The 173094-nt window shown below is 71.8% G+C and carries 160 protein-coding genes, 2 tRNA genes and 2 pseudogenes; 59 read left to right on the top strand and 105 right to left on the bottom strand.

The genetic code is table 11. The features are described from left to right. Nucleotides 1-255: 255 nt before the first annotated feature. A complete protein-coding gene (locus AC069X_RS27015; RefSeq protein ID WP_478732289.1) occupies nt 256-1065 on the bottom strand; it encodes a hypothetical protein in 810 nt (269 codons plus the stop codon). A 160-nt stretch (nt 1066-1225) separates the two neighbouring features. Here AC069X_RS27015 and AC069X_RS27010 point away from each other — a divergent pair, with 160 nt between their 5' ends. The 7 genes from AC069X_RS27010 (at nt 1226) to AC069X_RS26980 (ending at nt 7538) form a co-directional block, all read left to right on the top strand. After that, nucleotides 1226-1846, top strand: a complete 621-nt coding sequence (locus AC069X_RS27010; protein ID WP_478732287.1) for a phosphatase PAP2 family protein — start codon at nt 1226-1228, stop codon at nt 1844-1846. A gap of 23 nt (nt 1847-1869) precedes the next feature. Further along, nucleotides 1870-2775 carry an HhH-GPD family protein gene (locus AC069X_RS27005; protein ID WP_478732285.1) on the top strand — a complete coding sequence of 302 codons (906 nt, stop codon included), beginning with the start codon at nt 1870-1872 and terminating at the stop codon, nt 2773-2775. 220 nt (nt 2776-2995) lie between these two features. After that, nucleotides 2996-3556, top strand: a complete 561-nt coding sequence (locus AC069X_RS27000; protein ID WP_007264805.1) for a SigE family RNA polymerase sigma factor — start codon at nt 2996-2998, stop codon at nt 3554-3556. A 38-nt stretch (nt 3557-3594) separates the two neighbouring features. Continuing rightward, on the top strand, nt 3595-4245 hold the full coding sequence (locus tag AC069X_RS26995) for a hypothetical protein (protein WP_478732310.1): 651 nt from the start codon (nt 3595-3597) through the stop codon (nt 4243-4245). Nucleotides 4246-4297: 52 nt separating this feature from the next. Beyond that, on the top strand, nt 4298-5011 hold the full coding sequence (gene cseB / locus AC069X_RS26990; protein ID WP_478732283.1) for a two-component system response regulator CseB: 714 nt from the start codon (nt 4298-4300) through the stop codon (nt 5009-5011). A gap of 10 nt (nt 5012-5021) precedes the next feature. Further along, nucleotides 5022-6335, top strand: coding sequence for a two-component system sensor histidine kinase CseC (cseC, locus tag AC069X_RS26985; protein WP_478732281.1), 1314 nt, complete (start codon nt 5022-5024; stop codon nt 6333-6335). Nucleotides 6336-6413: 78 nt separating this feature from the next. Next, a complete protein-coding gene (locus AC069X_RS26980; RefSeq protein ID WP_478732279.1) occupies nt 6414-7538 on the top strand; it encodes a LamG-like jellyroll fold domain-containing protein in 1125 nt (374 codons plus the stop codon). A gap of 10 nt (nt 7539-7548) precedes the next feature. Here the strand turns inward: AC069X_RS26980 and AC069X_RS26975 are convergent, their stop codons facing one another. Then, complete coding sequence (locus AC069X_RS26975; RefSeq protein ID WP_478732277.1) at nt 7549-8196, bottom strand: M23 family metallopeptidase; 648 nt, start codon at nt 8194-8196, stop codon at nt 7549-7551. Nucleotides 8197-9669: 1473 nt separating this feature from the next. After that, nucleotides 9670-12195 carry an ATP-dependent Clp protease ATP-binding subunit gene (locus tag AC069X_RS26970; protein WP_478732275.1) on the bottom strand — a complete coding sequence of 842 codons (2526 nt, stop codon included), beginning with the start codon at nt 12193-12195 and terminating at the stop codon, nt 9670-9672. 451 nt (nt 12196-12646) lie between these two features. Here AC069X_RS26970 and AC069X_RS26965 point away from each other — a divergent pair, with 451 nt between their 5' ends. Then, a complete protein-coding gene (locus tag AC069X_RS26965) occupies nt 12647-13270 on the top strand; it encodes an SCO3374 family protein (protein ID WP_478732273.1) in 624 nt (207 codons plus the stop codon). On the opposite strand, the gene AC069X_RS26960 is transcribed toward AC069X_RS26965, so the two are convergent. The 12 genes from AC069X_RS26960 to AC069X_RS26905 all read right to left on the bottom strand — a co-directional run bounded on the left by AC069X_RS26960 (nt 13249) and on the right by AC069X_RS26905 (nt 22385). Next, nucleotides 13249-13587 (bottom strand): histone-like nucleoid-structuring protein Lsr2, encoded by a 339-nt coding sequence (locus tag AC069X_RS26960; protein ID WP_007264817.1) that lies wholly within the window; start codon nt 13585-13587, stop codon nt 13249-13251. The genes AC069X_RS26965 and AC069X_RS26960 overlap by 22 nt on opposite strands. A 165-nt stretch (nt 13588-13752) precedes the next feature. Continuing rightward, nucleotides 13753-14286: an amino-acid N-acetyltransferase gene (locus tag AC069X_RS26955; protein WP_478732271.1), complete on the bottom strand. Its 534-nt coding sequence runs from the start codon at nt 14284-14286 to the stop codon at nt 13753-13755. A gap of 9 nt (nt 14287-14295) precedes the next feature. Continuing rightward, nucleotides 14296-14751 carry a BlaI/MecI/CopY family transcriptional regulator gene (locus AC069X_RS26950; protein WP_478732269.1) on the bottom strand — a complete coding sequence of 152 codons (456 nt, stop codon included), beginning with the start codon at nt 14749-14751 and terminating at the stop codon, nt 14296-14298. A gap of 81 nt (nt 14752-14832) precedes the next feature. Then, on the bottom strand, nt 14833-15000 hold the full coding sequence (locus AC069X_RS26945) for a hypothetical protein (RefSeq protein WP_471338955.1): 168 nt from the start codon (nt 14998-15000) through the stop codon (nt 14833-14835). Between the two features lie 13 nt (nt 15001-15013). Continuing rightward, on the bottom strand, nt 15014-15625 hold the full coding sequence (locus tag AC069X_RS26940) for a hypothetical protein (protein WP_478732267.1): 612 nt from the start codon (nt 15623-15625) through the stop codon (nt 15014-15016). 89 nt (nt 15626-15714) lie between these two features. Next, complete coding sequence (locus tag AC069X_RS26935) at nt 15715-15906, bottom strand: DUF397 domain-containing protein (RefSeq protein ID WP_471338951.1); 192 nt, start codon at nt 15904-15906, stop codon at nt 15715-15717. Nucleotides 15907-16041: 135 nt separating this feature from the next. Continuing rightward, nucleotides 16042-16794 (bottom strand): GntR family transcriptional regulator, encoded by a 753-nt coding sequence (locus AC069X_RS26930; RefSeq protein ID WP_478732265.1) that lies wholly within the window; start codon nt 16792-16794, stop codon nt 16042-16044. A gap of 160 nt (nt 16795-16954) precedes the next feature. Next, entirely contained in the window at nt 16955-17764 is an 810-nt protein-coding gene (locus AC069X_RS26925; RefSeq protein WP_478732263.1) for a type III pantothenate kinase, read from the bottom strand. 4 nt (nt 17765-17768) lie between these two features. Beyond that, a complete protein-coding gene (gene nadC / locus AC069X_RS26920; protein ID WP_478732308.1) occupies nt 17769-18737 on the bottom strand; it encodes a carboxylating nicotinate-nucleotide diphosphorylase in 969 nt (322 codons plus the stop codon). A 2-nt stretch (nt 18738-18739) separates the two neighbouring features. Next, nucleotides 18740-20479 (bottom strand): L-aspartate oxidase, encoded by a 1740-nt coding sequence (locus AC069X_RS26915; protein ID WP_478732261.1) that lies wholly within the window; start codon nt 20477-20479, stop codon nt 18740-18742. Next, nucleotides 20476-21474 carry a pantoate--beta-alanine ligase gene (gene panC, locus AC069X_RS26910; protein WP_478732259.1) on the bottom strand — a complete coding sequence of 333 codons (999 nt, stop codon included), beginning with the start codon at nt 21472-21474 and terminating at the stop codon, nt 20476-20478. The genes AC069X_RS26915 and panC overlap by 4 nt, the downstream gene beginning before the upstream one ends. Further along, nucleotides 21471-22385: a Rossmann-like and DUF2520 domain-containing protein gene (locus tag AC069X_RS26905; protein WP_478732257.1), complete on the bottom strand. Its 915-nt coding sequence runs from the start codon at nt 22383-22385 to the stop codon at nt 21471-21473. The genes panC and AC069X_RS26905 overlap by 4 nt, the downstream gene beginning before the upstream one ends. Nucleotides 22386-22551: 166 nt before the next feature. On the opposite strand from AC069X_RS26905, the gene AC069X_RS26900 reads away from it, so the two are divergent. Further along, nucleotides 22552-23673 carry a threonine aldolase family protein gene (locus AC069X_RS26900; protein WP_478732255.1) on the top strand — a complete coding sequence of 374 codons (1122 nt, stop codon included), beginning with the start codon at nt 22552-22554 and terminating at the stop codon, nt 23671-23673. A gap of 12 nt (nt 23674-23685) precedes the next feature. Here the strand turns inward: AC069X_RS26900 and AC069X_RS26895 are convergent, their stop codons facing one another. The 3 genes and pseudogenes from AC069X_RS26895 to AC069X_RS26885 form a co-directional block, all read right to left on the bottom strand. After that, the gene (locus AC069X_RS26895) at nt 23686-24273 is read right to left on the bottom strand and encodes a pyridoxamine 5'-phosphate oxidase family protein (protein WP_478732253.1); all 588 of its coding nucleotides are present in this window, start codon (nt 24271-24273) and stop codon (nt 23686-23688) included. A gap of 580 nt (nt 24274-24853) precedes the next feature. Beyond that, nucleotides 24854-25078, bottom strand: a pseudogene (locus tag AC069X_RS26890) (UTRA domain-containing protein); the annotation flags it as partial. A 10-nt stretch (nt 25079-25088) separates the two neighbouring features. Then, a complete protein-coding gene (locus AC069X_RS26885) occupies nt 25089-25613 on the bottom strand; it encodes a flavoprotein (protein WP_478732251.1) in 525 nt (174 codons plus the stop codon). A gap of 29 nt (nt 25614-25642) precedes the next feature. Here AC069X_RS26885 and AC069X_RS26880 point away from each other — a divergent pair, with 29 nt between their 5' ends. Beyond that, nucleotides 25643-25882 carry a hypothetical protein gene (locus AC069X_RS26880; protein WP_478732306.1) on the top strand — a complete coding sequence of 80 codons (240 nt, stop codon included), beginning with the start codon at nt 25643-25645 and terminating at the stop codon, nt 25880-25882. 581 nt (nt 25883-26463) lie between these two features. Here the strand turns inward: AC069X_RS26880 and AC069X_RS26875 are convergent. After that, complete coding sequence (locus tag AC069X_RS26875; protein WP_478732249.1) at nt 26464-26673, bottom strand: hypothetical protein; 210 nt, start codon at nt 26671-26673, stop codon at nt 26464-26466. A gap of 238 nt (nt 26674-26911) precedes the next feature. On the opposite strand from AC069X_RS26875, the gene AC069X_RS26870 reads away from it, so the two are divergent. Next, entirely contained in the window at nt 26912-28036 is a 1125-nt protein-coding gene (locus AC069X_RS26870) for a DUF5937 family protein (protein ID WP_478732247.1), read from the top strand. Between the two features lie 190 nt (nt 28037-28226). Beyond that, nucleotides 28227-29777 (top strand): M28 family metallopeptidase, encoded by a 1551-nt coding sequence (locus AC069X_RS26865; protein ID WP_478732245.1) that lies wholly within the window; start codon nt 28227-28229, stop codon nt 29775-29777. Nucleotides 29778-29896: 119 nt separating this feature from the next. Here AC069X_RS26865 and AC069X_RS26860 read toward each other — a convergent pair whose 3' ends face one another. Next, on the bottom strand, nt 29897-30883 hold the full coding sequence (locus tag AC069X_RS26860) for an SAM-dependent methyltransferase (protein WP_478732243.1): 987 nt from the start codon (nt 30881-30883) through the stop codon (nt 29897-29899). 107 nt (nt 30884-30990) lie between these two features. Between AC069X_RS26860 and AC069X_RS26855 the strand changes: the two genes are divergently transcribed. Next, complete coding sequence (locus AC069X_RS26855; protein WP_478732241.1) at nt 30991-32193, top strand: sensor histidine kinase; 1203 nt, start codon at nt 30991-30993, stop codon at nt 32191-32193. A gap of 32 nt (nt 32194-32225) precedes the next feature. Continuing rightward, nucleotides 32226-32903: a response regulator transcription factor gene (locus AC069X_RS26850; protein WP_478732239.1), complete on the top strand. Its 678-nt coding sequence runs from the start codon at nt 32226-32228 to the stop codon at nt 32901-32903. 18 nt (nt 32904-32921) lie between these two features. Here AC069X_RS26850 and AC069X_RS26845 read toward each other — a convergent pair whose 3' ends face one another. The 14 genes from AC069X_RS26845 to AC069X_RS26780 form a co-directional block, all read right to left on the bottom strand. Then, nucleotides 32922-34334, bottom strand: coding sequence for a DUF6177 family protein (locus tag AC069X_RS26845; RefSeq protein ID WP_478732237.1), 1413 nt, complete (start codon nt 34332-34334; stop codon nt 32922-32924). Between the two features lie 4 nt (nt 34335-34338). Next, nucleotides 34339-38349, bottom strand: coding sequence for a type VII secretion protein EccCa (gene eccCa / locus AC069X_RS26840; RefSeq protein WP_478732235.1), 4011 nt, complete (start codon nt 38347-38349; stop codon nt 34339-34341). Next, the gene (locus AC069X_RS26835; protein WP_478732233.1) at nt 38346-39488 is read right to left on the bottom strand and encodes a hypothetical protein; all 1143 of its coding nucleotides are present in this window, start codon (nt 39486-39488) and stop codon (nt 38346-38348) included. Before AC069X_RS26835 ends, eccCa begins: the two co-directional genes overlap by 4 nt. 25 nt (nt 39489-39513) lie before the next feature. Beyond that, complete coding sequence (gene eccD / locus AC069X_RS26830; RefSeq protein WP_478732304.1) at nt 39514-40854, bottom strand: type VII secretion integral membrane protein EccD; 1341 nt, start codon at nt 40852-40854, stop codon at nt 39514-39516. 22 nt (nt 40855-40876) lie between these two features. Further along, entirely contained in the window at nt 40877-41059 is a 183-nt protein-coding gene (locus AC069X_RS26825; protein ID WP_267036736.1) for a hypothetical protein, read from the bottom strand. A gap of 204 nt (nt 41060-41263) precedes the next feature. Continuing rightward, nucleotides 41264-41977, bottom strand: a complete 714-nt coding sequence (locus tag AC069X_RS26820) for a hypothetical protein (protein ID WP_478732231.1) — start codon at nt 41975-41977, stop codon at nt 41264-41266. Between the two features lie 107 nt (nt 41978-42084). Continuing rightward, nucleotides 42085-42579 (bottom strand): hypothetical protein, encoded by a 495-nt coding sequence (locus tag AC069X_RS26815; protein WP_478732229.1) that lies wholly within the window; start codon nt 42577-42579, stop codon nt 42085-42087. Nucleotides 42580-42587: 8 nt separating this feature from the next. Beyond that, complete coding sequence (locus AC069X_RS26810) at nt 42588-44762, bottom strand: hypothetical protein (RefSeq protein ID WP_478732227.1); 2175 nt, start codon at nt 44760-44762, stop codon at nt 42588-42590. After that, complete coding sequence (locus AC069X_RS26805) at nt 44759-45139, bottom strand: DUF6507 family protein (RefSeq protein WP_478732225.1); 381 nt, start codon at nt 45137-45139, stop codon at nt 44759-44761. The genes AC069X_RS26810 and AC069X_RS26805 overlap by 4 nt, the downstream gene beginning before the upstream one ends. Before the next feature lie 59 nt (nt 45140-45198). Then, entirely contained in the window at nt 45199-45507 is a 309-nt protein-coding gene (locus tag AC069X_RS26800; RefSeq protein WP_478732223.1) for a pore-forming ESAT-6 family protein, read from the bottom strand. Between the two features lie 20 nt (nt 45508-45527). Continuing rightward, a complete protein-coding gene (locus tag AC069X_RS26795) occupies nt 45528-45860 on the bottom strand; it encodes a hypothetical protein (protein WP_478732221.1) in 333 nt (110 codons plus the stop codon). An 80-nt stretch (nt 45861-45940) separates the two neighbouring features. Then, nucleotides 45941-46750 (bottom strand): hypothetical protein, encoded by an 810-nt coding sequence (locus tag AC069X_RS26790; protein WP_478732219.1) that lies wholly within the window; start codon nt 46748-46750, stop codon nt 45941-45943. A 1-nt stretch (nt 46751) separates the two neighbouring features. After that, nucleotides 46752-48140, bottom strand: coding sequence for a PH domain-containing protein (locus tag AC069X_RS26785; RefSeq protein ID WP_478732217.1), 1389 nt, complete (start codon nt 48138-48140; stop codon nt 46752-46754). Next, the gene (locus tag AC069X_RS26780; RefSeq protein WP_478732215.1) at nt 48137-48628 is read right to left on the bottom strand and encodes a PH domain-containing protein; all 492 of its coding nucleotides are present in this window, start codon (nt 48626-48628) and stop codon (nt 48137-48139) included. Before AC069X_RS26780 ends, AC069X_RS26785 begins: the two co-directional genes overlap by 4 nt. A gap of 31 nt (nt 48629-48659) precedes the next feature. Here AC069X_RS26780 and AC069X_RS26775 point away from each other — a divergent pair, with 31 nt between their 5' ends. From AC069X_RS26775 to AC069X_RS26760, 4 genes are all read left to right on the top strand, one after another. Beyond that, nucleotides 48660-49802 carry an NADH-quinone oxidoreductase subunit D gene (locus AC069X_RS26775; protein ID WP_478732213.1) on the top strand — a complete coding sequence of 381 codons (1143 nt, stop codon included), beginning with the start codon at nt 48660-48662 and terminating at the stop codon, nt 49800-49802. Nucleotides 49803-49888: 86 nt separating this feature from the next. Continuing rightward, nucleotides 49889-50737 carry an arylamine N-acetyltransferase family protein gene (locus tag AC069X_RS26770; RefSeq protein WP_478732211.1) on the top strand — a complete coding sequence of 283 codons (849 nt, stop codon included), beginning with the start codon at nt 49889-49891 and terminating at the stop codon, nt 50735-50737. 37 nt (nt 50738-50774) lie between these two features. Beyond that, nucleotides 50775-50990, top strand: coding sequence for a hypothetical protein (locus tag AC069X_RS26765; protein ID WP_478732209.1), 216 nt, complete (start codon nt 50775-50777; stop codon nt 50988-50990). A gap of 94 nt (nt 50991-51084) precedes the next feature. Further along, nucleotides 51085-51417, top strand: a complete 333-nt coding sequence (locus tag AC069X_RS26760) for a hypothetical protein (RefSeq protein ID WP_478732207.1) — start codon at nt 51085-51087, stop codon at nt 51415-51417. 86 nt (nt 51418-51503) lie between these two features. On the opposite strand, the gene AC069X_RS26755 is transcribed toward AC069X_RS26760, so the two are convergent. The 4 genes from AC069X_RS26755 to AC069X_RS26740 all read right to left on the bottom strand — a co-directional run bounded on the left by AC069X_RS26755 (nt 51504) and on the right by AC069X_RS26740 (nt 55003). Then, nucleotides 51504-52514, bottom strand: a complete 1011-nt coding sequence (locus tag AC069X_RS26755; protein ID WP_478732205.1) for a hypothetical protein — start codon at nt 52512-52514, stop codon at nt 51504-51506. Between the two features lie 95 nt (nt 52515-52609). Continuing rightward, a complete protein-coding gene (locus AC069X_RS26750) occupies nt 52610-53596 on the bottom strand; it encodes an ABC transporter substrate-binding protein (protein WP_478732203.1) in 987 nt (328 codons plus the stop codon). 44 nt (nt 53597-53640) lie between these two features. After that, nucleotides 53641-54306, bottom strand: a complete 666-nt coding sequence (locus AC069X_RS26745; RefSeq protein WP_478732201.1) for an ABC transporter permease — start codon at nt 54304-54306, stop codon at nt 53641-53643. Nucleotides 54307-54310: 4 nt separating this feature from the next. Then, on the bottom strand, nt 54311-55003 hold the full coding sequence (locus AC069X_RS26740; protein WP_478732301.1) for an ABC transporter permease: 693 nt from the start codon (nt 55001-55003) through the stop codon (nt 54311-54313). A 160-nt stretch (nt 55004-55163) separates the two neighbouring features. On the opposite strand from AC069X_RS26740, the gene AC069X_RS26735 reads away from it, so the two are divergent. Continuing rightward, on the top strand, nt 55164-56135 hold the full coding sequence (locus tag AC069X_RS26735) for an ABC transporter ATP-binding protein (RefSeq protein WP_478732199.1): 972 nt from the start codon (nt 55164-55166) through the stop codon (nt 56133-56135). A 78-nt stretch (nt 56136-56213) separates the two neighbouring features. On the opposite strand, the gene AC069X_RS26730 is transcribed toward AC069X_RS26735, so the two are convergent. Further along, the gene (locus AC069X_RS26730; protein WP_478732197.1) at nt 56214-57323 is read right to left on the bottom strand and encodes an alpha/beta hydrolase; all 1110 of its coding nucleotides are present in this window, start codon (nt 57321-57323) and stop codon (nt 56214-56216) included. Nucleotides 57324-57475: 152 nt separating this feature from the next. Here AC069X_RS26730 and AC069X_RS26725 point away from each other — a divergent pair, with 152 nt between their 5' ends. The 6 genes from AC069X_RS26725 to AC069X_RS26700 all read left to right on the top strand — a co-directional run bounded on the left by AC069X_RS26725 (nt 57476) and on the right by AC069X_RS26700 (nt 62640). Further along, the gene (locus tag AC069X_RS26725; protein WP_478732195.1) at nt 57476-59329 is read left to right on the top strand and encodes a phosphatidylglycerol lysyltransferase domain-containing protein; all 1854 of its coding nucleotides are present in this window, start codon (nt 57476-57478) and stop codon (nt 59327-59329) included. A 326-nt stretch (nt 59330-59655) separates the two neighbouring features. Next, nucleotides 59656-60528 carry a dihydropteroate synthase gene (folP, locus tag AC069X_RS26720; RefSeq protein ID WP_478732193.1) on the top strand — a complete coding sequence of 291 codons (873 nt, stop codon included), beginning with the start codon at nt 59656-59658 and terminating at the stop codon, nt 60526-60528. 43 nt (nt 60529-60571) lie between these two features. Next, nucleotides 60572-61015, top strand: coding sequence for a nuclear transport factor 2 family protein (locus AC069X_RS26715; protein WP_125595581.1), 444 nt, complete (start codon nt 60572-60574; stop codon nt 61013-61015). A 131-nt stretch (nt 61016-61146) separates the two neighbouring features. After that, nucleotides 61147-61506 (top strand): dihydroneopterin aldolase, encoded by a 360-nt coding sequence (gene folB, locus AC069X_RS26710; protein WP_030010912.1) that lies wholly within the window; start codon nt 61147-61149, stop codon nt 61504-61506. Further along, a complete protein-coding gene (gene folK, locus AC069X_RS26705; protein WP_478732191.1) occupies nt 61503-62111 on the top strand; it encodes a 2-amino-4-hydroxy-6-hydroxymethyldihydropteridine diphosphokinase in 609 nt (202 codons plus the stop codon). The genes folB and folK overlap by 4 nt, the downstream gene beginning before the upstream one ends. Before the next feature lie 43 nt (nt 62112-62154). Continuing rightward, nucleotides 62155-62640, top strand: coding sequence for a DUF3180 domain-containing protein (locus AC069X_RS26700; protein ID WP_478732189.1), 486 nt, complete (start codon nt 62155-62157; stop codon nt 62638-62640). A 15-nt stretch (nt 62641-62655) separates the two neighbouring features. Here AC069X_RS26700 and AC069X_RS26695 read toward each other — a convergent pair whose 3' ends face one another. From AC069X_RS26695 to dacB, 7 genes are all read right to left on the bottom strand, one after another. Next, complete coding sequence (locus AC069X_RS26695) at nt 62656-63042, bottom strand: hypothetical protein (RefSeq protein ID WP_478732187.1); 387 nt, start codon at nt 63040-63042, stop codon at nt 62656-62658. Between the two features lie 4 nt (nt 63043-63046). Further along, a complete protein-coding gene (folE, locus tag AC069X_RS26690; RefSeq protein WP_478732185.1) occupies nt 63047-63655 on the bottom strand; it encodes a GTP cyclohydrolase I FolE in 609 nt (202 codons plus the stop codon). A gap of 94 nt (nt 63656-63749) precedes the next feature. Further along, a complete protein-coding gene (gene ftsH / locus AC069X_RS26685; RefSeq protein WP_478732183.1) occupies nt 63750-65789 on the bottom strand; it encodes an ATP-dependent zinc metalloprotease FtsH in 2040 nt (679 codons plus the stop codon). A gap of 193 nt (nt 65790-65982) precedes the next feature. Then, a complete protein-coding gene (gene hpt / locus AC069X_RS26680) occupies nt 65983-66543 on the bottom strand; it encodes a hypoxanthine phosphoribosyltransferase (RefSeq protein WP_007264874.1) in 561 nt (186 codons plus the stop codon). A 65-nt stretch (nt 66544-66608) separates the two neighbouring features. Then, nucleotides 66609-67643, bottom strand: coding sequence for a tRNA lysidine(34) synthetase TilS (gene tilS / locus AC069X_RS26675; protein WP_478732181.1), 1035 nt, complete (start codon nt 67641-67643; stop codon nt 66609-66611). Between the two features lie 198 nt (nt 67644-67841). After that, a complete protein-coding gene (locus AC069X_RS26670) occupies nt 67842-68987 on the bottom strand; it encodes a zinc-dependent metalloprotease (protein WP_478732179.1) in 1146 nt (381 codons plus the stop codon). 45 nt (nt 68988-69032) lie between these two features. Further along, nucleotides 69033-70442 (bottom strand): D-alanyl-D-alanine carboxypeptidase/D-alanyl-D-alanine endopeptidase, encoded by a 1410-nt coding sequence (dacB, locus tag AC069X_RS26665; RefSeq protein WP_478732177.1) that lies wholly within the window; start codon nt 70440-70442, stop codon nt 69033-69035. A 182-nt stretch (nt 70443-70624) separates the two neighbouring features. Between dacB and AC069X_RS26660 the strand changes: the two genes are divergently transcribed. After that, on the top strand, nt 70625-71119 hold the full coding sequence (locus AC069X_RS26660) for an inorganic diphosphatase (protein WP_079431792.1): 495 nt from the start codon (nt 70625-70627) through the stop codon (nt 71117-71119). A gap of 204 nt (nt 71120-71323) precedes the next feature. Further along, entirely contained in the window at nt 71324-72961 is a 1638-nt protein-coding gene (locus tag AC069X_RS26655) for a threonine/serine exporter family protein (RefSeq protein WP_478732175.1), read from the top strand. A gap of 107 nt (nt 72962-73068) precedes the next feature. Here AC069X_RS26655 and AC069X_RS26650 read toward each other — a convergent pair whose 3' ends face one another. The 5 genes from AC069X_RS26650 to AC069X_RS26630 all read right to left on the bottom strand — a co-directional run bounded on the left by AC069X_RS26650 (nt 73069) and on the right by AC069X_RS26630 (nt 77957). Further along, nucleotides 73069-73785 (bottom strand): DedA family protein, encoded by a 717-nt coding sequence (locus AC069X_RS26650; protein ID WP_478732173.1) that lies wholly within the window; start codon nt 73783-73785, stop codon nt 73069-73071. A 153-nt stretch (nt 73786-73938) separates the two neighbouring features. Then, nucleotides 73939-74697, bottom strand: coding sequence for a MerR family transcriptional regulator (locus tag AC069X_RS26645; protein WP_478732171.1), 759 nt, complete (start codon nt 74695-74697; stop codon nt 73939-73941). A gap of 94 nt (nt 74698-74791) precedes the next feature. Beyond that, nucleotides 74792-75304, bottom strand: coding sequence for a DinB family protein (locus AC069X_RS26640; RefSeq protein WP_478732169.1), 513 nt, complete (start codon nt 75302-75304; stop codon nt 74792-74794). A 224-nt stretch (nt 75305-75528) separates the two neighbouring features. After that, nucleotides 75529-76986 carry an aldehyde dehydrogenase family protein gene (locus AC069X_RS26635; protein ID WP_478732167.1) on the bottom strand — a complete coding sequence of 486 codons (1458 nt, stop codon included), beginning with the start codon at nt 76984-76986 and terminating at the stop codon, nt 75529-75531. 92 nt (nt 76987-77078) lie between these two features. Continuing rightward, a complete protein-coding gene (locus AC069X_RS26630) occupies nt 77079-77957 on the bottom strand; it encodes a helix-turn-helix domain-containing protein (protein WP_478732165.1) in 879 nt (292 codons plus the stop codon). 340 nt (nt 77958-78297) lie between these two features. Here AC069X_RS26630 and AC069X_RS26625 point away from each other — a divergent pair, with 340 nt between their 5' ends. Further along, nucleotides 78298-78807 (top strand): ATP-binding protein, encoded by a 510-nt coding sequence (locus AC069X_RS26625; RefSeq protein ID WP_478732163.1) that lies wholly within the window; start codon nt 78298-78300, stop codon nt 78805-78807. A 96-nt stretch (nt 78808-78903) separates the two neighbouring features. Here AC069X_RS26625 and AC069X_RS26620 read toward each other — a convergent pair whose 3' ends face one another. Together AC069X_RS26620 and AC069X_RS26615 are read right to left on the bottom strand one after the other, a co-directional pair. Next, the gene (locus AC069X_RS26620) at nt 78904-79149 is read right to left on the bottom strand and encodes a DUF397 domain-containing protein (protein WP_478732161.1); all 246 of its coding nucleotides are present in this window, start codon (nt 79147-79149) and stop codon (nt 78904-78906) included. A gap of 193 nt (nt 79150-79342) precedes the next feature. Next, nucleotides 79343-81388 (bottom strand): FUSC family protein, encoded by a 2046-nt coding sequence (locus AC069X_RS26615; protein ID WP_478732159.1) that lies wholly within the window; start codon nt 81386-81388, stop codon nt 79343-79345. A gap of 155 nt (nt 81389-81543) precedes the next feature. On the opposite strand from AC069X_RS26615, the gene tatA reads away from it, so the two are divergent. Further along, entirely contained in the window at nt 81544-81708 is a 165-nt protein-coding gene (gene tatA, locus AC069X_RS26610) for a Sec-independent protein translocase subunit TatA (protein ID WP_478732157.1), read from the top strand. 13 nt (nt 81709-81721) lie between these two features. Here tatA and AC069X_RS26605 read toward each other — a convergent pair whose 3' ends face one another. Then, the gene (locus tag AC069X_RS26605) at nt 81722-82897 is read right to left on the bottom strand and encodes a DUF2786 domain-containing protein (RefSeq protein ID WP_478732155.1); all 1176 of its coding nucleotides are present in this window, start codon (nt 82895-82897) and stop codon (nt 81722-81724) included. 726 nt (nt 82898-83623) lie between these two features. Between AC069X_RS26605 and AC069X_RS26600 the strand changes: the two genes are divergently transcribed. Further along, nucleotides 83624-85351 carry a bifunctional 3'-5' exonuclease/DNA polymerase gene (locus AC069X_RS26600; protein WP_478732153.1) on the top strand — a complete coding sequence of 576 codons (1728 nt, stop codon included), beginning with the start codon at nt 83624-83626 and terminating at the stop codon, nt 85349-85351. Between the two features lie 93 nt (nt 85352-85444). Here the strand turns inward: AC069X_RS26600 and AC069X_RS26595 are convergent, their stop codons facing one another. The 9 genes from AC069X_RS26595 to AC069X_RS26555 form a co-directional block, all read right to left on the bottom strand. Beyond that, complete coding sequence (locus AC069X_RS26595) at nt 85445-86695, bottom strand: hypothetical protein (RefSeq protein ID WP_478732151.1); 1251 nt, start codon at nt 86693-86695, stop codon at nt 85445-85447. Between the two features lie 96 nt (nt 86696-86791). Next, nucleotides 86792-87307 carry a SigE family RNA polymerase sigma factor gene (locus tag AC069X_RS26590; RefSeq protein WP_478732149.1) on the bottom strand — a complete coding sequence of 172 codons (516 nt, stop codon included), beginning with the start codon at nt 87305-87307 and terminating at the stop codon, nt 86792-86794. 86 nt (nt 87308-87393) lie between these two features. Next, a complete protein-coding gene (locus tag AC069X_RS26585; RefSeq protein WP_478732147.1) occupies nt 87394-87930 on the bottom strand; it encodes an N-acetyltransferase family protein in 537 nt (178 codons plus the stop codon). A 157-nt stretch (nt 87931-88087) separates the two neighbouring features. Beyond that, nucleotides 88088-89290, bottom strand: a complete 1203-nt coding sequence (locus tag AC069X_RS26580) for a serine hydrolase domain-containing protein (RefSeq protein ID WP_478732145.1) — start codon at nt 89288-89290, stop codon at nt 88088-88090. Between the two features lie 530 nt (nt 89291-89820). Next, nucleotides 89821-93282 (bottom strand): DEAD/DEAH box helicase family protein, encoded by a 3462-nt coding sequence (locus tag AC069X_RS26575; RefSeq protein ID WP_478732143.1) that lies wholly within the window; start codon nt 93280-93282, stop codon nt 89821-89823. An 86-nt stretch (nt 93283-93368) separates the two neighbouring features. After that, the gene (locus tag AC069X_RS26570; RefSeq protein ID WP_478732141.1) at nt 93369-94553 is read right to left on the bottom strand and encodes a restriction endonuclease subunit S; all 1185 of its coding nucleotides are present in this window, start codon (nt 94551-94553) and stop codon (nt 93369-93371) included. Further along, entirely contained in the window at nt 94550-96070 is a 1521-nt protein-coding gene (locus AC069X_RS26565; protein WP_478732139.1) for a type I restriction-modification system subunit M, read from the bottom strand. The genes AC069X_RS26570 and AC069X_RS26565 overlap by 4 nt, the downstream gene beginning before the upstream one ends. A 205-nt stretch (nt 96071-96275) precedes the next feature. Then, entirely contained in the window at nt 96276-96758 is a 483-nt protein-coding gene (locus tag AC069X_RS26560) for an NUDIX domain-containing protein (RefSeq protein ID WP_478732137.1), read from the bottom strand. 10 nt (nt 96759-96768) lie between these two features. Continuing rightward, nucleotides 96769-97992 (bottom strand): helix-turn-helix domain-containing protein, encoded by a 1224-nt coding sequence (locus AC069X_RS26555; RefSeq protein ID WP_478732135.1) that lies wholly within the window; start codon nt 97990-97992, stop codon nt 96769-96771. A gap of 268 nt (nt 97993-98260) precedes the next feature. Here AC069X_RS26555 and AC069X_RS26550 point away from each other — a divergent pair, with 268 nt between their 5' ends. The 7 genes from AC069X_RS26550 (at nt 98261) to AC069X_RS26520 (ending at nt 103383) form a co-directional block, all read left to right on the top strand. Further along, nucleotides 98261-98485, top strand: coding sequence for a hypothetical protein (locus AC069X_RS26550; protein WP_478732133.1), 225 nt, complete (start codon nt 98261-98263; stop codon nt 98483-98485). A gap of 320 nt (nt 98486-98805) precedes the next feature. Then, nucleotides 98806-99315, top strand: a complete 510-nt coding sequence (locus AC069X_RS26545; RefSeq protein WP_478732131.1) for a nucleoside-diphosphate kinase — start codon at nt 98806-98808, stop codon at nt 99313-99315. Between the two features lie 73 nt (nt 99316-99388). Continuing rightward, on the top strand, nt 99389-99688 hold the full coding sequence (locus AC069X_RS26540; RefSeq protein ID WP_404016786.1) for a hypothetical protein: 300 nt from the start codon (nt 99389-99391) through the stop codon (nt 99686-99688). 147 nt (nt 99689-99835) lie between these two features. After that, nucleotides 99836-100420, top strand: coding sequence for a hypothetical protein (locus AC069X_RS26535; RefSeq protein WP_478732129.1), 585 nt, complete (start codon nt 99836-99838; stop codon nt 100418-100420). A 37-nt stretch (nt 100421-100457) separates the two neighbouring features. Continuing rightward, entirely contained in the window at nt 100458-101225 is a 768-nt protein-coding gene (locus AC069X_RS26530; RefSeq protein ID WP_478732127.1) for a hypothetical protein, read from the top strand. After that, complete coding sequence (locus tag AC069X_RS26525) at nt 101225-102619, top strand: hypothetical protein (RefSeq protein ID WP_478732125.1); 1395 nt, start codon at nt 101225-101227, stop codon at nt 102617-102619. The genes AC069X_RS26530 and AC069X_RS26525 overlap by 1 nt, the downstream gene beginning before the upstream one ends. 20 nt (nt 102620-102639) lie before the next feature. After that, entirely contained in the window at nt 102640-103383 is a 744-nt protein-coding gene (locus tag AC069X_RS26520) for a class I SAM-dependent methyltransferase (RefSeq protein WP_478732123.1), read from the top strand. 85 nt (nt 103384-103468) lie between these two features. On the opposite strand, the gene AC069X_RS26515 is transcribed toward AC069X_RS26520, so the two are convergent. The 7 genes from AC069X_RS26515 to AC069X_RS26485 form a co-directional block, all read right to left on the bottom strand. Further along, nucleotides 103469-104338: an SMODS domain-containing nucleotidyltransferase gene (locus AC069X_RS26515; RefSeq protein WP_478732121.1), complete on the bottom strand. Its 870-nt coding sequence runs from the start codon at nt 104336-104338 to the stop codon at nt 103469-103471. A 2-nt stretch (nt 104339-104340) separates the two neighbouring features. Then, nucleotides 104341-104883: an SLATT domain-containing protein gene (locus AC069X_RS26510; protein ID WP_478732120.1), complete on the bottom strand. Its 543-nt coding sequence runs from the start codon at nt 104881-104883 to the stop codon at nt 104341-104343. Between the two features lie 172 nt (nt 104884-105055). Continuing rightward, entirely contained in the window at nt 105056-106765 is a 1710-nt protein-coding gene (locus tag AC069X_RS26505) for a relaxase/mobilization nuclease domain-containing protein (protein WP_478732118.1), read from the bottom strand. A 5-nt stretch (nt 106766-106770) separates the two neighbouring features. Next, nucleotides 106771-107322, bottom strand: coding sequence for a plasmid mobilization relaxosome protein MobC (gene mobC / locus AC069X_RS26500; RefSeq protein ID WP_478732116.1), 552 nt, complete (start codon nt 107320-107322; stop codon nt 106771-106773). Between the two features lie 472 nt (nt 107323-107794). Continuing rightward, nucleotides 107795-108652, bottom strand: a complete 858-nt coding sequence (locus AC069X_RS26495; protein WP_478732114.1) for a DUF2637 domain-containing protein — start codon at nt 108650-108652, stop codon at nt 107795-107797. A 356-nt stretch (nt 108653-109008) separates the two neighbouring features. Further along, nucleotides 109009-110286, bottom strand: coding sequence for a DUF3631 domain-containing protein (locus AC069X_RS26490; RefSeq protein WP_478732299.1), 1278 nt, complete (start codon nt 110284-110286; stop codon nt 109009-109011). Between the two features lie 239 nt (nt 110287-110525). Next, nucleotides 110526-110756: a hypothetical protein gene (locus AC069X_RS26485; RefSeq protein ID WP_030025806.1), complete on the bottom strand. Its 231-nt coding sequence runs from the start codon at nt 110754-110756 to the stop codon at nt 110526-110528. A 95-nt stretch (nt 110757-110851) separates the two neighbouring features. On the opposite strand from AC069X_RS26485, the gene AC069X_RS26480 reads away from it, so the two are divergent. Beyond that, nucleotides 110852-111526, top strand: a complete 675-nt coding sequence (locus AC069X_RS26480) for a helix-turn-helix domain-containing protein (RefSeq protein WP_478732112.1) — start codon at nt 110852-110854, stop codon at nt 111524-111526. Continuing rightward, nucleotides 111523-113133 carry a tyrosine-type recombinase/integrase gene (locus AC069X_RS26475; RefSeq protein WP_478732110.1) on the top strand — a complete coding sequence of 537 codons (1611 nt, stop codon included), beginning with the start codon at nt 111523-111525 and terminating at the stop codon, nt 113131-113133. The genes AC069X_RS26480 and AC069X_RS26475 overlap by 4 nt, the downstream gene beginning before the upstream one ends. Before the next feature lie 122 nt (nt 113134-113255). Here the strand turns inward: AC069X_RS26475 and AC069X_RS26470 are convergent. The 11 genes from AC069X_RS26470 to bldG form a co-directional block, all read right to left on the bottom strand. Further along, nucleotides 113256-113329 (bottom strand) — tRNA-Thr (locus AC069X_RS26470). 105 nt (nt 113330-113434) lie between these two features. Continuing rightward, nucleotides 113435-114967 carry an alpha/beta hydrolase gene (locus AC069X_RS26465; protein ID WP_478732108.1) on the bottom strand — a complete coding sequence of 511 codons (1533 nt, stop codon included), beginning with the start codon at nt 114965-114967 and terminating at the stop codon, nt 113435-113437. Nucleotides 114968-115153: 186 nt separating this feature from the next. Then, on the bottom strand, nt 115154-116359 hold the full coding sequence (locus AC069X_RS26460) for a DNA polymerase III subunit delta' (protein ID WP_478732106.1): 1206 nt from the start codon (nt 116357-116359) through the stop codon (nt 115154-115156). Nucleotides 116360-116464: 105 nt separating this feature from the next. Next, nucleotides 116465-119623, bottom strand: a complete 3159-nt coding sequence (tmk, locus tag AC069X_RS26455; protein WP_478732104.1) for a dTMP kinase — start codon at nt 119621-119623, stop codon at nt 116465-116467. A 256-nt stretch (nt 119624-119879) separates the two neighbouring features. Then, nucleotides 119880-122714, bottom strand: a complete 2835-nt coding sequence (gene topA, locus AC069X_RS26450; RefSeq protein ID WP_478732102.1) for a type I DNA topoisomerase — start codon at nt 122712-122714, stop codon at nt 119880-119882. Between the two features lie 275 nt (nt 122715-122989). Further along, nucleotides 122990-123187, bottom strand: coding sequence for a hypothetical protein (locus AC069X_RS26445; protein ID WP_478732100.1), 198 nt, complete (start codon nt 123185-123187; stop codon nt 122990-122992). A 274-nt stretch (nt 123188-123461) separates the two neighbouring features. After that, nucleotides 123462-124976 (bottom strand): DUF7059 domain-containing protein, encoded by a 1515-nt coding sequence (locus tag AC069X_RS26440; RefSeq protein ID WP_478732098.1) that lies wholly within the window; start codon nt 124974-124976, stop codon nt 123462-123464. Nucleotides 124977-125083: 107 nt separating this feature from the next. Then, nucleotides 125084-125644 carry a small secreted protein gene (locus tag AC069X_RS26435; protein WP_478732096.1) on the bottom strand — a complete coding sequence of 187 codons (561 nt, stop codon included), beginning with the start codon at nt 125642-125644 and terminating at the stop codon, nt 125084-125086. Nucleotides 125645-125818: 174 nt separating this feature from the next. Beyond that, entirely contained in the window at nt 125819-128221 is a 2403-nt protein-coding gene (locus tag AC069X_RS26430; protein ID WP_478732094.1) for a sodium-translocating pyrophosphatase, read from the bottom strand. A gap of 287 nt (nt 128222-128508) precedes the next feature. After that, entirely contained in the window at nt 128509-128949 is a 441-nt protein-coding gene (locus AC069X_RS26425; protein ID WP_478732092.1) for an ATP-binding protein, read from the bottom strand. A 101-nt stretch (nt 128950-129050) separates the two neighbouring features. Then, a complete protein-coding gene (gene bldG / locus AC069X_RS26420; RefSeq protein ID WP_478732091.1) occupies nt 129051-129392 on the bottom strand; it encodes an anti-sigma factor antagonist BldG in 342 nt (113 codons plus the stop codon). Between the two features lie 82 nt (nt 129393-129474). Here bldG and AC069X_RS26415 point away from each other — a divergent pair, with 82 nt between their 5' ends. Next, nucleotides 129475-131928: a DEAD/DEAH box helicase gene (locus AC069X_RS26415; protein WP_478732089.1), complete on the top strand. Its 2454-nt coding sequence runs from the start codon at nt 129475-129477 to the stop codon at nt 131926-131928. Here AC069X_RS26415 and AC069X_RS26410 read toward each other — a convergent pair. The 7 genes from AC069X_RS26410 to ssd form a co-directional block, all read right to left on the bottom strand. Then, nucleotides 131894-132262, bottom strand: a complete 369-nt coding sequence (locus tag AC069X_RS26410) for an Rv3654c family TadE-like protein (protein WP_478732087.1) — start codon at nt 132260-132262, stop codon at nt 131894-131896. The two genes, AC069X_RS26415 and AC069X_RS26410, sit on opposite strands and share 35 nt — an antisense overlap. 113 nt (nt 132263-132375) lie before the next feature. Then, on the bottom strand, nt 132376-132753 hold the full coding sequence (locus AC069X_RS26405; protein ID WP_478732085.1) for a TadE family type IV pilus minor pilin: 378 nt from the start codon (nt 132751-132753) through the stop codon (nt 132376-132378). After that, nucleotides 132740-132937, bottom strand: coding sequence for a DUF4244 domain-containing protein (locus AC069X_RS26400; protein ID WP_478732083.1), 198 nt, complete (start codon nt 132935-132937; stop codon nt 132740-132742). The genes AC069X_RS26405 and AC069X_RS26400 overlap by 14 nt, the downstream gene beginning before the upstream one ends. A 69-nt stretch (nt 132938-133006) precedes the next feature. Next, nucleotides 133007-133798 (bottom strand): type II secretion system F family protein, encoded by a 792-nt coding sequence (locus AC069X_RS26395; RefSeq protein ID WP_478732081.1) that lies wholly within the window; start codon nt 133796-133798, stop codon nt 133007-133009. After that, nucleotides 133798-134682 (bottom strand): type II secretion system F family protein, encoded by an 885-nt coding sequence (locus tag AC069X_RS26390; RefSeq protein ID WP_478732079.1) that lies wholly within the window; start codon nt 134680-134682, stop codon nt 133798-133800. The genes AC069X_RS26395 and AC069X_RS26390 overlap by 1 nt, the downstream gene beginning before the upstream one ends. Continuing rightward, nucleotides 134679-135827 (bottom strand): TadA family conjugal transfer-associated ATPase, encoded by a 1149-nt coding sequence (locus tag AC069X_RS26385; RefSeq protein WP_478732077.1) that lies wholly within the window; start codon nt 135825-135827, stop codon nt 134679-134681. Before AC069X_RS26385 ends, AC069X_RS26390 begins: the two co-directional genes overlap by 4 nt. Continuing rightward, nucleotides 135824-136981 carry a septum site-determining protein Ssd gene (gene ssd, locus AC069X_RS26380; protein ID WP_478732297.1) on the bottom strand — a complete coding sequence of 386 codons (1158 nt, stop codon included), beginning with the start codon at nt 136979-136981 and terminating at the stop codon, nt 135824-135826. Before ssd ends, AC069X_RS26385 begins: the two co-directional genes overlap by 4 nt. 489 nt (nt 136982-137470) lie before the next feature. Here ssd and AC069X_RS26375 point away from each other — a divergent pair, with 489 nt between their 5' ends. Further along, nucleotides 137471-138337, top strand: coding sequence for an HAD family hydrolase (locus tag AC069X_RS26375; protein ID WP_478732075.1), 867 nt, complete (start codon nt 137471-137473; stop codon nt 138335-138337). A gap of 626 nt (nt 138338-138963) precedes the next feature. On the opposite strand, the gene AC069X_RS26370 is transcribed toward AC069X_RS26375, so the two are convergent. Continuing rightward, nucleotides 138964-139860 (bottom strand): Fic family protein, encoded by an 897-nt coding sequence (locus AC069X_RS26370; RefSeq protein ID WP_478732073.1) that lies wholly within the window; start codon nt 139858-139860, stop codon nt 138964-138966. Between the two features lie 109 nt (nt 139861-139969). Here AC069X_RS26370 and AC069X_RS26365 point away from each other — a divergent pair, with 109 nt between their 5' ends. After that, nucleotides 139970-140983, top strand: a complete 1014-nt coding sequence (locus AC069X_RS26365; RefSeq protein ID WP_478732071.1) for an ATP-binding protein — start codon at nt 139970-139972, stop codon at nt 140981-140983. On the opposite strand, the gene AC069X_RS26360 is transcribed toward AC069X_RS26365, so the two are convergent. After that, nucleotides 140940-142250: a polysaccharide deacetylase family protein gene (locus tag AC069X_RS26360; RefSeq protein WP_478732069.1), complete on the bottom strand. Its 1311-nt coding sequence runs from the start codon at nt 142248-142250 to the stop codon at nt 140940-140942. The two genes, AC069X_RS26365 and AC069X_RS26360, sit on opposite strands and share 44 nt — an antisense overlap. A gap of 234 nt (nt 142251-142484) precedes the next feature. Between AC069X_RS26360 and AC069X_RS26355 the strand changes: the two genes are divergently transcribed. The 6 genes from AC069X_RS26355 (at nt 142485) to AC069X_RS26330 (ending at nt 150864) form a co-directional block, all read left to right on the top strand. Continuing rightward, the gene (locus AC069X_RS26355; protein WP_478732067.1) at nt 142485-145073 is read left to right on the top strand and encodes a SulP family inorganic anion transporter; all 2589 of its coding nucleotides are present in this window, start codon (nt 142485-142487) and stop codon (nt 145071-145073) included. Between the two features lie 197 nt (nt 145074-145270). Beyond that, the gene (locus AC069X_RS26350; RefSeq protein ID WP_478732065.1) at nt 145271-145561 is read left to right on the top strand and encodes a hypothetical protein; all 291 of its coding nucleotides are present in this window, start codon (nt 145271-145273) and stop codon (nt 145559-145561) included. Nucleotides 145562-145779: 218 nt separating this feature from the next. Continuing rightward, a complete protein-coding gene (gene acs / locus AC069X_RS26345; RefSeq protein WP_478732063.1) occupies nt 145780-147738 on the top strand; it encodes an acetate--CoA ligase in 1959 nt (652 codons plus the stop codon). Between the two features lie 184 nt (nt 147739-147922). Beyond that, complete coding sequence (gene nhaA, locus AC069X_RS26340) at nt 147923-149395, top strand: Na+/H+ antiporter NhaA (protein ID WP_478732061.1); 1473 nt, start codon at nt 147923-147925, stop codon at nt 149393-149395. A 54-nt stretch (nt 149396-149449) separates the two neighbouring features. Continuing rightward, nucleotides 149450-149908: a phage holin family protein gene (locus AC069X_RS26335; protein WP_478732059.1), complete on the top strand. Its 459-nt coding sequence runs from the start codon at nt 149450-149452 to the stop codon at nt 149906-149908. Then, nucleotides 149905-150864 (top strand): alpha/beta fold hydrolase, encoded by a 960-nt coding sequence (locus tag AC069X_RS26330; RefSeq protein ID WP_478732057.1) that lies wholly within the window; start codon nt 149905-149907, stop codon nt 150862-150864. The genes AC069X_RS26335 and AC069X_RS26330 overlap by 4 nt, the downstream gene beginning before the upstream one ends. Nucleotides 150865-151270: 406 nt before the next feature. Here AC069X_RS26330 and AC069X_RS26325 read toward each other — a convergent pair whose 3' ends face one another. The 3 genes from AC069X_RS26325 to nth all read right to left on the bottom strand — a co-directional run bounded on the left by AC069X_RS26325 (nt 151271) and on the right by nth (nt 154277). Next, the gene (locus tag AC069X_RS26325) at nt 151271-152473 is read right to left on the bottom strand and encodes a MarP family serine protease (RefSeq protein WP_478732295.1); all 1203 of its coding nucleotides are present in this window, start codon (nt 152471-152473) and stop codon (nt 151271-151273) included. Between the two features lie 13 nt (nt 152474-152486). Continuing rightward, the gene (locus AC069X_RS26320) at nt 152487-153203 is read right to left on the bottom strand and encodes an NUDIX hydrolase (RefSeq protein WP_478732055.1); all 717 of its coding nucleotides are present in this window, start codon (nt 153201-153203) and stop codon (nt 152487-152489) included. Nucleotides 153204-153344: 141 nt separating this feature from the next. Continuing rightward, on the bottom strand, nt 153345-154277 hold the full coding sequence (gene nth, locus AC069X_RS26315; protein WP_478732053.1) for an endonuclease III: 933 nt from the start codon (nt 154275-154277) through the stop codon (nt 153345-153347). A gap of 181 nt (nt 154278-154458) precedes the next feature. Between nth and AC069X_RS26310 the strand changes: the two genes are divergently transcribed. Then, nucleotides 154459-155133, top strand: a complete 675-nt coding sequence (locus AC069X_RS26310; protein ID WP_007264960.1) for a Crp/Fnr family transcriptional regulator — start codon at nt 154459-154461, stop codon at nt 155131-155133. Nucleotides 155134-155345: 212 nt separating this feature from the next. Next, nucleotides 155346-156149, top strand: coding sequence for a nucleotidyltransferase domain-containing protein (locus AC069X_RS26305; RefSeq protein WP_478732051.1), 804 nt, complete (start codon nt 155346-155348; stop codon nt 156147-156149). Nucleotides 156150-156161: 12 nt separating this feature from the next. Here AC069X_RS26305 and AC069X_RS26300 read toward each other — a convergent pair whose 3' ends face one another. From AC069X_RS26300 to AC069X_RS26280, 5 genes are all read right to left on the bottom strand, one after another. After that, nucleotides 156162-156467: a hypothetical protein gene (locus tag AC069X_RS26300; protein ID WP_478732049.1), complete on the bottom strand. Its 306-nt coding sequence runs from the start codon at nt 156465-156467 to the stop codon at nt 156162-156164. After that, nucleotides 156464-157309, bottom strand: a complete 846-nt coding sequence (locus AC069X_RS26295) for an MBL fold metallo-hydrolase (RefSeq protein WP_478732047.1) — start codon at nt 157307-157309, stop codon at nt 156464-156466. The genes AC069X_RS26300 and AC069X_RS26295 overlap by 4 nt, the downstream gene beginning before the upstream one ends. Continuing rightward, complete coding sequence (locus tag AC069X_RS26290) at nt 157306-158214, bottom strand: NUDIX hydrolase (protein ID WP_478732045.1); 909 nt, start codon at nt 158212-158214, stop codon at nt 157306-157308. Before AC069X_RS26290 ends, AC069X_RS26295 begins: the two co-directional genes overlap by 4 nt. A gap of 532 nt (nt 158215-158746) precedes the next feature. After that, nucleotides 158747-159217 (bottom strand): RidA family protein, encoded by a 471-nt coding sequence (locus AC069X_RS26285; RefSeq protein WP_478732043.1) that lies wholly within the window; start codon nt 159215-159217, stop codon nt 158747-158749. Beyond that, nucleotides 159214-159375 carry a Sp36 family protein gene (locus AC069X_RS26280; RefSeq protein WP_007264966.1) on the bottom strand — a complete coding sequence of 54 codons (162 nt, stop codon included), beginning with the start codon at nt 159373-159375 and terminating at the stop codon, nt 159214-159216. Before AC069X_RS26280 ends, AC069X_RS26285 begins: the two co-directional genes overlap by 4 nt. A 46-nt stretch (nt 159376-159421) precedes the next feature. Between AC069X_RS26280 and bagA the strand changes: the two genes are divergently transcribed. After that, complete coding sequence (gene bagA / locus AC069X_RS26275) at nt 159422-160408, top strand: ATPase BagA (protein ID WP_478732041.1); 987 nt, start codon at nt 159422-159424, stop codon at nt 160406-160408. A gap of 17 nt (nt 160409-160425) precedes the next feature. Further along, nucleotides 160426-161790 (top strand): ATPase BagB, encoded by a 1365-nt coding sequence (gene bagB / locus AC069X_RS26270; protein ID WP_478732293.1) that lies wholly within the window; start codon nt 160426-160428, stop codon nt 161788-161790. Between the two features lie 39 nt (nt 161791-161829). Here bagB and AC069X_RS26265 read toward each other — a convergent pair whose 3' ends face one another. Then, a complete protein-coding gene (locus tag AC069X_RS26265) occupies nt 161830-162180 on the bottom strand; it encodes a WhiB family transcriptional regulator (protein ID WP_478732291.1) in 351 nt (116 codons plus the stop codon). A 397-nt stretch (nt 162181-162577) separates the two neighbouring features. On the opposite strand from AC069X_RS26265, the gene AC069X_RS26260 reads away from it, so the two are divergent. Then, on the top strand, nt 162578-164935 hold the full coding sequence (locus AC069X_RS26260) for a transglycosylase domain-containing protein (protein WP_478732039.1): 2358 nt from the start codon (nt 162578-162580) through the stop codon (nt 164933-164935). A gap of 77 nt (nt 164936-165012) precedes the next feature. Here AC069X_RS26260 and AC069X_RS26255 read toward each other — a convergent pair whose 3' ends face one another. Further along, a complete protein-coding gene (locus AC069X_RS26255; RefSeq protein ID WP_478732037.1) occupies nt 165013-165474 on the bottom strand; it encodes a GatB/YqeY domain-containing protein in 462 nt (153 codons plus the stop codon). Between the two features lie 68 nt (nt 165475-165542). Here AC069X_RS26255 and AC069X_RS26250 point away from each other — a divergent pair, with 68 nt between their 5' ends. Together AC069X_RS26250 and AC069X_RS26245 are read left to right on the top strand one after the other, a co-directional pair. Then, on the top strand, nt 165543-166481 hold the full coding sequence (locus AC069X_RS26250; RefSeq protein ID WP_478732036.1) for a metallophosphoesterase: 939 nt from the start codon (nt 165543-165545) through the stop codon (nt 166479-166481). A 101-nt stretch (nt 166482-166582) separates the two neighbouring features. Next, nucleotides 166583-166656: transfer RNA gene (locus AC069X_RS26245), tRNA-Pro, on the top strand. Between the two features lie 160 nt (nt 166657-166816). On the opposite strand, the pseudogene AC069X_RS26240 reads toward AC069X_RS26245, so the two are convergent. After that, a pseudogene (locus tag AC069X_RS26240) lies at nt 166817-167086 on the bottom strand (tyrosine-type recombinase/integrase); the annotation flags it as partial. 56 nt (nt 167087-167142) lie between these two features. On the opposite strand from AC069X_RS26240, the gene AC069X_RS26235 reads away from it, so the two are divergent. Next, complete coding sequence (locus tag AC069X_RS26235; protein ID WP_478732034.1) at nt 167143-167538, top strand: HAD hydrolase-like protein; 396 nt, start codon at nt 167143-167145, stop codon at nt 167536-167538. A 286-nt stretch (nt 167539-167824) separates the two neighbouring features. Here AC069X_RS26235 and AC069X_RS26230 read toward each other — a convergent pair whose 3' ends face one another. From AC069X_RS26230 to AC069X_RS26220, 3 genes are all read right to left on the bottom strand, one after another. After that, the gene (locus AC069X_RS26230; RefSeq protein ID WP_478732032.1) at nt 167825-168166 is read right to left on the bottom strand and encodes a hypothetical protein; all 342 of its coding nucleotides are present in this window, start codon (nt 168164-168166) and stop codon (nt 167825-167827) included. 718 nt (nt 168167-168884) lie between these two features. Further along, the gene (locus AC069X_RS26225; protein ID WP_478732030.1) at nt 168885-169100 is read right to left on the bottom strand and encodes a hypothetical protein; all 216 of its coding nucleotides are present in this window, start codon (nt 169098-169100) and stop codon (nt 168885-168887) included. Between the two features lie 7 nt (nt 169101-169107). Then, nucleotides 169108-169326: a hypothetical protein gene (locus AC069X_RS26220; protein WP_478732028.1), complete on the bottom strand. Its 219-nt coding sequence runs from the start codon at nt 169324-169326 to the stop codon at nt 169108-169110. 233 nt (nt 169327-169559) lie between these two features. Between AC069X_RS26220 and AC069X_RS26215 the strand changes: the two genes are divergently transcribed. Both AC069X_RS26215 and AC069X_RS26210 read left to right on the top strand, forming a co-directional pair. Continuing rightward, nucleotides 169560-170084, top strand: a complete 525-nt coding sequence (locus AC069X_RS26215; protein WP_478732026.1) for a potassium channel family protein — start codon at nt 169560-169562, stop codon at nt 170082-170084. Further along, nucleotides 170081-171430 carry a chloride channel protein gene (locus AC069X_RS26210; RefSeq protein WP_478732024.1) on the top strand — a complete coding sequence of 450 codons (1350 nt, stop codon included), beginning with the start codon at nt 170081-170083 and terminating at the stop codon, nt 171428-171430. Before AC069X_RS26215 ends, AC069X_RS26210 begins: the two co-directional genes overlap by 4 nt. On the opposite strand, the gene AC069X_RS26205 is transcribed toward AC069X_RS26210, so the two are convergent. Next, on the bottom strand, nt 171422-172249 hold the full coding sequence (locus tag AC069X_RS26205; RefSeq protein ID WP_478732021.1) for an alpha/beta fold hydrolase: 828 nt from the start codon (nt 172247-172249) through the stop codon (nt 171422-171424). The genes AC069X_RS26210 and AC069X_RS26205 overlap by 9 nt on opposite strands. A gap of 101 nt (nt 172250-172350) precedes the next feature. Here AC069X_RS26205 and AC069X_RS26200 point away from each other — a divergent pair, with 101 nt between their 5' ends. Continuing rightward, nucleotides 172351-173004, top strand: a complete 654-nt coding sequence (locus AC069X_RS26200; protein WP_478732019.1) for a TetR/AcrR family transcriptional regulator — start codon at nt 172351-172353, stop codon at nt 173002-173004. The last annotated feature ends 90 nt before the right edge of the window (nt 173005-173094 follow it).

The following is a 173094-nucleotide window of genomic DNA, read 5'->3' as shown; positions in this document are numbered from 1 at the left end:
AGTGCTGTCGCGAGGGTTTCGAGATCTGTCGTCACAAACGGATCAACGAGACCCTCGCTTCATGCACCCGAAGACTTCGGACTTACTCGTCTAGGCCGTGTCTTCTGGATCAGCTCGGGCGCGCGGCGCCGCCGCTTGGCCGCTGTGCGGGACGAGGGTCCCCGGCCCTCCCTTCGCCCGTTCCCCGGGGCTGCGCCCCGGACCCCGGCGCCCCGGACCCCGGCGGCGTTTGCGGCGACGGGCGCGCCCGGAAGGTCAGTCCTGCTTCAGGACGAATGACGTGCGGGCCACCGGGAGGCCCGGGGACTTGACCTCGACGACGTACGTGTCCGGGGCCGGGTTGCCCTGCGGAGGGTTCTGGCACTGGTCCGCCGCGCTCGGCTTGCGGTCCCATTCCACCGACTGCTTCGTCTCCCCCTGCGCCGGCATCCGGTAGAACGCGTTGGCCGCGCCCGTCGGGCAGTCGGCGGAGGACCAGACGGCCTTGGCGCCCGTCGTCTGGTAGATGGTCACGACCGCCTGCCTCGGGCCGAGTCCGAACTTGCAGGTGCTGCCCGAGGTGTTGCGGACGAGCAGTTCGAGACGGGGCTTCTCGTTCGTCTCGTACTCGTTCTTCACGCTCTTGACCTCCCACTGCAACGCGCTCGCCGGGCACGTCGGCAGCGGCGAGTCCGCCGGGACCTGCGCCGGGGCTCCGCCCGAGCCGCCGCCCGAGGAGGACGAGGCGCCGGAAGAGCTGCCCGCCGTACCGGAGTTGCCGGTGCCGCCCGGGTCGCCGTTCTTGTCCGGGCCCGCGGTGGAACCGGTACCGGTGCCCGACTCCGCGCGACCGCCCGGGGCCTGACTGATCGCCGGGCCGGAGCCGGAGGGGCCGGGGGTGATCGTGCGCACGGGTCCGGAGCCGTCGCCGCCGCCCTTGCCGTTCGTACTCGTCTTGCCGCCACCGGAACTGACGAACCATACGGCGAGCAGCGCGACGAGTGCGGCGACGGACGCCAGCACGGCCCTCCGCCGCCAGTAAATGGAGGAGGGGAGCGGCCCGACCGGATTGCGCAGAGATCCCACGCACCGAACCTTACGAGAACTCGTGCCGCGTTCAGCGCCCCACATGCCGCTCATCCGGCAGGTTTTGCCGATGATCATCCTGCGGGAGCATCCGGGAGCGGTCATTACCGGCCAGGGGTCCGACGTGGACGCGACGGGGCGCCGAGTACGGTCAGTGACCATGGACAGCTCCGACCTCTATCGCGACATCACCGACTTCGCCCACGCCACGCCCCATTGGGTGCAGACGGCCGTCGAGGTCTGGACCGAGTACGGCCTGCTGGTCTTCGGTCTGCTCTTCATATCCACCTGGTGGCGTGCGCGCGGGAGGAGCGCCGACGGCCCCCGGGCGCTGGCGCTGGCCGTGCTCGCGCCGCTGGTCACCGCCCTCGTGTACGTGGCCTCCGAGATGGTGAAGTCCACCGTCGACGAGGAGCGGCCCTGCCGGGCGGTGGCCGGGGCGGCCGCCTCCCTGGTGCCGTGCCCGCCGTACGGGGACTGGTCGTTCCCCAGCAACCACTCCGCCATCGCCGGGGCCGCCGCCGTCGCGCTGGCGCTGGCCGTTCCGCGCCTGGCCTGGCTGACCCTGCCGATGGGGCTGCTGATGGCCTTCTCCCGGGTCTTCGTCGGGGTGCACTACCCGCACGACGTCGGCATGGGCCTGCTGCTGGGGGCTTCGCTGACGGTCCTCGCCGTGGCGGCGCTGACCGGTCCGATGATCAGGCTCGTCACCGCCGTCCAGGGGAGCGGCAACCGCTTCGCCGTCTGGTTCACCGGTCCGGGCCCCGCGCGCCGGGCCTGAAACGTGCCAGGATGCCGTCTGCCATGACTGCATCCCCTTCACCATCGCCATCCCGCCCCTCCGCGCTCCACACCCCCGTCATCGCGTGGTTCGACGAGCACGCGCGCGATCTGCCCTGGCGCCGCCCCGAGGCCGGCCCCTGGGGGGTGATGGTCAGCGAGTTCATGCTCCAGCAGACCCCCGTCAGCCGGGTGCTGCCGGTGTACGAGCAGTGGCTCGCCCGGTGGCCCCGGCCCGCGGACCTGGCCGCCGAGGCGCCGGGTGAGGCCGTACGGGCCTGGGGGCGCCTCGGCTACCCCCGCCGGGCCCTGCGCCTGCACGGCGCGGCCGCGGCGATAACGGAACGGCACGGCGGCGACGTCCCCCGGGACCACGCGCAGCTGCTGGCGCTGCCCGGGATCGGGGAGTACACGGCCGCCGCGGTGGCCTCCTTCGCGTACGGGCAGCGTCACGCGGTGCTGGACACCAACGTGCGCCGGGTCTTCGCCCGCGCCGCGACCGGCGTCGAGTACCCGCCGAACGCCACCACCGCCGCCGAGCGGCGGCTGGCGCGGGAGCTGCTGCCCGGGGACGAGGCGACGGCGGCCCGCTGGGCGGCGGCCTCCATGGAGCTCGGCGCGCTGGTGTGCACCGCCAAGAACCCGGACTGCGTCCGCTGCCCGGTGGCGGCGCTGTGCGCGTGGCGGCTCGCGGGGAAGCCCGCGCACGACGGGCCGCCGCGGCGCGGTCAGACGTACGCCGGGACGGACCGGCAGGTGCGCGGCAAGCTGCTGGCGGTGCTCCGGGAGGCGGTGGGCCCGGTTCCGCAGGCGGTGCTGGACACGGTCTGGGACGAGCCGGTGCAGCGGGCGCGGGCGCTGGACGGCCTGGTCTCGGACGGGCTGGTGGAGCCCCTGGCGCAGGGGATGTACCGGCTGCCGCAGAGCTGACGCGGGACGGACCGCCGCAGGCCCGGCACGGATCGGGATCCACTCGAAGCTGACTCGAAGATTCCGTTTCGGGCCGGGAAACCGCAGCTCACGGGCGCTGTTACACAACCTACGGGTGTCCGTGCGCCCACCGCAGGCTGACCCGCACAGTGCCGTGACAACCCCTACGTAACTTCGGACCCGTAAGACGGAGACGGGGACGGCAGCGGAGGCGGTCTGTATGGCGCACGGAGAGGTACTCGAGTTCGAGGAGTACGTACGCACTCGGCAGGACGCCCTCCTGCGCAGTGCCCGGCGCCTGGTCCCGGACCCCACCGACGCCCAGGACCTGCTCCAGACCGCCCTCGTGCGCACCTACGGCCGCTGGGACGGCATCGCCGACAAGTCCCTGGCCGACGCCTACCTGCGCCGCGTCATGATCAACACCCGGACGGAGTGGTGGCGGGCCCGCAAGCTCGACGAGGTCCCCACCGAGCAGCTCCCGGACGCCTCCGTCGAGGACGGATCCGACCAGCGCGCCGACCGTGCCCTGCTCATGGACATCCTCAAGGTGCTCGCGCCCAAGCAGCGCAGTGTCGTGGTGCTGCGACACTGGGAGCAGATGAGCACCGAGGAGACGGCCGCGGCGCTCGGGATGTCGGCGGGAACCGTGAAGAGCACACTGCACCGCGCCCTGGCCCGGCTCCGTCAGGAGCTGGAGAGCCGGGACCTGGACATGCGTGCCCTGGAACGCGGTGACCACACCACGCGCTACGAGGGGCGGGAGCGGTGCGCGGCCTGAACGGCCAAAGCCTGAGCGGAAGAAGCTCGCTGGTGCTCATGTCGGCGGGGACCACGGTCCTCGTCGGCACAGTGCTGTTCGCGGCCGGTTGCTCCGCGGGCGGCACCGGCCTGCGCGACGGCGGCCCCGCGCGCACCGATCCGGTCGCGCGCAGCAACCAGCCCACGGGCGGCCCCACCAAGCCGCCGGCCCCCGGGCACTCCGCCGCCGCGTCCACCGGCAGCCCCGTCAAGCGGGTCGACCCGGTCGCCCTGCTGAAGGCCGACCCCAAGGTCAGCGCCGAGATCAAACGGGACCTGAAGCCCTGCACCGGCAAGGATTTCCCGATCGACGTCAGCTACGGGAAGATCACCGGCAGCACCGCGGTCGACGTCGTCGTCAACGTCCTGTCCTGCGCCGACGCCATGGGCCGCGGCTCGTACGTGTACCGCTCCGACGGCGGGAAGTACGAGAATGTGTTCACGGACGAGCAGAAGCCGGTCTACGCCGAGATCGACCGGGGCGACCTGGTGGTCAGCAAGCCCGTCTACGGGCAGGACGCCGCACCCTCCGAACCGTCCGGCGAAGACGTGATCACGTACCGCTGGAACGGCGAACGGTTCGCCGAACAGGACCGCGTGCACTCGGAATACAGCAACGTGTTCAACCCCGGGATGCAGCCGGCCCCGGCCGTCTCGCCGAAGAACTGACCCGCGGAAGAGCTGATCCGCACCGACCGATGGAACCGGAGTGAGGCTGGGCATGGCCGAGACCCACGTGCTGTTCGTGGAGGACGACGACGTCATCCGCGAAGCCACGACCCTGGCGCTGGAACGCGACGGCTTCGTGGTCACCGCCATGCCCGACGGCCTGTCCGGCCTGGAGTCCTTCCGGGCGGACCGCCCCGACATCGCCCTGCTCGACGTCATGGTGCCCGGCATGGACGGCGTGAGCCTGTGCCGCCGCATCCGCGACGAGTCCACCGTCCCCGTGATCATGCTGTCGGCGCGCGCCGACTCCATCGACGTGGTCCTGGGCCTGGAGGCGGGCGCCGACGACTACGTCACCAAGCCCTTCGACGGCTCGGTCCTCGTCGCCCGCATCCGCGCCGTGCTGCGCCGCTTCGGCCACGCCGGCGGCGCCCAGAACGGCGCGAACGGCTCAGGCGACGCGGACGGGTCCGGCGAGCGCGGGGTCCTCTCCTTCGGCGACCTCGAAGTCGACACCGAGGGCATGGAGGTCCGCAAGGCCGGAGCCCCCGTCGCCCTCACCCCCACCGAGATGCGGCTGCTGCTGGAGTTCTCCTCCGCGCCCGGCACCGTCCTCTCCCGCGACCGGCTCCTGGAGCGGGTGTGGGACTACGACTGGGGCGGCGACACCCGCGTCGTGGACGTCCACGTCCAGCGGCTGCGCACCAAGATCGGACAGGACCGGATCGAAACGGTCCGAGGCTTCGGATACAAGCTCAAGGCATGAGTAGAACCGCATGAGGCGAGTCACCCTCCGTACGGGGATCCGCTGGAAGATCACGCTCGCCATCGCCGCCGTCGGCGCCCTCACCGCGCTCGCCCTGAGCCTGGTGGTGCACAGCGCTGCCCGCGTGTCGATGCTGGAGAGCGCCCGCGACCAGGAACTGGAGCGCGTCCAGTACATCGCCCGCACCCCCGACGCGGGCCGCAAGCCCATCTGGGGCGCCAAGATCAACGACCCCGAGCTCCCCGCCGAGCTGCGCGAGAAGGCCCGCTCGGGGCGGCGCGGCACCTACATCCACGAGTCCCCCAAGCGGGTCCCCGAGGTGTGGGCGGCCGTACCCCTCGGCAACGGGCAGGTGCTCTCCATGCACCACCCGTTCCGCGAGAGCGCCAACATGGTGCGCGACCTCGACCGGGCCCTCGTCGTCGGCTCCCTCGCCGTGGTGATCGGCGGCTCCGCACTGGGCGTGCTCATCGGCGGCCAGATCTCCCGCCGGCTGCGCCAGGCCGCGGCAGCGGCGCAGCGGGTGGCGCACGGGGACCCCGAGGTACGCGTACGCGACGCCGTGGGCGGCGTCGTACGGGACGAGACGGACGACCTCGCACGGGCCGTGGACGCCATGGCGGACGCCCTCCAGCAGCGGCTCGAAGCCGAACGCCGGGTGACGGCCGACATCGCGCACGAGCTGCGGACCCCGGTGACGGGCCTGCTCACGGCGGCGGAACTGCTGCCCCCGGGCCGGCCGACGGAGCTGGTGCGCGACCGCGCGCAGGCGATGCGGGTGCTGGTCGAGGACGTGCTGGAGGTGGCCCGGCTGGACAGCGCGTCCGAACGCGCCGAGCTCCAGGAGGTGGCGCTCGGCGAGTTCGTCAGCCGACGCGTGTCGGCGCTGATGCCGGAGGCCTCGGTACGGGTCGTCGCCGACGAGATCGTCAGCACCGACCCGCGCCGCCTGGAGCGGATCCTCGGGAACCTGCTGGCCAACGCCTCGCGGTACGGGCGGGCACCGATCCAGGTCGACGTCGAGGGCCGCGTCGTCCGCGTCCGGGACCACGGGCCCGGCTTCCCCGAGGCCCTGCTGCGCGAGGGCCCCAGCCGCTTCCGCACCGGATCCACGGACCGGGCGGGCGTCGGCCACGGGCTCGGACTGACCATCGCGGAGGGGCAGGCCCGCGTCCTGGGCGCCCGCCTCACCTTCCGCAACGTGGCCGCGCCGGGCGGCGCGGAGAGCGAGGGCGCCGCGGCCGGTGCGGTGGCGGTGCTGTGGCTGCCGGAACACGCCCCGACGGCGACGGGCAGCTTCCCGATCATCCAGCTCCCGGGCTGACCCCTCGGCCGCCCCCGCCCGGCCCGCGTCCGACCCGGGGCACTCCCCGGGCCGGGACGATGTTCTAGCATCCGTGCCATGACTGACGGTACGGATCGCCCGAACAGCCCCCAGCCCGGCCCCGCCTCGGGGAGCGGCGGCTACGGATTCCCGCCGCAGACGCCGAACCCCTACCAGCCGGGCCCCGCGCAGGGGCAGCCGGCCGCAGGGGGCTTCGGCCCGCCCCTTGCCCAGCCGCAGCCCCCGCTCGGCGGCGGCGAACCGTTTCCCCCGGTGTCCCCCGCCCCCGCCTCCTCCTCCACCCCGGACTGGCAGGCCATGGCCGACGCCACCGAGGCCCAGCAGCGCAAGCGCAAGCGGCTGACCATCGGGATCGGGGCGCTCGCCGTCGTCCTGGTGGCGGGCGGCGCGGGGTTCTTCGTACTGAACGGCTCCGACGACCCGAAGGACCCGCCGGCCGTCGCCGCCTCGGGCTCCCCCAGCGCCTCGGGCGGCACCTCCTCCCCGTCCCCGGACGGCAAGACCCCCGAGGACGACTCCCCCACCGTGCCGGGCGAACCGAACCTGCTGCGCGACCGCAGCGGGAAGATGGGCATAGCCCTGGGCCCGGGCGCCTCGCTGGGAGAACTGGCCAAGCGGACCGAGGTCCGCTTCAAGGGCACGGCGGACTCCTACGCCCAGGGCGCTGAGGCGGCCGTGGACGTCACGAAGAGCTTCACCGTCTCCACCCGCGCCTACAACGTGGCCGAGAACGGCTCGCGCATGGCGGTCAGCCAGGGTGACGGGGACTCGTACTCGTTCGAGCTCGGCTTCGAGGTCGTGAACGGCAAGAAGGCCTGGGTGTTCCGGGTGCAGACCGGCGACAAGGGCCAGGCGGCGACGGCCCAGCAGGTCATCGCGGACAACGTGGACACGACCCGCCAGTGGACCCTGCTGACCGGCACCTACGACGCGGAGAAGAAGACGATCGCCCTCTGGGTGGACGACAAGCAGGCCGGCCAGGCGCAGGTCTCCGGCATCTGGGCCGGTCCCGGACCCCTCCAGCTGGGCCGGGCCCGCCACCACGGGATCTGGAGCGCCGCGTGGGACGGGCCGCTGGACCACATCCGGATCTTCGACCAGGCCCTGGGCCAGGAGCAGATCACGGGCCTGAAGAACAACAAGATCGGGAAGGCGAAGCCGACCCACTCCTGGCTGATCTGAGCCCGCGGGGTCAGATGGTGACGCCGGCGTTCCGCAGGAAGGCCACCGGGTTCACGGCCGAGCCGTAGTTCGGGGTGGTGCGGATCTCGAAGTGCAGGTGCGGGCCGCTGGAGTTGCCGGTGTTGCCGGACAGCGCGATCTGCTGGGCCGCGGAGACCTTCTGGCCGATCTTGACCTGGATCCTCGACAGGTGCGCGTACTGGGAGTACGTGTTGTTCGCGTGCTTGATCACGATGGCGTTGCCGTACGCGGGGCCGTCGCCGCCGCCGTTCGGGCCGGCCTTCACGACGGTGCCGGAGCCCGCGGCCTTGACCGGGGTGCCGGTCGGGACGGCGAAGTCCTGGCCGGAGTGCTTGTTCGTCCACATGTTGCCGCCCTTGCCGAAGGTCGCGGAGAGCGTGTAACGCTCGACCGGCTTGGCCCACAGGGCGGTCTTCGCGGCGGCGGCCTTGGCGGCCGCGGCCTTCGCGGCGGCGGCCTTGGCCTGGGCGTCGGCCTGCGCCTGCACGGCGGCGACCTCGGCGGAGGCGGACAGGGTGCTGGGGGCCTCGTCGGCGAAGGCGGCGGTCGTCCCGGCCCCGAGAGCCAGCACCGCACCGAGACCGGTGGCGGCGAGGGCGATACGGGTACGGCGGGTGCTGACGCGCTTCGCGGACATGTGGAGACCTCCGGGGCCGGGGACAAGGGCGTGTTCGGGCAAGAAAGATCCCGGCGCTGCGGACCGAACCGCCACTGCCGGGCTTGCCCCACCTTGGTAACCCGCGCCCCCGGGCTTCCCCAAACGTCCCTTTTACTACCCCGTCTCGTAGCCGAGAGGTCGATCTCCACCCCCTTGACGGCCCCCACCCTGCACCTACGCAGGGACAAACCAGGACAGCAAAACCTACGAGAGGTCCTAGTAGGTCCGATTTGCCCTGTGCGGCTTGTCACCGCCCCCGGGACGTTCGCCCCCCACATCAGGGCCCAACGCCCCGCAACCGGCACGGGTGAAGCGCCATACCCCCGGGCTGCATCAGGGAGGGCAGGGGGCTTCCCGTCAGTCCCATCGTCCTTCCGGTTCGGCCCGGTCCCTCAAGGGCGCTCCCTCCGGTCGCGTCGCTACGCGATGGCCTTCGCGGCCACCCTTGACAGACCGACCCGCCCCGGAAAGCCGAAAGACTGCCGGGAAACCCCCAAAAGAACGGCACGTCCAGAGGAGGAGGGACGGGCCTGTCATGGACGAGACGAGGGACCGGGCCATGGCCCGCCGGGCAACCGGGCCCCCAGAGGCCGAGATCCGGGGCCGCAGGGGCTCTACCTGCACGGAAGGACGACAGGACCGTCCTCCGGACCACCCAGGCGCGGCAGATCGCTACGCGCTCCTCCCGGCCGAGCGTCCACCACCCGTCTGGGGCTGATACCTGCACCAGAGGTTGATCAGAGCAGTCCAGGTTGCAGGTGGGCGCGGCAGATCGCTACGCGCTCCTCTTGTCTCGGCGCCTGGCCGCCATCCCGGGGCCTGAGAGCCTCCCCGGGGGCCATAAACCAGCGCAAGACGGCCGCCGGACGCCGGACCGAGAGAAAGTGTGTAGCGATCTGACGCGCCCACCGTCTCCCATGGCCTCCTGCTCGCCCAGTGGTGCAGGCACCAGCCCCGGACGGCCGCCGGACGCCAAGCAGAGAGGAGCGCGTAGCGAACTGGTGCGCCTGGGTGGTCCGCAGGTTGATCTGGTCGTCCTTCCGTGCAGGTAGCCGCGCCCCCGGCCCTGAACCAGGAATCAAGGCCGCCCGGATGCCCGGCAGGCCGGCCCCAGGCCCCTCGCCCATCACTGACGGGGCCGCTCCTCCCTCTCTTGCCCCGTGACCGTTCTTCTGGGGGTTTCCCGGCAGTCTTTCGGCTTTCCGGGGCGGGACGGCCTGTCAAGGGTCGCCGAAGGCGATCACGAAGTGACGCGAACGCAGTGAGCGCCCTTTACAGGCCGGCACGACACGGAACGACGATGGGACTGACGGGAAACCCCCAGCCCCTCCCCGGCTCCGCCCAAGGGGCCACCGCCCCCGGACCCCGCCCCCCACCACCCCGCCCAACCCAAAGGGGCGGCCCCGGGACCTTGTGGTCCCGGGGCCGCCCCTCAGTACTGCCCGTCGGTGCTTACGCGCCCTTCGAGAGGTCCGGGCCGGAGCCCGTCGCCTCGATCGGGGGGAGGTCCGGCAGGGCCGACTTCTCCTCACCGCGGAAGGTGAACTTGGCTTCCTCGCCCTCACCCTCCACGCCGACGACCACGATGTGGCCCGGACGCAGCTCGCCGAAGAGGATCTTCTCCGACAGCAGGTCCTCGATGTCGCGCTGGATGGTCCGGCGCAGCGGGCGCGCACCCATGATCGGGTCGTAGCCGCGCTTGGCCAGGAGCTGCTTCGCGTCACCGCTGAGCTCGATGCCCATGTCGCGGTCCTTGAGGCGCTCGTCCACCTTGGCGATCATCAGGTCGACGATCTGGATGATGTCTTCCTGGCTGAGCTGGTGGAAGACGACCGTGTCGTCGACACGGTTCAGGAACTCGGGCCGGAAGTGCTGCTTGAGCTCTTCGTTGACCTTCGCCTTCATCCGGTCGTAGCCGGTCTTGACGTCGCCCTGGGCGGCGAAGCCCAGGTTGAAGCCCTTGGAGATGTCCCGCGTACCCAGGTTGGTCGTCATGATGATGACCGTGTTCTTGAAGTCCACGACCCGGCCCTGGGAGTCGGTCAGGCGACCGTCCTCCAGGATCTGGAGAAGGGAGTTGAAGATATCCGGGTGCGCCTTCTCGACCTCGTCGAAGAGGACGACGGAGAACGGCTTCCGGCGGACCTTCTCGGTCAGCTGGCCGCCCTCTTCGTAGCCCACGTAGCCGGGGGGCGAGCCGAAGAGGCGGGAAACCGTGTGCTTCTCGCTGAATTCCGACATGTCGAGGGAGATCAGCGCGTCCTCGTCGCCGAAGAGGAATTCGGCGAGCGTCTTCGAGAGCTCGGTCTTACCGACACCGGACGGACCGGCGAAGATGAACGAGCCACCGGGGCGCTTCGGGTCCTTCAGGCCGGCCCGCGTACGGCGGATCGCCTGCGAAAGCGCCTTGATGGCGTCCTTCTGGCCGATGACGCGCTTGTGGAGCTCGTCCTCCATGCGCAGCAGACGCGAGGACTCCTCCTCGGTCAGCTTGAAGACGGGAATGCCGGTCGCGGTCGCGAGGACCTCGGCGATGAGCTCGCCGTCGACCTCGGCGACGACGTCCATGTCGCCGGCCTTCCATTCCTTCTCGCGCTTGGACTTCGCGGCGAGCAGCTGCTTCTCCGAGTCACGGAGCGAAGCGGCCTTCTCGAAGTCCTGGGAGTCGATGGCCGACTCCTTGTCGCGGCGGACGGCCGCGATCTTCTCGTCGAACTCGCGGAGGTCCGGCGGTGCGGTCATCCGGCGGATGCGCATCCGGGAGCCGGCCTCGTCGATCAGGTCGATCGCCTTGTCCGGCAGGAAGCGGTCCGAGATGTACCGGTCGGCCAGGGTCGCGGCCTGGACCAGCGCCTCGTCCGTGATCGACACCCGGTGGTGGGCCTCGTAGCGGTCGCGCAGGCCCTTGAGGATCTCGATGGTGTGCGGGAGCGAGGGCTCCGCCACCTGGATCGGCTGGAAGCGGCGCTCCAGGGCCGCGTCCTTCTCGAGGTGCTTGCGGTACTCGTCGAGCGTCGTGGCGCCGATGGTCTGGAGCTCGCCTCGGGCCAGCATGGGCTTGAGGATGCTGGCGGCGTCGATCGCGCCCTCGGCGGCGCCCGCACCCACGAGGGTGTGGAGCTCGTCGATGAACAGGATGATGTCGCCGCGGGTGCGGATCTCCTTGAGGACCTTCTTCAGGCGCTCCTCGAAGTCACCGCGGTAGCGGGAGCCGGCGACCAGGGCACCCAGGTCGAGCGTGTAGAGGTGCTTGTCCTTGAGGGTCTCGGGGACCTCGCCCTTGACGATGGCCTGGGCCAGGCCCTCGACGACGGCGGTCTTGCCGACGCCGGGCTCGCCGATGAGGACGGGGTTGTTCTTGGTCCGGCGGGACAGGACCTGCATGACCCGCTCGATCTCCTTCTCGCGCCCGATGACCGGGTCGAGCTTGGATTCGCGGGCAGCCTGGGTGAGGTTGCGGCCGAACTGGTCGAGGACCAGCGAGGTCGAGGGGGTGCCCTCGGCCGGGCCGCCTGCGGTGGCCGACTCCTTGCCGCCCCCGGTGTAGCCGGAGAGCAGCTGGATGACCTGCTGCCGGACCCTGTTCAGATCGGCGCCCAGCTTCACGAGGACCTGGGCGGCGACGCCCTCGCCCTCGCGGATCAGGCCGAGCAGGATGTGCTCGGTGCCGATGTAGTTGTGGCCGAGCTGGAGGGCCTCTCGGAGCGAAAGCTCCAGGACCTTCTTCGCCCGCGGGGTGAAGGGGATGTGCCCGGACGGGGCCTGCTGGCCCTGACCGATGATCTCCTCAACCTGCTGGCGAACAGCCTCGAGCGAAATCCCGAGGCTCTCCAGGGCCTTAGCGGCGACACCCTCACCCTCGTGGATCAAGCCCAGGAGGATGTGCTCGGTGCCGATGTAGTTGTGGTTGAGCATCCGGGCTTCTTCCTGAGCCAGGACGACAACCCGCCGCGCGCGGTCGGTGAACCTCTCGAACATCGTTTATCGCTCCTCAGAGCGGTCGGGCAGTTCGGGGTCGGTCCCCGCCCTGTCCTTCCGCATGCTAGTCCCGCGGGACGGGACAGCTCATTCCAACTGCCGACATCCGTCCACGGCTCACCCCCACGTCGGTGAGGAAAACCGGCTGTAAGAGCCGACTACTGCTCCAACTCGATGGTGCGAGACGATGTTCCCGCAGGCCAGGCAGATACCCGTCACAGGTGTACGCCGATGGCGAACGGAACACGCTCAAATCAGCGTGTCGCCCCGATCCACTAGGAATGTCTTACCCGTAAGGACTGACAGTCCATGCCGGTGGGCACGGTTCCCTCCGCTACGGGCGAACACGCTTGTGTCCCGAATGTGGGACGCCGCTCGACGGAGGTTTACGCTCCGCATTGGTGCGGGCGCGCCGCGTAACCCGTGGGCGCGTGCCGGAGTTGCTCCGGTCATGTCCCTCAGCACCGTGAGCGTCCCCTCGCCCCGCGTCCCGTCCGAGGACTCCGAGGACTCCGAGGACCCCGAGGACGGCACCCGCGCCTGGTACGAGCGGGTGCTCGGCTGGAGCTGCGCGGGCGGGCCGCCGCCCCAGCTGGTCACCGGGGTCCGGTTCGACGTGCTGGAGCTGCCTTCCGACGCCGGGGCCGCGCTGTTGCGCCGTCCCGGATTCGCCTCCACCGGTCCGGTGGCCGTGATGGGGCGCCGGATGCGCTTCCTGGTCGCCCCGGGCTCCGCCGAGGAGCTGGAGGGGCTGCTCGACTGGCTGGAGTGGGGCGGGGTGGCACTGGACCTGACCGCCTTGGGTGCGGGGGGCAGGATCACCGCCCCCGTGCCGCCGGGGCGGGCGCCGGGAGAGGGCCTTCGGGGGGCCGCCGTGTGGCTGCGGCCCCCGGAGCCGGGGTGTGAGGCGTCGTTGCCCGCCCTGCCCGGTGCGGGGCGGGGCGGCTGGGCCGGGCCCGGACTCTGTGCGGAGCCGGCCGGACCCGATCTCGTACGCCTGGTGGCCGCGGCGGCGACGGAATGCCACCGCGCCCGCCTGGGTCGGCGTACGCCTCAGCCCTTGGCGTTCTCGTAGGCCTCGCGGATCTCGGCGGGAACACGGCCGCGGTCGTTGACGCTGAGGCCCTGGGCCTTGGCCCACGCGCGGATCTCGGCGGTGTCCGGGCTGCCCGGAGCGGCGGCCGCGCGGCCCTTGGCGCGGCCGGTGGAGGCGCGCCCGCCGGTACGGCGGCCGGCCTTCACGAAGTCCTCCAGCGCACCGCGGAGCTTTTCAGCGTTGGCGGTGGTGAGGTCGATCTCGTAGGTCTTGCCATCCAGAGCGAACGTCACGGTCTCGTCCGCCGTGCCACCGTCGAGGTCGTCGACAAGAAGGACCTGAACCTTCTGTGCCACCGGATTTCCTTTCATCGAAAATGCAGTACGCGGAAAGGAAACCGCTTTTGCCTGGAAAACACAAACCCCCGTCGAGAGGTTCAGGGCCGCAACAAGGCGGGAAACGTGCGCGATTCGGACATAGGCCACAGGAGCGCCGGGCCCTGTAATAGCCGCCGCGATCGATCAGAGGTGCAGCAGCATCCGGCTGTTGCCCAAGGTGTTCGGCTTCACTCGTTCGAGACCGAGGAACTCGGCGACTCCCTCGTCATAGGAACGCAGGAGCTCCATGTAGACATCGGTCTCCACCGCGGTCTCGCCGATCTCGACGAAGCCGTGCTTCGCGAAGAAGTCCACTTCGAAGGTCAGGCAGAATACCCGGCTCACCCCGACCCGGCGGGCGGTCTCCAACAACTTGGCGAGCACCCGGTGCCCCACACCGGCGCCCTTCAAGTCGCGGTCGACCGCGAGCGTGCGCACTTCGGCGAGGTCTTCCCACATGACGTGGAGAGCGCCGCAGCCCACCACCTGCCCGTCGGAGTCGCGTTCCGCGACCCAGAACTCCTGGATGCCCTCGTAAAGGGCCACGGGGGCTTTGTCGAGGAGGATCCGCTGCTGCACGTACTGGTCGAGCAGGCGGCGCAGCGCCGGAACATCACCGGTGCGCGCTCGGCGGATCGTCACTGTTTTCGCGTCGTCTGTGGTGGAAAGCTCTCCCATACCCGGACGCTATCGCCCCGGGTCGGTCCCCTGCGCGCCGGAGTCCCCTTCCGGCGCGGCCGTGGCCTGCGTTCCGCCGGCCGTGCCGGTCTCGGGGTCGGGTTCGTCGTGCTGGACGATGCGGACGGCGTCGCGGAGGGCCTCGCGCTGTTCCGGGGACATCATGCCGAAGAAGGCGACGAGGGCGGCCGCCGGGTTGTCGCTGGTCGACCAGGCTTCGTTCATCAGTGCGGCCGAGTAGGCGGCGCGGGTGGAGACCGCCGTATATCGATAGGCGCGGCCTTCGGCTTCCCGCCGGACCCAGCCCTTCTGATGGAGATTGTCCATAACGGTCATGACCGTGGTGTAGGCGATGGACCGTTCCTGCTGGAGGTCCTCCAGGACTTCCCGAACGGTGACCGGGCGGTTCCACTGCCACACCCGCGTCATCACTGCGTCTTCGAGTTCTCCCAAGGGGCGAGGCACAGCAGCACGATAGTGCGGATTGCGGCGAATTGCCCGACTATTCGCCGCAACGCGCGGTGGAAAACCCGGGTGGGGGTTACTTCACTTCTGCGACTGCTGGCCGGCCTCGGCACGGGCGATCGCGGCGTCGACCACCGCGTCTTCCTTGGCCTTGTTGGCACCGCCCTGGGTCTTCACGATCGTCACGACGAGTGCGATGAAAAACGCGGCCATCACGAAGGGGGGCACGAGCGCGGAGACGTAGTCCATGCCCCCAGCGTAGCTACACCGCCGCGCGTCCCGCCGACGGGGGCGGGGTGGGCTTGCGGCGCGGCGGGAAGACGTCGCCCGGGGTGGGCACCGGGCGGGCGGGCGTCCCGGGCTCCTTCACCGGGGCCGGCTTCGGCGGGGGCGGGGGCGGCTGGTCCTTGCCGCCGGGCAGGGCCAGCAGGCGGGTGCGCGGGGCGGGGGCGGTCGCCGGGGCGGTCCCGGTCGCGAGCCGGCGGCGTACGGAGCGCTCGGCGACGGCCTGGGCCCGGCGGAGCACGGCGCCCGCGAGCGGGTTGGCCCGCAGGGCGCGCAGGGCGGCGAGGTCGTCGGGCCGGGGCTCGTAGCCGGCCGCCAGGGCGTCCTGGAGCAGCTCCAGGTAGCCGGACAGGCTCCCGGGCAGGGCCGCCCGGTAGCGGGCGAGATCGTCGAGCAGGAAGGCTCTGAGCCTGCCCGCCTCCAGGACCGCGTCGTCCACCGACGCCGCGAGGCGCAGGCAGTCCTGGACCTCGGAAGCCGTCAGGGGGGCCGTGGAGGACTGGAGGGCGTGGGCGAGGGAACGCCTGAGCACGTGCAGCTCGGCGGCGCTGAACGCCATGCCGCCGCGGGATCCGTAAGGCGTGGGCATGGGGCGAAGATACGCGCTAATCGGACAAAATCCCCTGAGGGTGCGGGATTGCGGCGCGGCGGAAACCCACGCCGCCCCCTCCGGGCGGTTCAGCCGGTCTCTTTGACGGCCTTCACGAATTCCGCCCAGGCGGCGTGGGTCGTGGCCATCACGAGGTGCGCCGGGTCGGCCCGGTCCGCCACGCGCACCAGGGTGCCGGGCGCGGCCGCCACGTAGACGCAGGCGTCACCGGCGCCGCAGTAGGACGATTTGCGCCAGTCGGGGCGAGCGTTCGCGGTCATGGTGTCTCCTCCGCAAGGACGAGGTCGCGGTGCTTCTCGAGCGTGACGCTATCTCCACGAGAGGCACACTCCGGCCAGTTCCGGTAAAAAACCCGGTCGTCGGAAAGTACGGCCGCCAAGAATACGCTCCGTCGTTCACTCCACCGGGAAGGCGTACGCGATCTCGTAGCGGGAGTCGGGGATGACCAGGTCGGCGGTCTCCACGGGGCGCCCGTCGGAGTCGATGTACGTGCGCTCGACCTCGGTGATCAGCGCGCCGAGGCTGATCCCCAGCAGGTTGGCCTGGTTCTGGTTGGCGCGCGAGGGGCGCGGCACCTCCACCACCGAGGTGACGGTGATGCCGATGGAGCGCATCCGCGCCACCACCCCGGCACCGCGCAGTTCGCCCACTTCCGGGAGGACGATCGGGGTTCCGGAGGTGATGGCGAGGGGTTCCCAGGACTCGGAGAGTTCGGCGGGGCTGCCGTCGGCCATGAACTCGTAGCGGGTCATCACGCAGGGGGAGCCGGGCTCGATGGCCAGGCGGGCGGCGATCCGCTCGGGCGCCGGGACCTGCGGCAGGGTCTTGGAGTCCCAGGAGGCGGCGATGCCGTGCGCGGCGGCCTCCGAACGGAAGGTGTTGCCGGAGCCGAGGACCCGGCGGCGGGTGCGGAGCATCCGCATCCGCCGGCGCGGGGTGCGCACGTACGTGCCGGAACCGGCGCGTCCCTCCAGGAAGCCCTCGATGATGAGCTGTTCCATGGCCCGCTGGGTGACGCCCTGCCCGACGGAGTACTCCTCCGCGAACCGGGCGCGGGAGGGGAGCCGGTCGCCGATCGCCCACTCGCCCGCCTCGATGCGGGTCCGGAGCGATGCGACCACCTGCAAGTACGGTGATTTACGGGGCATTTGGGCCGTCCTGTGCCGTCTCGGCTGTGCCGCTTCGGGAGGGTGTGCGTCCGACGCCGACAAGCTAACCGATCAGGTTCAAGCTGAGGACTCCGCATGACGTTCCGCTACCGCGCGGTGTGGCCCCCGCCCTTGGGCGGGGGCCCCATCCACGGCCGGATCAGTCGAAGTTGGGCGCGTTCCGCTCGTACACCAGACGCAGACCGATCAGGGTCAGCCACGGCTCGTGGTCGTCGATCACCGACGCCTCGCCCAGGACGATCGGCGCCAGCCCGCCGGTCGCGATGACGCGGACGTCGTCCGGGTCGCCGCCCGGACCCGCCAGCTCGCGCGCCATCCGGTTGACGATCCCGTCGACCTGGCCCGCGAACCCGTACACCACGCCCGACTGCATCGCCTCGACCGTGGACTTCCCGATCACGTTCCGCGGCCGGGCCAGCTCGATCTTGCGGAGCTGCGCCCCGCGCACACCGAGCGCCTCCATCGAGATCTCAATGCCCGGGGAGATCACCCCGCCCACGTACTCGCCCCGCGCGGACACCGCGTCGAAGGTGGTGGCCGTACCGAAGTCCACGACGATCGCCGGGCCCCCGTACAGCTCGACGGCGGCCACCGCGTTGATGATGCGGTCCGCGCCGACCTCCTTCGGGTTGTCCATCAGGATCGGCACGCCCGTCTTGATCCCGGGCTCCACCAGCACCGCGGGCACGTCGCCGTAGTAGCGGCGGGTGACCTCGCGCAGCTCGTGCAGGACCGACGGGACCGTCGCGCAGATCGCGATGCCGTGGATCCCGTCGCCGAGCTCGCTGCCGAGCATCGGGTGCATGCCCATCAGGCCCTGCATCAGCACGGCCAGCTCGTCGGCCGTGCGGCGCGGGTCGGTCGAGACCCGCCAGTGCTCGACGATCTCGTCACCGTCGAACAGGCCCAGGACCGTGTGGGTGTTGCCCACGTCGATGGTGAGCAGCATCGGGTTACACCGCCTCGCGCAGGTCGAGGCCGATGTCCAGGATCGGCGAGGAGTGCGTCAGCGCGCCCACCGCCAGGTAGTCCACGCCGGTCTCCGCGTAGGCGCGGGCCGTCTCCAGGGTCAGCCGGCCCGAGGACTCCAGGACGGCGCGGCCCGCGACGATCGTCACGGCCTCCTCCGTCTCCGGGACGGTGAAGTTGTCCAGCAGGATCAGGTCGGCGCCCGCGTCCACGACCTCGCGGACCTGGTGCATCGTGTCGACCTCGACCTCCACCGGGACGTCCGGGAACGCCTCGCGGACGGCCTTGAAGGCCTGGGCGACGCCGCCCGCCGCGACCACGTGGTTGTCCTTGACCAGCGCCGCGTCCGACAGGGACATGCGGTGGTTGACGCCGCCGCCGCAGCGGACCGCGTACTTCTCCAGCGAGCGCAGGCCCGGCGTGGTCTTGCGGGTGTCGCGGACCTTGGCCTTCGTGCCGTCCAGGACGTCCGCCCAGCGGCGGGTGGCCGTCGCGATGCCGGACAGCCGGCACAGGATGTTCAGCGCGCTGCGCTCGGCCGTCAGCAGGTCGCGGGTCCGGGCGCGTACGGACAGCAGCAGCTGTCCGGCCTCGACCTTGTCGCCGTCCTCGGCGTGCCGTTCGACCTCGAAGGCCTCCGTGCAGACCACGGAGAACACGGCCTCGGCGATCCGCAGCCCGGCCACCACGCCGGCCTCGCGGGCCACGAAGTCGGCGATGGCCTCGGCCTCTTCGGAGACGGTCGCGACGGTGGTCACGTCGACCCCGCCGTCCAGGTCCTCGGACAGCGCCATGTGCGCGATGTCCTCGACCTCGATCGGGTCGAGGCCCGCGTCCGCCAGCAGCTGGGCGAGCGCCGGGTCGAGACCGCTCTCCTCGCCGTCACCGCAGCCGCAGTCGTCGCCGCAGCCGCCTTCGTTCTGCTCGATCAGGGGGAGTTCGGGGGTGCTCACGGTCACTTCTCCAGGCTGAGGGGGTGGTGTACGGACGGGAAGTCCGCGGAGTCGGTGGGGGTGACGACCAGCGCGCGCCGCTCGGTCCGCGAGAGCCGCACCACGAGGTGGCGGCGCCAGTCGGCGTCGTCCCGGTCGGGGTGGTCCTCGCGCCAGTGGCAGCCGCGGGTCTCGGCGCGGCGCTGGGCGGCGGCCACCAGGACGCGGGCCACGCACAGCAGGTTCGTCGCCTCCCAGGTGTCCACGCCCGGCACGGCGGTCTTGCCCTGGCTCTCCAGCTCGCCCAGGGCCGTCGTGTACAGGGTCTCCAGTGCCTCCGCGGCCGCCGCGAGGGATCCCGCGGAGCGGAGCACGCCCGCGCCGTCCGTCATGATGCGCTGGACCTCGTACCGGGCCTCGGCCGGCTGGAGCGGGCCGGTGGCGGGCACGGGTATGCCCGGGCCGCTGCCGACGGGCGGGTTCGCGGCGATGTCCTCGGCGATCCGCTCGGCGAAGACCAGGCCCTCCAGCAGGGAGTTGGAGGCCAGCCGGTTCGCGCCGTGCACGCCGGTGCAGGCCACCTCCCCGCACGCGTACAGGCCGGGCACGGTGGTGCGGCCGTGCAGGTCGGTGCGTACGCCGCCGGAGGCGTAGTGCGCGGCCGGGGCGACCGGGATCGGCTCCGTCACCGGGTCGATGCCGTGGGCGCGGCAGGCCGCCAGGATCGTGGGGAAGCGGTTCTCCCACATCTCGGCGCCGAAGTGCCGGGCGTCCAGGTACATGTGGCGGGCGCCCTGCTCCTGCATGCGCCGCATGATGCCCTTGGCGACGATGTCCCGGGGCGCCAGCTCGGCCAGTTCGTGCTGGCCGACCATGAAGCGGACCCCGTCCGCGTCGACGAGGTACGCGCCCTCGCCGCGCACCGCCTCCGACACCAGCGGCTGCTGGCCCTCGGCGTCCGGACCGAGGAAGAGGACGGTCGGGTGGAACTGGACGAACTCCAGGTCGGAGACCTCGGCGCCGGCCCGCAGCGCGAGCGCCACCCCGTCGCCCGTGGAGACGGCCGGGTTGGTCGTGGCGGAGAAGACCTGGCCCATGCCGCCGGTCGCCAGGATCACGGCGGGCGCGTGGACGGCGCCGACGCCGTCGTGCTGGCCCTCGCCCATCACGTGCAGGGTGACGCCGGCCGTGCGGCCCTCCGCGTCCTGGAGGAGGTCCAGGACGAGCGCGTTCTCGACGGTACGGATGCCCGCGGCGTGCACGGCCTCGACCAGGGCCCGGGAGATCTCCGCGCCGGTGGCGTCGCCGCCCGCGTGCGCGATGCGGCGGCGGTGGTGGCCGCCCTCGCGGGTCAGCTCGATCTCGCCCGTCTCGGCGGAGGTGTCGAAGACCGCCCCGGCCGCGATCAGCCGGCGCACGGCGTCGGGGCCCTCGGTGACCAGCAGCCGCACGGCCGCCTCGTCGCACAACCCCGCACCCGCGACCAGCGTGTCGTCCAGGTGCTGCTCGGGGGTGTCGCCCTCGCCGAGGGCGGCCGCGATGCCGCCCTGGGCCCAGCGGGTGGAGCCGTCGTCGAGCCGCGCCTTGGTGACCACGACCGTACGGCGGCCCGCGGCGGCGCAGCGCAGCGCGGCCGTCAGGCCGGCGACGCCGGATCCCACGACCACGACGTCCGCGTCGAGGGCCCAGCCGGGGGCGGGGGCGTGCAGCCGTATGCCGGTGCCGGCGGCGGCTGCGTTGCCTGGGTTGCCTGTGGTGCTCACGCGTGTGCTCCGAACTCCAATGGGATGTTGTCGATCAGCCTGGTCGCGCCGACCTTCGCCGCGACGGCCAGCACGGCCTGTCCGGTGAAGTCGGGGCCGACGTCGGTGAAGTCCTGCGGGTCCACCAGGGCCAGGTAGTCCAGGACCAGCGGCGGCTCGTGCCGGCCCGCCTCGTCCAGGACGTGCCGGGCGGCGGCCCGTACGGCGTCCGGCAGGCCGGTGCCGGCCGCCGAGACGGCGTGGGCGTCGGCGGAGGCGCGGATCTCGCCGAGCCGGGCCAGGGCGGTGGCGCGCTCGTCGCTGGCGGGGGCCGCCTCGGCGCGGGCGCGCAGCGCGGCCTGCGCGGCGAGCCGGTCCCGGCCGGCGAACAGGGCGCGGGACAGGGCGAGGGCGGTGCGGCGTTCGGCCTGGCCGAGGTAGCGGTTGCGGGAGGACAGGGCGAGCCCGTCGTCCTCGCGGACCGTGGGGACGCCGGCCACCTCGACCGGGAAGTTCAGGTCGGTCACCATGCGCCGGATCAGGGCCAGTTGCTGGGCGTCCTTCTGACCGAAGAGGGCCAGGTCGGGGCGGGTGAGGTGGAGCAGCTTGGCGACGACGGTCAGCATGCCGTCGAAGTGGCCGGGCCGGGTGGCGCCTTCGAGGCGCCCGCCCATCGGGCCGGCGGTGATCCGCACCTGCGGGTCGCCGCCCGGGTAGACCTCGTCGACGGCGGGTGCGAACACGGCGTCGGCGCCTGCCTCCTCGGAGACCGACAGGTCCGAGTCGAGGGTGCGCGGGTAGCGGTCGAGGTCCTCGTTCGCCCCGAACTGGAGGGGGTTGACGAAGACGGTGACCACGACCTGGCCGTCCGGACCCACCTCCTCTCGCGCGGTGCGGATGAGGGTGGCGTGGCCCTCGTGGAGGGCGCCCATCGTCATCACGACGGCACGGCGGCCGCTGCGCGGCAGCTTCTCGAGTTCTTCGGCGGTGTTCAGCAGCTGGAGCGGGCCGGTCATCGCTCGGCATCCTTCGGGTCGGCGTCGTCCGCGAGCACGCCGAGGAGGTCCTCGGCCAGTTCGGGCTTGAGCAGGCCGTGCGCGAGGGCGCGGTCCGCGGTCGTACGGGCCATCGCCAGGTATCCGGCGACGGTGGCGGGGGCGTGCTTGCGCAGCTCGGAGACGTGCGCGGCGACGGTGCCGGCGTCACCGCGGGCGACGGGGCCGGTGAGGGCGGCGTCGCCGGAGCGCAGGGCGTTGTCGAGGGCGGCGCCGAGCAGCGGGCCGAGCATCCGGTCGGGGTGCCCGACGCCGGCGGTGCGCAGCAGCTCCATGGCCTGGGCGACCAGGGTGACCAGGTGGTTCGCGCCGAGTGCGAGGGCCGCGTGGTAGAGCGGACGGTTCTCCTCCGCGATCCACTCGGGCTCCCCGCCCATCTCGATGACCAGGGCCTCCGCGGCGAGCCGCAGCTCCTCGGGCGCGGTCACGCCGAAGGAGCACCCGGCCAGGCGCTGCACGTCCACCTCGGTACCGGTGAAGGTCATCGCGGGGTGCAGGGCCAGCGGGAGCGCGCCCGCGCGGAGCGCGGGGTCGAGCACGGCGGTCCCGTACCGCCCCGAGGTGTGCACGAGGAGCTGGCCGGGGCGCACGGCGCCGGTCCCGGCGAGGCCCTCCACCAGGCCCGGCAGGGCGTCGTCGGGGACGGTCAGCAGGACCAGCTCGGCCCGCTCCAGCACCTGCGCCGGGGTCACCAGCGGCACGTCGGGCAGCATCCGCTCGGCCCGGCGCCGGGAGGCGTCGGAGACCCCGGAGACGGCGACGGGGTGGTGCCCGGCCTGCTGGAGGGCACGGGCCAGCGCGGGGCCGACACGGCCCGCGCCGACGACTCCGACGGTGAGCCGGGCGGGACGCGGTTCCTGGGATGAGTTCACGCGGGGAAGGCCTTCCGTTCCAGTCCGCGAGGGGTACCGGACGATACGTCGCCATGCTAGGCCCTTTCTCCGCACCGGTGCCGGTCAGGCCCGCCGGGGGCGGGAGCGGGCGGGAACGGCCGGATTTCCGGGGCCGTGCGGCGGGGCCGTCCGCGATGATCGGCACATGAGCGATGACGCGGAGCAGACGAAGCGGCTCGTGGCGGCCTGGAAGGGCGCCCACCGGGCCCTGACGCACGGCGGGCGGGAGGAGACCGTCCGGGAGCTGCTGGCGGGGCTCTGCGACGCCCCGTACGACCTGGACGCCCCGGCGGACGTCTACGGCGACGGGGTCGTCGCCGACCTGGAGCGGCGGGTCGCGGAGCTGCTCGGCACCGAGGACGCGGCGTTCTTCCCCTCGGGGACGATGGCCCAGCAGGTCGCGCTGCGCTGCTGGGCGGGGCGTACCGGGAACCCGGTCGTGGCCCTGCATCCGATGAGCCACCCGGAGCGGTGGGAGGGCGGAGCCCTGACGGCGCTGGCCGGGCTGCGGACCACCCACCCGGTGAAGGAGCCGCGCCAGCCGACGCCGGAGGAGGTCCGGGAGCACCCCGAGCCCTTCGGGACACTGATGCTGGAGCTGCCGCTGCGCGACGCCGGGTTCCTGCTGCCCGCGTGGGAGGAGCTGGAGGGGCTGGTGGACGCCGCCCGGGAGCGGGACGCCGTCGTCCACTTCGACGGGGCCCGGCTGTGGGAGACCACCCTCCACTTCGGCCGGCCCCTGCCGGAGATCGCGGGACTCGCGGACTCGGTGTACGTCTCCTTCTACAAGTCGCTGCGCGGGCTGAGCGGAGCCTGCCTGGCCGGATCCCGGGAGTTCGTGGAGGAGACCCGGGTGTGGCGCCACCGGTACGGGGGCCAGGTCTTCCGCCAGTTCCCCCAGGCCCTGGCGGCCCTGGCCGGGCTGGAACGGGAGCTGCCGCGCCTCCCCGCGTACGTGGAGCAGGCCCGGGCCGTCGCCGCCGCGCTGCGGGAGGCCTTCGAGGAGGCGGGCGTGCCGTGGTCCCGGATCCACCCGGAGGTGCCGCACACGCACCAGTTCCAGGTGTGGCTCCCGTACGCGGCGGACCGCCTCACGGAGGCGAGCGCCCGCCTGGCGGAGGAGACCGGCACGGCCCTGTTCCGCCGCTGGTCGCCGGAGGGCCCGCCGGGCCTGTCGGTGACGGAGCTGGAGGTCACGGAGCCGGGCCTGGCGTGGACCCCGGAGGACGTCCGCAAGGCGGCGGCGGAGTTCCTGGCGCGGTTGTAGGGGGCGGGCCCCTCAGAAGTCGCCGGGCGGCAGCGGGAGGGGCAGCCCGGGCAGGCCGTCGATGCTCTGGGCGATGTGTTCCTTCTTGGCGAAGTAGGCGCTCAGCGAGGCGTCGTCCTCACGCGCGAAGCGCTTGCCGTGCAGGTCGCGGTCTTCGTCGTACGCCATGAACGGGACCCCGTACCCGCAGGAGTCACGGACGAGTTCGGCCGTGACCACGATGATCGCGCGCAGGCCGTGCGGGGCGGGGTCGATGTCCGGGAAGTGCGCGAGCAGCTCCTTGAAGCGCGGATCGTCCCGGAAGACGGGCTCGCCCCGGCCGTGCACCCGGACGATGTTGGGCGGCCCCTGGAAGGCGCACCACATCACCGTGATCCGGCCGTTCTCCCGCAGGTGAGCGATGGTCTCGGCGGTGCTGCCGGCGAAGTCGAGGTAGGCGATCCGCTGCTCGTCGAGCACCGCGAAGGAACCCTTGAGCCCCTTGGGGGACAGGTTGACCGTCCCGTCGCCCGTCAGCGGGGCGGTGGCGGTGAAGAAGACCGGCTGCTGCTCTATGAAGGCCCGGAGCCGGCCGTCGATGCGTTCGTAAGTCTTTCCCATGTCTAAGGATTATGCGACTAAACCATTCGCCCGTCTAACGACCCGTGCGAGGCGACTGCGGGCAACACCCCCAACCCATACGCACGTTGCCGAACAGGCGAACCGCCAGGCACGGAAGCCGCATCCCCCTGGGCGGGGCCGGGGAGGTGCTGGGGGTTTCCCGTCAGTCCCATCGTCGTTCCGTGTCGTGCCGGCCTGTCAAGGGCGCTCACTGCGTTCGCGTCACTTCGTGATCGCCTTCGGCGACCCTTGACAGGCCGCCCCGCCCCGGAAAGCCGAAAGACTGCCGGGAAGCCCCCAGAAGAACGGTCACGGGGCAGGAGGGGGAGGAGCGGGTCCCCCAGGGATCAGGCGAGGGACCGGGCCTCGGCCGGCCGGGCATCCGGGCCCTCATCGTCCTGATCGGGGGCCGCAGGGGCTCTACCTGCACGGAAGGACGACAGGACCACCCTGCGGAGCACCCAGGCGCAGCAGATCGCTACGCGCTCCTCCCGGCTTGGCGTCCGGCGACCGTCCGGGGCTGATACCTACACCGAATGGCGTGGGAAGTCGTCCACGCGCCTGGGCCATCCCGGGCCGGCTAGGCGTCGAAGTCGTAGTCCAGGACATAGGAGGCGGAGTCGAGGGTCATTTCGTTGCCTTCAACGGCCCGGCCATCCTCGGCGAACGCGGTGCGGACGATCTGGATGACGGGTGTCCCCATGGAGAGGGCGAGTCGTTCGGCCTCGTCGGCAGAAGGCATGCGGCACCGGACTTCCTCCCGGAAGTGGACGGGCTTGTGCCCCAGCTCGGCCAGCCGTGCGTAAGGTCACGGCCTACTGATCGAGGGCGTCCAGTGCCACGTCCCACGGGTAAGGGCGCTTCTCCCCCGGGGGATTCGGTTCGAAGCCCCCCTCCCCGAAGAGCACCCGCACGCCGGCTTCACGCAAGGTGGCCAGAGACAGCGGGAGTTGGGGATGCTGCGCGTATGCGGCGTTCACACACGGCATCAGGGTGAGGGGAATGTCCTTGCCCAGCGCCTCGGCGACGAAGCCCACGACGAAGGTGTCCGTGATTCCCAAGGCCCATCGGTTGATCGTGTTGGTGGTCGCCGGAGCCACGAGAACAGCGTCTGCGGACGGCCACACATCCGGCTGCCCCGGACGCTTGTACCTAGAGCGGACAGGATGCCCCGTCAGCGCCTCCAGCCCGGGAATACCGTCTTCCAGCCACTCGGCCGCAGTCGGGCTCAGACCAAGGCAGACGTCCCAGCCCCGCGCCTGGGCGTTCTCGATCACATGGGCCACGTCGAATACGGGCGGCGCGGCGGAGCAGAACAGGTAGAGCGTCCTCGTCGTCATGGCGCCGAACCTAGGCAACCGCCGCCCATCTGCGTGGAGTCGGACGTGACGGACCGGGTGGTGCGGGTACCTTCGCCTCGGGCGTCGAGGGCGTGCTGATGGCGGTGATCAACGAGAACGTCTCGGACACCGGCATCGAGCGCTGGATGGAGCTCGCCTACATCCGTGGCGCCTCGGGCCGCGAGTTCACCACCGCCGCCACCAACGTCGAACCCGCCTGCGACCAGCCCCAGACGGCCGCCGGACGCCGAGACGAGAGAAGCGCGTAGCGATCTGTCGCGCCTGCCGGCTCCCCAGGCCGCCCTGGTCGCCATTCGGTGCAGGTATCAGCCCCGGACGGTCGCCGGACGCCAAGCAATGAGGAGCGCGTAGCGATCTGTCGCGTCTGGGTGGTCCGCAGGACGCTCCTGTCGTCCTTCGGTGCAGGTGGAGCCCCACCGGTCCCGGATCACGGCCTCGGAGGGCCCGGAAGCCCGGCCGGCCATGGCCCAGTCCCTCGCCTGGTCTCTGAGAGACCCGTCCCTCCCTCTTCTGCCCCGTGACCGTTCTTTTGGGGGTTTCCCGGCAGTCTTTCGGCTTTCCGGGGCGGGCCGGTCGGTCAAGGGGCGCCAAAGGCGATCACGAAGTGACGCGACCGAAGGGAGCGCCCTTGAGGGACCGGCACGACACGGAACGACGATGGGACTGACGGGAAACCCCCAGCCCCTCCCCGACCCCGCCCAAGGGGGTCCGGCTCCCCGACCACCCACCCGCACCCGGGGGGCGGGTGGGCAGCCGCCGACCCGCCCCCACCCCCTCGCGGGGGTGATAGCCCGCCCGCGCCGCAAGCCCCGTACCCGCCCCGCCCCCCTCAGCACGCCCGCGTCCGGTGGAGGAGGCGGGTCAGGGTGTGGAGCCAGGGGTGGGTGGCCGGGCGGCCGGCCAGGACCGCGCCGAACTGGGCCGTGGTGCGGAGGGAGCGCAGGGTGGCGAGGTCGTCGCGGCCCGGGGGCGGGGGCATGGGGGTGCGGTGCTGGGCCGCGCGGTAGGTGTCCACGAGGTACTGCTCGATCGCTGTCATGCATCCACCCTCACCCCGTTGGGCGCAGAGTGCCCGTCGATTGACGCTCCCCGTCAATCGACGCCTCCCACCTGCGGCGATGCCCCGGTGAGCGCCTCGGGAACCCTCGTACGGACGCACAGGCGCCCCCCGCCCCGCGCCGGCCCGCGCAGCCCCTGCCCGGCCCCGACGCCCCGCTCCCGCCGGACGGGGTGCGGTGCGGCGGTGCGCTGCCCGCGCCAGGAAGGAGAATGGGGCGATGAGCGTCACCATCGACATCGCCGGGCTCCCCGTGGAGCGGATCGGCTTCGCGCCGTCGCCGCTCGCCGAGCTCTGCATGACCCTGCACGCGCTCTCGCAGCCGGCCCATCACCCGCGGCTGCACTCCTGGACGACGTCCACCACGGCTTCGCTCGACCCCTGCCTGGCGGACCGGCTCCTTGAGGCCGAGTTCATGTGGCGGAGTTCCTTCTCCGACATCTTCATGGCCTTCGCCGGCATTCCCGGCGGTACCGGCCGGCCGGGGGTGACGCTGGCCGAGGAGCTGGACGTGCTCGACCGGCTGGACGACGAGCGGTTCGTGATGGCGGCGCTGGAACACTGCTGGCTGGCGCAGTACAACGAGGGTGGCGGGCCGCATCCGTTGAAGGACGCGGGGGCGCGCGCGAAGGCGCTGGAGACGGCGGCCGCGCGGGGGCCGCGCCAGCTGGAGTTCTCGATCCGGCTGCTGGACGACCCGGCGGGCGTGCGCGTGTGGATGCGGCGGCTGCTGGAGGACTGCGACGAGGCCTTCTTCGCGGAGACGTGGCGGCGCATAGAGCCCCGCCAGACGGCGGACGCCCGGCACAAGACGGAGGTGCTCCGCCGCAAGGGGCTGCCGGCGGTGCTGAGGGAGGTGTCGGCGGCGCTGAGCGTCGACGAGGGGCTGACCACGATCACCGCGGACAAGATGGTCAACGGGCAGGCCACCGCGACCGATCCGCAGATCGGGTCGGGGCTGGTCTTCGTGCCGACGAACTTCGGCTGGCCGCACCTGCTGGTGCTGCACGCACCCGGCTGGCTGCCGGTGGTGCACTATCCGCTGGACTCGCCCGGACTGGCTTCCGAGCCGGGCCCGGTGGAGCTGTTGCAGCGCCGGATGGAGGCGCTCGCCCACCCCATGCGGATGATGCTGTGCCGGAGTCTGGCACGGGCTCCGTACACGACCAGCGAGCTGGCCCGGGTGTACGGGATCTCCGCGCCGGAGGTGTCCCGGCACCTCACGGTGCTGAAGAAGGCGGGGCTGATGCACACGCGCCGTCAGGGGCGTTACGTACAGCACCAGCTGGATCTGTCCGTGGTTGCACGAATAGGTTCCGATTTCATCGAGGGCATCCTGCGCTGACGCGCCGGGCAGCCGCGTGCTCCCAGCCGACCGCCCATCGGACGGTGGCTGGTTTTCGCCCCTCCCCAGAGGTACCGATATCCGGATTTCACGAACCGGAAGCAGTGAAAGGTCTGGCGAGGGCCGCCTCTTGGTGTCTAACGTGCGTCCACCATCCCCCACAGGCGCTTCCTGCTGTGAAAGGACCTTCATGCCCTCTCGCCGTATAGCCACTGCGACCGCCGCCCTCGCGGCAGTGGCCCTCGTCTCCCCGCTGCTCCTCGCCGGCCCGGCCGGTGCCACGAGCCCGCAGAGCGACGCCGCCCGGGGTGACGCGCTGGCCAGGAAGCTGGTCAAGGACTCGACGGGCAAGGGTGCCAACAACCACCTGAAGGTCTTCCAGTCGATCGCCGACTACAACGGCGGCAACCGCGTGGCCGGTTCCAAGGGCCACCTCCAGTCGGCTCAGTACGTCGAGGCCGTGCTGAAGGGCGCCGGGTACCAGGTCTCGCGCCACGAGTTCGACTTCGTGTACGTCGAGACGATCGCCGAGAAGCTCCAGGTCAACGGCGCGAACGGACGCGACGTCCCGCTCAAGCTGATGACGTACACGGCCAGCGGCCCCGAGGGCGGCATCACCGCGCCCGTCGCCGTCGCCCCCGTGGACGCGGACGGCACCAACGGCTGCGAGGCCACGGACTTCGCCGCCGGCGCCTTCACCGGGAAGATCGCGCTCATCAAGCGCGGCGGCTGCACCTTCGCGGCGAAGCAGGCCAACGCGGCGGCGGCCGGCGCGGTCGGCGCGGTCATCTACAACAACACCGCGGGCGCCCTGAACGGCACCCTCGGCGACGCCAACGCCGGCAAGGTCCCCACCGGCGGCATCACGCAGGAGGAGGGCGAGAAGCTCGCCGCCGAGGCGGCCGCGGGTCCGGTCTCGCTCACCCTGGACGTCCGCGAGCTGCGCGAGAACCGCAAGACCTACAACGTCATCGCGGAGACCAAGGGCGGCGACGCGGACAACACCGTCTTCCTCGGGGCGCACCTGGACTCGGTCGCGGCCGGTCCCGGCATCAACGACAACGGCTCCGGCTCGGCGGGCATCCTCCAGGTCGCGCAGCGCCTCGCGAGCAGCCAGTCGAAGATCAAGAACAAGGTGAAGTTCGCCTGGTGGTCGGCGGAGGAGTTCGGTCTGCTCGGCTCCGAGGCCTACGTGGCGTCGCTGACGCCCGAGCAGAAGAAGCAGATCAAGCTCTACCTCAACTTCGACATGATCGCCTCGCCGAACGCCGCGTACTTCGTCTACGACGGCGACGACTCGGACAAGGTCGGCTCGGGCCCCGGCCCGGAGGGTTCGGCGCAGCTGGAGCGGCAGATCACCGACTTCCTCGACGCGCAGAAGATCCCGCACGAGGGCAGTGACTTCACCGGCCGCTCGGACTACGGCCCGTTCATCGAGGCCGGCATCCCGTCGGGCGGTACGGACACGGGCGCCGAGGGCATCAAGACCCCGGAGCAGGCCGCGAAGTTCGGCGGTCAGGCGGGCATCGCCTACGACCCGAACTACCACGGCAAGGGCGACGACATCAACAACATCGACCAGAAGGCGCTCGACATCAACGTCGACGTCATCGCGAACGCGGTCGGTCACTACGCCTGGGACCTGGCCCCGCTGACGCAGCCGGTCACCCCGAAGCCGTCCACCGGCTCCGGCAACGGCGGCGGTCTGCGCCCCGGCCACGACCACGACGTCACGGAGTAGGAACAGCAGCGCACGAGGGGCCGGCGTCCCGCCAGGGACGCCGGCCCCTCGGCCGTGTACCCGCCCGCACGCCCCACGGCCCCACGGCCCCACGGCCCCACGGCCCCACGCCCCCGCGGCTACCCCGGCCAGGCGCCGATGCCGACCGGCTGGACCAGCCAGCCGAAGTCGCCGAGGCCGCCGCGCGCGGTGAGCTCCGCCGCCTCGCCCGCCGCCGACAGGGCGCGGACGTAGCCCGCCGGGTCGGTGGAGGCCAGGGCCAGCGGGGGCCGGCCGCCCGAGACGCCGAGGGCGGTCAGGGCCGCGCGCTGGGTGAGCAGGCCGGCGCCCGGTCCCGCGCAGGCGTCGAGCGCGACGTGCGCGGTGACGTCGCAGCCGCCGTCCGGGACGGGTGCGACCTCGCGGCCCGCGCGGAAGCCGGTGAGGGTGCCGTACGGGGGGCGGGCGTCGCGGGTGTGGGCGTAGTCCACGGCCACCGCCAGGCCCCGGTCCAGGGTGGCGACGGCCGCCGCCCAGGCTTCGTCGCGGCTCCGGCCGATCTCGGCGCGGCCGCCGCCGGGGCCCGCCGCGCCGGGCCACCAGCGCTCCAGCCAGGCCCGGTCGGCCTCGTCCAGCGGCCCGCCGGGGGTCTCCGTACCGTCGGGGCCGACCAGGACGTACCGGCCGGCCTCGGCGATCTCCAGCGGTACGTTGTCCAGCCACTCGTTCGCGAACAGCAGGCCCGTGATCCCCTCGGGCGGCTCGGCCACCCAGCGGATGCGGGGGTCCAGCCCGTCGGGCTCCGCCGCGCGCTCCACCGCGTACGGGCGCACGCGCGCCGCCGTCTCCGGCGGCAGGGCGGCGAGCACGCCGGTCAGCAGCTCCCCCCGCCCGGCCCCCACGTCGACCAGGTCGAGCCGCCCGGGCCGGCCGAGGGCCCCGTCGACCCACGTCAGCAGCCGGGCCACGGCACCCGCGTACAGGGGGGAGGCGTGCACGGAGGTCCGGAAGTGCCCGGCGGGTCCCGGCCCGCCCGGACGCACGTAGAAACCGTCCGGGCCGTACAGCGCGGCCTCCATCGCGGCCCGCCACCGCACCGGTCCCCTGACCTCACCTTCAGCGCTCATCACCCGCAGGTTAAGCCAACCCTCCACCTTGGGGAGTACTCGCCCGTCGCAGGGATCGCACCTGTGGTTGACTCCAGCACCTATCTCCTTTCCCTACTCTGGGTTACGTGCAGCGCCTCTACGACTTCATCCGCAGACACCCGACGGGCGTCGACAGCTTCTGGGCTGTCCTCTTCTTCGGGATCTCGATGATGAACGTGGCCGGGGCCGAGGGGCAGAGCACCGCCCTGCGGCTGGCCACCGTCCCGGTCGTGGCCGCGCTGACGGCCGCCGTGGCCCTGCGCCGCAAGTGGACCGTGCCGATGTTCTGGCTGACGGCCGGCGCGGGCGCCTACCAGCTGGCCATCGGCCAGGAGATGCAGTTCTGCGACGTCGCGATGCTGGTCATCCTGTTCACGGTGGCCGCCGCCGACGTCCCGCGCTGGGTCTCGCGCACCGCCCTGGCCTCCGGGCTGCTGGCCTCGCCGCTGTACTTCCTGCGCTTCGGCGTCGACAAGAACGCGAGCGGCCCGGAGGAGGTCCTCTTCGCCCTCTTCGTGATGGTGCCCTTCGCCCTCGCCTGGGTGATGGGCGACTCGCTGCGCACCCGCCGCGCCTATTACGCCCAGCTCGTGGAGCGCAACCAGCGGCTGGAGAAGGAGCGGGAGGCGCAGGCCAAGGTGGCGGTGGCCGCCGAGCGCGCCCGGATCGCCCGCGAGCTGCACGACGTGGTCGCGCACAACGTGTCGGTGATGGTGGTCCAGGCCGACGGGGCCGCGTACGTCATGGACGTGGCGCCCGAGCAGGCCAAGGAGGCCCTCCAGACCATCTCGGGGACGGGCCGCCAGGCGCTGGCCGAGATGCGCCGGCTGCTGGGCGTGCTGCGCACGGGTGAGCCGCAGGAGTCCGAGGACTACGTGCCGCAGCCCGACGTGGAGCAGATCGAGGTGCTGGTCGAGCAGGTGCGGGCGGCCGGGCTGACGGTGGACTTCGAGGTGGAGGGCGCGCCGCGCAGGCTGCCCAGCGGGGTGGAGCTGACGGCGTACCGGATCGTGCAGGAGGCGCTGACGAACACGCGCAAGCACGGGGGGCCCGACGCGAAGGCGAGCGTGCGGCTGGTCTACTTCGACGACGGGCTGGGCCTGCTGGTCGAGGACGACGGGCGGGGCGCGGCGCACGAACTGTACGAGGACGGCGGCGCGGACGGCGCCGGACACGGCCTGATCGGCATGCGGGAGCGCATCGGTATGGTCGGAGGCACCCTGGACGCGGGCCCGCGCCCCGGCGGGGGTTTCCGGATCAGTGCCCTGCTCCCCCTCAAGAAGAGTTAGCCCGGTCGAGAAGAGTGAGAAGGTAGTCACGGATGTCCATCCGAGTGATGCTGGTCGACGACCAGGTGCTGCTGCGCACCGGGTTCCGGATGGTGCTCGCCGCCCAGCCGGACATGGAGGTCGTCGCGGAGGCGGGCAACGGCCTGGAGGCGCTGGAGGTGCTGCGGTCCACAGCCGTGGACGTGGTGCTGATGGACGTGCGCATGCCCAAGCTCGACGGGGTGGAGGCGACGCGGCGCATCTGTGAGCCGGAGCAGCACCCGAAGGTGATCATCCTGACCACCTTCGACCTGGACGAGTACGCCTTCTCGGGCCTGAAGGCGGGCGCGAGCGGCTTCATGCTGAAGGACGTCCCGCCGGCGGAGCTGCTGGCCGCGATCCGGTCGGTGCACAGCGGGGACGCGGTGGTGGCCCCGTCGACGACCCGGCGGCTGCTGGACCGGTTCGCGCCGATGCTGCCGACGACGACGGCGGAGCCGGAGAACAAGGAGATCGAGCGGCTGACGGACCGCGAGCGCGAGGTCATGCTGCTGGTGGCGCAGGGTCTGTCGAACGGGGAGATCGCGGGCCGGCTGGTGCTGTCGGAGGCGACGGTGAAGACGCACGTGGGCCGCATCCTGACGAAGCTGGACCTGCGCGACCGGGTGCAGGTGGTGGTGCTGGCGTACGAGACGGGCCTGGTGCGTGCCGGGGGCGGCGGGGCGGGGTAGCCCGCGCCGCGGCCCGTTCTACGGGAGCGGCGGCACCGCCGTGCGCAGGTGGGTCAGCAGCGTCGACAGGGACTCCCACGCCGCCGGGTCGCTCCCGTCGCCCAGCGGGTAGTGCAGCCCGGGCCGGCGCCGCGGGCCCACCTGGACGGGCTTCACCTCCAGCGGGGGCCGCCGCGCCTGGGTCAGCGTCGCCTCGGCCACGCCGGCCCCGCCGAGGGTGAAGGACACCGGCACCGCCGGCGCGGACACCCGCGGGGTCAGGCTCAGGTCCCGCCTGCCGGGCCCGAGGGAGGCCAGCATGCTGACCAGGCCGTGCCCGGCGACCAGTACCTCCGCCAGCTCCGCCAGCGCGGCCGTCGGCACCTCCTCGGAGGGCCCGTACCCAAGGGACAGGGTGATGTCCTCCTCGACCCCGGCCGCCGTGCGGGTCACGCGTACGGTGGCCAGCGCGGGCCGCTCCGGCGATCCGACGGCGGTGACCAGCGTCGGCTCGGGCGCCCGCCCCCGGGCCAGGTCGGTGAGCTGGCGCGGCGACCAGGGCAGGTTCACCGGCTCGGCGGTGCCCCAGCCCGCGGGCGGGCCCCCGGTCAGGGTGCGCCAGGCGGCCTCCAGCGAGCGCCCGACCAGCAGCTCCTCCTCGGCGGGGTGCTCCGTGCGGAACTGCACCGTGAGCCGGCGCTCCCCCGACGCCTCGGCCCGGGCGAAGGCGGCGGCGGGGCGGGGCCGGCCCGCCTCGTCGCGGGCGGGGGCGAAGGTGCCGTCCTGCCAGGCCAGCACCGCGCCGGACAGGCCGTCGTAGTAGCCGCAGGCGGGGTCCTGGACGACCCACCGGTTCGGCGCCCCGGCGAGCGCGGTGCGCAGCGGGAGGCTGAGCCGGCAGTGGTCGGGGGTGACGATGTGCAGGGCCGCGCCGAAGCCGGCGGTGGTGCGCAGGACGTCCGACAGCCAGGCCGTCAGGCCGATGACGGGCCGGTCGGCGAGGACCACGGCGGTGGACTCGGTGACCACGTCCACGGTGGGGAGCGCTCCGACGGGCGCGGGCGCCGCCGAGGCCTCGGAGGTCACCGGGACCACCGCGAGGTGCCCGGCGCCTTCGGGCCAGACGGCGCCGCCGAGCACCTCGGCGAGGCGTCCGGCGACGGCGCCGGCGAGGGGGGCCGCCTCGGGCACGGCGGTGGAGGCGCGGGTCTCCGTCCACCAGACGGGGGTGGGGGCGGACGTCCCGAGGAGGCGTTCCACCTCGCCGGGGACCTGTACGAGCACGGGTGCCTCAACGGAGACCAGCGGCCGGCCGGCCGCGCCGAGCAGCTGGATCACGGCGCCGTCCGCGGCGGTCTGGGCGTCGAGGTCCGCGCCGCCCGCCGTCAGGGCCACCATCAGGGCGGTGGTGTCGGGCATCTTGGCGGTGAGGGCGATGACGTCCTTGGTCACGGTGTCAGGGCGCTTCCTGGGTCGGGGAGCCCGCGAGGGCGGTCTGCACGATCTGGTGCGGGCGGCCGCGCCGGACCAGCGTGCCGCGGCCGGGCGGCTGGGCGTTCGCGTACAGCTGCGGGAACAACTGCCCTTCGGAGCGTTCGCCGTTCATGACGAGGGCGGTGGTGCCGGACTCGCGCAGGGTGGTCAGCAGCGGCTCGTACAGGGCCCGGGAGGAACCGGCGACGCGGCGGGCGATCACGAAGTGCAGGCCGATGTCCTGGGCGGAGGGCAGGTAGGGGACGAACGCCTGGAGGGGCTGCTGTCCGGCGGTGGTGAGGATGTCGTAGTCGTCGACGAGGACGACGATGCGCGGTCCGGCGAAGCCCGGGCCCTCGCCCGGCTCGGCGTCCGGGTCGATGCCGTCCTCGGGGAGCCGCTTGTCGAGCTCCTTGGCGATGCCGGCCGACAGGGCGGCGGCGATCTTCGCGTTGTGCGCGTACCCGCCCCGGTAGGGCTCGGGGACCACGCCGCGCAGGCCGCGCCTCGGGTCGTAGACGGCGAAGACCAGTTCCTCCTCGCCGTGGCGGGCGATGAGCTGGCGGGCGACGAGGGCGAGCAGGTTGGTCTTGCCGCACTCGTTGTCGCCGAGGATCAGCAGGTGCTGGTCCTGGCCGAAGAGGTCGAGGAGCACCGGCGCGAGGACGTCCTGGTCGACGCCGACGGGGATCCGGTGGGGCTCCTCGTCGGCGGTGGGCAGCCGGTCGGACGGCAGCCGTGCGGGCAGGACCCGTACCGGCGAGGCGAGTTCGCCGTGCCAGGTGGCGCGGACGGTGCCCGCGGCCTCTTCCAGGGCGGCGGCCAGGTCGGTGTTCCCGGCCCGGGAGTCGATGCGCGGCAGGGCCGTCTGTGCGAAGAGCTTGCCGTCGGTGAGGACCCGGCCCGGGGTGTCCGGGGAGATCGTCTCGGACAGCTTCCGGTCGATCGCCGAGTCGGAGGGGTCGCCCAGGCGCAGTTCGACGCGGCCGCCGAAGAGGGACTGGTTGGCGATCCGCACGTCGTTCCAGCGGAGCATGCCGGCGACGACGTGGATGCCGTAGCCGCCGCCCCGCTTGAGGAGGTCGGTGACGGAGTCGTCGAGTTCGGAGAACTCCTCGCGCAGGGCGCCGTACCCGTCGACGAGCAGCACGATGTCCGTGGAGGCCAGCTCGGGCAGCCGGCCCTGGGAGCGCAGCCGGCGCAGCTGGTCCACGGAGTCGATGGCGTGCTCGCGGAACAGCTGCTCGCGGGTGGCGAGCATGGCCCGTACCTCGGCGACCGTACGGGCGGCCCGTTCCCGGTCGGCGCGGCCGGCGATCCCGCCGACGTGCGGGAGCCCGGCGAGCGCGGCGAGGCCGCCGCCGGCGAGGTCGAGGCCGTAGACGGCGACCTCCTGCGGGGTGTGGGTCAGCGCCAGCGACAGGGCCAGCGTGCGCAGCAGGGTGGTCTTGCCGGACTGGGGGCCGCCGGTGACGGCGGTGTGCCCGCCGGCGACGGTCAGGTCCAGCTCCCAGGGGCCGCGCCACTGGCGGGCCGGGTCGTCGAGGACGCCGAGCGGCACCTTGAGCGGGCTGCGCCGGGCGGTGCCGAGCTGGAGTCCGCGGTCGGTGACGGACAGCGGTCCGGCGGCGGCGTCGAGGGGGATCGCTTCGGGCAGCGGCGGCAGCCAGATGCGGCGGACGGGCGGGGCGGCGTCGGCGAGCTGGTCGACGATGACGGAGAGGACGCTGGGCCCGGTCTCGCGGGCGGTGGCGGTGGGCTTCTCCTCGACGGGTTCGGCCGGGCCGGTGCTGTCCTGGAGGGTGTTGAAGGTCGGGTAGGGCAGGGCGAGGGGGCCGCGCTCGGTGTCGTCGCGTTCGGCGGCCGGGCCCCGGTAGCGGCCGGAGACGTACCCGGCCTTGAAGCGGGTGTAGGTGGAGGTGTCCACCTTGAGGTAGCCGAAGCCGGGCAGCGGAGGCAGCTGGAAGGCGTCGGTGGTGTCGAGGACGGTCCGCGACTCGTCGGCGGAGAAGGTGCGCAGGCCCAGCCGGTAGGACAGGTAGGTGTCGAGGCCCTTGAGCTTGCCGCCTTCGATGCGCTGGCTGGAGAGCAGCAGGTGCACGCCGATGGAGCGGCCGATGCGGCCGATGGAGAGGAACAGGTCGATGAAGTCCGGCTTGGCGGTGAGGAGTTCACCGAACTCGTCGATGACGACGAACAGGTGCGGCAGGGGCTCCAGTTCGGGCTTCTCGGCGCGCAGCACCGCGTAGTGGCCGATGTCGGCGACGTTCCCGGCGTCCTTGAGGACCTGCTGGCGGCGCTTGACCTCGCCGGCGAGGCTGGTGTGGACGCGTTCGACGAGCCCCGCCTGGTTCTCCAGGTTGGTGATGACGCCGGCGACGTGCGGGAGCTTCTGGAAGGGGGCGAAGGTCGCGCCGCCCTTGTAGTCGACGAGGACCATCGCGAGGTCCTCGGGCGAGTGGGTGGCGACGAGGGCGAGGACGAGCGTGCGGAGCAGTTCGCTCTTGCCGGATCCGGTCGCGCCGACGCACAGGCCGTGGGGGCCCATGCCGAGCTGCGAGGACTCCTTGAGGTCGAGCAGGACGGGGCCGTGCCGGTCGTCGATGCCGATCGGGACGCGCAGGAAGTCCCGCTCGCCGCGAGGTGCCCACATCCGCTTCACGTCGAGGGCGGCGGGGTCGTTGATCCCGAGGAGGCCCATGAAGTCGACGGGCCCGGAGACGGGGGTGCCCTCGGCGACGGACTCCGCGGACAGCCGCAGCGGGGCCAGCATGCGGGCCAGGCCCTCGGCGGTGGCGGGGCCGAGGGCGTCGCTGATGCCCTCGGCGGCGGGGGCCTGCGGGGTGCGCAGGTCCCGGACGGTGACGTGGCTGCCGTCCACGGTGATCCGTATGGTCACCTCGTCGGGCTCGTGGACCTGCTCGGCGAGCAGGTGCAGCACGGTGGTGTTCATGTCGGACAGGCCCACGGCGGTGTCGGGGCGGGGCAGTTCGACGGCGTTCTCGCCGTACTCGTCGCTGACGACGAGGAGCCGGCCGGCCAGGCGCAGGGCCCGCTTGTCGGACAGGCCGCGGCGCACCTCCGCCGCGTACGAGGCCCTGCGGCGCAGGTCGGGGGCGAGGACCCCGGCGGCGAGCTGGGGCAGGCTGGGCGCGATCCGCCGGGCGGCGACGGGGCCGTCCTGTTCCTGCTGGTCGAGGACGTGCGGCAGCCACTTGGCCCACTCCCAGTCCCCGAGCCGGTCCCCGGGCACGCCGAGGGCGACGGCCACGTCGTCCGGGGCGTGGAGGACGGCGGTGTGGGTGAGCAGGGCGCGGGCGACGCGCAGGACGCCCTCGCGGTCGCCGACGATGCTGACGTTGCCGGCCCGGTCGAGGGGGACGGTCAGCGGGAAGTCGCTGGCCCGGCCGAAGCGGGCCATGAGCGCGCCGGCCTCGTTGAGCATGAACCGGTCGGGCGGGGTCAGGACGCCCCCGGCGCCGTCCACGAGGGAGAGGTCCTGCACGGCGACGGCGCCGGTGCCCAGGCGCGGGCGCAGGAAGTCGGGGTCGGTGCGGCGCCGCTCCCACAGCCGCGCGGGGTCGCGTACGAGGTCGTACAGGGCCTCCGGCGGCGGGTTGAGGCGGCGGGCCTCGTCGCGCAGTTCCCTCTCGCGGGCGCCGAGCTCCTCGCGCTGCTCCTCCAGGTACTCCAGGTAGCGCTCGCGCTGGGCGCGGCGGGTGCGCTGCGCCTTGCCGCGCTGGGACCAGAACAGGGCGATGGCGCCGACCAGCGCGAAGACCAGGACGATCGCGCCGACGGCGGCGAACTGGCTGTTGCGGATGACGGTCATCATCACGACGGAGCCCATCACGCCGGCCATCGGCAGCAGCGCGGTGGCCGGGCTGCCGATCTTGCCCTCGGGCAGGTTCGGCGGGGCCTCGACGGCGTGGGGGCGGGCGGGGGCGGCGGGCAGGGTTCCCCGGGCCGGCCGGTGGATCAGCTGCTGGGTCACCGGGCGGCACCGGACGCCGGCTGGGCCACGGCGCGCTGGAGGACCTCGGCGGCGAGCCGCACGGCCGCCTCCCGGGTCCGGGCGCCGAGGAGTTCGGACGTGACGGCGCCGCCGGAGGCGAGGTGGCGGTCGTAGGGCAGGACGACGACGCCCGCGCCCGTCGCGCGCAGCTTCTCGGCGGCCTTGGCGAGGTCGACGGCGGGGTGCGGGGACTGCACCGTGAGCACGACCACGGTACGCGGCAGCACGGGCACCGGCAGGGAGGCCAGCCAGTCGAGGACCGCGTGGGTGGAGACCAGGCCCTCGGCGGTGGCGGGCGCGGTGAGCACGCGGGCGTGCGCGGTGTCGAGGGCGGTCCGGGCGACGTCGCCGGGGAGGGTCTCGCAGTCGACGACGGTGACGCCGAAGTAGCGGCGCAGCGCGACCATCACGGTCCGGTAGGTGGCGACGTCGACCTGGGCGCCGATGCGGCCCTGGCTGCCGGGCAGCAGCCAGCCGCCGTCGGCGAGCGGGACGAGGTATCCGGTGATGTCGGTGAGCTGCATGGAGGGGCGGACGATCTGCGCGAGGTCGGCGCAGGTCCACCGCAGGGACTGGACGCCGAGCCGGACGGGCAGGGTGCCGAGGGCGGCGTCGGCCTCCAGGGTGAGGACCGGGTCGTGCCGGAAGTGGTTGTAGGTGCGGCTGAGGAGGGCGGTGACGGTGGTCTTGCCGGAGCCGCCGCGGATGCTGGTGACGACGATGTGGCGGCCGGTGGTGACGGGCTGCTGCACCTGCGTGGCGAGTTCCGTCTCGGCGGTGACGGCCTTGGCGACGGAGGAGCCGAGCGCCCCGCGCAGGGTGCGCAGGGTGCGGCGCATCAGCGGGTCGCCGTGGCGGGGGCGGCCGGAGGGGGCGTCGGAGCCGGGGACCGGGACGGTCTCGGGGGCCCGGGCCTGCGGCGCCTGCGGGGTGTGGGTCTGCGGGGTGTGGGTCTGCGGGGCGTACGCCTGCTGCGGCGCGGGGGCCGCCTGGTGCGGGACGGGTGCGTGCGGCTGCACCGGCAGGGCGCCCTGGGGTGGCTGCTGGGCCTGGGGAGCGCCGGTCAGATCGCCGAGGACCCCGGCCTGCCAGTCGTCACGCCGCTGGTTCATGCTCATGTCTGACATGTCTGAGTAGCAACCCTTACGCGAAGGTGTCGAGCAGCCGCCCGTACACGCCGAACACCCCGATGAGCAGCGGGAACAGCACGATGACGCCGATGGACTCGACGGTGTCCCCGACCCGCCGCAGCCGTACCCGCACGTGCTCGGGCGGCTGGACGGCGAGGACGCCGAGCGCCGCCAGGGCCAGCGCCAGCAGTACGGCCAGCGGCCCGGCCGCACCGGCCCGGCCGGCCCACACCAGCAGCGCCGCCACGGTGACGGCGGCCCCGGCCAGCAGCAGCGCGACCACTTCCGCGACGAGCGGGTACGCCCGCGCGCGCAGCCACAGCACGACGGCTGCCGCCGAGGCGAGGGACACCGTCCAGACGTCGGGCTCCCGCAGCGTGAGCACGCCGGCCGCGCCCGCCGAGACGGCGGTGGCGAGGGTGGCCAGCGCCATGCCCCGGTGGGTGGCGCCGAGGGCGGTGGCGACCTTGTACCGGCTGACCGAAGCCCCGCGGGCCCGCTGGTCGTCCAGGCCGGTCAGCCCGGCCGCCGCCAGCGCGAGGCGCGGCAGCAGCCCGAGCAGGATCACCGAGAACACGGCGAGGACGGCCCCGGTACGGGCGCCCGCCTGGCCCTGCGCCAGCGCGGTCGCCTCCCACGCCACCGTCAGGCCCACCACGGCGGCGGCGCCCACGAACCCGCCCCGCCCGAGCGGCGTGAACCACCCCAGCAGCGCGAGCCCGACGGCCAGCGCACCCGCCACGGCGGCGAGCCGGCCCATGCCGCCCCAGTGCTGCGCGTCGCCCAGGGTCCACGCCCCGAGCACCCCGACGGCGGCGGCGCAGGCCAGCAGCGCGGCCGCCAGCCCCGAGCGCTTCAGCCGCCCGGCCAGCGCCCCGACGACCCCGCACGCGGCGGCGGCCGTGAGCAGCACCCCGGCCACGGCACCCGGCGCGAACTCCCGCCGGGCGAACCAGCCGGCGACCAGCGCCCACAGCACGAGTCCCGCACCGGCGGTGACCCGTCGCGCGGAGGGGCGCCAGCGCCAGGCGCGTACGTCCAGGTCCTCGGCGGCCTCGTCGGTGACGTCGTGCACCACGGGCGCGGACGGCACGTCCTGCACCCGTACGAGCCGCAGCACGGCCCCGTCGGCGACGCCCGCGTCCTCCAGCGAGAGCCCGTGCTCGATCACGGACCCGTCGGCCGTGACGAGGTGACGCAGCATCGGCTGCGCGGCCACCCGGTCGTCCAGCATCCGTATGACGTCGGGCAGCAGGCGCCCGACCGGCTCCTGGGAGGGCAGTACGAGATCCATCCGCCGCCGCTCACCCACCAAGGTGACCCGGCTCAAAGCCGTACCGCTCACTGCCCCCATGCTCACCACGCGCTCGAACCTATCACCGAGTACTGACCTGTCCCGGCGTGCCGGTCTTGCCGATGAGGCGGTGGGAAATGAAGGACCAGCCGACGCAGCCGGCGCACAGCACCGCCGCGATCACCAGCCCGGCGACGGCCTTCCCGATCCGCTCGTCGGCCACCCGCCGCCCGCGCTGCGCACCGAACAGCACGGCGTCGCGCATCCTGCGCCGCCGCACCGCGACGGACTCCAGCAACTGGCTGTCGTAATCCTCAGCCGCCACCCCGGCCTCCCTTCTCCCTGTCGCCCCGCACGCTAGTACGCCCCCTCACGACGCCGGAACCTCGGACGGAGGTTGCGCCCTTTCACAGGGTCTCCACCCGAGCCGCGTACTCCCCCCACGTCGCGATCGGCTCGTCGGCACGGATCACAGGGACCTGCCGATCCGCCTGGCCGCTTCCAGGTGGTCGATCGCCGCCAGGCCCGCCGCCTCGGCCACCGCCTCCGTCGGCTCCCAGCGCAGATCCCGTCCGAGCACCTCGTCGGCCCGGCCGTACCTCAGCAGCCGGTTCCGGAGCAGCGGCGCTCCGCCGTCCTGCGCGCCGTAGTACGTGATGCTGCCCTCGCCCTCCAGTGCGTCGAGTACGGCGTCGTCGAGCACGCCGACCGGGCGGCTGCCGAGGTAGCCCTCCGCCTTGCCGGGCCTGAACATCACACCGACGAGGTCGAGGAACAGGCCCGAGCAGTCACGACTGAAGGACCCGCCCCGCTCGTAGAACAGCACGAGCGGCTCGTACGGGTCCGGCAGCCCGGCCACCACCGCCGGGTCCCGCTCCCGGAGCCCGGCCAGCCGCACCGCCCCGGCGCAGGTCTGCCGGAGCTCCTGCCAGTGCACCGTGCACAGCAGCCCGTCCAGCTCGGCCGCCTGCGCGGCCGGGAGCTCGAACTCCGGGTCCACGTAGGCGGTGACGTCGTAGAACGGCCACGCCTCGTCGGCCCCGCAGGCCTTCGCCCACACGGCGGCCCGCCGCAGGTACTCCCACATCAGCACCCGCCGGGACCCGCGGCGCTCGAAGGCCAGGTCCCACCGCATGTCCCACTCCACGGCCCGTAGCCGTCCCAGCATCCGCGACGCGGACATCCTCAGAACCTCCCCGACGCCTCCGCCGGCCGAACCGGATTCCGTACGCCCGGGGCAGGTGCCCAGAGCCTCCGGCGCCCCGGCTCGGCCGTGATCACCGAGGTGGCTCAGGCCGCCAGCAGCGTCTTGGCGCGGAGGAAGATGTCGTCGTCTTCCAAGTCCACGGACAGCGCCTCGATATCGGTCACGATCCGCCGCAGCACCTTCGCCCACTCGCTGACGAAGACGGGCACGGGAACCACCGAATCGCCGCGCTCGGCGAGCAGCGACTCGTAGTTCCCGAGCGTGCTGTGCCACCGCGCGCCGATCCTGAGGGAATCGCCCTCGCGGACGATTCGCCATTCGGCCGAGAACGTGTCAGACCCCCAGAAGACCTCGGTCTCCGAGAATTCCGGGCGCTGGACTTCCTCAAGGAGGGGTACCAGGTCGTCGAGGAGAGCGGCGAGGTCGTATCCGTAGGGCACCCTGACCGGCACCAGGTTCCAGACCAGGATGGCGTCCTCGGCCTCGGAGGAGTACATCTCGCCGACCGCGTCGGCCATGTCGGCTGCGGACTCACACCCCCGGACAACCGGGCAGCCTGCCTGGATCGAGAAGCTCATCGCCGTTCCTATCGCGTGGTCGGGTAAGCGTGCACCTTGCCGTTCGGGTACACCTTGACAAAGAGGGTGTTCGGCGTGCGCGTCGTGCCGTCGGGCATGTACTCGATGCAGCCGTGGCCCTCGGGAAGCTTGAAGAAGCCGGTCTTTCCGGTGCCCAGTTCAGCGGCGCGCAGCGTAGCGTAGTGGACGTCCGCGGGCGTGCCGAACTTTCCTTGCGGCTTCATTTCCTTGCTCGCGCGCGCCGGCCCCTCGGTCCAGTCGATTCCGTGCTTGGCGCCCTTGAGGAGGGGCGCTTCCGGCTTGTATTTCTGGCCGTTGAACTCGATGCCCCGGCTCACCAGGTCGATTTGCTTCTTCCTGCTGAGCGCGTCCAGTTCGGCCTGGCTCTTCATGAAGTCGGCCTGCTGGGCATCGGTGATCGGGTGCGGATTCTCGGGGCTGCCCAGAGGATTCTGGTTGACCGGGTTGTCCGGCCCGCCGCCGTTTCCGGGGCCGTCACCGGGGCCGTCACCCGGACCGCCCGTGCCCGGGCCGTCACCCGGGCCGCCCGTGCCCGGGCCGTCACCCGGACCGCCGGAACCACCCGGGCCGGGGCCGTCACCGTGGCCGCCCGTGGACGGGGTCTCCGTGTGGCCGCCACCCGTGGTGGGGGTGGTGTCGGTGTTGCCGCGGCCGCCGTTGCCGTTGCCGTTGCCGCCGGGTTCGGTGTGGCTGTTGTGCGGCATGTTGTCGGCGGTGCCACCCGGGGTGTGGGTGGTGGTGCCGCCCGGGGTGCGGGTGGTGGCGTCGACCTGGTGGGCCGGGCCGCCGACCGTGACTTCCTGCTTCTTCGGGACTTCGGCGAGGGGGTGGTCGGGGCCCTTGGGGACGGCGGTGAGGTCCTGCTTGGGGAGGCCCTTGTGGTCCAGGAGCTGGTTGGTGACCTTGTCGAAGTACTGGGGGCGGCCGAGGGCGTCGTCGGTGAGGCGGACCGTGTCGTCGGGGTGGGGGAACTTCACGCCCGGGGCGTCGGCCTTGGGGAGGTCCTTCCACACCACGTCGTCGATCTTCGGGAACGCCCCGTCGACCTTGCCGAGGTTCGCGAACAGGTCGCCGATCTTGAGCTTGGCGAGGGAGCCGGCCTGCCCGATGTAGGTGATCGGGTCGATCAGCCTGCCGGCCTTGCCCGCGACGCTGATGGCCTTGGCGACCGCGCCGCCCTTGGCGACCGCGCCCGCGCCGCCGGTGAAGACCGTGGTCACCACGTTGAAGGTGACAGCTCCGGCGGCGCGGGCGGGGTTCTTGCCCCACTGGTCCCAGGCCACCAGCGCCTTGCCGGTCTCCTTCATCGCGGTACGCGAGTCCTTGAGCCAGCCCGGGAGCTGCTTGTCGTCGGCCATCCAGAACGCCGTGCCGACACCGGGAATGGAGGTGATCGCCAGGCCCGTGGCGAGCTTCGCCAGGCCGGTCCAGGCCTGCCCGGCGGCGTCCCAGCCGTCGACACCGACGAGCGTGCCGAGACCGCGGATCGTGCCCCAGATGCCGTCGACGATGATGCCGTCCCAGACGAAGGACTTCGCCCAGTGGCCGATCTCGTACCAGCGGTGGGTCTCCTCCAGCTGCGAACCCCACGGCAGGTCCTGGGCCTTGTTGAGGTCCTCGCCCTTGTAGCCGTACATGTTCGCGCCGTGCGAGCCGTCATCCGCCGTGAGAGGGGGCGCGCAGTACAGGGCGCGGATCTTGTTGGCGCAGGTGCGTTCGGCCGCCCAGAACGCGGATACGGCGGCGTTGACGTCGTGGATCAGATCGTTGTTCTCGTCGATCTTGTCCCCGTCGTCCTTCCAGTGCTCGTCCCCCGCGATCTTGCTGGTGAAGGTGGTGGCCTTCGCCTGGAGCTCCTTCAGCCGCGCCACGATGGGGCGGGCCTCGGTGACGTACTCGCCCAGCGCCTTCGCCGCCGATTCCAGCTGGTCCGCGAAGAAGTCGCTGTCCGTCTTCACCGGCTTCGTCGTGGCGAAGAGCTGCGCCGCCTCCGGGGCCGAGTAGAACGCCGACAGGCCCTGGAACTCGGAGTCCACGTTCGCACCGGCCTGGCGGAAGGTGCCCGCGGCCGCCGTGATCGCCGCGTGGTCCTGTTCCAGCAGGTCGAGGTCACCCGTGAACTGCGGGATCGTGCACGGATTGATGGGTACGTGGTCGGTCACTTCTGACCTGCCCCGGGAAGGTCCACCTTGGGCTCCTTCAGGGCTTCGTTCTGTGCGTTCTGTGCCTGCTCGATGTTGCCCTGTACGTACGCCGTCGTCGCCTTGATGGCGCCGTTGAGGGAGGCCTCCGTGCGGGCGCCGATGAACGCGAGTCGGTATTCGTGGGCCTTCATGAGCTCACCCAGCGCGCCGGCGATCGGGCCCATGCCGCCGCCCTCACCGCCGGTGCCGCCACCCGGAGTGACGGTGCCCGCGTGCTTCGCCGCTTCCGGCAGCTCCGTCTGGAGCGACTTGCCCGCCTTCTGGAAGCCCTCGGCGGCGGTGATCGTCTTGTTGACGACCCCCTGCACGCCGGACGGCTTGATGTCCCAGTGCATGCCCTACCCCCGTGTCCTCGCGTCCCTCGTCGCGTCACTCGTGCGTCGGCCGGACGGTGTCAGCCGATGTTGTCGACCGCCGCCTTGGCCTTCTGCAGCGTGGCCTGCGCGGTGGAGTCGTTCTGCTCGAGCGTGTTGCGGACGAGGCGGATGATGTCGCGCACCTCGTTCGCCGCCTTGTTCCAGCGGACTTCCTTGCCGTGGTAGTCCTCGGAGACGCCGTCGGCCTGGAAGTCGGCCATCGCCGCCTTCACCGCGTTGTCACGGTCGCCGAGCACCCGCTCCAGCTGGCCGATGATCCCGCCGAGGCCGCCCTGGACCTCCACGGAAGCGGCGATGTCGTACGAAGTGCGGTCCTGGTTTGCCATGTGTCTCAGTCCCCCGGGTGTCAGCGCGCGCCGAAGCGGGCGGCGTCGAAGTTCGCGGAGCCCATGTTCTGGTTGGCGTTGTCGCCCTGCTCCTGGTCACCGGTGGTGAACGAGGTGTCCATGCCGGCCTGACCGCCGAGAATGGCGCGCAGCGAGCCGTTCAGCTCGGCGGTGATCGCGTCGGAGCGCCGCTTGAAGGAGTCGAACGCCTGGCGTCCGACACCGTTGAACTTGCCCTCCAGCGGGTCCGCCGCGGCGATCAGCAGCTTGATCAGCGTGCCGAGGTCGTCGCTGGAGCCGCTCGTGGCCTTGCCCAGGTCGGACAGCGTCGTGCTGCCCATGTCGAACTTCATTCACCCACCCCTGACGTGTTGTGCCGTCACTTGCGTGCGTACCTGTCTACCGAAGGGACGTTGCGAACACAAACACGGTTTCATCCGGCCTTGACGTCTGGCCGAAAATCGCCTTCGGCTGGTTCCCGTACCCCCAGCACCTCCCGGACGTAGTCGTCCCCGGCGTCCCACAGCCAGGATGCCAGGGCCTTGCCCGCCCGGCCCTGGCAGCGGGCGACGGGCCCCGCCGCGTGCCGGAGGGCGCGGCCGGAAGGCGCGTTGCCGAGCAGCCGCCGCAGCAGTTCCACGGCGGCTTCCTCGTCGACCAGGGTCACGGCGCCCGCCAGGCCGACGAGTTGGGTCTCCACGTCGAAGTGGAAGCGCTCGCCGGCCCGCATCCGGTCGAGGCCCCGCTCGACGGCCGCGCGGATCCCGGGCAGGCAGTCGCGTACGGACGCGGCGTCCAGGCAGTCGCCGAGCCGGTCGTCGAAGCCCTCCCGGTCGGCGAGGCCGACCAGGGCGCGCAGGGTCGCGGCGCACAGCTCCGAGGTGCCCTTCTCCTCGGCCAACTCCCGGCTGTGGACGGCCGCTTCACAGAAAAGTCCGTAGCTCCGGTCCGCGGAGAACCAGCGGTCGGTCGACCAGCCGTACCAGAAGGCGGCGCGGGGGTCGGTCATGGCGGCGCGGAGGACGGCCTCGTAGCCGGCGGGCTCGGCCCAGTGGACCAGGGCGACGAGGGACAGGAGGCGTTCGCCGGCCGGCGCGGCGGGGTCGTCGGCGAGGGCGGTGAGGCCGGGGACCCGGTCGCGGTGGCCGGGATGGTCCTCGCCCTCCCAGATCACGTCGTAGGGATCGTCGGCGGGAGTGCCGTCGAATCCGGTCCCCAGCAGCCGTTCGTAGGCCGTCGTCATGTCAGGTCATCCATCGGTCGGGGCGGGCCGCCGCGCGGGAGGTGCGGGAGCGGACCGCCTGGTCGTACAGCAGGTCGCGGGCCTCGCCGGCGGGGCGCAGCCGGGCGGTGACGGTGTTGTTCGCGCCGGTGTCCACGTGCAGGTCGGCCACCCCGCGGGCGCGTTCCCAGGGGCCCTGTGAGCGGCGTACGCTCTGCACCTTCGCATGCGGAACGATCTCCGTACGCCGGCACAGGCGCCCGCGCCGGGCCGCGAAGACCTCGTCCGAGAGGGCCAGGCCGTACCCCTTCCACCACACCGGCACCACCCACCGCGAGCCGCTCGACGGGGACGGGCTGAACTCCAGGTCGGCCGGGTCCGCGCCGGGCAGCACGCGGGCGATCAGGGCGTGGGCGGCGTCCCGGCCGGCGACCGGGACCAGCAGCCCGTTCTTGGAGCCGGCCACGGCGAGCTCGACCCGGACCCAGCCGAGCCGCCGCCACAGCAGCGGCTCCACGATCCGTACGGTCTGCACGCGTCCCGGCGGAACGGTCTCGTGGGCGCGGTCCAGCAGCCCGTGGTCCAGGCGCAGCCCGTCGGGGGACTCGGCGACGGTCCAGTCGTACCCGGCGAGGAACCGGCCCAGGCTGCCGGCCCAGACCGCGCCGAGGAGCGGCACCAGGGTGGCCACGGCCGCCCAGAGGCTGTCGCTGAGCCGCCACACCACCACCGGGGCGACGAGCCCGCCGGCGAGCGCCGCCCACACGTCGAGGCTGAGCAGCAGGGAGAGCACCAGGTCCCGTACGGGGACGCGGAGCAGCTCCCGGGCCGGGGCCTGGCCGACGGAGACGGCCTCGGCGGGCGCGAAGCCGGCCGCCCGGGCCAGCAGCTCGGCGCGCAGGGCGACGGCGTCGCGTTCGTCGAGGAAGGCCAGCTCGTCCTTCGCCTCGGTGCCGATGACGTCGAGCCGGAGCTTGGCGACCCCGGCGACGCGGGCCAGCATCGGGCGGGTGACGTCCACGGCCTGGATGCGGTCGAGGCGGATGTGGGCGGTGCGGCGGAAGACCAGGCCGGTGCGGATGCGCAGCTCGGTGTCGGTGACGGCGTAGTGGGTGAACCACCAGCTGAGGAAGCCGTACGTGCCGAAGACGAGGACCAGGGCGGCCAGTATCAGCACGCGCACGCCGGGCGTGAGGCCGGCGACCCACTCCTGGGCGCGCTCGCCCTGCTGGAGGACGACACCGCCGATGGCCGCGCCGGGCACCCAGGCCCGGCGCAGCGGGGTCAGTACGTGCAGCCGCCGCTCACCGCCGGTCGGATGCGGGGCCTCGCCGGTCGGGTGCGGGGCCTCGCCGGTCGGGTGCGGGGCCTCGCCGTCGGGGGCGTCCGGGGACGCGTGCGGCTGCGTCACAGGCCCGCCGACCTTGCCTCGCCGAGGGCCGTGAGGCGGTCGCGGAGGCGTTCCGCTTCCGCCGGGGCCAGGCCCGGGATCTTGGCGTCGGTCGCGGCGGCCGCCGTGTGGAGCTGGACCGAGGCCAGGCCGAAGCGGCGCTCCAGCGGGCCCGAGGTCACCTCCACGAGCTGCATCCGCCCGTACGGGACCACCGTCTCCTCCCTCCAGAGCACACCCCGGCTGATCAGCAGGTCGTCCGCGCGCTCCGCGTACCGCCAGGACCGCCAGTTCCGCCCGATCAGCACCCACCCCCAGGCCAGGACGGCCGGCCAGAACGCCGCCAGGGCCGCCCATCCCGCCCCGAACGCCAGCCCCAGCGACACGCCGGTGGCCACCGTCAGCGGCACCGTCCAGATCACCAGTACCAGCCGCCGGACCCGGCGGAGCCCGCCCGGCAGGCCCACCCACTCGGGCAGGCCCGTCTCACCCTTCGTCCCCGTATCCATGCACCCACCCTAGGACTGAGACAATGCGCCCATGACGGAGACCACGGTCGGCATCGGCGGTGCGGCGGAGAGCACCGACATGGTGCTCAACATCGGACCCCAGCACCCATCCACCCACGGCGTGCTGCGCCTGCGGCTCGTCCTGGACGGCGAGCGCATCGCCAGCGCCGAGCCGGTGGTCGGCTACATGCACCGGGGTGCCGAGAAGCTCTTCGAGGCGCGCGACTACCGCCAGATCGTGATGCTCGCGAACCGCCACGACTGGCTGTCCGCGTTCTCCAACGAGCTCGGCGTGGTCATGGCCGTCGAGCGGATGCTCGGCATGGAGGTCCCCGAGCGCGCGGTGTGGATGCGTACGCTCCTCGCCGAGCTGAACCGGGTCCTGAACCACCTGATGTTCCTCGGGTCGTACCCCCTCGAACTGGGCGGGATCACCCCGATCTTCCACGCGTTCCGCGAGCGCGAGGAGCTCCAGGCCGTCATGGAGGAGATCTCCGGCGGCCGCATGCACTACATGTTCAACCGCGTCGGCGGCCTCAAGGAGGACCTCCCCGCCGGCTGGCTCGGCCGGGCCCGCGCCGCCATCGCCGACGTCCGCACCCGCATGGACGTCTACGACAAGCTGGTCCACGGCAACGAGATCTTCCGCGCGCGCACGCGCGGCGTCGGCGTGCTGTCCGCCGAGGCGGTCCACGCGTACGGGGTCTCCGGCCCGATCGCCCGCGCCTCGGGCGTGGACTTCGACCTGCGCCGCGACGAGCCGTACCTGGCGTACGGCGAGCTGGCCGACGTCCTGAAGGTGGTCACCCGCAGCGAGGGCGACTGCCTGGCCCGCTTCGAGGTGCTGCTCGACCAGACGCACAACGCCCTCGACCTGGCCGTGGCCTGCCTGGACCGGATGGCCGAGCTGCCGCCGGGGCCGGTGAACCAGCGGCTGCCGAAGGTGCTGAAGGCGCCCGAGGGGGCCACGTACGCCTGGACGGAGAACCCGCTGGGCATCAACGGCTACTACCTGGTCTCGAAGGGCGAGAAGACCCCGTACCGGCTGAAGCTGCGCAGCGCCTCCTTCAACAACATCCAGGCGCTGGCCGTGCTGCTGCCGGGGCAGCTGGTCGCGGACATGGTGTCGATCCTGGGCTCGCTCTTCTTCGTCGTCGGCGACATCGACAAGTAGGACGCGGGGAACCGGCTCCGCCGCGACCTGACAGTCCGGCGGAAACCGCCCGGGACGGTGTCGGCGGGGCGTCCTAGGGTGCCCCCATGACCACTGGCACGTACACGGACTACCTGCGCCGGCTCGGCCTCGCCGATCCCGGCGCCCCCTCCGCCGAGGGGCTGTTCGCGCTCCAGCGCGCCCACCTGGAGAACATCGCCTACGACAACGTGGACATCCACCTGGGCCGCCCGCCCGGCATCGACCCCGCGCTGTCGGTGCGGCGGCTGGGCGCGGGGTTCGGCGGCTACTGCTTCCACCTCAACGGCGCCTTCGGCGCGCTCCTGGAGCACCTGGGGTACGACGTGACCCGCCACCTCGGCGGTGTCGAGGAGGACGCCGGCTCGCGCGTGGTCAACGGCCAGCACCTGACCCTGACCGTCCGCGTCGACGGGGCGGCCTACTGGGTGGACGCCGGGCTCGGGGACGGCCCGTACGAGCCGCTCCCGCTGCGCGAGGGCCCGTACGAGCAGGGCGGCTCAAGCTACTCGCTGGAACGGCTGGAGCCCCTGGAGGGCGAGGGCCCCGGCTGGAGCTACCTGTCCCCCGGCAGCAGCACGCCCCGGGTCAACTTCCGCGACGCGCCCGCGACGACGGCCGACTTCGAGGAGATGCACACCTGGCTGTCGACCTCCGCGGACTCCCCCTTCGTACGGACCCTCGCGCTGCTCCGGCGCGACGCCGACGGCATGGACGTCATGCGCGGCCGGGTCCTGACCCGGATCTCCCCCGGGAAGGAGACCGACAAGCGCGAAGTGGCCGGGCAGCGGGAGTTCTTCGAGGTCGTGGGGCGCGTCTTCCGGCGGAGCCTCGACGACCTGACGGCCGCCGACCGGGACGCCCTGTGGGCCCGGGTCGACGAGGCGCACCGGGCGTGGCTGGCGTCCAGGGCCTGACGGCTTCGGCGTCGGTGCGGCAGGGCAGACTGGGGGCATGTCCCCTTCCCCCCGACGGGCCTGCCCCTCCTGCGGCCGTGACTGCGCGGTGACGGCCGGACGGATCGCCCGCCACGACCCCCCGGCCGGGCGCGGGCGCGGCGACCTGGTGTCCTGCCCCGGCTCCCGGACCCGGGTGGTGCTCGGCGCGAGCGCTCCGACGCTGGACGGCTTCGCCCTCGGCCCGTCACCGGGCCAGCTGCCGCTGTTCTGAGCCCCGTCCGGGCGGTGCCGTCCGAGTACGGGGCCGCGCGGACTGAGTAGGCGTACGGATGCCCGCACGGACGCCCCGGGGACAGGATGGCCGCATGACCTGGACCCCTTCGCCCCTGACCGTCGCCGAGCCGCAGCCCGCCAGGGCTTCCCGGATCCCCGTGCGCGCGCTGATCGCGGCCGCGCTGTTCGTGCCCGCGCTGGTGGCGGCGAAGATCCTGGTCCTGACCACCGAGACGGGCGGCCGCTGCCTGATGTACGGCGGCTGCGAGCCCTTCCCCGGCTCCTTCTTCCTGGTGCTGTGCGGGGCGGCGGCGCTCGCGCTGGTGGCGGCGCTGGCCGGGCCGGAGGGGCTGCGGCGCAAGGCCCTGGCGGCCCAGGTCCTGCTGGAGCTGTTCGCGGTGGGGCTCGTCCTCGTCTTCCCCTGAGCCCGTCGCGCGTACGTCGTGCACAGGCTGTGGACGACCCCGCCGGGCGCTCCGGGTGCTCCCGGTGCTCCGGCGGGGCCCGCGCGCTACGAGATCGCCGTGCGGAGCCGGACCACGTCGATGGGCTCGGTCTCGTCGTGCGCCGTCAGGTCGATGACCTGGCCCACCGCCTGCTGTTCGGGGGTGGCCGCCTTGAACTCCGGGTCCGTCCCGGTACCCGCGGTCTCCGCCTTGTGGACGGCGAGGGCCTCGGCGCCGACCACGTCGGCCAGGTCCTCGTTCTGCACCGACTCGATCACGGCGCGGGCCTGCGCGGCGTTCTTGGTGCCGAAGAAGTCGAAGCCGCCCTCGACGCGGGAGGCGGTGCGGCGCTGGGAGGCGTACGGGGCCACGGGCGCCGCCGGCCGGCGGGCCGGGACCGCCGCCGCAGCCGGGGCGGGGACGGCCGGGGCGGCGACGGCCGGGCGGGTGTGCGCGGGCGCCGCCGCGGGGGCCTCGGAGGCGGACCGTTCCTGCGCCTTGCGGGCCAGGGCCGACATAGCCGCGTGGGCCCGGGCGTAGCCGACCGGGGTGGGCGCGCCGGCGCCGGTGCGCTCCTCGGAGACCGCCGGGAGCTCCCGGGGCCCGGCCGCCGGGGCGGAGGCGGCCTCGATGGCCAGCAGCCGGCGCTTCTCCAGGGCACTGGCGCGCTCGGTCTCGGCGGTCGCGTACCGGCGGAGCAGCGCGGCGTGTTCCCCGCGCAGGCCCGCCAGTTCGACGCGCTTGGCGCGCAGCTTGGCGTCGAGCCGGGCGCGCAGCAGGCGGGCTTCCTCGATGTCGGATTCGAGCTCGGCTATCCGCTCGTCCGTCTTCCACTCGTCCTTGACGCGCTCGCGGGCCAGCTCCGCGACCCGGCGGCCCGCCGCCCGGTCCCAGGAGCGCATGAGGACGGCACCGCCCACGCCCGCCGCGGCCGTGAGGGCCACCAGGAGGCGCAGCGCGAGGGGTTCCGCGAGCAGCCAGGCCGCACCGGCACTGGCCACGGAAACCCCGGCGACGGCCGTCGGCGTGAGAAGTCGGTGCAGGGGCTCGGGATTGCGGTGGCGTCCACGGGGCATGGCCTGAAATTTACAGGGCGTGGGCGGCGCGTGGGGTACCCGCCCGGCAATCCGTTCCCGGGCAGTTACCCCACAATTGACCATCAAACACGTAACTACTGCTTCTTCAGAAGGCCCTTGGCGTCGAGATAGGCCTTCGCGACGTCCGCGGGCTTGGCCCGCTCGGCGTCCACCTTCCGGTTCAGCTCGACGAGGTCGGCGGTCGTCAGTGCCTTGGTGAGCCCGTCCAGGGCGGCCGCGACCTCCGGGGAGCCGGCGTCCTTGGCGTTGACGACCGGGAGCACGTTGTCGGCGTTCTGGAGCTTCTTGTCGTCCTCCAGCAGGACCAGCCCGTAGCCGTCGAGGGTGGCGTCGGTGGTGGTGGTCAGCACCAGTTGGTCGACGCCGTCCTTGACGGCCTGCTTGGCCTGCGGAGTGCCGACTCCCTTCGGGTCGATTCCGGATACCGAGATTCCGTAGGTCTTCTCCAGTCCCGGCGCGCAGAAGGGACGGACGGCGCATTCGTCACCCGCCGCGATCTTCACCTTCAGCCCCGACTTCCCAAGATCGGAAAGGGTCTTGAGGTTGTTCTTCTGCGCGAATTCCCGGCTCACCGCGAAGGCGTTCTGGTCGACCGCCGAACCGGCCGGCAGGGCCTTCAGCCCGAGCGGCGCCGCGAGCTTCTCCAGCGCGGCGACGGTCGCCGCCGCGTCGCTGGACGCGACCGGCTTCTCCTTCGGCGCGTTCGGGCCGTTCACCTTGGCGTTCAGGAACTCCGCGAGGGTGGCCGCGTACTCCGGGACGACGTCGATCTCGCCCTTCTCCAAAGACGGCTCGTACAGCTCGCGGTTGTTGACCGTGGTGATCGAGGTGTCGTAGCCGGCGCCCCTGAGGACCTGCGCGTACAGCTCGGCCAGCACGTTGGACTCGGTGAAGCCCGCCGCGCCCACCACCAGCTTGCCCTTGCCGCCGCCCCCGGCCGGGGCGGAAGCGGACCCTCCGTCCTTGGACTTCTCCAGGCTCTCGCCCCCGCAGGCGGCGAGCGAAACGGTCAGGGCCACCGCGCCCAGGGTCGCGCCGAGGATGCGCGTGGACTTGCTCATCATGCTCCTTAGGGATCAGTAGAAAGCCGGACGGCCGCCGCGCCTCAGCGCGACGGGGCCCGGGGCAGCAGCCGGTCCGCGGCAACCAGCGCGCCCTCCACCACCAGGGCCAGCAGGGCCACCAGCACGGCGCCCGCCACCACCTGCGGGGTGTCGTACGTGTTGAAGCCGGCCGTGATGATCCGCCCCAGCCCGCCCTGGCCGACCATCGCCGCGATCGTGGCGGTGGCCACGACCTGCACGGCGGCCGAGCGCAGCCCGGTCATCACCAGCGGCCGGGCCAGCGGCAGTTCCACCCGCCAGAAGAGCTGGCGGCCGGACATGCCCATGCCCCGGGCGGCCTCGACCACCGAGCGGTCCACCTCGCGCATCCCGACGTACGCGTTGGTCAGCAGCGGCGGCACGGCGAACAGCACGAGCGCGGCGATGGTGGGCACGTAGCCCGCGCTGCGCAGCGGCGACACCATGAACAGGGCCAGCACCGCGAACACCGGCACGGCCCGGCCCGCGTTGGAGACGTTCACCGCGACGGTGCCGCCCTTGCCGAGGTGGCCGAGCCACAGCCCGGCCGGCAGGGCGAGCGCGCAGGCGACGGCCAGGGCGGTGCCGCTGACGTAGACGTGCTCCCCCAGCCGGTGCCACACCCCGGCCTCCCCGGACCAGTTGGCCCCGTCGGCCAGCCAGTCCCAGGCCCGCGCCATCACGCCCATGCCCTCACGCCCCCTCGGCCTTCGCGGACCGGCCGGGGCGGGTCCACGGGGTCAGCAGCCGCTGCACGCCGAGCAGCAGCAGGTCGGCGACCAGCGCGAGCAGCACGCACAGCACCGAGGCGGTGAGCACCTGGGCCTTGAAGGAACTGTTCACGGCGGGGGCGATCAGGTTGCCCAGCCCGCCCTTGCCGACGATGGAGCCGACGGTGGTCAGGGCCACCGTCGACACGGTGGCGATCCGCACCCCGGCGAGCAGCGCGGGCAGCGCCAGCGGCAGTTCCACCTGCCACAGCAGCCGGGCCGGGCCGTAGCCCATCCCGCGCGCGGCCTCCCGTACGTCCTCGGGGACGGCCTCCAGGCCGGCCAGCACGTTCCGGACCAGGACGGTCAGCGAGTACAGCACCAGACCGGTCACCACGAGCGCCGCCGACAGCCCGAAGAAGGGCAGCAGCAGGGAGAACATGGCGAGCGAGGGGACCGTGTAGAGCAGGGTGGTCAGGCCGAGCACGGGGGCCGCCCAGCGGCGGCCGCGGCGGGCCAGCAGCGCCAGCGGCACGGCGACGGCGACGCCGATGAGCACCGAGACGGCGGTGATCCAGACGTGCTCGACGGTGGCGTCGGTGAGTTCCGCGGAACGGGAGGTGACGTACTCCCAGCAGATCCAGTCGTTCGCCACCAGGCAGCCGCCCCCGGCCATGCCGTTCACCCCTTCCCCCTTCGCACGCACGTGCCGCAAACCGGCCTGCAGCGACCCTAACCCCCGATGCCCGTGGTGGCCGGAATGATTCGCACAGCCGCAACACTCCCCTGACAAACCCTTCGCCCAACCGGGCGGTGTGGTGGTGGAGGATGGCGGGGTGATCCGATTCGAGCGAGTGTCCAAGCGTTACCCCGACGGGACGACGGCCGTCGAGGACCTGTCCTTCGAGGTCGCGGAGGGCGAGCTGGTCACGCTGGTGGGCCCGTCCGGCTGCGGGAAGACGACCACGATGAAGATGGTCAACCGGCTGATCGAGCCAACCTCCGGGCGGATCCTGCTGAACGGCGAGGACATCGCCGCCGCCGACCCGGTCGAGCTGCGCCGCCGCATCGGCTACGTCATCCAGCAGGTCGGGCTGTTCCCGCACAGGACGGTGCTGGAGAACACGGCGACGGTCCCGCAGCTCGTCGGCACCCCGAAGGCCAAGGCCCGCGCCCGGGCCGCCGAACTGCTCGAACTGGTGGGACTGGATCCGGCCGTCTACGGGGGCCGCTACCCGCAGCAGCTGTCGGGCGGGCAGCGCCAGCGCGTCGGCGTGGCCCGCGCCCTCGCGGCGGACCCGCCGGTCCTGCTGATGGACGAGCCGTTCGGCGCGGTCGACCCGGTGGTGCGCGACCGCCTCCAGAACGAGTTCCTGACCCTTCAGAAGACCGTCCGCAAGACGATCCTGCTCGTCACCCACGACCTGGAGGAGGCCGTCCGGCTCGGCGACCGGATCGCCGTCTACGGGGAGGGCACCATCGAGCAGTTCGCCCGCCCGGCCGCCGTGCTCGCCGCGCCCGCCACCGCGTACGTCGCCTCGTTCGTCGGCGCCGACCGGGGCCTGCGGCGGCTCGCCGTCACCCCCGTCGGGCCGGCCGATCTGGCCGCCCCCGAGGGCCCCGCCCCCGCCGTGTCAGTGCCCCTGGGGGCCTCGCTGCGCGAGGCACTGGCCGCGCTGCTCCAGGAGGACTCGGGGCGGATCGGGGTCACGGACCCGGACTCCGGCGCGCTGGCCGGCGTCCTGACCCCCGGCGGCGTCCACCGGGCGCTGCGCCGGGCCGGCCAGGGAGACGGCGCCGCCGCCTGACGGCCCCCGGACACGCGTGAAGGGCCCGGCCGGAGCCGGGCCCTTCAGGATGTTCCGCGGGTTCCGCGAGCACGGGGCTCAGGCCTGGATGCGGCCGCTCAGCCACACCAGCATCGGCGGGATCTCACGGCGCCAGGTGTTGAAGTTGTGGCCGCCGCTGTCGAGCACGATCGAGGAGACCCGGTCCGGGCCCTTGACCAGCTTGATGAACTTCTTCGTGTCGTTCAGGTTGTCCTCGCCCTTCTCACTGGTCGTGACCAGGAAGGACGTACCGGTCGGCTTCTTCTCCTTCAGGCTCTGCAGCACGTCCGCGCGGGCCTTCAGCTTGTCGTCGCCGTGGAACAGGTCACCGGTCGTCGCGTCGTCCGCCGCCTTGTAGTACGCGGACAGGCCCACCGCCGCACCGAAGGTCTGCGGGTGGTGCGCGGCGATCTTCAGGGCGCAGTAGCCGCCCGTGGAGTTGCCGACGAAGGCCATGTTCTCCGGCTTCTTGCCCACCCGGAAGGTGGACTGGATGGCCTGCGGCAGGTCCTGCGCGAAGAAGGTCTCGGTCTGCGGGCCATCGGGTATGTCCACGCACTCGGTGTCACGCGGCGGCGCGATGGTCGGCCGCAGCATGACCAGGATCATCGGCTTCATCTTGCCCGCCTTGGCCTGCTTGAAGGCCGTCATCGGGTAGTTCAGCCCTTTGATCAGGTTCTCGGCGGTGCCCGGGTAGCCGGTCAGGACGATCGAGGCCGGAAAGTTCTTGTCCTTGTGCTGCGGCTGGAAGTACTCCGGCGGCAGCCAGACGTAGCCCGGGCTCGTTATCTTCGACTTCTGCCCCGTTATGGACACTTTGAGGATCTGCCCGCCCACCTGGGGCTTGGCCCCGCCGGGCACGTCCAGCGCCTGCTTGTCGATGACCTTGATGTCCTTGCTGCTCATCGAGTGGTCGACGACCTTGCCGATCGACGTCTCCTGGCCGAACAGGTCCGCCCACGATCCGTAGAAGAGGAACGACTTGTTCGCACCGAGACCGACTGCCGAGAACAGCGCCAGCTGGGTCGCGAGCAGCAGGCCGATCCTGCCGAGGACCGCGCGCACGCCGCGCCCCGAGAGCTTCGGCCAGGCCCAGACCGTGACCGCGAACAGGGCCACGCCCGCGATGATGGCCAGGACCAGAACCGTATTACTGGTGAGACCCATGAGCAGTCAGTCGACTTTCTGATGGCAGGACTGGATTTTTCCGACGGAAGAGTGAACCCGCCACCCGCCGATGTCGTCCTAGTGGACGCACCACACTCCGGAGGCTGTCGCGGCCTTCGGCCACATGATCTCTCGCGGAGCAACGGGAAGCGATGTCTAGCAGGATAGATGGCGATAAGTCGGGACAGGTTCCGAGTACGGTCCGGCGAATCTTCCGCGGACCACGACCGGAGTCGGTGCCCGGTCTCGTAGGTACGGCCGTCATGATCGTCGGCCTTCTGGACATCGCGGCGGGCGTCTTCCCGCGATTCCGCCACAGCCGGATCCACGCGGTCACCGAGGTGCTGCCCGGATCCCTGGGCCCCTTCGCCGCGGCCCTTTCCATCAGCGCGGGCGTGCTCATCCTGCTGCTCGCGCACGGTCTCAAGCGCCGCAAGCGCCGCGCCTGGCGGGCCGCCGTGATCCTGCTGCCCGCCGGCGCCGTCGCGCAGTTCGCGTACCGCCACTCCGTCATCGGCGTGGTCATCTCGGCCGTCCTCCTCGCGCTGCTGGTACGCCACCAGAGTGAATTCAAGGCCCTGCCGGACCCGCGCAGCCGCTGGAAGGCCCTCGCGAACTTCGTCCTGATGAGTGCCGGCTCCATCGGCCTCGGCCTCGTGATCGTCAACGTGCACCCGGGCAAGGTCGTCGGCCACCCCAGCCTGTACGAGCAGATCACCCACGTCGTCTACGGCCTCTTCGGCTTCGAGGGCCCCGTCGACTACGCCGGCCGGGTCTCCTGGACCGTCGGCTACTCCCTCGGCGCCCTCGGCATGCTGACCGCCGTCACCACGATCTACCTGGCCTTCCGCCCCGAGCACCCGGCCGCCCAGCTCACCTCCGACGACGAGGCCAAGCTGCGCGAGCTGCTCGCCAAGCACGGCGGCCGCGACTCGCTCGGCCACTTCGCGCTCCGCCGCGACAAGGCCGTCGTCTTCTCCCCCAGCGGCAAGGCCGCCGTCACCTACCGCGTGGTCTCCGGCGTGATGCTGGCCTCCGGCGACCCGGTCGGCGACGTCGAGGCCTGGCCCGGCGCCATCGAGCGGTTCATGGAGGAGGCCAAGGCCCACTCCTGGACCCCGGCCGTCGTCGGATGCAGCGAGACCGGCGGCGAGGTCTGGACCCGCGAGACCGGCCTGGACGCCCTGGAACTCGGTGACGAGGCCATCGTCGACGTCAAAGACTTCTCCCTGTCGGGCCGCCCGATGCGCAACGTCCGCCAGATGGTCAAGCGCATCGAGCGCAACGGCTACACCACCAAGGTCCGCCGGGTCAGCGAGCTCACCGAAGAGGAGCTGACGGCCGTACGCGGCGCCGCCGAGGCCTGGCGCGGCACCGACACCGAGCGCGGCTTCTCCATGGCCCTCGGCCGCGTCGGCGACCCCGGCGACGGCGACTGCATCATCGCCACCGCGCACCGCGTGGAGGAGGGCGACACCAGCCCCTTCGGCGACCTCAAGGCCATCCAGCACTTCGTGCCGTGGGGCAAGGACGGCATGTCGCTGGAGATGATGCGCCGCGACCGCGGCGCCGACCCCGGCATGAACGAACTGCTGATCGTCGCCTCCCTCCAGCAGGCCCCCGAGCTGAAGATCGAGAAGGTCTCCCTGAACTTCGCGATGTTCCGCGCGGCCCTGGCCCGCGGCGAGAAGATCGGCGCCGGCCCGGTCCTGCGTGCCTGGCGCGGCCTGCTGGTGTTCCTCTCGCGGTGGTTCCAGATCGAGTCCCTGTACAAGTTCAACGAGAAGTTCCGCCCCCGCTGGGAGCCGCGCTTCATGGTGTTCCGCCACAACCGCGACCTGCCCCGCATCGGCTTCGCCGTGATGCAGGCCGAGGGCTTCGTCACACTGGCGCTCCCGCGCCTGTTCGCGAGCCGCCGCCGCCCGAAGCCGGTCCGCACGTGCGCGCACACCATCCACACGGCCAAGGTCCCGACCCAGCAGGAACGCGAGGTCCAGGCCGCGTGACCCTCCCCGGCGGGGCCGGATCCTCCAGCCCCGCCGGCGTGTGAGGCGCCGGGCGCGAGCGCCCGTACGGAGCCAGGGGCGGAGCCCCCGAGAACGGGTGAAGGGCGGGGCGGGGCTCCATCCCCCGCAGCGGCCCACCGGCCCCCAGACGGCCCGCCGGGCCCGGCCACGCCCGCCCGGCACCGCCCCGGCCACGCCCGCCCCGGCACCGCCCCGGCCGCCGGCGCCCCGCCCCGGGCCCGGGCCGACGGCCGGAGGCCGGGGCGGAGGCCGGGGCGGAGGCCGCCGAACCGCCCGGCCAGGGCAGGGGCTCTACCCTGGAGCCCATGAACAGCAACCTCGGGCCGGCCCCCAGGGGCAATGTCACAGGGCTGCCCGACTGGGACCGCTGCGCGGTCATGGGCGTCGTCAACGTCACCCCGGACTCCTTCTCCGACGGCGGCCGGTGGTTCGACACCACCGCGGCCGTCAAGCGCGGCCTGGAGCTCGTCGCCCAGGGCGCCGACCTCGTCGACGTCGGCGGCGAGTCCACCCGCCCCGGCGCCTCCCGCGTCGACGCCGAGGAAGAGCTCCGCCGCGTCGTCCCCGTCGTCCGGGGCCTGGCCTCCGAAGGCGTCACCGTCTCCGTCGACACCATGCGCGCGGCCGTCGCCGCCCAGGCCGTCGCGGCCGGCGCCGCCCTCGTCAACGACGTCAGCGGCGGCCTCGCCGACCCCGGCATGATCCCGGCCGTCGCCGCCGCCGAGGTCCCGTTCGTCGTCATGCACTGGCGCGGCTTCAGCCAGGACATGAACCGCCTCGCCGTCTACGACGACGTCCTCGCCGAGGTCACCGCCGAGCTCCGCACCCGCATCGACGCCGTCGTCTCCGGCGGCATCGCCCCCGAGCGGCTCGTCGTCGACCCCGGCCTCGGCTTCGCCAAGAACGCCGAACACGACCTGGCCCTGGTCGCCCGCCTCCCCGAGCTGCGCGCCCTCGGCTTCCCCCTCCTGGTCGCCGCCTCGCGGAAGCGTTTCCTCGGCCGTGTCCTGGCCGGCACCGCCGACGCCGCCCCGCCCCCGGCCCGCGAACGCGACGCCGCCACGGCCGCCGTCTCGGCCATCGCCGCGCACCAGGGCGCCTGGGCCGTACGGGTGCACGAAGTACGGGCGACCGCGGACGCGGTTCGGGTGGCCCGCGCCGTGGAAGGGGCTCTGTGACCCGCCGGTCGTACACCCGCCGGACGCACAGGGAAGGGGCACGGTGAGCCGTACCGACATCGAAGCCGTCGAAGAGGCCAACACGGCCTTCTACGCGGCCATGGAGCAGGGGGACTTCGACACGCTGTCGGCGCTCTGGCTCGAGGACGAGATCTCCTGCGTCCATCCGGGGTGGCCGGTGCTCTCGGGGCGGGGCGAGGTGCTGCGCTCCTACGCGCTGATCATGTCCCACACCGAGTACATCCAGTTCTTCCTGACCGACACCAAGGTGGCCCTCATAGGCGACACCGCCCTGGTCACCTGCACCGAGAACATCCTCAGCGGAGGCCCCTCCCAGGAGGCCGGGGAGCTGGGTCCGCTGGTCGGCCAGCTGGTCGTCGCGACGAATGTGTTCCGACGCACACCGGAGGGCTGGCGCCTCTGGTCCCACCACGGTTCTCCGGTCCTCACGGACTCCGATGACGAGGAAGAAGAGGGCTCCGACTGACCCCACGGGCGGGGCCCGAGGTTTATCGCAGGTAAATTCGAAGGTGGACGACGCCGACCGCACTCGGCGTAGGCCCATGGCCCCGGGGAGTCCCGGGACCGGAAGCACCTACGAAAGCAGGAGTGATTCGCGTGGATCGTGTCGCGCTGCGCGGCCTCAAGGCTCGCGGGCACCACGGCGTCTTCCCCCGGGAACGCGAAGAGGGCCAGACCTTCATCGTCGACCTCGTGCTGCACCTGGACACCCGCCCGGCGGCGGCCGGGGACGACCTGGCCAAGACCGTGCACTACGGCGTCGTGGCCGAGGAGGTCGTGGACGTGGTCCAGGGCGAGCCCGTGGACCTGATCGAGACCCTCGCCGAACGGATCGCCCAGCAGTGCCTCAAGCACGAGGCGGTCGCCCAGGTGGAGGTCGTCGTCCACAAGCCGGACGCGCCCATCACCGTCCCCTTCGACGACGTGACCATCACGATCACCCGGAGCCGCGCATGAACAACGGACTGAACGCCCAGAGCGACCCCACCGTGCAGCCGGTACCCGCCTCCGTCGTCGAGGCGGTCGACGCGGCGGACGTCACCCTGTCCAACCCCAAATGGGCCGTCGTCGCGCTCGGCGCGAACCTCGGCAACCGCCTGGACACCCTCCAGGGCGCCATCGACGCCCTCGGCGACACCCCGGGCCTGCGGGTCAAGGCCGTCTCCCCGGTCTACGAGACGGAGCCGTGGGGCGTCGAGCCCGGCTCGCAGCCCTCGTACCTGAACGCCGTGGTCGCGCTGAAGACCACCCTGCCGCCGTCCTCCCTGCTGGAGCGGGCCCACGCCATCGAGGAGGCCTTCGACCGCGTCCGCGAGGAGCGCTGGGGGCCGCGCACGATCGACGTCGACATCGTCACGTACGCCGACGTGGTCTCCGACGACCCCGTCCTCACCCTCCCGCACCCCCGGGCGCATCTGCGGTCCTTCGTCCTGGCCCCCTGGCACGACATCGACGCCGAGGCGCAGCTGCCGGGCCGCGGACCGGTTTCGGAGCTGCTGGCCTCGATCGGCCTCACCGGTGTGACGGCACGCCCCGACCTGGAACTCCGCCTGCCGGAATAGCGTTGGCTTGTGCGGTAACCAGTCACCGAGTGGGGATGTGCAAGTGAAGCAACTGAGGCCGGCGGTCCTGGCGGGCATCTTCGCGATCGCCGCGGCGCTGTCCTGGGCCGGCGCCCGCCTGTGGAACGCGTACGGCACCCTGCCGGGGGTTCCGCTGGCCGCGCCGATCGTGCTGGCGGTGATCGCCGCCGTCCTGCTGGCGACGGCCCTGTCGATGCGGGCCCGCCTGAAGGCCCAGCGCGAGCGCCGCCCGGGGGCGAAGGGCGTGGAGCCGCTGATGGCGGCCCGGGCCGTGGTCTTCGGCCAGGCGAGCGCCCTGGTCGCGGCCCTGGTGTCGGGCATGTACGGCGGCGTGGGCGTCTTCCTGCTCACCGACGCGATGGACGTCCCCGCCCGCCGCGACCAGGCCTGGTACGCGGGCGGCTCGGTCCTCGCCGGGGCGGCCGTGGTCGCCGCCGCGCTGTTCCTGGAGCACGTCCTGAAGCTCCCGGAGGACGACGACCCGACGAAGGCCCGCGCGACGGCCTGAGCCCCGCCCGGGGGCTCACGGGTGGGGTTCCCCCAGCCACTCCCAGAGCGGGCGCGGCCCGGGCCCCCGGTCCTCCCAGTCGCAGAACTGGAGGTCCTGCAGGACGCCGTCGTACGCGAACAGGGTCGCCTCGCCGTCGTAGTCGCCGTCCGGTCCGAGCAGGGGCGCCCCTGCCACGGGCCCGAAGCGCCGACCCGTCGGGGCGGCCGCCACGGCGGCCGGGTCCACCCTCAGGTACACGCAGGGGCAGGTGCAGCCGCTGTCGCGCATCTCCGCGTACGGGATCTGCGCCCGCAGGGCCCGGTGGACGTCGGAGGGACCGCCGAGCAGCAGCTCCAGCGTCCGGCGGACCTCCTCGCCCAGGGGCTCCCAGACGGCCTCTCCGGCCGTCTGCTCCGTCACGGGCTCAGCGCGCCATGATCAGGCTCATGGCCTCGTTGCGGGTGGCGGGGTCGCGGAGCTGGCCGCGGACCGCCGAGGTGATGGTCTTGGCGCCGGGCTTGCGGACGCCGCGCATGGTCATGCACATGTGCTCGCATTCGATGACCACGATGCAGCCGCGGGGGTCGAGGATCTCCATCAGGGAGTCCGCGATCTGCGTGGTCAGGCGCTCCTGGACCTGGGGGCGGCGGGCGAAGACGTCGACCAGGCGGGCCAGCTTGGACAGGCCGGTGATCTTGCCGTCGGTGGACGGGATGTAGCCGACGTGGGCCACGCCGTGGAAGGGGACCAGATGGTGTTCACACGAACTCATCACTTCGATGTCCTTCACCAGGACCATCTCGTCGTGGCCCAGGTCGAACGTCGTGGTGAGGACCTCTTCGGGCTTCTGGTAGAGGCCGGCGAATATCTCCTTGTACGCCCGCGCGACGCGCGCCGGGGTCTCCAGGAGGCCTTCGCGGTCCGGGTCCTCGCCGACCGCGATCAGGAGCTCGCGGACGGCCGCCTCGGCACGCTTCTCGTCGAACTCGCCGATCATGCCCTCGTCACCGGTCAGGGTCACTGGGTCGGTCATCTCATCCTCGTTCCTGTGCGCACGCGCGGCTTCGTACAAATGTGCCGCGCCCCCCAGGCTAGAACCTGGGGGGCGCGGCTTCCATTCCGGGTGGTCAGACCTCGGGGCGGTCCTCCGGAGCCACCTCGATGCCCTTCTCCGTCGAGACCGGCGCGGCGGCGGGCGCGGCCGCCGAGGTGCCGTTCGCGGAGTTCGTCAGCTGGAGCTCCTTGGGAGAGAGCACCGGCGGACGGGTGGAGGGGGTACGCCGGGACGAACCGGTCCACGCCGGGCGAGCCGGACGCTTCACGATCGTGGAGAAGATCTCGGCGATCTCCTCCTTGCCCAGCGTCTCCTTCTCCAGGAGCGCGAGGACGAGGTTGTCCAGGACGTCCCGGTTCTCGACCAGGATCTCCCAGGCCTCGTTGTGCGCGGTCTCGATGAGCTTCTTGACCTCTTCGTCGACGAGCGCCGCGACCTCTTCCGAGTAGTCCCGCGGGTGCGACATCTCGCGGCCCAGGAACGGCTCGGTGTTGTCCCCGCCGAACTTGATCGCGCCGAGGCGCTCGGTCATGCCGTACTGGGTGACCATCGCGCGGGCCGTCGCCGTGGCCTTCTCGATGTCGTTGGCCGCGCCGGTGGTCGGGTCGTGGAAGACCAGTTCCTCCGCCGCGCGCCCGCCCAGCATGTAGGCGAGCTGGTCGAGCATCTCGTTGCGCGTGGTCGAGTACTTGTCCTCGTCGGGCAGGACCATCGTGTAGCCCAGGGCCCGGCCGCGGGACAGGATCGTGATCTTGTGGACCGGGTCGGAGTTCGGGGAGGCCGCCGCGACCAGGGCGTGTCCGCCCTCGTGGTACGCGGTGATCTTCTTTTCCTTGTCCGACATGATCCGGGTCCGCTTCTGCGGGCCCGCCACGACGCGGTCGATCGCCTCGTCCAGCATGTGGTTGTCGATCAGCTTCTTGTCCGAGCGGGCGGTCAGCAGGGCCGCCTCGTTCAGCACGTTGGAGAGATCGGCACCCGTGAAGCCGGGGGTGCGGCGGGCGACGGCCGAGAGGTCGACGTCCGGAGCGACCGGCTTGCCCTTCTGGTGGACCTTGAGGATCTCCAGACGGCCCTGCATGTCGGGGCGGTCGACCGCGATCTGGCGGTCGAAGCGGCCCGGGCGCAGGAGGGCCGGGTCGAGGATGTCGGGGCGGTTCGTGGCGGCGATCAGGATGACGCCGCCCTTCACGTCGAAGCCGTCCATCTCGACCAGCAGCTGGTTGAGGGTCTGCTCGCGCTCGTCGTGGCCGCCGCCGAGGCCCGCACCGCGGTGCCGGCCGACGGCGTCGATCTCGTCGACGAAGACGATCGCCGGCGCGTTGGCCTTGGCCTGCTCGAACAGGTCACGGACGCGCGAGGCGCCGACACCGACGAACATCTCGACGAAGTCGGAACCGGAGATCGAGTAGAAGGGAACGCCGGCCTCGCCCGCGACGGCACGCGCGAGCAGGGTCTTGCCGGTGCCGGGCGGGCCGTAGAGCAGCACGCCCTTGGGGATCTTGGCGCCGACGGCCTGGAACTTCGCCGGCTCCTGGAGGAACTCCTTGATCTCGTGGAGCTCCTCGACCGCCTCGTCCGAGCCCGCGACGTCGGCGAACGTCGTCTTCGGGGTGTCCTTGGTGATGAGCTTCGCCTTGGACTTGCCGAAGTTCATGACCCGGGAGCCGCCGCCCTGCATCTGGTTCATCAGGAACAGGAAGACGACGACGATGAGCACGAAGGGCAGGAGCGAGAGCAGCACGCTCAGGAACGGGCTGGTCTTGTCCGGCGTGACGGAGTAGCCGTCCGGGATCTGACCGGCTTCGTACTTGGTCTGGAGGTTCTGGGCGAGCTGGACGCCCTGGTCCCCGATGTAGTTGGCCTGGAACTTGGTGCCGCTGTTGTTGCCGAGCTTCTGGCCCTTCTTCAGCTCGATCTTGATCATCTGGCTGTCACCGGTGGTCAGCTTGGCGCTGTCCACCTGGCCACTGTTGATCGCCTTGACGACCTCGCTGGTCTCCACCGACTTGTAGCCGCCGCCGGAGCCGACGACGTTCATCAACACGACCACGGCGAGGACGGCCAGCACGATCCACATGACCGGCCCACGGAAGTATCGCTTCACGTCCATCCATACGGGGTGCCGGGCACCCCGTCCCTCCTGCCCGTAGGTAAATGCTGCTGTGAGTAAAGACTGTTCTTCGGAATGTACCCCTGTATTGTCACCCGCCGCCCCGTGGGACGGCTGACAGACCCGCCTTCTCCTCCAACGGCGGGAAGCGCCCCCAGGTTCCCCCGGGGGCGATCGCGGTGACGACCGGGGTTCAGCCGCCGTAGACGTGCGGGGCGAGCGTGCCGACGAACGGCAGGTTCCGGTACTTCTCGGCGTAGTCGAGGCCGTAGCCGACGACGAACTCGTTCGGGATGTCGAAGCCGACCCACTCGACGTCGATGGCGACCTTCGCGGCCTCGGGCTTGCGCAGCAGCGTCACGACCTTGAGGGAGGCCGGCTGGCGGGAGCCGAGGTTCGACAGCAGCCAGGACAGGGTCAGGCCCGAGTCGATGATGTCCTCGACGATCAGGACGTGCTTGTCCTTGATGTCGGTGTCGAGGTCCTTGAGGATCCGCACCACGCCCGAGGACTGGGTCCCGGCGCCGTACGAGGACACCGCCATCCAGTCCATGGTGAGCGGGGTGGACAAGGCGCGCGCCAGGTCCGCCATCACCATCACGGCGCCCTTGAGCACACCGACGATGAGCAGGTCCTTGCCCGCGTACTCCGCGTCGATCTTCGCGGCCAGCTCGGCCAGCTTCGCGTCGATCTCTTCCTTGGTGATGAGCACCGACTGGAGGTCGTTGCCCATGTCCTTCTCGTCCACCCGCATCACTTTCGTTGTCGGCCGGGGCTCCGGGGCGCCCCCGGAGGAACTCAGCCGTGCTTCAGCACCAATCAGCCCTGCCGGATGACAAGTCTGCCACCCTGCCGCTGGGCCTCGACGCGGCCGGGCAGGTTGATGGCGCCCTGGCCCCGCCATCCGGTGATGAGGCGGTCGACTTCCTCGATGTGCCGGGCGAAGAGGGAGCCGGCGGGGGAGCCCGCCGCGACCACGGCCCGGCGCAGTACGCGGCGCCGGACGGCCGGGGGCAGGGCGTACAGCTTGGCGCACTCCAGGCGGCCGTCCTCGTCGCGCACGCCCGCCTCGGCGTCGGCGGCCCAGGCGTCGAGGGCGTCGGCGTCGTCGCGGGAGAGCTGGGCGGTGCGGGCGAGGGCCTCCACCACTCCCTTGCCGAGCGCCTTCTCGAGGGCGGGCAGTCCCTCGTGGCGCAGCCGGGAGCGGGTGTAGGCGGGGTCGATGTTGTGCGGGTCGTCCCAGACGGGCAGGGACTGGACCATGCAGGCCTTGCGGGCGGTCTGCCGGTCGACCTGGAGGAAGGGGCGCCGGTAGCGGGTGGTGCGGCCGGGGCCGCCGGAGACCTCGGCCATGCCGGAGAGCGAGCGGATGCCGGAGCCGCGGGCGAGGCCCAGCAGGACGGTTTCCGCCTGGTCGTCACGGGTGTGGCCGAGCAGCACGGCGCAGGCCCCGAGCCGGTCGGCGGCCTCGTCCAGGGCGGCGTAGCGGGCGTCGCGGGCGGCGGCCTCGGGTCCGCCCTCGCGCCCGACGCGCACGGCGACGGACTCCACCGGGTCGAGGCGGAGCGCGGTCATGCGGGTGACGACCTCTGCGGCGCGCAGGTCGGAGCCGACCTGGAGGCCGTGGTCGACGGTGATGCCGCCGGCCCGGATGCCGAGCTTGGGGGCCTCGAAGGCGAGGGCGGAGGCGAGCGCCATGGAGTCCGCGCCGCCGGAGCAGGCGACGAGGACCAGGGGCCGGCCGCCGGCCGGTGCGCGGTGGCCCGCGGGCCGGTCGGTGAGGTCGGTGAGGACGTCGTGGAGTACGCGGCGGACCGCCAGGCGTATCGCCGCGACCGCAGGATGGGGACCCATGTCCGGTGCCCTTCGTGGAGTTCGGATGCTCGGAGGCTTCGGGATGTTGCGCGGGGGGAGATGCGGAATGTCACTCAGAGTGCGTCGATGGTGACAGAACCGAGCCGTTCCCCGAGCATCGCACGCCCTTCCACGGCTCACGGTCCCTCGGAAGGGTGATGCTGCTTCCCCCAGTGAGACATGTTTACGCCTCCTGCTTCACCTTTCTTCGCTCTGCGTGCCCCCCTTGCGGTGGACCCGGGCCACCCAGTCCGCGGGGCGGGCGATCTCGGCCTTGGTCGGCAGGGTGTTCGGGGAGGTCCACACGCGGTTGAAGCCGTCCATGCCGACCTGGCCGACGACGGCCCGCACGAAGCGCTCGCCGTCGCGGTACTGGCGCAGCTTGGCGTCGAGGCCCAGCAGCTTGCGCAGGGCGGCGTCGAGGCGGCCCGCGCCGGTGGCCCGGCGCTGCTGGAACTTCTCGCGGATCTCGGCGACGGAGGGCACCACCTCGGGGCCGACGCCGTCCATGACGAAGTCGGCGTGGCCCTCCAGCAGGGACATGACGGCGGTGAGCCGGGCGAGCACCTCGCGCTGCTCGGGGGTCTGGACGAGTTCGACCAGCGAGGGGCCCTCGTCGCCCCGCTCGCCCTCGGCGCGGGCGCCGGCGAAGGACTGGACGGCCTCGCGCAGCCGTTCGAGTACGGCGCCGGGCTCCATCTCGGTGGCGCCGAGGAAGGTCTGGATCTCGCCCTCCAGGTGGGCGCGGAGCCAGGGGACGGCGGTGAACTGGGTGCGGTGCGTCTCCTCGTGCAGGCAGACCCAGAGCCGGAAGTCGTGCGGGCTGACCTCCAGCTCGCGTTCCACGTGGACGATGTTGGGCGCGACGAGCAGCAGCCGGCCGCCGGTGGCGGCGCCGCCCGGCAGGTCGAGTCCGGCGGGCGCGAAGGTCTCGTACTGGCCGAGCACCCGGGAGGCCAGGAAGCTGAGCAGCATGCCGAGCTCGACGCCGGTGACCTTGCCGCCGACCGCGCCGATGACGGCGCCGCCGGGGGTGGCGGCGCGGCGGTCCTGCATCTTCCCGAGCAACGGGCCGAGCAGTTCGCGGAAGCCCGCGACGTTGGCCTTGATCCAGCCGGCCCGGTCGACGACGAGGACGGGGGTGTCGGGGAGGGCCGTGCCCTCGGGGATCATCCGGGTGAACGCGCGCACGTGCTCCTCGGAGGTCCTGGCGTGCCGGCGCAGTTCCGCCACCACGGCCCGGGCCTCGTCGCGGCTGACCTCCGGACCTGGCCTGACCAGCCGGGTCGCGGTCGCCACCGCGAGGTTCCAGTCGACCATCTCCGCACCACCGATGCTCGTCATGCGTCAACCGTACGTGGACCCGCGCCCCGGCGGACCCCCCGCGGGTCAGGGGGTTGTGGCGACGGCGGCGGCCAGTTTGTCGAGCCCCTTCTCGGCGGCGGCCCCGTCGGGGGCGTTCGCGGTGAGGAACGCGAAGGCCAGCAGGCGCCCGGACGGGTCGACGACGGTCCCGGCGAGGGAGTTGACGCCGGTCAGGGTGCCGGTCTTGGCCCGCAGCAGGCCGGCCGCGGGGGAGGTGCCGGCGTTGCGGGTGCGCAGGGTGCCGGTGAAGCCGGCGACGGGCAGGCCGGTGAGGACCGGCCGCAGCTCGGGGCGGCGGGGGTCTGCGGCCTTGGCGAGGAGGCCCGTCAGGAGGCGGGTGCTGACCCTGTCGGCGCGGTTGAGGCCGCTGCCGTCGGCGAAGCGGGAGCCGGTGAGGTCGACGCCGAGGGAGGCCAGCTTGTCGGAGACGGCCTTCTCGGCGCCCTCGAAGCTGGCGGGCTGGCCGGCGGCGAGGGCGGTCTGGCGGGCGAGGGCCTCGGCGATGTCGTTGTCGCTGTTGGTCAGCATCCGCTCGACGAGCCCGGCGAGGGGGGTGGACAGGGTGGTGGCCAGCGGCTGGGTCCCGGCGGGGGCCTTCGCCTTCGCCGGTTCGCCCGTGACCTTGATGCCGCGGTCGCGCAGCAGGGCGGCGAAGGCGCGGGCGGTGTCGCGGGAGGGGTCGTCCGTGCGTGCGACGGGTCCGGAGGTGGAGTCGTCGGGGCGGCCCTCGTCGGCGGTGAGGGCGGTGACGGGGGCGATGTTGTCGTTGCGGCCGATGGGGTGGCGGACGGCCCCGGTGTAGAGGGAGTCGTCGTAGCCGAGGGTCACGGTGTCGGTGCCGGCGGCCTTGAGTGCCTGCGCGGTGTCGGCGGCGAGGGCCACGAGGCTGCCGCCGGAGCCGGCGGGGCTCTTCTTCTTGGCGGTGAGGGAGGGGTCCCCGCCGCCGACCAGCACGATCTCCCCGGGTCCGGCTCCGGGGGACACCGTGGTCCGGATCCGGTGCTCGGGGCCGAGTGCGGCCAGGGCGGCGGCCGCGGTGGCGATCTTGACGGTGGAGGCCGGGGTCATGGCGTCGCCCGCACCGGACTCGTACAGCACCTGGCCCGTCGCGGTGTCGACCACCGAGGCCCCGCGCACGGTGCCGAGGGCGGGGTCCGCGAGCAGCGGCGCCAGGGCTCCGGCGAGCGCGGCGCCGCCGGGGTTCGGGCGCGGGGCGAGCGCGGGCAGCACCCCGGGGGCGCTGGGCGCGGCCTGCGAGAGCCCGCCGGCGGCGTGATCTGCGCCACCCGTCCGGCTCCAGGAGGCGGCCTTGTCCCGCTCGGCCTTACGCTGGCCGGAGTCCCACGGACCGGCGGCGGCCACCGCCACCGCCGAGAGGGCGAGGCCGGCGACGGCCGACCCCGCGATGAGCTGCCACGTCTTGGCCAAGGGCACCTCGGACCAGCCCCTTTCGCGATCACACTTATGCGTGAGGGACACTTAACCACTGCGTCTTGCCGCGAGCATGGCACCCCACCCGCAGGGCTGGGCCGGACGCGCGCGCATTTGAATCAAATGCCGTCTCGAAGCAGACAAGCTTCGGCACTGGGCCGGAGCTGATCATGGAGGAGCAGGACGTGGAGTTCGACGTCACCATCGAGATCCCCAAGGGTTCGCGGAACAAGTACGAGGTGGACCACGAGACCGGCCGGATCCGTCTGGACCGTCGCCTCTTCACCTCGACCAGCTACCCGACGGACTACGGCTTCGTCGAGAACACCCTCGGCGAGGACGGCGACCCGCTGGACGCGCTGGTCATCCTTGACGAGCCGACCTTCCCGGGCTGCCTGATCAAGTGCCGCGCGATCGGCATGTTCCGCATGACCGACGAGGCGGGCGGCGACGACAAGCTGCTGTGCGTGCCGGCCTCCGACCCGCGTGTCGAGCACCTGCGCGACATCCACCACATCTCCGAGTTCGACCGCCTGGAGATCCAGCACTTCTTCGAGGTCTACAAGGACCTGGAGCCGGGCAAGTCCGTCGAGGGCGCGAACTGGGTCGGCCGCGCCGAGGCCGAGGCCGAGATCGAGGCCTCGTACAAGCGCCTGGAGGCCCAGGGCGGCCACCACTGAGCTCCGCTCGGTGACGCGGGCCCAGGGCTCGCGCCGGCCGGGTGATCCGGCCCGGGGCCCGTCCCGGCCCTGACGTACGCCCGCAGCGGGCGGTATCCCCATACCGGGGGTGCCGCCCGCTGTGGCGTTCCCGGCGGCCGTTTCGCGACGGACGAAACGATTCCGCATACTGATACCGCCGGGTGATCAAGGGTGGGAGGATGCGTGGCGGAGCCCGAGGGGACCGGTCCCGAGGACCGGAAGCCGAAGTCCGACGAGGCGCGCAGCGCCTTCACCCCGCCGCCTGGGATGGAGCCGGGGGCTCCGGACGAGGACCAGCCCACCTCCGAGTTCACCCTCCCCGAGGGCACCGCCCCGCCCCCCGCCGAACCGGAGGGCTCCGCCTTCGCCGCCCCGGCCACCTACAGCGCCAGCCAGTCCCCGCCCGCTTACACCCCGCTCCCGGCCCCCGGCTTCCCCACGTCCTCCCCCTGGCAGGACCGCATGCGCACCATGCTGCGCATGCCCGTGGACGTCCGCCCGGTCCCCGAGCCGGTCCAGCGCCAGAGCGAGGCCGGCCCCGCCGTGGGCCGCGTCCTGGACCTCACCCTGCGCATCGGCGAGCTGCTGCTCGCGGGCGGCGAGGGCGCCGAGGACGTGGAGGCCGCGATGTTCGCGGTGGCGCACTCCTACGGGCTCGACCGCTGCGAGCCCACCGTCACCTTCACCCTGCTCTCGATCACCCACCAGCCCTCCCTGGTGGGCGACCCGGTCTCCGCGAACCGCACCGTGCGCCGCCGCGGCACCGACTACACCCGCCTCGCGGCCGTCTTCCGGCTGGTGGACGACATCAGCTCGCCCGACGTGGAGGTCTCCCTGGAGGAGGCCTACCGCCGCCTCGCCGTGATCCGGCGCAACCGCCACCCTTACCCGAGCTGGGTGCTCACGGCCGCCGCCGGGCTGCTCGCGGGGGCCGCCTCCACCCTGGTCGGCGGCGGCGTGACCGTCTTCTTCTGCGCCGCCCTCGGCGCCGTCCTCGGCGACCGCCTGGCCTGGTACTTCGCCGACCGGGGACTTCCGGAGTTCTACCAGTTCGTGGTCGCCGCGATGCCCCCGGCGGCCATCGGCGTGGCCCTGAAGATCGCCGAGTTCGACGTCCGCGCCTCCGCCGTGATCACCGGCGGCCTGTTCGCGCTGCTGCCCGGACGGGCCCTGGTGGCGGCCGTGCAGGACGGGCTGACCGGCTACTACATCACCGCCTCCGCCCGCCTGCTGGAGGTCATGTACCTCTTCATCGGGATCATCGTCGGCGTGCTGGTGGTGATCTACGTGGGCCTCCAGTTCGGCGCCTCGCCGAACCCGGACGAGGTGCTCCAGATCCCGCACCGCCCCGTGCTCCAGATCCTCGCCTCGATGGTCCTGGTGTTCACGTTCGCGATCCTGCTCCAGCAGGAGCGCTCCACCGTGTGGATCGTGACCCTCAACGGCGGGGTCGCCTGGGTCACCTTCGGCGCCCTGCGCGCCGCCGAACTGCCGCCGGTGCCGTCCACGGCCATCGCGGCCGGGCTGGTCGGCCTGTTCGGGCAGCTCTTCTCGCGCTACCGGTTCGCCTCCGCCCTGCCGTACGTCACGGCCGCCATCGGGCCGTTGCTGCCGGGTTCGGCGACGTACTACGGGCTGCTCTCGATCGCCGAGAACCGGCTGGACGCGGGGCTGGCCTCGCTCGTCAACGCCGCCGCCATCGCGCTCGCGATCGCGGTCGGGGTGAACCTGGGCTCCGAGACCTCCCGGCTCTTCATGCGGATCCCCGGGGCGCGCACCGCCGCCAAGCGGGCCGCGGCCAAGCGGACCCGCGGCTTCTGAGGCCCCGGGCGCCCGGATGCGCGTACGCCCCGGAGACGGGCCGTCTCCGGGGCGTACGGGGGCTCACGGGCGGGCACGGGGGCGTACGGCGCCCCGCGCGCCCGGGGTCAGCGCTTGGCGTGGCGGCCGCGCTGGCCGGGGGCCGGCGGCGGCTGCTCGACGGGGTAGCCGGGCTGCACCGGGGCGGCGGCCGCCTCGGCCTTCTTGGTCTTGCGGGCCTTCAGCACCTCGAAGATCACCGGGATCACGGAGATCAGCACGATGCCGATGAAGATCGGCTCGACGTTCTTCTTGATGATCTCGAACTGGCCCAGCTGGTAGCCGAGGACGGTGACGCCCGCGCCCCAGAGGATGCCGCCGACGACGTTGAAGGTCAGGAAGGTGCGGTACTTCATCGCACTGGCGCCGGCGACCATCGGCGCGAACGTGCGGATGATCGGCACGAAACGGGCCAGCACGATCGCCTTGGGGCCGTGCTTCTCCATGAAGTCGTGCGCGGCGTCCAGGTTCTCCTTCTTGAAGACCTTGCTGTTCGGCCGGTTGAACAGCTTCGGGCCGAAGTACTTGCCGAGCAGGTAGCCGACCTGGTCACCGATGATCGCGGAGGCCGCGATCAGGGTGCAGACCAGCCACAGCGGCTGGCTGATGTCGCCGCTGGCGACGAACAGGCCGGCCGTGAACAGCAGGGAGTCACCCGGCAGGAACGCGAAGAAGCCCGATTCCGCGAAGACGATGACCAGGATGCCGATCAGGCCGAAGTGCCCGATCAAGTACTCCGGGGACAGCCACTCGGGGCCGAGGGCAAGCGTGTAGAGGGGTTCCACGTTTCCGGGCTCTCCTGGATCAGGGGGACGTCTGCGGTGGGGGACGCGACGAGGCAGGCGGTCTCAATTATGAACGCACACCGCCCCCACCGGGTTCCAGAGACCGGAGGGGGCGGTATGGGTAAAGGTTCCGCTACGGCCGGCTACGCCCCGCTACACCTTGCGGACGGCGTTCGCCGTGATCGAGTCCCGCAGGTGCTCGGCGACGCCGGGCCCCATCGCGTCGTAGAACGCCTTGAAGCGCTCGTCCGCGACGTACATGTCGCCCAGGCAGGTGTGCATCTCGTACGGGCACTCGTAGTACCACCGGCCGATGTGCAGCCGGTGTTCCTCGGCCATGTCCATGGCGGCCTCGCCGTCGGCCGGTTCACCGGCGGCCACCAGGGCCGCGTACCGGGCGCCCCAGTCGGCGGACTCGTCCTGGATCCGCTTCCAGTCGTCCTTGGTGTAGCCGGAGACCCTGCGCTGCGACTCCGCGTACGCGTCCGTGCCGCCCCAGCGGCGTTCGGCCTCCTCCGCGTACTGCTCGGGGTCCTTGTCCCCGAAGACCTCGAACCTCTCCTCGGGCGTGAGGTTGATGCCCATCTTCCGTGCCTCCATGGCGTGCTCAACGGCCTTGGCCATCTGCTGGAGCCGGCCGATCCGCTCGGTCAGGAGGGCGTGCTGCCGGCGCAGGTGCTCCCTCGGGTCCGAGTGCGGATCGTCCAGCAGGACCGCGACCTCTTCGAGCGGGAAGCCGAGCTCCCGGTAGAACAGGATCCGCTGCAGCCGGTCCAGGTCGGCGTCGTCGTAACGCCGGTGACCCGCTCCGCTGCGGCCGCTCGGGGAGAGCAGCCCGATCTCGTCGTAGTGGTGCAGGGTGCGCACCGTGACTCCGGCGAATCCGGCGACCTGGCCCACGGAGTAGCCCATCTTCCCGCTCCTCTGGTTGGGTACGCCCTCCACTGTGGTTCCTCACGCCGCGTGAGGTGCAAGCCCGTTCTGCGGGCCGGGGCTCCGGCCGGGGTCAGCCCATCGCCTTGGTGCCGTCCAGGGACTCCCGGATGACGTCGGCGTGGCCCGCGTGCCGGGCGAACTCCTCGATCAGGTGCAGCAGCATCCAGCGCATGGAGACCTTGGCGTTCTCCGGGAACCAGGGAGCCGGCGGCAGCGGGAAGGTCTCGTCCAGGCTCGGCAGGTCCGCGACGAAGACGGCCAGCTCCCCGCTCACCCCGTCCCAGAAGGCCTGGACCGAGGCGATGGTCTCGCCCCCGGTCAGCCGGAAGCCCTCGGCGTAGTCCGCGCGGTCGCGGGCGATCTCCAGGTCCCGCCGCTGCGCCATCCGCAGCCAGCTCAGCTCCACCTCCGCCACGTGCTTGAGCAGCCCGGACAGGGACAGCTCGCTGGCGCTCGGGCGGCTCGCGGCCTGCTCCTCGGTCAGCCCCGCCGCCGCCTCGCGGATCGCGGCGCGCTGGGATTCGACGAACGCCAGGAGGGTGCCGCGCTCGTCGCCGAGGACCTCACCGGAAATCTGTGCCATGACCAACCACCTCTTCGTCCCCTGTGCGGAGGCTTTCCCCCGCTGAGGAGAACCACGCTACGGAGGCTTGCGGTCAGGGTCTGTCCGCAACTCCGCGCGGGTGGGGAAATCTGTGGACGGGACGGGCGCGGAGGCCGGCGCGGAGCCGGCGTCGAGCCGGCGCTGAGGCCGGCGCTGAGGCCGGCGTGGAGCCGGCGCTGAGGCCGGCATAGAGCCGGCGCGGGTCAGAACGGGAACTGGGTGCGGCCGTGCTGGACGGAGATCCACTTCTGGGTGGTGAAGGCCTCCACGGTGGCCTCGCCGCCCAGCCGCCCCAGCCCCGAGGCCTTCTCGCCGCCGAAGGCCGCCAGCGGCTCGTCCCCGATGGTGGAGTCGTTGACGTGGATCATGCCGGTCTCGATGCGCCGGGCGAAGCGCACGCCGCGCTCCACGTCGCGGGTGTGCACCGCGCCGCTGAGCCCGTACGGGGTGGCGTTGGCCAGGCGTACGGCCTCCTCCTCCCCGTCGAAGACCACCAGCAGCGCGACCGGGCCGAAGATCTCCTGCCCCAGCAGCGGGGAGTCGTCGGGGAGTCCGGCGAGGACGGTCGGCTCGACGAGGTTGCCGCGCGTAGACCCCCGTACCAGGGCCCGGGCGCCGGACTCCACGGCGCGGTCGACGAGCGCGGTCAGCGCGTCGGCCTGGAAGGAGTTGATGAGGGGGCCGATGTGGGTGTCGGCCTCGCGGGGGTCGCCGGTCTTCAGGGCGCGGACGCGGGCGGTGAACTTCTCGGTGAACTCCTCGGCCACGCTCGCGTCGACGAGGATCCGGTTGGCGGCCATGCAGACCTGGCCCTGGAAGACGAAGCGGCTGAAGACGGCCGCGTCCACCGCGTAGTCGACGTCGGCGTCGTCGAGGACGACCAGGGCGCTGTTGCCGCTCAGTTCGAGGACGGTCCGCTTGAAGTGGCGGGCTGCGACCGAGCCGACGTGCCGGCCGGTGCGGTCGGAGCCGGCGAAGGAGATGACCTTCGGGACGGGGTGGGTCAGGATCGCGTCGCCTATCTCGGCGATGTCCGTGACCAGGACGTTCAGCAGTCCGGCCGGCAGCCCCGCGTCCTCGAAGATCTTGGCGATGATCCCGCCGCCCGCCACGGGGGCGTTCTGGTTCGGCTTGATCACGACCGCGTTGCCCAGCGCCAGCGCCGGGGCGACCGATTTCAGGGTCACCAGGAAGGGGAAGTTGAAGGGGCTGATCACCGCCACCACGCCGACCGGCAGCCGCTGGACCCGGTTCTCCTTGCCCGCGACCGGCGAGGGCAGGATGCGGCCCTCGGGCCGGACGGCCAGCTGGACGGCCTCGCGCAGGAACTCCATCGCGAGGTGGACCTCGTACTCGGCCTTGGGACGGGTCCCGCCGAGCTCGTCGATCATCGCCTCGACGATCTCCTTCTGGCGCTCCTCGGTGATCCGCAGGGCGCGCTCCAGGACGGTGCGTCTCGCGTAGGGGCCGGTGGCCGCCCAGTCGCGCTGGGCCCGCTCGGCCGCGCGGTAGGCCCGGTCGACCTGCTCGACGGTGGCCACGGTGATGGCCGCGAGCTTCTCCCCGTTGTACGGGTTGACGTCGATGATGTCCCACGAACCGGTGCCGGCCAGCCATTCGCCGTCGATGTACTGGTGAGCCAGGTCGGTGAATATGGACATGCCATCCCTTACTGCGAGCGCGCACCCTTGCGCTGCACCGGAGACCGATCGGTCATCTTCATGCACTGATCAGACGTCATAGTACGTGCGGTTCAAGACAGTTGGAGGAGTCCGCGCAGCAGATCCCGGGTCTGGCCGGGATCCGGGCAGTCCTCCTGGAGCCGCTCCATCGCCCGTGCGTACTGGGCCACTTCCTCTTCCTTGTCCAGGTAGAGCGCGCTGGTCAGCTGTTCCAGGTAGACGATGTCCTGGAGGTCCGACTCGGGGAAGCGCAGCAGGGTGAAGGCGCCGCTCTCGCCCGCGTGGCCGCCGAAGGAGAAGGGCATCACCTGGAGCCGGACGTTGGGCCGCTGGCTGATCTCGATGAGGTGTTCGAGCTGGCCGCGCATCACGTCCCGGTCGCCGTACGGGCGGCGCAGCGCGGCCTCGTCGAGGACGGCGTGGAAGACCGGGGCGTTCTCGGAGACGAGGACCTTCTGGCGCTCCAGGCGCAGCGCCACGCGGCGGTCGATCTCGGCGGCTCCGGCGTCGGGCATGCCGCGGCGCACGACGGCGTGGGCGTAGGCCTCGGTCTGCAGCAGGCCGTGCACGAACTGCACTTCGTAGATGCGGATGAGGGAGGCCGCGCCCTCCAGGCCGACGTACGTCTGGAACCACCCGGGCAGCACGTCGCCGTAGCTGTGCCACCAGCCCGCCGCGTTGGCCTCGCGGACCAGGCCGAGCAGGGACTCCCGCTCGGCGCCGTCGGTGACCCCGTAGAGCGTCAGGAGGTCCTCCACGTCCCTCGCCTTGAAGCTCACCCTTCCCAACTCCAAGCGGCTGATCTTCGATTCGGATGCGCGGATCGAGTAGCCGGCCGCCTCACGGGTGATGCCGCGGGATTCTCGGAGTCGCCTGAGCTGTGAGCCCAGGAGGATGCGGCGCACCACAGAACCGCTGGCTTCTGCGGTCACTAGTCCTGCCCTCCCCATCGCAATGGTGTGCGCGTGGTGTGCGCGTGCCTCGGCGGGGCCCCCGTACCCCGGTGCCGCAGTCTGCCACCAAAACGCATCGGCCCGTACTCGTTCTGTAACGGAATCCGGCGTCCCGGAAAAGAAGTCCGTAAGTATGCGTAGGAAGAAATGAGCAAGAACCGTCACGGGAGTGGACGGGTCGGGCGCGTGCACGTGCATCTGCCCTTGCATCCGGCTTCGCCATTCGGAACGATGGTGCCGCGCACCTGCGTGCTCTTCGCGCCGGCGCGGGACCCACCCCGCAGTTCTCTTTGGGCGATGCCACCCGCTTCGTCCGCGAATCCCGGGAGTGCCTCGCATGGGGACGAATGGATCGACCATGCTCGAGCCGTTACGGCAGGGGCTGCCCCCGGTCGACCCCACGGCTGTCTCCGGGTCCGCCTCCTGCGCCCTCCCCGCACGCTTCGACGCGGTGCGCGGCGCCCGCTCCTTCACCAGGTCGACCCTGAACCAGTGGGGTCTGGACGAACGCTTCGACGACGTCTCGCTGGTCGTCTCCGAACTCGTCACCAACGCCCTGCGCCACGCCCTCCCGGACGAGGCGCGGCCGTCCGGCGCCGAGGCGGAGGCCACGGTGCGGCTGCACCTGATGCGGTGGAGCACGCGCCTGGTGTGCGCGGTGCGGGACCCCAGCGAGGACCGGCCGGGCGGGTCCTTCGCACCGGAGCGCACGGAGGAGAACTGCGACCTGGAGTCGGGACGCGGACTGTTCCTGGTGGACGCCTACAGCGACAGCTGGGGCTGGCACCCGCTCGCGGGACGGCTGACCGGCAAGGTGGTCTGGGCGCTCTTCATGCTCCAGGACTGACCGGGGCTCCTTTCGGACGAACGACTGGCCGGGACCGATCACTGCGATCGGTCCCGGCCAGTGCACGTGCATGGCGCGATCTTGTGCGCTGTTCCCTCAGCCGGTCAGGTGGTCGAACTCGCCGTCCTTGACACCCGCGAGCAGCGCCTCTATCTCGGCCGGCGTGTACACGAGTGCCGGTCCGTCGGGGAACCGCGAGTTGCGCATGGCGACGTCGCCCCCGGGCAGTTTGGCGAACTCCACGCAGGATCCCTGCGAGTTGCTGTGTCTGCTCTTCTGCCAGGTCAGCTCATACAGGGAAGTGAGTTCTGCAGCTGCCATCCCGTTGTACGCGTGGTCCACAGGAAGCCCCCGATAGTGCAGATGTCAACTGCACCGGATCATAGCTGTGTTCACCCGTGCATGCATGGGCAGATGCACGTGCACGCGCGGTGCTCCGTCCGTCACTGTTGATCACCATTGGGGGCGGTTCAGGACCCCCGTGCTCCGGTTCGGCCCGGCGGCGCCTCCGGTCCGGCGCCGCAGCGCCTCCGGTTCAGGGCCGCAGCGCCTCCGACACCTCGTCCAGGGAGGCCAGCAGCTGCTCCGCCGCCGCCCGCAGCACCCCCGGCTCGGGCGCGTCCTCGTCCGCCAGCAGCTCCCGGACCCCGTCCCAACGCGGGACCTTCCGCTCCCGGACCGCCTTCGCCCCCGCCCCGGTCGCCTCGCGCAGCGCCCGCGCCAGCTCCGCGGCCCCCGGCACCGGGGCCCGGTCGCGGCCGGGGAGGTGGGCCTCCAGCAGCATCGCGCCCCGGCCCAGCGCCGCCAGCGCGTCCCCCGCGCCCTCGGCGGCCGCCCGGGACAGCCCCCGGTGGCGCACCGGCTCCCCCTCCGCCCGCACCAGCGCCTCCTGCCAGGCGATGCGGGCGTCGCGGGCCGCCAGCAGCGCCTCCCGCACGTCCGCGCGCCGGGCCCCGGCCGGGTCGGCGTACTGGTCGAGCACGGCGGCCGCGTACCGCCCGTCGGCGGCGAGCCAGTCGGCGAGGCGGGTGCGCAGCCGCGGGGTCTCCCAGGCCGGGTAGACCGCGTACGCGAGCATCGCGAGGACCCCGCCGACGAGCGTGAGGGCGATCCGGTCGGGCACCGTCTGGTCCCAGCGGACACCGCCCATGCCGAGCAGGAAGACCACGTACGCGGAGACGAAGAGCTGCGTGACGGCGTACCCGGTGCGCATCAGCACGTACATCAGGCCCGCGCTGACGACGGCCAGCAGCCCCGACAGGTACATCCCCGGCTGCGCCAGCCGCACGATCGCGGTGGCCACGCCCACGCCGACGAGGGTGCCCCCGAAGCGGGCGACGGCGCGGGACCAGGTCTGGGTGAAGTCCGGCCGCATCACCATCACCGAGGCCATCGGCGCCCAGTACGCGTGCCCGAACGGCAGCTGCCGCCCGACGAGGTAGCCCGCGCAGGCCGCCGCCGTGACCCGCACGGCGTGCCGCAGCACGGGCGAGCCGCGCCGCAGCTCGGCCCGTACGGCCTTCAGCCCGAGAGGCACCAGGGCGGGCACGGTGGGCCGCAGCAGGGCCTCGGCGGGGTCGGCGGTGCGACCGGGCCCCGGTTCGGCCGTCTCCAGTACGTCGTCCAGCAGGGCGGCGAGCCTGCGCGCGGCCCGCAGCGCCGCGCCGGTGAGGACCTCGGGCAGGTCGGGCGCCTTCAGCACGGCCAGCGCCGGCGCGGGCAGGCGTACGGGGTCCCCGTGGCGGATGGCGTGCGCGGCGGCGTCCAGCACCTCCCCGGCCGCCTCCAGCAGCCCCCGGACCCGCTCGCGGGCCGGTCCCTCGGCGGGCGCCCCGACGGCCGGGTCGGCGAGCGAGGCCAGCACGGGCCGGACCCGCTCCGCGAGCCCCCGCGCCCCGTGCAGCTCGGCGGGCCGCCGCCGGGCCTGCCGGACGGTGACGGCGGCGGCGTCCCGCGCCTTCATCAGCGGTTCGGGGTCGAAGGCGCTGACGGGGTCGTGCCGCAGCCGGCGGGCGTAGTCGGCCTCGGCGGCGAGGGCGTCGGCCAGGGCGTCGCGCCGGTCGCCCCAGCGGCGGACGGGGAACAGCACGATCATCAGCGCCTGCACCACCCCGCCGGCGGCGATCATCGCGGCATGCCCGGCGGCCTGCGGGACGGAGGTCGGCAGGGTGACGGTGACCAGCATGATGGCGACGTTGCCGGAGGCGATGATCCCGGCGGTGGGTCCGGCCGCCCACAACAGCCCCGCCACGAAGGCCCAGACGGCGAGCAGGAGCAGGAAGAGCCAGGTGTCGGAGGAGCCGACGAGGTAACCGGTGAAGGTGGAGACGGCCAGGGTCAGCCCGGAGGCGAGGGCGAGCACGGGGCGCGGGCGCCAGCTCTGCTGGAAGGTGGCGATGGCGGCCATGAAGGCGCCGAACGCGGAACTGGCCGCCGCGCCCGGCCCGAGGAGGGCCAGCCCGGCGCCGATGACGAGGGCGAGCCCTACGGCGGCCCGCAGGGCGACGAGCGGCTCCAGCCGGGCCCGCTCGACCTTCATGCCCGCGCGCGCGGTGTCCTTCAGCGCGCGGAGCCAGCTCATGGCGTCGAGCGTAGCCGTTCGTCCCTCTTTTCAGGTTTTCCTCAGATTTGCGCACCACTCGGGCGGCCCTGTTCGATGGGCGCTCGCTCCGTCGAGCGACCGTCATCGTCATGAGTCATCGTCATGAGTCTTCGTCAACCGAGAGGTGGGCACCCGTGCTCCGCAACGGCCTGGAACCCTGGCACGTGATCATCGTCCTGGCGGTCGCCCTGCTGGTCTTCGGCTCGAAGAGACTGCCTGACGTGGCCCGCTCGCTGGGCCGGTCGGCCCGGATCCTGAAGTCGGAGGCCCGGGCCATGCGCGCGGAGGACACGCCGTGACGGAGGAGGGCCCCTACGGCAGGGCGGGGCGCCGTCCGCCGACGTGGGCGGCTTCGGCGGCGGCCGTGCCGTCCTCCCAGCCCGCGTGGTCGGTGGCCCCGCGCAGCCGGGTCGTCGTGGTGCGGGGGAACATCTCGTCGGCCCGCGCGCCGACCGCCACGTCCCGGGCCACCAGGGCGGGGAGGTGATCGGGGGCCTCGGTGGCCGTGTGCTCGGCGGTCTCGGCGAGGCGCCGCCCGAGGCGGCTGGCGTAGGCGAGCAGGAAGGACTGCCGGAAGGTCTTGGTCCGCTTGCGTCCGCCGGCCCGCTGGGCGGCCTCCGCCCGGGTCATCGCCGCCGTGCCCTGCACGAGCAGCGAGGTGTAGAGCAGTTCCACCGCCTCCAGATCGCTCTCGAACCCGACGACGGTCGAGAACTCGAAGGCGCCGTTCCACACCGCCCGGCAGCGGTTGGCGGTGGCCACCGCGTCCAGCAGCACCGCCTTCGCCTCCTCGTACGGCGGCTCGACCCCGATCCGGCACGCGCCGGGCACCTGCGCCGGACCGCCGCCGCGCACCGCGAGCAGCGCCTCGTCCACCGTGTGCCGGGCCATCAGCTCCTGCGCCTTGGCGCTGAGCGCCTCGGCCTCCTCCGGGTAGGTGGTCGCCTCGGCCTTCGCCAGCAGCGCCCGGATCCGTCCGAGCATGCGCGGCTCGATGTGCGCGTGCTCCAGGGCGTCCCCGGCGGGGTCCCCGGGCACCGGGCCGACGGGCTCGACGGAAGGCAGCCGGACCAGCAGCCGGTACAGCTCCAGGAAGGCGGTCGCCAGGGTGAACCGGTCCGTCCGCTCGCGGCGCGCGAGCCGGTCCGCGTACTCCTCGTCCGCCGGCCACCACACCTCGGGCGCACCCCACCGCTCCGGCAGCCGCGCGTACCGCCGGGCCTCGGCGGCGATCACGTCACCGGCGAGGCCCACGTGGACGGCGTCCAGGTCCCGCCGCACCAGCCGCAGCACGTCGGCGGGCCGCCAGCCCCGCTCCCAGGCCTGCCGGGCGTACGCCTCCCCGCGCGCGAGCAGCTCCCGCCCGACCCCGCCCCACACCGCGCCGTCGGCGGCGAGCAGGGAGGCCCCGGTATCGAGCCCGGCGTCGTCCTGGGCGTAGAGGGCGGCCGCGAAGGCCCGGTCGACGATCTCGGCACACTGACTCACCCCTTCAGCTTTACACGCCCCACCACCCCCCTCCCCCACGCCCACCCACCCCCTCCCCGACGCCGCACGCCCGGCCCGGCCGACGGCGGACGCGACGCGGGGTCCGGGGTCCCGGGGGCGGAGCCCGGGGGGACCGGGGCGGAGCCCGGGGGTCCGGGGCGGAGCCCGGGGGGACCGGGGCGGAGCCCGGGGGTCCGGGGCGGAGCCCGGGGGTCCGGGGCGGAGCCCGGGGGGTCGGGGGCGGAGCACCCCGGGGGTCCGGGGGCCGGGGGCGCAGCACCCCTGGGGCCCGGGGGCAGCGCCCCGAGGGGGTCCGGGGCGGAGCCCCGAAGGGGTCCGGGGCGGAGCTGGGGGGCCGGGGGCGCAGCACCCCGGGAGTCCGGGGGCGGAGCCCCCGAGGGGGTCCGGGGCGCAGCCCCGGGGAACGGGCGAAGGGCGGGTAGGGGACCGCCCCGCGCAGCGGCACCCCCCGCCCCGCCACCGCAGCACCCCACACCGCCTCCACGGCACACCCCGGGGGGCCCGGGGGCAGCGCCCCGAGGGGGTCCGGGGCGGAGCCCCGGGGAACGGGCGAAGGGCGGGTAGGGGACCACCCCGCGCAGCCGCACACCCCGCCCCGCCGCCACGGCACCCCGCACCGGGCCCGCGTACGGCACCGAAACCCGCAGGCCCCGCGCCGCGCGCCCGGCCAGGGCCGTGTCAGACCCCGGTGGGACACTCGCACTCGTGAGCGACCACCCCACCACCCCCTGGGCCCTCGCCGAAACCGCCGACGGCCAATGGCACGCCACGCCCCTGCACCCGCACCCGCACCCGCACCCGCACGGCCCCCGCCCCGTCACCACCACCGCCACCCCCGCGGAAGCGATCCACCGCGCACCCCCCGGCACCCGCTGGATCTGGCGGTCGACCGCCGCCGTCTACCCCCGCCTCCTCGCCTCCGGCACCCGCGTCGAACGCTGCTACGACATCGAGGACGCCGAGCTGCTGCTCCTCGCCCACGAGGGCCGCTCCGGCGAACCCCGGTCGGCGGCGGCCGCCTGGGCGCGGCTCAACGACGCCCCCGTCCCCCCGGACCCCCCGCAGCGCGCCGCCGAGCCCGCCCGCGCCGCCGCGCAGGACTCCCTCTTCGACGTCGACCCCCGGCCCACCGCGCACCTCCCCCTCGACGCCCTCCTCGCCGTGTACGCCGACCAGGTCCGCCGGACGGCGGCCACCGCCCACCCCGACCGGATGCGCCTGCTCATCGCGTCGGAGTCGGCCGCGTTCCTCATCGCCGCCGAGATGCACCACGCGGGCCTGCCCTGGCGGGCGGACGTGCACCGTGCCCTGCTGACCGAGCTGCTCGGGGAGCGCTACGCCGGCGGCGGCGAGCCGCGCCGCCTCGCCGAGCTCACCGACCGGATCTCCGCCGCCTTCGGCCGCCGTGTGCGCCCCGAGCTGCCCGCCGACGTCATCAGGGCCTTCGCCGGGGCCGGGATCAAGCTCACCTCGACCCGCCGCTGGACGATCGAGGAGATCGACCACCCGGCCGTCGCGCCGCTCCTCGAACACAAGAAGCTGTACCGGATCTACACCGCCCACGGCTGGTCCTGGCTCGCGGACTGGGTCCGCGACGGCCGCTTCCGCCCCGAGTTCATCCCCGGCGGCACCCTCACCGGCCGCTGGGTCACCAACGGCGGCGGGGCCCTGCAGATCCCCAAGGTGATCCGCCGGGCGGTCGTCGCCGATCCCGGCTGGCGGCTCGTCGTCGCCGACGCCGACCAGATGGAGCCCCGCGTCCTCGCCGCGATCTCCCGCGACCCCGCCTTCATGGAGGTGGCCGGCCGTACGGAGGACCTCTACACGGCCGTCTCCCGCCAGGGCTTCTCCGGCGACCGGGACAAGGCCAAGATCGCCGTCCTCGGCGCCGTCTACGGACAGACCTCCGGCGACGGCCTGAAGAACCTGGCCGCGCTGCGCCGCCGCTTCCCCCGCGCCGTCGCCTACGTGGACGACGCCGCCCGGGCGGGCGAGGAGGGGCGGCTCGTACGGACCTGGCTGGGCCGCACCTGCCCGCCGCCGGCGGGCGCCGCCGAGGCGGACGAGGCCGGGATCCCGCAGGAGCCGGAGCGGGCCGGCCCCGAGGACTCGGGGTGGACGCCGAGCTACGCCTCCACGAACACCCGCGCCCGGGGCCGGTTCACCCGCAACTTCGTCGTGCAGGGCAGCGCGGCCGACTGGGCCCTGCTGATGCTGGCGGCGCTGCGCCAGGCCACCGCCGGGATGCGGGCCGAGCTGGTGTTCTTCCAGCACGACGAGGTGATCGTGCACTGCCCGGCGGAGGAGGCGGAGGCCGTCGTCGAGGCGATCCGCGCCGCCGGCGACCGGGCGGGGCGGATCACCTTCGGGGACACCCCGGTGCGGTTCCCGTTCACCACAGCGGTCGTGGAGTGCTACGCCGACGCCAAATGACCGGGGCGGCGGCCGGCCCCGCCGACGGCCGGCCCCGCCACCGGGCCACCGGGCCGCCGGGCCGCCGGGCCGCCGGGCCGCCGAATCACCGGGTCACCGGCCCCACACGTCCTTCCAGTGGTCGCTCAGCGCGATCTGCTTCAGCTGCTCCAGGGTGACGGCGGGCGCCGTACGGCTCGCCGGACCCGACTGCTTCGGCGCGTTGTACGCCGAGACCGTCAGCCGCACCCCGTTGGGGCGCAGCGTGTCCACCGACCAGCGGACGACGCCCTGGGCGTCGGCGGGCCCCTGCGACACCTTGGCCCGGACCCCGCCGGACTGCGCGGTGGCGTCGGCGGGGAAGCCCGTACTGTCCGTGACCCGCTGGATCCTGAGCTCGACCAGGGAGCGCCCCTTGCCGTCGTCGACGACCACCCAGCCGTAGCCGCCGTCGCCGCCCTTGTCGGCGACGGGCTTCTCGTGGGCCAGCACCAGGCGGTGCAGGTACCTCTCGGCGTCGAGCTCGGCGTCCTTGGGGCCGCCGGCCTTCGGGCCGGTGTTCTCCGGCGGGGCGGGCGGCAGGTCCTCCAGCGCCGGCCGCCACTTGTCGGAGAGCACCAGGGCCTTCATCCGGTCCATGGTCAGCGGCGGTTCGGGACGGGTGACGCGGCTCTTCTTGCTCTGGGCGGCGTTGTGCTCCTGGGCGTCGAGGAGGTAGCCCTGCGGGGTGGCGAGGGTGGCCCGCCAGTCCTTCACCGACTTGCGGGAATCGTCGTAGTCGTGGGTCTGGATCAGCAGCAGCCGGGAGCCGTCGGGCAGCACCTCCTCCTTGCAGGAGTCGAAGGCGACGTTCTTGCGGTCGGGGCAGGTGGTCATCTCCTTGGCCATCGCGCCGGCCGGGTCGATCCGGGTGAGCAGGATGCCCACCCGGCCCTGGCCCTTGCCGTCGTCGAAGAGCCCCGTCGCCATGGGACCCTGGTCGTCGCTGCCGCGGCTCTCGGCGGGGGTGAACTGCCCGGCCGGCATCAGCGACTTCAGGATCTCGGTCATCTGCTGCGCGGTGACCGCCCCGGTGCCGGCCCGTTCCTGCGGGCCGCCCTCCTGCGGCCGGGCCGGCCCCCGGCTGGGCAGGGCGGGCGCCGACGCGACCTCGCCCCCGCCGCCCCCGATCAGGCCGCCGGTCCAGGCTCCGGCCGTCCCGACCAGGGCCAGGGCCAGCACCGATCCGCCGGCCACGGCGGCCCGGCGGCGGGCCACCAGCCGGCGCCCGCGCCGCTCGCCCGCGTCCACCAGGGCCTGCGGGTCGGGCGTGAAGGCGGAACCCGCGCTGCGGAGGGCTTCGCCGAGCTCGTCTTCAAAGGGCATGGGGGACGTAGGGGGCATGGGGGGCATGGGGAACCAGACCTTCCACTTGGTTGGCGGAGAGAGGGACAGGGCGGAGGGGAGAGCTGCGCCGGAGCCTCAGTGGCCCACGAACTCGGCCAGACTGCCGCCCAGTTGTCCCCGCAGCCGGGACAGCGCACGGGAGGCGCGGGTCCGCACGGCCGCCGAGCTGACCTTCATCGCCTCGGCGGTCTCCTCGACGCTGCGGTCCTCCCAGTACCGCAGCACCAGCACCGCCCGGTCCTTGGGCGCCAGCCGCCCCAGCGCCTCCAGCAGCGTGAGGCGCAGCGCCGGATCACCGGCGCCCGCCGCCGCGTGCCCGCCGTCGGGGAACTCCCCGACCGGGCGCTCCCCCGCCGACCGGCGGCGCTGGTGGGTCAGGAAGACCCGTACCAGCACCGTCTGCGCGTACGCGGCCGGATTGTCGATGCGCGAGATCCGGCCCCAGAGCAGGTACATCCGCCCCAGGGTCTCCTGTACGAGGTCCTCGGCGAGGTGGGTGTCCCCGCTCGCCAGCAGACAGGCCGACCGGTACAGATGACCCGACCGGCCCGCCGCGAATTCGCGGAACCCGTCTCTGCGACCCTGCCGCATGCACTCCCCCTCGCGTCCGTCTCACCCCATCGACGCGACGTGCCCCGGGAAATGTTTCACCTCGGTTTTCGGACGTCCGGGCGTCCTCAGCCGTGGCCGCCGGAGGCACCGAGGTCGTGGAAGTACACGTGGAACTCCTCGCGCACGAAGCCCTCGGACTCGTACAGCCCCTGCGCGACGTGGTTGTCGTACGCGGTCTCCAGCTGCACCCCCGCCACCCCGGCTTCCCGCGCCCGGCGCAGCACCTCGCGCAGCAGCGCCCGGCCCGCGCCGGTACGGCGGCCGGCCGGGGCGACGTACAGGTCGTTGAGGATCCACGCCGTCCGCAGGGTGAGGGAGGAGAAGGCCTGGTAGACCTGGGCGAAGCCGACGGTGCCGGCGACGCCGGGCGCGTCGGCGAGCAGCACCAGCGACTCCCCCTTGGCGACGCGGTCCGCGAGGAACGCCCGGGGGGCGGCCGCGTCCTCGACCGTCACCTCGTAGAAGTCGAGGTAGCCGCGGAAGAGTTCCGCGGCCGTGTCGAGGTCCGCCTCCCCCGCCACGCGGACCACGACGCCGGAGGCCCCGTCCGTGACCGTGACGCCCGTGCCGTCGCCGTCCTTGCTCACTGCCTGACCGAACATGCGCAACTCCTTGGTCCACTCGTGCGAGTGATCCATTGTGCGCGGGGAACACGGGCCGGTGCCGCCGAGGTTGTCCAGAAAGAAGATCCCGCCGTCCTGGCGGACGTCCTGGCGCACCGGTCCCCGTGAAGGACGCCTCGACGGGCCCGGCTCGCTCTCAGCTGCCGGTGACGGGCTGGGCGGGCAGTGAGAAGACGTGCCGCGGGGTGACGGTCTTCGTGATCGCCTCGCCGAACATCGTGCTGGGTTCGTTGCCCTCGTGGGCGACGTCCGTGTTCAGCATGACCACCAGGGTCGCCTGCGCCTGCGGCAGGTAGACGACCAGGTCCTGGTAGCCCGGCAGCGAACCGTTGTGCCCGATCCAGCCCTGCACGTCGAAGATCCCCAGGCCGTAGCCGGTGCCCGGCAGCGCGTCGACCACCTTCAGCCGCTGGGCCTGGGTGGCGGGGGTCAGCAGGGTGCCGGTGGCCAGGGTCTTCGCCCAGCTCCGCAGGTCGGGCAGGTCGGAGATCATCGCTCCGGCCGCCCAGCCCCAGGAGGGGTTCCAGCCGGTGGCGTCCTCGGTCTTCCCGGAGGCCGTCTGGTCGGTGTAGCCCTGCGCGTGCGGGCTGGGGAACTCCGCACCGGTCGGGAAGAGCGTGTGGTGCAGCCCCGCGGGCTTGGACACCCGCTCGTTGACGTACCGGGCGAGCGGAATACCGGAAACCTTCTCCACCACCAGCCCCAGCAGGATGAGGTTGGTGTTGCAGTAGTCGAACTCGGCGCCAGGCTCGAACAGCACCGGATGGCGGAAGGAGTACGAGAGCAGCTCCTGCGGGGTGAAGGGCCGCCGGGGGTCGGCCGTCAGGGCCTTGAAGAACCCGTCGTCCTCGGAGTAGTTGTAGAGCCCGCTGCGCATCCCGGCGAGCTCGCGCAGGGTGATCCGGTCGCCGTTCGGCACCCCGTCGACGTACTTCCCGATGGGGTCGTCCAGGCCGACCCTGCCCGCGTCGACCAGCTGGAGCAGGGCGGTGACGGTGAAGGTCTTCGTCACACTCCCGATCCGCTGGTACACGTCGGTGCCCATCGGCGCGCCGGTCGCCTTGTCGGCGATCCCGAAGGAACGTACGTACTCGCCCTTGCCGGGAGCGGAGAGGGCGACGACCACGCCCGGCACCCCGGCCTCCTCCAGCACCGCGCGGACCGCCTCGTCCAGCCGCGCCGCCACGGCGGGTGTGAGCTGCGGGAACTCGTCGGCCACGGGCGCGGCGACCACGCCGTGCGCCGGCGCCGCCGCGTACCCGGCCCCCACACCGACCGGGGCCACCACCATCCCGATCGCGGCCGCCCCCACCACCGCACCGCGCCACCGTGTCGTCATGCCCGGCCTCCTGCCACGCGCCGCCGCACTCCCCTCCCACGCTAGCCCCGCCCCGGCACCCCGCGCGCGCCGGAAAAGCTCCCCCTGCCCGGCAAACCAAAAGACCCCGGTCCGGACTGAGTCCGGACCGGGGTCCTGTTGGAGCCGCCTTCGGGATTCGAACCCGAGACCTACGCATTACGAGGCCCCACAAGATCATCCCGAGCGGTCCCGAACGGTGTCGCTGAATCCCGTTTCCGCTGATCAGAGACTTGTCGCCATGATCATCGTGACGCCTGGTCCGCCCTCGTGCCACCCAGTCCGCTCACGCAGCGCTCACGCAAACAGCAGCCGACCCCTCAGCGCTTACGCCGGTCGCGGTGAGGTACGAGAAGAGTGCTACCGCCTGCCCACTTTGCCCCGCACACGTGGCAGATCACATACCACTCGTCACCCACAGCGTTTTCGTCCATGTGTCCATGCTGTCCCGTCCCAGGGCACTCGTCGGTGATTTCTTCTTGCGGCATCGCTTCTCCTCCGTACCTAGTTGATCAGGCCGCGCCTTCTGCAGCGACGGCGGTCAAACGGATCGAGTGGATGACGGACACCATGACGTCCACCTCGTGCTCGGGGAAGATCGCCTCGGGCCCGGTCGGTGCGAGTGCCGTGAACGGCGATTCGTACAGTGCGTCGACATCGATCGTGCCGTTGCGCGCCAGATAGTCGATCAGCTCGTTGACGAAGCGGAGCTGGTTCGCAGTGAACGTCTTACCCTGCTGGAAGGCATCGAAGGCCAGAGCCGCTGCCTCCCTCTCCAAGCCGGTCAGGGACCGCAGGAACAACCCCAGGCCGCCGTTGGCGTCCTTGATGTAGGTGATGTCTTCCGCGGTGCCGATGCCAGCCTCGACAAAGATTGTCTCCAGCTCCGCCAGGTCCAGGGCAGTGATCTGCTTGTTGCGACGGATCTTCTGTACCGCGAGGTGGTCCTGATGCGTGTTGAGGTAGATACGGATCTTCTGCTCGAAGCGGGTGAGGTCGGTACCGATCTCCATCCCCTTGAGCGAGGCAGCGGTCAGCTCGCCCAGCTCGTCCTCGAAGTCTGTGTAAACCACGCCGCGCTTCGTCTTCTCGATCAGCCGGACAAGCCCGCGCAGGCGCCGCCGCATGGTCTCGAGCAAGGGCAGAGTCACGTCTTGCCACCACTCGTCGCCTGCGACTTCGTCGAGCAGGATCTGCTGGGCCTTGATCGCTGGGATCGTCAGCTGGTCCAGCAAGGCGGAAGCGATCTCCTGCACTTGGTCGCGAAGACGGGTGAAACCCGGGTCTGCGTTCACCGTGGCGAGCTGGAGACGGAGCGCGAGCAGATCGAATCGCTTGGCCTCCTCGCCGGTGTCATCCTTGTCACGGAATGCCGTCGGAAGGCCTGCCAGATGATCAATGGCTCGGCCGTGCGCGTCAGGTGTGAACGCCAGCCAAGCATCGAAGTCGGCGAAGGCTTCGACCTGCTCGCGGTGCGGACGGACCAGGAAGTTGTCCGGGTTCATCGCCGTAACCTCGTCATGCAGCCGGCTGGCCAGGTCCCAGCGCAGGCCGGACTCACTGACCGTGCCATCCGATTCGGGGCGTGTTGCGGCCCCGGCGGCTCGCTCCTCGCCGGAGTCTGCGGGCTCGCCAAGGGCGAGGAGCAGGTCAGCGCGGCGCTCGAAGATCCGCTGGCTCAGCGATGGGGCGACCTTGCCCTCAGCACGCATCAGGTTCTGGTTGAAGAACTCGATGTTCTGGCAGAGGTCGAAGACGAGGAAGCCATCCTTGCTCCGGTTGGGACCGAAAAGGTCGGGGGCGAGCCGGGTGCCCCGGCCGATCATCTGCCAGAACTTAGTCTTGGACCGCACCAACTTGAAGAAGACGAGGTTGACGACTTCCGGAACGTCAATGCCGGTGTCCAGCATGTCCACTGAGATGGCGATCTGGGGAAGCTTCGACGTGTCGGAGAAGTCGTCGATCAGGCTCTGGGCGTACTCCTTGCGGTAGGTGATGACCTGCGCAAAGGCGCCCTTGAGGTGCGGGTAGTTCTTGTCGAACCGCTCGGCGATGAACTCCGCATGGTGGTTGTTGGCCGCAAAGATGATGGTCTTGCCGAGCTTGTCCCCGCCGTCGATCTTCAGGCCATGCGTCATGAGGGTCTGCAGGACCTTATCGACCGTGTCGGCGTTGAAGAGGTACTTGTTCAGCTCCTCCGTGGTGATCTCGTCAGGGATCTCACCGTCCTCGTTCCACTCCGTCTCGTCCCACTTCTCCTTGTCTTCGTCGGACAAGTCGTCGTACTTGATGCCACCGCGCTGGAACTTCAGCGGCACATCGACAGCCCGTGGCGCCACCAGGTAGCCCTCGGACACAGCCTCGTCCAAGCTGTAGACATCGGTGGGCACGCCGTCCTCAAGTTCGAAGCGCCGGTAGGTGTTCCGGTCGACCTCGTCCTTGGGAGTCGCTGTCAAGCCGACGAGAAGTGCGTCGAAATAGTCGAAGATCGCCCCATACCGCTGATAGATCGATCGGTGTGCCTCGTCAATGATGATCAGGTCGAAGAAGCCAGGGCCGAAGAGCCGGCGGCCTTCAGTGTCGGTCTGTTCGATCAGGTTCATCATCGTCGGGTAGGTGGAGACGAACACCCGCGCGTTGGGGTCCTTCTCCTCCAGCAGGTTGACCACGGGGGCACCCGGAAGGTGCTTCTTGAACTCGTTGGTCGCCTGCTTGACCAGCGCCTTACGGTCGGCGAGGAAGAGGATGCGCTTGGCCCAGTTGGCGCGCATCATCAAGTCGCTGAGTGCGATCACGGTGCGGGTCTTGCCGGAACCAGTCGCCATTACGAGCAGCGCGTGGCGCAGCGAGTCCTTCTCGAAGGAGTCGGCGATCCGTCTGATCGCTCGGGACTGATAGTGGCGGCCGGCGATCTGCTCGTTGATCGGCAGCTTGGCAAGGCTACGACGGCTGGCCCGGCGCTGGATCAGAAGCCGCAGCTCGTCCTTGGTGTAGAAGCCCTGGACCTCACGGGGCGGGTAGTTGAGGTCATCGAACAGATAGGTGCGGTACCCGTTGGTGTAGAAGATGGCCGGACGCTGGTTGAACTGCTCTTCCAGAGCTTTGGCGTAGAGCGTCGCTTGGAACTTGCCCTGCTTCGGATCGCGGGTGGTCCGCTTGGCCTCGACGACGGCCAGCGGCTTCCCGTCATCGTCCCACAGGACGTAGTCGACCTTGCCATTACCAGAAGGCGATGCCGAGGTAGGCAACCCGGTGACCGGGTACTCCCTGTCCTTCGGCTGATCCAGCGCCCAGCCGGCCTCCTTGAGAAGGAGGTCGATGATCAGGGTGCGGGTCTCAGCCTCGTTGTAGTCATGAGTGTCCGGCTGCGCCTCGTTCGCAGCCTTGGCCGCCTTAATCTCCGCACGCAACTGGGCAATCTCGGCGTCGAGGTCCTGGTTCTTCTTCCGCTCGGCCGCCAGCGCAGCATCCTGCGCGGCGTACTTTTCGGCCTGCGCCTTCAGCTCAGCCTGCTTGGCGATGCGTACCTCTGCTGAAATCGGCCGAGGTATCAGTGCAGTATCAAACGCAAGCGTAGGCGCAGGCAGCACGGCCTGGTCACGGGTGTAGGTACGGGCCATCCAGTACAGAACATGGAAAAGCTCGGCAACGGTACGCACCGCATCCCTCGGTGCAACCGGAGCCTTGCGGTGCACGGCGACATTACCCTGCCGACGAATCACATCCATCTTCGTCCGGATTGCAGGGCCTGCCACCTTCACCAGCGTCGGTTCAGCAATCTGTGCGGCCAGATCACTGTGATACGGCAGCGTGAGCGTGTCGTCAGCCTCGAAAAGCCACGCCACCGCGAGCTCCAGCACCCGCCGCGCATAGAACGCAGAAGCCCTCGGGTCTGCATACGCCAGCCGCTCAGCCTGGGCTGCCTCGCGCTGAAGATCAGGCCATTCGGCCTGGAGGAACTGGAAGTTACTCACGGTGTTGACCTTTCGCTGACTCAGGAGAGATCGGCATTCACGCAACGCCCATTTGGATACCGAATGCAAAATTTAGCGACCGCAATTTACCCTTGGAAGACGAGATGCTGCAGCGAGGCGAATAGCGCATCCAATTCCGAGAGGTGGGCACGCTGCCCATCCATGGCGTTCTCCAGGATCTTAATCCGCTCCCCGTACCGATGCTGGAGTTCCAGGGGCGGGATTCCACACTCGATAGACAAGACCTTAGGCTGCGAGATGTTTTTCATCGATCCACTGGTACCAGAAGCCCTTCGGCCTACTTCTTGACGAAACTCAGCCTGCGAGAAAAGCTGCCTCACATAGAGTGGATGAGTGGCGCGATCCGCATGCCAGACAAACCGCCACAGCTTATCGGGCAGGAGAAGATTATTCGGCGGCTTCACTGCCAGAGCGGTAGCCCCGACCAACGCCTCCGTATTGGCCCGGCTAAAGATCAAATCTCCATCCTGAACGATGTGCGCGAAGGGGGGATTGTAATGAACAGGGACGGGCTTACTTTCAGCCGGATCGAACCGACCAGACGTGACAGAGCTAACCTTTAGTACGCGATACCGCGAATCTGGGCCATCAACTTCTGCAGCAGCGAAACTTTTCCCGCTCGTGAACTTGTCAACAAGGTCCGCGACTCGACCGATCGGCCACCGCCGATCATTCGAAACAATATTTCCGAACATGTCGAAGAAGATGGACTGAGCCAGATCGTCGAGGAGAGCAATAGTCCAGCGACGCTTCCTGCGCAACGTTTCCACCTGGTCCAGCAATCGCGAAATTCGCAACTGTTCGGCTCGCGGAGGGACCGGGATCAACGATTCCTTAATAATTCGGTCAGAGACGGCTGGGTAGCTCTGCCCTGTCGCCTGACGGGCCATCTCGGAAACGAACGAAGGGGAGCGGACCCAGTGAAACAGGTACGCGGGATCCAGCTCTTCGGTCACCCTCAGAACCGTGAATCCCGTAGAAGCTGTCGCTCCATCGAACTCACTTGACACGAGGGCAACACCGTTAAGATTCGGTCGCACGGTGGAGACCAGCACATCACCGCTCTGAACCAGTTGCCGCGCCCGGCTCGGGGCTTCAGCAGGGGAAACTTGCTGCGCCGCTGTAATCTCCTTGGTCAACTGGTCAATCGAACCGAGATCAATGTACGTAAATTCGTCCGCAGAGGGAGATCGCGCTGGATTCCACGTGGTGACTTTTTCGGTCAGTTCCCCAATCGAGCGAAGACTCATCCCAGCATCCTCTTCAGTTCGCTCATCCCCTGTCGAATATCTGACTCGATCCTGGTCAACTCGTCCAAGATCTCGCCCGGGGCACGGTGCTCAACTTCCTCGTGAACGACCTCCTTGTACCGGTTGACGCTCAGGTCATAATCCCGCGCAACGATATCCGCCTTGGGGATGCAGAAACTCTGCTCTGTTCTCGCCCGCTCCTGCTCGCTGCCGTTGCGGCGTCGCCAGCGTGCGAGTACGTCGGGCAGGTTGTTTTTGTCGTGGTCGCCCTTGTCCAGCACGCCATCTCCCACAAGCGGCCCGAGCTTTTCTTCTCCCAGCAGCGGAGCGCGCTTGTCGTCCAGGCTCCAACCGTCTGCGGCGACCTCGTAGAACCAGACGCTGTCCGTGCCGCCACTGTTAGTCTTGGTGAAGAACAGGATCGCCGTTGAGACGCCCGTGTACGGCTTGAAGACACCACCGGGCAACTTGACCACGGCATCCAGTTTGTGACCTTCAACTAGCAGCTTCCGCAGCTCCTTGTGTGCCTTGCTGGAACCTGACAACACGCCGTCGGGAATGATTACCGCAGCCCGGCCACCGGGCTTCAGCAGGCGCAAGAACAGGGCAAGAAATAGCAGCTCGGTCTTCTTGGTCTTCACAACCTTCTGCAGGTCTGCTGCCGTCGCGTCGTAATCTAGACTGCCCGCGAAGGGAGGATTGGCGAGGATTAGCGAGTATCGATCGGCCTCGATTGCCGCGCTCTGTGCAAGCGAATCGCGGTAGCGAATGTCGGGGTTCTCGACCGAGTGCAGCAGCATGTTCATGCTGCCGATGCGAAGCATGGTGCTGTCGAAATCAAATCCGTGGAACATGCTCTTGTTGAAGTGCTGCCGTTGGGCCGGCTCGAACAGCGCTTCACGGTGTGTACGCTCAACGTACTCGGCCGAGGCGACCAAGAAACCGGCGGTGCCGCAAGCCGGGTCACAGATCTCGTCGCCAGGCTGCGGCGCCATCATCTCCACCATGAGCTGGATGATGTGCCGGGGCGTACGGAACTGGCCATTCTGTCCCGCGGTGGCGATCTTGCCGAGCATGTATTCGTACAGGTCGCCCTTGGTGTCCCGGTCGGCCATGTCGATGCCGTTGATCATGTCAACGGCCTTGGTGAGCAGGTTCGAGGTCGTGATTGTGAAGCGCGCGTCCTTCATGTGGTGCGCGTAGGTAGAGTCCTCGCCACCCAGCGCGCGCAACCACGGGAAGACCTTGTCACGTACCCGGCTGAGCATGGTCTCGGGGGACTCATTAACGAACACCGACCAGCGCAGGAGCTTGGTCTCGTCCGTGTAGATCGGATTCTCAACCGATCGCCCGGTACGGTTGGCCTTGTTCTCCTTGGCCTGTTCCAGTATGTCGAGGCGCCGGATGAACATGAGGTAGGTGATCTGTTCGATGACCTCCAGTGGGTTGGAGATGCCGCCAGACCAGAAGGCGTCCCACAGTCGGTCGATCTTGCTCTTCAGCTCACCTGTAATCACCAGAGCAGGCTATCGGAGCCTGCCTCTGACCGGGACCTCAAGATCAAATTCGACCCGATCTGACCGTTACCCCCCCCCTGCGGCCACCCAGCCTTCCAACCCCCAAGGCGCCAGTCGGCTCACTAGGCCGACCACCGGAGGCAGCAACGAGCTTTGCGGCACGCCTGCGGATCGTCACACAGGCCATAGGCGGTCCGGTAGACGGTCAGGGAGCCGATTCCAGCGACTTCCCGTGTTCCAGGTAGGCAGTCAGGCCGTGCGCTCGAGCGCCGATGCCTGCAACGATGCGGCGAGCGAGGCGGGGGATGGTGAGGTCAGGCACCTGGTCAGCGTCGTGGAAGTCGTAGCCGCGGAGCTCGTCCGCTTGTAGGGCGATCTGCTGGCGGTCGGCGGCGGTCAAGCGGCCGCCGTCGAAGAGGTAGAGGACCTTGTCCCCCTCTCCCGGGTTCGGTGCCCAGTCCACGACGAGAAGGCGGCCGATGCGGGGTGCGATGCCGAGTTCCTCCTGGACCTCGCGCACGCAGGCTTGCCGCGGTGACTCCCCCTCCTCGACGTAGCCCCCGGGGATGTCGCGGTACTCCTTGTACGACGGCTCGACGAGGAGGACTCGATCTTCTTCGTCGAAGAAGAGAGCGCCGGCTGCCATGCGGGGGCGGGCCATCTTCGCTTCGTGCTCGTTCTCGCTCACGGATCGGACTCTAGCCGCCCGCGACGATGCCCAGTCTGCGGGCCAGGTCTGCCACGGGATGGGCAGGCCGGCCCCGGGTGCCGCGTATCCAGCCGATGACCAGTTCTCGGCTCAGGTAGTGGTGGCGTACCTGCTCGGGGGCTGCCTGTTCAGCGTCCAGCAGGACGGCCAGAGCCTCGTCGGTGCGGTTCCAGGAGCTCAGCGCCCTGGCGACTTCGAGGCTGTGCCGTACGCGTCGCTCCACGGGCAAGGCGGTCGTGTCGATTCGTGAGCCCAGGTCCGCAGCAATCTGGATGTCGCCGAGTTCGCCGGCGGTGGCCACGCAGTGGATGGCCACGTTGGTCGGACCGAAGGCCGTCCACATGTGATTGGCGTCGGCGCCGAGTCGTTGCGCGGCCTCGTTCGCCTCGCGGAGGAAGGTCTGCGTGGTCGCCCGGTCTTCTCCCCGCGCGGCGGCCATCGCACCCGTGAGGAACAGCGTGCCGTACACCGAGAGGTACTCGTCGTTGGCGTTGCCGAGCTCGGGCTGCATGACGGCTGCTGCGTCGTTCACCAGCTGGACCGCAGCTGTGAAGCGGCCGGTGGCCAGGAGGCAGTGCGTGACCGCGCGGAAGAGCGATCCCGTAACTTCACTGCGGCCGCTGAGCTGCGCTGCTGCCAGACCGCGATCCGCGGCGATCCATGCCAGCTCGGACTCTCCGACCTTGCCCAGCACCATGGCGGCGCCGTGGTAGGCGAGAGCGAGCAGGGCGTGGGCCTCCTCCGCCTCGTGCCTCGAGTAGGCGCGGGACGCGGCGAGGGCATCGGCCAGGACAAGGGGGAGACGTCGGGTGGCGAAGCCGTACCGAGATGCCTGGTAGGCATCGAGCACGTCGCCCACGTTGCCTCGAAGGTCCGGCAGGGCGGGCGGTTCCTCGCCGCTGGCGGCTCCGAGTAAAGGGGCAAGCTGCTTGTAGTCCATGAGCGTTTCCCGCAGCGCTGGAACCGTGCGGTGACCGCTGTCGGCCGACCACTCCATGAGGGCCGGCTCGGCAAGCAGGTCTCCAAGGGAGACGTCGAGGGCGTCGGCGAGTGAGGTGATCACCGAGAGGCGATCGAGCTCGATCCGGTTGTTCTCCGCTTTGCTCAGCCAGTCCGTGGTACGGCCGACAAGGCCGGCCAACACCTCTTGGGACAGGCCGCGCCGACGCCGATACCAGGCGACGCGCTCGCCGATGGTCAGGTTCTCAGTCATACCTCGCATGTCCTGATCATCACCTCGTGGCCGAAGTGAACCCCGGAAGGTTTTTCCGGGGTGCCGCCGGAAGCCCTGGCTACTGTCGCAGCAGACCGAGAACACCGCTGGGAGATGCGAACAACTCGTCCTGCATCAACTGGGTTTGGCTAATGACGCCCGTCCGTTCCACCCGTCTTCTTCAGGCAGAGAGATCGGAGATGGCACAGCCGTGAAGCCCACACCTCAAGACCCCGCAGGAGCGGTCCAGGCCGTATCGCAGCGCCCCGTGACCGTCGAAGCCGCGGCTGGCTGGAGTTCGCTGCCGGACTGGCTCACGGTCCGCGCGCTGGTGATCGACACGGGCACCGGCCGTCGAGGTGAGGTGCAGCCGTGGCCTTACTACTCCGAGAAGCCGCCCACGAGTGCCTGGCTGCGGCCGGAGGGCGGCGGAAAGGAGTGGACCGCGCGGATCGACGGCCTCCGGCCAGCCCGCGGCCAGCCGGCCGCGTGAAGCCTCAGCAGCTGTGGCAGCGGTTCGAGTGGGCCGCTGGAAGCTGCTTCCGCTGCGAACGGCTCGACGTCGAGGTGACCGTCATCGGGTCCATCGCCGTGGGCGACCTCGAGGTCGAGATCCACGCGTGCAGGAAGTGCGTTTTCCGCCTAGAGCAGCTGCACTGGGCCCTCATCGGACGACAGTCTCGGCCACTTGGCCGATAAGCCTTACATCTCTCAGCTAACTGGCACAGAAGGGGGTTTCGACGCCGGTAACCTCGGGCGGGCGAGGCGCCAAGCGCCCGTCATATGGCTTGCCTGAAAGCTGAAAGGGAACCGATGGCCCAGGATCAGGAAAACACCGTGGAGCGCACGCTCGTCCTCCTCAAGCCCGACGCGATGGTCCGCGGATACGCCGGAAAGATCATCGCCCGGTTCGAGGACGCGGCGCTGAAGATCGTCGGCATCAAGATGAAGCAGATGGACGCCGAATTCACCCGGCGCCACTACTTCGACCTGGAGGAGCGGCTCGGCGCCGACGTGTACGACCTCACGTCCACGTTCATGCAGCAGGGCCCGGTCATCGCGCTCGTGCTGGAGGGCTTCGACGCCGTCGCCACCGTCCGCAAGATCGTCGGCAGCACGTACCCGAACGAGGCCCCCGCCGGCACGATCCGCGGCGACTTCTCGCACTACAGCCGCGGCGCCAGCACGGCCTCGGGGAAGGCCGTCGCGAACCTGGTGCACGCCTCCGGCAACAAGGCCGAGGCCGACCAGGAGCTGGAGCTGTGGTTCGACAAGGACGAGCTGCACGACTACCGCACCCTCGCGGAGATCTTCACCTATTGAGCCCGACCTATGTCACCAATCGGCTGTCGACGCGTTGAACACCACCAGGCACCAACGTAGGAGAGAAGACGTCATGACCAACCCGACCCGCGTCGCTTCCCTGGCCGAGCTGGAGAACATCTTCCAGCAGGAGCTGGCCACCGACCGATGGGCCGCGGCCGAGACCGCCTTCGCGCTCGCCGTCCGCAGCCGTGACACCGGTGACTGGGAGAAGTCCCGCGAGTGGGTGGCGCAGTGCCTCCAGCTGCTGGAGGGCTTCCCGGACGAGACCGAAGAGCACGTCGCCACCAAGCGCGTGTCCGTCGGTGGCGTGCCGCTCCCGAACTACCTGCACGAGGGCGTCGTGCGTGACCGCTTCGGCGAGCTCACCTGACGCTCATCCCCGCCGGGCGGTGCGGCACGCACCCGCGTACCGCACCGCCCGGACGCTTGATCAATCGCACACCGCACTGAACTGAGCCAGCCCAGCTTCGCCTGGCTCGGGCGGATCACCCATGCCCAATTCCGTAAGGGAGCCACTGTGGCCATCGAGATCGAGATGCGCGCCCGCTTCGACAAGGACGCGCACGAGCAGCTGGTCGAACGTCTGACGCGGGAGGCCGAAGACCTCGGCTGCGACGACAAGACCATCCACTTCTACGTGCTGCCCGAACAGCTGCTGAAGGTCACGGACAACATCGCGGCCGGCTCCGCGAAGGTCACCCTCAAGGCCAGCAAGATCGGCCAGGGCGCCGCTTTCCCGGAGACCGAGTTCGCCATCGGCCGCGAGGACGTTCCGGCCGCCGTGCGGATCTTCAACGCCCTCGGCTTCGAGGACACCATGCACCAGGCGTTCAACCAGCGCCACAACTTCCGCTTCCGCGGTGTCGAGATCGCCGTGAAGTGGAGCGACGCCTGGGGGCACCACGCGGAGTTCGAGGTGCTGCTCGACGACGAGGCCAGCGCCACCGCGCGGGACGAGGCCGTCGCCCGCATCGGCGCCGTGGCCGACGAGCTGGGCGTGTACCTCATGACCGAGGAGGAGCTCGCCGAGTTCACGGCCGCATTCGAGGCCGCCGAGCAGGCCCGCAAGGAGAAGGCGGCCCAAGCCGCGTCCGTCAGCTAGGCATCCGCTGTCGCAGACCACCGAGGGGGTGGGCCCGATGAGCACGACCTCGCCGGCCGACAGTCTGGTCGAGCTGGCTGCACGCAAGCAGCTACCGCACCACCAGTACACCGATCCCGCCACCGTCCGCTGGATCGCCGCCAACAGGCCGGTCCTCTCGGATGGCCCGCCTCCCCGGCTGCGAGCGACCTCGCAGAGGCTCCTTTCCCGCTCGACCATTCCTGCCGGGTGGCTGGCCGAGGAGAGGTGCCTGGACTCCCTCCACGGGATCCGGCACGCGATGCGCACCGCCGCTCTGGCCGCGCTGCTCGCGGAGGCGGCCGAGCTCAGCGAGGACGACACCGCCACACTGGTCCTGGCCGCCGCCGTGCACGACTGCCGGCGCCTCCATGACAAGGATGACCGGGGCCACGGGGCGCGTGCCGCCATCTGGCTCACGGACAACGCCGACACCGTCTGGAACCACTTCGGGCTCGTGGCGACGCCCAGCCGGATCATGGCTGCCGCGACGGCCGTGCGTCTGCATGACCTGCCGTACGACGCCTTCTCCGAGGACGATCAGGCAGATCACGCCCGCGCCGAGGCCGTCTGCGACCTCCTCAAGGCCGCGGACGCCCTGGACCGCTACCGACTGCCGAAGCTGAGCTGGTGGCCGGACCCCGCCCAGGTCCGGTCCGACGCCTTCCGCGGCTTACGGACGACCGCCTTCGAGCTCATCGTCCGGTCCGAGACCGCTTGGCTGGCCGGGGCGGCCAGCGCAGAGGCGGTCCTCTCAGGACTCGAGCAGCTGGAGCTGACCGGCTGATGGGCTTCGTCGACGCCTACCAGCAGTGGGCCGACGCCCACGCCTTCTTCGACACGACCCTCATCCCCAGCCCTGTGGACAGCCAGGACCCGCTCGCCGAGCAGACCGCCAGGTGGGAGAGCAGGCTCGTGGCCGAGACGCCCAACGGCCGGCTGCTCCGGGACAACGCCCTATTCCGGGCCCTGGGCGGGGACGGGAAGCTGCATCTGCTCCACGTCACGCACGCCCTGGAGCAGATCAGCGAGCACGGCTCGCTCTACCCCTCCGGGGGCTGCCTGGTCGGCAGCGTCTACTGTGCGCCCCTCACCCCGACCGAGCACGGGTACCGGATGCACAACCTCGCTGAGTACGTGCTCACCAGGGAAGCACCGGCGTTCGTGGCGAAGGCCGACGCACCCAAGCGCGTGCCGACTCCGCTGATCTTCGAGATCAACCTGCCGCCCCAGGCGTACCGCGGGCTGGCCGGTGTGGACTACCTCCGCCTCGGCTCGATCCACCTCCAGATCTACTCCCGCCTGGAGTACCTGCTCTCCAAGACGGAGCGCTACCAGCTGCGCGAGACCATCGTCAGCAGGATCAAGAACTCCACGGCCTTCCTCGCCCTGGCGGCTGCCGTCGCCTACCAGGGCGCCGCCGTCCAGCCCGCCACGTTCCTGCGGCTCCTGGACGAGACGATCCCCCGGCTGCCGATCCTCGGGTACGTGTACTTCGAGGCTCTGGCGGAGTACCTGATGCTGCACTCCACCACGCGGCAGACCAGGGAACGGGCCGAGCTCGGCGAGTTCGACAACTGGCTCTACAAGGACATGCTGTTCGCGTCCTTCCCGCACATGGCGGGCAAGTTCGATCTCGCGAAGTTCCGGCCCTCCCCCGACGAGCTGGACACGCTCCTCGCCCGGATCGATCCCGGCCTCGATGCGGCCCACGCCCGCGCGTACCTCACCGAACGGATCAGCCACCTCGTCGCGGCCCGGCTGTTCACGCCTGGCCAGATCCCGGAGGCCTGGCACCACACTCGCTGGGAGTTCGACAGCCTCTCCACCCAGCTCGGCCCGCTCCTCGGCCACCTCATCCACCGCGAGCTGCGCACCTTCGGCAGGTACCCCGACTTCTATTTCTACTTCGACCAGCACAAGGCGCTCCAGGCGTGGAACTACTGGAACCACATGGACATCGTCGCGCCCTTCAACGGCACGATCCCCAAGGGCGAGATCGGTATCAACCCCGCGTACCCCGATCTCGACTACTGCGTCTGGCGCGCCGAGCAGGACGACAACGGCCGGCTCCATCCCACCGAGGAACTGACGCTGACCATCGCCCCGCGCCTGGTCGACATCAAGTACACGCTCATGCGCAACAACCAGTGGACCTTACCCACCCCTGCTGCCACCTGACGCGAGAGGACACAAGGCAGATGAATGCCCACCGTACGGACGGCTCCTCCATCGATCTCCTCGGCGAACAGATCACCGCCCTCCTCGCCGACCCGGCCACCACCCACGGCCTGGCGCGCACCCTCCGCGCCGCGGCCAAGGAGATCGAACTCAGCCGCTACCACCGCGCCAGCCAGAAGGCGTTCCCGTCGGGACTGCTCGACACCACACCGAAGAAGGTCCAGGTCGGCGGTGGAGCCCACCGCATCGACGGCTTCTACAACATCGACGCCGTGCCGCCCGCCGACCTGCTCTGGGACATCCGGGAGGGGATCCCGCTCCAGGACGACTCGGTGGAGGTGCTGTTCTCCGAGCACTTCCTGGAGCACATCGACTACCCGGTATCCGCCAAGCAGTACGCCCGCGAGGCCCACCGCATCCTGGCGACCGACGGCCGTCTCATCACCGGGGTGCCGGACGCGGCCTTCGTGCTCGGCCAGTACCCGGCTGGCCCCGGGCAGGCCGAGGAAATGATCTCCCGCTGGTACGCCAAGCGGGACTGCCGCGAGGACATCAACACCTACCTGGACCTGATCAACTACGTCTTCCGTGACCAGGACGATGACCCCACGTACAACCCGCACTACTGGGCGTACGACTTCGAGAAGCTCAGCCAGCTGTTCACCGAGGCCGGCTTCGCCACGGTCAAGCCCTGGGACTTCGACCCGCGCATGGCCAACCCGAAGCGGCGGTGGGCGAGCGTCTACGTCGTTGCGACCAAGTAGCCGTCCTCCTGGCCCCGCTTGCTTCTTGCCACAGGAAGCCTTGCGGGGTGGGGTCCGCCCTGAGCCAATGGTCCGGTCCTGGAAGTCACCGCCGGGGGAAGTGGCGGTTGAAAACCAGGTCAAGGTACTCGAACGCCTGCGTCGTATTCCAACCTTGCTCGGCGCTGACGGCCTTCCTGGCCCTCGTCGCGGCGGTATGGAGGTTGGACAGTGCGGTTGCTTTCGTGGCCGCACTCGAGCATGCAGAGAACCGGCTCGCCTTCCCCATGGGGTCATTCATGTCTGCCAGTTGGATCTCGTCGAGCCACTCGAGGTAGCCGCAAAGGTAGAGAGAGGCGCTGAAAGACGTCTGCGCCTTCATGTACTGGGCGGCGCGCATCTCCAGGTAGAACGAGGAGATCGGCACCCGATTGGTGTACTTCCAGGCCTTGGCGAGCCGGGCCAACTTCTTTGCGGCGCCAGAGATGCCCACCTGCTGGTTGACCGTGTTGACGTAGCCCAGGTGCACTGTCGGGGCCGAGCTCATCCACCCACCCGCTGGTCCTGGGATGTCGTAGACAGGCGTTTCGTCTCGGGGAGAAGTACGGAACCCGGGAAGGATCTCCCACTGCTCTGCTCCGCCAGCGAACCTAACGACGACGGTGGGACGGCGGATCTCAACGATGGTCGCCGGGAAGCTGGCCTTCAAAGCGTCCTTCACCCACTGCAGCGCGGTGTCAGACACCGGCCGGCTGCCGGTCATGCTGACCAGCAGGTCGACATCGCAGTGGTTCCTGACGCCGGTTCCATGGCCGAACGAACCAGTCTCGCGGAAGAGCTGCACCCCGAATCGGGGGGATCCTTTCAGCGAGGTCTCGACACTCAGCCGGTGTCGAGCCTTGGCGTCTCGATCACTTTGAAGCGGCGTCAGTCGCTCCAGGAAGATGTCGTAGGCCTGGGAGACCGTAAGTGCCATCGCTACCTCTCCGTTGTCGTGGTCGCCTCATCGACGGCGTAGGTCTGCCCGCCGGTGTTGATGTGGTGTTGGGCCCTCTTGTACGCCCGCTGGTTCGGGGGCTCGGCGGTCTTGTTCTGTTCATCCCGCCGAGCCGTGAGCTCAGCCAGAGCTTGGCGGGCCTCTTCGATGGACGAGTAGGGCAAGTCGATCTCTCTGGCCTGGCGAGCTGCGGTCTGAATCTCCAAATAGGCGTTACCTGCCGCTGCCGCCTGGTTCATCCGATGCGAGGCATTGATGGTTGTGAGGATGACGCCACAGCCAGACGCGATGAGGGCGAGAATGCCAGCAGGGACTCTCCCGGCTGTGGAGACGAGCGCGGCGGCGCCGGAGATGGCAGCCAGCACGCTGGCTGGCAAGCCGAGCCAGAGGTTGACGTTGCGCCACTGCTTGGTCAGCTCGAACTGCATCTGGCCGCTGCACATCGCGCTCTCTTCGAGCCGCCTCAGCTCGACCTCGATCGCGCCACGCCGCGCAGCCTCCGCTGGACCATCAGGTTCTGTCATGCCGATAAAAGTACGGGTAGGGAGTGACAGGAGACGCCGCGTTTTCAGCTTTCGATGGCACCGCACGGCCTCTTGTCCAACTCCGGCATCGGGCGGCAGCCAAGGCCGGCCGGAAGGAGAGTGGTGGAGAAAATTGCAATTCTCTCCACCACTCTCCTTCTGTTCGACCTTGCTATTGGCGGAGTCGACCGTGCTGGCTCGTGGCCGACGTGGGTGTCGCTGGCAGCGGTGTGGTGCAGTTCTGCTGGCCAGTCGCCCATGCGCTGGTACGGCGGCGGGCGGCGTCAGCTGGCACGTTGGGGCTGGGGTTGCGGCTGGTGTGCTGGAGGCGGGTGATCAGGACGCGGGCTGGTTGGCGGGCTGTGGCCAGCTCGCGCTGGGCTGCGGCCTCCTTCAGGAGCTGGTGAGGTCGGTGGCCTCGGGCCTCTGCGTCGGCGAGGAGCGCGGCAAGAGCGGGCCAGCTGGGGTCGGTGAGGATCCGGTCGGCGTGGCCGGGGACGGCGGCGCGTACGTCGTGGGCGAGCGTGCGACGGGTCTCCTGCTTCGGTTGACGCTGTTCGAGTACGACGAGCGTGGGGGTGAGAGCCTGGTCGGCGGCTGCCTGTAGGCGGTGGAGGGCCTGGCGGGCGGCGTCGGCTTGGTGGGCGTGGCCCTTGGCCTCGTGCCAGCGGTTGGCGATGATCCCGGCCCACAGGAGGGCGGCGAGGAGTGCGGCGAGGGCGCTGCCGTCGGGGCCGGTGGCGGTGTGGACGATGTCGCGGGCCGCGTGGCGGATGGCGTGGGCAGCGCGGTCTTCCGCCCGGATCTGGGAACGCTGGACGCGTGCGAACGCCTTGGATGCGGCCTGGAGTTCGGTGCGGAGGTGGGTTGGCACCTTCTGGGCGGTGGCTTCGAGGAGTTCGCCGAGGGCGGTGATGTGCGCCTGGGCGTGGGTGTCGTCGGCGAGGTCGGTGCGGAAGCTGTCGAGGGCTTCGGTGGCCTGGTGCCAGGCGGTGGTCGGGCGGTTGCGGCGGGCGGTGGGGTGTTCCTCAGGTTGGCCGGCTTCGAGGCGGGCCTGGAGTTTGGGGAGGGTGAGGTCGGGGGCGATCTTCCCTCCGGGGTGGAAGATCTGTTCGCCGTCCTTGTTGAGGTCGCCGGGGCGACCTACGGCGTAGCCGAGGAGGTCTCCGGAGGGGCCGCGCCTGGCCTTGACCGCGATGCCGTCGGCTTCGAGGTAGGCGAGGAGCTCCTCGGCGGTGCGGGCGTGGGGGATGGCGGCGCGGATGCGGTCCTGGAGCCATTCGCGGCTGGTCTGCTCCCAGCCGAGGCGCTGGGCCTTGTGCATCTCGGCCTGGGTGGGCGCGCGGGTGCCGGTGCGGTCGCCCTTCTTCAGGCGGCGCAGGCCGTAGTCCTTCTCGATCTGGCGGCAGGCGTCGCCGACGCGGATGCCGCTGTCGTGGAGCTTGGGGCGGCGGCCGTCCTCGCGGACGGTGGTGGCGAGGATGTGGATGTGGTCGTCGGCGTGGCGTACGGCAATCCAGCGGCAGGCCAGGTCGTCCCCTTCGGGGGCGATGCCGGCTGCGGCGACGATGCGCTGGGCGATCTCGCCCCACTCGGCGTCGGAGAGGTAGCGGTCTTCGGGGGCTGCGCGGACGGGGCAGTGCCAGACGTGGTCGGTGATCTTCTTGCCGAACTCGCTGTTGCGGAGCCGGACGGGTTCGTCGAGGTAGCGGGCGAGCTGGGTGAGCGTGGCGTTCTCGTCTCGGCCGGGATCGGGCATGGCGAGCATGGCGAAGCCGGCCACGATGTGCGGATCGGTGTGCTCGTCGTGGCGGCCGGGGCCGTAGAGGTAGGCGAGCAGACCACGGGTGTTGGCGCCGGAGGGCTTGATGGCGGCGATCACGATGGTCAGACCTCCCTCGGGTCGGCGGGCTCGCGCAGGGCTGCGGCGATCACCGTGAGCAGGTCATGGAGTTCGTCGAGGCGCTGGCGTATGTCGGGCGGGGTGAGATCGCTGTTCAGGGCGCGGGCGATCTGGTTGATGTTGACGCCGATGCGGTTGCACTGGCGGAGGACCTGGGCACGGAAGACGTGGGTTCGACGGCGGTCCTCGGACAGGGGGAGGTTGGCGGTGAACCGACCATCGATGAAGGCCAGGACGATGTCGGCGGCGAGGCCGGATTCACCCTTGTAGTTGTGCTCGGCGGCGGCCTCGATCAGGCGGGCGCGCTCGGTGCGGGTGAAGCGCAGCGGGCCGACGCGGTCAGTGCGCTTGTTGCCGGTGAAGCGGCGGATCGTGGGCTGGACGCTCTGCACCGTCGGCTCGCCGGCGGCGGGCTGGGCGCTGCGTTCGGCACGGAGGATCTCGCGCTGGATGGCGTGGAGCTTGTCCTGGTCGGGGCCGCCCTCGGTCCCGAACCTCCGGTCCGGCGCCCCCTGGCGCTGGGCCGTCTCCGCCACCCCCGGGGCGGAGATCCCCGAAGGCCGGCCTTGAGTCGGACTCGGGGTACTACTGGCTCCGCCAGGGGCCGTCAGCCCAAACGCGCGCCGCCAACGGTCGGTCTGCCACGGCTGTTTCGAGACCGGCGAGGGCGTGGAGTCGGGGTCGTTCGGGTCAAGCGACACAGGGCGGTTCTCCGGTGTGGGGGTGGCTGGCAAATGCGGGGACAGGCGAGGCCGGCAGGCGGGCGCCAGCGGCGTTGGCACAAGTTGCGGCGCGCGGTCAGCGAGGAGATGACCGGAAGTCCGACGGTCCCCGGAATACGGCGGGTGGCTGGCCCGGTGCAGGGGACCGTGGAGTACGAATCGCGGTCTGGGGACCGGGACGGTGGTGAGGGGACGGAGGCTCTTCGATGATCGCCGGGGACCGTGGCCGTCAGGCAGCCACGCTCCCCGTCCGGCCTTACCGGCGTTGACCTGCGGTGAATATCGGTCAGCGTCCGGGCGCGGCTCCGGTGAGAGCCTGCTGCCTGCGGAGGTCCACAAGCGCCTTCTTCACCTTCCCCAGGCGCTCGTTGCTGATCGAGTGGCCCGCGCCCTCGATGGCCTCCCGCATCTGCTTCAGCGTCGGCTTGCCGTCCAGCTTCTCGACAATTGGGAGGAAGTCGTCCACGTCACCGGTTGTCGGTCGGCCAACCTTCCGGGAAGGGACGGCGGGCAGGGCGACTTTGCGGGGACCGGCATCCAGGTCCGACTCCGCCGCGGGCTCACCACCGTTGTCACCGGAATCCTCGGGCTCCTCACCCGTGGGTGCAGGCTGGCGGCCGAAGGCTTGCCCATCGTCGTACGGGTGCTGGGCAGCGATCGTCTCAGGGGAATGGCGGTCGCCCGGGGGACGTGGGGCTGCGGGTTCGGCGACGTGCTGGTGGATCTGCCGCATCAGGGCACCGAAGGCCATGAGGGCGGCGGCTGGGGGGATGGCGGCGATCACGTAGTCCAGGAGCGGGACCTGGGTGGTGCCGCGTGTGCCGTAGACGCCGGCCACGTTCAGGGCGATGGAACCGAGGGAGCCTGTGGCGGTCAGGGTGATCGCCCACCAGTCGGTCACGCGGCGCAGGCTGGCGCGGAGCATCAGGAGCTCACCGGAGACGATGAACGCGTCGAGGGTGGCGGGCCAGGCCCACTGGCGTTTGGGGGCGTCACCCAGGCCGTGGCGTCCGGCGACCTCGGCCAGGTGGGCGTAGGAGAGCCAGAAGCCTGCGGCGGTCAGAGCGACGATCACGAATCCGGCGGCGGCCAGGACGTACCGCTCGGCCCGGATGGTTTTGTGCGTGGGGGCGGGTGTGGTCAAGCGGGTGCACTCCAAGGGCTGAGGTGTGGCCACCACACTGGGTGGCTGTGGAGGGTGGGGACTCGTCCCACTCGTCCTGTCGCTGGTCAGGGCAGGTACGGGTGCTCGGCTGATGTCGAGTCGACTCGTTGCGCCCACCCGATACCGCGTCCGGGCGGTCGGTGAGACGAGTGGGGTACGAGTTGGTACGGGTGTCGATTCGCGCGTCCTGGGAGCCGCTTTACGGGCTGTTGCATGCCTTCGACGCCAGGTTTCACCAAGTCAGCAGGTTGGTGATGTCGAGTCGACACGTTGCGCCTTCCCCACCCGTCCCCGCGCTGACCTGCGCGGGGACGGGTGGGACGAGACGTGGAGGGTCAGGCGCCGGTGGCGGACGGCGCCTCTGCGGCGGGATTCTCCGGCGGGCAGTACCGGGTCCAGGCGTCCGTGAACTGCGCGGGGGTGAAGCCCTTGGCCTGGTTGCCGTCGGGAAAGCGGCGGTTGCCCGAGCCGATGCCGTAGTCGTCGAGCAGGATCTGCAGTCCGCGCGGCGTGAGCCCCTTGGGGCTGTGCTCGGACCACGGTGCCTCTGGGTCGGCGTTGAGGAGGTCCAGCAGGTGGGTGGTCCGCAGCGCGGGCGGATTGCCGACGCTGGCGAAGGCTTTCCGGATGTCGGTCAGGATGCGGATCTTCAGTCCGCCGTCCTGGTCCCGGCCGGACTCGTAGTCCGTCATGGCCTTGCACGCCGTACGGGCGATCATCGGCCAGCGTCCGCCCGCGAGGTCGGCGATGCTGATCAGCGGCTCCCAGGTGTCGGCGGCGCGGTCGTCGACCGGGAGCTTGGGCTCCAGCGCGATGGCCTCGTCGCGGACGCTGGCCAGCCAGGCCGCCAGCCGCTCGCGCAGTGCCCTGACCGCCAGGTCGTCGCGGCCGTAGCGCCAGGAGGCGACCTTCTCGCTGCGGGCGCGGCGGCGCATGCGGATGACCACGGACCGGTCCATGATCGTGTCGGGCAGGTCGCCGATGCCGGCCAGGGCGGCCATGGCGAAGGTGGAGAACTTCTGCACGTCGTGGTTCGGGCCCGAGACGCGCAGGGTGGGGCGATTGCGCTGGTGGCCCGCGTTGAGCAGGCCGCGCATCTCCTCGTTCTTCTCCGCGACCTTCGCCGACCCGAAGATCGTGTCGACCTCGTCCACCAGCAGGGTGGGCGGGTTGCCCTCGCTGATCGAGCGGAAGATCGCCGCTGCCGAGGCGTTGACCGTGATCAGCGGATCATGGACCGCCTCGATCAGGACCTCCAGCAGCCGCGACTTTCCGCACCGCCTCGCCGGTCCGACGACCGCGAGGCGCGGGGCGTGCTGCCACACCGTCTGGAGGTGGGTGGCCGCCGCCCACAGCGTGGCGGCGGCCAGGGCCTCCTCGCTGGGCATCACTACGTACCGCCGGATCGTGGCGCGCAGCTCGTCCAGGATCGCCTCCCCCTCCGACGCGGGGATCGACGGCACGGCCGGGGGCACGTCCGCTTCAGCGGGGCCTTCGACGGCCGTGTCGAGGCCCCCGGCCGGCACGTCGTGCAAGTGGGCCCCGGGCTGGCCGGGGACCGCGACCGCAGGCCAGGTCGCCTTGGCAGGTGCGGCAGGGGGCGTGGATGTCATAGGTTCCAAGGGGCAGCTCCTTCTCGTGTGGCCGCGTGCGTGCTGGCCACTCGGGTTGACCGTGTGAATGCGGGTGGGGATGTTGCCGGGGCCTCCGACGTTGGCGCGTCGGGGGCTCACTTGTTTCCCGTGAGCCCTTGGAGGAGCCGGGCGACGACGAACAGTACGTCCGACCCCTGGCACAGTCCAGCGTTTCTGTGTCAGCTCCGCGCAGAATGGTCTGCTATCTTCTGTCGCCCTCAAGCGGCCAGTCCCAGCAGGTTCACCAGGTCTGCGGTCACCACGCGGTACGCCTTGCCCAGCCGCAGGACCTTGCACGGGTACTCGCCTCGCTTGGCCAGCTCGTAGCCCTTGCTCCGCCCGAGTCCCAGCGCACGGTTGCTGGTGTCCAGGTCAATGGCTGCCGGTAGGGCCAATATCTCCTCGCGACCCATCCCCTTCGACCCGGTTTCAGTCGGGTTCTCGCGCACGCAGCGCTCCTCTCGTCACAGCCGTCGGCGAACGCGGTCCTCACGTCCGGCTCCGGGCCTACGAGAAACAAGTCTGTTCGAGATAATGTGTCTCCATGACACAACGCGGATTCGATGATGAAGACGAGGACGACTTCCCAGAGTGGGTGAACCAAGTCACGGCAACCGTGGCCAAGGAGGTGCGACGGCGCAGGAAGGAATTGGGCATGAGCGCCCAAGAGCTGGCCGATGCCTGTGAGGAGATCGGCCACCGGATCCCGCGCAACGTGATCGCCAACATGGAGTCAGGCCGCCGGGCCAGCCTCCCCTTGGTCGACGTCATGGTGCTGGCCGAGGCACTCCACACGAACCCGATCTGCCTGATCTACCCCGTCGGCTACGTCGAAAGGGTTCAGAAACTCCCCCTGCGGGACAGCGAGCAGACCTGGGGCGCCATGCAGTGGTTCACCGGCGCCGAACCCGGTGAGCCGCTCGCTCTCGACCGCATGCTGCGCCTGTTCCATCAGCACGAGAGCGAGCAGCAGGCCCTCAATGCCGCCGAATCCAGCGAGCAACACGAAGCCTGGAAGGCCAAATCCGCCAGCAACCCCACTCAACGCGAAGAGGCCCTCAGCGCCCAAGCCTTCTACGCAGAAAGAGCAGCGCTCGCCAAACAACGGCTGCGCAGCGTACGCGCCTCCATCCGTGAGGAGGGCGGCACACCCCCGCATCTGATGCGAACCCGGTTCATGAGCCCGTTCGACGACGGCTACGAAGAGGAAGACATTTGAAGGGTTCTACCTACCGCCGCTGCTCCTGCCGCGACCCCAAGTCCGGCAAGGAACTCGGCGCTTCCTGCCCCAAGCGCAACAGCAGGAACCACTGCACCTACTCCATACGCCAGGAGCTGCCACCCCGCGAGGACGGCAGCAGGCGGTCGTTCGCCCGTGGCGGGTACACCAACGTCAAGGCGGCACAGGCCGACCTCGACCATGTGCGCGCTCTCCTCGGGCTCGCCAAGGCCGACGACCCCGAAGGCGTCCAACTCGTCGCCGAGATGCTGGCGGAGGTCAGCGGCGAGAAGCTGCCCTTGCCGGACGTGGAGGAGACCCGGCGGCGCCTCAAGGCCGGCCAGGACCTCGTCGGGAGCCTGACCGTGGCCGAGTGGCTGGACCGGTGGCTGGCGGGCAAGCGAATCCGGAAGTCGGGCATCAGCCGGTACGAGACCGATATCCGCGTGCATCTCAAGCCGCACATCGGGCACCGGCGCCTTGACCGGCTGCGGGTCAGCCACCTGAGCGAGATGTTCACGGCCATCGCCGATGGCAACGCCGACGTCCTGGAGCAGAACGCCCAGCGGCGGGCTGCCGTGGACGAGTTGGCGACCATCCCATGGAAGGGGGCCGAGAACCGTGCTCGCCGGAAGGCGCTGAAGGCGGCGATCGACGCGATGCCGGCCTTCCGCCGGGTGACAGGTCCCTCGACGCGCCAGCACGTTAAGGCGACGCTCCGCGCGTCCCTGAACGACGCGATCGGGCAGCAGATCATCACGTTCAACCCGGCGGCCCACGTCGAGATCGATCCGGTGCGCAAGCCGAAGGCGCTGGTGTGGACGGGCGAGCGGGTTGCCAAGTGGGAGCAGACCGGCGAGAAGCCCTCCCCCGTGATGGTCTGGACGCCGGAACAGACAGGCGCCTTCCTCGACTTCGTCGCCGACGACCGCCTGTACGCGATGTGGCATCTGATCGCGTTCCGCGGTCTGCGCCGCGGTGAGGCATGCGGGCAGCCCTGGTCGGAGACCAACCTCGAACGGCACTCCCTCACCGTGACGGGCCAGCTCGTCCAGGACGGCTGGGAGGTCGAGGCGTCCGAGCCGAAGACGGACAGCGGCTTCCGCGTCGTCGCACTCGACGACGACACAGTCGGCGTCCTGGAGCGGCACCGCAAGCAGCAGGAGGCCGGCCGTGCGGAGTGGGGGTCGGCCTGGGTGAACACCGGGCTCGTGTTCACCCAAGAGGACGGTTCCTGGCTCCACCCGGGCAAGGTGACCGATCTCTTCGAGCGGCTCGTGGCGGCCTCCGGGCTGCCACCGATCCGGCTGCACGACCTCCGGCACGGCGCGGCCACTCTCATGCTGGCCGCCGATATCGACATCAAGATCGTGTCGGACACGCTCGGGCACAGCGACACCCGGATCACGCGCGACATCTACCAGAGCGTGCTCCCCCACGTCGGCAAGAGCGCCGCCGAGGCCACCGCCAAGCTGGTCCCCCTCCAGCGCAAGGCCGAGCAGGAAGAGCAGGTCCGCAAGGCCGCCAAGGAGGCCAAGCGCGCCGCGAAGGCGAAGGCCAAGGGGAAGAAGAAGGCCAAGGCCAAGAAGGCGGCCAAGAAGGGCTGACGGCCCCTCCGCTCACGCATCGCTCACGCAGGCAAAGTCACGGCACCGCGGCCGTGTGACCCGTCATGCCCCGAGCAACAGAAAAGGCCAGGTCAGACGATATCTGACCTGGCCTTTCTCTGAGCCGCCTTCGGGATTCGAACCCGAGACCTACGCATTACGAGTGCGTTGCTCTGGCCAACTGAGCTAAGGCGGCACCGCTGGGAAGACAAGAATTTCCCTGGAGGGAGGCTCTCATCAGCAGCGGCGCCAAGTCTACAGGGTTAATCGGGGTGCCCCGAACCGGGGAGCGGGCGGGGGGTCAGCAGCGCTTGCCGTCCGGCGGGGGCTCGCCCTGGAGGAGGTAGCGGTTGATGGCGGTGTCGACGCATGTGCTGCCCCGGCCGTACGCCGTGTGGCCGTCGCCGTCGTACGTGAGGAGCGTGCCCGAGTCGAGCTGGCCCGCCAGGGCCTGGGCCCACTTGTACGGGGTCGCCGGGTCGCGGGTGGTGCCGACCACCACGATCGGGGCCGCGCCCGACGCCTTCAGGGGCTTCGCCGCGCCCGTGGCCTTCACCGGCCAGTACGCGCAGTTCAGCGAGGCCCAGGCCAGCCCCTTGCCGAAGACCGGGGAGGCCTTCTCGAAGGAGGGCACGGCGGCGTCCACCGCCTCGGGGCCGCTGAAGGCCGGGGGCTGGTCGAGGCAGTTCACGGCGGCGTTGGCGTACATGAGGTTCGCGTACGAGCCGTCCGCCTCTCGCTCGTAGTAGCTGTCGGCGAGCGCCAGCAGGCCAGCGCCGTCGCCGTCCATCGCCTCGGTGAGGGCCTCGCGCAGCTGCGGCCAGGCGCTCTCGTCGTACAGTGCCGCGATCACGCCCGTCGTCGCGAGGGCCTCGCCGAGCGGGCGGGCCGGGTCACCGGAGGGGACCGGCTGGGCGTCGACCTTGCGGAAGAACTCCTTCAGGCGCTGGGCCACCGCGTCCGGGCCGCCCTGGCCCAGCGGGCAGTCGGACTGCTTCGCGCAGTCCTTGGCGAAGGAGCGGAACGCGGTCTCGAAGCCCGCCGTCTGGTCGCGGTTCAGGTCGACGGCCGCCCGGGAGGGGTCCATGGCGCCGTCCAGGACCAGCCGGCCCACGCGGCCCGGGAAGAGGTCCGCGTACGTGGCGCCGAGCAAGGTGCCGTACGAGGCCCCGACGTAGTTCAGCTTGTCGTCGCCGAGGACCGAGCGGAGCAGGTCCATGTCCCGGGCGGCTTCCACCGTGGAGACGTGCGGGAGGACCCGGCTGGAGCGCGTCTCGCAGGCCGCCGCGAACTCCTTGAACGCGGCCACCAGCTTCGCGCGTTCCGCCTGGTCGTCCGGGGTCTGGTCCACCTGCGTGAAGCGGTCCATCGCCGGCCCGGTCAGACATTCGACGGGGCTGCTGCGGGCCACGCCGCGCGGGTCGAAGGAGACCATGTCGTACTGGGCGCGCACGGCGGCCGGGTAACCGATGCCCGCGTACGCCTGGAGGTAGCCGATGCCGGAACCGCCCGGGCCGCCGGGATTGACCACCAGGGAGCCCAGCCGCTTGCCGGGGCCGGTGGCCTGTCGGCGGGATACCGCCAGCTCGACGTCCTGGCCGGAGCCGGGGTCCGCGTAGTCCAGCGGCGCCTTCATGGTGGAGCACTGGAAGCCGGGGACGCCGCAGTCGCGCCAGCTCAGCTTCTGGTCGTAGTACGGGCGCAGCGCGTCCGGGACGGCGGTGGGCTCCGCGGAGGCGGCCACCTCCGGCCCCCCGGAAGTGCACCCGGAGATCATCAGCCCGGCGGCTGCGATCACGGTCCCGGTGGTACGCAGCAGGCGCCTCGTGTCCATGCGGCGAGCCTACGTGCTGCCCCCGGCCCGCGTCCGGCGCGCGGGATCCGGGCGGGATCCCGGTGGCCGCCCGCCGACCGGGCCCCTGCCGGTGCGCGCAGGGGCGCCCGGCACGCACGGGGCCCTGCGGCTCCGCGCCCGGGACCGCTCGTACGGGTGAACCGGTCGCGGAACCGGCCGGGCCGGTCAGCCCGCGCGCAGTGCCATCGTCATGGCCTCCACCGCGAGCAGCGGAGCGACGTTGCGGTCGAGGGCCGTCCGGCAGGCGATGACCGCCTCGATGCGCCGCAGCGTGCGCTCGGGGCCCGAGGCGCGGGCGACGCGGTCGAGGTCCGGCCGTATGTCCTCGTTGGCGATGGCCACCGTCGAGCCGAGCTGGAGGGCCAGCACGTCCCGGTAGAAGCCGGTGAGGTCGGTGAGGGCGAGGTCGAGGCTGTCGCGCTGGGTCCTGGTGCGGCGGCGCTTCTGGCGGTCTTCGAGCTCCTTCATCGCCCCGGCGGTGCCCCTGGGCAGACGGCTGCCGGCGCCGGCGCCGAGCGCGGCCCTCAGCTCCTCGGTCTCCTTGGCGTCGACCTCCTCCGCGACCTGCTTGGCGTCCTCCGCGGCGGCGTCGACCAGCTCCTGGGCGGCCTTGAGGCAGCCGCCCACGTCGTCCACCCGCAGCGGGAGTCTGAGCACGGCGGTCCGGCGGGACCGCGCGGCCTCGTCGGTGGCGAGCCGGCGGGCCCGGTCGATGTGCCCCTGCGTGGCGCGGGCCGCGGCCGCGGCGGCTGCCGGGTCCACCCCGTCCCGCCGCACCAGTACGTCGGCCACCGCCGCCACGGACGGGGTCGTCAGGGTCAGGTGCCGGCAGCGGGAGCGGATGGTGGGCAGCACGTCCTCCAGGGAGGGCGCGCACAGCAGCCACACCGTCCGTGGAGCGGGCTCCTCCACCGCCTTGAGCAGGACGTTCCCCGCACCCTCGGTGAGCCGGTCGGCGTCCTCCAGGACGATGACCTGCCAGCGGCCCACGGCCGGTGACAGCTGGGCCCGGCGGACCAGGTCGCGGGTCTCCTTCACACCGATGGACAGCAGGTCGGTACGGACGATCTCCACGTCGGCATGGGTCCCGGCCATGGTGGTGTGGCAGCCGTCGCAGAATCCGCAGCCCGGTTCACCGCCGAGGGCGCGGTCCGGGCTGACGCACTGGAGGGCCGCCGCGAAGGCACGGGCCGCGGTGGCCCGGCCGGAGCCGGGCGGCCCGGTGAACAGCCAGGCGTGGGTCATCTTGGACGCGGGGGGCGGCGGGGTCCCCCGCTCGGCGGCCGTGACGACGGTGTCGGCGTCGCGGGCGGCGGCGGCCAGCTGCGCCTGTACGCGCTCCTGTCCCACCAGGTCTTCCCACACGGGCATGCCGCCCACCGCCTTTCACTCTCCGTGGATACTGCCTGCTCACATTGTGGCGCCCGCCACTGACAATCACCGCCCGCGGTCACGGTCCGTGACCCGCGCGCTCCGTCAGCGCCGGCGTCGCGGCCTGCCCTGGCCGTCGTGGCCGTCCCGGCCGTCCTGGCCGTCGTGGTCTTCCTCGGCGTCCGGGCGTGGTCCGAGCAGCTCGTCCGCCAGGGTCGGCAGATCGTCCATCGGGGTCGCCTCGGCCCAGTCGGACGGATCCCGGCGCTGCCTGCCGTCCTCCCCGACGACCGGCAGCTCGCGGGTCACGTCGTTCCCGGAGTCCCGGAAGATGCCCGGCGGAACCCGGTCGGCCGGGGCCTCGTGCGAGTGGGGGGCCGTCGGCCGCTCCGCCGGACGGGTCCGCGGTGCCGTGTCCCGGGCGGGGCCGTCGGGCCGTACGGGGGGCAGGACGGCCGTCTCGTCCACGGGACGCGGGGCGCGCGGGTCGATCTTGGGCACCGGGACCGTCTGGGTGACGTCGTCGGGCTGTACGACCCGCCGGACCACGGGGGTCTCGACGGTGACGGCCTCGTCCGGCAGCGGTTCCTTGCGCATGACGACCTTGGGTGCCGGCGCCTCGGGGGCGGGCACGGCCGCCGCGGCGGCCTCGGCGGCAGCGGCCCGGGCTGCCGCTGCGGCGGCCGAAGCCTCCGCCAGCCGGCGCGCCTCCTCCGCCCTGAGCAGGGCCTCCTCCGCGCGCCGCTGCTTCTCCAGCCGCCGCTCCTCGGCCTCGGCACGCAGCCGGGCCTCTTCCGCCTTCTGGAGCCGGAGCCGCTCCTCCTCGGCGGCGCGGGCCTTCTCCTCGGCCTGTGCGCGCAGCCGCTCGGCCTCGGCCCGGGCCCGGGCCTCCTCCTCGGCCTTCAGCCGCTCCTCCTCGGCACGCCGGGCCGCCTCGGCCTCGGCACGCAGCCGCGCCTCCTCGGCCTCCCGGGCCAGGCGGGCTTCCTCCTCGGCCTTCAGCCGGGCTTCCTCCGCCTTGCGGGCGGCCTCTTCCTCGGCCTTGCGCCGGGCCTCCTCCTCGGCGAGCCGCCGGGCCTCGATCTGCGCGGCCACCTCGGCCTCGGAGAGCGGGAGCATCCGGTCCAGGCGGTGCCGTACGACGGTGGTCACGGAGCCGGGGTCCTGGCCCGCGTCGACCACGAGGTAGCGGCCGGGGTCGGCCGCGGCGAGCGTCAGGAAGCCGGCCCGCACCCGCTGGTGGAACTCGGTCGGCTCCGACTCCAGCCGGTCCGGCGCCTCCGTGAACCGCTCCCGGGCGGTCTCCGGGGACACGTCGAGCAGCACGGTCAGGTTCGGCACGAGACCGTCGGTGGCCCAGCGGGAGATCCGGGCGATCTCGGTCGGGGACAGGTCGCGCCCGGCGCCCTGGTAGGCCACCGAGGAGTCGATGTAGCGGTCGGAGATGACCACCGCACCGCGCTCCAGCGCCGGCCGGACCACCGAGTCCACGTGCTCCGCGCGGTCGGCGGCGTACAGCAGGGCCTCGGCGCGGTTGGACAGCCCGGCGGAGGAGATGTCGAGCAGGATCGAGCGGAGCCGCTTGCCGACCGGGGTGGCACCCGGCTCCCGGGTGACGACGACTTCGTGGCCCTTGCCCCGTATCCAGTCGGCGAGCGCCTGCACCTGGGTGGACTTGCCGGCTCCGTCGCCGCCCTCCAGGGCGATGAAGAACCCGGTCGTGGACGGGGCCTGTGCGGGCTCCCCGCCGCGCAGCGCCTCGCGCAGGTCGCGGCGCAGCGGTACGCCGCCCCGGTCGTCGGCCTTGGCGAGGACCACCACCGCGACGGGCAGCAGCAGCGCGCCGACCAGCATCAGCGCGTAGGCGGCGCCGGCGTGCGACAGGACGACCTGGCCGCCGCCCACCCGGTGCGGGCCGATCGCGGCGGCCAGCAGCGGGGCGGTGACGGCTCCGAGGGCCACGGCCACCCGGACCACGGCCTGGAGGTGCTCGGTGACCCGGGCCCGGCGGAACTCCTCGGTCTCCTGGTCGAGCAGGGTGTGTCCGGTGTTGGCCGCGACGCCCGCGGCGGTGCCGGCGAGCAGCGACAGGAACAGCACGGTCGCCGTGTCCGGGACCAGCCCGGCCAGCAGCAGCGCCAGCCCGGCCGTCCCGATGGCGAGGGCCAGCAGCCGGCGCCGGGACAGCGCGGGCAGCACCTTGCCGGCCTGGGTGGCTCGGATCCCGAGGGCGGTGCCGCCGACGAGGGCGAGCACCAGCAGGGCGTACGAGGACGGGCCGCCGTCCAGGTCGAAGGCGTGCAGCACGGAGACGGACGCGGCGCAGGCGATAGCCGCGGCGACGGCGGCGCAGGCCACCACGAGCAGCCGGATCGCGCCCGTACGGCCCTTCTCGGCCCGGTCGCCCGCCCTGGGCGCCCGCAGCCCCTCCAGCGGGGAACGCGGCCTCGGGGTCTTGACGGCCGGCAGCGCGAGCGGCACCAGCAGCGAGACGGACGCGGCGAACAGGCCGGCGGCGACGTACGAGCCCAGCGCCGCCTGGTTCGCGGCGAACCAGTCCACGCCGAGGCCCAGCGCCCGCCCGATCAGGGTCGCGGCGAGCAGCGCGGCGGCCGCGACGGGCATCGCCGCGAAGGCCGTGCGCAGCGTGAGCCGTCGCAGGGCGTCGAGGTGGTCGGGGAGCGGCCGTACGGTCGCCCCCTCCGGCGGCGGGGCCGGCAGCAGCGCGGGCGCGGCGCTCTCCTTGGCCAGCGTCCACACCCGCTCGGCGGCACCGGACACGAAGACGGTGGCCAGCAGGGCGGTCGTGGCGTGCGCGGGGATCCAGTCGAGCCACAGCGGGGCGACGACGAACAGCCCGATCCGCAGCCCGTCGGCACCGACCATCGTCCAGCGGCGGTCCAGCTTGCCTCCGGGGGCGGTGAGCTGGGCCAGCGGGCCGAGGAGCACCGCCCCGAACAGGACGGTGGCGAGGACGCGCACCGCGAAGACGGCGGCCACGGCGAAGGCCGCGCCCCGGTAGCCGCCGCCGAAGAGGCCCTCCGCGCCGGCCGTGACGGCCGCCTGGAGGGTCAGCAGCACCAGGACCAGCAGGGCCAGGGCGTCGCCGATGCCGCTCACCAGCTGGGCGCTCCACAGCCGGCGCAGCCCCGGAGTGCGCAGCAGGGCGCGCACCGCTCGCTCGCGGGAGTCCGCGGCTAGGGCTTCGTCGTAGGAGGGGTTCTCGGAGGCGGTCACGACCGTCGGCTGCTCGGCTCGCGTCATCCGCCCAGCCTATCCGCTGTGGTTGGCCGTTGCGGGGGCCTGTGGACGACGCCGGGTGTGACCCGCCACCCACCTTCCGCGGCCGCGTCCCGGCCGCCCGCTCCGCTGCCGCTTCCGCTTCCGGGATCGGAATCCAGGGGCCCTGCGCGGAGCCGGGATCCCCTGCCGTCCCCCGGACTCCGTCCGGAGCCAGGGGGAGGGTGGGGGGACGGCCCGCGCAGCGGCACACCGCCCGCCCCCGCGCGGGGACCGGCGGTTACTCGTCCGCCGGGGCGGCCGCCGCCTTCTTCGCGGCCGCCGTCGTCTTCTTCGCCGCGGTCGTCTTCTTCGCCGCCGTCGTCTTCTTGGCGGCCGTCTTCTTCGCCGCCGCGGTCTTCGCCGCCGCGGTCTTCGTCGCCGTCGCCTTCTTGGCCGGCGCCTTCTTGACCGCCTTCTTCGCGGTCTTCTTCGCCGGGCCCTTGGCCCGCTTCTCCGCGAGCAGCTCGTAGCCCCGCTCCGGCGTGATCGTCTCGACGTCGTCGTCCCGCCGCAGCGTCGCGTTCGTCTCGCCGTCCGTCACGTACGGGCCGAAGCGGCCGTCCTTGACCACCACGGGCTTCTCGCTGACCGGGTCCGTGCCCAGCTCCTTGAGCGGCGGCTTGGCCGCGGCGCGGCCCCGCTGCTTCGGCTGCGCGTAGATCGCCAGGGCCTCGTCCAGGGTGATCGAGAACAGCTGGTCCTCGGTCTCCAGGGAGCGCGAGTCCGTGCCCTTCTTCAGGTACGGGCCGTAGCGGCCGTTCTGGGCCGTGATCTCCACGCCCTCCGCGTCGGCGCCCACCACGCGCGGCAGCGACATCAGCCGGAGGGCGTCGTCGAGGGTGACCGTGTCCAGGGACATCGACTTGAAGAGGGAGGCCGTGCGCGGCTTGACCGCGTTCTTGCCCGTCTTCGGCGTGCCCTCGGGGAGGATCTCCGTCACGTACGGCCCGTAGCGGCCGTCCTTGGCGACGATCTGGTTGCCGCTCACCGGGTCGGCGCCCAGCTGGAACTCGCCGCTCGGCTTCGCGAAGAGCTCCTGCGCGTACTCGACCGTCAGCTCGTCCGGAGCCAGGTCGTCCGGTACGTCGGCCCGCTGGTGGCCCTCGGCGTCCTTCTCGCCCCGCTCCACGTACGGCCCGTACCGGCCGACGCGCAGCACGATGCCGTCGCCGACCGGGAAGGAGGAGATCTCCCGGGCGTCGATCGCGCCGAGATCCGTGACCAGCTCCTTCAGGCCGCCGAGGTGGTCTCCGTCGGCCGGTACGACCTCCGAGGCGTCCTCCGAGCCGAAGTAGAAGCGCTTGAGCCACGGCACGGACTGGGCCTCGCCCCGCGCGATGCGGTCGAGGTCGTCCTCCATCTTGGCGGTGAAGTCGTAGTCGACGAGGCGCCCGAAGTGCGTCTCCAGGAGGTTGACCACGGCGAACGACAGGAAGGACGGCACGAGGGCCGTGCCCTTCTTGAAGACGTAGCCGCGGTCGAGGATCGTGCCGATGATCGACGCGTACGTCGACGGGCGGCCGATCTCCCGCTCCTCCAGCTCCTTGACCAGCGAGGCCTCGGTGTAGCGGGCCGGCGGCTTGGTCGAGTGGCCGTCGGCGGTGATCTCCTCGGCCGTCAGCGCGTCGCCCTCCGCGACCTGCGGCAGCCGCCGCTCGCGGTCGTCGAGCTCGGCGTTGGGGTCGTCCGCGCCCTCGACGTACGCCTTCATGAAGCCGTGGAAGGTGATCGTCTTGCCGGAGGCGCTGAACTCGGCGTCCCGCCCGTCGCTCGCGCGGCCGCCGATCTTCACGGTCACCGAGTTGCCGGTCGCGTCCTTCATCTGGGAGGCGACGGTCCGCTTCCAGATGAGCTCGTACAGGCGGAACTGGTCGCCGGTCAGACCCGTCTCGGCGGGAGTGCGGAAACGATCACCCGAAGGCCGGATCGCCTCGTGCGCCTCCTGCGCGTTCTTGACCTTGCCCGCGTAGACGCGCGGCTTCTCCGGCAGGTAGTCGGCCCCGTAGAGCTGCGTGACCTGCGCCCGCGCCGCCGCCACCGCGGTGTCGGAGAGCGTGGTGGAGTCCGTACGCATGTAGGTGATGAAGCCGTTCTCGTACAGCTTCTGCGCCACCTGCATCGTCGCCTTCGCGCCGAAGCCCAGCTTGCGCGAGGCCTCCTGCTGGAGCGTCGTCGTACGGAACGGGGCGTACGGGGAGCGGCGGTACGGCTTGGACTCGACCGAGCGGACGGTGAACGAGGTCTCCGCCAGCGCGGCGGCCAGGGCCCGCGCGTTCGCCTCGTCGAGGTGCAGCACCTCGCTCTTGAGCTGCCCGTTCGCGCCGAAGTCGCGGCCCTGGGCGACGCGCTTGCCGTCGACCGTGTTCAGGCGGGCGACCAGCGACGACGGGTCGGAGGCGTCACCGGCGCGGCCGGTGCCGAAGGTGCCGGTGAGGTCCCAGTACTCGGCGGAGCGGAAGGCGATGCGCTCGCGCTCGCGCTCGACGACGAGACGGGTGGCGACGGACTGGACGCGGCCGGCCGACAGCCGCGGCATGACCTTCTTCCACAGGACCGGCGAGACCTCGTAGCCGTAGAGGCGGTCGAGGATGCGGCGGGTCTCCTGGGCGTCGACCATCCGCTGGTTCAGCTCGCGCGGGTTGGCGACGGCGTCGCGGATCGCGTCCTTGGTGATCTCGTGGAAGACCATCCGGTGGACGGGGACCTTGGGCTTGAGGACTTCCTGGAGGTGCCACGCGATGGCTTCGCCCTCGCGGTCCTCATCGGTGGCGAGGAAGAGTTCGTCGGACTCGGCAAGCAGGTCCTTGAGCTTCCTGACCTGCGCCTTCTTGTCCGCGTTGACGACGTAGATCGGCTGGAAGTCGTGCTCGACGTCCACTCCGAGGCGGCGGACCTCGCCCGTGTACTTGTCGGGGACCTCGGCCGCCCCGTTCGGGAGGTCGCGGATGTGCCCGACGCTCGCCTCGACGACGTATCCGGGGCCGAGGTAGCCCTTGATCGTCTTCGCCTTGGCAGGGGACTCGACGATGACGAGTCGGCGGCCGCCCTTTGCGGTCTCGCTAGTCGGGGACAACTTGGCTCTTCTCTCCGGTCGGCACGGTCGGCACTCGGTCGCGGTACGGCGACGCTGCGGAGTGTGACGGTACAACCCGCCCCCGTGTCAAACGGCACAAGCCCGCAACGGCCACTCGAACGGTAACCCGACAAGTGCCATTTCTGCCGCCCGGATGCCGCGCCGGGACCCTCCCGGTCACCGGGCAGAGTGGCCCGGGGGCCGTCTGGCCCCGCACCCGCACCCGCCGCGACGTCGGGTTTCGGCCCCGGTGGAGATCGTCGCCGGTGTCCGCTTCAGAACCGCTGGAGGCACCAGACGCCGAGGGCCAGCGAACCCGCGCCGGCCAGTACGGCCAGCGGTACGGCCACGACGGGGCGCACGCCTTCGGCCACCGGCTCGCGGTGCCGGGCGCGCGCCCCCGTCCAGACCAGCAGAGCGGTCCCGAACAGCAGGAACACGGCTGCCGCGAAGATCGCCGGACCGCGTTCCATGCCGTTCCCCTTTTCCCCCGGACCGCCCGGGGATCCCCCCGGATCCCCCGCTGCCAGGGAGCCTGCCACCCGAGGGGGTACGGCGGGCGAACCCCGGGTTACATCACGGCGTCGGCGGCCCGGAGCCGTCGGCACGGACGGCGCCGGGCATCCGGCAGGGGCGGGCCGCACGAGCGGTCGCCGGGCGGCCGGCGGGCGCCCGCCCAGCGGCGGAATGATCCCTTCCGATCACTGGTCCGGGCCCTCCGCCGGCTGGCGGAACGATCCCCTCCGGCTACTGGGCCGGACCCGGCACCGGCTCCAGGAACCCCTGCTCGACCAGCATCCGGATCGCCTCCGGAGTCCGGTCCCGCAGGACGACCGGATCCTCCTCCATCAGCTGCGCGATCGCGTCCAGGATCCGGCCCGCGGTGAGTGAGCCGTCGCACACACCGGCGAAGCCGGCTCCGACCGTGTCCACCTTCGTGGCGCGCCGCATCCCGCGGTTCTGCCGGAGCACCACGTGCTCCGGGTCCTCCGCGCCCGGCGCGCCGACCTGCTCCTGGACGACCTCCGCGGTCAGCTGGAAGTACCCCGCCAGCAGGGCCGCGTCGTCGTGGTCGCGCAGGTAGTCCTGCCGGGCGAAGTGCGCGAGGACGGCCTCGCCGAGCGGCTGCTCCACCGAGTGCGGCCACTCCTCGACCACGATGGAGGGCTCGGCCGCGTCCGTGCGGCGCAGCGTGATCCAGCCGAACCCGACGGCCTTCGTCTTGCGGGCCTCGAACTCGTCCAGCCAGTCCTCGTAGCGGGCCGCGTACTCCGCCGGGTCGGTGCGGTGGTCTCCCGCGTCGCGCAGCCACAGCTCCGCGTACTGCGTCACGTCCTGCACGTCACGCTGCACGATCCACGCGTCGCAGCCGCGCGGCACCCAGGAGCGGACCCGGTCGCGCCAGTCCTCCCCCTCCACGTGCTGCCAGTTGCCGAGGAACTGCGCGTACCCGCCCGGGTTGAGGTGGGCCCCCGCCTCCTGGACCAGGGTGCGGCACAGGTCGTCGCCACCCATGCCGCCGTCGCGGTACGTGAGCCGCGCACCGGGCGAGATGACGAAGGGCGGGTTCGACACGATCAGGTCGTACGTGGCGTCGCCGACGGGCTCGAACAGTGACCCGGCGACCAGTTCGGCCTCCGGCTGCCCGGAGAGCGCCAGCGTCAAACGGGTGAATTCCAGGGCGCGCGGGTTGACGTCGGTCGCCGTGACCCGGGTGGCGTGCCGGGCGGCGTGCAGCGCCTGGATCCCGGATCCGGTGCCCAGGTCGAGGGCCGAACCGACGGGCAGGGGCACGGTGATCCCGGCGAGGGTGGTGGAGGCGCCGCCGACGCCGAGCACGACGCCCTCCTCACGGCTGCCGATCCCCCCGGCGCCCCCGACGGCGCAGCCGAGGTCCGAGACGATGAACCAGTCCTCGCCGTCGGGTCCGCCGTACGGGCGCACGTCGACGGTGGCGTGCACCTCGTCGCCCTCCCAGCGCAGCCAGCCGTCGGCGATGGCGGCGTCCACGGGCAGCGCGGCGGCGACGTGCACGTAGGGCTCCGGCTGCTGGAGCAGGAACAGCCGGATCAGGCTCGCGAGGCCACCGTCGGCCGCGCCGCGGGTGGCGCGCAGGGCGGGGACCGTCTCGCTGCGGGCCAGCGCGGCGTACGCGGGGGCACCGAGCAGGTCGAGCAGGCCGTCGGCGGTGAAGCCCGCGTCGAGGAAGGCCTCGCGGAGCTCGGCGGCGTGGTCGGGCTTGGGAAGACTGGTGGTACTCACCCGACCATTGTGGCCGGTGGAGCCGGGGATCCGTACGAGCCCCGGCGCGCGACGGGCGGCCGGATCCGATCGGGATCCCGGCCGCCCGGACCGCGCGGACTCCGGGGTCAGCTCTGCTCGGGTGTCGCGACCTGGCAGCCCTTCTGGCTGTAGATCACCTTGAGGCCGGTCGAGTTGAGCTTCTCCTTGGCCGCCGTCTCGTTGGCCGCGACCTCGGTGAGTCCGCCGGCGACCTGCTGGAGGCCCTCCGCGAACTTGCCCTGGTCCTTCGCGTCGAGCCCGTCGATCTTCGTCTTGAGATCGGTGTAGCTCTTGGAGATCTCGCCGTAGCTCTTGACCACGGCGTCCGCCGCCGCCTTGCCGTCCTTGACGGGCGGTTCACCGGCCGACGTCAGGGCGCCGCCCATGGACTTGTAGGCGTCGGAGAGGGTCTGGAAGGCCGCCGAGTCGGTCTTCTGGACCTCCTCGGGCTTGCTGCTCTGGGTGGCGACCCGCTTCAGCTCGTCGTTGGTCGTCTTGATCTTGGTGAGCTCTGGCTCCCACTGGTCGCAGACCTTCTTGGCCCAGGCGTCGGCCTTCTTGTCGCCGTCGTCCCCGCCGCCGCAGCCGGACAGGACGAGCATCAGTACCGCACCGCCGGACACCGCGGCCGCAAGCTTCTTGTTCACCGGATTGGTCCCTTCGAAGGCTCTCGGCCGGAAGATACACGCCCGCCATCAGGGCACGCACAAAGGCGGACAGACGACGCGTCAGTCCGCGCCGCCCGTCCGCCGTTCGGGCGCATCTTCGAGCCGGTCGGCCCCGCGGGGTCCGCGAGAGCCTGGCTCAGGGGCCCTGGAGCGTCAGGAGACCACCGCCGGGTCGGCCGACTGGGCCACCCGTTCGGCGTTCGCGCTGCCGCCTTCCTCGCCGACGGCGATGCCGCGGCGCTTGGAGACGTACACCGCGCCGACGATCACCGTGAGCGCGACGACCGCCACGACGGCCCGCACGGCCGCGCTGGTGTCCGGGCCGTAGCTGAACTGCACGACGGCCGGGGCGATCAGCAGGGCCACCAGGTTCATGACCTTCAGCAGCGGGTTGATGGCCGGCCCCGCGGTGTCCTTGAACGGGTCGCCGACGGTGTCGCCGATGACGACCGCGGCGTGGGCCTCGCTGCCCTTGCCGCCGTGGTGGCCGTCCTCGACGAGCTTCTTCGCGTTGTCCCACGCCCCGCCGGAGTTGGCGAGGAAGACGGCCATCAGGGTGCCCGTGCCGATGGCGCCCGCCAGGAACGAGCCGAGCGCGCCGACGCCGAGGGTGAAGCCGACCGCGATCGGGGTGAGCACGGCGAGCAGGCCGGGCGTGGCGAGTTCGCGCAGCGCGTCCTTGGTGCAGATGTCCACGACGCGCCCGTACTCGGGCTTCTCCGAGTAGTCCATGATCCCGGGGCGCTCGCGGAACTGGCGGCGCACCTCGTAGACGACGGCGCCCGCGGAACGAGAGACGGCGTTGATGGCCAGGCCGGAGAAGAGGAACACCACGGCCGCGCCGAGCACCAGGCCCACCAGGTTGTTGGGCTGGGCGATGTCGAGGCTGAGGTTCATCTCGCCGGCCTTGGCGCCGACTTCCTTGACCGCGCCCGTGATGGCGTCGTTGTACGAGCCGAAGAGCGCCGCCGCGGCCAGGACGGCCGTGGCGATGGCGATGCCCTTGGTGATGGCCTTGGTGGTGTTGCCGACCGCGTCCAGGTCGGTGAGGACCTGGGCGCCGGCGCCCTCGACGTCGCCGGACATCTCGGCGATGCCCTGGGCGTTGTCCGAGACGGGGCCGAAGGTGTCCATCGCGACGATGACGCCGACGGTGGTGAGCAGGCCGGTGCCGGCCAGAGCCACCGCGAAGAGCGCCAGCATGATCGACGTGCCGCCGAGCAGGAAGGCTCCGTAGACGCCGAGGCCGATGAGCAGCGCCGTGTAGACGGCGGACTCCAGGCCGACGGAGATGCCGGCGAGGACCACGGTGGCGGGGCCGGTCAGCGAGGACTTGCCGATGTCCCGGACGGGACGGCGGTTGGTCTCGGTGAAGTAGCCGGTGAGCTGCTGGATCAGGGCGGCGAGCACGATGCCGATGGCGACGGCGACCACCGCGAGGACGCGCGGGTCCCCGGTGTGGTTGGAGATCGCGGCGTCCTCGACGCCGACGAGCTCCTTGTAGGTGGCCGGGAGGTAGCTGTAGACGGCGATCGCGACGAGCGCGAGGGAGATCACGGCGGAGATGAAGAAGCCGCGGTTGATGGCGGTCATCCCGCTGCGGTCGGACCGGCGCGGGGCGACGGCGAAGATGCCGATCATGGCGGTGATGACGCCGATGGCGGGCACGATCAGCGGGAAGGCCAGGCCGAGGTCGCCGAAGGCGGCCTTGCCGAGGATGAGGGCGGCCACGAGGGTGACGGCGTAGGACTCGAAGAGGTCGGCCGCCATCCCCGCGCAGTCGCCGACGTTGTCGCCCACATTGTCGGCGATGGTCGCGGCATTGCGCGGATCGTCCTCCGGAATGCCCTGCTCGACCTTGCCGACCAGGTCGGCGCCGACGTCGGCGGCCTTGGTGAAGATGCCGCCGCCCACGCGCATGAACATCGCGATCAGGGCGGCGCCCAGACCGAAGCCCTCCAGGACCTTGGGGGCGTCGGCGGCGTAGACCAGGACGACGCAGGAGGCGCCGAGGAGGCCCAGGCCGACCGTGAACATGCCGACCACGCCACCGGTGCGGAAGGCGATCTTCATGGCCTTGTGGGCCACCTCGGTCAGGTCCTTGGCGGGCTCGCCCTCGGCGGGGGTGGCCTCGCGGGCGGCCGCGGCGACGCGGACGTTGGCGCGGACCGCGAGGCGCATGCCGATGTAGCCGGTGACGGCCGAGAAGATGGCGCCGACGAGGAAGAAGGCGGAACGTCCCGCCCGCTGCGTCCAGTCGTCGGCGGGTAGCAGGAAGAGCAGGAAGAAGACCACGACGGCGAAGACGCCGAGGGTGCGCAACTGGCGGCCCAGGTAGGCGTTGGCGCCTTCCTGCACGGCCGCGGCGATCTTCTTCATGCTGTCGGTGCCCTCGTCCGCGGAGAGCACCTGGCGGACCAGGATCTGCGCGACGACGAGCGCGGCCAGGGCGACGCCCGCGATGACGAACACGATGATGCGGTTGTCATCGGTGAGCACTGCGGCTGCCAGATCACGGGCGTGATCCGGAGCGATAGGGGTGAAGAGCCCCGTCATTCGTCCTCCTTGACGTGATGAGCTCAAGATGTGGACGGATTGTAGGGAGCGCGACCTGATCAAAACAGTGCGCGTGAAACGGAATTGGCGCGCTCTTGCTCCTCAGCAATAGATCACGTCACTCCATTACCCTCGAAAGAGGTAATGGGGCAAAGGCATTGACGAGAGATCAGCGATCTAGAGGATTTCCCGGGAAAATGAAAAAGGCCCTGCTCAGCAGGGCCTGATCAAAGATCCGAAGAATTGACGAAGATCGGAAGATAGGGCGGGAAGGGCCGGGACGAGCGCTACGGGATCTCGGGGACCGCGGTCACGGGCCAGCTCATCCGGATCGTTCCGCCCGATTCCCCACTGGTCACGGAGACGTCGTCGACGAGCCCGCTGATCACGGCGAGGCCCATCTCGTCCTCCTCGTCCGCGTCCGGATCGAGGGCGGCGGCGATGCCCGGCACCGACTCGACGGAACCGCCGGCCGGCCCGGGGACCTCGTCGCCGACCTCGATGGAGAACAACTTCTCCTCCTCGGTCAGCACGACCCGGACGGGCGCGGTCAGCCCGTTGCTGCGGTGCAGTCCGACGGCACGCGAACAGGCCTCGCCCACGGCGAGGCGGACCTCGTCGAGGACGGCCTCCTCCACCCCCGCCCGGCGCGCCACGGCGGCCGCGACGAGGCGGGCCGTCCGGACGTGTTCGGGCTGGGCGCTGAAGCGCAGTTCAACGGTGGCCATGTGCGTCCCCCTCGGACTACGGGCGTGCCTTGACAGGGGCCCGGACCACCCATGGCCCGGCACCCCCGCTCCTCGACGGCTCCGGCGACCGGAGCCGTACGTCAGTCGGTGGCCTGGACGGCCTCGTCCACAGAGCCGTGGATCGGGAACACCTTCGTCAGACCGGTGATCCGGAAGATCTTCAGGATGCGCTCCTGGTTGCACACCAGACGCAGCGAGCCCTCGTGCGCGCGGACGCGCTTGAGGCCTCCCACGAGCACACCGAGGCCGGTGGAGTCGAGGAAGTCCACTCGCTCCATGTCTACAACCAGGTGGTAGCTGCCGTCGTTCACCAACTCCACCAACTGCTCGCGCAGCTTGGGCGCGGTATACACATCAATCTCGCCACCGACCTCTACGACCGTGCGGTCGCCGACAGTGCGAGTCGACAGGGACAGGTCCACGGATCCTCCAGCACCTTGCTATCGAGCGGCGCCCCCCAGGGGCCTCCCCACCCGAAGGTAGGGGAGGGGATCGGCTGCCGCGATGGCATTCAATCACTTACCGGCAGGCGCGCACGACGCCTTGGGACCATTGTCCCGCACGCCAGTGACACACTCGGTTCCAATGGCCAACACTCACCGCCCCGGTCCGCCCACGGCACCCGCCGATCCACGACCCGCTCCCGGCACGGTCCTGGACCGCCTGTCACGGGGGCCTTCCCGGGCTGCGCGCATCACCCATACGGAGCACTTGCCCCCAAGAGAGGGCCGTCATGCGGTCTGGCCGCATCGCATCCGAACGGATGTCGTAGCCGCGATCCGGGACGCGGGGATCGACCATCCGTGGGAACACCAGGCCGCGGCCGCCGAGCACGCCCTGGACGGCGAGTCCGTGGTCGTCGCCACCGGCACCGCCTCCGGGAAGTCCCTGGCCTACCTGGCACCCGTCCTGTCCGCCCTCGCGGACGGCGCGGAGGCACCGAACGGGCGGGGTGCGACCGCCCTCTACCTGGCTCCGACCAAGGCTCTGGCCGCCGACCAGCGGCGGGCCGTCCGGGAGCTGGCCGCGCCCCTGAAGAACGCCGTGCGCCCGGCCGTCTACGACGGGGACACCCCCGTCGAGGAACGCGAGTGGGTGCGCCAGTACGCCAACTACGTGCTCACCAACCCCGACATGCTGCACCGGGGGATCCTGCCCTCCCATCCCCGCTGGTCGTCCTTCCTGAAGGCGCTGCGCTACGTCGTCATCGACGAGTGCCACAGCTACCGCGGGGTGTTCGGCTCCCACGTCGCCCAGGTCCTGCGGCGGCTGCGCCGGCTGTGCGCCCGGTACGGGTCCGAACCGGTCTTCCTGCTGGCCTCCGCCACCGCCAGCGACCCGGCGGCCGCCGCGTCACGGCTGACCGGCGTGCCGGTCACCGAGATCACCGACGACGCCTCCCCGCGCGGCGAGGTCGTCTTCGCCCTGTGGGAGCCGCCGCTGACCGAGCTGAAGGGCGAGAAGGGCGCCCCGGTGCGCCGGACCGCCACCGCCGAGACCGCCGACCTGCTGACCGACCTGGTCGTCCAGGGCGTGCGGACCGTGGCCTTCGTCCGCTCCCGGCGCGGCGCCGAGCTGATCTCCGTCATCGCCCAGGAACGGCTCGCGTCCGTGGACCGCTCCCTGCCCGGGCGCGTCGCCGCCTACCGGGGCGGCTACCTCCCCGAGGAACGGCGGGCCCTGGAGCGGGCCCTGCACTCCGGGGAACTGCTGGGGCTGGCCGCGACCACCGCCCTGGAGCTGGGCGTGGACGTGTCCGGCCTGGACGCCGTGCTGATCACCGGCTACCCGGGCACCCGGGCCTCGCTGTGGCAGCAGGCGGGACGGGCCGGCCGCTCCGGCCAGGGCGCCCTGGCCGTGCTGATCGCCCGGGACGACCCGCTGGACACCTACCTGGTCCACCACCCCGAGGCACTCTTCCGCCAGCCGGTGGAGGCGACCGTCCTGGACCCCGACAACCCGTACGTGCTGGCCCCGCACCTGTGCGCGGCCGCCGCCGAGCTGCCCCTGACCGAAGCCGATCTGGACCTCTTCGGCCCGGCCGCGCACGGGCTGATGCCCCAGCTGGAGGCGGCGAAACTGCTGCGGCGCCGGGCCACGGCCTGGCACTGGACCCGCCGCGAGCGGGCCTCGGACCTGACCGACATCCGCGGCGGCGGGGGCCGCCCGGTGCAGATCGTGGAGGCCTCCACCGGCCGGCTGCTGGGCACCGTCGACGAGTCCGCCTCGCACACCGCCGTCCACGACGGTGCCGTCCACCTCCACCAGGGCCGCACCTACCTGGTGAAACACCTGGACCTGGAGGACTCCGCCGCGCTGGTCGAGGAGGCCAGCCCGCCGTTCTCCACCACCGCCCGCGACACCACCTCCATCTCGATCCTGGAGACCGAGACCGAGGTCCCGTGGGGAGAGGGCCGGCTCTGCTTCGGCTCCGTCGAGGTCACCAACCAGGTCGTCTCCTACCTGCGCCGCAAGCTGATCACCGGCGAGGTGCTCGGTGAGGCCAAGCTCGACCTGCCGCCACGCACCCTGCGCACCAGGGCCGTCTGGTGGACCGTGACCGAGGACCAGCTGGACGAGGCCCGGATCGGCCCGGAGATCCTCGGCGGCGCCCTGCACGCCGCCGAACACGCCTCCATCGGCCTGCTCCCGCTGTTCGCCACCTGCGACCGCTGGGACATCGGCGGCGTCTCCGTCCCGCTGCATCCGGACACCCTGCTGCCCACCGTCTTCGTGTACGACGGCCACCCGGGCGGCGCCGGCTTCGCGGAGCGGGGCTTCCAGACGGCCAGGGCCTGGCTCACCGCCACGCGGGACGCCATTGCCGCCTGCGAGTGCGAGGCGGGCTGCCCCTCCTGCATCCAGTCCCCCAAATGCGGCAACGGCAACGACCCCCTCCACAAGCGCGGCGCCGTCCGGCTGCTCACCCGCCTCCTCTCCACGGCCCCGGCCCCCTGAACGGCTCCCCGGACGCCGCCCCGGACGGGGTCACCACCGGAGGCCCGGCCCTGGCGGTGACCTCGGCCGTGAAGGGCCCGGCCCGGACACCGGCCCTGACCTCGGCTACCTCGCCACCGACCCGGCAGGCGGCCAGCACCGCCCCCTGGGCCCCCGCCACGCGCCGGGCCGCCGCACAGGCCGGCCCGGGGCCGTGCGCCCAGCTCGCGGCCGCGGCCAGGGCCGCCAGGTCGGCCGCCGCACCAGCCCGGTGGCGGGCCACCACCGCCTGACCGAGCAGCAGCACGCCCCCGAACACCGCCACCAGCACCGCGGCCACCACAGTGGCCCACACCGTCGCGGCCCCCCGGTCCCTCGCGCCGCCCCGGCCGCAGGCCCGGACCCGGCCCTGGCCTCCACGCAGGCTCCGGCAGCCGCCCCCGTCCCCGTCCCTGTCACGGGCCCGGCTCATGGCGGCGGCCCCACGCTGTCCTCCGCCAGCGCCACGGCCCGCGCCCCGAGCCGCACCGGCAGCCCGCCCGGTCCCGGCGCCGGAGCCGCCACCCGGACCCGCCACAGGTCCCCGGACCGCTCCACCTCCACCTCCGCCCCCGCCGGGGCGGCCTCCCGGGCCGCCGCGACCGCCGCCGCCAAGGGCTCGGACCGGGCCGCCGCCCGGGCACCCGCCCGGGCGGCGTCCACACACCGGATCTGGGCGGCCGCCGCCATCAGCGCCCACACCAGCAGCGCCGCGAACAACACCAGAGCGGGAATGACCACAGCGGCCTCGGCCGTCACATATCCGCGATCACCGGTTCCCGGCCGCTTTCGCTCAGAACGGCACATCGAGTGCCTTCCCGATGGTCGACTGGAGCGCCGCCGACACCACGTCGCTCGTCACCACCTTGTACAGGACCGCCGCGAACGCACACGCCGCGATCGTGCCCATGGCGTATTCCGAAGTCGACATTCCCGTATCACCCCCGCACCCCTTCAGCATCGCCCGCACCCGAATCCTGATGATCCTCATGACAACCTCCCGTGGGATTACGTTCTTGATCTGATTTCAGTTTTTGATTCCTACTCGGGAGACGGCCCGTCACCGGCCCGACAGCAGTCCCGAGGCCATTCCGATCACCACCGGGGCCACCCCGACCGCGAGGAACGCGGGGAGGAAGCACAGCCCCACCGGCGCGGTGACGAGCACCGCCGCCCGCTGCGCCCGGGCGCCCGCCTGCCGGGAGCGGTCCGCCCGCAGCCCCGCCGCCAGCCGGGACACCGGCTCGGCGGCCGGGGCGCCCGTCCGCGCGGCCCGCTCCAGGCACTCCGCCAGCCCCCGCGCTCCTGGTATCTCCGCCAACCTCCCCCACGCGGCGCCCGGTTCGCCGCCCAGGCGCAGCTCCGCACCCGCGAGCGCCAGCCGCTCCCCCACCGGGCCGCCCAGCGACTCACCCACCACCTCGGCGGCCTCCACCGGCCCCGCGCCCGCCGCGAGGCAGGCCGCCAGCAGATCGGCAGCGAACGGCAACTGCCGCTCCGCCTCCCGCGGATCGGACCCGCCGGGCGGCCGGGCCCGCGCGAGGAGGCGGCGCACCGCGAACGCCGCCGCGCACCCGGCCAGCACCCCCGGCACCCCGCCGACCAGCACCCCGCCGACCAGCACCCAGCCCGCCAGCAGCGCTCCGGCCGGCCCCGCCCAGGACAGCGCCGCCGCCCGGAGGCCCGGGCCCCGCACCGGCGCCGGCCGCGCGGGCCCGGCCCGGAAGAGGGCCTCGGTCCTGCGCCGGACCGCCCGACGCCCCAGCCGCGCCAGGGCCGTCGACACCGGCCACCACACCAGCGCGGCCGCGCACAACGCCGTCCCCAGCCTGTGGACCGCGGAGCCGTCCATCACCGCTCCCCCGTCCGCACGATCCGCCGGCACCACAGCAGGCCCAGCGCCTCCAAGAGCCCGCCTGCCAGCAGGCAGCCCCACCCGACCGGGGAGTGCAGCAGCACCCGCAACGGGTCCGCGCCCAGCGCGGTGCCCATCAGCAGCCCGACCAGCGGCAGCAGCGCGAGCACCACCGTCGTCGACCGGGCCCCCGCCAGCTGGGCCCGCAGGGACTCCTCCCGGTCCCGCTCGGCCCGCAACGCCCCTTCCAGCCGGTCGAGTCCGGCCGCCAGACCGGCTCCCCCGTCCACGGAGACCCGCCAGCAGGCCGCCATCCCGGCGAGCCCGCCCGCACCCGGCTCCCGCGCCGCCTGGTGCAGGGCCCCGGCCACGTCCCCGCCGAACGCGGCGGCGGCCAGCACTCCCGCCTCCGCCGCTCCCGGGCCGCCGGGGCCGGCCGCCGTACGCCGTATCGCGACGGTCAGCGCCTGCCCGGGCTGGGCCCCGGCCCGCAGCTCCCCCACGACGGCCCCGCACAGCGCCACGACCCCCGCCGCGCGGGCGGCGCGCACCCGCTCCCGCTCCCGGGCCCGGAGCCAGCGCCGCAGCAGCGGCACCGACGCGGCACCGAGCAGCAGCGGGATCACCGACCCGCCCAGTACGGCCACGGCCAGCCCGGCCGCCAGGCCGGACCACTCCCGCCACCGCACCGCCCGGACCCGCAGCGCGGCCGCCAGCCGCTGTCCGGGCGGCGGCCCGGCCGGCACCAGCGGGCCGCCCCCGGCCAGGAGCAGCCGGGCCCGCCGGGGCGACCGCTCACCGCCGGCCAGGCCCCACGCCGCCGCCCCGGCGCACAGCACCCCGGCGAACACCGGTACCGAGGCGAGCGGCCCGGCGCTCACCGCGCACCTCCCAGCAGCGGGGCGAGCCGCGCCCAGCCGGCCTCCCGCACGAAGCCGCGGGCGCCCCAGCGCAGCGCGGGCACGGTCACGACGAGCCCGGCCGGATCCCGCTCCAGTACGTGTACCTCGGCCACCCGGCGCCGGCCGGCCCGGTCCCGGACGAGGTGGACGACCAGGGTCAGGGCGGCCGCCAGCTGGCTGTGCAGGGCTGCCCGGTCGAGCCCGGCGGCCGTCCCGAGGGCCTCCAGCCGGGCGGGGACGTGCCCGGCGGCATTGGCGTGCACCGTGCCGCAGCCGCCTTCGTGCCCGGTGTTCAGGGCGGCGAGCAGGTCGGCCACCTCCGCACCCCGCACTTCCCCGACCACCAGCCGGTCGGGCCGCATCCGCAGGGCCTGGCGGACCAGGTCGGCGAGGGTGACCAGCCCGGCCCCCTCCTGGTTGGCGGGCCGGGTTTCCAGCCGCACCACGTGCGGATGGTCGGGTCGCAGCTCGGCGGAGTCCTCGGCGAGCACGATCCGCTCTCCCGGCCCGACCAGCCCCAGGAGGGCGCTGAGCAGGGTGGTCTTGCCCGTCCCGGTCCCGCCGGAGACGAGGAAGGACAGCCTGGCTTGGACCATCGCCCGCAGCAGCCGCTGGCCGCCCGGCGGCAGTGTCCCGGCGGCGACCAGCTCGTCCAGGGTGAACGCCTTGGGCCGCACCACGCGCAGCGACAGGCACGCCGATCCGACGGCGACGGGAGGGAGCACGGCGTGCAGCCGGGTGCCGTCGGGCAGCCGGGCGTCCACCCAGGGCCGGGCGTCGTCGAGGCGCCTCCCCGCGACGGCGGCGAGCCGCTGGGCGAGCCTGCGCACGGCCTCGGCGTCGGCGAAGGTCACCGGGGTCAGTTCCAGCCCGCCGCCCCGGTCCACCCACACCCGGTCGGGGGCGGCCACCAGCACATCGGTGACGGCGGGGTCGGCGAGCAGCGGCTCCAGCGGCCCGGCACCGACCAGTTCGGACCGCAGTTCGGCGGCCACGCCGAGCACTTCCGCGTCGCCGAGCAGCCGGCCCTGTGCCCGAAGGGCGGCCGCGACCCGGGCCGGCGTGGGCTCGGCCCCGCTCTCGGCGAGGTGCTGGCGCACCGCGTCCAGCAGCACCGCGCTCATGCCGGCACCCCCTGGGCGGCGCCGAGGGCCCGCTGCCAGAAGCCGTCGCAGAAGCGGGCCAGCGTGCCCCGCGCACCCGGCGGTTCCCCCTCGGCCACCCGCCCCGGGAGCCCCACCTCGACCGGTACCTCTCCGGCCAGCGGCACCCCCAGCAGCCCCGCCACGGCTTCGGCGTCGAGCCCCTCTGAGCAGCGGCCCCGCACGACCACGCGCACGTCCCGGGCCACCATCCGCACCCCGGCGGCCACCCGCCCCGCCGCGGCCACCGACCGCAGCTCGGCCGGCACCACCAGCAGCACCAGGTCCAGCTGGGCCAGCACTTCCGCCACGGCCTCGTCCACGCGCCGGGGCAGGTCGGCGACCACCACCCCGCCGCGCCTGCGGGCGGCGGCCACGACGGACCGCATCGCGGCGGGCGGGACGACGACCCGCTCCCCGCGGTCCCAGCTCAGCACCCGCAGCGCGTGCAGTTCGGGCAGGGATTCCTCCAGCGCCCCGGCGCCGACCCGGCCGCGCGAGGCGGCGAAGTCCGGCCAGCGCAGCCCTTCGGCGCTCTCGCCGCCGAGCAGGACGTCCATCCCGCCGCCGAGCGGGTCGGCGTCGATGAGGATGGTGCGCTCGCCGGCCTTGGCGGCCCGCAGTGCGAGGGCGCAGGCGAGGGTGGAGGCCCCGGCGCCGCCGCTGCCGCCGATGACCCCGACGGTGAGGGCGGGCCGGCCGGCGCCTTCCACCACGTCGGCGATGCGGTCGACGAGCAGGCTCTCGGCGTCGGGCAGGCGCAGCACCTCCTGGGCGCCGATCTCGACGGCCCGCTGCCACACGAACGGGTCGTCGAGGTCCCGGCCGACGAGGAACACGCCGTCTCGACGCGGCGCCCCGCGGACCCGTCGGGCCGCGTCGTCCCCGACGAGGACGAGCGGCGCGGAGTCCCAGCCGGCTCCCCCGCCGCGCGGGACGCTCCCGCCGCCACCGTCACCTCCGGCTCCGGTTTGCTCCGGCACCGCATGGTGCACGTGCGGTTCGGCGCCGGCGGCGGCGCACAGCCGCAGCAGGTCGTCGAGGAGCAGCGGGTCCTCGGTGATGATCAGCGGCCGCCCGCCACCGGGTGCGGCCCCTGCGGCACGGGCGGGCAGCCCGCCCCCACCGGCCTCCACGGGTGCCTGCGCTTCACACGACTTCGATCCAGCCACGATCTCCGCCCCCTTCTCACTGCAAATCCACGGGCCGCGGACTTCGCGGCTGGAATCACGGTGGAGGGATCCGGAAAAAGAAGTGGATCTTGCTCGAAAACTGTGGACAAGAAGGCACTTGTGAATAACTCCGCCACACCATCAGGTGAGTTCCAGAGCGCTGCGGAACCACTACGCAGCGTCACGAGTCTGGAGGGGTGCAGGCCTGTGCCAGGCGGGCCCATCGAGGAGGAAGGGCCGGGATGATGGTCGCCGAAGACCGGGTGAAGAGGACGCGAACCGCGTCCGGACATGCGACGACCCCCGCCGGGGGGGAGAGCGGGGGTCGTCCCCACGGTCCGACTCGGGGGGGGAGGAGCCAGACCGGGTTAGCACGGTCGCGAACGATCCGTGACTTCCATGGTGTACCCGAGAGCCTTCTCAGGCAAACCCACGCGCCACACCTTACGCCGAATGGTGGGCGCATATGCTCGCCTCGTGGAAAATCAGCCCTTGCCGCACTCCTTGCCTCGGACCGCCGCCTTCTTCGACCTGGACAAGACGGTCATTGCGAAGTCGAGCGCTCTGACGTTCAGCAAGTCCTTCTACCGGGGCGGCCTGATCAACCGTCGGGCCGTGCTGCGCACCGCGTACACCCAGTTCATCTTCCTGGCCGGCGGCGCCGACCACGACCAGATGGAGCGGATGCGGGAGTACCTGTCCGCCCTCTGCAAGGGCTGGAACGTCCAGCAGGTCCGGGAGATCGTCGCCGAAGCGCTGCACGACCTCATCGACCCGATCATCTACGACGAGGCCGCGTCGCTCATCGAGGCCCACCACACGGCCGGCCGTGACGTGGTGATCGTGTCGAGCTCCGGGGCCGAAGTCGTCGAGCCGATCGGCGAGATGCTCGGCGCGGACCGGATCGTCGCCACCCGGATGGTGGTCGGCGAGGACGGCTGTTTCACCGGGGAGATCGAGTACTACGCCTACGGCCCCACGAAGGCGGAGGCGGTGCGCGAGCTCGCCGAGTCCGAGGGGTACGACCTCGCGCGGTGCTACGCGTACAGCGACTCGATCACCGACGTGCCGATGCTGGAGGCCGTCGGGCACCCGCACGCGGTCAATCCGGACCGCGCCCTGCGGCGCGAGGCCACCACGCGGGAGTGGCCGGTCCTGGTGTTCAACCGGCCGGTGCGGCTGAAGCAGCGCCTGCCCGGCCTGTCCATGCCGACGCGGCCGGCGCTCGTCGCCGCGGCCGCGGTCGGCGCGGCGGCCGCCACCGCCGGGCTGGTCTGGTACGCCAGCCGCCGACGCGCGGGCATCGCCGCCTCCGCCTGACCGACACCGGGGCGGGCTCCGGCCCGCCCCGCCCCCGGCCCCCCTTCACGCCTCTGCGCACACCCCCGCCATGCCCCTCCGCCGCACCCCCGCCACACCCCAGCAGGGTCCCTGGCCGTCGTCCCTCGCGACACCCAGCCCCGTGCCACCGCCCCCGCCGACACGTCCCACCTGGGGCGATATACGGTGTCCGGTTCGCCCGCACTCGCCCCGGAAAGCAAAGAAATCCGGTCAGGGGTTTCGCTCGGCACCGAAGCGGAGTACAAAGGAGTCACGGCCCGCGAGACCAAAGAACATCCGAGAGGATCATCTTTAAAACGCAGTAAGGCCCACGGACCGAAGCATGAACGCCGAGCACCCACGCGACGTCGACCCGTCGATTACGGGCCAGCCGCACCAGGCCACGGGCAAAGTTCCCGGCCTGATGGGCAACCATCGAGGACGCTTGGTAACTGGGCGTGAATGCCAGCGGCGACACCAGAGCAGTACGGTGTCGCCGCAACCCTGTGCCTGGCCGGACCGGGCGCCCCGGGCACCCGCCCCGCCCCGGACCGCCGCGCCCGCACCTACCCCAGCCCGGCCGCCACACCCGCCCCGGCCCCAGCCCCCGCCCCGGCGTCAGGACCTCAGGCCGCGCCGCGCTGGAGCGCCTCGCACACCGCCGTCGACTCGCGCACGCCCAGCTCGATCGAGCGGCCACAGTGCGCGATCCACTGGGCCATCCCCTCCGCGGTCCCGGAGACGTAGCCCTCGAAGGCCTTCAGGTAGGCCTCCCGCCCCTGCTCCGCGTGGCCGACCTCCGCCGGGCAGATCGCCTTCGGGTCCAGCCCGCTGTTGATCAGGACGATCCGCTCGGCTGCCCGCGCCACCAGGCCGTTGTACGAGGCGAAGGGCCGCAGGGCCAGCAGCTCCCCGTGCACCACCGCGGCCGTGACCAGCGCCGGAGCGGACCCGCCCGCGATGATCACCCGCGACAGGCCGTCCAGCCGCCCCGCCACCTCCTCGGCGCTCGGCAGCGGGAGGCCGACCAGGGGCTCGTGCACCGGCTCGCCGGCCAGCCGCGGCCGGCCCACCACGTCGCCGGCCACCCCACCCGAAGCCACACCGCCCGAAGCCACACCGCCCGAAGCCGCCCCGCCCGCGCCCGCCGCGCCCGCCGTCCCGGTCGCACCGCACGCCACCAGGTGCAGGCGCGCCAGCACCCGCAGCGGCGACTGGCGCCAGATGCTCAGCAGCTGCCCGGCCTCCGCGGTCAGGCGCAGCGCGGCGCCCACCGTGCGCGCCTCTTCCTCCGCACCGAAGTCGGTCCGGCGGCGCACTTCCTCCAGCGCCCAGTCGGCGCCGGAGAGCGCCGCGCTGGCCCGGGCGCCGCGCAGGGCGGCCTCCGAGGTGATCTCCCCGCTGCGCCGGCGCATCACCCGGTGCCCGTAGACCCGGTCCACGGCCTTGCGTACGGAATCCACGGACTCGGCGACTCCCGCCAGGGAGCCGAGGGCCGCCAGCGGGTCGGAAGCGCTACTCATAAGTAGGGAGCCTACGCACTTCGGACCCATAGCACCGACCCCTCCTTGGAGTGGTCTTCTTCACTCACCCCGACCACACCCCGCGACCGACCCACTACGCTTGGTGAACATGAAGATCGCTTTCGTGGGAAAGGGCGGCAGCGGGAAGACCACGCTGTCCTCGCTCTTCATCCGCCACCTCGCAGCCAATGCGGCACCCGTCGTCGCGGTGGACGCCGACATCAACCAGCACCTCGGGGCCGCCCTCGGGCTCTCCGACGAAGACGCCGCCGCGCTGCCGGCGATGGGCGCGCACCTGCCCCTGATCAAGGAGTACCTGCGCGGCTCCAACCCGCGCATCGCCTCCGCCGACAGCATGATCAAGACCACGCCGCCCGGCGCCGGTTCGCGCCTCCTGCGCATCACCGAGGACAACCCGGTGTACGAGGCCTGCGCGCGCACGCTGGCGCTCGACGACGGGGACTCCGTACGCCTGATGGCCACGGGCCCCTTCACCGAATCCGACCTGGGGGTGGCCTGCTACCACTCCAAGGTCGGCGCGGTCGAGCTCTGCCTGAACCACCTGGTCGACGGCCCGGACGAGTACGTGGTCGTCGACATGACCGCCGGGTCGGACTCCTTCGCGTCCGGCATGTTCACCCGCTTCGACGTGACGTTCCTCGTCGCGGAACCGACGCGCAAGGGCGTCTCGGTCTACCGCCAGTACAAGGAGTACGCCCGGGACTTCGGGGTGGCGCTGAAGGTGGTCGGAAACAAGGTGCAGGGTCCGGAGGACATCGAGTTCCTCCAGGACGAGGTGGGCGAGGACCTGCTGGTCACCTTCGGGCACTCCGACTGGGTGCGGGCGATGGAGCGGGGGCGCCCGGCCGGGTTCGAACTGCTGGAGGCGAGCAACCGGCTCGCGCTGCAGGCGCTCCAGGACGCCGCCGAGGACTCGTACGCGGCCCGTGACTGGGGCAAGTACACCGAGCAGATGGTGCACTTCCACCTGCGCAACGCCGAGAGCTGGGGGAACGCGAAGACCGGGGTCGACCTGACGGACCAGATCGACCCCGGGTTCGTCCTGCACGAGGCGCTGGTCAGCCCTCGTCCTGCTCCGCGGCCCGCTCCTCAGCCGGCTTGACCGGCGCGCCCGACGGGGCTGCCGGCGGCGCCGGCGGCCCCGCGGTGAGGAACTTGGCCCAGCCCTCCTTCGGCGCCTCGCCGACGTCGAGGGTGCGCAGCCACTCCAGCGCCTTCGGGTTCTGGGCGTCGAGCCAGTCGGCCAGTTCACGGAACGGCACGCACCGCACCTCCGGCTTGGTGCACATGTCCTTGATGGACTCCTCGACGGCCCGCATGTAGGTGCCGCCGTTCCAGGACTCGAAGTGGTTGCCGATGATCAGCGGTGCGCGGTTGCCCTGGTAGGCGCGGTCGAAGGCCTGGCGCAGGCCGTCGCGCATCTGGTCGCCCCAGTACCGGTGCTGCGAGGGGTCGCCCTGCGTGGTCGTGCCGGACTGGTTGACCATGTAGTTGTAGTCCATGCTCAGCGTGTCGAAGGCCCGGCCGGGCATGGGCACGAGCTGGAGCGGGATGTCCCAGAGACCGTCCGTCTTCTTGGGCCAGATCTGCTTGCCGATGCCGCTGGAGTCGTAGCGGAACCCCATGTCCTTGGCGGCCAGCATGAAGTTCTTCTGGCCTTCGAGGCAGGGGGTGCGGGCGCCGATGAGCTCCTTGTCGTAGTCGAAGGGGAGCGGGGCCATGTCCTTGAGGCCCGCGTTCGTCTTCCAGTTCTTGACGAACGACTTGGCCTGGTTGATCTCGCTCTTCCACTCCGCCACGGACCAGGTGCCGACGCCGCCGTCGGGGCCGCAGAAGTGGCCGTTGAAGTGGGTGCCGATCTCGTTCCCCTCCAGCCAGGCCGCGCGGACCTGGGTGGCGGTGTCCTTGATCCCCTGGAGGTCGCCGAAACCGATGTCGGACAGCCCCGGGGAGTGCTGCGGGGCGGTATAGAGGGAACGTTTCTCCTCAGGCAGCAGGTACACGCCGCTGAGGAAGTAGGTCATCCGGGCGTTGTACTGCTTGCCGACCTCGCGGAAGTGCGAGAACAGCTTCTGACTGTCCTCTCCCGCGCCGTCCCAGGAGAACACCACGAACTGCGGGGGCTTCTCGCCGGGTTTCATCTTCCGAGGCGCCTGCACGTTCGGCTGCGAGCCGGTGTAGGCGGTCGAGCCGTCGCCGATGAGGCGGTTGAAACTGCCGGGGGCGTCCGGGGCCGCGGGGCCCTTCCTCGCGTTCTGGCCACCGGAGGCACCGGGTCCTCCGGGCCCGGAAGCGCTGCACCCGGCGGCACCCAGGACCAGGGCCGTGGCGACCAGGCCGCCGGCGATCTTCTTCGTGGCGGCGATCATCCGCACACCTCTCCCTCGCGGTTCCCTCGCGGGACTTCCGCGAGGCAACGTCCCACGCGGTGCGCTCGAAGGAAGGTGTGACAAGCCCGACAAAATGCTTATTCACCCCTGAGTGCGATTTCATGGGCCATTTGCCTGTATTAATCACCACTCCTCTTTACTCACCATTACCATCCATTTACCGAGTGTTGAGACTCCCGCCGCTTCACCCCTCCTCAGAGGAGACGGGAACCCATGACAGCCACAGCCCCAGCCAGGACCCCAGCCCCGACCACCCCGCAGACACGAAGTCCCCTCAAGGACCTCCCCGCGGACCTGTCCGCGTCCGCCGCCGTCTTCCTGATCGCCCTGCCGCTCTCCCTCGGCATCGCGCTGGCCACCGGCGCCCCGCTCCAGGCGGGGCTCGTGGCCGCGGCCGTCGGCGGGATCGTGGCCGGCCGGTTCGGGGGCGCCCCGCTCCAGGTGAGCGGACCGGCCGCCGGACTCACCGTGGTGACCGCCGAGTTGATCCAGCGCTACGGCTGGCGCACCACGTGCGCCATCACCGTCCTCGCCGGCGTCTGCCAGCTCGGACTCGCCCTGCTGCGCACCGCCCGCTCGGCCCTCATGGTGAGTCCGGCGATCGTGCACGGGATGCTCGCCGGCATCGGCGTGACCATCGCGCTGGCCCAGCTGCACATCGTGCTCGGCGGCAACCCGCAGAGCTCGGCCGTGGCCAACGTCCTGGGGCTGCCGGCCCAGTTGGCCGACCCGCACCCGGTGGCGCTCGGGGTGAGCGCGCTGACGCTGTGCGTACTGCTGGGCTGGGGCAGGCTGCCCGGGCGCGTGGGGAGCGTCCTGCGCAAGGTGCCCGCCGCGCTGGCGGCCGTAGCGACCGCCACCGCCTTCGCGGCGCTGGCCGGCCTCGCCCTGCCCCGGGTGGACCTGCCGTCCTGGAGCAGCCACGCGCTGCCCGAGCTGCCCGAGGGGCCGGTGCTCGGGCTGATCGCCGCCGTCCTGACCATCACCCTGGTCGGGAGCGTGGAGTCCCTGCTGTCGTCGGTCGCCACCGACAAGCTGATCGCCTCCGAGCGCGGTACGGACAACCGCCCGCCCCGCGCCGACCTCGACCGCGAGCTGCGCGGCCAGGGCGCGGCGAACATCGTCTCCGGGATGCTGGGCGGACTGCCCATCACGGGCGTGGCCGTGCGCAGCGTGGCGAACGTCAAGTCGGGTGCCGTCAGCCGGAAGTCGTCCATGTTCCACGGCCTGTGGGTGGTGCTCGCGGCCGCCCTGCTCGTGCCCGTCCTCGACCTCATCCCGCTCGCGGCGCTGGCCGCCCTGGTGATGGCCGTCGGCGTGCAGATGGTCAGCATCACCCACCTGCGCACGGTCACCCGGCACCGCGAGGCGCTGGTCTACGCGACGACCATCGTCGCCGTGGTGCTGGGCGGGGTGCTGGAGGGGGTGGCCGTCGGCATCGCGGTCGCCGTGGGGGTGGCCCTGCACCGGCTGGCCCGGACCCGGATCACGCTGACCGAGGCCGGCGGCGTGCACCGGGTGTGCGCCCGGGGGCAGTTGACGTTCCTGGCGGTCCCCCGGCTGAGCCGGGTGCTGAGCCAGCTCCCGCACGGCGGGCACGTGGTGCTGGAGCTGGACGGCTCCTTCATGGACCACGCCGCCTACGAGGCCCTGCATGACTGGCAGAACTCGCATCTGGCGCACGGCGGATCGCTGGAACTCACCGGCCGGGGCGGGCGCGCGCTCACGGGCGCGGCCCCTGGGGCGGACACCGACGCGGAGGACGCGGAGGCGGACTCGGGCCTGGAGCGGACCCCGGGCACCCCCTCGGGCGCAGATCACGACCGGGCCTCCGGCCACGGCTCCGCCTCAGCCGCCTCCGCCTCCGCCTCAGCCGCGGAGCACGGCCGGAGCGGCTCCAGGGCCGGCGCGGGTGTCTCCGGATCGCACCACCGGGCCGACTCCGGGCGCGGGGCGCACCCCTGCTGCCGCCCCTGGACGCCCTGGCAGAACCACTGCGACCACCGTGCGGCGGCGCACGCCCCCACCCTCGCGGGCGGCCACGGTGACGCGTCCGGTACCGATGGCGCGGTCGTCCGTACGATTCCCAGCGCGTCCGGGGCCCCCGGCGGCGCGGCGGCGCCCCGGCGGCGCGGAGCCGGCCAGCTGGCCAGCGGGATCAGCGCCTTCCAGCGGGACACCGCCCCGCACGTCCGTGACGAGCTGGCCCGGCTGGCGCGTGAGGGGCAGCGGCCTTCGCAGCTCTTCCTGACCTGCGCGGACTCCCGTCTGGTAACCAGCATGATCACGGCGAGCGGTCCGGGCGACCTGTTCACCGTCCGCAACGTGGGGAACCTCGTCCCGCTGCCCGGAGCCGAGGCCAGCGACGACTCGGTCGCCGCGGCCATCGAGTACGCGGTGGACGTGCTCAAGGTCGCCAGCATCACGGTGTGCGGGCACTCGGGATGCGGGGCCATGCAAGCCCTGCTGAACTCCCACGCGGACGCCCCGATGACCCCGCTGACGCGCTGGCTGCGACACGGCCTGCCCAGCCTGGAGCGGATGGGCAGCCGGCACCACGCCTGGGCCCGGATCTCCGGACGGCTCCCGGCGGACGCCGTGGAACAGCTCTGCCTGACCAACGTGGTGCAGCAGCTGGAGCACCTGCGGGCCCACGAATCGGTGGCCCGCAGGCTCGCCGAAGGGACGCTGGAGCTGCACGGGATGTACTTCCACGTGGGTGAGGCCCAGGCCTACCTGCTGTCCGAGGGAGAGGACTTCTTCGACTCCCGGGTCTTCGACAGTGTCGGCCAGACCGTTTGACCCGCACCCCGCTTGAACGGGTACGGGCTCGTGTCCGTGCAATCTGTCGGCCCCTTCCCGCACCCTGCAGCGGGAAGGGGCCGTCCGGGCGCGGACGCGCCCGCTCCGGCTCGCTCAGGCCCAGCACCGCCGCACGGCCCTGGGCCTACTTGACATTCCCTCAAGGGAGTTGATCCACCCGCGCATACGCTGAACCCATGACAGAAACCCACACCCCGGAAGAGCAGGCGCTCATCGAACTGCGCGCCCGCATGGCCGCGCACATCGACGAGGCCTTCGCACACCTGGAGGGCATCGACGAGCCCCTGGCCCGCGAACGCGCGACGCGTCTGCTGGCGGACGACCTGCTCCCCCTGGCCGTACGGCGCGCGAAGCTGATCCGCAGCGGCGCGGTGCTGGAGCTGCGCAATGGCCGGACGCTCAGGGAGGTGGGCGAAATGCTCGGTCTGTCCATACCGAGGGTGGACCAGCTGGCCAAGGGCAAGTAGTCCCGGAGGGGGCAACGCGTACCTGCCCCCTCACCCTCTCCGTGGGCCGGTTCCGGCGGTCCCGCGACACGCCTCGGACAGCATGCGCTGTATTCACGCCGTCACAGATGCCAGGATCGAGGAGGGGTTGACCAACTCACACCGCGCGCAGAAGAATTCCACGCAGCTATGTGATTGGTCTACACCACTTGGTGTCGCATGTTGGGAGCCCCACACAAATGAACGAGCGTCCTTCCATCGCCAACATGCTCAAGGAGGAGCGGCGCTTCGCCCCGCCCGCGGACCTGGCCGCCGCCGCCAACGTCACCGGGGCGGCGTACGCGCGCGCCGACGCGGACCGGCTGGGCTTCTGGGCCGAGCAGGCACGCCGCCTGCACTGGGACACCGAGCCCACCCAGACGCTCGACTGGACCAACCCGCCCTTCGCCAAGTGGTTCGCCGACGGCAAGCTGAACGTCGCGTACAACTGCGTGGACCGGCACGTGGAGGCCGGCAACGGCGACCGCGTCGCCATCCACTTCGAGGGCGAGCCCGGCGACAGCCGCTCGATCACCTACGCCCAGCTCAAGGACGAGGTCTCCCAGGCCGCCAACGCCCTCACCGAGCTCGGTGTGCGCGCCGGCGACCGGGTCGCCGTCTACCTGCCGATGATCCCCGAGGCGGTCGTCGCGATGCTCGCGTGCGCCCGCGTCGGCGCCGCGCACTCGGTGGTCTTCGGCGGCTTCTCCGCCGAAGCCGTCGCCTCCCGCATCCAGGACGCCGACGCCAAGCTGGTGATCACCGCCGACGGCGGCTACCGCCGCGGCAAGCCGAGCGCGCTCAAGCCCGCCATCGACGAGGCCGTCACCAAGTGCCCGCAGGTCGAGCACGTCCTCGTCGTACGCCGCACCGGCCAGGACACCGCCTTCACCGAGGGCCGGGACGTCTGGTGGCACGACCTGGTCGGCCGCCAGTCCACGGAGCACGCCCCCCAGGCCTTCGACGCCGAGCACCCGCTGTTCATCCTGTACACCTCGGGCACCACGGGTAAGCCGAAGGGCATCCTGCACACCTCGGGCGGCTACCTGACGCAGGCCTCGTACACCCACCACGCCGTCTTCGACCTCAAGCCGGAGACCGACGTCTACTGGTGCACCGCCGACATCGGCTGGGTGACCGGGCACTCCTACATCGTCTACGGGCCGCTCGCCAACGGCGCCACCCAGGTGATGTACGAGGGCACGCCGGACACCCCGCACCAGGGCCGGTTCTGGGAGGTCGTACAGAAGTACCGCGTCACCATCCTCTACACCGCGCCCACGGCGATCCGTACGTTCATGAAGTGGGGCGACGACATCCCCGCGAAGTTCGACCTGTCGAGCCTGCGCGTGCTGGGCTCGGTCGGCGAGCCGATCAACCCCGAGGCCTGGGTCTGGTACCGCAAGCACATCGGCGGCGACCGCTGTCCGATCGTGGACACCTGGTGGCAGACCGAGACCGGCGCGATGATGATCTCCCCGCTGCCGGGCGTCACCGAGACCAAGCCCGGTTCGGCGCAGCGCCCGCTCCCCGGCATCTCGGCCACCGTCGTGGACGACGAGGCGAACGAGGTCCCGAACGGCGGGGGCGGCTACCTCGTCCTCACCGAGCCGTGGCCGTCGATGCTGCGCACCATCTGGGGTGACGACCAGCGGTTCATCGACACCTACTGGTCGCGCTTCGAGGGCAAGTACTTCGCGGGCGACGGCGCCAAGAAGGACGAGGACGGCGACATCTGGCTGCTCGGCCGGGTCGACGACGTCATGCTCGTCTCCGGCCACAACATCTCCACCACCGAGGTCGAGTCGGCGCTCGTCTCGCACCCCTCGGTCGCCGAGGCGGCCGTGGTCGGCGCGGCCGACGAGACCACCGGCCAGGCCATCGTGGCCTTCGTGATCCTGCGCGGCAGCGCCTCGGAGACCGAGGGCCTGGTCGCGGAGCTCCGCAACCACGTGGGCTCCACCCTCGGCCCGATCGCCAAGCCGAAGCGGATCCTGCCGGTGGCGGAGCTGCCGAAGACCCGTTCCGGCAAGATCATGCGCCGTCTGCTGCGCGACGTGGCGGAGAACCGCGCGGTCGGCGACGTCACCACACTGGCCGATTCCTCGGTGATGGACCTGATCCAGACGAAGCTGCCGACCAGCTCCGACGAGGACTGAGACCGGCGGGCCGCGGCCCGTGGGGGGCGCCGGGCGCACAGCGCGCCGGGCGCCCCCCATCCGCTTAAGGTGAAGATCACCCGATACGACTTAACGGACCCTGTAAAGTAAGAGAAGCGTCAAGATTTGACGTCCTAAAAGTTTCAGGGTGCGCCGGGAAGTCTGGTCGGCAACTGCATGTGTCATGCCGTCGACCGACCGGAGGACCCCCGTGGCCACGCCCGCCCCCCGCCGCAAGCTGCTCGGCCGGCTCTCGCTGCCCGAGCGCCGCTTCGTCGCGAACGCGCTGCGTACCGAGACCGTCGGCGGCGTCCTGCTCCTTGTGGCCGCGATAGCCGCCCTCATCTGGGCGAACGTCCCCGCCATATCGGCGAGCTACGACAGCGTCCGGTCCTTCCACATGGGACCCGCCGTCCTCGGCCTGGACCTCTCGCTCCAGCACTGGGCGGCCGACGGCCTGCTCGCCGTCTTCTTCTTCGTCGCCGGCATCGAGCTCAAGCGCGAACTCGTCGCGGGCGACCTGCGCGACCCCAAGGCGGCCGCCCTCCCCGTCATCGCCGCGATATGCGGCATGGCCGTGCCCGCGCTCGTCTACACGCTCGTCAACACCCTCGGCGACGGGTCGACCGCCGGCTGGGCCGTGCCGACCGCCACCGACATCGCCTTCGCCCTCGCCGTCCTAGCCGTCATCGGCACCTCACTGCCCTCCGCGCTGCGCGCCTTCCTGCTGACCCTGGCCGTCGTCGACGACCTCTTCGCCATCCTGATCATCGCGGTGTTCTTCACCGGAGACCTGGACTTCGCGGCCCTCGGCGGCGCCGTCGTCGGCCTGGTCCTCTTCTGGTTCCTGCTGCGCGCCGGCGTCCGCGGCTGGTACGTGTACGTCCCGCTCGCCCTGGTCATCTGGGGCCTGATGTACAACAGCGGCGTCCACGCCACCATCGCCGGCGTGGCCATGGGCCTGATGCTCCGCTGCACCCGCAAGGAGGGCGAGGAGCACTCCCCCGGCGAGCACATCGAGCACCTGGTCCGGCCCCTTTCCGCCGGACTGGCGGTACCGCTGTTCGCCCTCTTCTCCGCCGGGGTCTCCCTTTCGGACGAATCCCTCGCCCAGGTCTTCACCCGCCCCGAGACCCTCGGCGTCGTGCTCGGCCTGGTCGTCGGCAAGACGGTGGGCATCTTCGGCGGCACCTGGCTCGCCGCCCGCTTCACCCGGGCCGAACTCAACGAGGACCTCGCCTGGCCCGACGTCCTCGCCGTCGCCTCGCTCGCCGGCATCGGCTTCACCGTCTCCCTGCTGATCGGCGAACTCGCCTTCGCCGGCGACCAGGTCCTCACCGACGAGGTCAAGGCCGCCGTACTCATCGGCTCCCTCATAGCGGCGATCGTCGCGTGCGCCCTGCTCAAGCTCCGCAACCGCAAGTACCGGGCGCTGACCGAGGCCGAGGAGCGCGACGAGGACCTCGACGGGATCCCCGACATCTACGAGCAGGACAACCCGGACCACCACCTGCGGATGGCGCGGATCCACGAGGAGAAGGCCGCCGAACACCGCAGCAGGGCCGAGGCCATGGCCCTCGCACGGGCCCGGGAGGCGGACGCGGCCGGAGGCGAAGCGGCGGGCGGGTCCAGCGCCCGCGCCGACCGTCCGGCATGATCTGAGGGACGACGGAGGACAGCCGCCGGCAGACGACGACAGAGGGAGACAGAGATGAGCGCAGTGGACCAAGGGGCTCCGGGAGCCGAGCGCACACTCGGCCAGCTGGTCGCCGCGGCCACCGCCGAGATGTCCGCCCTGGTGCACGACGAGATCGCCCTCGCCAAGGTCGAGATCAAGCAGGACGTCAAGCGCGCGGGCATCGGCAGCGGTGCCGCGATCGCCGCCGGCGTGCTCGTGCTCTTCTCCCTCCCCGTACTGAGTTTCGCCGCGGCCTACGGCATCCACAATCTCGGTCTCGGGCTGGCCTGGTCCTTCCTCATCGTCGGCGGCGCGTTCTGGCTGCTCGCGGGCCTGATCGGGCTGCTGGCGGTGGCCAAGTTCAAGAAGATCAAGCCTCCGGTCAAGACGATCGACTCCGTCAAGCAGACCGCCGCGCTGGTGGGAACCGTCAAGCCGCACCCGCGGCCGTTGAGTGACCAGGCCGTGGGTGTGGCACGCTCGTCCTCATGACAGCGCCCTCGGCCGACTCCGGCACTCCGCCCACCGCCGCCACGGCGGTACGGCTCGACCTGCCCGGCGGGAGGCCGGTGACGCACCGGGACGTCGCCGCGAACGGCGCCCGCTTCCACGTCGCGGAGGCCGGGGACGGGCCGCTGGTGCTGCTGCTCCACGGATTCCCGCAGTTCTGGTGGACCTGGCGGCACCAGCTGGGCGCCCTCGCCGACGCCGGCTATCGCGCGGTGGCGATGGACCTGCGCGGCGTCGGCGGCAGCGACCGCACCCCGCGCGGCTACGACCCGGCGAACCTGGCGCTCGACATCACCGGGGTCGTACGGTCCCTCGGCGAGCCGGACGCCGCCCTCGTCGGACACGACCTGGGCGGGTACCTCGCCTGGACGGCGGCCGTGATGCGGCCCAAGCTGGTGCGCCGGCTGGTGGTCTCCTCCATGCCGCACCCGCGCCGCTGGCGCTCGGCGATGATGGCCGACTTCGGCCAGACCCGCGCGAGTTCCCACATCTGGGGATTCCAGCGGCCCTTCATCCCCGAGCGGCAGCTCGTCGCCGACGACGGGGCCCTCGTCGCGGAACTGATCCGGGACTGGTCCGGGCCGCTGCTCCCGGAAGACGCCGACCTCGACGTGTACCGGCGGGCGATGTGCATCCCGTCCACCGCGCACTGCTCGGTCGAGCCCTACCGCTGGATGATGCGGTCGATGGCCCGCCCGGACGGACTCCAGTTCTACCGGCGGATGAAGCGGCCCGTACGGGTGCCGACCCTGCACCTGCACGGCTCGCTGGACCCGGTGATGCGCACGCGCAGCGCCGCCGGATCCGGGGAATACGTCGAAGCCCCCTACCGCTGGCGGCTCTTCGACGGCCTGGGGCACTTCCCGCACGAGGAGGACCCGGAGGGCTTCACCGCGGAGCTCCTGAACTGGCTGAAGGACCCCGAACCCGATCGCTGACGGACCGCCGGGGAACCCCCTGACGGAACGGCAGACTCGCGGTACGACAGTCTTACGGGCATTCAATTGCCCGGCGCATAAGCCAATTGGCCGCCCCGGACGGGGTTACGGACCTTGGACCCCGGGCACAGCTCGTTGTATGGGCTGGACGCACGACCACGGTGACACCGCACGCGAACGACGCTCGGCCAGGGTGCCGGGCACGCACGACAGGACCGGCCGGGACGGCCACGACCCCAGGCTCGGGATCCCGCGCATCCTGCGCCGCCGCGCCCGATGGGTGTCGGCGCGGCTGCGCCATCCACGCGTGTAGCCGACGCGAGGAGGCGCCGGGGACGCATCCGGGAGCGGCGCCCGCCCGGCCCGCGTGCGGATCCGTACGGCAACCCGTACGGATCCCATGGGGTCAGAGGGCGCAGCCCTGGGTGTCGACCCGGCGCTCGGCGGTCTTCCCGATGCGGATGTCCTCGCGGACCTCGTCCGCCGTCAGGGCGTAGCCGGTGTTCGGGTCGTCGAGGGACTTCGCGAAGACGACGCCGTACACCTTGCCCTCGGGCGTCAGCAGCGGGCCGCCGGAGTTGCCCTGGCGGACGGTCGCGTACAGCGAGTAGACGTCGCGGCGTACGGTGCCCCGGTGGTAGATGTCCGGGCCGTTGGCGTTGATCCGGCCGCGGACACGGGCCGAGCGGACGTCGTAGGCGCCGTTCTCCGGGAAGCCGGCGACGATCGCGTCGCTGCTGCTCGTCGCGTCCTTGTCGGTGAACTCCAGCGCGGGGGCCTTCAGCTTGGGCACGTCCAGGACGGCGATGTCGCGCTCCCAGTCGTAGAGGACGACCTTGCCGTCGTAGAGCCTGCCCTCGCCGCCGATCTGCACGGTGGGCTCCACGACCCCGCCGACGACGTGGGCGTTGGTCATCACCTTGCCGGGCGCGAAGACGAAGCCGGTGCCTTCGAGGACCTTGCTGCAGCTGGGCGCGGTACCGACGACCTTCACGATCGAGAGCTTGGCCTGCTGGGCCACGCCGCTGCGGGCGAGTGCCGGGTCGGGGGCCTTGACCTCGGTGATCGGCTCGTTCGAGAACGGGCTGAAGACCTGCGGGAAGCCGTTGCGGGCGAGCGTGGAGCTGAAGTCCGAGAACCAGGTGTTCGCCTGGGCGGGCAGTACGCGCGACACCCCGAGGAGCACCTTGGAGTTGCGGACCTCCTTGCCCAGAGTGGGCAGTGAGGTCCCGGCCAGCGCCGAGCCGATCAGCCAGGCGACGAGCAGCATGGCGACGACGTTGACCAGGGCGCCGCCGGTCGCGTCCAGCGCGCGCGCCGGTGACCAGGTGATGTGGCGCCTGAGCCGGTTGCCCAGGTGGGTGGTCAGCGCCTGGCCGATCGAGGCGCAGATGATGATGACGACGACGGCGATCACCACCACGGTGGTGGACACCTGGGTGCCGTTGTCGGTGACCCGGTCCCAGATCAGGGGCAGCAGGGACACGGCGATGAGACCACCGCCGAGGAAGCCGATCACCGACAGGATGCCGACGACGAACCCCTGGCGGTAGCCGACGATCGCGAACCACACGGCGGCGAGCAGCAACAGGATGTCCAGCACGTTCACGAGGGTCACCGTCTCATGCGTGCCAGTCGAGCGGGACGTGACGTGAGCGGTCCCACGGTCGCTCCCAGCCCGAGAAGTGGATGATCCGGTCGATCACGCCTGCCGTGAACCCCCAGACCAGGGCCGATTCCACGGTGAAACCGGGCCCCTCGTGCCCGCGCGGATGGACCACGGTGACCCGGTGGGCGGGGTCCGTGAGATCCGCCACGGGCACCGTGAAGACGCGGGCCGTCTCCGCCGGGTCCACCGCGCCGACCGGCGAGGGCTCGCGCCACCAGCCGAGGACCGGGGTCACGACGAACTCGCTGACCGGGATGTAGAGGCGGGGCAGCACCCCGAAGAGCTGGACGCCGGCCGGGTCCAGCCCGGTCTCCTCCTCGGCCTCGCGCAGGGCGGCGCGCAGCGGGCCGGTGGTCTGCGGGTCGCCGTCCTCCGGGTCCAGGGCGCCGCCGGGGAAGGAGGGCTGGCCGGCGTGCGAGCGGAGGCTGCCGGCGCGCTCCTGGAGCAGCAGCTCCGGGCCGCGCGGGCCCTCACCGAAGAGGACCAGCACGGCGGACTGACGGCCCCCGCCGTCCTCGGGGGGCAGGAAGCGGCTGAGCTGGCGGGGCCGGACACTGCGTGCGGCCGCCACGACGGGGTCGAGCCAGGCGGGCAGGCCGGCCGTCATGAGGGCCGGGGCGGCGCCCTCGCGGGCGGCTGCCGTGGTCTCGTCCTGCGTACCGCGCGTCATGGGCACCCCTGTCCGCGATCTTCCGTCAACACCGTCTCCCACACCGCTGAACGCGGTCCGGTTCCCGTTTCGTTCCGCCGGGGGCGCGAGGCCGGGCCGGCGCGCGCCCCCGGCCGCCGCCGGCGCCCGTGCCGCCGCCGCTCAGGGCTGCGTGGGGGCTCCCAGCGGCCGGGCCGGGAGACCCGGGTAGTCCGGGGGCGGGCTCAGGCGCTGGCCCGGCTGGCCGCCCTTCTCGTACTTCAGCAGCCGCTGCGCCTTCTCCGGGTCCGTCTCGCCCTCTCCGTAGGCGGGGCAGAGCGGGGCGATGGGGCAGGCGCCGCAGGCGGGCTTGCGGGCGTGGCAGATCCGGCGGCCGTGGAAGACGACGCGGTGGGAGAGCATCGTCCATTCGCTCTTGGGGAAGATCGCGCAGATCTCCGCCTCGACCTTCTCCGGGTCCTCCTGCTCGGTCCACTTGAAGCGGCGCACGAGCCGGCCGAAGTGGGTGTCGACGGTGATCCCGGGGACCCCGAAGGCGTTGCCCAGCACCACGTTGGCCGTCTTGCGGCCGACCCCGGGCAGGGTGACCAGGTCCTCTATCCGGCCCGGCACCTCGCCGCCGAAGTCGTCGCGCAGCGCCTGCGAGAGGCCGAGCAGCGACTTCGCCTTCGCCCGGAAGAACCCGGTCGGCCGGATGATCTCCTCCAGCTCCTCGGGCACGGCCGCCGCCATGTCCTCGGGGGTCGGGTAGGCGGCGAAGAGGGCCGGGGTCGTCTGGTTCACGCGCAGGTCGGTGGTCTGCGCGGAGAGCACGGTGGCGACCAGGAGCTCGAAGGGGTTGCGGAAGTCCAGCTCCGGATGGGCGTACGGGTACACCTCCGCGAGCTCGCGGTTGATGCGGCGGGCCCGGCGGACCATCGCCAGGCGCGATTCCGGCTTCGGCGCCGCGGGTTTCTTGGCCGAACCTTTGCCCAACGGGGCAGGTCGCACCTTTTCGGGCACCGCTGCGGAGGCTTGTTCGCCCACGGCTGAATTCTGGGTCGCCGTCACTCCCGCGGACCCCTTGGCCTGTGCTCTCACCGGCTTATTGGACACCCGGCCAGCCTAAGGCCGGGCGCTGTCACCCGCCCGGACCTCAGGTAACACCACCCCGATTGGCCTCTCGCCGCACAGCACGCCCATCCGTCCGGCATCCTTGTGATTGATCGCACTGTTTGAGCCGTCCGGCAAAATGGGGAGCGGTCCCCACTGGCTGGTCGACATAGGAGAGAGACTCGTGGACGACGTTCTGCGGCGCGCCCCGCTCTTCGCGGCGCTCGATGACGAGCAGGCCGCGGAGCTCCGCGCCTCCATGGCCGAGGTGACCCTCGCACGCGGCGACGCCCTGTTCCACGAGGGCGACCCCGGCGACCGGCTGTACGTCGTGACCGAGGGCAAGGTGAAGCTCCACCGCACCTCCCCCGACGGCCGCGAGAACATGCTGGCCGTCCTCGGCCCCGGCGAGCTGATCGGCGAGCTGTCGCTGTTCGACCCGGGTCCGCGCACCGCCACCGCCACCGCGCTGACCGAGGTCAAGCTCCTCGGCCTCGGCCACGGTGACCTCCAGCCGTGGCTGAACGCCCGGCCCGAGGTCGCGACCGCGCTGCTGCGCGCCGTCGCCCGGCGCCTGCGCAAGACCAACGACCAGATGTCCGACCTGGTCTTCTCCGACGTCCCCGGCCGTGTCGCCCGGGCGCTCCTCGACCTGTCGCGCCGCTTCGGCGTGCAGTCGGAGGAGGGCATCCACGTCGTCCACGACCTCACGCAGGAGGAGCTGGCCCAGCTCGTCGGCGCCTCCCGCGAGACCGTGAACAAGGCCCTCGCCGACTTCGCGGGCCGCGGCTGGCTGCGCCTGGAGGCGCGCGCCGTGATCCTGCTGGACGTGGAGCGGCTCGCCAAGCGCTCGCGCTGACCGGCTGGAGCAGTTGCGCGGAGGGGCCCCGTCCGGGTGCGGACGGGGCCCCTCCGCGCGTTCCCGGGCCCTCTCCGGGGCCCGGGGACCCTCTCCGGGTCCGGGAGGGCCGGTCGGCCCGCCGGGCGGCCCAGGAGCGGACACAGCGGCGGACACAGCGGCCCGGCCGTAAATTGCGGCGGCCCGGGCCCCGCGACGTGCACAGTAAGCCCATGGAACACAGAGGGCTGGACGCGTACGGGTACATCGAGCGGGAGGGGTCCCTCGGGCGGGTCCAGCCCGAGTTCGCGGACCTGGTCGCGGCCGCCCGCGCCCGCATCGCGGAGGCCTACGGGCGCCGGCTGCACAGCGCGTACCTCTACGGCTCCGTACCGCGCGGGACGGCCCGCCCGGGGCGCAGCGACCTCGACCTGCTGATCGCCCTGCACCGGGAGCCGGGCGACGAGGACCGGGACACCACCGAGGTGCTCGGACGGGGGCTCGACCAGGACTTCCCGCAGATCGACGGGGTCGGCATCCTGCTGTACGGCAAGGAGCGGCTGCTGAGCGAGCAGGAACGTTACGACCTGGGCTGGTTCCTGGCCTGCCTGTGCACCCCGCTGCTCGGCGACGACCTGGCCGAGCACCTGCCCCGCTACCGGCCCGACAGCCTCCTCGCCCGGGAGTCCAACGGCGACCTGGCCGCGCTGCTCCCGCAGTGGCGGGCCCGGTTCGAGGCCGCGTCGGAGCCCGCCGAGTTCCGCCGGATGAACCGATTCTTCTCACGCCACCTGGTGCGGACCGCGTTCACCCTGGTCATGCCCCGGTGGGGCGGCTGGACCAGCGACCTCACCGAGTCCGCGGAGGTCTTCGGCTCCTACTACCCGCAGCGCGCCGCGCAGGTCCGCCGGGCGGCCGCCGTGGCCCTGGAGCCCGTCGACGACCCGGCCGTGGCGCGGGCCTACCTCGACGACCTCGGACCGTGGCTCGCGGACGAGTACACGGCCCGGCACGGGACGAAGACGCCGCGCGGGTAGGGGTGGCGGGGGTCAGGCCCTGGGGGCGGCCGGTTCCTCCAGGGACTCCACCGCCCGCTTGGCCTCCGCCAGGCCCGCGCCCGTGATCCGCCGGTAGACCTTGATCGCCGAGATCGTCCGGCCGTCGCGCACCAGGGCCCGCACCTCGTCCATGCCGGCCGGCTCGGGCTCCTCGATGCCGAAGTGCTCCAGGACCCGTCCCAGCCTGCGCTCCAGCCGGTCGGCCTTGTCCTCCAGGGCCCGCACCTTGAGGTTCAGGGTGGAGGTAACCCATCCGGCCGTCGCGACCACCGCGAGCAGCACGAACAGCGTGTTCATTCAGGTCCCCCCGGGATCAGTCCGTGATCACGAAGGTACTCGAGCTGCGCCCGGACCGACCACGTGGCCGCCGGCCACAGGGAGCGGTCCACGTCCGCGTAGACCTGGGCGACGACCGCCTCGGCGGTGGTGAAGCCGTTCTCCACGGCCGTCTCGACCTGCGCCAGGCGGTGGGCGCGGTGGGCGAGGTAGAACTCGACGGCCCCCTGGGCATCGTCCAGAACCGGCCCGTGCCCCGGGAGCACCGTGTGGACCCCGTCGTCGACGGTCAGGGAGCGCAGCCGGCGCAGGGAGTCCAGGTAGTCGCCGAGACGGCCGTCCGGGTGCGCGACGACCGTCGTGCCGCGGCCCAGGACGGTGTCGCCGGTCAGCACGGCCCGGTCCGCCGGCAGGTGGAAGCAGAGCGAGTCGGCGGTGTGCCCCGGGGTGGCCACCACGCGCAGCTCCAGGCCACCGGTGCGGATGACGTCCCCGGCCGCCAGGCCCTCGTCGCCGAGGCGCAGCGCCGGGTCGAGGGCCCGGACCTTCGTACGGGTGAGCTCGGCGAAGCGGCCGGCACCCTCGGCGTGGTCGGGGTGGCCGTGGGTGAGGAGGGTCAGCGCGATCCGCTTGCCGGCCTGCTCGGCGGCGGCGACGACGGCCCTCAGGTGCCCCTCGTCGAGGGGGCCGGGGTCGATGACGACGGCCAGCTCCGAGCCGGGCTCGGAGACCAGCCAGGTGTTGGTGCCGTCCAGGGTCATGGCCGAGGCGTTGGGGGCCAGGACGTTGACCGCGCGGGCCGTGGCCGGCCCGGAGGAAACGGTCCCCCGGGGCTGGCCCGGGAGGGCTGCGGCGTCGGTCATGCGTTGCCTCCCGGGCGCACTCGCTTCGTGAACTCGTCGTGCCCCGGCCAGCTGAGCACGAGTACGCCGTCCTCCAGCGCGGCCCGGGCCAGGACCGGGGCGAGGTCCTGCTCGCCGGCCGCGCCGAGCGCCTCGGCGGCGCTCCCGTACGGCTCCAGAGAGCGCAGCGTCGAGATGGTCGGCGGCATCATCAGCAGCTCGCCCTTGTCGTACCCGGCGGCGGCGTCGGCGGGGCGGATCCAGACGGTCCGGTCGGCCTCGGTGGAGGCGTTGCGGGTGCGCTGGCCCTCCGGGAGGGCGGCGACGAAGAACCAGGTGTCGTAGCGGCGGGGCTCGAACTCCGGGGTGATCCACCGGGCCCACGCCCCGAGCAGGTCGGAGCGCAGCAGCAGCCGCCGCCGGTCGAGGAACTCGGCGAAGGACAGCTCGCGCGCCACGAGCGCCTCGCGGTCGGCCTCCCAGTCGTCGCCGGTGGTGTCGCCGACGACCGTGTCGGGGGTCTCGCCCGCGAGCAGTACCCCGGCCTCCTCGAAGGTCTCGCGCACCGCCCCGCAGACGATCGCCTGCGCGGTGGCGGCGTCCGTGCCGAGGCGCCGCGCCCAGAGGTCCCGGCCGGGTCCGGCCCAGCCGATGAGGCGGTCCTCGTCGCGGGGGTCGACGCCGCCGCCGGGGTAGGCGTACGCGCCACCGGCGAAGGCCATGGAGGAGCGGCGGCGCAGCATGTGCACGGCCGGGCCGGCGGGGGTGTCACGGAGCAGCATCACGGTGGCCGCACGTCTGGGTTCCACCGGGGTGAGGGACCCCTCCGCGAGCGCGCGGATGCGGTCGGGCCACTCCGGGGGGTACCACTGCCCTCCGGCGGGCGGCTGGCTGGGCGAGGGCTGACCGTGCTGACCATTCGGCATGGCGGGATGCTACGGCCATCCGGCCCGATGTTCGAGGCCCCTGCCCTGGCCGGGCGGATCTTGGACGGGGCCGCTGCCCTGGGAGGGCGGATCCAGGCCCCCTCCGCTGCCCGGCCCTGGCCGGGCCGGGCAAGCCGCCGTGCCGCGGCGCGGACTCCGGGGCGGGCGGCTGCGGCTCGCCGCTGCGCGGGGCGAGGTCCCCTACCCGCCCTTCCACCGTTCCCCGGGCTCCGCCCGGACCCGCACCTCAAGCGCCGGCGGGGCTGGACCTTGGGGCCCGCCCCGGACCCGCACCTCAGACGCCGGTGGGCCCGGACCCTGGGGCCCCGCCCCGGACCCCGACGCGAACGCCGGGGGGCTGGAGTCGGCCGGGCTCGGCTCGCACGTGCGGGCCTGCGTGCGCGCAGCGCACTTCGGGCCGCGCCGACGGCCGAGGCGGGAACGGTTGGAGGGCGGGGAGGGGCGAGCCCGCGCAGCGGCACGGACCGCGCGTCACGTGGGATCAGACGGGGTCCCGCGGGGTCACTCGCGGTCAGGCGGGCAGCAGCTCGACCTGGATCTCGATCTCGACCGGGGCGTCCAGCGGCAGGACCGCCACGCCGACCGCGCTGCGCGCGTGCACGCCCTTGTCGCCCAGCACCTCGCCCAGCAGCTCGCTCGCACCGTTCAGCACGCCCGGCTGCGCCGTGAAGTCCGGCGCCGAGGCGACGAAGCCGACGACCTTCACGACACGGGCGATCCGGTCGAGGTCACCGATCACGGACTTGACGGCGGCCAGCGCGTTCAGCGCGCACGTCGCCGCCAGTTCCTTCGCCTGCTCCGCGGAGACCTCGGCGCCGACCTTGCCGGTGACGGGGAGCTTGCCCTGCACCATCGGCAGCTGGCCCGCGGTGTACACGTACGCGCCCGAGCGGACCGCCGGCTGGTAGGTGGCCAGCGGCGGGACGACCTCGGGGAGGGTCAGGCCGAGCTCGGCGATCCGGGCCTCGACGGCGCCGCTCATGCCTTCTCCCGCTTGAGGTAGGCCACGAGCTGCTCGGGGTTGTTCGGGCCGGGCACGACCTGGACGAGCTCCCAGCCGTCCTCGCCCCAGGTGTCCAGGATCTGCTTGGTGGCGTGAACCAGCAGGGGGACCGTCGCGTATTCGAACTTCTTGGTCATGGGGGCGAGCGTAACGCCTGAGCGGGAGTGGTTAGGCTCGGACGCTGTGAGCAGGCTCCAGGTGGTCAGCGGCAAGGGCGGCACCGGCAAGACCACGGTCGCCGCGGCACTCGCGCTGGCCCTCGCGCGCGAGGGCAGGCGGACTCTTCTCGTGGAGGTCGAGGGCAGGCAGGGCATCGCACAGCTTTTCGGCACGGAAGCGCTCCCCTACGAGGAGCGGAAGATCGCCGTCGCGCCCGGCGGCGGCGGGGGTGAGGTGTACGCGCTCGCGATCGACGCCGAGCGGGCGCTGCTGGACTACCTCCAGATGTTCTACAAGCTCGGCTCGGCGGGCCGCGCCCTCAAGAAGCTCGGCGCGATCGACTTCGCGACGACGATCGCGCCGGGTCTGCGGGACGTCCTGCTGACCGGCAAGGCGTGCGAGGCGGTACGGCGCAAGGACAAGGCCGGGCGGTACGTCTACGACCACGTGATCATGGACGCTCCGCCGACCGGGCGGATCACCCGCTTCCTGAACGTCAACGACGAGGTGGCGGGGCTGGCCCGGTTCGGGCCGATCCACAACCAGGCGCAGGCCGTCATGAAGGTGCTCAAGTCCCCGGACACCGCCGTGCACCTGGTGACCCTGCTGGAGGAGATGCCCGTCCAGGAGACCTCGGACGGAATCGACGAGCTGGTGGAGGCGGGGCTTCCGGTCGGCCGGGTGATCGTCAACATGGTGCGCCCGCACCACCTCGACGAGGACACCCTGCGCGCGGCGGCGGAGGGCCGCCGGGCCGAGATCGCCAAGGCCCTGTCCCGGGCCGGGCTGGGCGGGGCGCGGCGGGGCGGGCTGGCCGAGCGGCTGGTGGAGCCGCTGCTGACGCAGGCGGCCGAACACGCGAGCCGGGTGGAGCTGGAGCGGGAGCAGCGCGCGGTGCTGGCGGGGCTGGGCGTGCCGACGTACGAACTCCCCCTGCTCGGCTCGGGGATGGAGCTGGCCGGGCTGTACGAGCTGGCGACGGAGCTCCGCAAGCAGGTGGACGCCGAATGAGCGAGGGCGGGCAGAGCATGGGGCTGGACACTCCGCAGCGGCTGGCGGTCGACGCGCTGCTGGACGACCCGGAGACCCGGATCATCGTGTGCTGCGGCGCGGGCGGGGTCGGCAAGACCACCACCGCGGCCGCGCTGGGCGTACGAGCCGCCGAGCGCGGGCGGCGGGTGGTGGTGCTGACCATCGACCCGGCGCGCAGGCTGGCCCAGTCGATGGGGATCGACTCGCTGGACAACACCCCGCGCCGGGTGCCGGGGATAGAGGCCGGCGACAGCACGGGTGGCGGTGAACTGCACGCCATGATGCTGGACATGAAGCGGACGTTCGACGAGATCGTCGAGTCGCACGCGGACGCCGAGCGGGCGCGGGCGATCCTGGCGAACCCCTTCTACCAGTCCCTGTCGGCCGGGTTCGCGGGCACGCAGGAGTACATGGCGATGGAGAAGCTGGGGCAGCTGCGGGCCAGGGACGACTGGGACCTGATCGTCGTGGACACCCCGCCGAGCCGGTCCGCGCTGGACTTCCTCGACGCGCCGAAGCGCCTGGGGTCGTTCCTGGACGGGAAGTTCATCCGGGTGCTGATGGCTCCGGCGAAGGTCGGCGGCCGGGCCGGGATGAAGTTCCTCAACGTCGGCATGTCGATGATGACCGGCACGCTGAGCAAGCTGATGGGCGCCTCGCTGCTGAAGGACGTGCAGACCTTCGTGGCGGCGATGGACACGATGTTCGGTGGCTTCCGGACGCGCGCGGACGCGACGTTCCGGCTGCTCCAGGCTCCCGGTACGGCCTTCCTCGTGGTCGCGGCTCCCGAACCGGACGCGCTGCGCGAGGCGGCGTACTTCGTGGAGCGGCTGGCCGAGGAGCGGATGCCGCTGGCGGGCCTGGTGCTGAACCGGGTGCACGGGAGCGACGCGGAACAGCTGTCGGCGGAGCGGGCGCTGGCCGCCGCAGAGAATCTTGAAGAAGGCGGCATTGTCGATCAGGAGTCCGGGAAAGCTGGACTTCGTGACGCCGCCGAGGACGGCTCTCCCGGCGTGGCCGGCGGGGACGGGACGACCGCTGACGCGGACGGCACGACCGATGCGACCGTTGTGGACGACGCGAGTGACGTGGACGGCGTGACCGACGTGGACACGGTGGACGACACGGACACGGTGGGCAACGTGGACGACGTGGACCAGATCACCGCAGGACTGCTGCGCCTGCACGCCGAGCGGATGCAGGTGATCGCGCGTGAGCAGCGCACACGCGATCGCTTCACCTCTCTGCACCCCGAGGTGGCGGTGGCCGAAGTGGCCGCCCTGCCCGGCGATGTGCACGACCTCGCCGGGCTGCGGGCCATTGGAGAGCGACTCGCGGCCGGGGTGCCGGCCGGAGCGTAGGCGTACGTACGACGGGGTGCCGACGCGGCGCCCGGGTGGTTACCCGGCTGCCGCGTAGGTCTCGTACGACACGCCGATCTCCGCGTCGACATCCACGGTGAGGATGCCCGTACTGCGCTCGTACTCCGTGCGGGCGGTTTCGAGCAGCCGTCGCCACGAGGTGACGGTGGGACGCCGGCGCAGCAAGGCGCGTCGTTCCCGCTCGGTCATGCCGCCCCACACTCCGAACTCGACGCGGTTGTCGAGTGCGTCGGCCAGGCACTCGGTCCGCACCGGACACCCGGTGCACACCGCCTTGGCCCTGTTCTGTGCCGCTCCTTGAACGAACAGTTCATCCGGATCGGTAGTGCGGCAGGCTGCCTGCGCACTCCAGTCGGTAACCCAGCCCATCCCGGTGCCGTCCTCTCCCGAATCGAGGCTCCCCCACGGCGGTAGCGGCATATTCACCGCTGCCAGTTGAGGACGTTACGGAAGGAGGACACAGTGCAACACCCCCGACGGGCCCAATCTTGAATGGTCCGAACGGACTATGGGTAAGCGGCAGATCACCCGACGGAGTGATCCGGCGACATGCCCGGCCATTCCGGCGATTCGGGTGAAATCGGTGAAGCGCCGGTGAGCGGCCGTCAGGGGGAAGGGCGGGATTCGGACATGAGTCCACCCCATTCGGGAAGGGTGAAAATCAAGCCGAGGGGTTGATGTCGCACCGCACTGCTGTGACAGTTGGGGACAGCTTAGGCCAAGGCATTCGCGCGTGTCCGGCGAATGAGAACGTAGGCTGCCCTCTATGGGAAAGAAGCGCTCGGGCGCAGGGCTGACGGGGCCGCAGCAGGCCGCCAAGTTCCTCGGGGTGTCGGTTCTCTCCGGAGTCGTTCTTGCCGGCATCGCGATCCCGGGCGCCGGCGCGCTGGGCCTCGCTGCCAAGGGCACGGTCGAGGGTTTCGACGAGATCCCGGCCAATCTGAAGACGCCTCCGCTGAGCCAGCGCACCACGATCCTGGATGCCGAGGGTGGCTTGATCGCCACCGTCTACTCGCGGGACCGGCAGGTCGTGCCGCTCACGGCCATGTCGCCGTACATGCAGAAGGCGATCGTCGCCATCGAGGACTCTCGTTTCTACGAGCACGGCGCGGTCGACCTCAAGGGCATCCTGCGGGCCGTCAACCGCAACGCACAGGAGGGCGGGGCGGCGCAGGGCGCCTCCACGCTCACGCAGCAGTACGTGAAGAACGTCTTCGTCGAGGAAGCCGGCGACGACGAGACGAAGGTCCGCGAGGCCCAGGAGAAGAGCCTCGGCCGCAAGATCCGCGAGCTCAAGTACTCGATCCAGGTCGAGGAGGAGCTCGGCAAGAAGAAGATCCTCGAGAACTACCTCAACATCACCTACTTCGGGCAGGGCGCGTACGGGATCGAGTCCGCTTCCCAGCGCTACTTCAGCAAGCCCGCCAAGGACCTGACCCTGGAGGAGTCGGCGCTGCTCGCCGGCCTCGTGCAGTCGCCGAGCCGGTACGACCCGGTGAACGACAGCCAGGAGGCGATGAAGCGCCGCAACGTCGTGCTCCAGCGCATGGCCGACGTCAAGGACATCTCGCAGGCCGAGGCGGACGAGGCGAAGGCGAAGCCGGTCACGCTGAAGGTGACCCGGCCCAAGAACGGCTGTATCACCGCGGTCAAGGGCGCCGGCTTCTTCTGCGACTACGTGCGCGCCACCTTCCTGAACGACACGGTCTTCGGCAAGACGCGCGAGGAGCGGGCGAAGGTCTGGAACCAGGGTGGCCTGACCATCCGCACGACCCTGGACCCGCAGTCGCAGGAGGCCGCCAACGCCTCGATCAAGGACCACGTCAACGAGGACGACTCGATCGCCACGGCCGTGACCATGGTCCAGCCGGGCACCGGCAAGGTCCTCGCGATGGGCCAGTCGAAGCCGTACGGCTTCGGGAAGAACGAGACGCAGATCAACTACTCCGTGGACAAGCGGATGGGCGGCTCCAACTTCGGCTTCCAGGTGGGCTCCACGTTCAAGCCGTTCATCGCGGCCGCCGCCATAGAGCAGGGCATGGCGCCGACGAAGGTCTACTCGTCCCCGAACAGGATGGAGTACCCGAGCCCGGTGTCCCGTTGCTCCGGCCCTGCCTGGCAGAACCTGCCGGTCGGCAACGGCAAGATGCAGACCGCCGAGAACGAGACGCGGGACGAAGTCGGCCCGTACGCGCTGAAGACGGCGATGGAGAAGTCCATCAACACGTACTTCGTGCAGATGATCTCGGACATCGGGCTCTGCCCGGTGACGGAGATGACGCAGAAGCTCGGTGTCGTCCCGGCCAGCGGCGTCAAGCTGCCCGAGGAGCCGTCCATCGCGCTCGGCTCCGCCGAGATGTCCCCGCTGACGATGGCCAACGCGTACGCCGCCTTCGCCAACCGGGGCGTCTACTGCACCCCGATCGCCCTGGAGTCGATCACCGACGCGCACGGCAAGGCGCTCGCGGTGCCGAAGACCAAGTGCGACCGGGCGATGTCCCAGGACACCGCCGACACCATCAACCACCTGCTGCGCGGGGTCGTCGACTCCGGTACGGGTGAGCGGGCCGGTCTGACGGACCGCGACAACGCGGGCAAGACCGGTACCACCGACAACCGCTACAACGCCTGGTTCGTGGGCTACACCCCGAACATGTCGGGCGCGGTGTGGGTCGGCTCCGGCGGTTCGAAGAAGATCTCGATGGAGGACATCACCATCGGCGGCCAGTACTACCCGAAGGTCTTCGGCGGCGGTCTGCCCGGCCCGATCTGGAAGGACGCCGTCTCGGGCGCGCTCGCCGGCCGCGAGGCCCCGAACTTCGTCGGCGTCAGCGTCCCGGAGCCCTCGGTCGGGGGCGGCGGTACCGGAACCGGAACCGGCGGCGTCACCGGCGGCACCGGCGGCCGGGGCAGCACGACCCCGCCGCCCACCACCCCGCGCAAGCCCGGGAAGCCGACCAAGCCCGGCGGTGACAACAAGCCCGGCGGCACCACCTCCGGCGGCACCGCGACCGGCGGCGCGGCCGTGGGCGGCGGCGGCCAGCTCCCCGAGGTCCCGGTCAACCCGGTCCCCGAGGTCCCGGTGGTCCCGGGCCCGACGGGCGGCGGCGGCACGACCCCGTAGCAGCGGGCGGAAAGAGGGGAGGGCCCCGGCCGGATCACCGGCCGGGGCCCTCCCCTTCTGCGTACCTCGACGTGTCCTTACGAAAGCTGCTTCTTGACGGCGGCGGCGACGCGGCCGCCGTCCGCCAGACCGGCCACCTTCGGGTTCACGATCTTCATGACGGCGCCCATGGCGCGCGGCCCCTCGGCACCCGCCGCCCGGGCCTCCTCGACGGCCTGCGCCACGATCGCGGCCAGCTCGTCGTCGCCGAGCTGCTTGGGCAGGTACGCGTCCAGGAACTCGCCCTCCGCGGTCTCCCGCGCGGCCTGCTCGTCGCGGCCGCCCTGGGCGAAGGCCTCCGCGGCCTCGCGGCGCTTCTTCGCCTCCTTGGCGATCACCTTGAGGACCTCCTCGTCGGAGAGCACGCGCGCCTCCTTGCCCGCGACCTCCTCCTTGGTGATGGCGGAGAGGGTCAGGCGCAGGGTGGACGAACCGAGTTCGTCGCGCGCCTTGATGGCGGTGGTGAGGTCTTCCTGGAGCTTGGCCTTGAGCGTGGTCATGCCCCTGAGTCTGCCAGGTGCGGGGGCTGCGGCGCCCACCGGTTTTCCCGGTCTGCGACGATGGGGGCATGCGCGCGCGTTACGGAGTCCCCCTGAAGGTGACCGCCTCGATCGCGGCGGTGGGGGCCGCAGGTGTGGCCTATGCCGCCGGTTTCGAAGCCCGTTCCTTCCGGCTGCGCCGGATCACGGTGCCGGTGCTCCCGGCCGGGATGCGGCCGCTGCGCGTACTCCAGGTCTCCGACATCCACATGGTCGGCGGGCAGCGCAAGAAGCGCGCCTGGCTCCAGTCGCTGGCCGGGCTCCGCCCCGACTTCGTCGTGAACACCGGCGACAACCTCTCCGACACGGAAGGCGTGCCCGAGCTGCTCGACGCGCTGGGCCCGCTGATGGACTTCCCCGGGGTGTACGTCTTCGGGTCGAACGACTACTACGGGCCGCGGCTGCGCAACCCCGGGCGCTACCTGATCGAGAAGGCGCAGGGCCGGCACGGGCTGAACGGCAACAAGCCGGTCGTCGGCGCCGTCCACAACCCGTGGGAGGACATGCGGGACGCCTTCGACGCGGCGGGCTGGCTGAACCTCACCAACACGCGGGCCCGGCTGAAGGTCAACGGGCTGGAACTGGCCTTCACCGGGCTGGACGACCCGCACATCAAGCGGGACCGCTACGAGCACGTCGCGGGCGGCCCGGAGGCGGACGCGGACTTCTCCCTGGCCGTGGTGCACGCCCCGTACCTGCGGGTACTGGAATCGTTCACCGCCGACCGCTACCCGCTGATCCTCGCCGGGCACACCCACGGCGGGCAGCTGTGCATCCCCTTCTACGGGGCGCTGGTCACCAACTGCGACCTCGACACGAAGCGGGTGAAGGGCCTGTCCACGTACGAGGCCGAGGGGCAGCGCTCCTACCTGCACGTCTCGGCCGGCTGCGGCACCAACCGCTTCACCCCGGTCCGCTTCGCCTGCCCCCCGGAGGCGACCCTCCTGACCCTGGCCCCGAAGGCCTGACCACCCGGCCCGGGGCCTCGTGAAAACCGGATTTCGTCTCAGGGCGAGGGTCCGCTAAAGTAATCGATGTCGCCAGGACAGCAACACTTCAGGGCGACGATCGGGGTGTAGCGCAGCTTGGCAGCGCGCTTCGTTCGGGACGAAGAGGTCGTGGGTTCAAATCCCGCCACCCCGACAGAGTAAGACCAGGTCAGGCACCTAGGAACGTTCCTAGGTGCCTGACCTGTTTCCGTTGAGTGACCAACTGAGTGACTACGGGTGCGGACGGTCTTGAAGATCTCGTCCATGGCCATCGCTCCGGTCTGGATCACGGGCCGGACCTGCTTCCGGTAAACCGCCTCTGTGACGGCCGTCCCCGAGTGGCCCACGAGCCGGGAGATCTCTTCCAGCGGGACCCCACTGTCGGAGAGCAGCGACACGAAGCTGTGCCGTAGCTCACGCGGGGTCCACTCCTTCGCGTCGATCTCCTCCGCGCCGGCGATGGCCTGCCGGAAGGCCCCACGGACGTTGGTCGAGTCCAGCTGTGTCCAGGTCGCGGAGGAGACCCCGACGAGCCTCACCCTGTCTACGACGGCGACCCTGAGTCGGTCCTGAAGGCGCTGCATTAGGCCTGCCGGGCGTCCAGCGCTTCCTGGGGATTCACGGTTGGGAGCACGTCCCGGTGGTCGACCGGAACACTGCCGGAGCCCCCTCCGCTACAGCCCCCGTCCCGATCACCATGGCGGCGGAGTGGGCGCGGGTGGGGGCACAAGACTGCACCCTCATTGGTGACTCACTCACCGACGTCCAGGCCGCTCACGCAGCCGGCGCACGGTCATCACCCACGCCAACTAGCCCACAAGGCCGCGCTCTTCGCCGAAGCCGGAGCCGACGCCATGCAGCCCAGCGCCGACACATTCCCCACGGCCAAGCCGTAGGAGCCACGCGGACCTGTTACAGGTTTCTCTACCTCATCAAGCACCCGGCTCCGCTCTTGCGCGACGCTCCTGCCTTCGGCCCGCTCCGCGCGCGCTGCGCCGACGCCCGCCCCTACAGACGGGATAGCCCAAGGGCATGAGCTGAGCCCCAAGCGGGGCCGCTGGATCCGCCTCTCACCAAGCATGCCTCCGGCGGGGGCGCTCAGGCTCCGGGATGGCGGGGGCGCCACTCGCGAGTGCCGGCCGAAGGGGGCTGAGGCGGGGGAACTCCCATCCCGTCTGCCGTCGACCCAGGACAAGCCGAGCAACCACGGCACCGGGCGCACCGCGCCCGCTCCACATACGTGTGGGTCGACGGCAGACGGGATAAGAGTTGGGGGGCGTGGCGGCTGCCGGTCTACCCACCACGAGGGGTAGTTCGCATTCTTAAGACGGTGAGCCCACCAGCGGGAAGGGTATGCCGGCACAGGCCACCAGGGCGCTGCTGTCGTCGGTGAGGAAGAGCAGGAAATACCACCCCTGATCGGTGAAATCGATCGCCCCTCTGCGCACCGGGCGGTCATGCTCGCGGAGGAGCTGCAATGCTCGTTCCAGCCCGAGAGGTTCGACGCCGTGCAGCCGCATGCGCTGAAGTCGGCGTCCAAAGACCCCGAGGGGCCGCCCTACGGGAACCGTCCCCTCCCACAGCTCGTAGGTGGCGCCGCTGCGGAGGGCAGCAAGAGCGGCTGCAGAGCCCTCATCGCCACCCGTCAACAGCCGCTCCAGCACATCCCGCTCCATAGCCACCCCCACGGGGATACTGCGGTGGAGCAGTGCGGTACCGCAACGTGAGCAGCCACCCCGTCCGATAACGAGCCTCCGGAGCCGCGCAACGACCGAAACTGACGCCAGCGGTGGTTCCCAGGCCCCGTCGCTGCGTGTGACGCGCGGTCCAGATCGATAGATGTGCCAGGTGGTGCGTGGTGCGGCTGCGGTGCTCCCGAAGCAACCTCTGTACGCCTGCCGGCGCCTGGCTCCCTTCAGCACCCTGTGTCCAGGGCCTGATGGGGGCCCGGCGAGGAGGTGGGGATGGCGAGGCGACGACGACCGCAGCCCAGGGACAGTCGAGGGCGGTTCACGAAGACTGGTGTCCCGCTGTGGTTCGGTTTCCTGGTGGTTGCGGTGGTGGTGCTCTCCTACGTCCGCTAGCCAGCCGGAGCGACGCGAACTGTGCCAGGCGAGTGTCTAACTGAGTGACAACGGGGGCGTACAGCGGCGGACGACCACGGACGCCAGCCAGCTATCTCCCCAGGTGAGAGGGTCGATCGACCCTGCTCCGGGTGGCAGCCGAGTTGACTTGGGACGAAGAGGTCCTGGGTTCAAAGCCCGCCAGCCGGACAGAGCAAGACCAGGTCAGGGGCCTGGTCCGAGGAAGCGGATCAGGACCCTGACTGGCGTTTGCGCCCGGCTTCGAGCGTGGGAGCCGTCCCGGTCGCCCCGAGGGCTGTCAGCTCTTCGCGGCTCGGCTTCGCCAGGGCCGGCGGGCCAGCGCGCCGACGACGAGGGACGTGAGGATCGCACCCCAGTCGATCACGTGGGGAAGCCCGGGGAAGAACGCGAAGAAGCCGAGGGATGCGGCTGCGCCGACACAGAAGGCGACGATGCCGGCCCGGCGGCGCCTGCTCTCCCGGGCCGGGTCTTCGGGGGCGGGCTGGGTGGTCATGTGCGGCTCACTTCGTGATGTGGTGGCACTGGCTGACGCGCCGGACACCGTTGATGTTGAGGTGGGCGCACGCCTTGCCGTAGCGGGGAAGCGTCTGGGGGGCGTTGTTCCGCATGGGGTGGATCTCGCACTCGTTGTGCTCGGTGACTCCCCCGACCGGGCAGTCGAAGGTGGCCACCGGGGTGGAGCCACGAGCGCGGCGGCCGCCGGCATGACGGCGGGTCATCTCTGGTGCCCTTCTGAGCGGAGTTGTCCTCGCAGAGGGCCGAACTCCTCCGGACCGTTCCCGGGCTCTCCTGTCCGCGCAGATCCACTACGAAGAGTGATCAGATCGGCTTGTGGGCCGACTACTCCGTCAGGGACGCACGGCCAGGTCCGTCGGGTGGCGGTGTGTGAGGTGCGGGGTGGGGGTGGGGGTGTTGGAATGCGGGGAGGGCCAGGCGGCGGTGAGGAGCGGGCATGGGCGGCGGCTCCGGGCGTGCGGCGGTGGTGGGGCACCTGCTGCGGGCGTGCGGGTCCGGGGTGCTGCTGACCTGCCTGTACTACGTGGCCCCGCTCGACTACGGCTTCGGGGCCGTGGCCGTGGCGGCGCTGGCCGGGGGGCTGCTGCTCTTCGGGTGCCTCGTCGGCTGGCAGGTCACCGCCATCGCCCGTTCGGCCCATCCGAGACTGCGGGCGCTGGAGGCCATGGGCACCGCCGTGCCGCTGTTCCTGGTGCTGTTCGCGGCGACGTACTTCCTGCTCTCGCGGGACCGGCCGGAGTCCTTCTCCGAGCCGCTGAGCCGCACGGACGCCCTGTACTTCACCGTCACCGTGTTCGCGACCGTGGGCTTCGGCGACATCGCGCCCGCCGACGGGACCGGGCGGGCGCTGGCCACCGTACAGATGGTGGCCGACCTGATCCTGGTGGGGCTCGTCGCGAAAGTGCTCTTCGGAGCGGTACAGACCGGGCTGTCCCGACGGCCCGAAAGGAGCGACCCATGACGGCGACGCAGCCTGCCCAGCCCCCGCGGCCGGGTCAGCCGGGTCAGCCGGAGCAGCCGTCCGAACCGGCCGTGTTGCGCGGGCTGCTGAAGACGGCTCCGTACCGCAGGATCCTGCTGCTCTGCGCCCTGGTCGGGATCCCGGTGTCCCTGGTCTGCTTCTGGTTCCTCGCCGGGCTGCACGAGTTGCAGCGGCTGCTGTGGGAGAGCCTGCCGCACGCGCTGGGCTGGGACGGGCCGCCGTGGTGGTGGCCGCTGCCGCTGCTGCTTGTCGGCGGCACGCTCGTGGGTCTGGTGGTGGCCCGGATGCCCGGGGCCGGCGGGCACATCCCCGCCGCCGGGCTGGCCGTGGGCGGGTCGTCCGCCAAGGTGGTGCCGGGTGTGGTGCTCGCGGCGGCGGCGAGTCTGCCGTTCGGCGCGGTGCTGGGCCCGGAGGCTCCGCTGATCGCCCTGGGCAGCGGCTTCGCCCTGATGCTGCGGGACCTGGCGCGTGGCCCCGCCACCCCGCAGGCCACTGCGCTGCTGGGGGTGGCCGGGGCGGCCGCGGCCATCGCCGCCATCTTCGGGAGCCCGCTGATCGCGGCCGTGCTGCTGATCGAGGTGGTGGCCGTGGGCGGGCCCCAGCTGGTCGCGGTCATGCTCCCCGCGCTGCTCTCCAGCGGCCTGGGCGCCCTGGTGTTCACCGGGTTCGGGCGCTGGACGGGTCTGCAGACCGGCGGGCTGACCGTGAAGCTCCCCGGGCCCGTGCCCCGGCTGGACGCGGCCGACGTGGGCTGGGCGGTGCTGCTGGCGGTGGTGGTGGCGGTCGTACTGCGGCAGACGGTGGGCGTGGGTCAGGTGGTGGCGGCGTTCGTGGCGAAGGGCCCGGTCGCCCGTACGGCCCTGTGCGCGCTCGGCGCCGGTGTCTGCGCGGCCGTGTACGCGCTGGTCACGGGCCGTTCCCCGACGGAGGTCGCCTCGTCCGGGCAGGCCACGATGGCCGCCCTGGCGGCCGATCCGGGCGCGTGGGGCGTGGGCGCGCTGGTGGCCGTACTCCTGTGCAAGAGCGTCGGGTACGCGCTCTGTCTCGGCAGCATGCGCGGCGGCCCGATCTTCCCGGCGCTGTTCCTCGGTGCCGCCGCCGGGGTGCTGGCGGCGCCGCTGCCGGGGCTGGGTCTGGTGCCGGCGGTGGCGGCCGGGCTGGCCGCGGCGGGGGCGAGCGTGCTGCGGCTGCCGGTCAGCAGCGCGGTGATGGCGATCCTGCTGGTCGGCAGCCCCGGTATGACCCCGGTGGTGATCCTGGCCGCCGTGGCCGCCCTGATCACCACCGAGCTGGTGCCCGGACCCCGGCGGCAGCTGTCAGGCTGAGGGCCGGCCGCCGGCGCCGTGCTCCGCGAAGAACTCCGCCAGGGCGGGCGCCAGGACGGCCGGGTCCACGTCGTGGGTCTGGCCGTCCAGGGTGTGGTGGCTGACGGCCGGCAGCAGCTCGGCGAGGGCCTGGGCCCCGGCCTGGAGCCACTTGTCGCTCGCACCGCCGCCGATGGCCAGGGTGGGAACGGACAGCGCCGCCCAGCGGTCCGCCGGCAGCGGCCGGCCCTCCATGGTGTCGCCGACGACCGTGGCGTCGTACAGGAGGGTGTGGGCCACGGACGTGAAGTGGCCCCACATGGCGGTGTTGGCGCGCATGGCCTCCACGTACTCGGCCGGGACGTCGACGGCGGTGGTCAGCATGTAGGTGACCATCTCGTCGCGCCGGCCCTCCGCCAGAAGGGCCGCGAGGCGTTCGATGTAGTCGGCCGGAACCGGCGGCCGGCTGTCCTCGACGACGAACGGCGGCTCGTACAGTGCCAGTTCCAGGATCGGGAGGCCGCGGGCCGCCGCCTCCAGGGCCAGGACGGCGCCCGATGACATGCCCATCACGCGGACGGGGCCGTCGAGTTCGGCGATGACCGCGGCCAGGTCCTCGATCTCGCGCTCCACCGCGTACGGGGCGGTGTCGCCGCTGTCGCCGCGCCCGCGCCGGTCGTACCGGACCACGGTGAAGCGGTCGCCGAGGAGCTCGGCGAGCTCGACCCAGCGGTGGTCCGCGCGGACCTGGAACGCGCCGCCCACGATGACGAGGGCGGGGCCCCGACCGGAACGTTCGTAGGCGATGACGGTCCCGTCGCGGGAAACGGCGTGCTGCATGAGCTGACCCCCCTGAAGTCATGTGGACGGCGTCCACATCTCCCCCATAGGCTATACCTGGAAGTTGACGCCGTCCACATCCCACGAGGAAACGAAGGCCCATGGCACCGGACAACAACCAACCGCCCATGCCGCCCAAGCGCAGCACGTACCGTCACGGGAACCTCCGCAGCGCCCTGCTCGAAGCCGCCCTGGAGCTGGCGCGCGAGGGCGGACCGGACGCCGTCTCGCTGCGCGAGGTCACCCGGCGCGCCGGGGTGTCGCCCAACGCCGCCTACCGGCACTTCGCCGACCGGGGGGCGCTGGTGCACGGGGTCTCGCAGGCCGCGATGGCCCGGGTGGCCCTGGCGATGGAGGCGGAGATCGACGGCCTGCCCCCCGCCCGGGACCCGGCCGAGCGGGCCCGGGCCCGGTTCCGGGCGGTGGGGACGGGCTACATCCGCTTCGCCGTGGCCGAGCCGGGCTGGTTCCGGACCGCCTTCCACGTCCCGGCCGACATGACGTACGCCGCCGACGCCACGGCGGCCGGGGCGGGCGGGCTCACGCCGTTCGAGCTGCTGGGCGCCTCGCTGGACGCCCTCGTGGAGAGCGGCGTCCTGCCCGCCGACCGCCGCCCGGGCGCGGAGTTCCTCGCCTGGTCGGCGGTCCACGGCCTGGCCTCCCTGATCATCGACGGCCCCCTCCGGGGCGTCACCCCGGAGCAGGCGCACGAAGCGGGCCAGGACGTGATCACCATGATCGAGCGGGGGCTCTAGGTGTATTGATCACGAGCGTTGTTGACACTCGGCAGGTCTTGAACATGACGAAGACCTCCGGTGTGGTGGGAGCTGTCTAGGAACTCACCG

This window comes from Streptomyces sp. NPDC043896 (assembly GCF_056435605.1).
This window is presented reverse-complemented; position numbering and strand designations above follow the sequence as displayed.

What these genes read in the sequence shown, in the direction of transcription:
- AC069X_RS26375 (WP_478732075.1), top strand. Translation starts at nt 137,471, where the DNA reads ATGGTGGGCGCATATGCTCGCCTCGTGGAAAATCAGCCCTTGCCGCAC.
- AC069X_RS26370 (WP_478732073.1), bottom strand. Translation starts at nt 139,860, where the DNA reads ATGAGTAGCGCTTCCGACCCGCTGGCGGCCCTCGGCTCCCTGGCGGGA.
- AC069X_RS26520 (WP_478732123.1), top strand. Translation starts at nt 102,640, where the DNA reads ATGAATGCCCACCGTACGGACGGCTCCTCCATCGATCTCCTCGGCGAA.
- AC069X_RS26490 (WP_478732299.1), bottom strand. Translation starts at nt 110,286, where the DNA reads ATGACATCCACGCCCCCTGCCGCACCTGCCAAGGCGACCTGGCCTGCG.
- AC069X_RS26835 (WP_478732233.1), bottom strand. Translation starts at nt 39,488, where the DNA reads ATGAGCATGAACCAGCGGCGTGACGACTGGCAGGCCGGGGTCCTCGGC.
- AC069X_RS26515 (WP_478732121.1), bottom strand. Translation starts at nt 104,338, where the DNA reads ATGGCACTTACGGTCTCCCAGGCCTACGACATCTTCCTGGAGCGACTG.
- AC069X_RS26965 (WP_478732273.1), top strand. Translation starts at nt 12,647, where the DNA reads ATGTCCCTCAGCACCGTGAGCGTCCCCTCGCCCCGCGTCCCGTCCGAG.
- AC069X_RS26980 (WP_478732279.1), top strand. Translation starts at nt 6,414, where the DNA reads ATGACTGACGGTACGGATCGCCCGAACAGCCCCCAGCCCGGCCCCGCC.
- AC069X_RS26530 (WP_478732127.1), top strand. Translation starts at nt 100,458, where the DNA reads ATGAGCACGACCTCGCCGGCCGACAGTCTGGTCGAGCTGGCTGCACGC.
- AC069X_RS26385 (WP_478732077.1), bottom strand. Translation starts at nt 135,827, where the DNA reads ATGAGCGCGGTGCTGCTGGACGCGGTGCGCCAGCACCTCGCCGAGAGC.
- AC069X_RS26625 (WP_478732163.1), top strand. Translation starts at nt 78,298, where the DNA reads ATGGGGACGAATGGATCGACCATGCTCGAGCCGTTACGGCAGGGGCTG.
- AC069X_RS26425 (WP_478732092.1), bottom strand. Translation starts at nt 128,949, where the DNA reads ATGGCCACCGTTGAACTGCGCTTCAGCGCCCAGCCCGAACACGTCCGG.
- AC069X_RS26790 (WP_478732219.1), bottom strand. Translation starts at nt 46,750, where the DNA reads ATGACGACGGCCTACGAACGGCTGCTGGGGACCGGATTCGACGGCACT.
- AC069X_RS26645 (WP_478732171.1), bottom strand. Translation starts at nt 74,697, where the DNA reads ATGGGCTACTCCGTGGGCCAGGTCGCCGGATTCGCCGGAGTCACGGTG.
- AC069X_RS26850 (WP_478732239.1), top strand. Translation starts at nt 32,226, where the DNA reads ATGTCCATCCGAGTGATGCTGGTCGACGACCAGGTGCTGCTGCGCACC.
- ftsH (WP_478732183.1), bottom strand. Translation starts at nt 65,789, where the DNA reads ATGGACGTGAAGCGATACTTCCGTGGGCCGGTCATGTGGATCGTGCTG.
- AC069X_RS26760 (WP_478732207.1), top strand. Translation starts at nt 51,085, where the DNA reads ATGACCTGGACCCCTTCGCCCCTGACCGTCGCCGAGCCGCAGCCCGCC.
- AC069X_RS26330 (WP_478732057.1), top strand. Translation starts at nt 149,905, where the DNA reads ATGACAGCGCCCTCGGCCGACTCCGGCACTCCGCCCACCGCCGCCACG.
- AC069X_RS26525 (WP_478732125.1), top strand. Translation starts at nt 101,225, where the DNA reads ATGGGCTTCGTCGACGCCTACCAGCAGTGGGCCGACGCCCACGCCTTC.
- AC069X_RS26955 (WP_478732271.1), bottom strand. Translation starts at nt 14,286, where the DNA reads ATGGGAGAGCTTTCCACCACAGACGACGCGAAAACAGTGACGATCCGC.
- AC069X_RS26260 (WP_478732039.1), top strand. Translation starts at nt 162,578, where the DNA reads ATGGGAAAGAAGCGCTCGGGCGCAGGGCTGACGGGGCCGCAGCAGGCC.
- AC069X_RS26320 (WP_478732055.1), bottom strand. Translation starts at nt 153,203, where the DNA reads ATGACGCGCGGTACGCAGGACGAGACCACGGCAGCCGCCCGCGAGGGC.
- tilS (WP_478732181.1), bottom strand. Translation starts at nt 67,643, where the DNA reads ATGGGTCCCCATCCTGCGGTCGCGGCGATACGCCTGGCGGTCCGCCGC.
- cseC (WP_478732281.1), top strand. Translation starts at nt 5,022, where the DNA reads ATGAGGCGAGTCACCCTCCGTACGGGGATCCGCTGGAAGATCACGCTC.
- AC069X_RS26895 (WP_478732253.1), bottom strand. Translation starts at nt 24,273, where the DNA reads ATGGGAAAGACTTACGAACGCATCGACGGCCGGCTCCGGGCCTTCATA.
- AC069X_RS26820 (WP_478732231.1), bottom strand. Translation starts at nt 41,977, where the DNA reads ATGTCCGCGTCGCGGATGCTGGGACGGCTACGGGCCGTGGAGTGGGAC.
- AC069X_RS26765 (WP_478732209.1), top strand. Translation starts at nt 50,775, where the DNA reads ATGTCCCCTTCCCCCCGACGGGCCTGCCCCTCCTGCGGCCGTGACTGC.
- folE (WP_478732185.1), bottom strand. Translation starts at nt 63,655, where the DNA reads ATGACCGACCCAGTGACCCTGACCGGTGACGAGGGCATGATCGGCGAG.
- AC069X_RS26780 (WP_478732215.1), bottom strand. Translation starts at nt 48,628, where the DNA reads ATGGATACGGGGACGAAGGGTGAGACGGGCCTGCCCGAGTGGGTGGGC.
- AC069X_RS26590 (WP_478732149.1), bottom strand. Translation starts at nt 87,307, where the DNA reads ATGCGGCAGGGTCGCAGAGACGGGTTCCGCGAATTCGCGGCGGGCCGG.
- AC069X_RS26430 (WP_478732094.1), bottom strand. Translation starts at nt 128,221, where the DNA reads ATGACGGGGCTCTTCACCCCTATCGCTCCGGATCACGCCCGTGATCTG.
- AC069X_RS26460 (WP_478732106.1), bottom strand. Translation starts at nt 116,359, where the DNA reads ATGCCCGTGTGGGAAGACCTGGTGGGACAGGAGCGCGTACAGGCGCAG.
- AC069X_RS26750 (WP_478732203.1), bottom strand. Translation starts at nt 53,596, where the DNA reads ATGAGCAAGTCCACGCGCATCCTCGGCGCGACCCTGGGCGCGGTGGCC.
- AC069X_RS26305 (WP_478732051.1), top strand. Translation starts at nt 155,346, where the DNA reads ATGGAACACAGAGGGCTGGACGCGTACGGGTACATCGAGCGGGAGGGG.
- AC069X_RS26540 (WP_404016786.1), top strand. Translation starts at nt 99,389, where the DNA reads ATGACCAACCCGACCCGCGTCGCTTCCCTGGCCGAGCTGGAGAACATC.
- AC069X_RS26415 (WP_478732089.1), top strand. Translation starts at nt 129,475, where the DNA reads ATGGCATTCAATCACTTACCGGCAGGCGCGCACGACGCCTTGGGACCA.
- AC069X_RS26885 (WP_478732251.1), bottom strand. Translation starts at nt 25,613, where the DNA reads ATGACGACGAGGACGCTCTACCTGTTCTGCTCCGCCGCGCCGCCCGTA.
- AC069X_RS26615 (WP_478732159.1), bottom strand. Translation starts at nt 81,388, where the DNA reads ATGAGCTGGCTCCGCGCGCTGAAGGACACCGCGCGCGCGGGCATGAAG.
- AC069X_RS26940 (WP_478732267.1), bottom strand. Translation starts at nt 15,625, where the DNA reads ATGCCCACGCCTTACGGATCCCGCGGCGGCATGGCGTTCAGCGCCGCC.
- AC069X_RS26220 (WP_478732028.1), bottom strand. Translation starts at nt 169,326, where the DNA reads ATGACCCGCCGTCATGCCGGCGGCCGCCGCGCTCGTGGCTCCACCCCG.
- AC069X_RS26900 (WP_478732255.1), top strand. Translation starts at nt 22,552, where the DNA reads ATGAGCGATGACGCGGAGCAGACGAAGCGGCTCGTGGCGGCCTGGAAG.
- folP (WP_478732193.1), top strand. Translation starts at nt 59,656, where the DNA reads ATGAACAGCAACCTCGGGCCGGCCCCCAGGGGCAATGTCACAGGGCTG.
- AC069X_RS27005 (WP_478732285.1), top strand. Translation starts at nt 1,870, where the DNA reads ATGACTGCATCCCCTTCACCATCGCCATCCCGCCCCTCCGCGCTCCAC.
- panC (WP_478732259.1), bottom strand. Translation starts at nt 21,474, where the DNA reads ATGACCGGCCCGCTCCAGCTGCTGAACACCGCCGAAGAACTCGAGAAG.
- AC069X_RS26630 (WP_478732165.1), bottom strand. Translation starts at nt 77,957, where the DNA reads ATGGGGAGGGCAGGACTAGTGACCGCAGAAGCCAGCGGTTCTGTGGTG.
- AC069X_RS26740 (WP_478732301.1), bottom strand. Translation starts at nt 55,003, where the DNA reads ATGGCCGGGGGCGGCTGCCTGGTGGCGAACGACTGGATCTGCTGGGAG.
- AC069X_RS26935 (WP_471338951.1), bottom strand. Translation starts at nt 15,906, where the DNA reads ATGACCGCGAACGCTCGCCCCGACTGGCGCAAATCGTCCTACTGCGGC.
- AC069X_RS26570 (WP_478732141.1), bottom strand. Translation starts at nt 94,553, where the DNA reads ATGAGTCTTCGCTCGATTGGGGAACTGACCGAAAAAGTCACCACGTGG.
- AC069X_RS26290 (WP_478732045.1), bottom strand. Translation starts at nt 158,214, where the DNA reads ATGCCGAATGGTCAGCACGGTCAGCCCTCGCCCAGCCAGCCGCCCGCC.
- AC069X_RS26875 (WP_478732249.1), bottom strand. Translation starts at nt 26,673, where the DNA reads ATGACAGCGATCGAGCAGTACCTCGTGGACACCTACCGCGCGGCCCAG.
- AC069X_RS26265 (WP_478732291.1), bottom strand. Translation starts at nt 162,180, where the DNA reads ATGGGCTGGGTTACCGACTGGAGTGCGCAGGCAGCCTGCCGCACTACC.
- AC069X_RS27000 (WP_007264805.1), top strand. Translation starts at nt 2,996, where the DNA reads ATGGCGCACGGAGAGGTACTCGAGTTCGAGGAGTACGTACGCACTCGG.
- AC069X_RS26670 (WP_478732179.1), bottom strand. Translation starts at nt 68,987, where the DNA reads ATGACGAGCATCGGTGGTGCGGAGATGGTCGACTGGAACCTCGCGGTG.
- AC069X_RS26255 (WP_478732037.1), bottom strand. Translation starts at nt 165,474, where the DNA reads ATGACCACGCTCAAGGCCAAGCTCCAGGAAGACCTCACCACCGCCATC.
- AC069X_RS26545 (WP_478732131.1), top strand. Translation starts at nt 98,806, where the DNA reads ATGGCCCAGGATCAGGAAAACACCGTGGAGCGCACGCTCGTCCTCCTC.
- eccD (WP_478732304.1), bottom strand. Translation starts at nt 40,854, where the DNA reads ATGGGGGCAGTGAGCGGTACGGCTTTGAGCCGGGTCACCTTGGTGGGT.
- AC069X_RS26800 (WP_478732223.1), bottom strand. Translation starts at nt 45,507, where the DNA reads ATGGCAAACCAGGACCGCACTTCGTACGACATCGCCGCTTCCGTGGAG.
- AC069X_RS26865 (WP_478732245.1), top strand. Translation starts at nt 28,227, where the DNA reads ATGCCCTCTCGCCGTATAGCCACTGCGACCGCCGCCCTCGCGGCAGTG.
- AC069X_RS26945 (WP_471338955.1), bottom strand. Translation starts at nt 15,000, where the DNA reads ATGGACTACGTCTCCGCGCTCGTGCCCCCCTTCGTGATGGCCGCGTTT.
- AC069X_RS26225 (WP_478732030.1), bottom strand. Translation starts at nt 169,100, where the DNA reads ATGACCACCCAGCCCGCCCCCGAAGACCCGGCCCGGGAGAGCAGGCGC.
- AC069X_RS26815 (WP_478732229.1), bottom strand. Translation starts at nt 42,579, where the DNA reads ATGAGCTTCTCGATCCAGGCAGGCTGCCCGGTTGTCCGGGGGTGTGAG.
- AC069X_RS26445 (WP_478732100.1), bottom strand. Translation starts at nt 123,187, where the DNA reads ATGGAACGCGGTCCGGCGATCTTCGCGGCAGCCGTGTTCCTGCTGTTC.
- AC069X_RS26825 (WP_267036736.1), bottom strand. Translation starts at nt 41,059, where the DNA reads ATGCGCGACGCCGTGCTGTTCGGTGCGCAGCGCGGGCGGCGGGTGGCC.
- AC069X_RS26395 (WP_478732081.1), bottom strand. Translation starts at nt 133,798, where the DNA reads ATGGACGGCTCCGCGGTCCACAGGCTGGGGACGGCGTTGTGCGCGGCC.
- AC069X_RS26300 (WP_478732049.1), bottom strand. Translation starts at nt 156,467, where the DNA reads ATGAACACGCTGTTCGTGCTGCTCGCGGTGGTCGCGACGGCCGGATGG.
- AC069X_RS26205 (WP_478732021.1), bottom strand. Translation starts at nt 172,249, where the DNA reads ATGCAGCACGCCGTTTCCCGCGACGGGACCGTCATCGCCTACGAACGT.
- AC069X_RS26360 (WP_478732069.1), bottom strand. Translation starts at nt 142,250, where the DNA reads ATGATCGCCGCCACGAAGAAGATCGCCGGCGGCCTGGTCGCCACGGCC.
- AC069X_RS26860 (WP_478732243.1), bottom strand. Translation starts at nt 30,883, where the DNA reads ATGAGCGCTGAAGGTGAGGTCAGGGGACCGGTGCGGTGGCGGGCCGCG.
- AC069X_RS26405 (WP_478732085.1), bottom strand. Translation starts at nt 132,753, where the DNA reads ATGTGCCGTTCTGAGCGAAAGCGGCCGGGAACCGGTGATCGCGGATAT.
- AC069X_RS26925 (WP_478732263.1), bottom strand. Translation starts at nt 17,764, where the DNA reads ATGCTGCTCACCATCGACGTGGGCAACACCCACACGGTCCTGGGCCTG.
- AC069X_RS26725 (WP_478732195.1), top strand. Translation starts at nt 57,476, where the DNA reads ATGTCTAGCAGGATAGATGGCGATAAGTCGGGACAGGTTCCGAGTACG.
- AC069X_RS26585 (WP_478732147.1), bottom strand. Translation starts at nt 87,930, where the DNA reads ATGTTCGGTCAGGCAGTGAGCAAGGACGGCGACGGCACGGGCGTCACG.
- AC069X_RS26355 (WP_478732067.1), top strand. Translation starts at nt 142,485, where the DNA reads ATGACAGCCACAGCCCCAGCCAGGACCCCAGCCCCGACCACCCCGCAG.
- AC069X_RS26975 (WP_478732277.1), bottom strand. Translation starts at nt 8,196, where the DNA reads ATGTCCGCGAAGCGCGTCAGCACCCGCCGTACCCGTATCGCCCTCGCC.
- AC069X_RS26210 (WP_478732024.1), top strand. Translation starts at nt 170,081, where the DNA reads ATGACGGCGACGCAGCCTGCCCAGCCCCCGCGGCCGGGTCAGCCGGGT.
- AC069X_RS26215 (WP_478732026.1), top strand. Translation starts at nt 169,560, where the DNA reads ATGGGCGGCGGCTCCGGGCGTGCGGCGGTGGTGGGGCACCTGCTGCGG.
- AC069X_RS26795 (WP_478732221.1), bottom strand. Translation starts at nt 45,860, where the DNA reads ATGAAGTTCGACATGGGCAGCACGACGCTGTCCGACCTGGGCAAGGCC.
- AC069X_RS26755 (WP_478732205.1), bottom strand. Translation starts at nt 52,514, where the DNA reads ATGCCCCGTGGACGCCACCGCAATCCCGAGCCCCTGCACCGACTTCTC.
- bagB (WP_478732293.1), top strand. Translation starts at nt 160,426, where the DNA reads ATGGGGCTGGACACTCCGCAGCGGCTGGCGGTCGACGCGCTGCTGGAC.
- cseB (WP_478732283.1), top strand. Translation starts at nt 4,298, where the DNA reads ATGGCCGAGACCCACGTGCTGTTCGTGGAGGACGACGACGTCATCCGC.
- acs (WP_478732063.1), top strand. Translation starts at nt 145,780, where the DNA reads ATGAACGAGCGTCCTTCCATCGCCAACATGCTCAAGGAGGAGCGGCGC.
- AC069X_RS26970 (WP_478732275.1), bottom strand. Translation starts at nt 12,195, where the DNA reads ATGTTCGAGAGGTTCACCGACCGCGCGCGGCGGGTTGTCGTCCTGGCT.
- AC069X_RS27010 (WP_478732287.1), top strand. Translation starts at nt 1,226, where the DNA reads ATGGACAGCTCCGACCTCTATCGCGACATCACCGACTTCGCCCACGCC.
- AC069X_RS26995 (WP_478732310.1), top strand. Translation starts at nt 3,595, where the DNA reads ATGTCGGCGGGGACCACGGTCCTCGTCGGCACAGTGCTGTTCGCGGCC.
- AC069X_RS26555 (WP_478732135.1), bottom strand. Translation starts at nt 97,992, where the DNA reads ATGACTGAGAACCTGACCATCGGCGAGCGCGTCGCCTGGTATCGGCGT.
- AC069X_RS26250 (WP_478732036.1), top strand. Translation starts at nt 165,543, where the DNA reads ATGCGCGCGCGTTACGGAGTCCCCCTGAAGGTGACCGCCTCGATCGCG.
- AC069X_RS26635 (WP_478732167.1), bottom strand. Translation starts at nt 76,986, where the DNA reads ATGTCCATATTCACCGACCTGGCTCACCAGTACATCGACGGCGAATGG.
- AC069X_RS26285 (WP_478732043.1), bottom strand. Translation starts at nt 159,217, where the DNA reads ATGAGCGGCGCCGTCGAGGCCCGGATCGCCGAGCTCGGCCTGACCCTC.
- AC069X_RS26295 (WP_478732047.1), bottom strand. Translation starts at nt 157,309, where the DNA reads ATGACCGACGCCGCAGCCCTCCCGGGCCAGCCCCGGGGGACCGTTTCC.
- tmk (WP_478732104.1), bottom strand. Translation starts at nt 119,623, where the DNA reads ATGACGCGAGCCGAGCAGCCGACGGTCGTGACCGCCTCCGAGAACCCC.
- AC069X_RS26480 (WP_478732112.1), top strand. Translation starts at nt 110,852, where the DNA reads ATGACACAACGCGGATTCGATGATGAAGACGAGGACGACTTCCCAGAG.
- AC069X_RS26640 (WP_478732169.1), bottom strand. Translation starts at nt 75,304, where the DNA reads ATGGCACAGATTTCCGGTGAGGTCCTCGGCGACGAGCGCGGCACCCTC.
- AC069X_RS26770 (WP_478732211.1), top strand. Translation starts at nt 49,889, where the DNA reads ATGACCACTGGCACGTACACGGACTACCTGCGCCGGCTCGGCCTCGCC.
- AC069X_RS26365 (WP_478732071.1), top strand. Translation starts at nt 139,970, where the DNA reads ATGAAGATCGCTTTCGTGGGAAAGGGCGGCAGCGGGAAGACCACGCTG.
- AC069X_RS26465 (WP_478732108.1), bottom strand. Translation starts at nt 114,967, where the DNA reads ATGGACACGAGGCGCCTGCTGCGTACCACCGGGACCGTGATCGCAGCC.
- AC069X_RS26805 (WP_478732225.1), bottom strand. Translation starts at nt 45,139, where the DNA reads ATGCACTGGGACATCAAGCCGTCCGGCGTGCAGGGGGTCGTCAACAAG.
- AC069X_RS26870 (WP_478732247.1), top strand. Translation starts at nt 26,912, where the DNA reads ATGAGCGTCACCATCGACATCGCCGGGCTCCCCGTGGAGCGGATCGGC.
- hpt (WP_007264874.1), bottom strand. Translation starts at nt 66,543, where the DNA reads ATGCGGGTGGACGAGAAGGACATGGGCAACGACCTCCAGTCGGTGCTC.
- AC069X_RS26510 (WP_478732120.1), bottom strand. Translation starts at nt 104,883, where the DNA reads ATGACAGAACCTGATGGTCCAGCGGAGGCTGCGCGGCGTGGCGCGATC.
- AC069X_RS26580 (WP_478732145.1), bottom strand. Translation starts at nt 89,290, where the DNA reads ATGACGACACGGTGGCGCGGTGCGGTGGTGGGGGCGGCCGCGATCGGG.
- AC069X_RS26350 (WP_478732065.1), top strand. Translation starts at nt 145,271, where the DNA reads ATGACAGAAACCCACACCCCGGAAGAGCAGGCGCTCATCGAACTGCGC.
- AC069X_RS26775 (WP_478732213.1), top strand. Translation starts at nt 48,660, where the DNA reads ATGACGGAGACCACGGTCGGCATCGGCGGTGCGGCGGAGAGCACCGAC.
- AC069X_RS26400 (WP_478732083.1), bottom strand. Translation starts at nt 132,937, where the DNA reads ATGAGGATCATCAGGATTCGGGTGCGGGCGATGCTGAAGGGGTGCGGG.
- AC069X_RS26595 (WP_478732151.1), bottom strand. Translation starts at nt 86,695, where the DNA reads ATGCCCTTTGAAGACGAGCTCGGCGAAGCCCTCCGCAGCGCGGGTTCC.
- AC069X_RS26335 (WP_478732059.1), top strand. Translation starts at nt 149,450, where the DNA reads ATGAGCGCAGTGGACCAAGGGGCTCCGGGAGCCGAGCGCACACTCGGC.
- AC069X_RS26730 (WP_478732197.1), bottom strand. Translation starts at nt 57,323, where the DNA reads ATGGGTCTCACCAGTAATACGGTTCTGGTCCTGGCCATCATCGCGGGC.
- AC069X_RS26745 (WP_478732201.1), bottom strand. Translation starts at nt 54,306, where the DNA reads ATGGGCGTGATGGCGCGGGCCTGGGACTGGCTGGCCGACGGGGCCAAC.
- AC069X_RS26930 (WP_478732265.1), bottom strand. Translation starts at nt 16,794, where the DNA reads ATGCCCCGTAAATCACCGTACTTGCAGGTGGTCGCATCGCTCCGGACC.
- AC069X_RS26280 (WP_007264966.1), bottom strand. Translation starts at nt 159,375, where the DNA reads ATGACCAAGAAGTTCGAATACGCGACGGTCCCCCTGCTGGTTCACGCC.
- AC069X_RS26200 (WP_478732019.1), top strand. Translation starts at nt 172,351, where the DNA reads ATGGCACCGGACAACAACCAACCGCCCATGCCGCCCAAGCGCAGCACG.
- nhaA (WP_478732061.1), top strand. Translation starts at nt 147,923, where the DNA reads ATGCCGTCGACCGACCGGAGGACCCCCGTGGCCACGCCCGCCCCCCGC.
- folK (WP_478732191.1), top strand. Translation starts at nt 61,503, where the DNA reads ATGAACAACGGACTGAACGCCCAGAGCGACCCCACCGTGCAGCCGGTA.